Here is a 226,136-nt window from a genome sequence, read left to right on the forward strand (position 1 = left end):
CTTGCCGACTTCGCTGCGGGTGCCGCTGCCGCCCGCACCCTGGGCTTCGATGCGGTGGAGATCATGGGGTCCGAAGGTTACCTGATCAACCAGTTCGCCTCGCCCCTGACCAACCTGCGCCAGGACCGTTGGGGCGGGGATCCGCACCGCAGGCAGGCTTTTCCACTGGCGGTGCTGCAGGCGGTCCGGGACGCAGTTGGGCCCGGCTATCCGGTCATCTACCGGACATCGGGTGCCGACTTCGTCGCCGGATCGAGCTCCCGGGAAGAATCTGCAGCCCTGGCGGTGGCACTGGCCCGGGAGGGGGCCGATGCGGTCAACATCGGCATCGGGTGGCACGAGTCAGGGGTGCCGTCCGTGCAGGGCCTGGTTCCGCACGGCCGCTGGATGGAAGTTGCAGGGGGGATCCGCACGGCCCTGACGGCTGCGGGAGTGCCCGTTCCGGTCATCGGCAGCAACCGGATCAACTCGCTGGAGCTTGCGGAGCGTGCCCTTGCCGCCGGACACGCGGACCTGGTTTCAATGGCCCGCCCTTTCCTCGCCGACCCGGCAATCGTGGACAAGACCCGGCGCGGCGAGTCGAACCTCGTCAACACCTGCATCGCCTGCAACGAGGCCTGCATCGACCGTTCCCTGGGAGCCGAACCTGTCTCCTGCCTGGTCAACCCGCGGGCCGGCCGCGAAACAGAATTTCCGCTTCCGCTACGGCCGCCCCGGCGACGGGGCGGTGCCCCCGTCCGGGTCGCCGTAGTGGGAGCCGGTCCGGCGGGGATGCAGGCTGCCGCAACGGTGGCGCAGGCGGGACATCCCGTGGACCTCTATGAGCAGGACAGCTCCATCGGCGGGCAGTTCCGGCTGGCCGGCAAGGTGCCGGGCAAGGCAGACTTCCTGCAGACCATCCGCTATTTCACCCATGAACTGGCGCGGCTCGGCGTCCGCGTCCTGACGGGCACCGCCCCCGAGGCCGCGCACTTGGCCCGCTATGCACACGTCCTGCTGGCCACGGGTGTCCGGCCTCGAACCGTCCGTCTGCCGGGCACCGGCCTGCTCCCCGTGCTGGACTACCGGCAGGCCTTCGCGGACCCGGCCCGGCTGGGCCGACAGGTAGTCATCATCGGTGCCGGCGGCATTGCAGTGGACCTTTCCCGCCTCCTGGCGGATACCGGGGCGGCCGGCGGGACGGCAGGCGGTTCCAGGGACGTAACCATAATGCGCCGGGGGTCCCGGATCGGTCACGGCATCGGCCCGTCCACGCGGTGGGCTGTGCTTCAGGAAATCCGCGCTGCCGGTGTCCGGACCCTCGCTGGAACCACGCCGCTGGAAGTGACCCCCCTCGGGCTTCGCGTCCGGAACGCGGACGGCACGACGGCGGTCCTGCCGGCTGACGCCGTCGTCCTGGCTGCCGGGCAGGTCCCGCACAACCCGCTCCAGTTCCAGCTGGGCGCCCTCGGCATCCCCTGTACGGTGATCGGCGGTGCCCTGGACGCCTCGGGCCTGAACGCTGTCCGTGCCTTCGAACAGGGGCTGGCGGCCGGCACCACCGTGGCGCGCTTACTCGAGCCGGCACGAACCGGAGGACGGACTCCGGCTTAAAAGCAGCAGGGCCCCGCTGCCATAAGCAACGGGGCCCTGCTAAGAACCGATGAGGTTCAGGCTAAACCATCAAATTACTTGATGATCTTGGTGACGCGGCCTGATCCAACGGTGCGGCCGCCTTCGCGGATAGCGAAGCCGAGGCCCTCTTCCATAGCGATCGGCTGGATGAGCTCAACGGTCATCTCAGTGTTATCGCCGGGCATAACCATTTCAGTGCCCTCGGGGAGGGTGATGACGCCGGTTACGTCCGTGGTACGGAAGTAGAACTGCGGGCGGTAGTTCGAGTAGAACGGGTTGTGGCGTCCGCCTTCATCCTTGGACAGGATGTAGACGTTGGCTTCGAAGTCGGTGTGCGGGGTAATGGAACCCGGCTTCACGACAACCTGGCCACGCTCTACGTCTTCGCGCTTGATACCGCGGAGCAGCAGGCCACAGTTCTCGCCGGCCCATGCTTCGTCAAGCTGCTTGTGGAACATCTCGATACCGGTAACCGTGGTCTTCTGGACCGGACGGATGCCGACGATCTCGACCTCGGAGTTGATGGCGAGGGTACCGCGCTCGGCGCGGCCCGTGACGACGGTTCCACGACCGGTGATCGTGAAGACGTCCTCGATCGGCATCAGGAACGGCTTGTCCTTGTCGCGAACGGGGTCCGGCACGTTGTTGTCAACGGCTTCCATGAGCTCTTCGACGGCTGCAACCCACTTGGGGTCGCCTTCGAGAGCCTTCAGGCCGGAAACGCGGACGACGGGAGCGTTGTCGCCGTCGAAGTCCTGGGAGCTCAGCAGTTCGCGAACTTCCATTTCCACGAGGTCGAGCAGTTCTTCGTCGTCAACCATGTCGGACTTGTTCAGTGCGACCAGCAGGTAGGGAACACCAACCTGGCGGGCGAGCAGGACGTGCTCGCGGGTCTGTGCCATCGGACCGTCGGTAGCGGCAACCACGAGGATTGCGCCGTCCATCTGAGCTGCACCAGTGATCATGTTCTTGATGTAGTCAGCGTGGCCGGGGGCGTCTACGTGTGCGTAGTGGCGCTTCTCGGTCTGGTACTCGATGTGCGAGATGTTGATGGTGATGCCGCGCTGGCGCTCTTCAGGTGCAGAGTCGATAGCAGCGAAATCGCGCTTTTCATTCAGATCAGGGTACTTGTCAGCAAGCACCTTCGAAATGGCAGCGGTCAACGTCGTCTTTCCATGGTCAACGTGACCAATGGTGCCGATGTTGACGTGCGGCTTAGTCCGCTCGAACTTTGCCTTCGCCACGGGTTCCTCCTAGAGAGTTAGAAGACTCAATCTCCAGCCGCGCTTTTCGCAACTGAAACTGATGTAAGTCTACTTGGGGCTGTTTATTTGATGAAATTGCCGATTTCCGCAGCAGCCTCGGAAGGCCGCTCAGTCTGGCTATGCGCCCGGTCCGGGCCGAAGCCCGGACCGACCGCACACGGTGGGTGGCCCGGCGTGAACCGGTCCACCCTCCAAGTTTTACTCGCCGCGCGTCTTCTGGATGATCTCGTCGGCAACTGCCTTCGGGACCTCGGCGTAGCTGTTGAAGGACATGGAGTACACGGCGCGGCCCTGGGTCTTCGACCGCAGGTCGCCGATGTAGCCGAACATGCCGGACAGCGGGACGTGTGCCCGGATGACCTTTACGCCGGCTGCATCTTCCATGGACTGCATCTGGCCGCGACGGGAGTTGATGTCACCGATAACTTCACCCATGTATTCCTCAGGGGTGCGGACTTCAACATCCATCAGCGGTTCGAGCAGGACAGGGCTTGCCATACGTGCGGCTTCCTTGAAAGCCTGCCGTCCGGCAATCTTGAACGCCATTTCCGAGGAGTCGACGTCGTGGTACGCGCCGTCAAGCAGCGTGGCCTTGATGCCGACAACCGGGTAACCGGCGAGCACACCGTCAGTAAGCGCGCTCTGGATACCCTGGTCAACGCTGGGGATGTATTCGCGCGGAACGCGACCACCGGTGACCTTGTTCTCGAATTCGTAGAACGTGCCGTCGGACGTATCCAGCGGCTCGATGGCGATCTGGATCTTAGCGAACTGACCCGAACCACCGGTCTGCTTCTTGTGCGTGTAGTCGTGCTTGGCGACTGCACGGCGGATCGTTTCGCGGTAGGCAACCTGGGGCTTGCCCACGTTTGCCTCGACGCGGAACTCGCGGCGCATGCGGTCCACCAGGATGTCCAGGTGGAGCTCGCCCATGCCGGCGATGATGGTCTGGCCGGTGTCTTCGTCGAGGGAGACCTGGAAGGTCGGATCCTCTTCGGAGAGCTTCTGGATGGCCGTGGAGAGCTTCTCCTGGTCACCCTTGGTCTTCGGCTCGATGGCCACGGAAATCACGGGCTCCGGGAAGCTCATGGATTCCAGCACGATCGGCTCCTGAAGGTCGCACAGGGTATCGCCCGTGGTGGTGTCCTTCAGGCCGATGGCGGCGTAAATGTGGCCCGTCGTGATTTCCTCGACCGGGTTTTCCTTGTTGGCGTGCATCTGGAAGAGCTTTCCGATGCGCTCCTTCTTCTGCTTGGTCGCGTTCATGACCTGGGCGCCGGAAGCAGCGTGACCGGAGTACACGCGGATGTAGGTCAGACGGCCGAAGAACGGGTGCGTCACAACCTTGAATGCCAGAGCCGAGAACGGAGCGTTGGCATCAGCGGCGCGTTCGAGGATGACCTCTTCGTCGCGGATGTCGTGGCCCTTGATGTTCGGGACGTCAAGCGGGCTGGGCAGGTAGTCGACGACGGCGTCCAGCATCGGCTGCACACCGCGGTTCTTGAAGGCAGAGCCACACAGAACCGGGTAGACCTCGGAGTTGATGGTCAGCTTACGAATGCCGGCCTTCAGCTCGGCAATGCTGATCTCTTCGCCTTCGAGGTACTTGTTCATCAGTTCGTCGCTGGCTTCAGCAACGGTCTCGACGAGCTGTGCGCGGTACTCTTCGGCCTTTTCCTGCAGTTCTGCGGGAATCGGTTCGATTTCGTACTTGGCGCCCATGGTCACGTCACCCTTGGCGTCGCCGCGCCAGGTGAGTGCACGCATTTCGAGGAGGTCGACGACGCCTTCGAATTCGCTCTCGGAGCCGATCGGCAGCTGGAGGACCAGCGGCTTGGCGCCGAGGCGGTTGATGATCGTGTCTACGGTGAAGTAGAAGTCAGCGCCCAGCTTGTCCATCTTGTTGACGAAGCAGATACGCGGAACGTCGTACTTGTCGGCCTGGCGCCAGACAGTCTCAGACTGCGGCTCAACGCCTTCCTTGCCGTCGAAGACAGCAACGGCGCCGTCGAGGACGCGCAGGGACCGCTCAACCTCGACAGTGAAGTCAACGTGACCCGGGGTGTCGATGATGTTGATCTGGTTGTTGTCCCAGTAACACGTGGTAGCTGCGGAGGTGATGGTGATACCCCGCTCCTGCTCCTGTGCCATCCAGTCCATCGTGGACGCACCGTCGTGGGTCTCGCCGATCTTGTGGTTGACACCCGTGTAGAACAGGATGCGCTCAGTGGTGGTTGTCTTGCCGGCATCAATGTGGGCCATGATGCCGATGTTGCGGACCTTATTCAGGTCGGTAAGCACGTCAAGTGCCACGGTTTCTCCCTTTTTTGGTTGCTTCCGTCAACGGCGCTTATCCGGCTGAAGCCCTGCGGCCCGCAAATGCGGGCCACAGGGCCTTCAACGGCTGCCGTCAGCTTGGCGTATTACCAGCGGTAGTGGGCGAAGGCCTTGTTGGACTCGGCCATCTTGTGGGTGTCCTCGCGGCGCTTCACAGCTGCACCAAGACCGTTGGAAGCGTCCAGGATTTCGTTGCGCAGACGCTCAGTCATCGTCTTTTCGCGGCGGGCCTTGGAGTAGCCGACCAGCCAGCGCAGCGCCAGTGCAGTTGCACGGCCCGGCTTGACCTCGACCGGAACCTGGTAAGTAGCGCCGCCAACACGGCGGGACTTGACCTCAAGGCTCGGCTTGATGTTGTCCATGGCCTTCTTCAGGGCTGCAACCGGATCCTGTCCGGTCTTCTCCTGAGCGCCTGCAAGTGCACCGTAAACGATGCGCTCTGCGGTGGACTTCTTGCCGTCTACCAGAACCTTGTTGATCAGCTGCGTGACCAGCGGGGAGCCGTAGACGGGATCCAGTACGAGCGGCCGCTTGGGGGCCGGACCCTTGCGGGGCATATTACTTCTTCTCCATCTTCGCGCCGTAGCGGCTGCGAGCCTGCTTGCGGTTCTTGACACCCTGGGTATCGAGGGCACCGCGGACAATCTTGTAGCGGACACCGGGAAGGTCCTTCACACGACCGCCGCGCACCAGCACGATGGAGTGTTCCTGAAGGTTGTGACCCACACCGGGGATGTAAGCGGTTACTTCGATGCCGCCGTTGAGGCGGACACGAGCAACCTTACGCAGAGCCGAGTTCGGCTTCTTCGGGGTGGTGGTGTAAACGCGGGTGCAGACACCACGGCGCATCGGGCTGCCCTTGAGGGCAGGAGCCTTGGTCTTGGAGACCTTGGGTGAGCGGCCCTTGCGGACCAGCTGCTGAATCGTAGGCACTTTCGTGTTCTCCGTTTTTTCTCGAGATAATTCTCTGGTTGCCCCGCCCCGCTGCCGGCTGAAACCAACTAAAGGGGCGGCGCGCTTCAAGTCGTTGCCGCAATGCCCCGAGAAGTTCCGTATTCTCGCCGAAAGCGACCGTAGGCGTGCAAAAGTGTGGCATTCGTTGCGCAAGGACCCCGCAACCCGGAAACAGGCCCGCCCATTCCTTACGGAATGCATTCCTCCGAGTATCTCTCCACGGAGGGCACGCGAGCGGCCTTCATCCACTGCCACACAAACAATTGGTTTTCAGTCTAGCAGACTTAACGACTCCCGGACGAAAGTGCGAGCAGCGTCACTAGCTGCGGGCACTCAGGGCCGAGGTAATCGTGGCCGAAGCCTGCTGCAGGTGCGGCAGCACTCGTGCGGCCGCCTCTTCCAGAGTAAGCCCCATGGTTGCCTGCATCGACGTATTCAGGGCCGCGACCACGTTTCCCCGAGGGTCCAGGACGGGAACGGCCACGGAGCGCAGGCCCAGTTCCAGCTCCTGGTCCACGATGGCCCAGCCCTGTTCCCGTGCCCGCGCCACGAGGGTACGCAGCCGGTCCGGGTCCGTGACCGTGCGCTCCGTCAAGGGACTCAGGCTGGCTTTGGACAGGTAGTCGTCGAACCGGTCCTCGGGGAGCCCTGCCAGCAGGACCCTGCCCATGGAGGTGGCGTAGGCCGGGAACCGGGTCCCCACGCTGATACCCACGGTCATCAGCCGCCGGGTATGGATCCGGGCGATGTAGACGATCTCGTCGCCGTCCAGCACCGAGGCCGACGTCGACTCCGAGATTTCCCTGGACAGGTCCTCCAGCACCGGCTGTGCGAGCTGGGGCAGGGATTGGCCGGAGAGGTAGGAGTACCCCAGCTGCAGGACCAGGGCGGTCAGTTCGAAAGTCCGCCCGTCCGTGCGTACGTAGCCGAGTTCCACGAGGGTGAGCAGGAAGCGGCGGGCCGTGGCCCGGGTCAGTCCGGTTCGGCGCGATACCTCGCTCAGGGTCATCTGCACGTGGTCGGCGTCGAAGGCCCGGATCACCGTCAGGCCGCGGGCCAGCGACTGTACGAACTGGTCGCTGGCCGATGCCGTCTCGCTCACATGTCCCCTTTTGTTCTCGGTTACTGCTGGCTGTCGGCCGCGGAGCGGATCAGCGGGATGTCCATCTTTGCCGCCAGTTCCTCGAACGTGGTTCCGAAGGTGTCGCGGACGTGGACGCCGTCCTCCTTCAGCAGGAAGACCGCTTCATTAGTGTAGACGCGGGTAACGCATCCGACGCCGGTGAGGGGGTAGGTGCACTCCTTCACCAGTTTGCTGAGGCCTTCCTTGGTGAACAGCGACATCATGACGTAGACGTCCTTGGCACCGGTGGCCAGGTCCATGGCGCCGCCCACTGCCGGGATGGCATCAGGTGCACCGGTATGCCAGTTGGCCAGGTCCCCGGAGGCGGAGACCTGGAAGGCGCCCAGGACACACACGTCCAGGTGTCCGCCGCGCATGATCGCGAAGGAATCGGCATGGTGGAAGTAGGCAGCACCCGGCAGTTCGGTCACCGGAATCTTTCCGGCGTTGATCAGGTCCGGGTCCACCTCTTCCCCGGTGGCTTCGGGGCCCATACCCAGCATCCCGTTTTCGGTGTGCAGGGTGATGTTCTGCTCGGGCCGAAGGTAGTTGGAGACCAGGGTCGGCTGGCCGATGCCCAGGTTCACGAAGGACCCGGGGGCAATATCGGCCGCCACCAGCGCAGCGAGGTCGTTCTTGCCCAGCTTTTCGGTTCTGTTGCTCATGCTGCAGCCGGCGCTTTCTCCCGGTCCACGCGGACCAGGCTGTTGACGTAGATTCCCGGGGTGACCACGACTTCGGGGTCCATTTCTCCGACGTCGACGATTTCGCGGACCTGCACAATTGCGGTCTTCGCAGCGGCGGCCATGATCGGACCGAAGTTCCGGGCGGTCTTCCGGTAGACCAGGTTCCCTGCCTTGTCGGCGCGCAGTGCCTTGACCAGTGCGAAGTCAGCGTGCAGCGGGGTTTCGAAGACATAGCCGCGGCCGTCGATCATCCGGGTTTCCTTGCCTTCGGCCAGCGGGGTGCCGTAAGCGGTGGGAGTAAAGAACCCGCCGATGCCCGCGCCGGCGGCGCGGATACGCTCGGCGAGGTTGCCCTGGGGCACCAGTTCCAGTTCTATTTCCCCGGCGCGGTACTTGGCGTCGAAGATCTGCGAGTCGGACTGACGCGGGAAGGAGCAGATGATCTTCTTCACCCGTCCGGCACCGATCAGGGCGGCCAGGCCCTGTTCTCCGTTGCCGGCGTTGTTGTTGACCACGGTCAGGTCCTTGGCGCCCTGGCGCAGCAGCGCCTCGATGAGCTCCACGGGCTGTCCGGCCCGGCCGAACCCGCCGATCATGACGGTGGCGCCGTCGTGGATGGGCGCAACGGCCTCATCAACGTCCTGCACAATGTTGAGCACGGTTTTTCCTTACGTCTTCGGTTGCTGGATTCTCAGTTGGCGTTTTCGAGCACGACGGCGAGGCCCTGGCCCACGCCGATGCAGATGGCGGCCACGCCCCAGCGCTCACCCGATTCCTGCAGCCGGCGGGCCAGCGTGCCGAGGATGCGGGTGCCGGAGGCTCCGAGCGGGTGGCCGATGGCGACGGCGCCGCCCCAGGCGTTGACGATAGCCGGGTCGACATCCCAGGCGTCCAGGCAGGCGAGGGACTGGGCTGCAAAGGCCTCGTTGAGCTCAATGGCGCCGACGTCGCTCCAGCTGATGCCGGCCCGCTTCAGCGCTGTGTTGGCTGCTTCCACCGGGGCGTAACCGAAGTACTGCGGCTCGTTGGCTGCAGCGCCGCGGCCGGCGATCCGGGCCAGCGGGTCCAGGCCGAGGATGCCGGCGGCGTTCTCGCTGCCCAGCCAGGCCGCGGAGGCGCCGTCGTTCAGGGGGGAAGCGTTGCCGGCGGTGACGGTGCCGCCGGAGACGTCCTCCGACGCCGGCCGGAACACGGTGCGCAGCGTGGCCAGCTTCTCGACCGTGGAGCCGGCGCGGATGCTTTCATCCCGGTCCAGGTCCACGCCGTCGACGGCGACCGTCAGGTTCGCGTATTTGCCCTCGTCCCACGCCTTTGCGGCGAGGGCGTGCGAGGCTGCGGCGAACGCATCTTGGCGTTCCCGCGTGATGCCGTACTTCTCGCGCAGCTGCTCGGTGGCCTCACCGAGGGAGACGGTCCATTCCTTCGGCATGGCCGGGTTGACCAGCCGCCAGCCCAGCGTGGTGGAGGCCAGGGTCTGATCTCCGGCGGGGTACGGCTTCTCGTTCTTGGGCAGCACCCAGGGCGCACGGCTCATGGACTCGGCGCCGCCGATGAGCATCAGGTCCGCTTCGCCGGTGTTGATCTGCCGCGACGCGATCAGTGCTGCGTCGAGGGACGAGCCGCAGAGCCGGTTGACCGTGGTGCCCGGGATCGAGGTGGGCAGGCCGGCCAGCAGCGTGGCCATCCGCGCGACATTGCGGTTCTCCTCGCCTGCGCCGTTGGCGTTGCCGAAGACCACCTCGTCGATCCGCTCGGGGTCCAGGCCGGGCGCCCGGGACACGGAAGCCTTCAGGACCTGGGCGGCCAGGTCGTCCGGGCGGACGCCGGCGAGGGCTCCGCCGAATTTGCCGAAGGGGGTGCGGACTGCGTCGTAGATATAGGCCTGGTTCACCGGTGCTCCTTGAACTGGAAAGCGAAAACTGGAAGTGGCAGTTGGGACGGACTGAGGCTCAGGCCGCGGCGTCGATCTCGCGGAAGACGCCCTGGGCCACCTTGAAGGCGGAGTTGGCGGAGGGGACGCCGCAGTAGATGGCGGACTGCAATACGATCTCCTTGATCTCGTCCCGGTCCAGCCCGTTGCGCAGCGCTGCCCGGACGTGCATGGCGAACTCCTCCAGGTGGCCGTGGGCGATCAGCGCCGTCAGGGTGATGGCGCTGCGCATGGTGCGCGGCAGGCCCGGCCGGGTCCAGATGGTGCCCCAGGCGTACTGGGTGATCAGGTCCTGGAAGTCGGTGGTGAACTCGTCCTTGCCTGCGTTGGCGCGGTCCACATGCTCGGCTCCGAGGACCTCGCGGCGCACCGCCATGCCCTCGTTGTATACGTCCTGCCGGCTCTTGTTGGCGTCTGCGATCACTGGGTTATTTCCCTTCGAGGTACTGGGCGCCGAAGAAGTCCTTCAGCAGTTCTGCGGTAACGGCCGGCTGCTCCACCGGCACCAGGTGCGCTGCGTCTTCGACGACGGCGGCGGTTCCGTTGGCCACCCGGTCGGCAATGAGCTGCGCGAACGACGGCGGGGTGACGACGTCTTCGGCGCCGGCGACAGCGAGCACGGGGACCGTGATGTCCGGCAGCCGTCCGCGGACATCGAAGGTCGCCAGTGCCCGGCAGCAGAGGGCGTAGGAGAAGCGGTCCGCGTCCTGCAGCGAGTGGAGCAGGGCGGCGGCAGCGGCGGGCTCACGGTCCATAAAGCCCGGAGCGAACCAGCGCTGCCCGGAGCCGACGACCTGGGTGGGCGTGCCCTGGACGCGCACCGTTTCAGCGCGTTCCTCCCAGGCTCCGGTTTCGCCGATCTTGGCGCCGGAACAGAGGACGGCCACGCCGTCGAACAGCGCCCCGTGGTCCAGGGCGAGCTGGAGCCCGACGGCGCCGCCCAGCGATACTCCGGCATAGAAAACCGGGACATCTGCGGGAATGTCTCCGGCATCGCGGGCTCCCGTGACCATCGCGGCGACTGCGGCGGCCAGGTCCGCGATGCTGAAGGATTCGCCTGCAGCGGGGCTCGCGCCGTGGCCGGGCAGGTCCCAGGCAATGACGGTGAAGGTGTCCAGGGCTGCCGCGGCCCGGCTCCACAACGGCATGGACGCTGTGCCCAGCGACGGGCCGGCGATCAGGACCGGGGCCGCGGGGCCGGCGTTGGAAAGGCGGGAGGCCTTAATAGCGGGGATACTCATGCTGAGGGCTTTCCGGGGTAGGCAGCGGTGATCCGCTCAATGAGGGCGGTGGCCTCCCCTAGGTATTCGGCGGGGTCGAGGATGTTCTTGAGTTCCGCATCGGAAAGGACCTCCGGCGGGACCGCAGCACGCAGCAGCTCTTCGAAGGGCTCGCCGGAGGACAGCGAGCGGGCCACCGTGTCGGCGATGATTTCCTTGCCGCGTCCGGGCACGCCGTCGTCAAGCAGCGGGGCGGCCACGGCCATGATTTTCTCGCTGACCACGAGCGGCCCGGCGGATTCCAGGTTGCGGGTCAGCGCCTCCGGGTGGATCTGCAGGCCCTCGGCCAGTTCGGCCAGCTTGGCGGCCGCTCCCCCGGCGAGGCGCAGCAGGGAGCGCAGGGCCTGCCATTCCACGTGCCAGGAGCCGCTGGGCCGTTCATCGTCCGCGGCGGCCGCAGCGGCGTTCAGCTGCATGCCGTAGCCCGGTGCTGCCAGGGCCGCACTGCGGATCAGGACGGACAGGACGGGGTTCTGCTTCTGCGGCATGGCGGAGGATCCTCCGCGTCCGGCGGCGCGGGGTTCGGAGACCTCCCCGATTTCCGGCCGGCTGAGCAGCAGGACGTCGTTGGCAACCTTCCCGGCCGCGGCGGTGAAGTCCTGCAGTGCAGCGCCGAGGGCGGTCACCGGCAGCCGGTTGGTCTGCCACGGCGCCAGGGGCTCGGCCAGGCCGAGGCCGCGTGCCAGGCGTGCGGTGAGGTCGAAGGCGGTGGGGCGTTCCACACCGGGGTCAGCGGAGGCGGCGGCCAGGGAAACCGCTGCAAGGGTTCCGGAGGCGCCGCCCCACTGCAGCTGGAGGTTGTCGGCGGCGGTACGCAGTCCCTGCGCGGCGCTGCCCACCCCGTGCAGCCACTGGGCGGCGCGCAGGCCGAAGGTGGAGGGCAGCGAGTGCTGGGTCAGGGTCCGGGCCACGCACAGGGTCGCGGCGTGGCGCCGGGCGGTAGCCCCCAGGGCAGCGGCGGCCCGGTCGGCATCCGCCAGGATGACTTCCAGGGCGCGGCGGGCCAGCAGCATCAGGGCGGTGTCCATGATGTCCTGGCTGGTGGCTCCGCGGTGGATGGCGGCCGCGGCCTTCGGCGAAGATTCCCGTGCCTGGGTCCGGAGGTCGGCCAGCAGCGGAATCACGGGATTGCCGCCGCCCTGCGCCCGCTCGGCGAGGGACGCGGCGTCGTACCGGGAGGCATCGCTGACGGCGGCGACCGCGGCAGGAGCCTCCGGATCGGCCAGGCCGGCCGACGCAAGCACGCGCACCCATTCGAGTTCCACGTCCAGGAGGGCCTGGAGCAGCTGTCGGTCTCCGGTCAGTTCCGCGACCGGCGTTCCCGCCCAGGCCGGGGAAAGCAGGCCGTAGTCCGCACTGTCCGCTGCGCCCACGGTTACGCCCCGGGGTAGGTGAGGAAGACGGTTTCGTCCTCGCCCTGCAGGCAGATGTTCCAGCGGAGTCCGCCGTCGGCTTCACGGGTGGCGATCAGGGTGCGCCGGCGGTCCTCCGGCAGCGAGGACAGCAGGGCGTCGCGGGCCAGCGCCTCTTCGTCATCCGGCAGGTACATCCGGGTGTGCAGCTTGTTGAGCAGGCCGCGGGCAAAGATGACGAATGAAATGAAGGGTGCCGATCCCTCTTCCGTGGGACCGGGGTTGACCGTAGTGAAGGTGTAGTTGCCGACGTTGTCGACGGCGGTGCGGCCCCAGCCGGTGAAGGTGTAGCCGTCACGGACCAGCGATCCGGTCCGCTGCGGGATATTGCCGTCGGCGTCGGCCTGCCAGATTTCCAGCAGGGCATCCGGAATGGTTTCTCCGGCGCCGTCGGTCACGGTGCCCTGGAGGCGGACGCTGCCGGGCATGCCCGGGGGCAGCAGCTGGTTGTCCTTCTCGAAGGGGAGGGCGTAGCCGTAGAAGGGGCCGATGGTTTGGCCGGGCGTGGCGGTTAGCTTCTGCTCGCTCATTACTCTGCGTCCTCGTCTTCCATCCAGGTGCGGTTGCTGCCGGTGAGCACGATGTCCCAGTTGTAGCCGGTGGCCCACTCGTGCGAGGTGATGTTGTGGTCATACGTGGCCACGAGGCGGTCGCGTGCCTTGGGGTCGGTAATCGACTGGTAGATCGGGTCCAGCGCGAAAAGCGGATCCCCGGGGAAGTACATCTGGGTGATCATGCGCTGGGTGAAGTCGGTGCCGAAAAGCGAGAAGTGGATGTGTGCCGGCCGCCAGGCGTTGTAGTGGTTCTTCCACGGGTACGGACCGGGCTTGATGGTGGTGAACTCGTAGGAACCGTCATCGGTGGTGATGCAGCGGCCGACGCCGGTGAAGTTCGGGTCCAGCGGAGCCGGGTGCTGGTCGCGCTTGTGGATGTAGCGGCCGGCGGAGTTGGCCTGCCAGATTTCCACCAGCTGGTTGCGGACCGGATGCCCGTCACCGTCGAGGATGCGGCCGCGGACGATGATCCGCTCCCCCATCGGCTCGCCGTTGTGCTGGATGGTCAGGTCGCTCTCGAGCGCATGGACGTCCTGGTGGCCGAATGCCGGGGACCACAGCTCAATGGTTTCGGGGTCCACGTGGTGCGGATCCTTGGTGGGGTGGCGCAGGAGGGAACTGCGGTAGGGCCGGAAGTCGATGCGGGGCTGGGTTTCCTCGGCGGCGCCGTCGTCCACCCCCTTGGAGTACTCGGCGTGGACCGCGGCGATTTCAGCGGAGATCTGGTCCTGCGAGGCCTCGGCCGCGTCCAGCTTCTCGATGACATGGCTGTTCGAGAAAAGGTTCTCTTCCATTTCCATGGGTTTTCCTTTCAATGAAGCGCACCTTCGCGCTCCGGATTTCCAAGCATCCACGTGGTCGAGACCACGTTACACCGCCTGTTCGTTGGATGTACAGATGTTCGTTATGCGAACGCTAGTCGTGCGGCCATCCCGTGTAGGCCTCGGCCAGGTACGCACTGCCGTGCCGGGAGGAGACGACGCCGCTGAGCTCTCCCAGCGCACGCTTGCGTTCGAAGGGGCTGGCGTCCGTCCGGGTGTGCAGCATCGACGTCATCCAATAGGAGAAGTTCTGCGCACGCCAGACCCGCTGCAGGGCCTTGTCGCTGTAGCCGTCCAGCAGGTCCGGGGACTTGGTGGCGTAGAACGAGTCGATGGCCTCGAACAGGACTTTCACGTCGGCCAGGGCGAGATTGAGGCCCTTGGCGCCGGTGGGCGGAACCGTGTGCCCGGCATCGCCCGCCAGGAACAAGTTGCCGTACCGCAGGGGTTCACACACGTAGCTGCGGAACTTCAGGACGGTCTTTTCAAAGATGGGGCCACGTGTCAGCTCGAAACCGTCCGGGCCGTCGACCCGTGCCTGGAGTTCGTCCCAGATGCGGTCCTCGCTCCACGCGCCTGCGTCCTCGTTCGGGTCACATTGGAAGTACATCCGCTGGACGGAGTCGTTGCGCTGGCTGATCAGGGCAAAGCCACGGTCGGAATTGGCATAAATCAGTTCCGGGGCACTGGGAGCGGCCTTGGTGAGGATGCCGAACCAGGCAAAGGGGTACTCGATGAAGTTATCCGTGCGCGCTTCCTTGGGGATGGAGCGCTTGCAGATCCCGCCGGAACCGTCGGAGCCCACCAGGATGTCGCAGTGGATTTCAAAGTCCCGGCCGTTACTGTCCGTGAACAGGATCTTAGGGGTGTCGGTCGCCAGATCGGTGACGGATGTTTCGCTAACTCCGTAGCGGACATCGCCGTGATCCCGTTCGCGGGCCGCCGCCAGGTCGGTAAAGACCTCATTCTGCGGGTACAGCCACACGGACTCCCCCACCAGGTCTTCAAAATCGATCCGGTGGCTCTCGCCGCCGAAGCGCAGGTCAATTCCCTCGTGGCGGTACCCCTCCGTAAGCACCCGGTCGCTTACCCCCGTCTCAGTCAGCATGCGGACACTTCCGTGCTCCAGGATGCCGGCCCGGTGGGTGGTGCGGATGGTTTCGTGGTCCCGCTTCTCCACTACGATATTGTCGATCCCGGACTTCGACAGCAGGTGCGAAAGCATCAGTCCGGCGGGGCCGCCGCCCACTATGCCGACCTGCGTCTTGAGGATAGTGCGCTCTGCACCCATCTATTACTCCCTTGAAAACTTTGTAACGGACACTACCTCCCAGTGTGACTGCCGGCACATGGGGAGCTACAAAGTGATTCTCATTGAATGGGAAACGGGCCCGGATCCAGCCCGCCGCGGGTGGTTGCGGTTCACGCTCCAGCGGGCAGGGTCTCCGGCTCCCCGGGAAGCTCCGAAGGCAGCAGCGCACCCCGCCGGGGAACCCCTATCCGGAGCAGGAACACGCACTGGCCCAGTGCCACCGCCACGGCCAGCCAGAGCGTTGGCACAGCGCCGACGGTGCCCAGCAGCACCGCTCCGAGGACACCGCCCAGCACGACGGCGCCCTGGGTGAGGGTGCGGCGGGTGGACGAGACGCGGGCCAGGAGATCATCCGGGATCAGTGCAGTGGTCAGGGCAGAGCTGTTCACCATCATCAGGCCAAGCGCCAGGCCAAAGAGGGTGAACGATACCCCGATGCTCAGCACCGCGAGATGCGGCCAGAGCGCTGTGAGCGGGACGAGCGCGAAGTTCAGCGGCATCATCAGCGCTGCCAGCAGCATTGCGCGGAGCGGGCCGATGGCCCTTCCGATACGCGGGGCCAGCACCGCACCGACGATGCCGCCCACGGCACTGACGGACCAGACGGCGCCGAAGACCGCCGGGTCCATTGCCAGATCGGAAAGGATGAACCAGGACTCGGCAGCCTGGTAGAGACCGGCGGCAAAGTTGTTCGTGGCGGTTGTCATGATCAATGCCAGCAGAACGCGATGACCGGCGATGAACCTGACCCCCGTCGCAACGGCTTCCCGGATGCCCGGCCGATCCGTCTTCCGCGGTACGGGGTTGTCCGGGGGCAGCCGGGCCAGACCTGCGGCGGCGACAAGCTGTGTGGCTGCGCTTACCGCAAGCACTGCCGGTGCCGGCAGGAGCCGCACCAGAACCCCGCCGGCCGCCGGTCCGGCCAAGGACACCACCTGCTCGGACGCCATCAGTGAAGACGCGGCATCCGCAATGCGGTGCCGTCCCACCAGCCGCGGCAATACCGAGGTGTGGGCGGCCATAAAAAACACGTCGGCGATCCCGACCACCAGGATCACCAGCAGCAGCTGCCATGCCGCCAACCAGCCCAGGAAGAACGATGCAACGGCCCAGGCATAGGCTGCTGCACGGACCCAGGTCATGGCGAGCATGGTCCGCCGCTGCCCCCACCGGTCAACAGCCACGCCGGCTACCAGTCCGAAGAGCAGCGGCCCGGCGCTGCTTAGGGGCGCGGCCAGCCCGGCCTCGAACGGGGTAGCGCCGAGCACGGAGATCATTCCCACCGATACGGCAAATACGGCGACGTCGCGGCCAGCATGCACGGCCGTGGTGGCCAGCCACAGACCACGGAAAGCAGGCAGCGCCCACACGCCTGCCTCTGATTTTGCCAATGTGTCCCCCGTTGTGCCGCGCCCATTGAGTGCCGGCACGGATTTACCGGTGACGGTCTCCGTGTGCTGCCGGCCCGGCACTACTATTCCCCGGACGTCCGCCGCCTGCCTGCAGCGCCACGCGGCACGGCCGGTTCCGGCCTGCCAGGGGGTCAGCGCTGGTAGTGGGGACCCGCGGCCTCCGCACGGACACCCAGGCCGCGGGAAATCCCGCGGGCAGCAGTCATCAGCGCCGGGATGGTCGAGGAGATGTGTTCGCTGCCGGTGGGCACCACTACTCCGATGGCGGCCACGGCAGTGCCTCCTGCGCCGAAGACGGGCACGGCTATTCCGGTGGTGTCCGGAACGACGGCGCCGGGCAGGCGTGCGCTGCCTTCCAGGCGCATCTTGGCCCAGGACGAACGCAGCCGCTTTTCTTCGGAGGCATCGGGGTTCTGCTGCGCCAGGTACTCCTCCTGTACGTGCCGCGGCGAGTGGGCCATCATGACCATCCCCGATGAGGAGACGTGGACAGGGAGCCGCCCGGCGACCTTCGCGTGGTTCAGCACCGAGCCGTGGCTGGAAAGGCGCTCGATGAACAGGACCTCATCCTGGCGCAGCACCGACAGCTGGGTGTGCTGCCGAACCACTGCCTGGATGTCTTCCATGAAGGGCATGGCAATCTGCTTTAGACCCAGGGCAGCGGAACTGCGGTTGGCCAGTTCCCAGAGGCGGAGGCCAAGGCGGACGCTGCCGTCGGCCTCTCGCTGCAGGAAGCCGTGCCCCATCAACTCATTCACGATCCGGTGCGCGGTGGATAGCGGCAGCCCGGCACGGCGAGCCAGCACGGCGATGGGCATGGCCTGGTGGGTTTCGTCGAAGGCGCTGATCACCCGCACAATGCGGCTGGTCATGGACTCACCGCTCGGGGAATTGGCCATGGTTTAAGTCTTGCACAGCCGGTATCCGCCACTGCGGTTATTTGACACAGCCGTTAAACACGGCAGGTCCCGCACCCTGGGGTGCGGGACCTGCCGTTGACGCTGCGCTTTACGCGCGGCGCCGGTTGCCTTGGTTAGCGGAAGTCGCTGCCCATGTCGTAGTCATCCAGCGGGATGGCGTGGAACTCGGGGCTCAGACCGCCGTCAACGCCGGCGTAGTCGAAGTCGCTGAAGGCGCTCGGGCCGGTGAAGAGATTGGCCTTTGCTTCTTCGGTCGGCTCGACAGTGACCTCGGTGTAACGGGGCAGGCCCGTTCCGGCCGGGATCAGCTTACCGATGATGACGTTCTCCTTGAGGCCGAGCAGCGGATCGCTCTTGCCTTCCATGGCAGCCTGCGTCAGGACGCGGGTTGTCTCCTGGAAGGAAGCTGCGGACAGCCAGGACTCGGTGGCCAGGGAGGCCTTGGTGATGCCCATGAGTTCCGGACGGCCCGAAGCAGGCTTCTTGCCTTCCGAAACCACGCGGCGGTTCTCGCTCTCGAAGCGGCGGCGTTCGGTCAGCTCACCCGGGAGCAGATCGGAGTCGCCGGACTCGATCACGGTTACGCGGCGCAGCATCTGGCGGACAATAACCTCGACGTGCTTGTCGTGGATGCCCACACCCTGGCTGCGGTACACGCGCTGGACTTCGTCCACCAGGAATTCCTGTGCCTTGCGCGGGCCGAGGATACGGAGGATCTGCTTGGGATCCACCGCACCGAAGACCAGCTGCTGGCCAACCTCGACGTGGTCGCCGTCGGCAACCAGGAGGCGGGCACGGCGCAGGACCGGGTACGCGATTTCCTCGGAGCCGTCGTCGGGAGTGACAACCAGACGCATCTGGCGGTCGGTCTCTTCCAGCGTGACCCGACCCGCGGTCTCGGAGATCGGAGCAACACCCTTAGGCGTACGTGCTTCGAAGAGCTCCTGGATACGGGGCAGACCCTGGGTGATGTCCTCAGCGGAAGCAACACCACCGGTGTGGAAGGTACGCATGGTCAGCTGGGTACCCGGCTCACCAATGGACTGTGCGGCAATGATGCCCACGGCCTCGCCGATGTCCACGGTCTTACCCGTGGCCAGGGAGCGGCCGTAGCAAAGTGCACAGGTACCGACGGCGGACTCACAGGTGAGTACGGAGCGGATCTTGATGTCGGTGACGCCGGCTTCGAACAGCTTGGCGATGAGGACGTCGCCCACATCGTCGCCGCCCTTGGCCAGGACGTTGCCCTGTGCGTCGGTGACGTCGGTGGCCAGCGTACGGGCGTACGCCGAGTTCTCGACCTCTTCGTGCAGCTGCAGTTCGCCGTTGGAGTCCGGAACCGCGATGGTTACGTTCAGGCCGCGCTCGGTGCCGCAGTCTTCCTCGCGGACAATGACGTCCTGGGAAACGTCCACCAGACGGCGGGTCAGGTAACCCGAGTTGGCGGTACGCAGAGCGGTATCGGCGAGACCCTTACGGGCACCGTGGGTGGCGATGAAGTATTCCAGCACCGACAGGCCCTCGCGGTACGAGGACTTGATCGGGCGCGGGATGATCTCACCCTTAGGGTTGGCCACCAGGCCACGGATACCGGCAATCTGCCGGACCTGCAGCCAGTTACCACGGGCGCCGGAGGACACCATGCGGTTGATGTTGTTGAACTCGGGCATGTTCGCCCGCATTGCAGCAGCAACCTCGTTGGTGGCCTTGTTCCAGATGTCGATCAGTTCCTGGCGGCGCTCGTCTTCAGCGATCAGGCCCTTGCCGTACTGGCTTTCAACCTTGGCAGCCTGGGCTTCGTAGCCTTCCATAATGGCCGGCTTGTCGATCGGAGCCGCGATATCGGAGATGGCAACGGTAACGCCCGAGCGGGTGGCCCAGTAGAAACCGGCGTCCTTCAGGTTGTCCAGCGTTGCTGCCGTGACAACCTTCGGGTACCGCTCAGCCAGATCGTTGACGATCGCGGAGAGCTGGCCCTTGTCGGCAACTTCCTTTACCCACGGGTAGTCCGCAGGCAGCGTCTGGTTGAAGATGACCTGGCCGAGGGAGGTTTCGATGAGGGCAGGAGTGCCCTCTTCCCAACCTTCCGGTGCCGGCTGGGTTGCGCTGGGGACGAAGCCGTCCACGCGCATCTTTACCAGTGCGTTCAGGTGCAGCTCGCCCATGTCGAAGGCCATGATGGCTTCGGCCATGGAACCGAACACGCGGCCTTCACCGGCAGCGCCGTCGCGCTTGGTGGTGAGGTGGTGCAGACCGATGATCATATCCTGCGAAGGCAGGGTGACCGGGCGGCCGTCGGACGGCTTCAGGATGTTGTTCGAGGACAGCATCAGGATGCGTGCTTCAGCCTGGGCTTCGGGGCTCAGCGGCAGGTGGACTGCCATCTGGTCGCCGTCGAAGTCAGCGTTGAAGGCGCCGCAGACCAGCGGGTGCAGCTGAAGGGCCTTACCTTCAACGAGCTGCGGCTCGAAGGCCTGGATGCCGAGGCGGTGCAGGGTGGGTGCACGGTTGAGCAGCACCGGGTGTTCGGTGATGATCTCTTCCAGCACGTCCCAGACCTGCGGACGGAAACGCTCGACCATGCGCTTGGCGCTCTTGATGTTCTGGGCGTGGTTGAGGTCAACCAGGCGCTTCATCACGAACGGCTTGAAGAGCTCCAGTGCCATCTGCTTCGGCAGGCCGCACTGGTGCAGCTTCAGCTGCGGGCCAACGACGATGACAGAACGGCCGGAGTAGTCAACGCGCTTACCCAGCAGGTTCTGGCGGAAGCGGCCCTGCTTGCCCTTGAGCATGTCGGACAGCGACTTCAGCGGACGGTTGCCCGGTCCGGTGACCGGACGGCCGCGGCGGCCGTTGTCGAACAGGGAGTCAACAGCTTCCTGGAGCATCCGCTTTTCGTTGTTCACGATGATCTCGGGGGCACCGAGATCCAGCAGGCGCTTCAGGCGGTTGTTGCGGTTGATCACGCGGCGGTACAGGTCGTTAAGGTCCGACGTCGCGAAACGGCCGCCGTCGAGCTGGACCATCGGGCGCAGTTCCGGCGGGATGACCGGAACGGCGTCCAGGACCATGCCCAGCGGGCTGTTCGTGGTGGTCAGGAACGCGTTGACAACCTTCAGGCGCTTCAGGGCACGCGTCTTGCGCTGGCCCTTGCCGTTCTGGATGATGTCGCGCAGGTTCTCGGACTCGGCCTGCATGTCGAAGTCTTCAAGACGCTTCTTGATGGCTTCGGCACCCATGGAGCCTTCGAAGTACAGACCGTAGCGGTCACGCAGTTCGCGGTAGAGGCCTTCGTCGCCCTCCAGGTCGCCGACCTTGAGGTTCTTGAACCGGTCCCAGACCTGCTCGAGGCGCTCGATGTTGTTGTCGGCGTCGCGGCGGACCTTGGCCATCTGGCGGTCGGCGGAGTCGCGTGCCTTCTTCTTGTCGGCAGCCTTGGCGCCTTCGCCCTCGAGGCGGGCAAGCTCGCCTTCGAGGTCCTTGGCAATCGCGGCAATGTCGGAGTCGCGCTGGTCGACGAGGTGCTTGCGCTCCACGTCGTGCTCGGCCTGCAGGTTCGGAAGCTCCGCGTGGCGGTTTTCTTCGTCAACCGAGGTGATCATGTAGGCAGCGAAGTAGATGACCTTCTCAAGGTCCTTCGGTGCCAGGTCCAGCAGGTAGCCCAGACGGGACGGAACACCCTTGAAGTACCAGATGTGGGTGACCGGAGCGGCGAGCTCAATGTGGCCCATGCGTTCGCGGCGGACCTTGGCACGGGTGACCTCGACGCCGCAGCGCTCACAGATGATGCCCTTGAAGCGGACGCGCTTGTACTTACCGCAGTAGCATTCCCAGTCGCGGGAAGGACCGAAGATCTTTTCGCAGAAAAGACCGTCCTTCTCCGGCTTCAGGGTTCGGTAGTTGATGGTTTCCGGCTTCTTGACTTCGCCGTAAGACCAACCGCGGATTTCGTCCGCGGTGGCAAGGCCGATTCGCATGAGGCCGAACGTGGAATCGTTGGACATGGGTCCCTGTTCTCTCTTGTTCTCTAAATCTGAATGTCTCGGGGTACGGAAAGAGCTCTAGGTGACCATCCCACTGGCGCCAGGCGGTCCGGGTTAGGCGGCTTTAATATTCCGTTGCGAGCTCTGCGAGCCGCGGAATTTCGTTGCCGCCGTTCCGGACCGTCCCGGCGCCAGCCGGGACGGTGATACTGCTAAACCTCTTCGACGGAGCTGGGCTCTGCACGGGACAGATCGATACCCAGTTCCTCCGCGGCCCGGAAGACTTCTTCATCCGAGTCACGCATTTCAATCGTGTTGCCTTCGGTGGAGAGGACTTCCACATTCAGGCAGAGCGACTGCATTTCCTTGATCAGGACCTTGAACGATTCCGGAACGCCGGGCTCCGGGATGTTCTCGCCCTTGACGATGGCTTCGTAGACCTTCACGCGGCCATGGATGTCATCAGACTTGATCGTGAGCAGTTCCTGCAGCGTGTAGGCGGCGCCGTACGCTTCCAGGGCCCAGACTTCCATTTCACCGAAGCGCTGTCCGCCGAACTGTGCCTTACCACCCAGCGGCTGCTGCGTGATCATGGAGTACGGACCGGTGGAGCGTGCGTGGATCTTGTCGTCCACCAGGTGGTGCAGCTTCAGGATGTACATGTAGCCGACCGAGATCGGGTCCGGGAACGGCTGGCCGGAGCGGCCGTCGTACATCCGGGCCTTGCCCGAGGCACCGATCAGGCGGTTGCCGTCACGGGTCACGTTGGTGGAGTCGAGCAGGTTGGTGATCTCGTCCTCGCTGGCGCCGTCGAACACCGGGGTGGCAACCGTGGTGGGACCGGTTTCACGGGGCAGGTTCGGCAGGTCCTTGACCCAGTCCGGCTCGCCTTCGATCTTCCAGCCCTGCTTGGCAGCCCAGCCCAGGTGGATTTCCAGGACCTGTCCGACGTTCATTCGGCCCGGAACACCCAGCGGGTTCAGGATGATGTCGACGGGGGTTCCGTCTTCCATGAACGGCATGTCTTCGATCGGGAGGATCTTGGAGATGACGCCCTTGTTGCCGTGGCGGCCGGCCAGCTTGTCACCGTCGGTGATCTTGCGCTTGTGGGCCACGTAAACGCGGACCAGCTGGTTGACGCCCGGGGGCAGCTCGTCGTCGTTGTCGCGGTCGAAGATGCGGACGCCGATGACGGTGCCGGACTCGCCGTGGGGCACCTTCAGGGACGTGTCGCGGACTTCGCGGCTCTTCTCGCCGAAGATGGCGCGCAGCAGGCGCTCTTCCGGAGTCAGTTCCGTTTCACCCTTCGGGGTGACACGGCCGACCAGGATGTCGCCGGCTTCAACCTCGGCACCGATGTGGATGATGCCGCGTTCGTCGAGCTGCGACAGCACCTCCTCGGAGACGTTGGGGATGTCGCGGGTGATTTCCTCGGCACCAAGCTTGGTGTCGCGGGCGTCAACCTCGTGCTCCTCAATGTGGATGGAGGTCAGGACATCGTCGGAGACCATGCGCTGGGACAGGATGATGGCATCTTCGTAGTTGTGGCCTTCCCATGACATGAATGCCACGAGCAGGTTCTTACCAAGGGCCAGTTCACCCTGGTCCGTTGCGGGACCGTCAGCGATGATGCTGTTGACCTCAACCCGGGCGCCTTCGGAGACCAGCACACGCTGGTTGTAGGCGTTGCCCTGGTTGGAGCGCTCGAACTTCATGATCGGGTAGCTGGTCTCGGTGCCGTCGTCGTTCATGACGGTGACGAGGTCAGCGGAAACCTCGGTGACAACACCGGGCTTCTTTGCGGTCACGGAGTCGCCGGCGTCAACGGCGGTGTACTTCTCCATGCCGGTGCCCACGACGGGACGCTCGGAACGGAGCAGCGGCACAGCCTGGCGCTGCATGTTCGCACCCATGAGGGCGCGGTTGGCATCGTCATGCTCGAGGAACGGAATCAGGGCCGTAGCCACCGACACCATCTGGCGCGGGGAGACGTCCATGTACTCGACCTCGTTGGGCTCAACGAGGACGGGCTCACCGGAGCCGCCGCGGGCACGGACGAGGACGAGGTCCTCGGCGAAGTGCTGGTCGGCGCGCAGCGGAGCGTTTGCCTGGGCAATCGTGCGCTCAACTTCGTCATCGGCGGTCAGGTAGTCGACCTTGTCGGTGACTACGCCTTCCTCGACCTTGCGGTACGGGGTTTCGATGAAGCCGAAGGCGTTGATGCGGCCGTAGGAAGCCAGCGAACCGATCAGGCCGATGTTCGGGCCTTCAGGGGTTTCGATGGGGCACATACGTCCGTAGTGGGACGGGTGCACATCTCGGACTTCCATGCCTGCGCGGTCACGGGACAGACCGCCCGGGCCCAGCGCGGACAGGCGGCGCTTGTGCGTCAGGCCGGCCAGCGGGTTGTTCTGGTCCATGAACTGCGACAGCTGGGAGGTTCCGAAGAACTCCTTGATCGCAGCAACGACCGGACGGATGTTGATCAGGGTCTGCGGCGTGATGGCCTCGACGTCCTGGGTGGTCATCCGTTCGCGGACTACGCGCTCCATACGGGACAGGCCCGTGCGGATCTGGTTTTCGATCAGTTCGCCGACGGCGCGGATGCGGCGGTTGCCGAAGTGGTCGATGTCGTCGACCTCGACGCGGATGTCCACGTCGTCGCCGTTGCGCTTGCCCGGAACCGTCTTCTCGCCGGCGTGCAGTGCAACGAGGAACTTGATCATGGCGACGATGTCGTCATTGTTCAGCACCGAAGCATCGGAATCCGTCAGCGGCTTGTCGATGCCCAGCTTGCGGTTGATCTTGTAACGGCCAACCTTGGCCAGATCGTAGCGCTTCGGGTTGAAGTACAGGTTGTCCAGCAGGGTCTGGGCAGCCTCGACCGTGGGCGGCTCGCCCGGACGGAGCTTGCGGTAGATGTCCAGCAGGGCATCTTCGCGGGTTTCCGTCGGGTCCTTTTCCAGGGTGGCCCGGATGGAGTCGTACTCGCCGAAGGTCTCGAGGATCTGGCCTTCGGTCCAGCCCAGTGCCTTGAGCAGCACGGTGACGGACTGCTTGCGCTTGCGGTCCAGGCGGACGCCCACCTGGTCGCGCTTGTCGATCTCAAGTTCAAACCATGCACCGCGGGAAGGAATGATCTTCGCGGTGTAGATGTCCTTGTCACTGGTCTTGTCCGCGGTGCGCTCGAAGTACGCGCCCGGGGAACGGACCAGCTGGGAAACAACAACACGCTCGGTGCCGTTGATGACGAACGTTCCCTTGTCGGTCATGAGGGGGAAATCGCCCATGAACACGGTCTGCTGCTTGATTTCACCCGTGTTGTTGTTCATGAATTCGGCTTTAACGTACAACGGGGCCGAGTACGTAGCGTCCCGGTCCTTGCACTCCGCCATGGTGTACTTCGGGTCGGCAAACTCCGGCTCCGAGAAGCTCAGGGACATGGTGCCCTGGAAGTCTTCAATCGGGGAGATTTCCTCGAAGATGTCAGCCAGGCCGGAAGTGGTGGCAATACCCTGTTCGCCGGTCTCCCGCGCCTTTTCAACGCGCGCCTTCCAGCGCTCGTTGCCGACGAGCCAGTCAAAGCTGTCCGTCTGCAGGGCAAGAAGATTGGGAACGTCAAGCGGTTCGTGAATCTTTGCGAATGAAATCCGGGAAGCTGCGTTCTCCGGATTAGTAGCGGTTTCGTTATTAGAGGTGCTCGAGGCGACCAAGAGGGATCCTTCCACAGACCTTCAGGCGTGTTTCACGCCTCCTCCCCTGCACTATGCGGACCGAGTCCGTGTGCGTCCCGATGTCCGGCATGGGGCCTATCCACAGGTTGCGGATACTGCCCGGCACGGAACGAAGCCCACCGCTATATGAAGGCTGAAGGTTAACAGGAGGAAGCAAATATCCACTATAGGGCATTATGGGCAGACAAGTCTACCCGGTATCTGAACCCTGCTTCGCTCAACCCCTCCGAAAGGACGTTCCGGGGATCGGATTCCCGGGTGACTATCCCGGATCAATCCCGGTCTAATCCCGGAATCGAGGGGGAGCTACAGGCTGCACCGGCGCACCGTTCACGCATCGGATACAGATACCTTACCGCACAACGGCGCTTTTATGCTTGCCGGCATCGTGTGCGGTGCCGCGGACCCCTGTGACGGCGCTCTCCCCCGGCGCGCCGGGGTGGCGTAGCCTTATCCCTGTCTTCAATGACGAATACACCGACGAAAGCGATGCACGAGTGACTAACGCACCCATAAGCACCTCCGTTCCCGAAGTGGTTATTGTCGGGGGCGCACGTACGCCCCAGGGCCGCCTGAACGGCCAGCTGTCCGCCTTCACGGCCGTCGAGCTCGGCGCGTTTGCCATCAAGGGCGCCCTGGATAAAGCCGGCGTCGATGCCGCGGATGTCGACTCCGTCATCATGGGTCATGTGGTGCAGGCCGGCTGCGGCCAGAACCCCGCCCGCCAGGCCTCCATCAAAGCCGGTATCGGCTGGAACGTCCCGGCAGTCACCGTGAACAAGGTCTGCCTGTCCGGCCTGGCTGCGGTGATTGATGCCGCCCGGCTGATCCGCGGCGGCGAGGCCACCGTGGTGGTGGCCGGCGGCCAGGAATCCATGACCCGCGGGCCGCACCTGCTTCCCGGTTCCCGGCAGGGCTGGAACTACGGCAACATCTCCGCACTGGATTCGGTGGCCCACGACGGGCTCACTGATGCCTTCGACAACGATTCCATGGGTATCTCCACCGAGCGGGGAAACACGAAACTGGCCATCAAGCGCCTGGAGCAGGACGAAGTAGCAGCTGCCTCGCACCAGCGTGCGGCAGCGGCGATGGCGGCGGGAGTCTTCGACGCGGAAATCGTTCCCGTGACGGTGCCGCAGCGCCGCGGAGAGCCCCTTGTCCTTACCTCGGACGAGGGCGTGCGGCCCAACACCACCGTGGAGACGCTGGCGGGCCTCCGTCCGGCGTTCGATTCCGAAGGAACCATCACGGCGGGCAACTCCTCTCCCCTGTCCGACGGCGCGGCAGCCCTGATCGTCACGACCCGGGACTATGCCGAAGCCAACGGGTTGAACGTCCTCGCCGCCGTCGGGCTTCCCGGACAGGTGGCGGGACCGGACAACACCCTGCATTCCCAGCCCTCCAATGCCCTCTTCGCCGCTCTCGGGCGGGCCGGCTGGAGCACCTCGGACCTGGACTTCATCGAGATCAACGAGGCCTTTGGCGCCGTGGCGGTCCAGTCCCTGAATGAACTGGGCATGGACCTGGAACAGTGCAACGTGCACGGCGGAGCCATCGCGCTCGGGCATCCGATCGGCGCCTCGGGCGCCCGCCTGGCCCTCACGGCGGCACATGAGCTTGCCCGGCGCGGATCCGGCCGGGCCGGCGTCGCGCTCTGCGGCGGCGGCGGGCAGGGCGAGGCGCTGCTGCTTTACCGCGAAGAGGCGTAACCGCCCCGGAGCAACTGCCCCGGAGCGACCCCTCCAGGTAGAACACAAAAGGCCCCGTTCCTTGCGGAACGGAGCCTTTTGTAAAGCGTTTTTATGCGGTTAGGCAGTAAAAACTACTTGACGGTGACGGTGGCGCCGGCAGCTTCGAGAGCTTCCTTGGCCTTGTCAGCGGCTTCCTTGTTGGCGCCTTCGAGGACGGCCTTCGGAGCGCTGTCAACCAGGTCCTTGGCTTCCTTCAGACCCAGCGAGGTCAGGGAGCGAACTTCCTTGATCACTGCGATCTTCTTGTCGCCGGCAGCTTCGAGGATGACGTCGAATTCGGTCTTCTCTTCAGCGGCTTCAGCGGCACCGGCAGCGGGGCCGGCAACTGCAACAGCAGCAGCGGTGACGTCGAACGTCTCCTCGAAGAGCTTCACGAAATCGGAGAGCTCGATGATGGACAGTTCCTTGAAAGCTTCAATGAGCTCTTCGTTGGTGAGCTTCGCCATGGTGTGGCGTCCTTCCTATAGTTGGTGCACGCAGGCACCGGAGATTGATGGAGAAGAGGATTTACTCTTCGGTGGCTGCTTCTGCTGCCGGAGCTTCTTCTGCAGCGGCCGGAGCCTCTTCTGCAGCGGAGGCAGCGGGGGCGCCGCTTTCCTCTTCAAGCTTCATGCGCAGTGCATCAGCCGTGCGGGCGAGCATGGACATCGGTGCCTTGAGGACACCGGCGACGCGTGCAAGCTGGAACTCACGGGACTCAAGGGCAGCCAGTGCGGCTACGCCGGAGGCATCCAGGGCATTGCCCTCGAAGACACCGGTCTTGATGATGAGCTGCGGGTTGGTCTTTGCAAAATCCGTCAGGCTCTTTGCAGCTGCAACTGCGTCACCCTTGATGAAGGCAATTGCAGTAGGTCCGGCAAGCTGGCCTTCGAACGCGTCGATGCCGGCTTCCTTGGCTGCAATGCCAGTCAGGGTGTTCTTTACGACCGAGTACTTGGTGTCCTGGCCGAGCGAACGACGCAGCTCCTTGAGCTGTGCAACGGTGAGCCCGCGGTATTCGGTTAGGACAGCAGCGGTCGATTCCTTGAAATCGGTGGTGATTTCCTCGACTGCTGACACCTTTGTTGGCGTTGCCATAACCCTCCTTCCGGGGAAATAGTGCCGGTGGATCGGGTCCCGAACATAAAAAACGCCCCGGGCAGATGCACGGGGCTTCACTCTACGGACACACTGGGGTTCCGGAGTTCAGTTCGTTCACCTGCGCAGGCCGCCCTATCAAGGGACTTTCGGATGTTTCTCCAACCGGGTTCCACACGTGGAGGGCTGAAGGTTCAGCCTTACGGTGGGATTGAATGCACATCGACCGACGGTCTTTGGTAGTTCCAGAGTACGGGAGAATCCGGCAGGGAACAAATCCCCCTGCCGGGGCCTGGACGGTCTGCAGCCGCACCCGGATGTCAGCGGGCAGAGAGCTCCTTTTGCCACTCCCCGGAGTAACCGATGGCCCGGAACCCCAGCTGCTCGTTGATGGAGAGCATGTGGCGGTTTTCCTCGGCGTTCCAGGTGTAGACCCTGAGGGCTTGGGGAACCACTTCCCGGAGGCGGACCAGGTTCGCTGCCTTGAGCAGCATGCCCAGCCGGTTCCCCCGGTGGCTTTCCAGAACAAGGGTGTCGTCCTGGTAAGCCACGGCGGGGTTATTGCGGAAAACCTCCAGGACGGTGTGGCCGGCAAGTTCACCGGTGGCAACATGCCGGACGGCGCTGACCAGCACCTCGGCGTCCATGTCGCGGGCCAGGCCCTCGGCTTCCCGCACCCGGGCTTCATCCCAGGCTTCTTCCGCAAGGTCCAGCCCGCCCATTGGTGCATCGGTGCTCATCTTCTGCCGCAGCCGCGCGTAGGCCTCCACGAGGTCCTCCGGACAGGCGCCGCTCCAGAACTCGAGTTCGTACCCTGCACCCGCGGCCGCCCCGGCCTGCTGCAGCACAGCTGCACCGGCGGCAGTGCTTCCCAGCTCGAGCCGACTGATCCGGTCCACCAACTCCAGCCGGAATCCGAGCCCTGTGGCAAATGCGGCTGCGGCGTCCTGCGGGATCGTTGACGCCGTGCCGGTGACCGGTCCAGCCGTGTCACTGGATAGGAGATGGTCCGTCTCCGCCATCAGCATCCGGCGGTTATCCGCCGCTGCCAGCTTTTCGGCTGCGGCATAGAGCTGTGTCCCGACCCCTTGGCTGCGGGCCGAAGGAGCCACGACCACGTTGACGGTCCCGGTATGGAGGTTGTCCGTAAGCGGCAGGTTGACCAGGGCCACACCCACGATCGGTCCCCCGGGCCCCCTCCCGGGACGGGCAGCCAGGATCTCGCGCCGACGGGTTTCCGTGCTGCGCCGGCCCGCCAGCTGGGCCTGCGGCGGGCCGTAGAAGTCGTCATTGCCCCAGAACTCGCGCAGCTGGGCATTCAGCAGCTCGGCAACGGTGAGAAAATCCTCCGCCCCCGGTGCGTCCAGGCTGTCCGGAACGGCAATCGGGTCAATGGAGACCGGAGTTTGTGTCATGGACCACATCCTGCCGTACGGACTCCCCGGAACCAAAAGCTGACACCCGGAAACAAAAAGAGCGGCCCCAGCCTAAGGCTGCGACCGCTCTTCGGGGGAGCAATCCCCAGGTACTACTGCTGACTATGCGTCGGCGAGAACCTTGGTGACGTTCGGGTCAACGCTGATGCTCGGGCCGAACGTGGTGGACACGGTCGCCTTGGAGATGTAGCGGCCCTTGGCTGCCGACGGCTTGAGGCGAAGGACCTCTTCCAGTGCTGCTGCGTAGTTCTCAGCCAGCTTCTGGGCGTCGAAGGACACCTTGCCGATGATGAAGTGCAGGTTGGAGTGCTTGTCGACGCGGAAGTCGATCTTGCCACCCTTGATGTCCGTGACAGCCTTCGCCACGTTCGGGGTAACCGTACCGGTCTTCGGGTTCGGCATGAGGTTACGCGGGCCGAGCACGCGGCCCAGGCGGCCGACCTTGCCCATCATGTCCGGGGTAGCCACTGCGGCGTCGAAGTCGGTCCAGCCTGCTGCAACCTTTTCGATCATGTCATCGGAACCAACGAAGTCGGCGCCGGCAGCGATTGCTGCTTCAGCCTTCTCGCCGGTTGCGAAAACGAGGACGCGGGCCGTCTTGCCGGTGCCGTGGGGCAGGTTGACCGTGCCGCGGACCATCTGGTCGGCCTTACGGGGGTCAACGCCCAGGCGGAAAGCCACCTCAACGGTTGCGTCGAACTTGGAAGGATTGGTGTCCTTCGCCAGCTCTACAGCCTCGACCGGTGCGTACAGCTTGTCCGCATCGATCTTGGCTGCAGCTGCTTCATATGCTTTGCTGCGCTTTGCCATCTGCTTTTTCTCCTTGTGCAGTTGTGGTCTGTCGGACCGCGCCGGGCCCTGCCACGCGCCGTCGCCCGTCAGGGGCGGCGGCAGTTATGTGAATTGTGAAACGAGTACGGGGACTTAGCCCTGTACCGTGATGCCCATCGAACGGGCGGTGCCGGCGATGATCTTGGCAGCTGCCTGAACATCGTTGGCGTTGAGGTCTTCCATCTTCATGGTGGCAATCTCTTCGACCTGAGCCTGGGTCAGGTTGGCAACCTTGGAGGTGTGCGGGGTCGCGGAACCCTTGGCAACACCGGCGGCCTTCTTGATCAGCTGTGCAGCCGGAGGAGTCTTCGTGATGAAGGTGAAGGAACGGTCTTCGTAGACGGTGATTTCCACCGGGATAACGTTGCCGCGCTGGGATTCCGTTGCAGCGTTGTACTGCTTGCAGAATTCCATGATGTTGACACCGTGCTGGCCAAGTGCCGGACCAATCGGAGGAGCCGGGTTGGCGGCACCTGCGTTGATCTGCAGCTTGATGAGGCCGGTGACCTTTTTCTTGGGGGCCATGAAAGGGTCCTTCTCTAAATTATGTTCCCGAAGGACAGGAGCGTCCGTCCGGGGTGGTGGCCGCCATGGCTTGGCGGCCGGACGCTGCCTGCAGGTTAAAGCGGACCTGCGGACAGCGAAATCTATAAGCTACTGGAGCTTGGTGACCTGGCCGAAGCCGAGGGTTACCGGCGTTTCACGCTCGAAGATGGTCACGAGGACCACCAGCTGCTGGGATTCGGGCTTGATCTCGGAGATCGTGGCCTGGAGCGTTTCGAACGGGCCTTCGTTGACCGTTACGGGCTCGCCGATCTCGAAGTCAACGGCAATGTTGGAGGACTGCTGCTGTGCGGGCTTGCCGGCCTCGGTCTTCGGGGAAACGATGGTGTGCTCGAGCATCGAGTACACCTCGGAAAGGCTCAGCGGAGTCGGGTTGTGGGCGTTGCCCACGAAGCCGGTGACGCCGGGAGTGTGACGGACAACGCCCCAGGACTCGTCGGTGAGGTTCATGCGCACCAGGACGTAGCCGGGAATGCGGACGCGGTTGACGATCTTCCGCGTGGTGTTCTTGATCTCGACGACTTCTTCCATCGGGACCTGGATTTCGAAGATGTCCTCTTCCATGTCCAGGGTCTGGATGCGGGTCTCAAGGTTGGACTTCACGCGGTTTTCGTAGCCGGCGTAGGAGTGGATGACGTACCAGTCACCCTCCTGGCGGCGCAGCTTTGCCTTGAAGGCAACAGCCGGATCTTCCTCGGGCTCAGCGTCTTCTGCGGAATCGGCAGCCTCTTCGGATGCGATTTCTTCGTCTGCCGAAGCATCAACAGCAGCGGGCGCCTCGTCGACGTCGGCTGCGGCCATCTGATCCTCGGTATCCAGATCAGCGTTGTCATTGATCTGTGATTCGAGTTCTTGCTCGGACACGTAGATTCCTGCTTTCTTCTTCAGAGCACTATCGGGTTTGTCACTAGCTCATGGTCTCCGGTTCAACGTCCAGCGGACGGAACCTTAGGTCTCTGGCTAGCTTTCGCCGCCGCCCGAGCCGAAGATCCACAGTGCGCCCTTGCCAAAGGCAAAGTCGAGAGCCGTAACGATAAGCATCATCACCATCACGAACGCGAGGACAACGAGGGTGTACCTCAGCAGTTCCTTGCGGGTGGGGGTGACCACCTTTTTCAGCTCGGCAATCACCTGGCGCAGGAAGAGAGCTATACCGGCGAAGAACCCGCGCTTCTTGGGCCCGCTGGAGGGGTGTCCCTTGGAGCTGCTGGCAGCTGTCTCGGTCACCTTCGCCTCACTCATCTGTGTCGGTTCACAATCGCAGCAGGTGCTGGGACTGCTCATTCCATGAAGGACTGCTGAGCTGCCGGAAATGACAGTTCTGCGCAGGGCAGACAGGACTCGAACCTGCAACCTGCGGTTTTGGAGACCGCTGCGCTACCAATTGCGCCACTACCCTATGGAGGAAAACTCACCCTACCGCCACCATTGTAGCCGCAACGAACCGGAGACTATTTCCCCGACCGAAAGGCACAAAGCAGCGTGGTGTGCTCAACCACCGAAGAACCAGTCTACGCAAACTTTGCCGTCCCGTCGAACCGGCCCTGTCCACGGAGTGCCGCGCTGACCTGCGGCGGGGATTCCGAGCGCCTAAACTGGGGGGACGCCGCCGTCGTCCGGCAGGACCGACGCGGCCAACGTAAGCCGCCGCCACACACCAGACGGGAATCCCATGTCTTCCACCGGCCGTATTTCAGAGCGCATCGCATCCATTGCCGAGTCCGCAACCCTCGCAGTGGATGCCAAGGCCAAGGCATTAAAGGCCGCCGGGCGCCCGGTGATCGGTTTCGGCGCGGGTGAACCGGATTTCCCCACCCCGGACTACATCGTCGACGCCGCCGTCGACGCCGCGCGCCAGCCGCGTTTCCACCGCTACTCCCCCGCCGGCGGGCTCCCTGAGCTCAAGAAGGCCATTGCCGCCAAGACCCTGCGGGACTCCGGCTACGCCGTCGACCCGGCCCAGGTCCTGGTGACCAACGGCGGCAAGCAGGCCGTCTACGAATCCTTCGCCACGCTGCTGAACCCGGGCGACGAAGTCCTGGTTCCCACCCCCTACTGGACCACGTACCCGGAGGCCATCCGGCTCGCCGGCGGTGTTCCGGTAGAGGTTTTCGCCGGCCCGGAGCAGGGTTACCTGGTGAGCGTCGAGCAGCTTGAGGCCGCCCGCACCACAGCCACCAAGGTCCTGCTCTTCGTTTCCCCCTCCAACCCCACAGGTGCCGTGTACCCCGCGGAACAGGTGGCCGAAATCGGCCGCTGGGCAGCGGAGAACGGGCTGTGGGTCATCACGGATGAAATCTATGAGCACCTGACGTACGACGGCGTGCCCTTCACCTCGATCGCCACTGCGGCACCGGAGCTGGGCGACAAGGTTGTGGTGCTGAACGGCGTGGCCAAGACCTACGCCATGACCGGCTGGCGGGTCGGCTGGATGATTGCTGCGGCTGACGTCATCAAGGCCGCCACCAACCTGCAGTCCCACCTGTCCTCCAACGTGTCCAACGTGTCGCAGATGGCCGCACTGGCCGCTGTGTCGGGACCGCTGACGGCCGTGGACGAGATGAAGCAGGCCTTTGACCGGCGCCGGCGCGCCATGGTGGCGGCCCTGAACTCGATCGACGGCGTCGAATGCCCCATGCCCGAAGGCGCGTTCTACGCCTATGCGGATGTCCGCGGCCTGCTTGGGCGCGAGTTCCCGGGCAAGGAAGGCCCCGTCCGGCCGCAGACTTCGGCCGAGCTGGCGGCACTGATCCTCGACACCGTTGAGGTTGCAGTGGTTCCGGGTGAAGCCTTCGGCCCTTCGGGCTACCTGCGCCTCTCCTACGCCCTGGGCGACGAAGACCTCGCCACCGGGATGGAGCGGCTGCAGGACTTCCTCGGCAAGGGCCGGTAAGGACTGCTAGAGCAGCCGGCGGTCCGCGGCCCAGCGGGTGAGCTCGTGGCGTGAGGAGAGTTGGAGCTTGCGCAGCACCGAGGAAACGTGGGTTTCCACCGTCTTCACGGAAATGAACAGCTCGCGGGCCACCTCTTTGTAGCTGTAGCCGCGGGCGATCAGCCGCATGACCTCGAGCTCACGGGCCGAGAGGCGGTCCAGCTCGTCATCCACTGCAGCCACGCTCGCCGTGCCGAAGGCGTCCAGCACGAATCCCGCCAAGCGCGGCGAGAACACCGCGTCACCGCCGGCCACCCGCAGGACGGCGTCGGAAATCTCCGGACCCGAAATGGTCTTGGTGACGTAGCCGCGGGCACCGGCCCGGATGACCGTGACCACGTCTTCGGCGGCATCGGAGACGCTCAGCGCCAGGAACCGGGTCACTCCCAGCAGCCCGGCGCACCCCGCCAGCACTTCCGCTCCGCCGCCGCCGTTGCCGCCGGGCAGGTGGACATCGAGGAGAACGACGGCGGGACGCCGGGCCGTGATCGCTGCAACCGCGGTTTCGACGCTGTCCGCTTCCGCCACCACGTTGATGCGGGCGTCGAGGTCCGCACGGAGCCCGGAGCGGAAGATGGCATGGTCATCAACCACGACGACGTCGATCGGCGGCGAGGGGTGGATTGTCATTGAGGTTGTGCTCCGTTGCTTGATACGCGGTTATCCGTCGAGGGGATCTTCTGTGCTGCGCCGGCGTCTGCCGTACTGCCGTTCCGTGGGCTGCCGTTGCCAGTGCTGCCGTTGCCCGTGCTGTTTGCTGCCCCGGGTACGTCGTCACGGGAACCGTTTTCCGTGCCTTTCGGCAGCGGCAGCACCAGCCGGACCTCCGTGCCGTCGGCAGTGCTGCGGATAGCCGCACTGCCCCCTGCACGCTGCATCCGTCCGATGATGGATCCCCGCACGCCGATCCGGTCAGCAGGCACGGCATCCAGGTCGAATCCGGAGCCGCGGTCCCGCACAAAGACTTCAAGCTGCTCCGGCCTGCATTCAACATAGACCGAAACCGTGCCGCCGGCATGCTGGGCGGCATTCAGCATGGCAGCCCGCGTAGCGGAGGCCAGAGCTTCAGTCCGCTCATCCAGCGCGGCGTCCGAGACTGCCACCAGCTCAATCGGGTGGCCGTAGGCGTCCTCGATTTCTGCTGCAATCCGGCGCATGCATTCCACGAGGTGGTCTTCGGCCCGGGCACGGTCGGAATACAACCACTGCCTCAGCTCCCTTTCCTGGGCGCGGGCAAGGCGGATGACGTCCTGCTCGGACCCGGCGCGCTTCTGGATCAGGGCCAGGGTCTGCAGGACCGAATCGTGCAGGTGGGCCGCAATTTCGGCCCGCTCCGTCTGCCGAATCCGTCCGGACCGCTCGGCTTCCAGGTCCCGCCAGTGCTTTATCGCCCACGGAGTGAACACCAGTGCCACGCCGGCCAGCACCGCGGCGGAGGCCAGCAGCCCCGACATCAGGACATCCCAGCTCACCGCGCCCGAGACCACTACCAGCACACCGGCGACCACCAGCAGGAGGCCCGCCGCCAGGCGGATCAGCCCTGAGGCCCGGTCAGCTCCGGCACTGTTCATCAGCCCGGCCCGCCGGCTCTCGTCCAGCTGCATCCATGCCAGCACCGCGCCGCCGGCGATGGCGGCGACGGGAACAAACAGCCCCCAGTTCAGGTTGGCACCCAACCGCTGGGCAATAAAGGCCGCTGCCACCAGCAGCAGGGCAAGGCCCGCCGCAACCTCCCGGTGCCCGGTCTTACCCGGCTGCGGGGTGGGGACTGCACCTTCCCGAAGCTGCCTCGCGTAGTTTTCGGCGATACTGCGCGGGTTGGCGGATACCTGTTCCTTCTTCTCCTGCTCCTCCTGAGTGGGAACCATGATCCACAGCCACCCGTAGAGGATGAAGCCGCTTCCAGCGCCAAGCACCAGCACGGCCATAACGATCCGGGTCAGCTTCACGGGCCAGCCCAAGTGCGCGGCCAGCCCGGCGCAGACGCCGGCAATGATCCGTTCGCGGGGACGCACCAAGGGTTCTCTCATGGACCTATCCAAACACGGGGAAGCCGCCGTACACCGGCCCTGACGGCAATAATTCCCGATCTTCAGGGGCCGTTCAGGGGCGGGTCAGGGTAGTCCCTGATGCAGGATGGCTGCAGCCGGAGAAGACTGGAGGCATGAACCCTTCCCCATCCCCTGATTCCGGGGCCCCAGACCCCGCAGCGCAACCTTCCGCTGAACATGGGCCGGCCCCCGCGGGCAGCCATGCGGCAGGCAACGGCTCCACGCACACCGGTTCAGCCGCGGGAGGAACCGGCGCACCGTCATCCGGCGGATTCCACAGCGGTTTCTTTCACTGGGTCCGATCCCTTGGCATCCCGCGCGGCGGGGACCGGTGGTTCGGCGGCGTCGCGACCGGGATCGCGGCACGCACCGGGCTGGACCCCGTGCTTGTCCGCGGACTGTTCATAGTCCTCGGCGCTTTTGGTATCGGGTTACTGGTTTACGGAGTCGCCTGGGCGCTGCTCCCGGAACCGGACGGCCGGATCCATCTCGAAGAAGCGATCCGCGGCGACTGGACATCCGGCATGACCGGAGCACTCATTTTCGCCATCCTCGGAATGGGCGGTCCCGGTGCCTCCTTCCTCGGCGCAGACGGCTGGTTCGGCGCCGTCGTTTGGACACTGTTCTGGATCGGCGCGGGCGTGGCCGCTGTGTACTGGTTCTCCACGGGCAAGGGCCGGTTCCATCTTTCCGGCCAGGCAACCGGCGCGGATGCGTCCGGCGACCCGGGTACCACCGCCTCCGCTCCTCCCACCGGTACCAACGCTTCGGGAGCCCCCGGGAAGCCCGTATCGCTTGCCAAACCGGGCATTGCCGCCACCGGCACCGCCCCGGCCGGTTCCCCGTCTGCCGGCAGCACGGTCCCCTTCACTGCTGTACCCCACGAATTTGCCGCCCCCGCCGGACCGGCTCCGTCGCCGGCACCCGATTCAAAGCAGAACGCGGAACGCGCCGCTAAGGCAAAACGTGTCCCGGGAGCCCCCGGGTCCTTCGCCGCGGCCCTGTTCGGTGCCGCCCTGCTGGCAGGTGGAACGGTCCTCGCCCTGGACTACGTCAACGTCCTTGCCCTGGCCGCACCGCTTTCCGTTGCCTTGGCGGCGGCCGCTGCCGTCCTGGGCCTCGGCATCGTGATCCTGGGCGTGGTCGGCAGACACTCCAGCGGGATCGGCACGGCGGCAGTGGCAGCACTCGTCGCCTCCCTCCTGACCCAGGGCAGCATGGTCAACGACAACCTGTTGGTGGCCAGCAACGCGGACTGGGTGCCCCGCGACGCTGCCCAGGCAGGCGGCGGCTACACCGTGATCGCCGCCAACGGGACAGTTGACCTCCGCGAAACCGAGACTTCGGGGAACTTCGAGGTCCCGGCCAGCGTCGCCGCCGGGAACCTCGCCATCCTCGTTCCCGACGACGCGCCGGTAACCATCCGGTTCGGCATGGCTGCGGGAAATGTCGAGGTAAACGACGGGGCGGACCGGCGGGAATACAGCGGACTGTGGCAGCCGTCCGACGAGCGCACCCTTAACGACGGCGCCGACGGAGACCGGATCACCATTGACGTCCGCGGACTCGCGGGCAACGTACTAGTCACGACTGAAGAAAGCGATCTCTAGCCATGGAACAGGACAACGAGAGGGACTATCTGGGCCGCCAGTACGGGCCCGAAAGTTACGAAGCCCCGGACCGGGAGATGCCGCCGGCAGCCGCAGACCCGGGTCCGGCCAATACCGAAGCAGGACCGGTGGCCCCCCGCGGCGCCGCTGCACCGGCGGCGGATACCCATGACTCCCCCGACGCCGTTCCGCCCCGCGCACTGCAGGTAGGCACGGTGGTGTGGGGCCTGGTCCTGACTGTCCTGGCCGTCCTCCTGCTCCTGGTGAACACCGTGAACCTTTCGGTGGATCCCGTCCTGCTGGTCCTCTGCCTCACCCTTGGTGCGGGGCTGGCGCTCCTGCTGGGCGGGTTCCTTTCCGGCCTTCAGCGCAGCCGTTCCCGCTGACGCGGACCCGGTCACCGTATCCGCGGACCGGCACTGGTATTTCCCTATTTCAACACCATCAGATAAGGCTTAGTACATGGAAAAGTTCTTCAGCATCGTGCGCTCCTCCCCGGTTAAAAGGCAGAGGGGCTGGGTCGGCGGAGTCTGCGCCGGCCTTGCCGCAACCTACGGGTGGGATGTTTCCCTGGTCCGGATCGGCGTCCTCCTCAGTTTCCTGCTGCCGTTTGTAGGCCTGGGCACATACGTCGTGGCATGGCTGCTGCTGCCGAAGACGGACGGAACCATCATCCTGCAGCGCCTGGTGAGCCCCCGCGCTTAGTCCTCCACGGATCTGCTGGCTAGAATCAAAGCCAGGACCTAACAACCGCCAGCAGATCCAGGGGTAATGACATGAAGATCGGTATCCTCACCAGCGGAGGGGACTGCCCCGGGCTGAACGCGGTGATCCGCGGTGCCGTCCTCAAAGGCATCAAGGAATACGAGGACATCGAGTTCGTCGGTTTCCGTGACGGCTGGCGCGGCGTGGTGGACGGCGACATCATGGACCTGCCCCGCTCCCGTGTCCGCGGCATTTCCAAGCAGGGCGGGACGATCCTCGGGACGTCCCGCACCAACCCGTTTGAAGGTCCGAACGGCGGGCCGGAGAAGATCAAGGCCACGCTGGACCGCCTCGGGATCGACGCCGTTATCGCCATTGGCGGTGAAGGCACCCTCGCAGCCGCCCAGCGGCTTACGGACGCCGGCCTGAGAATCGTCGGCGTGCCCAAGACCGTGGACAACGATCTTGATGCCACCGATTACACCTTCGGGTTCGATACCGCAGTGGAGATTGCCACGGAGGCCTGTGACCGCCTGCGGACCACCGGTGAATCCCACCACCGCTGCATGGTGGCTGAAGTCATGGGCCGGCATGTGGGCTGGATTGCCCTGCATTCCGGCATGGCAGCCGGTGCCCACGCCATCCTGATTCCCGAGCACCCGGTCAGCATCGAACAGATCTCCCAGTGGGTCAGCGATGCCCGCGACCGCGGCCGTGCCCCGCTGGTGGTTGTGGCCGAAGGTTTCGTCACCACGGATATGGAGATGCCGCACTCGGAGCGTGGCCTGGACAGTTTCGGCCGCCCGCGGCTGGGCGGCATCGGCGAACTGCTGGCTCCCGAAATCGAGGCGCGGACCGGCATTGAAACCCGTGCCACGGTTCTTGGCCACATCCAGCGCGGCGGTGTACCAACGGCCTACGACCGGGTCCTTGCCACCCGCCTGGGCATGGCCGCAGTGGATTCGGTGGTGGACAGCCTGTGGGGAACCATGGTGTCGCTGCACGGTACGGACATTGTCCATGTGGGCTTCGAAAAGGCCCTCGGCAATCTCAAGACCGTTCCCGAGCACCGCTACGACGAGGCCGCCATCCTCTTCGGCTAGGCGGGGCCGGGTTCTGCCCGCCCGCCGTCTGCCGCGCCCTGCCGTCGGCGTACGGATTCCGTCAGGCATGCTGTGTATTTGCTGAGGATTCCGTATGCTTCGGCAGGGCGTTTGCATGCGTGTGCATGCCGCGGTGTAGGTTGAAAACCATGAATCTGGACTCGGGAACCATCGCGATCATCCAGCTGGCCTGGTCCCGCCATCTGGGCCTGGCGGATAATGCCCTGGCGGAAACGGACACCGGCGAACGCATCTACAGCGTTCAGGAACAGGCTGACACAGCATGCTTCCTGCGCCTTTTCGGTGCCGAGGTGTTCAGCGGCCCCGAATGGGCTGCCGACCGCGCCAGGACCCAAAGCGCCGCGCAGCTCACCCGTCATTCAGGGCTTATCCAGATGTCCATGGAACACGGCGGACGGGTCCTGGGCGCCGAGCAGCTGTTTTTCGCCGACGCTTTCCCGAGCGTCATTCCACTCGACGAGCTTGCCGTCAGCAACGAACCCGCTCTCGCCGTCGCCCTGGAGCGCCTGTGTCCTCCGGATGACGTCGCGGAGGCCGGCCTCGCGGAGAAGGAAGAAGTCTTTGTCCTGGTGGACGATTCCCAGGACGAACCACGCCCTGTGGCAGGTGCGGGATACAGCATCACCGACGGAATCCTGGCGGACATGAGCGTGCTGACCGCCCCGGGCCACCGGCTGCGCGGGCTGGGCAGCTACATCAGTTCGGTGGCCCTCGAGGACGCCATGGCAGGCGGCTTAATCCCCCAGTGGCGGGCCCGTCTGGACAACGTGGGCGCCGCCAGGACCGCAGTCGGGTCCGGTTTCATCCCCGCCGGAAGCCGCACCTCCGTGGCCCTGAACGCCTAGGCGCTACGCACCCGCCCTAGCCGAGCAGGTCCAGCATTTCCTGCCGCTTGAAGAACCCGGCGGTATCCCGCCCGGTGGGCGATCCGGCGTCGGGATCCGCACCCGCTTCCGCCAGGATCCGGAAAATCTCTACGTACCCCTTGAACGCGGCACCGGCAAGCGGGGTCTGGCCGCGGTCATTCTGCGTGTTGACGTCCGCACCGCGTTCCACCAGCAGTGCGGTCAGCTCCGCGTGGCCGTGGTACGAGGCCAGCATCAGCAGGTTGTCTCCCGAGCTGTTCGTCAGGTTCACGGGCACGCCGGCGTCGAGGTAGCGGCGGATCCCTTCGGTGTCGCCTGCACGCGCAGCATCAAAAACCATGCCTGCGAGTTCAATAACGTCATCATCGATCTGGGGGCGGGATTCGGGGGTGCTCATGGCGCTCCTGGAGGTATTGATTTTTCTGGCTGTCAATCGGGAAAAGAAGCTTGCGGTCAGCGCCGCGGTGCCTTCAGGAAGCCCGAGGCACGTCCCACCACGGCTCCCGCATCCGGCGCCACGATGGGTTCCTGCGCGGCGGCGTAGAGCTCCCCGTCGTCGTTCACTACCAGCTGCACGGAGGGATCCACGGACCGCTTCACCACTGCCAGGCCCACGGGGCCCATTTCATAGTGGGCACCGACGGAGGTCAGGGTTCCGACCTGCCGCTCCCCCAGCATTACCGGGCTGCCGGCGGCCGGAAGGGTGTGCTGCGAACCGTCCAGCTGCAGGAACACCAGCCGGCGGGGCGGGTGCCCCAGGTTGTGGACCCGTGCAACGGTTTCCTGGCCCTTGTAGCAGCCCTTGGCCAGATGAACGGCGGTGCGGATCAGGTCCAGCTCGTGCGGGATGGTCTTCTCGTCGGTCTCCGCTCCCAGCCGCGGCCGCCAGGCGGCAATGCGCAGCGCCTCGGAAGCCATGGAGCCGGCCAAGGTGCGCCCGGAGGCGTCCATTGCGGCCTCGAACCCGGCCCGCGGAATCAGGTATTCGTACCAGGGCCGCTCAAGCCCGGGGTGGGCATCTTCCGGCACGGCAGTGTAGGCAAACCCGCCGGCACCAATGTGCGGCCAGGGATCGGTCCACCGCAGGTACTGCTCCCACTGCGGCACCTCAACCGTCGCACCGGCCACGGCCCACTGGTCCGTGACGTCTGCGATTTCGACCCGGAGCATAAATTTCATGCGCTGCAGCCACTCGGTCAGGCCCGGTGCTTCGGCGGATTCGACCAGCAGCCAGGAAGTGGCGCCGTCGTCGATGATCCGCGCGTCATAGTCAATGCGGCCCTGCACGCTGAGCAGCAGCAGCTCCGAGCTCACGCCGGGCTGAAGATCCGCCACCTGCTGGGAGGACAGCGTGTTCAGCCAGCTGAGGCGGTCGGGGCCCGAAACGGTAACCACGCCGCGGAAGGAAAGGTCGACGACGGCGCTGCCGCGTGCAAGATCGCGCTGTTCACGGAGCGGATCGCCGTAGTGCGAGGCCGTACCGGCGTCGAGGCCGCCGGCTTCAACGGCGCCGTGGCGGGAAAGCAGGGGGCTGGAATACGTCATAACAGGTGCAACGTCCTAGCGGCTCGGGCCTATTCCTCCGGCCGGCTTTACCGGAGGATGTTTAGGAGGTCTTGTTCAGGATTGCCGAGGCATGGGCCTTCAAGGCTTCACCCTCGGAGGCAACATCCCAGCGCCAGTAAAGGTCGCCGTTGACCAGGCCGTAGATCCGGGTGGCTGCTGAGTACTCCTTGGAGTTCACGCCGCGCATCACCACATCGGTGCTCAGCTGGATCTGCGGCCCCTTGATCTGCCCGTAATACAGCTCGGCGATGCCTCCGGGGTGCACGATGGTGGCGGTGATATCGAAACCACCTGCGTCATTGCGCAGCTCTTCGACCTCATCAGCGCTGCGGAGCGCCGGCACGATATCCGCCGGAACCAGGCCGGGGCCGCCGTCGGCGTCGTTCAGGGGGCGGTCCAGGGCCCAGAACCCCGTCTCGACGGCCAGCGGCCGCAGGCGGGTGCCCTGCTCGTCGGTGAGCCAGCTTTCCGCGGTGTACTGCAGGTACGGAAGGCCGTTCTGGGTGAACGTAACCTTCTGTGCGAAGTGCTCCGAATCAGCTTCACCCTCGCCCAGCCGTCCGGAGCCTTCCCAAGTGCCGAGGAGCCAGGACAGCGGTACCAGTTCCGGAGTCAGATCGGTGGGGATCTCCATTGGCATGGTGGAACCTGTCCTTCGGTGTAACGGGTGGCTGGTGCCGGCGGGCGGAGCCGGTGTTCTTCCGGGTGTTTACTTCTGGCCGGTGTTTACTTCTGGCCTTTGTACAGGCGGGAGATAACCAGTGCAGCGAATCCGGCCATCGCGAGGCCGGTGATGCCCAGCAGGGCAATAAAGAAAATTTCGAGAGCAACCATGGCTACATCCTAACGCGCGGGAGGAACAGTTTCCTTCCCGCCATTCGATCATGACAGGGACCTGCGGGCCAAACCCCGGCAGGACATCAAACACTCCGCCCTACGCACCGGTTTGCAGCTGTTAGGAAATCAGCAGCCGGCCGAGGAAGTAGACCACGGATCCGAGGGTGACCACCGGAGCCAGCCCGAGCGCCAGGCGTCCTGCAGCATTGGAAGCATCGTTGCGGGAAAGCGCCAGCCGGCGGAAGGCCATCACAACGGCGGCTATCACCACGCCGCTGAACGCTGCCGCCTGCCAGGAAACGCCCGCCACGACCAGGGCCACCAGGGCTGAGGTCAGGCCGCCGGCCAGCAGGCCCAGCGGTGCGGCCATCCGGTCCGGGAGCGGAATAAGCGACACGGCAACGGCCGCCAATGCGGCACTGCCGGTCACGCTCAGGAGTCCGGGATTCCCGTCGGTACCGGCCAAACGGTCAGCGGCCACCCAGCCGGAGCCCATGGCAGTAACCAGCACGCCGGAGATAATGCCGACGATCGATTCGAGCCGGTGCGCCTGTCCGGTGCCGCGGAGCAGCTGGATCAGGAAGACCGCTCCGACGCCTACGGCGACGGCGGCCGGCAACCAGGTCAGCATGGCCGCGGCGGGCGCGAAGTATGCTGCCGCCACTGCGCCTGCGCCTACCAGGCCCAGGGTTGCGCCCTGCGTTTTGCGGGCAGGCACCCCTATCAGGTGCGGCCAGCAGACGCCGGTGAGGACGGCGGCCAGACCGCTGATCACGGCCACCGCGGGCACGGACAGGTAGGAAGCGCTCACGATACCGATAATGGCAAGCGCCGCCGGCACCGCTAAGCTCCAAAGTTTCACCCTAGTTATCCTGCCTTATTACGGCGTCCAGAAGAAAAACGACAGGCCCGTCAGCTCGATGGGTATACTTTCGATCACTTCAAGCCAAGCGGATCGGCGAAGGAAAATGCCCGATGGTGTGCGCCCAACATTCGGAGGACCTATGTCGCACATTTTGCTTCTTACCAACAGCTCGGGTTCCTCGGTCAACGTCCTGCCCGCCCTGGAACTCCTGAACCACAAGGTCCACGTTGTGCCGGCGGAACCTACGGCCCTTCTGGACACCGATCCCAGTGACGTCATCCTGGTGGATGCCCGCAGGGATCTCGTCGGCGCGCGGTCCCTGACCCAGCTGCTGAAGGCCACGGGCCTGGGCACTCCGCTTATCCTTATCCTCACGGAAGGCGGGATGGCTGCGGTCGCCCCCAACTGGCTCGCTGACGATGTCATCCTCGATTCCGCCGGCCCGGCCGAGCTCGAAGCGCGGCTCCGCCTGGCGTCGGCCCGCGGCGCCGGCGCAGTCGAGGCTCCTTCAACCGAGATCCGCGCCTCCGGCGTCGTTATTGATGAGGCCAGCTACACGGCCCGCGTGAACGGCACGGCCCTGAACCTCACCTATAAGGAGTTCGAACTCCTTAAATACCTGGCGCAGCATCCCGGCCGCGTCTTTACCCGCGACCAGCTGCTCCACGAGGTGTGGGGCTACGACTACTACGGCGGCACCCGGACCGTGGATGTCCATGTACGGCGGCTGCGGGCCAAGCTGGGGCCGGACCACGAGACGCTGATCGGTACGGTGCGGAATGTCGGTTACCGGTTCACCCGCTCGCGGGCGGAAACCACGGCAGCCGCCAGCCAGGACGCCTGACCGGCGTACTTCCCGCGGCGCCGCGCCCTGCGCAGGGGCACCAGCCGCGCTAGGCTTTCGGCATGAGTGAAGAACCGCAGACAGCCTGGCCCGTAGTCGAGACCCGTGGCACGCCCGAGCCCGCCGCCCTCGCCGATATCCTGCAGCTGGCGTCCGCCGCGCAGGACTCGGACGGCAATCCGCCGCTGTCCGAGCAGACGCTCGTGGACCTGCGCTCCCCCGACGCCGATCCGGACACTCTCTCCGTCTTCACCACCTACGCCAATGACTCCGGTTCCGACACCGGCAGCGGGCAATGGCTGGCCGGCGTCGCCGTCCTCGTATCCGAAACCCCGCAGGATGCGGGAGTGCTGGAACTGGTGGTACACCCGAACTACCGAAACCAGGGCGTCGGCACGGCCCTTGCCGCGGCAGTGCAGGATGCAGTGCGGGCCAACTCCTCCGAGGGCGACGGCGATCCCCGGCCCGCTGCCTGGTCGCATGGAAACCATGAGGCGGCAGTGGAGCTTGCCGCCCGCTTCGGCTACCGTCCCGTCCGTGACCTGTGGAAGATGCGCCTGAGCCGGTCCAATGCCTCGCTGCCCGAAACCCGGTTCCCTGCCGGGGTATCGGTGCGTCCCTTTGAACCCGGCCAGGATGAGCAGGCCTGGCTGGACGTCAACGCCGCCGCCTTTGCCCACCACCCGGAGCAGGGGTCCATGAGCCTTGCCGATCTTCAGGCCCGCATGGACGAGGATTGGTTTGACCCGGCCGGTTTCCTCCTGGCCGTGGACGACGAAGGCACGATCCTCGGTTTCCACTGGACCAAGGTCCACCCCGGCACCGGCGGGCACCCGCCCATCGGCGAGGTGTATGTGGTCGGCGTCAGCCCCGAGGCGCAGGGCCGGGGACTGGGCAAAGCCCTGACGGTAGCCGGAATCCAGCATCTCCACGCCGCGGGACTGGATGCCGTCATGCTGTACGTCGACGCCGACAACACCGCCGCCGTCGCCCTGTACCGCCGGCTCGGCTTCGTCCGCTGGGACCAGGACGTGATGTACGCACCCGCATAGGGCTGCGCAGCTTGTAATGTTGTTTGCAGGGCCAGGCGGTCCGCCCGTAACGCCTGCCCTGATCCGCCGCCAGCACCTCAGGGAGACACTATGAGTTTCGATACCGACGCAGAGCCCCGCTCGACCTTCGGGTCCGCAGAGGCGATGTCGGCACCGCGGGCCACCCAGGACCGCATCGACATCCCGGACTTCGGCCCTGCCCTTGTTCCGAGCGGAGATATCACGCCGGAACGGTTCCTGGACCGGGAGATCAGCTGGCTGCATTTCAACGCCAGGGTCCTGGAACTCGCCGAAGACCCTGAGCTGTACCTGTTGGAACGGGTGAACTTCCTGTCCATCTTCGCCTCCAATCTCGACGAGTTCTTCATGGTCCGGGTTGCCGGCCTCAAGCGCCGCATTGCCACCGGCCTGGCGGTCCCCTCCGCTGCAGGCCAGAGCCCGATCGAACAGCTCGAGGAAATCGTGGCAGCGGGCTACCGGCTGCAGCAGCGCCATGCGGACGTCTTCGCCAGCCAGATCCGGCCGGCCCTGGCGGAAGAGCAGATCTACCTGGTCAGCTGGGACGAACTGGACGACGCCGCCAAGGCGAGCCTGCACAAGCAGTTCGCGGCGAAGGTCTTCCCCATCCTGACCCCCCTTGCCGTAGACCCGGCACACCCCTTCCCTTACATTTCCGGCCTCTCCCTGAATCTGGCAGTGGTGGTCCGCAACCCGGTCAGCGGCAAGGAATTCTTTGCACGCGTAAAGGTCCCGGACCAGCTCCCCCGCCTCATCTCCGTGGACGGCCCCCGCGCGGGCAACGTGGCGGGGCGCACGGCCCGGTTCATCGCGCTGGAAGACATCATTGCCCAGCACCTGGACCAGCTCTTCCCGGGCATGGACGTTATTGAGCACTACACCTTCCGCGTCACCCGCAACGAAGACCTCGAGGTGGAAGAGGACGACGCCGAGAACCTCCTGCAGGCCCTGGAAAAGGAGCTGCTGCGCCGCCGCTTCGGTCCTCCCGTGCGCCTGGAAGTCACCCCGGAGATGAACCCGAATATCCGGGAACTGCTCGAACGCGAGCTGGGCGTGGAATCGGACGAGGTCTACGTCCTTCCCGCGCCGCTGGACCTCCGCGGCCTTTCCCCGATCAGCCGGATCGACCGGCCGGACCTGCACTACCCGAAGCAGGTGCCGCACACCAACCGCCACCTGAAGGAGTCCGAGACTTCGAAGCCGGCAAACGTGTTCGCGGCCATGCGCCGTCGGGACATCCTCCTGCACCATCCGTACGATTCCTTCTCGACATCCGTGCAGGCGTTCCTGGAGCAGGCCGCCGCCGATCCGCGGGTGCAGGCGATCAAGCAGACGCTGTACCGCACCTCCGGCGATTCGCCCATCGTTGACGCCCTGATCGACGCCGCCGAGGCCGGCAAGCAGGTCCTGGCACTGGTGGAAATCAAGGCCCGGTTCGACGAACAGGCCAACATTTCCTGGGCACGCAAGCTCGAGCAGGCCGGCGTGCACGTGGTGTACGGCATCGTGGGCCTGAAGACGCACTGCAAGCTGTCCCTGGTGGTCCGGCAGGAAGTGGACGGACTGCGCCGCTACTGCCACATCGGCACGGGCAACTACCATCCGCGCACCGCCCGCTACTACGAGGATCTGGGCCTGCTCACCGCCAATGAGCAGGTGGGCGAGGACCTGACGAAGCTATTCAACCAGCTCTCCGGCTACGCGCCGAAGTCCACTTTCAAGCGGCTGCTCGTGGCTCCGCGCTCGGTCCGGTCCGGACTGATTGACCGGATTGAGCGCGAGATTGCGAACAAGAAGGCCGGCCTCGCCGCGCGGGTGATCATCAAGGTCAACTCCATGGTGGACGAGGCGATCATCGACTCCCTCTACCGTGCCTCCCAGGCGGGGGTCCAGGTGGACGTCATTGTCCGCGGTATCTGCTCGGTCCGTCCGGGCGTACCCGGCCTGAGCGAGAACATCACCGTACGCTCGGTGCTGGGCCGCTTCCTGGAACACTCCCGGGTGTTCGCCTTCGCCAACGGCGGAGACCCGGTGGTCTTCATCGGATCCGCGGACATGATGCACCGCAACCTGGACCGCCGGGTGGAGGCCCTGGTCCAGCTGGTGGCCCGCGACGACGTCGCCGATCTGATCGCCCTGATGGACCGGTACATGGACCCCGGCACGGCGAGTTGGCATCTGGACCCGGAAGGCACCTGGATCCGCCACAGCAAGGACGAGGAAGGCAACCCGCTGCAGGACGTGCAGTCCTGGCTGCTGGCCTCCCGTTCCCGCCAGCGTTCCGTGGCCCGGCGCTGATGGAAGCAATTCAGTCCCCCGCCGCCGCTCCAGTCCAGGACACCCCGGTCAAGGTAGTGGCGGCGGGCGCCCTGTGCTGGCGCGAGCGGGAGGGCAAACTGCAGGTCCTCATGATCCACCGCCCCCGGTATGACGACTGGTCCTGGCCCAAGGGCAAGCTCGATGTCGGCGAAACCACCCCGGAATGCGCCGTGCGGGAAGTCCGTGAGGAAGTGGGCCTGAGGATCAGCCTGGGCATTCCGCTGCCCTCCACGCTTTACCCGGTGGCTTCGGGCATGAAGATGGTGCATTACTGGGCCTCCCATGTGGACTCGGACAAAGCACGGCCGGACGGCAAGGAAGTGGACGGCACACGCTGGTGCACTCCGGAGGAAGCCGCCGAAGCACTTACCAACCCCACGGACAAACTGCCGCTGATGGAACTGGTGGCGGCCTGGAACGAGCAGCGGCTGAGGACCTGGCCGCTGATCGTTGTCCGGCATGCCAAGGCCAAGCCCCGGTCCGCGTGGACCCGGGCAGAGGGCGAACGTCCGTTGGTAGCCACGGGCCTGCGGCAGGCCATGGCGGTCTCGCGGCTGCTGGTGGCCTGGCGGCCGAAACGGGTGGTTTCCAGTCCCTGGGTGCGCTGCGTGCAGACCGTCCGCCCGTACGTGAAGGCGGAAGGCACCAAGTTCAAGACGGTTGACGCGCTTACCGAGCACAGTGCCAAGCGCAAGCCAGGCAAGGCCCGGAACGCCGTTGAGGGCTTGTTCGACAAGGCCAAACCCGTGGCGGTGTGCACGCATCGGCCGGTGCTGCCCCTGGTCTTCGACGTGCTGGCGGGACACATGCCCGTGGACATGGCCGCAGGCCTGCCGGCCAAGGACCCGTACCTGGCACCCGGCGAGTCCGTGATCTGCCAGGTGAGCAGCGCGGATGAGGGCCGGATCGTTTCGCTGGAAAAATACCGGGCCTTCGACGACTAGCTCGGGCCGCCCGGTGCCGTTGTGGCACGGCTCGCATTCCCCCTGCCTGCGCGTCGACCTGAACTAGACTGGCCGGGTGAGCATTCCTACCCCGTATGAAGACCTGCTGCGCGACGTCATGGCCAACGGCACGCAGAAGTCGGACCGCACCGGCACCGGCACGCGCAGCGTGTTCGGCCGCCAGATGCGCTTTGACCTGAGCGAATCCTTTCCGCTGATCACCACCAAGCGGGTGCATTTCAAGTCCGTTGCCCTCGAGCTGCTCTGGTTCCTGCGCGGCGACTCCAACGTCCGCTGGCTGCAGGAACAGGGAGTGAGCATCTGGGACGAGTGGGCGGATGAGGACGGCGAACTCGGCCCGGTTTACGGCGTCCAGTGGCGCTCCTGGCCCACTCCCGACGGCGGGCACATCGACCAGATCGCGAAGCTGGTGGAAGGCATCCGGAAGAACCCGGATTCCCGCCGCCACATCGTCACGGCCTGGAACCCGGCGGAGGTCGAGAACATGGCCCTGCCGCCGTGCCATGCCCTGTTCCAGTTCTACGTGGCGGACGGAAAACTGTCCTGCCAGCTGTACCAGCGTTCGGCGGACACCTTCCTGGGGGTCCCGTTCAACATCGCCTCCTACGCCCTCCTCACCCTGATGGTGGCCCAGCAGACCGGGCTGGAGCCCGGCGAATTCGTCTGGAGCGGCGGCGACGTCCACATTTACGACAACCATGTGGACCAGGTCCGTGAACAGCTCAGCCGGGAGCCCTTCCCCTACCCGAAGCTGCGGATCCGCCGCACTCCGGAGAGCATCTTCGACTACACCCTTGAGGACTTCGAGGTCCTCGACTACCGGCACCACCCCGGTATCAAAGCGCCTATCGCCGTTTGAGAGGACAACCATGACCGAGTCCCTTCCCGTAACAACTGCTGCCGCCCCGGCCGGCCCCACCCGCTACTTCCCGGTGGGCGGCGGCTCCCATGCGGGCGCGGACCTCGGTCAGGTCCTCCGGGAGCGCGGCACGGTACCCGACGGCGGCCCCGTCATCGGCATGGTGTGGGCGCAGACCGTAGACGGCGTCATCGGGCGCGACGGCGGCATGCCGTGGCACCTGCCCGAGGACATGGCGCACTTCAAGGCGACGACGGCGGGACACCCGGTCATCATGGGCCGCCGCACCTGGGAGTCCTTCCCGGCCGCCTACCGGCCGCTGCCCGGAAGGACGAACATCATTGTGTCCTCCAGTGCCGCGCTGCACGCCGAAGCCGCGGACTCCGGCGCCGTCGTCGTCGGCTCCCTCGAGGATGCCCTGGCCGTGGCCCGAACAAGTCCCGGCAACGAGGAAATCTGGATCATCGGGGGTGCACAGCTGTATGAAGCGGCCGTCCCGGTGGCCAATACCGCGGTGGTGACGGTCATCGACATGGAGACCGAAGGCGACACATTCGCCCCCGCGCTGGGCCAGGACTGGACCTTCAGCGCCGTCAGTCCTGCCGCCGATTGGTACACGTCTTCCAACGGCACCCGGTACCGGATTGCCCTCTGGACCCGGGACCGTGAGACAGCCGACCGTGACGCAGCCAACCAAGACGCAGCCGCACCGCTGGCCTAAGGTGGAAACCATGACTTCTTCCTCCATTCCCGCTTTCCCTACTGCAGGTTTCGTCGGCTGGCGCGGCATGGTCGGTTCCGTCCTGATGCAGCGCATGCAGGACGAGGGCGACTTCGACCTGGTCAACCCGGTGTTCTTCTCGACCTCCAACGCCGGCGGCAACGCGCCGTCCTTCGCGGCCGGAGCCGGACCGCTGCAGGATGCGTACGACGTCGACGCGTTGGCCAAGCTGCCGATCATCGTCACCGCCCAGGGCGGAGACTATACGGCGGAAATCTTCCCGAAGCTGCGTGCCGCCGGCTGGGACGGCATCTGGATTGACGCCGCTTCCACGCTGCGCATGGACGATGACGCGATCATCGTGCTGGATCCGGTCAACCGGGACGTTATTGACGCCGGTCTGGCCCGGGGCGTGAAGAACTTCGTGGGCGGCAACTGCACCGTGTCCTGCATGCTGATGGGCCTCGGCGGGCTGTTCCGCAACGGCCTCGTCGAGTGGGGCACGTCCATGACCTACCAGGCAGCCTCCGGCGGCGGTGCCCGGCACATGCGCGAACTGCTCAACCAGTTCGGGGCGCTGAACGCTGCGGTGGCGCCGAACCTCGCCGATCCCGCGTCGGCCATCCTGGAGATTGACCGTGCCGTCCTGGCCCAGCAGAAGAACCCGTCCATGGACTCCTCCCAGTTCGGTGTGCCGCTGGCCGGCTCAGTGATTCCCTGGATCGATGCGGACCTGGGCAACGGCATGTCCAAGGAAGAGTGGAAGGGCGGCGCGGAGACCAACAAGATCCTCGGCCGCGGGGCCGACGGGCGGATTCCGTTTGACGGGCTGTGCGTTCGGATCGGTGCCATGCGTTCCCACTCCCAGGCCCTGACGCTGAAGCTGACCGAGGACCTCTCCGTGGCCGAGATCGAGAAGATCATCGATGCCGACAATGAATGGTCCAAGGTGGTGCCCAACACCAAGGAAGCCACCATGGCCGAACTGACTCCGGTGGCGGTCACCGGCACGCTGGACATCCCGGTGGGCCGCATCCGCAAGCTGGAAATGGGTCCGGAGTACATCAGCGCCTTCACCATCGGGGACCAGTTGCTCTGGGGCGCCGCCGAGCCGCTGCGCCGGATGCTGCGCATCGCCACCGGCAACCTCTGATTTTCCGTTCCCGTTCCGGGTCCGCTCCCCCGTGGAGCGGACCCGTGCTGCGTTGACGGGGGTGGCGCCTAGCGGACGCTTGCCTGGCGGGGGCTGCCTAGCTGGGGCCGCCGGGCGGGAGCGCCTAAGACATGGCGGCCAAAACCGGGGCGCTCAAAAACTGTCAGTGCCGGGTGGCATGTTGTCCGCATGGAGCAGCAAAGCGTGGATTCGATCCTTAGCACCTTCTTCGCCTTCAGCTGTGCCGGCAAGCAGACCCCCACCCGGGCCCGGTATCTCCGTGTGGCCCTGCAACTGCGCCGGTATCTGGAGGCCGAGGGCCCAGGGGTCCTCTGTGCCCAGGACAAAGCGCTGCTGGCGCTTGAGCGGACGCTGGAGCCGGAGGCGGCCTTCGCCCGGCTGTTCGGCGCCCACGAGCTCGCCTATGCCCTCAGCGGCTTCCTGGAGCCGGAGTGGCTGCTGCCGGACCTGCAGGACCGGCGTACCCAGGTGGCCCTGACGCCCCGGCTGATCCAATGGCTGTGCAACAGCTGCCTGCTGGACCCGCGCCGAGACCGCCCGGCTATCCGGAGTGCGCAGGCAGCAGCCGCCGAGGCGCGGAAAGGACCTGCACGGAAAGGGCCGCCGGAGAAGGGACCGGCGGAGGAAGGACCGCTGCGGCCGGGACCCGAACCCGGCGACAGTCCCGGCGGTTGATTCCTGCCGTGCCGGTGGCGGCTACAACGTGCAGTTGACCAGCAGGGGCTCGGGGTGGAGCCGGATGCCGAAAGCCTTCTCCACGCCGGCAGCGACCGTGCGGGCTACCACCAGCAGGTCCTCGGCAGTGGCGTCGCCGCGGTTGGTGACGGCCAGGGTGTGCTTGGTGGACAGTGAGGCCCGCCCGCCCGTGCCATCCTCTGGTGCCAGCCCGAAGCCCTTGCGGAAACCGGCGTGGCTGATCAGCCACGCGGCGCTCAGCTTCACCCTTCCGGGCTCCGCCACCGGATAGCGGGGAGCGTCTGCCGGCAGCGCTGCCGCGGTTGCCTCATCAACGATGGGGTTGGTGAAGAAGGAACCGGTGCTGTAGGTGTCCGGGTCCGAGGCGTCCAGGACCATGCCCTTACCCGCCCGCAGCCGAAGGACCTCGCGGCGCACGTCCGCGGCGTCGGCCTGCTCGCCGATGTCCACTCCCAGAGCCCGGGCGAGCTCGGCGTAGCGGACCGGGGCGCTGGTGGAGCCCTTGGACAAGGCAAACTCCACGGTCAGCACCACGTAGCGGGGAGAACCGTTCTTCGTGCTGCGCTTGAGCACCGAATCCCGGTAGCCGAACCCGAGATCCGCGTTCGCGAATTCCACCACCGTGCGCTCGGAGCGGTCCCAGGCGCGCACCGAAGTGATGGACTGCGAGACATCGGCGCCGTAGGCACCCACGTTCTGCACCGGCGTCGCACCGGCCAGCCCCGGGATACCGGACAGCGCTTCCAGGCCGGAGTAGCCCTCCGACAGGGTGTACGCCACCAGTTCGTCCCACGGGTGCCCGGCCTCGGCGCGCAGGACGGCGGTTCCGTCCCCGGCCTCCCGGATGTCCAACCCGCGGCTGGCAATGTGTATGACGGCGCCGTCGAAACCTTCGTCCGAGATCAAGAGGTTGGAACCGCCGCCGATGATCAGCAGCGGCTCCCCCGCCTCATCCGCGGCACGGACGGCAATGATCAGTTCGTCTTCGGTTTCTGCTTCAAGGTAGCGGCGGGCGGGGCCGCCCACGCGTGCGGTGGTCAGGGATGCCAGCGGCATCCGGGTCAAAGCAGTCACCAGACCCGCACCACTGCCTGTGCCTTGACCAGCACCTTCTGCCCGTTGAAGGTCACGGTGAGATCCACGCGTGCCGTCGAGTTGTCCGCGTCGATGGCGCCGATAACACCGGCGACCTCCACGACCGCTCCTGGAGCGCCGTCGATATCTTCCACCAGGACGGGCCGGGTGAAACGCGTCTGGTAGTCAATCACCGCTCCCGGATCGCCGATCCAGTCACTCACCAGCTGGACAGCGGTGCCCATGGTGAACATGCCGTGCGCAATAACGCCGGGCAGCTCCACCTCGCGGGCGAAGCGTTCGTTCCAGTGGATGGGGTTGAAATCGCCGGAGGCACCGGCGTAGCGGACGAGGTCGGCACGGGAAATTTCCAGCGCGGCGGAACCGATCTCGGTGCCCTTGGACAGTTCACTTAGTGCAATGGACATAGCGGTTACTGCCCCTCTCCGCGGACGAGGATGGATGAAAGGGTGGTGGCTACCTGCTCGCCCTCGGTCGTGGAAATTTCCGCGCGGGTGGTGATCAGGGCGCCGTCGCCCATTGCCCGCACCGAGTCCACGTGCAGCTCGGCCACGAGTTCGTCTCCGGCCACGATGGGACGGTGATGGGTGAAGCGCTGGTCGGCATGGACCACCCGGGAAAAGTCGATGCCGGCATCGGGATCAGCAACCAGCAGCGCGTCGGCACGCTGGGCAACGATGATGGCGAAGGTAGGCGGGGCAACGAGGTCTGCATAGCCCAGTTCCTGGGCGCTGGCGACGTCGAAGTGGGCCGGATTGGTGGCCTTGACGGCTGCAGCGAATTCGCGGATCTTTTCACGGCCCACGGAGTACGCAGCCCCTGCCGGGTAGGTGCGTCCCTGGAGTTGGGGGTTGATGCTCATTTTTTGCCCTCCGTGCCTTTGATGCGGCGTCGGGTGTCCCTGGCGCGGACCACCATCCCGCTCAGGTGCGTGCTCAGGCCCACCACGATCAGGGGAAGGGCGATGTACATCAGGACCTGGTTATCCAGGACCGCTCCCAGAAGCACCAGCAGCACCCCGAGGCCACTGAGCGCCAGTGCGCTCACGACAAGTTTCCGGTACAGGGGCGAGCCGGTTTCCCAGGGGGTATTTAGCATGTCTTCAGAATACAGGGGCGGGCGGGAAGGGCCCGAAACGGTGTCCGCGAAGCTCCCGCTAGAACAGTGAAGCTCCCGCTAGAACAGTGCGGCCTGGAGTGCAGGCACGGCCGTGCGGAAAGGACCGTACTGCAGCCGGCGTCCCTTCAGGCGGGACAGGTCCGCTGCGAACAGGGTTTCTTCGCCGTCCACCTGGACCAGGGCCGTTGCGCCCAAGACCGCCTGGATGACCATGCCGTGCTCACCCGAACCGGGGTCGCACGGATACAGTTCGCACGGCGTCTCCAGCACCGTACGGAACTGGGCGGGAGGTTCCCAGACTTCGTCGGCCGTCCGGAAACCGGCGATCGCCAGGTCCGCCAGCATGGAACGCACCGACTCCGCGGCCTCGGCATTGCGGGCGTCCAGTTCCGTGGCGGCCAGGGGCCGGGCCAGCGCCGCTGTTTTGGTTCCTGCCCGGACAGCCTGCTGCAGGCCGACCACGGCCGTCACGGCGTCTTCGAGTATCCGCACCACCAGCCCGTCGCCGGCACGGGCAACATACCTGGCGTGGACGGCCCCCTGTTCGATCAGGCGGAGCTGCTTGCGCCCGTCCGCGGCCGTGCCGACCTTGGTGGAACCGTCGGCGAACGTGGCCACGTACAGCCAGTGCGGCTGGTCCAGGTAGCGCCGGAGCGCATCCGGGATGCTGTCCGCACGGTGGCTGTTGTGGATGCCCCGCACCTCGTCCCGGATGAAGCAACTGCTGCACTGATAACCGCGCTCGGCAGGAGCCTGGCCTGGACAGGGAGTGTGGGACTGGACGCCGTCGTCGTTCACCTGCCAGGAGCCAAGGCAGAACTTCTCGTTCCCGTTGTTGTCCGCCAGGACACGGAACCGGAGTTCGGTGCCCGGAACGAGCGGCTGCTTTTCGGCCCGCCCACTGGGAAGGTGCAGTGACAGGTTCGGGCCGGCAATGTCCCAGGAGGTCCCCGAGCACAGGAACCTGCCGGCGTCGGCGGATGCTGCGGTGCCTCCGGCTGCAGGCATGGTGGACCTCCCGGTGAACGCCAAAAGGGTGGGGTAACGTTTTCACGCTACCCCACCCTTCGGTACTGTTTTGGGAGGTGTCAGGCGTGCTGGCCTGCGTGTTCGCCTTCGGCGATTTCCTCAACGAGCTTGTCGTTGAAAGCCGGCAGATCGCCCGGGTTGCGGCTGGTCACGAACCCCTGGTCCACCACCACTTCCTCGTCGGTCCAGTTCGCGCCGGCGTTCTTCAGGTCCGTTGCCAGCGTGTGGTAGGACGTCAGGTCGCGGCCCTTGACGACGCCGGCCTCGATCAGCAGCCAGGGGCCGTGGCAGATGGATGCCACGGGCTTGTGCGCCTCGAAGAAGGCACGGGCAAACTGCTGGGCGTTCTTGTCCACGCGGAGGAAGTCTGCGTTGACGACGCCGCCGGGCAGGACCAGCGCGTCGAAGTCGCTTGCGTCGGCGTCGGCTACGTCGAGGTCGACGGTGAAGGTCTCACCCTTGTCCATGCCGTCGAAGCCCTGAATGGTGCCCTTCTTCGGGGACACGAGGACCGGCTCGCCGCCGGCGTTCTTGACGGCTTCCCAGGGGCTGGTCAGCTCAATCTGCTCCACGCCGTCGGTGAGGAGGAAAGCTACCTTCTTGCCGGAAATATCGTGCTCTGCCATGGTGACTCCGTTCGTTTCAGCTGCGGCCGGAAACCTGCGGGCCGCAGCGATGCTTCTACGGTGGTGGTGCTGGATCGGGATACCTTTCGGTTCCCGCTATGCCCACCCTATGGAGAACCGGCAATGATAAGCAACCTTAGGGAGCTTGCGAGCCGCTGCGGCATGCGGTTCAAGGCAAACAAAAAGGGCAGGTACCGGAAGAATGAAATCTTCAGGACCTGCCCTGTTTGTAGCGGTGGGGAGGCTCGATCTCCCGACCTCACGATTATGAGTCGTGCGCTCTAACCAACTGAGCTACACCGCCAAAAATGAGTGAAGCCCGCCCTACACAGGCCTCTGCAGAACATACAGCCTTTGCAACGCGGGCCCTCCCATTGAGAGCCCCGACCGGGAATCGATCCCGGGACCTCCATCTTACCAAGATGGCGCTCTACCACTGAGCTATCGGGGCAACGACATAAAACTCTACCAGCACTTTTCGGGAACATGAAATCGAGATGGGCCATTTGCCCGAAAGGTGACGAGGGACACTTTTGAACCGGTCCGGGACACGGTTCCAGGCTCCAAAATGGTGAACTTTCTGCCCGTTTTGTCAGTATGCTTATGCTACGAGAAAGCGAGGGCACGTGAGCATAGTGCCGAACCACGTTTCGGAGGGCCTCTTCCTGGGTGGAAGATACCGACTCCTGAATAAGATCGGGGCAGGTGCCATGGGCACCGTCCACCGGGCCAAGGATGAGTTCCTGGACCGGGACGTAGCGGTGAAAATCATCCGCCCGTCGGCCACCAGTGAGATGGACCTCCGGCGCAGCGACGCCGAGGCCAAGATCCTGGCGCGCCTGAACCACCACAGCCTAGTCACCCTGCTGGATGCAGGATCGGACACGTCCGACCCGGCGTCGCCGCTGATCTACCTCGTTATGGAACTTGTCGAGGGCCTCGATCTGCGCGAACGGCTGAAGCAGGGCACTCTGCCCCGCCGCCAGACCGCACTGCTCGGCTACGACCTCGCCATCGGCCTGGAGTACATCCACGACAACGGCGTAGTGCACCGGGACGTGAAGCCCGCAAACATCATGCTGTTCGACTACAGCAGCGCGGATGCCCGGATCCGGGCCAAACTCACTGACTTCGGCGTTGCCTTCGTGGCCAGCGACCCGCAGTCCCAGCACGGCACCTTCTCAGGCACCGCGGCGTTCATGAGTCCCGAGCAGGCACGCGGGGAAAATGCCGGGGTGTCGAGCGATGTGTATTCCCTCGGCCTGGTGCTGCTGCAGTGCCTCACTGGAAAGCCGGCCTTCCCCGGTCCCGCCCTGGAGAGTGCCCTCGCACGCCTCCTGAGGGACCCTGAGATCCCGGCGGAGCTGGGATCCGACTGGGTGCCGCTGCTGCGCGCCATGACCGCTCAGGACGCTGCGGAGCGCCCCAGCGCCCACGACGTCTCCCAGGTTCTCTACGACATGATCGTCGCCGCACGCGGCCGGCACCGGGTCGACCCGGAAATCCTGCCCGCGGACGAAGCCCGGCGGATGGACGCGGTGCGCCGCTATGACCTCCTGGATACTCCCCCGGACGGTGCCTTCGACCGTGTCACGGCCCTCGCGTCCCGTCTCTTTGACGTCCCCGTGGCAATCGTCAGCGTGGTGGACACCGACCGGATCTGGTTCAAGTCCCATCACGGCACCGAAGCCGTCGAGATCGGCCGTGACCCCGGCCTGTGCGCCTCCGCCATCCTGCAGGACGGCGTGTACGTGGTCGACGACGCCCGGCATGACCCGAGGACGCTGGCCAACCCGTTGGTGGCCGGAGACTTCGGCCTGCAGTTCTACGCCGGCGTTCCGCTCCAGACCAGCGACGGGTTCAATCTGGGCACGTTCTGCATCCTGGACACGAAGCCCCGGACTTTCTCCCCCGAAGACGAGGCAACACTCTCGGACCTGGCTGCGATTGTCATGAATGACCTGGAAATGCGCCTCGAGAGCCGCCGCGCAGGCGGGTCCGTGCAATAGCCGGAACAGCGCTCCGGCGCCACAGGGCATAACAAGAAGGACGCCTCCCGCTGCGGGAGGCGTCCTTCTTGTTTATACGGAACTGCGGTGCGGCGCCTTAGGTTACGGGCGCCGCTGCTTCCTAGTCGCGGAAGCGGGGCTTGCGGGCACCGGCAGCGGCGCTGTCGCGGAAGCCGCCTTCACGCTTCTTGAACGGGCGGTCGCTGCCGCGGTCGCCGAAGGAACGCTCGCCGTCGCGCTTCTTGAAATCCTTCTTGAAGCCGCCGCGGTCGGCACGGTCGTTGAAGCTGCCGCCGCCTTCACGCTCGCGGGCCGGCTTGCGGCCCTTGTCCAGCTCGAGGTGGATCAGCTCGCCGCCGATCCGGGTGCGGGACAGGGCGCGCAGCTGGTCCTTGGACAGGTCTGCAGGCAGTTCCACCAGGGTGTGGTCTGCACGGATGTCGATGCCGCCGATCTGCGCGGAGGACAGGCCGCCCTCGTTGGCAATGGCGCCGACAATCGAGCCGGGCAGCACGCGCTGGCGGCGGCCGACGGCGATGCGGTACGTTGCATTGCCTTCGGTCAGCGGACGCGTCGGGCCGCGGGAGCCGACGCCGTCGTTGCGGCCTTCGGAACGCTCGCGCTGGCGGGCAGGAGCCTGCGGGATTTCCCGCAGCAGCAGGTCGCGGCCACCCTGGGCCATGACGGCCAGGGCTGCTGCAACGTCTTCGGCGGGAACTTCGTGCTCGGCCAGGTACTTGGTCACCAGGTCCCGGAACACCGCGATGTCCTCGGAACCGAGGGTTTCCGTGATCTTCTCGGAGAACTTGGCCAGGCGCTTCTCGTTGACGACGTCGACGCTCGGCAGCTGCATGTGCTCAACCGGCTGGCGCGTGGCCTTTTCAATGGCCCGCAGCAGGTACTTCTCACGCGGGGTCATGAACAGGATGGCGTCGCCGGTGCGTCCTGCACGGCCGGTGCGGCCGATGCGGTGGACGTAGGACTCAGTGTCATGCGGGATGTCGTAGTTGACGACGTGGCTGATGCGCTCGACGTCGAGGCCGCGGGCGGCAACATCCGTGGCAACCAGGATGTCGATCTTGCCGTCGCGGAGGGCCTCGACCGTGCGCTCACGTTGCTGCTGCGGGATGTCGCCATTGATGGCGGCGGCGTTGTAGCCGCGGTCCTTGAGCTTGTCAGCCAGGTCTTCGGTGGCCGCCTTGGTCCGGACGAACGCGATAACGCCGTCGAACTCTTCGGTTTCCAGGATGCGGGTCATTGCATCCAGCTTGTGCGGGCCCATGACCTGCACGTAGCGCTGGCGGGTGTTCGCACCGGTGGTGGTCTTGGACTTGACCGTGATTTCCGCAGCGTTGTTCAGGTACTTCTTGGCAATCTTGCGGATGGCCGGCGGCATGGTGGCGGAGAACAGGGCAACCTGCTTGCTCGCCGGAGTGGAGGAAAGGATCTGCTCCACGTCTTCGGCGAAGCCCATGCGCAGCATTTCGTCAGCCTCATCGAGCACCAGGTACTCGAGGTTGGACAGGTCCAGGGAACCCTTGGCGATGTGGTCAATCACACGGCCGGGGGTGCCCACAACAACCTGGGCGCCGCGGCGGAGGCCGTTGAGCTGGGGGCCGTAGGCGGAACCGCCGTACACGGGAAGCACGGTGATGCCATCCATGTGGACTGCGTAGGAGGTGAAGGCTTCTGCAGACTGCAGGGCCAGTTCACGGGTGGGTGCAAGCACCAGCACCTGGGTGTCCTTGGTGGCCGGGCGGCCGGCGAGCAGGGACAGGGCAGGAACGGCGAATGCCGCGGTCTTGCCGGTACCCGTCTGGGCCAGGCCGACGACGTCGCGGCCTTCGAGCAGCAGGGGAATGGTAGCTGCCTGGATGGGAGACGGCGTTACGTAGCCGACATCCTTCAGGGCTGCCAGGACGCGCTCGTCCAATCCGAAGTCGCTGAACAGCACAGTGTTCTCTTCGGTTTCGGGAGCGGCGTTTTCGACGTTGGTGTTTTCCAGCGTGGCTTCAGACAAGAGGTGATCCTCATTCAATCGGGGAGCAGGCAACCAAGAGGCTGCAGGACGTAAGTCCGGCGCTGTTGCAATCCCAGGCAGGACTTTCCGTCACAGCTGTGGGCCGATTTCACTGGATTGTGTCTACGACCGGTGTGACGATTTCTTTGCCGGCGCTCCCCAAAAGATGAATCTGCCCGCATTAGAAATGCGGGCCCCAACACAACGTACCGTACGGGTTTCGGTGGTGATTTTCAGTGAAAATCTCGATGAACCGTAGGAAAATAAGGGAATACCGGAGTGGGGGATGTTTTCCAGTGTACGGCATCCCTGCGTCCGGTGCGTGGTCGGGGCCGGTGAGCTTGCGCACAGCGGCCCCGGGCAGGGCTAACCCCGGGCCGGCACTGGGGCCGTGGACCGTGCGGTTTTGGCCGACATCGTGCGCAGGACCTTGAGTATTTCCGGTGACAGCGTGATCTCACCGGCGCTGCGGGATGCCTGCAGCGCCGCGGCCTGTTCGGCGTCAAGGCCGCGGAAGACGTCACGGACGCTCACGCCGTGGCTGGGTTCGGTCAACACCTCCACCGCATCCCCCGCAGCGATGCTGCCGCGGCGGCGGACCCGGAGATAGGTGCCCACGCGTCCGGCCTCCGCAAAGCGGCGCTGCCAGTTCGGCACCTCCATCCGCCGCTGGAAGTTGCGGCAGGGGGTGCGGGGACAGGTCACTTCCACCTCGACGTCGTCGCCGATCCGCCACCGCTCGCCGATCAGGGCGGCAGTGGCGTCCAAACCGTCCAGCCGCAGGTTTTCACCGAACAGGCCGGGCGGGACCGCGCGTCCCAGTTCCCGGGCCCAGTAGTCGGCGTCGGCCTGGGAATAGGCGTAGATGGCCTTGGATTCTCCGCCGTGATGTTTGCGGCTGGCCTGCAGGTCTCCGGTCAATCCCAGGGGATGGACCTTCACTGGTCCTGCCACGGCGCGTTTGTCGATGGCAGTGACGCCGGTGGCGTCCTTGGTGGGCAGAAGGCCGTGCAACAGGCAAACAGCGAGCAGCGAACCGGTTCTCATGCCAGCAGTCTAGGGCTGCGGCTCCGTGGCCCGCTGCAACCCGGGCGGATTGTTGCGCCACCAGTGGCGCGGGCGGCTGCCCCAATAGTTGACGGACCACCAGGCCAGGAGCCCGATGCCCCAGAAGACTCCGGCGCTGGAGGCCATCAGCCACGGCTCGGGCAGCTGGGAATCCAGGTTGGGTGCATTGAACAGTTCGCCGATGGTCTTGGGCGAGTAAATGAAGATCACCAGCGAGGAGGCCAGCAGGAGGAATCCGGTGATCCGGAGTTTCCGGCGCTGCGGCTCCAAGTCCATCAGGTTCCGGGCCAGGACCGGGATGAAGAGTGCCACCCAGACCCAGTGGTGTGACCAGGAGACGGGGGAAATCAGGAGCATCAGCAGCGCGGTGGCTGCCAGGGCGGTGAAGGTCTCTCCGCGGTTGCCGGCCAGGCGGATGACGACGGCGGTAGCCGCGACAGCCAGCAGCGAAAGGAGAAGCCACGGAAGGTCGACGGGGAAGTCCGGGCCGCCGAAGTGCAGGATGGCGCCCTTGATCGAGAGGTTGTCCACGTAGCCGGCGCCGCCGATCCTCGAGGTGTCCGGCAGCAGGTCCAGCCAGTACGTACGTGATTCCCGCGGGAGGATCAGGAAGCCAAGGGCGAAGGTCGAGAGGAAGCCGTAGGCCATGTTGCGCAGTCCGCGCCAGTCGCCCCGCGCCAGGAAGTACAGGCCGAAGACCAGCGGGGTGAGTTTCAGTCCGGCAGCCACGCCTGTCAGCAGACCGGTGGGCCAGCCTTCCTTCTTGATCACGAAGTCGGCCATGATCAGCCCAAAGAGCAGGATGTTGATCTGCCCGAAGGCCTGCGTTTCGCGCCATGGTCCTAGCAGCACGATCAAGCCGGTGCCGGCGATGGCCAGCGGCCGGAGCCAGGGGTGGCGGAGTACGTCCATGGCTCCCTCGCGGCGGAAGACATAGCGGACTGCCCAGACGGCGGTGGCTGCGGCAATGGCGATGGAAATGCCGGTGAAGATGTTCAGCCCCACGCTCTGGCCGAACGGAGCCAGCACTGCAAAAACCAGCGCGGCAAAAGGCGGGTAGGTGAAGAGCAGGCTGCTGTCGGCGTCGTACTGGACGGCCTTCGTATACAGTTCGCCGGCGGCGTCAATGACGCTCTGCCCGCCGGACAGGTAAACACTGAAGTCGAGGCCGTGACGCGGCGACAAGTCGAAAGCTGTCCATACGAGCAGCCCGGCTAATGCCAGCGCTCCCAGGGTCGCAACGGTCCGCACAAAAGCGGATCGGTGGATCTGGCCCATTGTTCTCCCTGTAAGACTGCCGGCCGCGCTCGTGGCGCTACATAGCGTTTTTCGTGTCGATCTTGACACCCGCAAGTCTACCGGGCAGGCTGCTCCTCCTCCCCCGCCCGGAGGCAGGCGATAGGCTGGCCGGACCAGATCAAGTAAGCGAAAGGTCCCCCATGTCCCCCGCGCTTCAAGCCATCACCAATGCCCATGTGGTTCCCGTCACCGGCAGGCCCTTCGACGGCACCGTCCTCGTCGAGGACGGACGGATCCGGGAACTGGGGCCCGACGTCGTTGTGCCCGACGGCGCGGAGGTGCTGGACGCCGGCGGGCAGTGGCTGCTGCCCGGGCTGGTGGATGCGCATACCCACCTTGGCGTGCATGAAGAGGGTGAAGGCTGGGCCGGCAACGATTCCAACGAGATGACGGATCCGGTGATGGCGGGCGTCCGCGCCCTGGACGCCGTAAACCCCTTCGATACGGGCTTCGACGACGCCCTGGCCGGCGGAGTGACCACGGCGAACATCAACCCCGGCTCCGGCAACCCGATCGGCGGGCAGGCAGTGGCGCTGCACACGCACGGGCGTTATCTGGAGGAAATGGTGCTGCGCGCACCCAGCGGCCTGAAGTCCGCGCTCGGAGAGAACCCGAAGCGGATCTACAGCGACAAGAAGCAGACCCCCTCCACCCGTCTGGGCACGGCGATGGTGATCCGGCAGGCCTTTATGGATGCGCAGAACTACCTGGGCAAGGCGGACCCGAACGCCCGCGACCCGCACCTTGAAGCCCTTGCCATGGTGCTCAAGCGGGAAATTCCCTGGCGGCAGCACGCCCACCGGGCGGACGACATCGGCACCGCCCTGCGGCTGGCGGACGAGTTCGGCTACGAGCTGGTGCTCGACCACGGCACCGAGGCCCATCTGCTGGCCGATGTCCTGGCCGAACGCGGCATTCCGGTGCTCATAGGGCCGCTCTTCACCACCCGCTCGAAGGTGGAGCTGCGCGGCCGCAGCATGGCCAATCCGGGGAAGCTTGCCGCTGCCGGAGTGGAGATCTCCATCATCACCGACCATCCGGTGGTCCCCATCAATTTCCTGATCTACCAAGCCGCACTGGCGGTGAAGGAGGGGCTGGACCCCGACGAGGCGCTGCGCGCCGTGACGATCAATCCCGCCCGGGTGCTGGGCCTCGCGGACCGGCTCGGTTCCCTGGAACCCGGCAAGGATGCCGATCTTGTCCTGTGGAGCGGGAATCCGCTGGACGTGATGCAGCGTGCGCTGAAGGTGTGGATCGGCGGCCGGGAGGTCTACCGCTACGACCTTGACGCCCGCGAACAGATCGTGGCGCCCCGCTGATGGGACTCGGTTCCGGCACCCCCGCGCCGCGCACTCCCCCGCCTCGCACCCGCCCTCCCGGCATCATCCGGGCGGCGGCTGCCGCCTGGCTCGTGGCGGCCGTCCTGGTCGCCGTTGCGGGCATTTCGTTTATCGTCTCGGCCCGAACGCAGCATCAGGACAGCGCTGCACTGACGATGATGGGTGCCCTTGCCCTGGTCCTCGCTGCACTGAGCGCCTACAGCGTGCTGCGGCTGCGGGCCGGTAAGCGCAGCGCCCGGGAAACACTCAGCAGTATCGGTGTGATTGCCGGGTTCCCCCTGCTTTTCCGCGGCCCGGCGTTAGTGGCCGTAGGACTGGTGCTGCTGGCCTGCACGGCGTTGCTCTGGCTGCCGCAGAGCAGCAGGTATTTCCAGCTCCGGGACCCGAAGAAGCGTGCCGCTAAGGGCCGCCGGCCCCGTTAGCCGCCTTTTCGGGTTGCCTCCCTGCACCGCTGCCGGCACAACTTCCACCCAATGCTGCTTGGTGCTCCCGAGGTCCCCTCGCTTTGGGGAGATCCCTGCGGTTTGTGACAAATCCTGCTGGGCGCGGCGCAGGGATCCGGACATCCCGCGGGGAATCGGACAAACCGCAGGGATTCCGACGGTCAGGTGCTGATGCTCCCTGCCTGTGCGGCCACAGCCCCACCAGTGGGGGCGGTTGATGCTGCTGAGGTCCTGGGCGACCGCCGGGTGGGAAATCCTGCGGGCAGTTCCTGCCAAACCTCCCACCGGCCCCTCCCCCGCCGGGCCGCAAGGCCCGCCGCAGAGCTAGAGCTGCCCCAGCGCCTGGTCGAGGTCCGCAATCAGGTCCTCGACGTCCTCCAGGCCAACCGACAGCCGCAGGAGGTTCTCCGGTACGGCCAGCTCGGTGCCCTTGACCGAGGCATGGGTCATTTCCGAGGGGTAGTTCATCAGGGACTCCACCCCGCCCAGCGACTCAGCCAGCAGGAACAGCCGCGTGGATTCCGCCACCTTCCGGGCCGCAGCCTCGCCGCCCTTGAAGGACACCGAAACCATGCCGCCGAAGTCCTTCATCTGGGCCTTGGCCAGGTCATGCCCCGGATGCTCTTCCAGCCCCGGATACAACACCTGGTCCACGGCGGGCTGTTCCTTGAGCCACTTCGCCACGGTCATGGCAGTAGCCGAATGCCGGTCCATCCGCACCGCGAGGGTCTTCAGCCCGCGGGTGGTCAGCCAGGCCTCCATCGGCGCCGATACCGCACCGACGGCAAACTGAATGAACCCGACCTCCTCCGCCATGGCGTCGTCGTTCAGGATTACGGCACCTCCCACGGCGTCGGAATGCCCGCCGATGTACTTGGTGGTCGAGTGCACAACGACGTCGGCGCCCAGGGCCAGCGGCTGCTGCAGGTACGGCGACGCAAAGGTGTTGTCGACCACCAGGAGAGCGCCGGCGTCGTGCGCTGCCTGCGCCGTTGCGGCAATATCGCTGATTTTCATCATCGGGTTCGACGGCGTTTCCAGCCACACCAGCTTCGTGTTCCCGGCCGCAACGGCAGCCGCGATAGCTGCGGCGTCGGACATATCCACCGCCGTATTGGTAATCCCCCACTTGCCCAGCACCTTGTTGATGAGGCGGTAGGTTCCGCCGTAGGCATCGTTGCCCAGGACGATGTGGTCTCCGGGGGCAAGCAGCCCGCGGATCAGGGCATCCTCGGCGGCAAGCCCGGAGCTGAAGGAGAAGGCATGCTTTCCGCCTTCCAGGGCAGCGAGCTGCTGCTGCAGCGAATCGCGGGTGGGGTTGGTGCCGCGGCCGTACTCATAGCCGTTGCGCAGGCCGCCGATGCCGTCCTGGGCGTAGGTGGTGCTCTGGTAGAGGGGCGGAATGACTGCGCCGGTGGTGGGATCCGGTTCCTGCCCCGCATGGATGGCGCGGGTGCTGAAGCTGGTCATGGTGTTCTCCTTGCGCCGGCCGGAGCCGGCAGGTTGGTACAAAACAGCGCACCTGCGAAGGTGTGCCGGGTTAGAGGCTCAGGTACGAAAGTAGGTCGTGCCGGGTCAGCATGCCAACGGCCGTGCCATCGGACGTAACCATGACGGCGTCGTCCTCCTGCAGCTTCGAACGGGCAGCGGCCACGGTGTCCCCCGTACCGACAAAGACCGGACGCGGCCCCATGTGCTCGCTGATCCGATCCGTAGGCTTGGCCTCGCCGCGGAAAAGCTTCTCCGTCAGCGAGCGCTCATCCACCGAGCCGAGGACTTCGCCCAGGACCACCGGCGGTTCCTGCGAGAGGACAGGCAGGTAGGAGACCCCGTATTCATTCAGGATGGCGATGACATCCCGCACGGTTTCGTTCGGATGGGTGTGGACCAGTTCAGGCAGCGAACCGTCCTTGGTGGCCAGCACGTCGCGGACGGTGGCCTGCTCCCCGCCGTCCTGCAGGAAACCGTAGGAGCGCATCCAGTCGTCATTGAAGATCTTGCCCATATACCCGCGGCCGCTGTCCGGCAGCAGGACCACGACGACGTCGTCGGGCCCCAGCGAGCGCGCTACCTCAAGGGCCGCCGTCACAGCCATGCCCGAGGATCCGCCTACCAGCAGGCCTTCCTCCCGGGCCAGCCGGCGGGTCATCGCGAAGGACTCTGCGTCCTTCACGGCAATCACCTGATCGGGCACGGACGGGTCATAGTTGTCCGGCCACATGTCCTCCCCCACGCCTTCCACGAAATAGGGGCGCCCGGCACCGCCGGAATACACGGAGCCGTCCGGGTCCGCGGCAATCACGCGCACCGGCCCGCTGGCACGGTCCGCGGAGACCTCCTTCAGGTAGCGTCCGGTGCCGGTGATGGTGCCGCCCGTACCGGCACCTGCCACGAAGTGGGTCACCCGGCCGTCTGTATCTGCCCAGATTTCCGGTCCCGTGGATTCGTAGTGGCTGGCCGGGGCCGACGGGTTGGAGAACTGGTCCGGCTTGTACGCGCCGTCGATCTCACGCACCAACCGGTCGGAGACCCCGTAGTAGGAGTCGGGGCTGTCCGGAGCGACCGCCGTCGGGGTGACCACCACTTCGGCACCGTACGCACGCAGCACGTCCCGCTTCTCCACCCCCACTTTGTCCGGGGTAACGAAGATGCATTTATAGCCCTTCTGCTGGGCCACCAGCGCCAGTCCGACGCCGGTGTTGCCGCTGGTGGGCTCAACCACCGTGCCGCCGGGCAGCAGCTTCCCCTCACGCTCGGCCGTGTCGATCATCTTCACGGCAATGCGGTCCTTCACGGATCCGCCCGGGTTCAGGTACTCCAGCTTCACCAGGACGGTGGCACTGATGCCCTCGGTCACGTGGTGGAGCTTCACCAAGGGAGTGTTGCCGATCAGGTCCAGGACGGTATTGGCATACTTCATGTGACCCACGGTACTTCTTTGTCTCCGCTGTGGCATGGGGGACGGAACGCGGCGTAGCAAAAGCCACATCCGGGCGGCCAGGAGTGCGGGCAGTAGCGGGGGTGGTCCGTGCAACGATAGTTGCATGTCCTTCACTGCCGCTGTTCCAGCGCTGCAGCAGGCTCCGTCCGGTCTGGTGCGCTACTGGGAGTCCCCCGCCCCGTACTGCCTGCAGACTTCGCTGCGCATCCTGGTGCGCGGTAAGCAGGATCCGACCATCCGCCTCGGTCCGGGCGTTGCCTGGCTGGCTTTCCTCACCCCGGAGGGCCCGGCCACCCTGAACCTTCGGGAGGAACCTGTCCCCGCCCCCGGCGCACGGGTCCGCGCCCAGGCCTGGGGACCGGGTGCCCGGTGCGCGCTGGACTCGGTACCCGCCCTGCTGGGCGAACACGACGACTGGTCCGGTTTTGACGACGACGCGTTCCTCGCCACCCTGCCCCGGTTGGTCACCGAAACCCGGCGCCGAAACCCCTCCCTGCGGCTGCCGAGCACGGGCCGGATCATGGACAGCCTGATCCCTGTGGTGCTGGAGCAGAAAGTCACCGTGCTGGAGGCCTACTACGCATGGCGCTACCTTGTGACCCGCTACGGCGTAGAGGCACCCGGCCCGGCGCCGTCGGGCATGAAAGCCGCCCCGGCCCCGGAAACCTGGCGGAAGATCCCCAGCTGGGACTGGCACCAGGCACGGGTGGACCTTTCCCGTTCCACCACCATCCTGCGGGCCTGTGCGCTCGCCTCGGGGCTGGAGCGGCTGGCAGAGGATCCACTCGGCGAGGACCTGACCGCCAAGCTCTGCTCGGTTCCGGGAATCGGAGCGTGGAGCGCTGCGGAAATCACCCAGCGGACACACGGTGCTCCGGATTCGGTCTCCGTTGGCGACTATCATCTGGCCGCCTACGTTGGCGCGGCACTCACCGGGAAGCGGACCGACGACGCCGGCATGCTGGAGCTGCTCGCACCCTGGCAGGGACACCGCCAGCGGGTGGTGCGGATGATCATGCTCAGCGGTTACCGCAAGCCCACCTACGGACCGAAGCTCGCCCCGATGGACCACCGCCGCCGCTGAGGCAGGGTGCCTGTCCCGGGTCGGGTCCCGGGTCGGCGGCAACGAAATTCCCCGCTCGCAGAGCTCACAGGAAATATTAAAGCCGCCTCCTCCGGACCCCTCTCCAGCGAATGCACGCTAGGAGGCTGCTGGTTCCCCGCTGGCTGCCAGCCCGCTGACCGCTTCCTCACGCATGGCCACCTTGCGGATTTTGCCTGAGACCGTCATGGGGAAGCTGCCGCGGATCTGCACGTACCGGGGAATCTTGTAGTGGGCCAGCCGGTCACGGCAGAACTCGGCAATGGCCGCCGCATCCGGTTCAGGTGCACCGGGGACCGGAATGATGCAGGCCATGAGCTCCTCTCCGTACCGCTCATCCGGAACGCCGATCACCTGGACATCGGAGATCGAAGGGTGCGTGTAGAGGAACTCCTCGATCTCCCGCGGATAGATGTTCTCCCCGCCGCGGATGACCATGTCCTTGATGCGTCCCTCCACGCTGACGTAGCCCTCTTCGTCCATCCGGGCCAGGTCCCCGGTATGCATCCAGCCGTCGGCGTCGATCGCCTGGGCGGTTGCCTCCGGCTGGTTCCAGTACCCGGCCATCACGCTGTAGCCGCGGGTGCACAGTTCACCGATTTCTCCGTAGGGCACCTGCTCCCCTGTTCCGGGATCCACCACTTGGCTTTCCAAATGGGGCATGGTGCGTCCCACGGTGCGGGTGCGGCGCACCAGCGAGTCCCCGCGCCGGGTCATGGTGGAAACCGGCGAGGTTTCGGTCATCCCGTAGCAAATAGCCACTTCGGCCATATTCATCTCGCCGATCACCCGTTTCATGATCTCCTCGGGGCAGGGCGAACCGGCCATCACGCCGGTCCGGAGCGAGGAAAGGTCGTACCGGCCGAACTCCGGCAGCCCCAGTTCGGCAATGAACATGGTCGGCACCCCGTACAGGGACGTGCCCCTGTACGTTTCGACGGCGGCGAGCGCCCGGCCGGCGTCGAAGGTCCGGGACGGAATGATGGTGGCGGCGCCGTGCGAAAGGGCTGCAAGGTTACCGATGACCATCCCGAAGCAGTGGTAGAACGGCACCGGAAGCACCACGCGGTCCGCTTCGGTGTAGCCCAGCAGTTCGCCGATGAAGTAGCCGTTGTTCAGGATGTTCGAATGGGTCAGCGTTGCACCCTTGGGGAAGCCGGTGGTTCCGGAGGTGTACTGGATGTTGATGGGGTCCCCGGGCTGCAGTCCAGCCATCCGTTCCGCCAGGGCAGCTGCCCCCGGCTCACCTGTTTCCCTTCCCTCCGCAGCCAGCACCTCGAAGCTGTCGGCACCGACCCCGGATAGGAATACCAGCGTCTCCAAGCCGGCCCCGGTTTCGAGGGCGCTCCGAGCCATGGCCTCGTAGTCGTTGCGCTGGTCGCTCGGGGCGGTGAGCAGCATCCGCATTCCACTCTGTTTCACCACGAAGTCCAGTTCCGCCTGCCGATAGGCCGGGTTGACGTTTACCAGGATGGCACCGGCCTTGGCAGTGGCGTACTGGGCAATGGTCCATTCCGCACAGTTGGGTGACCAGATGCCCACCCGGTCCCCTGCTTGGATCCCTCGGGCCATCAGGCCGGCCGCGACGTCGTTGACCTGCCGGTCCAGTTCGGCATAGGTCCAGGACCGGCCGGTGGGGGCATCGATCAGCGCGGTGGCATCGGGAAAGCGGCGGACGGTCCGCTCAAAATTTTCTCCGATGGTTTCCGCCAACAAGGGAATCTGCGACGGGGAAGCGGCGTATGAGGACAAGGCAGGCTCCTTTGGCTGCGGGACAGGTGGCGGCAACGCTATCAACACTTTGCTTCCCTGCGAAGGGAGCGCCTGATCTTGCCGAGCGCGCCCCGCGACGGCGGTCTTGAGAAAGTCCTATGGTGGGGAAATGACTGAAGAAACCAATACCCCCATCAATCTCCGCGCCACTATGGTCCCGAACGCCGGTGAACACACGCGGGTGAAGCTGGCCCTGGACATCGCCATTGAGCAGGTACGGATGGAACCGGGCTGCCTGCGCTACGAAATCATTGAGGACTCGGAGTCGGCAATTGTGCTGGCGGAACAGTGGGCCTCCCGCGAGGACCTGGAGCGCCACGCACGCGGTGCCGCCCTCCAGGACCTGCAGGAATCCCTCAGCGCACTGCTGGCCGAACCGCTGAAGGTGGAACAGGTCTAACCGTTCATCAGTACGGGATGGCTCAGTACGGAATGACAGAGAGCCGGTAAATCGAATCCGGTTCCGCCCCGAAGCGCTTCAGGACGGCCACCACTGCTTCCTCGTGCTCTTCGTCCACCGCGGCCTGCACCCGCAGCCGGTCCTCAAAGTCGATTCTCCGCTTTTCGCTGCGGAAAGCCTCGGTACGGACGGTTCCGGTGTAGGCCGCGGCGTCGGACATCTCCAGGGATCGCGCGCCGGCCATCAGCAACGCGTCCCGCAGGCCGTCAACCCGATCCGTATTGACCACGGCGCTGACCAGCCGGCTGGAACGCCCCCGCCGGGCATCTTCGGCGCCCTCGCTGGCCGCCCGGCCCGCCGTTGCGGGGCGGGCGCTAATGCCGCTCAGGGAGTATGCGGAGGCACCCTGCTGGACCCGGTCCTGGTCCTCCTGGTCGGGCCCGGCCTCTTTCAGCCCAATGGTGCGGGAAATAATGACGGCCACAATCCAGCTCAGCACGAAGGAAAAGAGCACCACGGAGACTATGGCCACCGTCTGGTGCCACAGGAGCACTCCGCCGCCGCCGGAGAAGATGCCGTCGTCACTGACGGGGTTTACCGAGCTGTCGGCGAAGAAACCCAGCAGGAACGAACCCAGCACGCCGCCCACAAAATGGACGGCGATCACGTCCAGTGCGTCGTCGTAGCGCAGCACATGCTTGAGCCGGACAGCCACCGCACAGAGGCAGCCGGCGATCAGTCCGATCAGGAGGGCTGCGCCGGTGCCCACGTACCCGGCGCAGGGGGTAATCGTCGCCAGTCCGGCCACGGCGCCGGAGACGGCACCCACCAAGGTGCAGCGCCCATTGCCTATCCGTTCCACGAGCAGCCAGGTAAGCATCGCGGCCGCCCCTGCCACGTGGGTATTGATCAGGGCCTGCGCGGCAATGCCGTTGGCCTGAAGCCCGTCTCCCGCGTTAAAGCCAAACCACCCGAACCAAAGGATGCCGCCGCCAACCAGCATCAGCGGAAGGTTGTTCGGTGAGGTCCGGAGGTTCGGCCAGCCGCGCCGCCGGCCAACCACCAGCAGCACCGCCACCGTTGCTGCGCCTGCAGAGGCATGGACCACCATGCCGCCGGCCCAATCCTGGGCACCAAGTTGGAACAGCCATCCTTTGGGATGCCAGAGCCAGCGCGCCACCTGCGGGTACACCAGAATGGAAAATGCGGCCAGGAACACCACCCATCCGCCGAACCGGAGCCGGCCCGCCGTCGCTCCCGTAAGCAGCGCAGGCGTAATTACGGCGAACATCATCTGGTAGGCCACGAAGGCGAGCGTCGGTATGGTCACACCCGCGGCCACCGAATGGAACTGCGGGGTGTCGAGCTCGAGCAGCGCAAAGGCGTCGAAGTCGCCGACCACGGAATTGCCCTTATTGCTGAACGCCAGCGTGTACCCCACCAGCACCCAGGTCAGGGAAATGATCCCCAGCGGAATGATGTTCTGCATCATCATGGTCAGGACGTTGCGTACCGGCACCATCCCGCCGTAAAAGAGGGCCAGCCCCGGTGTCATAAACAGCACGAGCCCCGCACAGACCAACACCCATGCCGTGTCCGCCCCGTTCATGCCGGGCCCCGCATGGATATGGCTGTACCGGTACCGGTTCTTTCGGTGCTTATCGTCCCGCTGCTGCCGTACATGTGGTCCCCGCTTCCAACCCCTTTAGAGGGGCCGTTGGCATTCGAGTGGCGGGGCCCGGAAACCCGGTGCCGGCGCCCGGACACGTCGAGCTTACCGCCGGGCCGCAGGGCATCAGAAGGGAACGGGCACAGAGCGAAGCCGGCGGGGCCGAATTGGTTTCGGTCCCGCCGGCTCGCCTGTTCTCCGGGCGCGCTTACCCGGCGAGAGGACGCGTTAGTGTGAGCCCAGCATTCCGTTGGGGTCAATAACGTACTTCTTCGCCACGCCCGAATCGAATTCGCGGTAGGCCTCCGGTGCCTGGTCCAGGCTGATCGGAGTGGCGCTGACCGCCTCGGCGATCTGCACCTTGTCATGCAGGATCGCCATCATGAGCTCCCGGTTGTACTTCATCACCGGACACTGCCCGGTGGTGAAGGACAGCGACTTGGCCCAGCCGGTACCCAGATTCAGGCTCAGCGACCCCTGCTGTGCAGCCTCGTCCACGCCGCCCGGATCGCCGGTGACGTACAGTCCCGGGATGCCCAGTGCCCCACCGGCAGCCGTGACGTCCATCAGCGAGTTCAGCACAGTCGCCGGTGCCTCGCTGCTTGACCCGGCACCGTGGCCGCGGGCCTCGAACCCGACGGCGTCGACTGCGCAGTCCACTTCCGGCACCCCAAGGATCATTTGGATCTGGTCCTGCGGAGCACCCAGCGATACATCCACGGTTTCGCAGCCGAAGCTGCGGGCCTGGGCCAGCCGCTCCTCGTTCAGGTCGCCGACGATCACAACGGCGGCGCCCAGCAATTGTGCCGAGACTGCTGCCGCCAGGCCGACGGGCCCTGCCCCGGCAATGTAGACGGTGGAGCCGACCCCCACCCCGGAGGTGACAGCGCCGTGATAGCCGGTGGGGAAGATATCCGAAAGCATGGTGAGATCCAGGATCTTCTCCATGGCCTGGTCCTTGTCCGGGAACCGCAGGAGGTTCCAGTCTGCGTAGGGCACCATGGCGTATTCGGCCTGGCCGCCCACCCAGCCGCCCATGTCCACGTATCCGTAGGCGCTGCCGGGACGTTCGGGGTTCACGTTCAGGCATATCCCGGTTTTGCGTTCCTTGCAGTTGCGGCAGCGGCCGCAGGAAATATTGAACGGCACGGAGACCAGGTCCCCAACCTTGATGAACTCCACGTCCGATCCGGTTTCCACCACTTCCCCGGTAATTTCATGGCCCAGGATCAGGTTGGGCGGCGCCGTCGTCCGCCCGCGGACCATGTGCTGGTCCGATCCGCAGATGTTGGTGGTGACCACCTTCAGGATCGCTCCGTGCGGAAGTTTGCGCCCGATGTTGGCCGGGTTCACGCCCGGCCCGTCCTTCAGTTCGAAGCTGGGGTAGTCGATGTCCTGGACTTCCACTACGCCCGGTTCCAGGTAAGCAATTCCTCGATTGGAACTCATGTCTTCCTCGCTGTCTCGTCGTCGTTGACGTCCGCGCTGCTCGCTCCCCCGTGCGCTCCCCATGCGCTCCCCAGGCGGTGCGCCCTGTGGAAGCGAGCGTACAACGGCCGCTGCGGCGACGGTAGACGGTGCTGTTATCGGATCCGCGAGGACGGACGGCTCTCTTAACGCAGTCAGGGAAGCATCCTGGAGCGGATGCTTCCCTGAAGAAAGAGCGGGTGGGACTAAGCCTGCTTGGCCTGCCCGTTGGAGCCTGCTGCTGCCTCGCGCTCCTGAGCGGCAATCTGCTCGTGTACGGCCTTCATGTCCAGGCCCTTGACTGCTTCCACCAGTTCGCTGAACTGGCTGGCGTTCAGGGCGCCGGGCTGCGAGAACACCAGCACCTTCTCGCGGAAGGCCATGAGGGTGGGGATGGAGGTGATGCCGGCGGCAGCTGCCAGACCCTGTTCAGCCTCGGTGTCCACCTTGGCAAAGGTAATGTCGTCGTGCTGCTGCGAAACGGAATCGTACACGGGTGCGAACTGCTTGCAGGGACCGCACCAGTCCGCCCAGAAGTCCACGAAGACGATGTCATTTTCCTCGATGGTCTCGGGGAACGTTGCTTCGGTGATGTCGATAGTAGCCATGGTCCAACGCTAGCCGCGGCCGGCTGCATTGTCTCTAGCTGTTCGCTGTCCGGTGAAGCGCCCCTAGGCCCGCGGCAGCTTCGTCAACCGGCGGATGACGGGCAGTGCCGCTGAGAGGGCGCTCCGCTCCTCGCTGCTCAGCTGCTCCAGCAGGGCCGCCATCAGTGCCGTCCTGCTGCCGTTGGCTTCCTGAAGCGATTCCCCTCCCTGCGAGGTGAGAGTCACCCGGACACCGCGGGAATCATGGGGATCCGGGCTGCGCTTCAGCAGGCCCGCACCCTCAAGGCGGATGATCTGCTCCGTGGCGCTGGGGACCTTCACTCCGAGGTTCCGAGCGATCTCGCTCACTCGCATCCCCTCGCCGGCGGCCATCTTCATGATGCTGACCTGCGTGGCGCTGAAGTCCGTATCCGCGTCCATGTTGCGCGCAATGTACAGTGCCAGCCGGAGGGACTCGCGGAATTCCTCGGCGAGCTCGTCCAGGGCGGAATCGCTACTCATATTTAGGGACCCTAATATCTAGTGGGCTGGGGCGCAAGGGCCCGGAAACCGGAAAAACCCGCCCTCACCGAAGTGAGGACGGGTTTGTCGGTGGCAGATACTGGATTCGAACCAGTGAAGGCGTTGCCAGCTGATTTACAGTCAGCCCCCTTTGGCCGCTCGGGTAATCTGCCGAGCGTCTTCAAGCGAAGACGTTGTCCGCAGCAGCTGCGGACAAGACAACTTTACCGAAGATTCTCCGAAGTTACGAATCGAGCCCGAAACAGAGTCCTGCCGGTCCGTTTCCGGCCGTTGCCGGCGGGGTGCAAACCGCCCCCGGGCCGCTTATCGGAGCCCCTACAGCCCCCGTGTGATTCGATCTTCGAGCTGGGCATAGAACCGGTCGGCCTGGGCCTGGGTCACCGATCCCCAGGCGACGGCGTTCCCCAGGTCCGTACGGATCCCTGCCAGGCGTTCCTCGCGTCCGCGGTCGACGCCGGCGGCCTCTGCCGCACTGTCCACGTTGGACGATACCGGAGACGACACGGGGCAGACCGCGGCCCGAGCCGGCGCCGCACCGACGACTCCAAGCCCCGCTGCTGACGCTGCCGCCAGGAAGGACCCGGCGGCCGCGGTGCGGATCCTGACAGCTGCAGGGCGGCGGACTGAAGGACGGGAAGCGGCACTGGGATTGTTTTCCACCCCCTCACCCTTCCCCGCCCCGATGGGACGACGCCGGGCGTTTGCTGTGTACCGGCTGGGAACGGGGCGCCATCGGGGCGCGGACCTACTACGCTAAGTAGCAGGAAAAGTCACCAACTTAGAGGAGTCCCGAAATGGCCAGCGAGTCCACGTTCGACGTCGTTAGCAAGATCGATAAGCAGGAAGTGGCCAACGCGCTGAACCAGGCGCAGAAGGAAATCGTCCAGCGCTACGATTTCAAGGGCGTCGGCGCGGAGGTGGACTTCAGCGGCGAGAAGATCCTGATGAAGGCCAACTCGGAAGACCGGGTGAAGGCCGTACTGGACGTGCTCCAGTCCAAGCTGGTTAAGCGCGGCATCTCCCTGAAGTCCCTGGATGCCGGCGAGCCGTACGCTTCCGGCAAGGAATACCGGATTGAGGCCTCCATGAAGGAGGGCATCGCCCAGGACCAGGCCAAGAAGATCAACAAGCTGATCCGCGACGAAGGCCCCAAGGGCGTCAAGTCCCAGATCCAGGGCGACGAGCTGCGGGTCAGCTCCAAGTCCCGCGATGATCTGCAGGCCACCATGGCCCTGCTCAAGGGTGCGGACCTCGAAGTCGACCTGCAGTTCATCAACTTCCGCTAAGTCACAGCACAACACTTACGACGGCGCCTCCCCCGCAGCGGGGACGGCGCCGTCGGTGTTTACAGCAGCACGTCGGCTTAGAGCGCGACGTCGTCGGCTGCAGGGCCGTCGTCGCCGTAGTCCTCCAGTGCTTCCCCGCCCACGGCTTCGCCCATCCAAGTGAGCAGCTGCCACGGGCCGAAGCCGCCGCCCGGCAGCTCTTCCGCTTCGAGCACGGCAACGCCGGTGTTGCTCAGGGCGTTCGCCACAATAAAGTCCGGCCCCACATTCTCGGCCCGCGCGGTGGCCCAGGCCCGGATGATCGCCCCGTGGCTGAAGATTGCCGGGGATTTCAACCCTGCGGCAGCCAGCTCCTCCACCACGGAGTCAAAGCGCCCCAGCGTCTCGGCTCCGTCCGGGCCGCCGGGCATCCGGACTGCAGTGTCACCGGAGACCCAGCGGTAAACGGTTTTCAGGTAAGTGATGATCGCGTCCCGGTCATTGCGCATTTCCAGGTCTCCGGCGAAGACCTCCCGCAGCCCGTCGCGGATCTGGACCGGCAGGCCCAGGGCGGCTGCCAGGGGCTCGGCGGTGAGCTGGGTGCGGACCAGGTTGGAGGCAAAGATCCCGTCGATGGGTTCGTGCCCGAGGGCTTCGGGCAGCGCCGCCGCCTGCTCCCTCCCCAGCTCCGTCAGCCCCGGTCCGGGGACTGCGGTGTCGAGGTGATGCTCCACGTTGGAGGGGGTCTGACCGTGACGGACAAGTATCAGTCGCATGCTCGAAGCCTACTTCGTCAGCGGATGACGGATCAGCACCGCGTCAGGCGCCCAGGGTGCGGCCGGCCATCCGTTCCAGCCGCTGGATGCGGTCCGCCATCGGCGGATGGGTGGCCAGCAGGCCGCGCACACCCGCACGGAACGGGTTGGCGATCATCAGGTGGGAGGTGTTGGCCAGCTTCTGGTCATTGCTCGGCAGCGGAGCGCGCTGGGTTCCGCTCTCCAGCTTGCGCAGGGCCGAGGCGAGCGCCAGCGGATCGTTGGTGAGCTTCGCACCGTCTTCGTCGGCGTCGTACTCGCGGGTCCTGCCGATAGCCATCTGGATCAGCGACGCGGCCATCGGCGCCAGGACGGCCATGGCAATCATGGCCAGCGGGTTGGCATTGCGCCGGTCCCCGCCCCCGAAGAAGAGCAGGAACTGCCCCAGCGAGGTGATGACGCCGGCAATGGCAGCCGCCACGGAGGAGGTCAGGATGTCCCGGTTGTAGACATGCATCAGCTCGTGGCCGAGCACGCCGCGCAGCTCACGCTCGTTCAGCAGCGCCAGGATGCCCTGCGTGCAGCACACCGCAGCGTGCTGCGGGTTGCGGCCGGTGGCGAAGGCGTTGGGCGCCATGGTGGGCGAAATGTAGAGCCGGGGCATGGGCTCCCCGGCCTGCAGGGAAAGCTCACGGACAATCCGGTACATCTCCGGTGCCTGCGCCTCGGTGACGGGCACGGCACGCATTGCCCGGATGGCGAGCTTGTCACTGTTCCAGTAGCTGTACGCGGTGGTGGCCAGGCCGATGACGAGGAAAACCCAGATAAACGCCGGGCTTCCGGTTCCACTTGAAAGCAGGGCCCCGATTCCCAGCAGCACGGCGAAAAGCACGCCGAACAGGGCTGCCGTCTTGAGGCCGTTGAAATGTCGGTGCACGGGTACAAAGTCCTTTCAGGCAGGCCGTTTCAGGCCCGCAGCGTCCGGTAAATGCATATACTTCAACGTTTAACCGGGCCGGACTGTTCCTGCTCCGACGAGGGTTCAGGGCTCCGGATGCTGTGCGTCGTACCGTGCAAACCGGGGCTGGCTGCGCGCCAGCACCACCACCAGGGCCAGACAGATCAGTCCGCCCAGCACTGCCGCCCAGCCCTCCCCGACCAGGGAGGCGTCCACGCCTGCCACCAGGTCGCCCAGCCGCGGTCCGCCGGCCACCACCACCACGAACACACCCTGCAGCCTGCCGCGCATGGCGTCCGGGGTGGCGGACTGCAGGATCGTGGACCGGAAGACACCGCTGATGGAATCGGCTATCCCGGCACAGGCCATCGCGAGCGCCGCGGGAATGAGCCACCGGGAGGGGACCGCGCCGTCGTTGGAGCCGGCCAGCACCACCACGACGCCGAACGCCGTCACCGACAGGCCCCAGGCCGCTACGGACCAGAGCACGGCCAGGCCCTGCCGGCGCACCAGCCCGAGCGGCCCGGAAAACAAGCCGGCGAGGAAGGCGCCCACGGCGGTGGCCGCCAGCAGCACCCCCACGGTGGTGGCGCCGCCGCCGAGCATCAGCGCCCCGATCGCCGGGAGCAGCGCACGGGGCTGGGCAAACACCATGGCGCACAGGTCCACCACGAAAGTCATGCGGATGTTGGGACGGGTGCCCAGGAACCGGAACCCCTCCAGCACGGAGCCCAGCCCCGCCTTCTGCACCTTGCCCACCGGCGGCATGGGCGCCAGCCGGTACAGCGCCCACATGGCGGCGGTGAAGGTGACGACGTCGATGGTGTAGGTCCAGCCGTAACCCACCCGGGCCACCAGCACTCCGGCCAGCAGGGGCCCGGCAGTCATGGCCAGACCGAAGGTCATCATGCTCAGCGCATTGGCGGCGGGCAGCAGTTCGGGACGGACCAGGCGGGGGATGATGGCGCTGCGCGCCGGCTGGTTCAGCCCGCCCGCCCCTGCATTGACGGCCACGAGGAAGTACAGCAGCCAGACGTTGCCGACCCCGGCCCAGGCCTGGGCTGCTATCCCGATCGTGCTGAGCCAGAGCAGGCCCGACGAGAACAGTGCAACCTTGCGCCGGTCATACGCGTCCACCACCGATCCGCCGTACAGCCCGGCCAGGACCAGGGGCACCAGGCCCACCAGCCCGAGCAGCCCGACGTTGAAGCTGGATTTCGTCAGCTCGTAGACCTCCAGGCTGACCGCCACGAGGGTGAGCTGGGTTCCGACGGCGGAGAGCGCGGTTCCGGTCCAGAGCCGGCGGAATTCGGGGCTTTCGCGCAGGGGCGTGAGGTCAGCGAGCAGTCTTGGCACCAGAGCAGTCTAGGGGCCTGCCGGGCCGGTTCCGGCGCACCACACGCGCACCCTAATAGAAAGCATGCTTAGGATAAGACGAAACCGATTTCCCCGCACCCTGCCGAAGGAGTAACCGCTGTGTTTACCCGCAACGTTGCCGAAGGAATCCACCGCATTGAGCATGCCCACGTGAATGTCTACCTGGTCGAGGACGACGACGGCGTGGCGGTGATCGACGCCGGCCTGCCGGGAATGTGGCCGCACCTTACCGGCGCGCTGGACGAGTTGGGCTACGGCGCCGGCGATGTCCGGGCGCTGGTGCTGACACACGCGCATTTCGACCACGTGGGCACTGCCGCACGGCTGCGGCAGGAGTACCGCACGCCCATCCTGGTGCACGACGCCGACCGGTACATTGCCGCGCACCCCTACCGCTACCGGCACGAGACCAACCGGTTCCTGTATCCGCTGCGCTATCCCAAGTCGGTTCCCGTCCTGGGCGCGATGACCCTCGCCGGGGCACTGAACGTGCGCGGCGTGACCGACCTGCACAGCCTTACCCCGAAATCCGGGGACGCACTGCCGGGCAGGCCACGGATCCTGTACACGCCCGGGCATACCGCCGGCCACGTGGCCCTGCACTATCCGGACCGCGGGGCCCTGATCAGCGGCGATTCGCTGGTCACCCTCGATCCCTACACCGGCGCCAAGGGGCCGCAGATCGTTTCGGGTGCCGCCACCGCTGACAGTGCCCAGGCGCTCGCCTCCCTCTCCCTGCTGGCGGAGACCGATGCTCCCCTGCTGCTCACCGGGCACGGGGAGCCGTGGCGGGACGGCTCGGCGGCGGCCGTGGAACAGGCTCTGGCCCGCGGCGCGTCCTAGCCCTGTTCGCCGCTCCGGGACGCGGCGTCGTCCAGGTCCTGCGCCAGGACCTCCAGTAGCCGGGAATCCCCGATGGGGCGGAAATGCCCCATGGTTTCCAGTTGGATGTTCCGCGCCCCGGTTAGGTGGCTCCCGGCCGGGATATGCGGATCAAAGCTGCTGTACACCGAAGTGATCCGGGCGTTTACGTCCTCGTTGCGCAGGAGCTTCTGCAGGAACGGGTCCCGGGGCGAGAAGGCGCGGATCGCCGCGAGCGGAAACAGGTTGGCATAGACCGAGCCGGAGAAGGGCGTGTTGACGGCGATCATGCGGTCCACCCGCGCGCCGCCGTCGGGGAGGGTCATCAGGTGCTTGCCGATCAGCCCGCCCTTGCTGTGTGCCAGCACCAGGACGCCCTGCAGGTTCGCCTCCGCCAGGTATCGTTCCACCAGCACCGCCATGTCCTCGATGGAGCCGCGGTTGTAGCCCAGCGGCGCCACGGTGTGCACCGGATGGCCCCTCTCATAGAGGTAGTCGGCCAGCGGGCGCAGGAACTGCCAGTTTTCGTAGACGCCGGGGATCAGCACCACCGGAGCCCGCACCGCACCCTCCGGATGCAGATACGCCGCCGGGTCCCGGCGGAAGATGAAGCCGTGCACCTGCCAGTACGCCACGTATAGATAATCCGAGGCCCAGCCCCGCGCCTGCCGCGCCCACCGGAAGATCCGTCCCTGCCGGCGCGGACGGACACCGGGGCGTGGAGACGTCACTGGACGGCGGCCGCCGTGCGCATCAGCTCGGCGGTTTCCTTCGGGCGGGTGTACATCACCACGTGCGGCTGGCCGGGGATTTCCGCCGTCACCGCGCCCGGCCGGGCAAGGGCCAGCCGGGCCAGCCAGTCGGCGCGCACCACGGGGTCCTTCCCGCCGCGCACCAGCAGGACCGGAGGCTTTACCTCGCCGATCCGCTCCTCGAGGCGGTGGCGGATCATCACGGGCAGCGTGGACAAGTACCAGCGGGGACCGGCACGCAGGTAGTCGGTGACCAGGATGTAATTGACGGCCGGAGGTTCGCCCATGCAGTCCTGCATCAGCCGCAGTGCCTGCAGCGGGGCGGAGCGCTCGGCGTCGTTGATGGTCGGCCCCAGCAGGACCACTGACGAGGCCGCGTCCGGGGCGGCGAGCGCCATCTCCACCACTACCTGGCAACCCATGGAATGGCCCACCCACTGGGCGCCGCGGATGCCGGCGGTATCGAGCGCCTCTGCGGCGATGCGTCCGAACTCTTCCATCTGCAGCTGCCTGCGCGGCTTCGGGGTGGAGCCGAAACCGGGCAGCTCGAGGGTATGGACGATGGAGTTGCGGGCCAGTTCCCAGATCAGCGGGCGGTAGTACCGCTCCGAGGCGCCGATCCCGTGCACCAGGACCACCTCGGTGCGGGTTTCGGTCCAGTCTGGTGTTCCGGCGTCGTCAAAGCGGCGGTAGGTGCGGATATCCACGTGCGTGTCCCCTACCGTGACGCGCTGGAATCCCGTTCGAGCTTCTGCTGCAGGCACTGTGCCTCTGCTTCCTGTTTCGTCGAGACGCTTGTCGGGACGCTTTAAGGCCAGCGTACCGGCGCCGGAGCAGGTTAGGCGATCCTTATTATGAATAATTCAAAATAAGGCTAGGATGTTGGACATGACCACAAACGCAGCTGCAGAGGAAACCACCGCCAGGTGGTCCGACGAGCTGCGCTCCCACGGCCGCCGCGTCACCAAGCAGCGCCTTGCCGTGCTGCGTGCTGTTGACACCGCACCGCACTCGGTAGCGGACGACGTCGCGGCCAGCGTGCGTCAGGAACTTCCGGACATTTCCCTGCAGTCCGTCTATGTGGTCCTGGCGGACCTCACCGAAACCGGCCTGCTGCGGAAGATCGAAACCCCCGATTCTCCGGCCCGGTACGAGACCCGCGTGAATGACAACCACCATCACGCGATCTGCACCGGATGCGGGCGGATCGAGGACGTGGACTGCGCCGTCGGCCACGCTCCCTGCCTCACCCCCGGAAACACACACGGTATGACCATCCAGATTGCGGATGTGCTCTACCGCGGGATCTGCACAGACTGCGCCGCCGCAGCCTCGTAGCACGCACCCAAAGCCTTTCCTCCCTTTTGTCAGCACCAGAGAAAGAACCAGTATGTCCAACTTCACCACCACGCAGACCGGCACCCCGGTTGCCAGCGACGCACACTCGCTGAGCACCGGCGCCGACGGCGCCATTGCCCTTCACGACCGTTACCTGGTCGAGAAGCTGGCGCAGTTCAACCGGGAGCGCATTCCGGAGCGCATCGTGCACGCCAAGGGCGGCGGCGCATTCGGTGAGTTCGTTGTCACCGAGGATGTCTCCAAGTACACGCGTGCCGCTGTTTTCCAGCCCGGCACCACCACCGAAACCGTCCAGCGGTTCTCCTCGGTTGCCGGTGAAATGGGTTCCCCCGACACCTGGCGCGACGTACGCGGTTTCGCGCTGCGTTTCTACACCACCGAGGGCAACTACGACATCGTCGGTAACAACACTCCGGTGTTCTTCATCCGCGACGGCATCAAGTTCCCGGACTTCATCCACTCGCAGAAGCGCCTGCCGGGCTCCGGCCTGCGCGATGCGGACATGCAGTGGGACTTCTGGACCAACTCCCCCGAGTCCGCACACCAGGTCACGTACCTGATGGGCGACCGCGGCCTGCCGACCTCGTGGCGTGAAATGCCCGGCTTCGGCTCGCACACCTACCAGTGGATCAACGCCGCCGGCGAACGCTTCTGGGTGAAGTACCACTTCACGTCCAACCAGGGCAACCACGAAATTACCGGTGCCGAGGCCGAGAAGATTGCCGGCGCCGACGCCGACTACTACCGCCGCGACCTGTACGAGGCCATCGAGGCCGGCAACTTCCCGTCCTGGGACCTGCACGTGCAGGTCATGCCGTACGAAGATGCCAAGACATACCGGTTCAACCCGTTCGACCTGACCAAGGTCTGGCCGCACGCGGACTACCCGCTGATCAAGGTGGGTACCCACACCCTGAACCGCAACCCGGAGAACTTCTTCGCGCAGATCGAACAGGTTGCCCTGTCCCCCGCGAACCTGGTTCCCGGCATCGACGCCAGCCCGGACAAGATGCTGATGGCCCGCATCTTCTCCTACCCGGATGCCCAGCGTTACCGCATCGGCGCCAACTACAACCAGCTGCCGGTCAACGCGCCGAAGGCTCCGGTTAACAACTACTCGCAGGACGGCGCCATGCGCTTCTCCTACAACTCCCCGGAGACTCCGGTCTACGCTCCGAACACGCTGGGCGGCCCCGCGGCCGACGCAGCGCTGGCCGGTGCGGGAAGCTGGGAGAACGACGGCGCCCTGGTGCGTTCCGCTGCGACCCTGCACTCCGAGGACAGCGACTTCGGCCAGGCCGGCACGCTGTACCGCGAGGTTTTCGACGACGCCGCCAAGCAGCGTTTCCTGGAAACCATCACCGGCGCCATCTCCGGCGTGAAGCGTCCGCACATCCGCGAAGCTGCGATCCAGTACTGGACCAACGTTGACGCGGTCCTGGGCGAGAAGCTGCGCCTTTCCCTGGCACAGGGCGAGACCACGGCCAACGAAAAGGCCGAGTTCGTGGGCGTTGCTGAGTAATTCCAGCACCCGCTAAACCAGCAGTAACCAGCAGCGGCCGGTCCCTTCGGGGGCCGGCCGCTGCTGTATGTCCTGCCTCCTACCGGGTAGGCCAGTACCAGATGATCAGCAGCGTCACCAGGAAACCGGTGAGGAAGTTCAGCTTCAGGAACCGTTTCCAGCCGGCGTTCGCACTGCCCGACCCGGCGTCGGTGATGCGCAGGAACGGAACCAGGTTCAGGATGTAGGGCAGTGCCAGCAGCCCGCCCAGCATCGCCGGCCAGGGAGTCAGCAGCATCAGCAGGCCGGCCGCCAGATAGGCAGCGGCGGCGAGCACCACCACCGGCCGCGCCCCCAGCACCGTGGCAATGGATCCGATGCCGGCCTCGCGGTCCGGCACCACGTCCTGCACCGCGCCGAAGGCCTGGCTCGCCATGCCCCAGAGGAAGAACGCCCCCAGCACCGCCCAAAGCCCCGGCGTGAATACCGCACCGGCCAGGACCAGCCCGTACACGGCAGGGCTGACGAAGTGGGTGCTCGACGTCATCGAATCCAGGAAGGGGCGTTCCTTGAACCGCAGCCCGGGTGCACTGTAGGCGATCACTGCAAAGACGCTCACGCCCAGCACGAGCCAGGACAGCGGGCTTCCGAGCAGGACCAGGGCGGCGAGGAACGGCACGTTCGTGAGAACCGCTGCCCACAGCGTAGTGCGGTGGAAGCCTCGGTCCAGGACGGCGCCTTCCACTCCGCCCTTGCGCGGATTATGCAGGTCCGACTCGTAGTCGAAAACGTCATTGATGCCGTACATCGCCAGGTTGTAGGGAACCAGGAAGTACAGGGTTCCGATCACCCAGGTCAGGTCGATCCGCCCGGTGGTGAGCAGATACGCCGCGGCGAAGGGATACGCCGTGTTCACCCAGGAGAGCGGCCGCGAGGACACCAGCAGCATGCGCAGGGTTCCCCTGGTTCCGGTGGCGGCGGTGCTCACGGCGTTTCCTTAGTGTCCGGCTTGGCGCCTCCCGGGGCGGGGGCACGTCCGGGCAGCAGCACCCAGAGCGCCGGCAGCAGCAGGACGGCCGCCAGGGGGTAGGCAAAATCCTCCAGCGGCGCGGCGCCGGCAAAGGCACCGGAAATGCGGTCCTCGTTGTACCAGAAGAGGCCCACCCGGATCATGAGGTTGTCGAAGACAGCAGTCAGGACCAGCAGGACGACGGCGGTAACGGCCGCCGCGGCTGCAAAGTACCGCGGGCGGTTCCGACGCAGCAGGGCTGCTGCGCAGATCAGCGCCGCCGGAACGAGGAAGAAGGCATTGAGGGTCCAGTAGGTCACGGCTGCGTCCTTTCCGCCGGCCTGCGGCCCGGGTGTTCGCTGGCCTGTTCCGTGGTTTGGGTTCGTTTCGCTGCCCGTTCCCCTGTTCGTTCCCCGGTTCGTTCCGCGGTTCGTTCCGCAAGCAGCCGCACCAGACCGAAGACCACCATGGTCAGGTAGCAAAGGAAGGCCAGGAAAAAGATCTCCTCCACGGGCAGGTGCGGTGCCAAAGTCAGGCCGAGCATAAACGGGGTCTCGCCGCGGTAGAAGATGTCGGAGCCGATGCCGGCCAGGTCCCAGCCGGTGAAGAACAGCAGTCCGATCGCCAGTACTACGGCTGCCCGCCGTGCGTTGGCGAAGAAGAACAGCCGGAACCGGTGATCCAGCAGCACCATGCAGCCCAGCGACAGCAGCAGGAAAAGCAGGTAGAGGACGCCCATTACGTTCCCGCCTCTGCCGACGGCTGCGGGGCCGGGGGCTCCCCTCCCGGCAGTTGGCTCGATGACACCTGTGCCGCCCACGGTGCGGGCTCCGGCAGGGCCTCGGTGCCCGTTTCCCCGCGCAGCCGCTTGAGCACGAGCTCCGCACTTATCAGGCACATAGGCAGGCCGATGCCCGGCAGGGTGGACCCGCCGGCGTACAGCAGCCCCTCCACCTTCCGGCTGGCGTTCGTTCCGCGGAAGAACGCGCTTTGCTTCAGGATGTGCGCCGGTCCCAGCAGGGTTCCCCGCCAGGAATTGAGGTCGGCGACAAAGTCCTGCGGGCCCACGGTTCGGCGGATAATGATGCGCTCGGCCAGGTCGGGTATTCCGGCCCAGGACGAGAGCTGCTCGATGACGGCGTCGGCCATCTTCTCGATCCGGGGATCCCCGGCGCCGTCAATCCCTCCGGCTCCCAGCGACGGATCCGAAGGCACCGGCACCAGGACAAACAGGTTTTCGTGTCCTTCCGGCGCGGCATCGGGGTCCGTCGCGCTTGGACGGCAGACGTACAGCGAGGCCGGATCCGGCACGGAGGTCTCCTGGCCGAAAATCTTTTGGAAGTTGGCTTCCCAGTCCCGGGTGAACAGCAGGGTGTGGTGTTCCAGCTGCGGCAGCTGCCCCTGCACGCCGAGATGGAGCAGCAGCCCGCCGGGACCGGGGACCCGGTGCTCCCAGTATTCCTCCGGATAGGTCTGCAGTGCCCGGGGCAGGAGGGCGGTCTCCGTATGGTGCAGATCCGCTGCGGAAACCACCAGGTCCGCGTCCAGCGACACCAGTGAGCCGGCGGCATCCCGGTACTCCACGCCCACGGCCCGGGGTTTGCGGCGGGGGAAGCGGGGCCGTCCGCTCTTGGCGGCGGCCGGAGCGGAAGTACGGATCCGGGTGACCTCGGCCCCGGTGATGACCCGGCTGCCCTCGGCCCGCGCCAGGTCGGAAATGACCGAAACTATCCGGTGGAAGCCGCCCATGGGATAAAGCACCCCGTCGGCCAGGTCCAGCCGGCTCATCAGGTGGTACATGCTGGGCGTGGTGAACGGCGAGGAGCCCAGGAAAACGGCCGGGTAGCCCAGGATCTGCCGGATCCGGGGATCCGTGAAACGCCGGGCAACGAAGGTGCTCAGCGGTTCCAGCAGCAGCCTGGCGAGCCGGGGGCCGCTGCGCAGGACATCAGGGCGCAGCAGCGGCAGGAACGAGGCGAACGTTGTATACAGGAACCGTTTCTTGGCCATGGCGTAGACCTCCTCGGCGGACTCGAGGTATTCCTCGAGCCGGGCTCCGGCACCGGGTTCCAGCGACTCGAACAACGCGATGTTGCCGTCCCGGGTGGCGGCCACGTCCACCGGTTCGGCGGTGTCCTCGAAGAGCACCCGGTACCCCGGATCCAGCCGGACCAGCTCCAACTGTTCCGCAGCGGAGGTGCCCAGCAGCCTAAAGAAGTGGTCGAAGACCTCGGGCATGAGGTACCAGGACGGTCCCGTGTCAAAGCGGAAGCCTCCGGTCTCCCAGCTGCCGGCCCGTCCCCCAGTCTCCGGCTGCTTCTCCAGCACCGTGACCTCCAGGCCTTCCCGCGACAGCAGTGCCGCGGTGGCCAGTCCGGTAATTCCGCCGCCGATCACGACGGCGGTGCGCGGACGCATACTCATGGTTGCCTTTCGTTTCCCGGGACAGCTGGGTTTTCGCCGTGGTGCCGGAGCCCGGCAGGACCGGCGACTCGGCGGGTCAGGACCGCACGCGCTGCGATGCGGACCTTCACTGGGTTCGGTACCCGCACCCTGGAGGTGCGCAGCTGTTCGGCGGGTGTGTTCCGGAGCCGGCGGGCCAATTCACCGAACAGGTCCTGGGCCAGCGCGACGGCGGCCCTGCAGTTTGCCGGGAGTTCCGCCACCGCGGCACCCGAAACCAGCAGATCAGCATCAATCCCGTCCAGGATCCGGTGCTTGTCCGCTTCGCTGAACGCTGCCACAGTGACGCCGGGGAAATAGCTGCGTCCCAGGGCCTCGAAGTCCTGGGCGAGATCCCGCAGGAAGTTAACCTTCTGGAAGGCCGCCCCCAGGCGTTGGGCGCCCTCACGCAGCCGCTTGGCCTGGTCATCGGGCAGCGGAACTCCGTCGAGGAAACACTGCAGGCACATCAGCCCGATCACTTCGGCGGAGCCGTAGACGTACTCGTTGAAGCTGGCTTCAGTGTGTTCCACCTGGTCCAGGTCTGCCCGCATCGAGGCGAAGAACGGACGGGTGAGATCCGTCCCGATGCCGGCTTCCCTCGCTGTCAGCGCGAACGCATGGACCACCAGATTGACGCTGTAGCCCGTGTGCAGGGCACGTTCCGTGTCCGCCTCCAGCTCGTCAAGCAACCCGCCGATCTCCGTGCGGGGCACCAGTGCGGCCGCCGCCACGCCGTCGACAATCTCGTCCGCCAGCCGGACCAGCGCGTAGACGGTTTCAATCTGCAGGCGCGTCCGGGCCGGCAACAGCCGGGAGGCCAGCCCGAACGACGTCGAATAGGACCGGATCAGCACGGCCGACGTCCTGCGCGCAACGGCGTTATAGAGGGACAGGCCCTGCTCAGGTGCCACGGACTACCGTCCCCGGTTCACGGCGTCGTCGACCACTGTCGACAGTGCGGCGCGCAGCCCGGGGGTGACCGCAGGGCAGTCCAGGTGTTGGCGCGCCCGGTCCGCATATTCGCGCACCAGCTGCTGCGCATGGTCCCGGGCACCGGAGGAGACGAGCAGTTCCCGGGCGCGGGCGGCATCGCGGGCGGTCAGCTCGGAGTTCCCGATCAGGCCCGAGAGTTCCGCCCATTCCGGTTTCCGTGCAACATAGGAGACCAGCACCGTGCGCTTTCCCTCGCGCAGGTCCGAAAAACTGGACTTGCCCGTGGTGCTCTCCGTGCCGAACACCCCCAGCAGGTCATCCACCACCTGGTAGGCAATCCCGATGTCCCGGCCGAAGAGGCCGAGGGTCGTCACGACGTCGTTCGATGCCCCGGCCAGTACCGCTCCGGCCTGCAGCGGTGCTTCGAAGGAGTAGACAGCGGTCTTGAGCCGCTCCATGTGCAGGATCTCGGCGATGGGCGGAGCGTCCGGGTGGAAGGAAAGGTCTACGTCGATCAGCTCTCCGCCGGCGGACGCGAAGACGGCGTCGTCCAGGATCTCGGCCAGCCGCTCCCGGACGTCCGTGTCCACCTCGGCACTGCCCAGCAGGCGGAAAGCACCGGTCAGCGCCAGGTCCCCCGCGATGACCCCGGCGGAGAGGCCCCGGTGCCGGGCTGCGCCGGCTTCAACGCCCGCAGCGGTGGCCAGCCCCCGATAGACACCGGAGACGTTTTCGAGTCCCCGGCGGGTGAAATCCAGGTCGATCACGTCGTCGTGCACGATCAGTGCCGTATGCAGCAGTTCGAAGGCGGCGCCTACCCTGGCAGCTGCCGCCGTGTCGGTGCCGCCGAGATTCAGGTAGGCCGTCAAAAGGATGCGCGGGCGGACCCGCTTACCTCCGGCAGTCGAATTTTCCAGCGCCTGCCACAGTGAGAGGTAGCCGGGTCCCAGTTTCGCGGCCCGGGCTTTGGCCCGCTCGTAGAACCGGTTCAGGACGGTCTCGACCAGGTCCTGGCCGATAGACAAGTCGAGCGGGGGGTGGGTCTGCATAGGTAAAGTAAACACGTATGGGACTAGGGGAAGAAATGACAGACGGCTCAGAACGCGTGGTTCTGGTCGACAATGACGGCCGTCCCGTGGGCACTCGGGACAAAGCCGGCGTGCATACCACTGACACTCCGCTGCATCTGGCGTTCTCCACCCACGTCTTCAATACGCGAGGCGAATTGCTGGTCACCCGCCGTGCAATGTCGAAGCTGACCTGGCCTGGAGTCTGGACAAATTCCTTCTGCGGCCACCCCGGTCCCGGGGAGGCTACGGAGGACGCGGTGAACCGGCGCGCCCGGCGTGAGCTGGGGCTGGAGGTGCGGGACCTGACGCTGCGGCTGCCGGATTTCCGTTACCGTGCCGTGGATGCCTCGGGGATTGTCGAGCATGAGATCTGCCCCGTTTACACGGCCGTGGCCGACGCCGATCCGGTCCCCGCACCGGACGAGGTCATGGACTGGGAGTGGGCGGATCCGGCGCAGCTCGTTCCGGCGGTTCGGCTGACGCCGTGGGCATTCAGTCCCTGGCTGGTGCTGCAGCTTCCGCTGCTCTACCCCTAGAACCGGTTCCGCCGGAGGTGCTCAGTTCGCCGGTGCGCGGGCACTCAGGCAGGTACGCCGGAGGTGCTCAGTTCGCCGGTGCGGTGGGTACTGCGGCTTTGCTGCCCGCGAACCTCCTGGTCCAGCGAACCCAGGGGTACTCCTGGGGCCAGTGGCCGGCCAGGGTGTGGAAGGCCCGGCGGAAGCGCAGGGCCACGTTTGCCCGGCTTTGCACCGCGCGCGGCGCCATCCCCACAGTCAGATGCGGATCCCGGCGGCAGCGACGACCTTGGCCGAGATGGAAGCTGAGGCAGACGTCGTCGTGCATCTGCGCATCGTTTCGGTGCACCTCGCCGCTGACGGCCTGCCAGGTCCCGGCGCGCAGAGCCAGGTTCGAGCCGAAAAACGGCCAGTGGGCCAGCGCTGAACCCATCGCCAGGTAATAGGACCCCAGATACAACCGGGAAAGCAGCAGCGCCGAGAGGCGGGGCATCCCGTAGAAAACACCGGGCCCGCTAAGCACTTCCAACTTCGGGTCGGCAGCGAAAGCTTCAGCTATGCGCGCAATCCAATCCGGGGGCAGGACGCAGTCGGCGTCACACCGCGCAATAACGGCGTCCGGGTCGAGGCGCTCCGCGGCGGCGTCGTACCCGGCGCCGGCAGCGGCAGGGATTCCAGCAGCCGGTTCGAAAACCACTCGGGCGCCGAACCTCCGGGCAACCTCTGCGCTGGCATCGCTGCTGTTGTTGTCCACCACCACTATTTCCCGGGGCGGCAGGCTCTGCCGCGCGAGCGACTGCAGGCACGCTTCCAGCAGGACTGCATCATTGCGGCACGGGATGACCACGGAAACTGCCGGAAGCTCAGAAGGCATGGGCTGAGTTTAGCGCGGGGCCGCTGGTTCTCCGGGCCGGTTTCCGGTGCCCACTGCTTCCGTGGCCGGCACCGGGCTACCGTATGAGGATGATCGATGCACTGCTCCGCCCGCCGGAATCCCGGAAGGAATACCTAGCCGACGCGATACGTGCACTGGGAGTGCTCAGCGTCCTGGCGTCACTGGTACTGCTGGGACCGGTGGAAACGGCCCTGTTCCTGCTGGTGCTGCTGGGACTTCTGGTCTCCCGGGCACTGGCGGTCTTCCCCGGTTTCGACGCCGCCTACGGCCTGGTCCTGCTGGTTGCAGCGTGGAGCAGCGTAGCGGACCTCTACGCCCGCGTCTCCTGGTGGGATCTCGCCGTCCACTTCGCCGCCACCGGCGCGCTGGCCGTGATTGCCTATTTCCTGCTGGTGCAGTTCGGCGCGGTACCGGCGGTCCAGCGCCCGCACCGGCATTCCCCCTCGCTCCCCGTGGTGGTTCCGCTGCTGGTGCTGGCGCTGGGACTGGGGATGAGTGTGCTTTGGGAGATCGGTGAGTGGTGGGGCCACACGTACGTGGATGCAAGCATCAATGTCGGATATGCGGACACCATGGGAGATCTGGCCGCCGCAGGGTTGGGAGCCCTGGCCGCGGGCCTGTGCCTGGGTTTTGCGGTCCGCCGGTCCGGTGCTCGGCGGATTGCCCCGGTGCCGCATCGTACCCGCCGCTAGCCCGGGGCCCGCGCGCCGCCGCTAGCCGACTTGTGGCACCGGGTTCACGCGCTTAACCGCGAAGGGCATCCCGGGCAGCGGTGGCTGCCCGGAATGCCCGGTACTGCTGGCGGATCACCGCCGGCTGTTCTCGCTAGCGGGAGAGGTACCGCTCGTGCTCGCTGTGGGCGCGGGCTACGGTTTCGCGGATTTCTTCGATGTCCTTGACCTTGTCGCGGTACTTGAGGTCCATCTTCAGGATGTCCTGCTCTTCATCGCACAGGGCCTTGTAGACCCGCTCACGCTCTTCGGGATCAGCCGTGTAGTGCAGGTCCAGGTAGGCATCTGCATGGCGCCGCGCGTTGTTGACGGCGGTCATGGCCTTGCCGGCGGGGCTGACCAGGGACGCAACAACGGTCACCAGCAGGACGCCCACAATGACGGAGAGCGAGAGGCCGGTGGTGATCTCCACGACCGAAACATGCTCGCCGCCGTTGATGAAGGGCAGCGTGTTCTCATGCAGGGCGTGCAGGACAAGCTTGACGCCGATGAAGGCCAGGATGGTGGCCAGGCCGTAGCTGAGGTAGATCAGGCGGTCGAGCAGTCCGTCGATGAGGAAGTAGAGCTGGCGCAGGCCCATCAGGGAGAACGCCGTGGCGGTGAAGACAATGAAGACGTTCTGCGTCAGGCCGAAGATAGCAGGGATCGAGTCGAGCGCGAAGAGGATGTCGGTACCGCCGATGGCCACCATGACCAGCAGCATCGGGGTGAGGACGCGCTTGCCGTTCTCCATGGTGAACAGCTTGTCGCCGTCGTAGCTATCCGACGTATGGAAGATCTTCCGGGCCAGGCGAATGATGAAGTTGTTGGCTTCGTCGTCGCCCTCGGTGCTTTCAGGCTTGAGCAGGTTGCCCGCCGTGATCAGCAGGATCAAACCGAAGATGTAGAAGACCCAGGAGAAGGAGTTGATCAGCGCGGCGCCGAGAAGGATGAAGGCGGTACGGGCGATCAGGGAGAAGACGATGCCGAACAGCAGGACCTTCTGCTGGTCCTCACGGGGAACGCGGAAGCTCGCCATGATGATCAGGAAAACAAACAGGTTGTCTACCGAGAGTGCTTTCTCGGTGATGTACCCGGCGAAATACTCGGTGCCCATCTGGGATCCGCCAAGGACCCAGACAACACCGCCGAAGATTAAGGCGAGACCTACGTAAATGGAGGACCAAATGGCCGCTTCCTTCAGCGTAGGGATGTGAGCCTTGCGGATGTGGAAGAAGTAATCAAAGGCCAATAGGGCCAGGATGACCACAATGGTCACTCCCCAGACCAAGGGGGAAACAGTCATGAAATATCTGCTTTCGTAGGGTATGCCGAAGGAGCATAGGTCTCTCCCGCCATCCTGGATAGGCTGGCCGCTGAACCCGGCGGAGCGTCGGTGCTCCACGTGTTGACGGATATCTGCGTTTTGGGATACTCCCCTACGAAGCAATCAGTCTAACAGGGGAAGGTCCGCTTCGCAGTCCACGTCCCGCCCGTCGGCCAGGTCGGAACAATCCACGACGTCCAGGAGTTCCGGGTGGGCAGCCAGGAACGCACGCGCCCCGGAATCCGGACCGGCTCCCGGCTTCCCTTCCCCTGCAAGTTCAGCCCCTGAATAACGCGCATCCCGTTCCAGGCTTCGCGAGGCCAGGGAAGCATCCAACAGAACAGGGTGCCCGCGCCGCAACCGGCCGTCCGGCCCCCGGTAGCCGGCGGCGGCGATTCTGCCGCGCCGCCCCGCCGCGAGGACGCGCGAGACCACGGCCGGGGTTAAGCCGGGCTGGTCCACCAGGGCCACGAGGATCGCGGCTGCCGGTTCCTGGGCCAGCGCCGCCAGGATCCCGCACCGGTAACTGGTGCCCATTCCCAGCTCCCACTGTGGATTAACAACTGGTTCAGCGCCCTGCAGCCGAACAGAGGCCAGGATTTCCGTGCTCCCGGCGCCCAGCACCGCGACCACTTTGGTGCACCCGCCGGCCAGCAGCACCTCCACCTGATGTTCAATCAGCGGCCGCCCGCGGAAGGGCAGCAGTGCCTTGGGCCCGCGGCCGAGGCGTGTGCCGGCACCGGCAGCCAGCAGGACCGCCGTCGTCGTTCCGCTCATTCGTCTGTCCTTACTCCGGGCCCGGCTTAAACAGGCAGCCGCCGCACCCTTGGATGGTGCGACGGCTGAGTTTTCGGGTAGTTATCCTTCACAGTCCTTGCAGTAGGCCAGGCCGTTCTTTTCGACGGCCAGCTGGGAGCGGTGGCGGACCAGGAAGCAGGAGTTGCAGGTGAACTCGTCTTCCTGCGGCGGCACGACGCGGACAAGCAGTTCTTCACCGGACAGGTCTGCGCCGGGCAGTTCAAATCCTTCAGCCGCCTCGGTCTCGTCCACGTCAACTACGGCAGACTGCTTGTCGCTGCGCCGTGCCTGAAGCTCTTCGATAGAAGCCGGTCCGGCTTCTTCCTCAGTCTTGCGCGGCGCGTCATAATCTGTAGCCATTTTCTCGGCTCACACTCCAAATCCGTAGTTGTGTTTGTTTCCGGGGCACTCGATACTAGCCGAACATAACGGATGTACGGTTGCGTACTATTCCCGTGGACCGTTCAGTTGCAACTTTCTTTCTTCGGACGTGGCACCCGGTTCCACGGCTACCGTAACGCGCGCTGCGACCGGAAGCCCATCGGGGGTCCCGGTGCGGTCCTCTGAGCGCCCTTCCCTACCTCAACGTGCATCCAGCCGTGCAGGTTCCGCTTTTTCGGCGGGAGTCGCTAACGATTGAATCCGTTGCGGAGGAAACCAATCGCTTCAGCAAACAGCTCTTCCAGCAGCTTGAGTGACTCCGGGTTGATTGCGCCCTGCGTGCGCCGTTCCCACTGCGCAAACGCACTGCGTCCGCAGGTCAGCACAGATCCGACCAGGCAGGAGATGTAAAAGGGATCGGCGGCATCACCCAGTCGCTGCCGGATGGAAGAGACAATGCGCTGTTCCGCCCGGTTCCAGGCCTCGAGCTGGAACCGCATCATTTCCGGGTTGTCCTGGGCAATGGCGTAAAGCTCGGCGGTCACCGCCAGCCGCTCCGGATCCGCCGGCGCAGTCAGTGCCTGCAGCATGGATTCCACGACGTTTTCGTCCTGCGGGCGTAACTCAAACTGGCCCAGCACGGTTTCCAGGAAGCCTTCCATGGCCACCGTGAGCGATGCTTCAGTACTGGAAAAATAGTTGAAGAACGTCCTGCGGGAGACACCGGCCCGCTCCGCGATGTCGTCGACCGTGAAATTGCCCGGTCCGTTACTGCGGACCAGGCTGAGGGCAGCCGCAGCGATGGCTGCGCGTGTCACCGATTTGTTCCGCTCCCGCCGTGAAGGGGCGGCCGTTTCTCCTGCTGCCACGCCCATACACTAGGTGCAAGTTTGCACGGCGGGCAAGGGGCACAGAAAAGCACCGGACAAGCAGGCCTTCGCCTACCTGTCCGGTGCCTCTCTTGCTCTTTGCGGTTATGCCTCGGGCTGCGGTTCAGCCGGAGACATCTTCTGCTCGCCGCCGGAGGTGTAGGAACCATTGGTTCCCGTGCTGCCGGCAGCGGAAGAACCCGTGCTCGCGGTGGACCCGGCGGAGCCGGATCCGGTGCTGCCGGAAGAGCCGGATCCGCTGCTGGAACCGGTGACCTTGGAGGCGGCATCCTTGGCGACGCCCGTAACCTTGTCCTGCAGGCCCGGCGCCTTTTCCTTCGCCCAATCGGTGCCGTGGGAAACGGTTTCCTGCACCTTCGGGTCATTCCAAAGCTGCATCAGCTTTTCGCGGCCGCCCTTGGAGCCAACCAGGTAACCAACACCCGCGCCCGCCAGAAATACAAACTTCTTTACCATGGTCTTCCTCTTCTCCTGCCCTCACGGGGCCTTGATAAGTTCCGTCCACTGCACCCTACCGTTCAAAACGGCAGGTTCAACAGTCAGCTTACTATTTGGATCCTAGTCAAGCAGACGGGACCGGATAAGGAAGCGTTTGCCCTCAGGTGCTTCCACGGAAAACCCACTTCCCCGTCCGGAGACAACATCCACGGTCAGATGGGTGTGCTTCCAGTACTCAAACTGTTCACGCGACATCCAGAACTCCAATTCCTCGCCCGCCAGGTCGAAAACCCCCAGAAGGACATCGGCATCTGAAGTGAGAAACTCCCCCTTCGGAAAGCACATGGGTGAGGACCCGTCACAGCAGCCTCCGGATTGGTGAAACATCAGCGCACCGTGGATGGGCCGTAGCTGCAGCAGCAGGGCCTGTGCCTGCGGCGTCAGCGCCACCCGGGAGAAAGTCTCCCCGGGCAGTGCGGCAGCCGCATCCAGCGGGGAAGCAAGCGAAGAATCCATCAGTATCCAATCACCACACGGCCATCGACGCGGCCTTCTCGGAGTTCAGTCATCACGTCATTAATCTCTTCCAGGCTGCGGATGCTGATGTTGGGGTGGATCAGTCCGCGGTCGTAGAAGTCGATTGCCTCCGCCAGGTCCTGGCGGGTACCCACGATCGACCCCCGGATGGTGAGGCCCTTAAGCACAGTGTCAAAGATCGGGGCCGGGAAGTCCCCCGGCGGCAACCCGACAAACACAATCGTTCCCCCGCGCCGGGCCATGCCGATGGCCTGTCCAAAGGCTGTCGGATGCACCGCGGTGACAAGTACTGCGTGCGCACCGCCGATCTTTTCCTGGATAACCTCTGCCGGGTCCTCGTTGCGCGCATTGACCACAACCTCGGCTCCGTACCTCGTGGCCAGCTCCAGCTTGTCATCTGCGATATCCACGGCGGCGACGCGCAGTCCCATGGCAATGGCATATTGCACTGCCACGTGTCCCAGCCCGCCTATGCCGGAGATGACGACCCACTGACCGGGCCGTGCCTCGCTGACTTTCAGTCCTTTGTAGACCGTGACGCCTGCGCAGAGGACGGGAGCAATTTCCTGCGGATCGGCCCCTTCAGGAATGCGCGCCGCAAAACGCGCATCCACCAGCATGTACTGGCCGAAGGAGCCGTCCACGGAGTAACCACTGTTCTTCTGCTGCTCACACAGGGTTTCCCAGCCGGTCCGGCAGTACTCGCATACACCGCAGGCGTAGGCGAGCCAGGCATTGCCCACCATGTCGCCCGGGTGCAGGTCGGTGACCCCTTCACCGACCTGCACCACCTCACCTACCCCCTCATGGCCGGGGATGAACGGCGGAGTCGGCTTCACGGGCCAGTCACCGTCTGCGGCATGCAGATCTGTATGGCATACACCCGATGCCACCAGCTTGACGAGCGCCTGGCCCGGACCTGGTTCAAGCACCGCCATTTCCTCGATGGAGAGGCCTTCACCGAGTTGGTTCACTACTGCTGCCTGCATGCTGGCCATGGGGTCCTCGTTCCATCAGCGGTCTAGGGAAGTTCCAGTGGAAAGTGAGTGACACCCAAGCCTAGGCAGGTCCGGGGACCGCTTAGAAGAACCCCTGCTTGTTTTCGGCGTAGCTGACCAGCAGGTTCTTGGTCTGCTGGTAGTGGTCCAGCATCATGGCATGGTTCTCGCGGCCGATGCCGGAGGACTTGTAGCCGCCGAAAGCGGAATGGGCGGGATAGGCGTGGTAATTGTTCACCCATACCCGGCCGGCCTGGATGTCGCGTCCGGCCCGGTAGGCGGTGTTGCCGTCCCGGGACCATACACCGGCACCAAGGCCGTACAAGGTGTCGTTGGCGATGGCCATGGCCTCCCCGTAATCGGAGAACCGGGTCACGGAAACCACCGGACCGAAGATTTCCTCCTGGAAGATGCGCATGTTGTTGGTGCCCTCGAAGACGGTGGGCTGGACGTAGAAGCCCCCGGCAAGGTCGCCGTCGAAGTGGGCGCGCTCGCCTCCGGCGAGGACCCGTGCGCCCTCCTGCTTGCCGATATCCAGGTAGGAGAGGATCTTCTCCAACTGGTCGTTGGACGCCTGTGCACCCACCATGGTGTTGGTATCGAGGGGATTGCCCTGAATCATCTGTGCCGTGCGGGCCAGTGCGTCCGCCATGAAGGAGTCATACATGGAGTCCTGGACCAGTGCGCGGGACGGGCAGGTGCAGACCTCGCCCTGGTTCAGGGCGAACATGTTGAAGCCTTCGAGTGCCTTGTCGTAGAACGAGTCATCGGCGGCGGCGACGTCGGCGAAGAAGATGTTCGGGCTCTTGCCGCCCAGTTCGAGGGTGACCGGAATCAGGTTCTGGCTGGCGTACTGCATGATAAGCCGGCCCGTAGTGGTCTCACCGGTGAAGGCGATCTTCCGGATCCGGTTCGAGGATGCCAGGGGTTTGCCCGCCTCCACACCGAAGCCGTTCACCACGTTCAGCACGCCTGCCGGCAGCAGGTCCGCGATGAGTTCCATCAGGACCAGGATCGACGTCGGCGTCTGCTCAGCGGGCTTCAGCACAATGGCGTTGCCTGCGGCGAGCGCCGGAGCGAGTTTCCAGACGGCCATGAGGATGGGGAAGTTCCACGGAATGATCTGTCCCACAACTCCCAGCGGCTCGTGGAAGTGGTACGAGGTGGTGTTGTCATCGATCTGGGAGATACCGCCCTCCTGGGCGCGGATAGCGCCGGCAAAGTAGCGGAAGTGGTCAATGGCCAGCGGCAGGTCCGCGGCCAGGACTTCCCGGATCGGTTTGCCGTTGTCCCAGGTTTCGGCGACGGCCAGCATTTCGAGATTGGCTTCGATCCGGTCCGCGATGCGGGTCAGGACCAGTGCCCGTTCGGCTACCGCCGTCTTGCCCCAGGCACCCGCTGCCTTGTGGGCGGCGTCCAGCGCGAGATCGATGTCGGCAGATGTACCGCGGGCCACTTCGCAGAATGCCCGGCCGTTAATCGGCGAAATGTTCTCGAAGTACTCCCCCTTGACCGGCGCCACCCATTCCCCGCCGATCCAGTTGTCGTAGCGCGGTTTGAAGGTGACTTTTGATCCTTCGGTGCCTGGTTGTGCGTAAACGGTCATTTTGCGCTCCTTGTGCGTTCGACGTCGGTGTCGGTTGCGGACATCCCCGAGGCTACGGAGCGCAACGTTGCAAGCAGGTTGCAACTCCTCCTGGCTGTCCGCAGCCTTCACCACTGGCAGACTGCCGCCGCACCGCCGTACCGTGTCGTGGGACAACGTCTCAGGCACCCTCAACCCAGGACGGCATATGGCCATTCGTTCCGGTAGCGATCCCCTTCCACCCAACCGCTTTGTCCGTTACCGCTGGTGGGTCCTGCTGGCCATCAGTCTCGGCGTGGCCATGATCATCATGGACGCCACTATCGTTTCCGTATCCATCCCCTCGATCGTTGCGGACCTGGGCATCTCCAGCACCGAGATCCAATGGGTCCAGGAAATCTATACCCTGCTCTTCGCGGCCCTGCTTCTTACGTGGGGCCGGCTCGCGGACCGGTTGGGCCGACGGCGGGTGATGCTGACCGGCGTCGTAATCTTCGTGGCCGCCAGCCTGCTTTGCGCGGCCGCGTCCTCCGGAGGCGTCCTCATCCTCGGGCGGGCCGTTCAGGGCTTCGGCGGGTCGATGATCCTGCCCACCACCCTGGCCCTGCTCAACGCGAACTTCCAGGGACGCGAACGCGGTATCGCCTTCGCTGTGTGGGTTCGACGAGCGGCGGGATGGCCGCCGTCGGCCCGTTGCTGGGCGGGTGGTTGACGGAGCATGCCAGCTGGCGATGGGCCTTCGGGATCAATGTCCCCGTTGGCGTGGTGATTGTCGCCGGCCTGCTGCTGTTCGTGGCCGAGTCACGGGAGGAAATCACGTCTGCTGCGCAGCGGCTGGACCTGGGCGGGGCACTCCTATCCATCGTGGGCTTTGGTGCCCTGGTTTTCGGGCTGATCGAAGGCCGCAGCTTCGGCTGGTGGGCCCCCGCAGAGGGTGCCCTGTTCCAGGTGGGGCCCCTCTCCCCCGTTCCCCTGTCCTTCCTTCTCGCCGCCGTGGCACTGTTCTGCTTCGTACTGCTGGAACGGTCGCGGACTGCCGCAGGCAAGGGCGTCATCCTGGACCTTTCGCTGTTTCGGATTCCGTCCTTCGCCAACGGCAACGTCACGGCGCTGATCGTCAGTTTCGGCGAATTCGGCCTGATCCTTTCCCTGCCCCTCTGGTTCCAGAATGTGCTCGGCTACAGCGCTTTCGAGGCCGGCCTCGCCCTGCTTCCGCTGGCGCTGGGCTCCTTCCTTGCCAGCGGCGCGGTAACGGCCCTGGCCAAGGTTTTCCGTCCGGTTGTGGTGGTGCGGATAGGCCTGGGCCTGGAAATCCTTTCCATTGCCTCGCTGGCACTGTTGATCAGGCCGGACAGCAACGCGTGGCTGACGTCGCCGATCCTGCTCGTTTACGGAATGGGTGTGGGACTGGCCACGGCGCAGTTGACTTCGGTGATCCTCGCCGACGTTCCGGTAGCCAAGAGCGGACAGGGGTCAGCTACCCAGAGCACCGCACGACAGACCGGTTCAGCGCTCGGCATCGCCGTTCTGGGTACCGCATTCTTCACGACGCTGCGCACCGGGACCGAAGACCGAGTGGCGGAAACGGCGGCAAACGCTCCGCAGCTGGGCAGCCTGGTGGATTCCGTCAATGCAACCTCGGGAGGGAGCATCCAGCAGTTGGCGGCCGATCCGCAGACTGCCTTCATTGCCGACGCGGCCAGGGAGGCAATGACCGACGGCGCGTCACTGGCAAGCTGGATAGCGGCGGCGGCCCTGCTGGTCGGTTTGCTCAGCAGCCTGCGGATTCGGCCGGCCGCGGGTCCCGGGGACGGCAAGGCGCCTTCCGGCAGCACGAAACGATCCGGGTCCGGTCCGTCGTCGCCGACGTCGTCGACGCAGGAGAGATAACTCCGGAAGCTGCCTAGGCCAGGTCGCGTTCGATCCGTTCCAAGGCCGCGACGACGGCGGCCCTGCGGGGCGAGCGCGGCGGAAGCACGCGCAGGGCAAGCTGCCAGGCCTCGGCGTCGTGCTCTGCCTCCGGCAGGTGCAGGTACTGGAGCAGGGTGTCGGCACCGGCGTCGGACAGCATCGCCTGGCGCAGAACGGCGGAGACCTCGGTCCGCAGCCGGATGAGGGCGGGGGCTTCCGAGCGCGGCAGCACCGGTCCGCCGTACCTCCGCAGGGCCAGCCGGTAGGCGCCGTGTTCCAGGAAGCGCAGGACCTGTGCGGCGTCCACTTCCAGCGGGCGGGCCAGCCGGTATGGGCGGGAGCGCGGGACCAGCGGCTCGGTTCCAGCTGCCACTGCTTCCATGAGATTGCGCAGCCGCAGCATCTCGGCCCGCACGGTACCTGCCTGGCCGCCGTCGGGGTAGGCAAGTGAAGCCAGCTCCTCCGCCGTCAGCCCGCCCGGATGCAGCGCCAGCACCGCCAGCAGTTCGCCGTGGCGGGAACTGAGTTCCACCGACCTGCCGCCGATCCGGAGGACGGCCCGGTCCCGGCCAAGCAGCTCCAGGCTTTCCGTGAAGTCGCTGGCGGGCGGTGAGGCCGGCCGGCGGGTGCGACGGCGCAGCGGAGCTCCGGAGGCAGCGAATGATCCGTTACGGGTATCCCGTCGGGCCTGCAGGCGCTGGACCTGCAGCCGGGCCTCGGCGGCAGCGACAGCTGCCCGGACCAGGGCGAGCGTATGCGGAGCGACGGCTTCGGGGCCTCCGGTGACGTCCACAACGCCCAGCACGGAACCGGTATCCGGGTCATGGACCGGTACGGCGGTGCAGCTCCAGGAGTGAACAAGCCGGCTGAAATGCTCCGGTCCGGCAATCTGCACGTCTGACCCTGTGGCGAGGGCAGTTCCGGGGGCACTGGTGCCGACCGTTCGTTCTGACCAATCCGCGCCGGGAAGAAACAGCATGCCTTCCGCACGGCGGCGCAGGACGGCATCTCCGTCGACCCAGAGCAAGCGGCCCAGTTCATCTCCTACGGCCACCAATAACCCGGAGTCCTCTCCGGGCTCCACGAGCAGGCGGCGGATTACCGGCATCACGGCAGCGAGCGGGTGCGCGGCACGATAACGGTCCAGGGCGGCGTCGTCGAACACCAGCTCCGGACGCGAAACATCCGGGTCCGAGTGGTGCTGCAGGGAACGCTGCCAGGACTCCCGGATGGAAGGCCTAAGCCGTTCCAGCCACCCGCTGCCGGCACCGAGCGCCTCGTGGGCCCTGACGGCGTTGTGAAGCAGCGCCTCCGCCGGGACCCGCGGCAGGACACCGGACTGCCCGTTCTGGGCCAAACCTTCATTTCGCGCCGCAATGCGCACGGCCCCCGCCTATCCACGCTGATATGCGGACAACGTCTTCGAATTGGACGTTGTCCGCTTAGGGAACACACCTTGCTGGATATGCTCCCATGCGCGGACCGGCGGAGGCCAGAGGAACTGCGGGTTGCTGCTTACGGCTACTCGCCGCGGGAGATGCGGGTCATTTCCTCGCGGTCGACCACCTTGACACGTTCACGGACGAGTTCGCCGGTCAGCGGGTCGGGGTGGATGTAGGAGGCGCCCAGGCTGCGCTCATAGGCATCCAGCTTCAGCCAGCCCTCCCAGGTGGTGTACTTGACGCCGCGTTCTTCAAGCAGCTCAATGATCGACGACGGGTCCGGGTGCGTGGCGGCCGGCAGGTTCAGCCGGTCCTCCAGCAGGAAGCCGATGGTCTCCAGCGCGTCGCCCTTGGTGTGGCCGATCAGGCCGACCGGGCCGCGCTTGATCCAACCGGTGGTGTAGATACCCGGCACCGGAGCGCCGTCTTCGTTGATGACGCGGCCGCCCTCGTTGGGGATCACGCCGCGCTGCTCGTCGTAGCCCACCTCGGGCAGCTCGGAGCCGAAGTATCCGATGGCCCGGTAAACAGCCTGGACCGGGTAATCGACAATCTCACCGGTGCCGCGGACGTTTCCGGTGCCGTCCAGTTCGGTTCGCTCGAACTTCATGCCGGCGACCTTGCCCGGATCCGCGGGGTCCTCATAGATCTCCACGGGGCTGTGCAGGAAGTGCAGGTGCAGGCGGCGGGAAGCTCCGGTGTCCTGTTCCTCCACCAGCCAGTTGGTGAGGGTGTTGACCATGGTCTTGGTCTGGTTGTTGGTGCGGATCTGCTCGTCGGAGCCTTCGTCGAATTCGAAGTCCTCGGGGTACAGGACAATGTCGACGTCGCGGGAATGGGAGAGTTCACGCAGTTCCAGCGGCGTGAACTTCACTTGTGCCGGTCCGCGGCGGCCAAAGATGTGCACATCGGTGACCGGGGACTTCTTCAGGCCCTCGTAGACGTTGGTCGGAATCTCCGTGGTGAGCAGGTCATCTGCGTGCTTGGAGAGGATGCGGGCGACGTCGAGGGCAACGTTGCCGTTGCCGATCACCGCAACTTCCTTTGCGTCCAGCGGCCATTCGCGCGGAACGTCAGGATGCCCGTCATACCAGGACACGAATTCCGCACCGCCGAAGGAGCCTTCCAGATCGACGCCGGGCACGTTCAGCGGGGCGTCCTTGATGGCGCCCGTGGCAAAGATGATGGCGTCATAGAAGTGGCGGAAGTCTGCCAGCGTCAGGTCGCGGCCGTAATTGACGTTGCCGAGGAAGCGGATGTCACCGCGGTCCAGCACCTTGTGCAGGGCGTTGACGATTCCCTTGATCCGGGGGTGGTCAGGGGCCACGCCGTAACGGATGAGCCCGTAGGGCGCGGGGTACTGGTCGAAGAGGTCAATGCTGACCTCGAAGTCCCGATCGGCTTTGGTAAGGATGTCGGCGGCGTAAACACCGGCGGGGCCTGCGCCGATAATGGCGACCCTCAAAGGACGCTGGGCGCTGTCCGCGGCAGGGTTAGTCACTGATAGTCCTTCTTCTCTTCAGAGCTTCTGGGTGCGCAATTAACACACAGTTATTTATTCTAAATGCCGGGTTCGCCACCGTCTAAACGGCTCGGAAAACCGCGTTCGTGACACCCTGGGGAATACGGACCGGCCCATGGGTGTTGAGCACTGCGTGCCTTTCTCAAAGCCTGTCCCCGCCCTGCACGCCGTCCGTACTGCTACGCCCGGCGAGGGCGTCGGCTCGTCCCCCGGTTCGTCTACCGGTGCGTCTACCGGTACGCCGGGGGCGCCGGGGGCGGCAGAGGTGTCCGCTGCGCCGTCGTCGTCCGGGCCTGCGTCGTCCGGGCCTGCGGGACGCGAGAACCTTCCCGGCATCCTCTTCGGAATTGGTGCGTACGGGCTCTGGGGCCTGCTTCCGCTCTACTTCATGGTCCTCAAACCGGCCGGTGCGGTGGAAATCGTTGCCAACCGCGTTGTCTGGTCACTGGTGTTCTGCGCCATCCTGCTCACCGTCATGCGGGCCTGGAAGCCGATGCTTGCCGCGGGTCGGACCCCCCGCACAGTAGGAACCCTGGCGGGCGCTGCCCTGCTGATCGCTGTGAACTGGCTGACGTACTCCTGGGCCGTGCTGAACGAACACGCAGTGGAAGCAGCGTTGGGCTACTTCATTAATCCGATCGTGTCGGTCCTGCTCGGTGTGCTGGTGCTCAAGGAGAAACTGCGTCCGCTCCAATGGGCGGCCATGGCAGTGGGCTTCATTGCCGTTCTGGTCTTGGCGTTCGCGTACGGAAACGTGCCGTGGGTGGCTCTGGCTCTGGCCTTCAGCTTCGGGTTCTACGGCTTGGTCAAAAAGGGCATCGGCTCCCGTGTTGACGCAGTTTCCAGCCTGACGATTGAAACGGCCGTCCTCACGCCTATTGCAATCGGTGTGATGATCTGGCTTTCCATGACCGGTGCGGCCACGCTGACTACAAACGGTGCGGGGCATCTCTGGCTCCTGGTCGCCTCCGGCATCATCACTGCTGTGCCGCTGATCTTCTTCGGAGCGGCTGCACGACGGCTGCCGCTGTCCACGGTGGGGCTGCTGCAATATCTGGCGCCTACCCTGCAGTTCATCCTGGCCCTGACTGTGTTCAAGGAAGCGATGCCGCCCGAGCGCTGGGCGGGCTTCGGCCTCGTCTGGCTCGCGCTGGTGATGCTGACCGTCGATATGATCGGCGGCCCCCGCCGCAACCGTCGGCTGCGCGCTGCGGCTGTGTAGGGGCTAGTTGTGCTGAGACAGAGCTTGGCCAGCGAGTAGGGGCGGGCAGCGGGGTTTACGGGCGGTCGCGGGGTTTACGGGCGGTCGGCGGGGTTCAGGGCCGGGCGGCGGGGCCGGCGGGGCCGGGGGCGGGGTTCAGGCCCGGCGGGCCGGCGGCGGGGTTCAGGCCCGGCGGGCCGGCGGCGGGGTTCAGGCCCGGCGGCGGGGTTCAGGGCCGGCGGCGGGGTTCAGGGCCGGGCGCGTGTTCGGGCGCGCAGCCGGGCCAGACAGGGCCGGGCTGGTTAGGGTCGCTCGTAGGGTGGGCCGGCCCGGGAGAGCTTGCCCAAGGCCGGGCGGGCTTGGCCAGCACCGGTCGGGTCGACTTGTCCTCCCCTGCTTCGCTCTAGGCCCTGGGTGTTGATAATTGTCCCCAATCCGGAGCCTCACCGGACCACGAGTCGCTTTGCTGCGGCAGCCTTGTTTCATGGCTTCGGAACCTTTGAGCGAGTTGCAGCAACCGGCGGATTTCTCCGTCGCGACAATCGGCGCGAGCCTGATTCAACGTGCCGAAGCACTCCTTGGGGAAGTCCATGAACTCCGTGACGACGCGGCTGAGGGGTGGGGGCTTCTAGGCTTTCAAGATGCCGTGGATTTGGCCGCGGCGATTGAAGGTATTTCACGCATTACGGACTACCTGAAGCTGATCGCTGCCGCGGCCATCGATCGGCAGAGGACCGCCCAGACACGTGGAGAGGACGGCCTGCGGGAGTTCCGAAGTACTGCAGATTTCATGCGGGCCCGCCTTCGGATCTCACGGACAGAAGCGCGCCGCAGGCTGGCACTCGGTTCAGTTGTCCTCCCCGCAACCACGATCACAGGTGAGACTCGCCCACCCGCGTATCCGCGGTTAGCTGGGGCTTGCGCTGATGCTGCCCTCGCTGCAACTGATGCAGATGTGATCGCACATGCGTTGGAAGAAGCACTTCCTCGGATGGAACCACAGGCTCTCGACGCCATGGAAAAGCAGCTCACGGATATCGGCTCCCATCAGGACCATGATTTTCTCGTCCGTACGGCGAAGCACTGGACCGCCCTGCTGGACCAGGACCGGCCACCTACCGAAGAAGAGCTCGTCCGATTCCAAGGGATCTTCCCGGGACGACGCCGAAACGGATTGAACCATCTCCACATTTACTGCACCGATGAACAGCACGAGGCACTCACAACCCTGATAAACAGCGCCTCCAACCCGCGGGTGAACGGCCAGGACGGGGCCAACCGCGGCGCCCCGGAACCAGAAAGCAGGACAGAACCCGGCTGCGCGACCCCACCCGGCGCGGCCCAACCAGACGCTGCCCCATCCGGCGCTGCCCCACCCTGCGCTGCCCCATCCGGGGCTGCCCCATCCAGCACTGCCCAACAAGACGACATCCAGCCCGAGCCCCACATTCCTGTCGCGGGAGCTTCTACACCTGCAGCAGCGGGACAGGGTTCACCTGCGCACTCCGAAATTCTTGACCGGCTGCCCAGACCAACCCGCCCGCAACTGCTGTTGGAGGGACTGCTCGCCGCTGTCCGTACTGCTCTGGCGTCCGGAGGCCTGCCCGCTTCCGGGGGTATGCGCCCTCAGGTTATGGTCACTATCAGTCATGACGCACTCCTGCTGGGGCTGTCACACCCAACGGGCGGGTCGGGCGCGAGGAATCGCAGGATCCGCCGGGCTCGACCAGCCGGACAAGATGCCGCCAATGGGCCGGATAACAGGAACACCGAAATGCCGCATTCTCCGTCGCCTGGCATCGCTGCCTTCTCCGGACCAATCGACACCCGAACTGTCCGGCGGATAGCCTGCGACGCGGACCTGATTCCGGTAGTCCTGGGATCCAAGGGACAGGTACTGGACCTGGGCCGGGCCGCCCGGCTTTTCCCTCCCCACCTGCGTAAGGCCCTCCACGCCCGCGACCGGGGCTGCGCTTTCCCCGGATGTACAGTTCCGGGACCTTGGACCGAAGCGCACCACGTCACTTTCTGGGAACGGGGTGGAGACACCAGCATCGGGAACGGCGTGTTGCTGTGCTCCTTCCACCACCACTTGATCCATCAGGGCAACTGGCAGGTATCGATGCGCGCAGGCATCCCATGGTTCCTGCCGCCTGCTTACATAGATCCCGAGCGCAGACCGCTGCGGAACACCTACTTCCACCCTGGGTTCCTGGCCTCCGGCGGGATCCCAAACGGAACCTGACGCGTCCCGCGATGTCCTTCCGTGACGGTGTCAGCTCCGGGCGCGGACCGCGGTTTCCAACACGTCAAGTGCATCAAGCAACAGCTCGTCCCCGATGGTCAGCGGCGGCAGCAGCCGGATGACGTTCCCGTAGGTTCCGCAGGTCAGCACAATGACACCCTCCTGCAGGCACGCCGCCGCGATAGCCTTGGCCGCCTCGGCGTCGGGCGTCTTAGACCCGGGGCGAACGAATTCCATGGCGAGCATGGCTCCGCGTCCACGGACATCGCCAACGACGCCGCCCTCGACCACCAGTGCCTCCAGCCGGGGGAGGACGAGCTCCTCGATGTGCCGTGCCCGCTCGGCCAGGTCCTGCGAAACCATGGTGTCCATCGCCGCCAGAGCAGCTGCACAAGCGACCGGGTTACCGCCGTAAGTGCCGCCCAGACCGCCGGGGTGGACAGCATCGAGCAATTCCGCGCGTCCCGTCACCGCGGAGAGCGGCAACCCTCCGGCAATCCCCTTTGCCATGGTGATCAGGTCAGGAACCACACCCTCGTGCTGCACCGCAAACCATTCACCCGTACGGCAGAAACCTGACTGTACCTCGTCGGCAATGAAGACCACGCCGTTGGCCTGTGCCCACTCCGCGAGCCGCGGCAGGAAGCCCTCCGCAGGAACAATGAATCCTCCCTCGCCCTGAATCGGTTCAATGAGGATGGCGGCAAGCTGGTCCGCACCGATCTGCTTCTCGATCGCCAGGATGGCCCGGTCCGCAGCCTCCGCGCCGGTAAGGTTCGGGTTCTCTTCACGGAACGGATAGCTCATGGGCATCCGGTAAATTTCCGGGGCAAAGGGGCCGAAACCGGTCTTGTACGGCATGGCCTTCGCGGTGAGCCCCATGGTGAGGTTGGTCCGGCCGTGATAGGCGTGGTCGAAAGCCACTACTGCGTCGCGCCCGGTAGCCGAGCGGGCAATCTTCACGGCGTTCTCCACCGCCTCGGCGCCGGAGTTGAACAGCACGGTCCGTTTTTCGAAATCTCCCGGAGTCACCGCAGCAAGACGTTCGGCAACCGCCACATACCCCTCGTAGGGCGTCACCATGAAACACGTGTGCGTGAAGTGCTCCACCTGATCCTGCACGGCGGCGACAACGGCTGGATCAGAGGCACCGACGCTGGTCACGGCGATACCCGAGCCCAGATCAGTGAAGGCATTGCCGTCTACGTCCACAATGATGCCGCCATCGGCGTCAGCGGCATACACGGGAACGCTCGAGGCAACGCCTTTCGCAACCACTGCAGCACGCCGGGCCTGAAGTGCTGCAGACTTCGGACCCGGGAAAGTGCCGGTAATCCGGCGTCGCTGTTCGATGCGGTAACTCGGGGTGGTGACGGAGATGCTCATGGGTTTGCCTTTCGGAAGTACTGCCGGGGAACAGGGATCGGATGCCGGGCTAGGCGTCCAGCGCGGTCATCACATGCTTGATGCGGGTGTAGTCCTCCACGCCGTACATGGAGAGGTCCTTGCCGTAGCCGGAGCTCTTGAAACCTCCGTGCGGCATCTCGGCAGTGAGCATAATGTGCGTGTTGATCCAGACCGCTCCGAAATCCAGGTCCCGTGACAGGCGCATGGCGCGGCCGTGGTTCGTGGTCCAGACGCTGGAGGCAAGGGCGTATTCAACATCGTTGGCCATTTCCACGGCCTGCTCCTCGGTGTCGAACTTCTGCACAGTGATGACCGGGCCGAAGGTTTCCTTCTGCACCACGTCGTCGTCCTGGCGGGCACCGGTAATAACGGTGGGTTCGAAGAAGAAGCCCTTAGAGCCTGCTCTCCGCCCACCGGTCTCCACACGGCAATGCGCGGGCAGCGCTTCGATCACGGCGTTCACCGCGTTGAAGTGGTTGATGTTGTTCAGCGGACCGAAATAGTTTTCCTCGTCGTTGTCGCTGCCGGTCTTCAGCTCCTTGGCCGCAGCCACCAGCTTGTCCACCAGCGCGTCGTGGACTGAATCCTCCACCAGAACGCGGGTGATGGCGGTGCAATCCTGACCGGCATTAAAGAATGCGAATTCGGCAACAGCTGTGGCGGTCCGGTCCAGGTCTGCGTCTGCAAATACGACTGCGGGGGCTTTGCCGCCGAGTTCCAGGTGGGCCCGTTTGAGAGTCTTTGCCGCTCCGGAGGCCACGGCGATGCCCGCCCGCACTGATCCGGTGATGGAAACCAGGCCGGGCACGGGGTGTTCAACCATCAGCTCACCGGTGGCACCGGTGCCAAGGACAACATTGAACACGCCGGCAGGGAAAATGTCTGCCGCAAGGCGGGCCAGGACCAAGGTGGATTCGGGGGTGGTGTCGGAGGGCTTGAGCACCACGGTGTTTCCCGCGGCAAGCGCAGGACCGATCTTCCAGACCGCCATCAGCAGCGGGTAGTTCCACGGAGCCACTTGGGCAACGACGCCGATCGGCTCGCGACGGATGAAGGAGGTAAACCCTTCCATATACTCGCCGGCGGATTTGCCCTCCAACAGTCTGGCAGCGCCGGCAAAGAAGCGGAGTTGATCCGCCCCGACAGCCACTTCTTCTGCGGCAATCAGTGTACGGACCTGACCCGTATTGCGGTGCTGGGCTTCCACCAATTCGTCGGAATGGGCCTCAAAGGCATCCGCCAGACGAAGCAGCATTCGCTGGCGTTCGCTGGGAGTGGTCCGCTTCCACGTGCGGAACGCTGCCGCGGCGGCGTCCATGGCCGCGTCGACGTCGGCCTGCACGGATACGGGCGACACGGCCACCACTTCGCCGTTCGTGGGATTCACGACATCGAGCACATCGGTTCCGCGGGACGGGACAAACTCACCGTTGATGAAGTTCTGCAGTGTCTCAGCCATGCCGGACGTCCTTTCGGGGCGGGCGGGTGCGTATTCGGTTAGCTCAAACCTACTGTGAAGCGCAGGTCACACATACGGTCGCCTGCACAGCCTCGCCCGATGATGGCAGTGCAATCGCCTAAAGCCAGCGGCCCTATAGTGGTGCAATGTCGATCACACTTTCAGACCTGCTGGCGGCAGGCGGGTTGAACCTGACGCGCCACGGGTCGGCGCCCCTGTCTCCACGGCCTATCCAGTGGGTCGCGGTGACCGAACTCGAGGATCCCTCTCCGTTCCTCGGCGGCGGAGAGGTGGTGCTGACTACGGGCCTGCGGCACCGCAGCGGCGCGGCCCAGCAACGCTTTGTGCAAAGCGTGGAGCGAGCTGGAGTGATAGGAATCGGTTTCGGCACCGGACTCAGCCATGGCTCGGTGCCGGCTTCCCTGCTCGCCGAGGCGGACCGCCTGGGCGTGCCCGTCTTCGAGGTCCCCTACGGCACGCCGTTTATGGCTCTGGGGAAGCTGGTTGCTGATTCACTTTCCGCCCAGCATGTCGCCCAGCTGCACCAATTGCTTTCCGGTCATCAGGTACTGGCAGAGGCACTGCTCAGCGGCAAGGGCCTGCCACGGCTGCTGGCAGAACTCTCCCGGCTGGTAGAGGCGGACGTTGCCCTCTTTCAATACGGTGCACCGGTCTTCGCTACCTCCGACACGGATGCCTCCTGGCGGCGGATTCCCGTCCCCACGGGAATGCGGGACCGCTGCACACTGGCCATTGCCGAACCGTCGGTACAGCCGGACATCATTGCCTATGCGCAAAGCCTGATCGGCGTGGAGCTGAGCAACCAGGCCGCCAGACGGGCAAGCAGCAGGGCGGTCGCCGGCCAGCTCCTGGGAGACGTGGTGGATGGCCGGCTCGCAGGTCCGGACGCAGCTGTGAGGTTGCAGGCAGCGGGCATCGACTCGGGTCTGCGGCAAGCCATACTCCTGGTGGAAGTAGCATCCGGCCAGATCCGCACCCTGCCTACGCTGCCGTTGCCGGCCGCATTCATTGACGTGCCCACGGCCATCCATGAAAACCTGCTGGCCGTGGTTGTTCCGGCTGCCGACGCGAACGTGCTGGCCGCTGAGTTGAGCGCGTATCTCTTTGGCGCCGGACTGACGGCGAAGGTGGGGATCGGTGGGTCGTACACCGAAGCAGCAGGGCTGCGCTGGAGTTACTACGAGGCACGGGAGGCACTGCGCAACGGTGCAGCAGTGAACGAACCGGACCGATTGAATCTCACGTCCCTGCTGATGGCCAGCCGCGATGTTCCGCTCTCGGATCTGGCAGCCGAAGCCCTGGATCCTCTGATCGCCTTCGACAAGAAGCACGGCGCGCAGCTGATCCCCACCCTGGACACCTACCTGCTCCTGAACGGGTCGGTGGCCGCCGTCGCCGCAGATCTGGGCCTGCACCGCAACACTGTCCGGTACCGGCTTGCACAGATTGCCGAGCTGACCGGATACGACCCCGCTGTGACCGCAGACCGGGTACACCTGTACCTTGCGCTGAACGTCCGCCGTTTGGGCAGTTAACCTTTAGGAATGACTACCACCGCGCAGGCCAGGACCGTCCGCTGGCAGGGACAGGACGATCCGGAGCGCACGGACACAGCAGTGGTGTCTTTCCGGGAACGGGAACTAGCCGCAGCCGGCACCTCTGTCACCGCCGAATACCGCGCATCATGGACGCTCTCCACCATCCCGGGCTGGGTCACCCGGCGGCTGACGGTGGAGGTGACAGGGAAGGGCTGGTCCCGGACCCTGGAGCTCGAACGCAGCACCGAGGGCCGATGGAGCGTGGAGACAACCACGTCCGGGCTCACGGACCTGCCCGCCCCCGGAATCGCCGACCCGCGCAGCCTCGACGAAGCCCAGGACTGTGACCTTGCGCTGTGTCCGCTCACCAACACCATGCCGATCCTGCGGCTGGACCTGCTGAACGAATCCGCTCCCCCGGATGAGACCCAACTGACGATGGCGTGGGTGGAAATGCCCAGCCTTCGGGTCCTGCCCAGCAGACAGGTGTATTCACAGGTGCGCGCCTATTCTCCGGACCCGGGCCACGCCGTCGTCCTCTACAGCTCGCCCAACCGCGGGTTCACCGCCGAAATCACCGTCGACGCGGACGGCACCGTCATCGACTACCCCGGACTGGCCGCGCGTCTGCCCTGAGGTCCAGGCCCTCACGTCCAGATACCGGGCACCGGACTCCGGACTTCGGGCTCCGCAAAGGCTCCCCCGCGTCCGGACCCACTCCGTGTCCCGGCTAGGATTGGAATACATCCACTCAACGCACGCTTGGAGACCACATGAGTGAAATTTTCCTGGATCGATTCCGCGCCTTGGTCCCCAAGTACCTTGAGGACAACTGGCGGGAAGAGGACGGCATCCCCGAACGGGAGCTCGACTCGATGCTTGCCGCCCACGATTTCAACATCCCGCTGGTACTGCGTGAGTTCTACCTCGCCCTCGGCGGATGCGAAGACCTGATGGAGGCCTTCCACTTCTTCTGGGATCCGGACGAGCTGGAGATCGAAGACGGCTACCTGCTGTTCCTCGAAGATGAGGACGAGAAGTTCGTCTGGGGCATCCGTGCGGACCAGCTGGACGTTCCCGATCCCATCGTGTGGCGCCGCAATAACGCGCGCGGTGACTGGCAGAGCGAAGAGGGCACCCTTAGCGAGTATGTCCTGGACATGTTCGAGTGGGTCTTTGAAGAGGATGAAGACGAGGACTGAGCCGTCTATGAAGGACGTTTTTCCCGAAACAACTTGGAAAAGCCACGCACCTGACGGGTACCAGTGTCCGTTCTGCGACATGGCCTCGGGCGAGTTCCGGAATCCCGGAAACCTGTGCGAGCCCGGAGACCTGATTTACTCCGACGAGCTGGTGCTGGCGTTCATAGCTTCACACGGGTTTGATCCTGAGCCCGGCCACGTCCTCGTCACGCCGCGCCAGCACTACGAACTGCTCTATGAGCTGCCCGACGACGTCGCGGCGCGGATCATGCTCGTGACCCGGGATATGGCGGTGGCCATCAAGAAGGCCTGGCATCCCGACGGCGTCACCACAAGGCAGCACAACGAGCCCGCCGGGAGCCAGCACGTGTGGCACTACCACCAGCATGTGCTCCCTCGCTGGACGGACGACGGGCTCTACTTCACGCCCAAGCGGCCCATCGTGCCGCCCGCTGTGCGTGCCCGCAAGGCCGCCGAGCTGCGCGCGGTCCTATAGCCGCAGTTCCAGCAGGAAACTGCGGCGGCCGAGGAATCCCGTGACATGCAGTCCCGGCAGCGGAAGTTACACCTCGCGGTTGACCACGGCGCGCGCAAAAGCGGCCAGGGCTTCCTTCACTACGGACTCAGGCAGCGGTGCGAGGGCAGCTACGGCGTCTTCGGACCAGCTGCGTGCAACTTCCCAGGACTGATCCGTGACCGGGCTGCTGCGCAGGGCAGCCACGGCTTCGGCCAGCGCCTCGTCGGAGCTCAGGTCCCTTTCCACCAGTTCGAGCACGGCTGCGGCTTCGGCATCCCCGTCGGCCGCGGCACGCCGAAGCAGCAGCACGGGCAAGGTGGGAACGCCTTCGCGCAGGTCAGTGCCCGGCGTCTTCCCGGACTTCGCCTGCTTGCCGGTGACGTCAATGACGTCGTCGGCCAACTGGAAGGCGATGCCTACCTTCTCGCCGTATTCGACCATGATGTCGATGGTTTCCTGGCCCGCGCCGGAGAACAAGGCACCGAACTGGCCGGAGGCGGCAATCAGTGAACCGGTCTTGTCCGCGATCACGGACAGGTAGTGTTCGAGCGGATCCTGGCCTTCGGCAGGGCCAACCGTTTCGTGCAGCTGACCCAGGCACAACCGCTCGAATGTGTGTGCCTGGATAGCCAGCGCAGGGCCACCCAGGGCGGAGACCAGGCTGGAAGCCCGCGCAAAGATGAGGTCGCCGGTGAGCACGGCCACCGAGTTGCCCCAGAGTTCATGTGCTGTCGGGGCTCCGCGGCGGTACGGCGCCTCGTCCATCACGTCGTCGTGATAGAGCGTGGCAAGGTGCGTCAGCTCGACGACCACGGCCGACTGGATAACCTTTTCCGGCGCATCTTCGGCACCGAGATGGGAAGCCAGGAGGGTCAGGAGCGGACGGATCCGCTTGCCGCCGGCCTCCACAAGGTGCCGGGAGGTGACATCGGCGAAGGGATCGGAGTTGGCTACCGCTTCGCGCAGCCGCAGTTCCACCTGCTCCAGGGATGCGGCCATGGACGGGCCAAGCCTCGGGTCCTCAGCCAGCAGGGCGAAGCCCGGCGGCAGTGCGGAAGTGCCTGGCACGGTTTCCGGGCTGGTGTTGGTGGATTCAGTCACTGTTCAAGACTCACTATTTGTCGGAACGGGTGGACAACAGGCATAGAAGTCACGGGTGCTGCGCAGGCTGCCGGGGAGTTATCGGCGTTCCTTGGTTGCTTGCCGGCGGGACCAGCATTTCCAGTAAGGCAATCACTCTATCCTCTATGCCCTTGGAACTGCTGTCCGTCAGGTTAGCGAGCATACGCACCACGAAACGCATAAGCACGGGAATCGGCATTCCTGTGCGCAGCGCCAGTTTCATGACTGCGGGGCGGCCGATCATGGCAGCGAAGATGCGGCCGAGCGTGAAGTGGCTGCCCCATTCTTCCCGCACGTGGTCGGCATAGGCGCGCAGTTCGACGTCGAACGCGGCCTGCGATGTGAGCAGGCCCGGTGCAAGTGCGGCCCCGGAGCCCTCGATGATGTGTTCGGCCGCAAACCGCGCCGATTCCATGGCGTAGGAAATACCTTCGCCGTTGAACGGGCTGACCATGCCGCCGGCATCGCCGAGCAGCAGCAGCCCCGGCGAGTAGTGCGGGGTGCGGTTGAAGCCCATGGGCAGGGCTGCCCCGCGGATCTCGCCCACCTGGTTTTCCGGCGTGAAGCCCCACTCTGCGGGCATGCCGGCGGTCCAGTCGCGCAGGACCTTGCGGTAATCCAGCTTGCCGAATTCCTTGGAGGAGTTCAGGATGCCGAGGCCAACATTGGACGTTCCGTCTCCCACTCCGAAGACCCAGCCGTAGCCGGGCAGCGGATTGCCGGAGGCATCCGGAAGCTCCAGCCAGCCTTCCATCCAGTCGTCATTGGTGCGCGGGCTTTCGAAGTAGGTACGTACGGCTACGCCCATGGGACGGTCGTCGCGTTTTTCGATGCCCACGCTCAGGGCGGTGCGGCTTGAGTTCCCGTCGGCAGCCAGGACGACGTCGGCGAAGAACTCCCGCCGTTCGCCGGTGCGCCTCCCGTTTTCATCCAGAACGTTGGCGACTGCGCCTTCCACACGTCCGTCGTCGCCGCGGATGGCAGAGACCACTGTGTGCCGCTCAAGGATCTTCGCTCCGGCAGCCTGCGCGTGGCAGGCAAGTGCCTCGTCGAAACCGAGACGGGTCCGGATCAGGCCGTAATCGGGGAAATCCGACAGCGCTGGCCATGGCAGTTCCAGCGTTCTACCGCCGGCAATCAGGCGTAGCCCCTTATTCCGGCGCCACCCTTCGGCTTCTTCGTGCGGCAGGCCCAGGAACTGGATTTCGCGCACGGCGCGGGGGGTCAGGCCGTCGCCGCAGACCTTTTCCCGTGGGAATGCGGTCTTTTCGAGAACTGTTACATCCACCCCTGCAGAGGCGAGGTAGTACGCGGCTGTGGAACCGGCGGGGCCGGCACCGACGATAAGGACCTTCACTTGTCCGGATGCCCTCCGGGCTTGACGGCGCGGTGCACAGCCACAATGCCGCCGGTGAGGTTGCGGTAGGCAACGTCCTGCCAGCCGGTTTCGGCAATCCACGCTGCCAGGCCGTCCTGGTTCGGCCACGCCCGGATGGACTCGGCGAGGTAGACGTACGCATCCGGATTGGAGGCGACCTTGCGGGCAATCGAAGGAAGTGCACGCATCAGGTATTCGGTGTACATGGTGCGCCACACCGGAACCACCGGCGAAGAGAATTCCGCAATGACAAGGCGGCCGCCGGGCTTGGTCACCCGGAGCATTTCCGCCAGCGCCTTTTTCGGCTCGTTGACGTTGCGCAGGCCGAAGGAAATGGTGGAGGCGTCGAAGGAGTTGTCCTCGAACGGCAGGTTAGTCGCATCGCCGGCGACGAAGTCGATATCGGGGCGGCGGCGCTTGCCTACCTTGAGCATGCCGAGGGAGAAGTCGCAGGCAACGACGTCGATGCCGGCGTCTGCGTAGGGCTCGCTCGAGGTGCCGGTGCCGGCGGCGAGGTCCAGGACCCGCTGTCCGGGCACGGCGCCGACGGCGTCCACCACAATGCGCCGCCAGCGGCGTGTCTGTCCGAGGGACAGCACGTCGTTTACGACGTCGTATTTAGGTGCCACGTCATCAAACATGGCAGCAACTTCATCCGGGCGTTTTTCCAACGATGCGCGGTTCACTCTGTCATTGTCTCAAACAATGGGAGGGCCGCCGAACCGGCCGTCGGGTTGTCTGGTTCCTCTCAGCCGGCGGCCCCGATATCGGGCGTGTACCGGCGGCGGAGTAGTGTGGAACCACTATGACCACCCTGCGTTCTGTGACCGTGCCTGTAGGTGAGCTTTCCGCCGCCATCGGCCTTCTGGAGTATTTGGTTCTTGACGAGCAACTGTGCTGGATCCGGCGCCAGGAGGGGCTGGTGGGCTTTGGGGAAGCGGCCCGCTTCACCTCCAGCGGCCCCGAGCGCTTCGCCCGGGCACAGGAATGGTGGCGGTCCCTCCTTGCGGACGCCGACGTCGAGGACCCTCTTTCCGCTCCCGGCACCGGCATCGTCGCCTTTGGTTCCTTCGCCTTCTCCAAGCGCTCCCCCTTTGAATCCCGTCTGGTGGTTCCGGAAATCATCGTTGGGCTGCGCGACGGCGCCGGCTGGGTGACGTACACAACCACGGATCCCGACGCGGAACTCAACGAGGAGACCGCGAAGGCCGCACTGGCCCGCTACCTGGAGGACCTTCCGGTCTACCGGGAAAGCGATCCGGCAGACCGGGTCCTGCCGGGCATGCTGAGTGAGTCAGAGTGGAAAAACGCCGTGGCACGGTCGGTTGCCCATGTAGCAGCCGGCGATTTGAGCAAGATTGTCCTGGCCCGCGATATTGCCGTGGAGTTGGGCAACCCCCTCGTGGCGTCACAGGTGCTGCGCGAACTGGCCGTGCGTTACCGTGACTGCTGGACATACTCCGTGGACGGATTGATCGGGTCCACCCCTGAGATGCTGATCAAGGTCGAAAACGGTACCGCCGAGGCGCGCGTACTGGCGGGAACACTGGACCGCGCCACTGCTCCTGCCGACGATCCCCACTACGCCAAGCGGGTGCTGGCCGGTTCCGCCAAGCAGCAGCACGAGCATCAGATTGCCATCGATTCCCTCACCCGGTCCCTTGAACCTTTCACCTCTTCGATGACTTCCCACACGGAGCCGTTTGTCCTTGAACTGCCCAATGTCTGGCATCTGGCCTCAGACGTCACCGCCGAGCTCGCGCCGGATGAGAGCGGACTGATCCCCACGCCCCTGACCCTGGTGGAAGCACTGCATCCCACCGCCGCTGTCTGCGGCTTCCCCACCAGCGTTGCCGGCGAACTTATTAGTGAGCTTGAGCACATGGACCGCGGCCCCTACTCCGGACCGGTCGGCTGGATGGACGCTGCCGGAAACGGTGAATGGGGTATCGCCCTGCGCGGCGCCGTGATCGAAAGCCCCACGAAAGTACGGCTTTATGCAGGCTGTGGAATTGTGGCCGGCTCCAATCCTGCGGCGGAACTAGAGGAAACCTGGAGCAAGTTCCGTCCAATGCTTGAGGCCCTCGGCCTGGACCGGCCCCGCGCCGTTCCGGTGCGTAACCCCGATTTCGCATCCTCATCTTCGGGATCCTGAAGCCTCACGGCACCTCCGTCGGAGACCAACTGCATAGGCGATTGGTTTTTTGCATAAATTTACAGTGGGTAGAATAGAAACTCGGATCGCGCCGTCATGGCCGCTTCCGCCCTATGCCGCTCTGGAGACGGTTTGGTTTCCGCCTGCGGCCTCTTCTGTTCCTGCCGACCAAAGGTTCTGAATCGCAATGCCGCACAAAGCCCGCACCACTCTTGCTGCCCTCCTTGCTGTCGGAGCGTTGTCCCTGACCGCCTGCGGCGGCGGAGACGACTCCGCGGAGTCCGGTTTCACGACCGTCAACGAGGGCACACTCACTGTGTGCTCCAACGTTCCTTTCAAACCGTTTGAATACGTGGTGGACGGCGAGTTCACCGGCTTCGATATCGAGCTCACCCGTGAAATTGCCAAAGGCATGGGTCTCGAGCATGAGGTGCAGAACGTTGGATTCGACGGCCTGCAGAGCGGAACCGTACTGGCTGCCCGCCAGTGCGATGTGATTGCCGCGGCCATGTCCATCACGGATGAGCGGGCCGAAAAACTGGCTTTTTCGGACCCGTACTATGACTCGCCGCAGACCCTCCTGGTTCCTGCCGACTCCTCAGTTGCCTCCCTGGCAGACCTCAAGGGCAAGAAGGTAGGGGTCCAGCAGGGCACCACCGGTGAGAGCTATGCACGGGAAAACGCGGCCGACGCAGAGATTATGTCCTTCCAGACCGACGCGGAGCTGTTCCAGGGACTGCAGGCCGGAAACATTGATGCGGTCCTCCAGGACCACGCGGTGAACCAGGACCACACCGAGGACGGCAAGTTCCGGATTTCAGCCAGCTTCGAGACGGGTGAATCCTACGGCCTCGCCATGAAGAAGGAAGGCAGCGAGGAGCTGGTTTCGAAGGTAAATGAACAGCTTGCTGATCTGCGGGAGAATGGGAAGTACCAGGAGCTCCATGACCGGTTCTTCACGAAGTAGCCGCACAGGGAATCGGGTGCCGCAGTACGGCACGCCACGGGGCTTCTGTTTTGCTGCCGACAGTGGCGGACACGTTACCGAAATATGGACTACGTACGCTCTAGACTGCATCCCAATACCCAGCTACGGGTGAGACCGCTCATACCGTCCGACGTAAGGTTGTAAACCAATGCCGTACAAAGCCCGCACCGCCGCCTTCACCTTTCTGGCCATCGGCGCCCTTTCGCTGACCGCCTGCGGTGGTGACGACGCCGGAGCCTCCGACGACGCTGCCAACGGATACAACCTGGTATCCGAAGGCACGCTGACGGTCTGCTCGGACATTCCCTACGTTCCGTTCGAGTACGAAGAGAACGGCGAATACACAGGTTTCGACATGGACCTGGTCAAGGAGATCGCGACCGGTCTTGATCTTGAACTCGCAGTCCAGGACGCCGGGTTCGAGGGAATTGCCAGCGGCACCGTGCTCGCGGCGGGACAGTGCGACCTTGAGGCCAGCGCAATCACCATCACCCCGGAACGTGAAGAGGCCATGGGCTTCGCCGATCCGTACTATGACTCGCTGCAGTCACTGCTGGTCCCCGTCGACTCGGACATCAAGAGCATCGAGGACCTGGAGGGCAAGAAGCTCGGTGTCCAGGGAAACACCACCGGTGAGTCCTACGCCCGCGAGAATGCTGCCGGAGCGGAAATCGTGGCTTTCCCGAGCGATGCCGAACTTTTCCCTGCCATCCAGTCCGGTAACGTCGATGCTGTGCTCCAGGACCTGCCGGTGAACATTGGACACACGGAGGATGGTGAATTCACCATCGCCGAAGAGTATGAGACGGATGAGTCCTACGGCTTCGCCATGAAGAAGGACAACACCGAGCTCATCTCCGCCGTTAATGAGCAGCTCGCTGAGCTGCGGGACAACGGCAAATACCAGGAGATTTACGACAAGTACTTCACCGAATAACGCCTAGACCACTGCGTTGTCCCGGGCCGGGTGCCCGGGACAACCCCTTTTCTTCCTTGGAAGGCTCCCCACTTTGAAACCCTCCACCCGCAGACGCCTGTTCCGGGGCGTCCTGTACGCCGTTTTCGTCATCGCGCTGGTAGCCGTAGTGCTGGCTGCCGATTGGGAAGCCATCGGCGAGAACTTCTTCGACGCCGAGGTGGCCCGTGAGGCCTTCCCCACCATCATCACGGTGGCGGTCAAGAACACGATTATCTATACCGTCATCGCTTTCGCCGGCGGGCTCCTCCTGGGCCTGCTGCTGGCGCTGATGAAGCTTTCCCCGGTAGCGCCGTACCGCTGGGCCGCCACGGCCTACATCGAACTTTTCCGCGGACTCCCTGCACTGCTGGTGATCTTCGGTTTCGCTTTCGCCGTGCCGATCGCTTTTGACTGGCGCCCGCCGGGAGGCAGCGCAGGCGCAGGACTCCTGGCCCTGATCATTGTCTCCGGTGCCTACATTGCTGAGACCATCCGTGCCGGAATCCAGGCCGTTCCCTCCGGCCAGGCCGAGGCTGCCCGGTCGCTGGGCATGGGTCCGGCCTGGACCATGATTTCCGTGACCCTGCCCCAGGCTTTCCGGATCATCACGCCGCCGCTGACCAACGAACTGGTCATCCTGATCAAAGACACCTCGCTGCTCTTCATTGCCGGCATGGCCCTGCAGGACCGCGAGCTGACCACCTTCGCACGCGACTCCGTCTCGCAGACAGCGAACGCCACACCGCTGGTGCTCGCCGCCCTGATGTACCTGATCATTACGCTGCCGCTGACCCAGTTGGTGGCAAAGCTTGAACGACACAACCAGAGAGGCAGGTAGCAGCCATGAGCGTTCCCAACACCAACGCCCCTGCCATCGAGGTCCGCAACCTCCACAAGTCCTTCGGAAGCAACGAGGTGCTGAAGGGCATCGACTTCCATGTAGACCAGGGCGAAGTGGTCTGCGTGATCGGTCCGTCCGGTTCCGGCAAGTCCACCCTGCTGCGCTGCGTCAACCGCCTGGAGGAGCCCACCAGCGGCACCGTCCTGGTGGAGGGCGTTGACATTACCCATCCCGACACGGACCTGGACAAGGTACGCACCCGGATCGGCATGGTCTTCCAGCAGTTCAACCTCTTCCCGCACCTGAACGTGCTGCGCAACCTGACCCTGGCGCAGCGCCGGGCGAAGAAGCGCGGCCAGGAGGAAGCCTCCAAGGTAGCCCTGAAGAACCTCGCCAAGGTGGGCCTGGAGGACCGTGCCACGGCATTCCCCGCCCAGCTCTCCGGCGGCCAGCAGCAGCGTGTGGCCATTGCCCGTGCACTGTCCATGGATCCGGACATGATGCTGTTCGACGAGCCCACCAGCGCGCTGGACCCGGAACTCGTGGGCGACGTGCTCGCCGTCATGCGCCAGCTTGCCGAGGAAGGCATGACCATGATGGTGGTGACCCACGAGATGGGCTTTGCCCGTGAAGTAGGCGACCGCGTTGTCTTCATGGACGGCGGTGTCGTAGTGGAGCAGGGACGTCCCGAGGACGTCCTGGGCAACCCGCAGCACGAACGCACCCGGGCGTTCCTCTCGAAGGTTCTCTAAAAGGTTCTTCCCAGCAAAAACAGCCCTTCCGGCTTTGTCCGGAAGGGCTGTTTTCGTGGAATCACCGCTCCTATACGGGCTCCGGCGCTAGATCGGCTGCACGGGACCGGACCAGGTCAATGAAGGCCCTCGACCGACGGGACAGCCGCCGCCGGCCGGACCAGGCGATGTCCGCACGCTCCAGCGGCGGTCGGAGCCGCCGGGTTATCCCGGGCCCGGTGGCCAAGACGGAAGCAGCACACCCGCCGGCGCGGCCTGCACCTCTAAGGTGCAACCGGTCCGGCGCTTCATTCAGCCCAGCGCGAGTCCATGTTCTTCCAGCGCCTGCGCTATGAGCCGCAGCGCTTTCGGACCCATGCCGTGCAACGAAGCGAGTTCCGCCTGCGGGACACCGGCCAGCTTCCGAAGTGAGTCATAGCCTGCCTCGGTCAGGGCACTGGTAGCCGGCGCCCCGATCTTCGGTAAGGCATCGAGCGGCGTAGCCATGCGGCGACGCTACGCTTCACCCGGGCGGGCGTAAAGGTGAACCTACTAGCCCCGCACCGCTGCCGCCACTGCCGACTGCACCTGCTGGTGCAGGTCCCGCAGCGTTTCCCTGGCCGTGTGTACTTCCAGCACCGACCGTCCGTGAACCGGTTCGGCCAGCGCCGCTTCAAGTTCATCGGCAGAGCTGGCCACTTGGTGCCGGACACCGTAGCCTCGGCACAGCCCGGCCAGGTCGGCACGGTGCGGTGTCCCGAAGAAGCGTTCCACCAAGGCCGTGTATCGCGGGTCCTCCCCTAGTGCACCGTGTTCGAGGACAGAGAAAATGCCTCCGCCGCCGTCGTTCAGCACGATCATCTGCAGGTCGGGCTCGTCCTCCCCGTCTCCCAGGAGAAGAGCACCGGCGTCGTGCAGGAACGTGAGGTCACCCAGCAGCAGCCGGGTGGGAATGCCGTTCGCCAGCGCAATGCCCGTAGCGGTGGAAATGGTCCCGTCGATCCCCGCCAGACCCCGGTTGGCGTAGACATCCAGCGGATGCCAGCCCGGAGAGGCCACCAGGTCCATGTCCCGGATGACGTTGGAGGAACCGAGCACCAGGTTGGCGTCTGCGGCGTCCCACACCAGATCGGCGACGTGCAGGCCAGTGAGGCGAGGCTGCTGTTCCAGCAGGTTGTTCAGCGTGTTCAGTGCCGCTTCCGAGGCAGTCCGCCACTGCTCAAGCCAGCCGGGCGCACCGGTTCCGGCGAACTCGAAGAGTCCGGGAATGTCGCTGATGATGGTTTCCGGACGCCGCCCCTGGGTAAACCAGTTCACCGGCCGGGGCAGGTAAAGCGCCTTTTCGACGTCGGTACGGGCCAGCAGCGCGGCCACCGGACGGGACAGCGTGGGCCGGCCGAACACCACCACGCGTTCGATCAGTGGACCCAGTTCCGGCAGCAGCAGCCGGTACGCACCCACTGCGTTGGGACCGAAGCGGGCGTTGGAGGACGGTTCGGCCAGCAGCGGCAGCCCCGCACGCAGGGCGAAGAGCGCAGCGAGCTCCCCGGCGCCGTCGCCCGCTACCACCACTGTGCGGTGAACGCCGGGAATCGGTGGATGGGAGGCCGGGACGCGGTCCTCTGCCGGAACTGCGGAGGAGGCGGGCAAAGCCTCCGGGACGGAGCCGGATTCGAGGAACAAGGGGTCGGTTTCGCCGGGGGTCAGCGGATCCCGGAACTGGAGGTTCACGTGCACCGGTCCAACTGGAATTCCGTGGCCGAGTCGGGCCAGAGCTGCGGAAATGGCTTCAGCGGGATCGGTGCCGGCCGCCACGTCTGCAGCCGTCACCGGGTAGTGGGCAAAGATTCCCGGCTGCACGGTGGTCTGGTTGGCGCCCGTGCCGTGCAGCTCGGCCGGCCTGTCCGCGGAGAGGACCACCAGCGGGACACCGGCATGGTGGGCTTCCATCACGGCCGGCATTAATTCGCCGACGGCGGTGCCCGACGTCGTCACGACGGCTGCGGGACGGCGGCCGCCGCGCGCCAGGCCCAGCGCGGTGAAGCCGGCAACCCGTTCGTCGATCCGGACGTGCACCCGCATCCGGCCCTGCAGTTCCGCTTCCGCCAACGCGTAGGCGAGCGGTGCGCTGCGCGATCCCGGGGCCAGAACGACGTCGCGCACTCCGGCGGAGGCCAGGGCTGCGACGGCGGAGCGGGCTGCCTGCAGGGACGTCAGGTCCGCGGAAGACTGGGCGGGGGCGTTCGAGGATCCGGTCACCCTTCCATCCTAGGGTTAGCTGCCGGGGCAGGTGTCTACGGCGTCCGGAGCCTAATGGCGCGGCACAGCCAGCAGCCCATGCACCCGCTCCAGCCGGTCCAGCCACCACTGACGGCGCTCCGGCGGTGCGGCAAACCGTTCGAGCAGTTCCTCGGACACCGGCACGTCCCGCACGGCCAGGGCACCGCCGTCGGGCACCAGCGATTCTTCCGTCACGTCCCCGGCCATCAGCGACAACGTACCCAGCCCGCAGGCGTAGGGCAGTTCGGGCAGCGCCGCGGCCAGTGCCACTCCGGTACGGATCCCCACGGAGGTGTCGATGGCGGAGCTCACCACGGCCGGCAGTCCGGCCTGCGCCACGATCTCCACGGCGCGGCGCACCCCGCCCAACGGGGCCGCCTTGATGACGATCAGGTCCGCAGCGTCTTCCCGGGCGACCTTCAGCGGATCGCTTTCCTTTCGCACACTTTCATCAGCGGCGATCAGTACGGGAACCCCGCGCCGGCGCAGCTCGGTCCGGACGGCGCGCAGGCCGTCGATACCCGCCACGGGCTGTTCGGCATATTCGAGCCCGGCCTCGGCCAGCAGGGTCAGCGTGTCGACGGCGGTGCGCACGTCCCAGCCCGCGTTGGCATCCACCCGGATACCGGCGTCGGGCAGCAGACGGCGTACCTCGGCCACCCGGGCCAGGTCCTGAAGCGGAGACTGGCCGGCTTCGGCCACTTTGACCTTCACGGCAGGGACGTTTCCGAACCGGGCGAGCACGCCCTCCACCTGATCCACCGCCACGGCGGGGACCGTGCCGTTCACCGGGATGGACTTCCGCACCGCTTCGGGATAGCCCTGCCAGGCCGCTTCCACGGCGGAGGCGAGCCAAGGTGAGGCCTCTGCGTCGGAATATTCCGGGAACGGGGCAAACTCGCCCCAACCGGCCGGCCCCTCGATCAGCAGGGCTTCGCGGTGCAGGATGCCGCGGAACTTCACCCGCATGGGGATGGAAACCACGCGGGCTCCGGCGAGGAGGGCAGACAGGTCAGGGGTGTTCGGCACCCTGCCAGCCTACGCTTGACCCTCACCGGCTGCCCGCTTCGGGTCGAACAGGTAAGGACCAGCATGATGTGGCAATCTGGATGCAATGGATACTCGCAACTTGCTGGCACAGCGCGCCCGTGCCGAACGACCGGCTGCGCATAATCCGGCGCTCTTTCTTTTCGCAGCCCTCCTCTGCGCTGCCGGCGTTGCCGCAACGTATTGGTTCTTCGTCCGCACCACCACCGGCCAGCTCGCCGATGAGTCCGCTTTCCAGGAAGCGGAGCTGATTGCACCGGCCACTGAACGGCCGGTGATCGCGTTCCTGGACGAGCTGCCGCTGATCTCCGTCTTCATCGCCGTGATCGTGGTGGTGTTTGTATCCATCCTGCGGCACCGGATTTCACCGGCGGTGATTGCCCTCGGCACTTTCGGAGCAGCAAATGTCAGCAGCCAGCTGTTGAAACGGACCGTGCTGGACCGGCCGGACCGCGGGGTGGTGACCCTGGATTTCAACTCGCTGCCGTCCGGCCACACCACGCTGGCCGCCTCTGCAGCCGCGGCGGTCTTCCTGCTCGCCTCGCCGCGCTGGCGGCCCTTGGCTGCACTCTTCGGCGGCAGTTACGCCGTGCTCGCGGGCGCCGCCACCTTCCTCAACCTCTGGCACCGGCCGGCCGACGTCGTGGCCTCGCTCCTGGTGGTGGCCGCCTGGACACTGGTCGGCGGCCTGGTGATGATGCGGACCAACCCGGACTGGAACCGCTGGCCGGCCAAGGGAACGGCGAAAGGAGCGGCGAAAGCGATTGCCGTCATCTGCGCTGTGCCGGGCGTGCTCGCCACGGCTGCCAGCCTGGGACTGTACTTCTATGCCCGCTGGGACCCCACCGCGGTGAGCACGTCCGCGCCGCTGTACTTCTGGGCGGGACTGACCCTGATAGTGGGCGTCGGCTACCTTGTCAGCGCCCTCGCCTGCTGGCTGTTCAACCAGCAGGCCGGAGACCCCGCACGCCGGTAACGGGCAGCAGGGCGTTAGAGGCTAGCGGGCCGCTCCGGCTGTAACCGGATTGCCTGCGGCCTTCCGCCCCGGAACCCAGATCCAGAGCACGACGGCGCCCAGCAGTCCCAGGACGGCAGTGGCCCCGATTCCTGCCGAGAGCGACACGAGGGCAGTCACTCCGGAAAGGATGCCGGGGCCGCCCATGGTCCCGATGTCCGCCAGCAGCCGCCAGATGCCCAGGAACTGCGGGCGTCCGGGCGAGGGCGAGAAGTCCGCACCGAGAGTCATGACGATTCCGGAGCCAATGCCGTTGCCGAACCCGATCAGCAGTGCAGCCAGCAGCAGTCCGGTTGCCTCGGAAGCCAGCGGCAGCAGCCCGAGGCCCAGCCCCATGATCAGCATGCAGGGCACCGCCACCGAACGCCGTCCCCAGGTGTCCATGGCCTTACCCGCGGGATAGAAGATCAGCATGTCGATGGCACCGGAGAGCCCATAGATCAGCGCCGTGGCGGTGGGGTCCAGGCCGATGTGCTGGCCCCAGAGCGGAATAACTGCCTGCCGCGTCGCACGGACAGCGGCGATCAGCAGCACCCCGATGCCGATGGTCCGGAAGATCCGTGCATGGCTTCGCAGGATGGACCGCACGGTGGGCGCAGGGCCGGCGTCGACCTTGGACTCCCGCCCCGCTCCGCGCTTCCCGGAACGGACAGTAAGATCCGGCACCTGGAGGCTGATGATCCCGGCACCGACGGCGGCTGCGGCACCCACCCAGTACGCCCCGGTGGTGCCGAAGAAGTGGATTGCGCCGGCAGCTGCGAAGGGGCCGATGAAGACGCCGATCCGGTTCACCCCGCCGAGCGTGGACAGGGCCCGTGCCCGGAAGTGCACCGGTACGGCTTCCGTCAGATAGCTCTGCCGGGCCAGCCCGAAGACCGAGCCCGCCATCCCGACCATAAAGACGGCCAGGGCGAAAACCGCCAGCACAGGGACAAGAGCGGCAAGGACCATCGCCAGCGCGCACCAGGCCGAGGCAGCCACAAGCGCCCATTTCTCCCCGAAACGCGTGGTCACAATGGTGGCAGGCACATTCGTCAGGAGTGAACCGACGCCGGTAAGGGTGATGACCAGCGCGGCGAGGGCAACGGTGGCACCCAGGCCGCGGGCGCTGAGCGCGATGACCGGCAGGATGGCTCCGGTCGCCAGCCCGTAAAGCAGGGTGGGCCCGTAGGCCGGGATAGCTATTTTACGAAGGCTGAAATCGTCCGCTGGCACGGCCCCAGACTATCCCCAAACCGGTTCCGGTCCGGTCGGTGATTAGTGCTTGAGCCACTTCCACCGGGCAAGGGTCCGCAGGCGGGTGAGCAGCGCCCGGGACTGGTCCGGCCCGTACGGCAGGATGGGAATTGCCTTCGTCATGTCCACCGATGCCTGGTCCATGGCGCTGCGGGTGACGGCGACGGCGGTGCGCATCTTGTTCATTTGAGTGGTCACGAAATCCACGGTGACGGGCTTTCCGTGCCCGGGAACGAAGACCGTGTACAGGTCCTCGAGTGCCGAGATTTTCCCCAGCGTGCGGATCCAGTCCTTGGGGAAGGAGTCCTCGAAGGCCGGATCAGCGCCCTGTTCGACGAGATCGCCGGTGAAGAGCACGTCCCCGGCTCCCACCAGCAGGTCATGGTCCGTATGGCCTCGTCCGAGATGGAACAGGGTCACGGAGATGCCGCCCAGGTCCAGGTCCACCGGTGCGTCCTCCACCAGCTTCGTGGGTTCGGCAATTTCCGTGTTTTCGCCCATGGCTGCAGCCATTTCGGGTTCGGCGTCGGCGGCCTGCGGGCGGTGGCTGTTGCCGTTTTCACGGATGCTGGCGGCGCATCCGGCGGTACCCCAGATATCCTCCACGCCGTTGGCGAGCATCAGGGCGTTGCCGAAGTAGTGGTCGAAGTGGGCATGCGTGTTCACTGCCGTGAGCGGCAGGTCAGTCAGCGTCCGGGCGGCGTCGTAGATCTCCTGCGCCATCCCGGGGCCTGCTCCGGTATCGATCAGCAGTGCCCGATCGTCCCCGATCACCAGCCCGGTGTTGACGGCAAAGGCAGCATTGGCGCGCACCCAGACCCGGGGCGCGACCTCCTGCCAGCCACGCTGGGTGGGGACGTGCTGCTGCGGTGTTTCTGTCATGTCAGCTTTCCTTTTCGCCGGCTCGGTTTCCAACCTATCGCGGGTGGTTGTCTGCGGCACGTATTACAGGTCCGCCAGCACGCGGCCCGGATTTTCGACGGCGTCGGCAACGTAGAGCAGGAAGCCGCCGGCGGTCGCGCCGTCGCAGACGCGGTGGTCGAACACCAGGGTCAACTGGGTGACCATCCGGACCGCGAGCCGTCCGGAAACCACCCACGGTTTTTCAATGATGCGTCCCACGCCGAGGATGGCCGACTCGGGGTAGTTGATGATGGCAGCGCTGCCGTCCACCCCGTAGACACCGTAGTTGTTGAGCGTGAACGTGCCCGAGGAAAGTTCGGCGGGGGTTGCGCGGCCGGCCTGGGCGGCAGAGGTGAGACGCCGGATCTCCGCGTCCAGTTCCCGAGTGGACAGGGTGTCCGCCCGCCGAACCGAGGGAACCATCAACCCGCGCTCAGCCTGCACTGCGATGCCCAGGTTCACGCCGTCGTAGGCATCAATCACGGCCTGTTGTTCTTCCTTCCCCTTGCCCGTGTCATCCCGTGCCTTGTCCCTCGATCCCGTGCCGATCCCCTCCCCTGCAGGCACAAACCGGGTGTTTAGTTCCGGGAACCGGGTAAGTCCGGCCAACGTGAAACGGGCCAGGAAAGCCAGCAGCGACGGTGTGTCCTCCCGCTGCCGGGAAAGGTCCGCGCGCAGATCCATCAGGGCCGTGGCATCCACGTCCACCCACACGGTTGCCTCGGGGATCAGGCTGCGGCTGCGGCTCAGGTTTGCGGCGATGGTGCGCCGAAGGCCGCGAACCGGTGTGCGCGAGGTGACGGTGAGCCCTGTCCTCGCATCTGATGCGGCGTCGGATGCCCCGGTTCCGCGGGCATTCCATCGGGCCGCCGTTTCTTCGGCGGTGACTTCCTCCACCCCGGCGGGAGCCGCGGCCGCGTGCTCCGCCGCAGCGGGAGCCGCGGCCGCGTGCTCCGCCGCAGCGGGAGCCATGGCGGCTTCGACATCGCGGCGCAGGATCAACCCGTCGGGGCCGCTGCCGGCCACGTCCGCCAGCTTCAAACCGGCATCACGGGCCAGGCGCCGGACCAGAGGGGATACACAGCGCGGAGCTTCCGTCCGAGCGGAGGGGTCGGCAACCTGGGCAGCAGCCTGGGCATGGCCGGCAGCTTGGCCGGCAACCTGGCCGGCAACCTGGCCGGCAACCTGGCCGGCAGCTTGGGCAGCAGCTTGGCCGGCAGCCTGGGCGGCAGCCTGGGCGGCAGCCTGGGCGGCAGCCTGGGCGGCAGCTTGGGCGGTACCCGCCCCAGCAGCCGCGCCCATCCGCCGCCGAGGCCCACGGGTGCGCCGCGGGGACTGCCCGCCGGCCGGGGTTCCGTAGCCGATGAGTACGTTTCCGGACCCTGCCTTCTCTTCCTCCCGGTAGGCCTCCCCCGCCGTGGCCTCCCCCGCTGCGGTCTCACCGGCGCTTTCCGCAGCCGCTACTGCTTCGGCCGCTTCCGCCGGTCCCACGGCCGCCGCGGGTGCCATCGTTTCCCCGGTTCCCGCAGCTGTCATTCCGGCGGCCGGGCCGGCCCCAACCGTGGCCACAGCAGCGGTCTCCACCGAGATCAACGGATGCCCGACATCGACGCTCTCGCCGGCCCGGCCATGCAGCTGTGCCACGCGGCCCGCAAAGGGGGACGGAACTTCCACCAGGGACTTTGCCGTTTCCACTTCGGCAACAGGCTGGTCCACCACAACCGTGTCCCCCACGGCCACGAGCCAGCTGACGAGTTCAGCCTCGGTCAGGCCCTCACCCAGATCCGGGAGCAGAAAGGTGCGCACACTCATCGGGGATCCTCCGAAGCAGAAGTTCCGGCACCCGCGCCGGAACCGGGAGGCTCCTCCCACTGCAGCTCATCCACGGCGTCCAGGATGCGGTCCACGCCGGGCAGGAACCAGTGTTCCAGCTTCGGGGCCGGATACGGCACATCGAAGCCGGTCACCCGCAGCACCGGTGCGGCGAGGGAATGGAAGCAGCGTTCCTGGATGCGGGCCACGATTTCCGACGCCACCGAGGCAAATCCCGGTGCTTCGGAAATGACCACTGCCCGTCCGGTGCGCCGGACGGACGCGTCGACCGCGGCGTCGTCGTACGGAACAATCGAGCGCAGGTCGATGACCTCCAGGGACCGACCCTCGGCTTCGGCGGCTGCCGCTGCAGCCAGCGCCGTCGACACTGACGGCCCGTAAGCCACCAGCGTTGCGTCCGTTCCGGTGCGCGCCACAGCTGCTGTCCCGATACCGCCCGGAACCTGCCGGCCTGTGCGCAGTGCTTCATCGGCGGCTCGGCGCAGGACAGCCAGGTCCACTGTTTCCTTGCTCCAGTAGAGCTTCTTCGGTTCCAGGAAAACCACCGGATCTTTTAGCCGGATCGCGTCGCGCAGCAGCGTGTAGGCATCGGCTACGGTTGCCGGCGCGACGACGGTCAGGCCGGGCGTGTGCGCGTAATAGGCCTCGGAGGAATCGCTGTGGTGTTCCACCCCGCCGATCCCGCCCGCATACGGAATGCGGATCACCAGCGGAAGTTTCACCTTTCCCTTGGTCCGGTTGGACATCTTCGCCACGTGGCTGACCACCTGCTCGAACGCTGGGTAGGCGAAGGCGTCGAACTGCATCTCCACTACCGGACGCAGACCGTTCATCGCCATGCCCACGGCCATTCCCATGATCCCGGATTCGGCCAGCGGAGTGTCGAAGCAGCGGTCGGTTCCGAACCGCGCAGTCAGCCCGTCGGTGATCCGGAAGACCCCGCCGAGCGGGCCCACATCCTCGCCGAAGACCACGACCGTCGGGTCGGCGGCCATTTCGTCGGCGAGCGCGGCGTTGAGCGCCTTGGCGAAGGTCAGGGTTTCCGGTCCGGATTCGCTCCCTGCATCGGCGATCTCCCGTGCCTGGGGCGGAGTGTCCGTTGGAGTTGCTGCCATGGTGCTGCCTTTCGGGTCAGGAGGTGTCACCGCGAAGCGCCGGGATCTGCGGGGTTCCCGGTGCCGTCCGGATCTCCGGCTGCGTTGCGGACAAGCGCATCGCGTTCTTCCTCGTCCCGTTGCAGTTCGCCGCGCAGCAACTCGGACTGCTCCGCCAGCTGCGGAGTGCGCCGGGTATAGACGTGTTCAAACAGCGCCAGCGGGTCCGGTTCGACGTCGGCATTCAGGCCCTCGCGCATGGCTGCCGCGAGCGCTTCGGCAGCCGCTGCCAGTTCATCCTCACGGGCGTCATCGAGCAGCCCGCGGCCGCGCAGGTAGGAACGGGTCCTGGCCAGCGGGTCCCGGGGCAACCAGTCCTGCACTTCTTCCGCCGAACGGTACCGGGTGGCGTCGTCCGCGTTGGTGTGGGCCTGCATGCGGTAGGTATGCGCTTCCACAAGTGCCGGTCCGCCGCCTTCGCGTGCCCGCAGCACTGCCGCACCCAGGACGGAGAGGAGGGCGGCGACGTCGTTCCCGTCCACCCGCTCCCCCGGCATGCCGTATCCGATGGCTTTGTGCGCCAGCGACGGCGCCACGGACTGGTTTTTCAGCGGTACCGAGATGGCGTATTCGTTGTTCTGGATGAAGAACACCACGGGTACGTGGAACACGGCGGCAAAGTTGAGCGCTTCGTGGAAGTCGCCCTCGCTGGTGGCACCGTCGCCGCACAGGGCAAGCACCACGGTGTCCTCCCCCTTGAGCTTCGCGGCGTGCGCGACGCCGACGGCGTGCAGCAGCTGGGTGGCCAGCGGTGTGGCCTGCGGGGCCACCCGGTGCTCGTACGGGTCATAGCCGCTGTGCCAGTCTCCGCGCAGCAGGGTCAGCACCTGCAGCGGGTCCACTCCGCGGGACATCACGGCAACACTGTCCCGGTACGTGGGAAACAGCCAGTCCTGCGTTTGGAGCACGGCAGCGGCGGCTACCTGGCAGGCTTCCTGCCCGTGCGAGGAAGGGTAGACGGCCAGCCGCCCCTGACGCACCAGGGCGTTGGCCTGGTCATTGATCCGCCGGCCCGCCACCAGACGGGCATAGGCATCCAGCAGCATGTCATCGGCGGGCATCGCGTACCGGGAATCCTGACGGGCTGCGCCGCCGGCATCCAGCAGTTGGACGGGGACGTCCGAGGGCAACAGGGCATCCGTGCTCCCGGAACCGCTTTCGGCGCCAAAGGAAGCCTGCCGGGTCCTGCCGGTAGAGATGGTCATCGCGAGCCTCCGTCCGCAGCACCGCGGCATCTTTGCACACGGAACTTCTGTCTTGCCAGTATGCTTTCGGCCGTTGAATCGTTACCAGCATTCCCCGAAATCTTGGACGCCAGCGCTCTGCGGGAGTAATCTGATGGACACCTTGCAAATGTGACGCAGATTACTTGGGGAGAGCGTGGACATTATGACTACAACGCAGGTGCAGCCGCTGGATGACATTGACCGGAAGATCCTGGCCGTCCTGCGGTCCGACGGCAGGGCATCGTTTACCGCCGTCGCGCAGGAAGTCCATATCTCCCGGGCACACGCCTACTCGCGGATTGCCCGACTCACGGAGTCCGGAGTCCTCAGCCGATTCACGGCGCTGGTGGATCCGGAGAAGGCCGGTCTGGGCTCTTCGGCGTATGTAACGCTGAAGGTCCGCCAGCACGCCTGGCGGGAATTGAAGGACCGGCTCAGCGAGGTGCCGGAGATCCACCACATCGCCCTGGTGGGCGGCTCGTTCGACGTGATTGTGCTGGTCCGCGCCGAGGACAACGTCCACCTGCGCAGGGTCATCTTCGACCAGTTGCAGTCCATGCCGGGTGTCCTCGACACGCAGACCTTCCTGGTGTTCGAGGAACGCGACACCCGCTGACAGCGCAGCAGGGAAAGTTACAGCGCAGCAGCGGAAGCAAAAAAACAGGGCCCGCAACTGCAGGCCCTGCTTTTTACGTCTGCTTTTTATGTCTGCCCGGACGGTTCATTCGATCCAGGCAGCTTCCTTGGTCCAGGCATTCATTCAGCCCAGTCCAGTCCGGCAGGTCAGTTTTCGTCGTGGCCCTGGTCGGTGCTCATCTGGTCCTCTGCCGGAGGGGTCTCTCCCGGAGGAACGCCGCCGCCGGGCTCGAGGCCGGTGATGTTGCCGTCCAGCGGATCAGGATTGGTGCTTCCGGCCTTTGCCTCGCTGTGGGCGTGGTTGCCGGTGCCCTCCTGCGTATTCGAGCCCTTTTGCGCGTCCTTGGGCTTATCCGGGTTCGCCGGGTCATTGTTCGGGTTATAGCTGTCGGCCATGTTCCGCCTCCTCGGTGTCTCAGGGTTCTCTAGCGCCGGCAAGCACCTGTTGTAAGCATGCTTACGAGTTAGTTCCAACCTAGTCCGGTGTCCGCCGCATCACAAGCCGGCCCCGGACGGTCACCCCTGGAAAACGGGCCTGCGCTTGGCCAGGAAGGCGTTGAACCCTTCCGCATAGTCGGGAGTTCGGCTGAGCTTTTCCTGCACAGTGTTCTCGGCATCCAGCGCTTCCCAGAAACCCAGCCGCCGGTCCCTGATCTGTGCCACGAGTTCCCGGGACGCCGTGAAGGCCTGGGTGGGTCCGGACGCGACGCGCACTGCCGTGGCACGGGTGCGGTCCAGCAGTTCGGCGGGGTCCATGGCACGGCTGAACAGCCCGCCGGCTACGGCCTCCGCACCGCTCATCAGATCCGCCGTGTAGATCAGGTCCAGGGTGCGGTGCGGCCCCAGCCGTTCCGTGAACAGCCAGTGCCCGCCCGAATCCAGTGCCGCACCCAGGTTCGCGAACGGCGAACCGACCTTCGCGTCCGTTGCCACATAAACGACGTCGGTGGCCACCAGCAATCCGAGCCCCACTCCCAGACACGCACCCTGGGCAGCAGCGAATGTCGGCGCCGGAAAGGCGGTCATCTTCTGCAGCAGCGGCAGCAGGTCATCCACGAGGTAGCCGCGCGCGTCGTCGTGTTCCGGGGAGACGGTGGAAAGGTCCCGCCCTGCACAAAAGCTCCGGCCCTCTCCCCGCAGCAGCAGTGCCCGCACTCCGGCGGCAGCGGCGTCGTCGTATGCCTGTCCCAGTTCCGCCAGGGCGGGACCGTCCAAGGCATTGAGTTTCTGCGGGGCGTTCAGGACCACTTCGGCCACGCCGTCGGAGATGGTCAGGTCGATCATCGGGTGCTCCTAGGCGTCGTAGTCAACGGTCACTTCCGGGCTGGTGGGGCGGCTCTGGCAGGTCAGCACGTAGCCGCGCTCCAGTTCCTCCGGTTCGAGCGCATAGTTCTCCTCCATGTCCACGGTGCCGGAGACCAGCTTCGCCCGGCAGGTTCCGCAGACGCCGCCGGCGCAGGCGAAGGGCACATCCGGACGGACGCGAAGGGCGGCGTTGAGCACGGATTCGCGGGCGTGCACCGGGCTCGCCACCTTGCCCTGCAGCCCGTCCAGCCGGAAAGTGATCTCGAAGTTCTCCCCTGAACTGTCGGGGAGAACCGGACGACCGGCGGAGCCTTCCGGCCGGTCGGGACGTCCGGTGGTGAAGAGTTCGAAACGCACCTTAGCCGGGTCGACGCCGCGTTCGGCGAGCGCGTCGCGGCACAGCTGCACCAGGTCGAACGGGCCGCAGAGGAACCATTCATCCACCGCTGCGGCCGGCAGCACCGAGTCGATCAGGGTGGTGAGTTTCCCGGCGTCGAGCCGTCCGCTGAGCAGCGGCGAAATCCGCTGTTCGCGGGAGAGGACGTGATGCAGGGCGAACCGGGACGGGTAGCGGTCCTTTAGGTCCGCCAGTTCCTCCAGGAACATCACGTCCATGGCCGCCTTATTGGCGTAGACCAGGTCAAAGCGCGTGGTGTCGGAGGAAGCCAGCACGGTGCGGGCGATCGCGATGACCGGGGTGATGCCGGACCCTGCGGCTACGGCGGCAAACACCTGCCCGTGCACGGATTCCAGGCCGCGTTGGCCCGGGGCGTGCCGGGAGATGAAGCTGCCGGCCGGGCTCATAACGTCCAGTACGTCACCGGCCCTCAAATGCTCGTTCACCCAGGAGGAAAACAGGCCGCCCAGGTCCCGCTTGACGGCCACCCGCAGTTCGCCGGGCTTCGGCTCGGCGCAGATGGAGTAGCTGCGCCTCAGTTCCGTGCCATCCAGGACAGTGCGGAGGGCAACGTACTGTCCCGGCAGATAGGCGTAGGCCTCCACCAGCTCGGACGGTACGTCGAAGGTGACCTCAACGGCGTCGCCGGTCAATCGGCGTACGGCGGCAACGGTCAGTGGATGGAAGGCACCGCGGCGGGGCGGCGCTTCGGGAAGGGCGGTCATGGTTTCAGAGCACCTTGAAGTAGTCGAACGGTTCCCGGCAGTCGCCGCACACCCACAGCGCCTTGCAGGAGGTGGATCCGAACCGGGTCAGCTCACGGGTATTCAGGGACGAACACTGGGGGCATTTCACGCTCAGGCCCACCCGGACGGGACCGACGGCGGCCCGGCCCGACGGCGGCGCGATGCCGTAGGCGTCCAGCTTCGCTTTGCCTGCACTGCTCATCCAGTCGGTGGTCCATGCCGGAGCCAGCTCGAGGGAGACCTGGACCCTGGGATAGCCGGCAGCACCCAGGGCTGCGGTGACGTCCTGCCGGATGGCGTCCATGGCAGGACATCCGGAATAGGTGGGGGTGATGGCCACCTGCACCTGCGCGTCGGTGACCTCCACCCGCCGGAGCACGCCCAGGTCCTCGATGGTGAGTACGGGGATTTCGGGGTCGCAGACCGTGGCGGCGACGTCCCAGGCCGCTGCCGCGGCGGGGTCCGCCGGGCGCAGGGAGGATTCCATCAGGCTCACCACGATGCACCGGGATGTTCGCGGGCCAGCACCTGCATCTCTGCCAGCAGATAACCCAGATGTTCGCTGTGCTGTCCGCGCCGGCCGCCGCCGGGAGCGGGCTGTATCACGGGCAGATCCAGTTCCGCCTGGCGGAGTATGGCGGCAATGTGGCCGTCAAAGGCAGGCTTCAGGGACGAGGGCAGAACCGCCCGGCTTCCGAGCGAGACCACGAGCTCGTCGTCGTCGAACAGCTCGGCCACGTACGGCCAGGTCAGTTCGAGCGCACGGATCATCCGGCGTCGGGATTCGTCCGTGCCCAGGCCCAGCCGGAGCACCCACTGGGCGCTGTGGTCCCGGTGGTAATCCACTTCCTTGACCGCTTTCGCCGCAATCGCCGAAAGGGTGGGATCGGTGGAATGCTGCAGCGCGCCGTACAGCTCGAACTGGTAGAAGGACACCACCAGCTGCCGGGCAATGGTCCGGGCAAAATCGCCGTTGGGCTGTTCCACCAGGTGCACGGAGCGGAATTCGGTTTCCTGCCGCCAGTACGCGAGATCATCCTCGGTGCGGCCGTCAGCACTGCCGGCATAACTGAGGAAGGAGCGGGCATGCCCGATCAGGTCGAGGGCAATGTTCCCCAGCGCCACGTCCTCTTCCAGTTCCGGTGCCCGCGATATCCACCAGCCGAGCCGCTGGGCCAGCACCAGCGCGTCGTCGCCCAGGCGCAGGGCATAGGCGGCGGTATCCGGTTCTGCACGCGTTCCGGCGGCGGCAATGTCCTCCGGCCGCAGGGCGTTGCCCGGAGTAATCCGGGTGGCGCTGTCTGAACTCACAGGTGCTTCACCCCTTCCGACTTGGTGTAGTAGATGGCGTGGCGGTAATCCTTGCCCTGCGGGGATTCGAAGAACTGCCCCTTGGCATCGGGATCGCTGGCAATGATGGCCGACGCCGGCACCACCCAGAGCGAAACACCCTCGTTGCGCCGGGTGTACAGATCCCTGGCGTTGCGCACTGCCATGTCCGCGTCCGGTGCATGAAGCGAACCGGCATGCACGTGGGACAGGCCGCGGGAGGAGCGGACAAACACTTCCCAGAGCGGCCAGCCCGCCGCGGGGGTCGGCGCGGGGGTCGGCGCGGGGACCGGCGCGGGGACCGGCGCGGGGGTCGGCGCGGGGGTCGGCGCGGGGGTCGCCGCGGGGGTTGACGTTCCGGGAGTCGCCGTGGCCGGACCCGCCGGCTCCGCGCCGGCGTCGTTGACTGTGGCCGGCTTCGATCCCGCGTCCTGGACTGCGGCCGTGCCGGCGCCCGAGACAACCGGCGTCGAGCCGTCGTCGCCGGTTGTTGATCCGCCCGTCATGGCTATGCCGCCCCCGCTTCGCTGGAGACAGTACCGGCGCTGCTGCGGCCGGCCTGCCGGGCGGCATAGGCAGCCGCGGCTTCACGCACCCAGGCGCCGTCTTCGTGGGCCTCCCGACGTCGGGCCAGACGCTGCGAGTTGCACGGACCGCGGCCCGCAAGGACCTCGGAGAACTCGTCCCAGTCGAGCGGTCCGTGTTCCCAGCGTCCGGTCTCCTCATTGAAACGGATATCCGCATCGGGAAGGGTCAGGCCGAGGACCTTCACCTGCTCGACGATCATGCCGACAAAGCGGGAACGCAGTTCGTCATTGGAGAAGCGTTTGATGTTCCAGGCCATGGACTGGCGGGAATTCGGTGAATCCTCGTCCGGCGGTCCGAACATCATCAGTGAGGGGGCGTACCAGCGGTTGATTGCGTCCTGGGCCATCTCCCGCTGTGCGGGGGTGCCGTTGGCCAGTTCCAGCAGGATCTCGAAGCCCTGCCGCTGGTGGAAGGACTCTTCTTTGCAGATCCGCACCATGGCCCGCCCGTATGGACCGTAGGAGGCGCGGCAGAGCGGGACCTGGTTGCAGATGGCGGCACCGTCCACGAGCCAGCCGATGGCACCCATATCCGCCCACGTCAGCGTGGGGTAGTTGAAGATGCTCGAGTAGCGAGCCTTGCCGGCAATGAGGTCCGCGGTCATTTGGTCCCGCGGTGTGCCCAGGGTTTCAGCGGCGGAGTACAGGTAGAGGCCGTGGCCTGCTTCGTCCTGCACCTTCGCCATCAGGATCGCTTTGCGCTTCAGGGACGGTGCACGGGTGATCCAATTTGCTTCGGGCTGCATCCCGATGATCTCCGAGTGTGCGTGCTGGGAGATCTGCCGGACCAGCGTCTTTCGGTACCCGTCGGGCATCCAATCCCGCGGCTCCACCCGGGCGTCCACTGCAATGAGTGCGTCAAAGTGCTCTTGCCCGCTCATGTTTCTCCGCTTCCACTTGCGCCGGCGAGTGGTCCCCAGTAGCCGCGCGCTAAATAATTACCGACCGTTCGTTCAGGATATGGAGGTGCGGTGGGCCAGTCAAGGGGAGGGCTATGTAAAACTGGTGAGTAGATGTTGCGGTGCGGAAAGGAAAGTCATGGGTATTCCAGGGCCCGACGCCGGCCGCCGGCCCATCCGTGCGGGTGCAGCTTCGGGTGGCAGCGGATCTTCTTCGGAGCAGACCGTCGCAGAGCCGGCAGAACGGACGTCCGCCGCCGTCGTCATCGTCCCCACGCTTCTGGGCCTGCTGGGTTTCTTTGCCGTGTCGGCAGCGGTGACCGCTGACGAGGCGACCGTCAGCGTCACAGCTCCGGGGTTGCTGCTGGCCCTTACCGCCATGGTGGTGGCCGGGGTCAGCCCGCTTTACGCGGTGAATCCCACCTGGGCATCCCTGCGGCGGCCGGCCCTGATGCTGGCGGCCTGCCTCCTGGCGGAGACCGTGCTGCTCCTGTTTGCGCCGCAGGTGATCCTGTTCTCGCTGCCGGCACTGCCGCTGGCCCTGTGCGGAGGCGGTGTCCTGTTGGCCACGAGCCTGTGGGGCCAGTTCCGCAAGGGTCCGGCACCCGAGCCGGTGCTCCTTCCCCGGCACCAAGCCGCAGCGCGCTCCTTCACCTCCACTTTGCTGGTGGTGGTAGTGAACTGGGCCCTCTTCCTTGCCGCCGGTGCACTCTGCGCCTGGCTGCTGCTCGGGGACTAGCCCGAAGCCGGCACGGAGCCGGCACGCAGCCCGCACTGAGCCCGCCCCCGGAGCCCGCCCACGGCTAAGCCGCGAGCATAACGCCAGCGCGGTCCTTCGACGCCGCCGCCGAGATGGATATATTCGAAGCATGACTACTCCCCAGCCTCCGGTTGCCAAGAAAGTCCCCACCGAACGCACCCGCCACGGTGACACGTTCATTGACAACTATGAATGGCTCCGGGAGAAGGAAAACCCGGAGGTGGTGGAACACCTCAAGGCAGAGAACGCCTATTCCGCGGCAATGACGGCAGACCAGGAGCAGCTGCGCGGCGAGATCTTCAACGAGATCAAGAACCGCACCGAGGAAACGGACCTGTCCGTTCCGGCACGCAAAAAGGGCTGGTGGTATTACACCCGCACCGAGGAAGGCAAGCAGTACGCCATCCACTGCCGCACCGCAGCCCAGGACACTGGGAACCTCGACGCCGATTGGACGCCGCCCGCCGTCGTCCCCGGCGTTCCGGTCCCTGGCGAACAGATTCTCGTGGACGGCAACGCAGAGGCTGAAGGCAAGCCGTTCTTCTCGCTGGGCGGACTGGCCGTCACCGAAGACGGCAACCTGCTGGCGTACTCCGAGGACAACGCCGGAGACGAGCGGTTCACGCTGCGGATCAAGGACCTGCGCACCGGGGACCTGCTGCCGGACGTCATATCCAACGTTTTTTATTCGCTGGCCTTCTCCCCCGACGGCCGGCGCGTCTTCTACACCGTGGTGGATGATTCCTGGCGTCCGTACCAGGTCAAGGCCCACACGCTCGGCACCCCGATGGAGGACGACGTCGTCATTTACCAGGAAGACGACATCGCCATGTGGACCGGCTTCGATCTCTCGGCGGACCGCCGGCAGCTGCTGATCGGCATCAGCAGCTCCGAGTACAGCGAATACCGGGTCCTGGACTTCGACGACCCCACCGATACCGTGCGCACCCTGATCCCGCGCAGCGAGCGCATCCTTTACGAAGCCGAGCCCCTGACCCTGGACGGCACGCGCAAATACCTGGTGACGCACAACCGGAACGCCCTGAACTCGATGCTTTCACTCGTCGCCGAAGAAGAGTTCAGCAAGCCGCTGGCGGACCAGCACTGGGACACCGTCATTGCCCACGATGACACCGTGCGCGTCAACGGTGCCGCCGTAACCCGCACCCATGTGCTCGTGTCGGTCCGCAAGGACACAACCGAGCGGGTGCAGATCCTGCCTGTGGAAGGCCTCGGCACCCCGGCGCAGGGCGCGCCTGTGGAACCGGCGTTTGACGAAGAGCTCTACACAGCCAACCTGGCCAACGCCGAGTTCGATTCCCCGATCGCCCGCCTCAGCTACACCTCCTACCTCACGCCGCCGCGCGTCTACGATTACGTGCTGGCCACCGGAGAGCTCGAGTTGCGGAAGGAAACCCCCGTAAAGGGCGGTTACCGTTCCGAGGAGTACGTGGCCGAGCGGGAATGGGCGACGGCGGCGGACGGCACCCGCATTCCGCTCTCCGTCATCCGCCGGGCGGATCTGCAGAAAGACGGCAGCAACCCGGCACTGGTCTATGCGTACGGCAGCTACGAACTGAGCATGGATCCGGCGTTCAACATCGCCCGGCTGTCGCTGCTGGACCGCGGCGTCGTCTACGTGGTGGCGCACATCCGCGGCGGCGGCGAGATGGGCCGCGCCTGGTATGACAACGGCAAGAAGCTGAACAAGAAAAACACCTTCACCGACTTCGTGGATGCCACGGACTGGGTTGCCGCCTCCGGCTGGGCGGATCCGGACCGGATCGCCGCAATGGGCGGTTCCGCCGGCGGGCTGCTGATGGGCGCCGTCGCAAACCTGGCCCCGGAAAAGTACCGGGCAATCGTGGCGCAGGTGCCCTTCGTGGATGCACTGACGACCATCCTGGATCCGGACCTGCCGCTCTCGGCCCTGGAATGGGAGGAATGGGGTAACCCCATTACCGATCCGGAGGTCTACAAGTACATGAAGGAATACAGCCCGTACGAAAACATCCGGGCCGTGGACTACCCGCAGATCGCCGCCGTCACGAGCTTCAACGACACCCGTGTGCTGTACGTCGAACCGGCCAAATGGGTGGCGCAGCTGCGTGAAACCACTACCGGCAGCGAACCGATCGTCCTGAAGATCGAAATGGACGGCGGCCACGGCGGAGCCTCGGGCCGGTACGAGGCCTGGAAGGACCGGGCGTGGGACTACGCGTTCATCCTGTCCGCGCTCGGCGCCCGGGAACTGGTTCCGGCTGCCCGCCGGGAGAACGCAGCCTAGGCGGACGGGGCATTCTGCGTAGCCCGCATCGCCGAGCGAGGAACGAGCGAGGCAGCCGCGAACCAGGATTCCCTCTTCGAGCTTGCGAGATGGAGGGCGGGGTCGCGGCGCTAAGGGCGGCAGAATGTCCCGGTAGCCTAGGCGGACTCCCGGACCACGAGCTCCGGCGGGTAGACGACGGGCTCCAGATGTGAACCGGGCTCTTCGATTTCGCGCAGCAGCATCTCCGCGGCCCGCCGGGCCATTTCGACCATCGGGTTGACCACCGTGGTCAGGCCCGGCGTGCTGGTGGATGCGAGCCGGTGGTTGTCATATCCCACCAGCGCCACGTCGCCGGGCACGGACAGTCCGCGCCCGCGCAGCACTTCCAGCACGCCCAACGCCATCGGATCGGACGCGGCAAAGATCGCGTCGATGCCGGGGTCGGCGTCGAGCAGCCGGGCGGCGGCGGCCGCACCGCCCTCGGTGGTGAAGTGTCCGGATTCGACGCCGGCCGGTTCCAGCCCCGCCTCGGCCAGTCCCTGCCGCCACCCCTCGGTCCGGTCCTGCGCGGCAGTCATGTCCGCCGGCCCGGTGACCGTGGCGATCCGTCGGTAGCCGCGGTCCGTGAGGTGCCGGGCAGCGAGCAGCCCTCCGGTCCGGTTGTCCGTATCCACGAACGCCAGTCCGGCGTGGTCCTGCCAGGGCCGGCCGATGAAAACTGCGGGCAGCGTTGCGTCCGCCAGTTCGGTTTCCAGGGCGTCGGCTTTGTGGTGGGAGACGATGATGGCTCCGTCCACATGGCCGCTGCGCAGGTATCGGATGAACTGCCCTTCCTTCTCCCCCTGGCGGGCAATCAGCAGCACCAGCTGCACTTCGGTGTCCTTCAAGGCCTCCGTGATTCCGTTCAGCGTCATGGCGAAGAAGGGATCCACCAGGACACGGCCGTCCGGCTCCGGGATGACCAGCGCAATGGAATCGGCACGGCTGGTCGCCAGGGACCGAGCCGCGCGGTTAGGTGTGAAACCCAGCTCCCCGATCGCCGCATCGATGGCGGCCTGCGTCCGGGCACTAACCCGGGCACCTCCGTTGATGGCACGGGACACAGTCGAGCGGGAAACTCCGGACAGCGCCGCCACGTCTTCCAACGTGGGGCTGCTGCGCCGGAGTTTCACCGGCCCGCTCCGGGGCCCGGGCCTGAGGCTGCTCATAGTTCCGACGATACGACATACGCTGGTGTTCCGCCCGGCACCGGAGTGCCTGCGGGCAGGGCATTGGCGGCGGCCGCTTCCGCGTACCAGCGGGCGCTGGCCTTGGGCGTCCGCTGCAGGGTTTCGTAATCGACGTGCACAATCCCGAACCGCTTGGCGTAGCCCCAGGCCCACTCAAAGTTGTCCATCAGGGACCAGGCAAAGTAGCCGCGGACGTCGACGCCGTCCGCCACCGCGTCCTGCACCGCTGCGAGGTGCGACCGGATGAAGTCGAGCCGGTCCAGGTCCTGGACGGTCCCGTCGGCCACGACGTCGTCGTCGAAGGCTGCACCGTTCTCGGTAATGTACAGCGGCACGCCCGCCGGCCCGGTGTAATCGCGCTGCAGCCGGTTCAGCAGCCGCCGAAGTCCCTCGGGCTGGATTTCCCAGCCCATGTTCGTTTGCGGCAGTCCGCGCCGCACGGCATGGATCCCGTCGGCGGCAGGATACGGGCTCGCCGTAGGACGTGCCGAGGGGGCCGCCGTCGTCAGGGGTGCCGTCGGCGGAGTCTTGGTGAAGGCATCACCGTGGTAGTAATTCACCCCCAGGAAGTCGATGGGGGAACTGATGACCGCCAGGTCTCCGTCCTGGACGTGGGATTCGAAGCCGTAGGGAGCCAGGTCCGCCACCACGTCCTCGGGGTACTTCCCATGGAAGACGGGGTCCGCGAACATCCGGTTGAACTGCCCGTCGATGCGGCGGGCTGCGTCGACGTCGTCGGGGTTCTGCGGATCGGCGGGATCCGCAACCGTGAAGTTCAGGGTCAGGCCGGTGTCCAGTCCCGGGTCCCGTCCCTTAAGCGCCTGGACGGCAAGTCCGTGCGCCAGCAGCAGGTGGTGGTTCGCGGCAACCGCGAGTTTTCGATCCTGCAGTCCGGGCGCATGCTCGCCGCTGGCGTAGCCGACGTAGGCGGAGCACCAGGGCTCGTTCAGGGTGGTCCAGGCCGTCACCCGGTCGCCCAGCACGTCATGGACGCTGAGGGCGTAGTCGGCAAACCGGTACGCCGTGTCCCGGTTGGCCCAGCCGCCCTGGTCCTGCAGGGCCTGCGGCAGGTCCCAGTGGTACAGGGTCAGCCACGGCTGGATCCCGGCTTCGAGCAGCGAATCCGTCAGCCTGCTGTAGAAGTCCAGCCCCGCAGCGTTGACCGGGCCGCCGTCGGGCCGGATCCGTGCCCAGGAGGTGGAGAACCGGTAAGAGCCCAGGTTCAGTGACTTCATGAGGGCCACGTCATCGTCCATGCGGTGATAGTGGTCGCAGGCGATGTCCCCGTTGTCACCGTTCACCACTGCGCCGGGAACGCGGCTGAAGGTATCCCAGATGGAATCCTTCCGGCCGTCTTCCGATGCAGCACCCTCCACCTGGTAGGCGGCGGTCGCCGCACCCCACACGAACCCGGACGGGAATGAGGCGTTGTTGTTCATGGTCATCCCTTAACCGCTCCCTGCATAATTCCTGCAACCAGGTGCCGTCCGGCGACGGCGAAGACGATGAGCAGCGGAATGGTGGAGAGCACCACGCCGGCCAGGACCACTGAGTAGTCGACAAAACGTGCGGACTGCAGTTGCTGCAGTGCCACCGGCAGGGTGGGGTTCTGCGCATTGAGGACAATGAACGGCCAGAAGAAGTTGGTCCAGGTGGCTACAAAGGTGAAGAGTGCCAGCATCGCTGCCGCAGGACGCGCAGCTGGGAGGGCGACATGCCAGAAGGCCTGCCACATGTTGGCGCCGTCCATCCGTACCGCTTCGATCAGTTCATCCGGCAAAGCGTCCTGCAGGTACTGCGTCATCCAGAAGACACCGAAGGCAGTGACCAGCCCCGGAATGATGACCGCTCCCATGGTCCCGGTCCAGCCGAGCTTGGACATCACGATGAACAGCGGAATGACACCGAGCTGGGTGGGTACGGCCATCGTGGCCACTACGAACACCAGCAGTGCCTTGCTTCCCCGGAAGCGCAGCTTCGCGAACGCGAAACCGGCCAGAGAGGAGAAAATCACTACGGAAGCGGCCGTCACGGTGGAGACCAGGATGCTGTTACCCAGGGCTTTCCAGAACGGAATGGTGTCCAGCACCGTGGCCGCGTTTGCGAAGAAGTTGCCGCCGGGAATCAGCGGGACTCCCTTGACGATCGCCGTGCTGTCATGGCTGGCCACCAGGACGGACCAGAGGATCGGGAGGGCTGAGCCCAGGACCACGGCCCCCAGCAGCCCGTAGGTGACAAAGCCCGGACGGCGGTTGAATCCGCCGGTCTTCCGCCCGCGGACCCGTGCCGGGCGCGGCGCCTGTGCACCGCCGCGGTCCCGACGTCGTCTGGCGGATTCGGCGGCTCGTTTGCCGGCCGTCTGTTCGACCATGGGTACGGAGGTCATTTCCGTCCTCCCTGCGAGGCAATGCGGCGGGTGATGAGGAAATTGAGGGCCGCGATAAGCACGATGATGACGAACAGCAGCCAGGCGACGGCGGAGGCGCGGCCCAGGTTGCGCTGTCCCCAGCCCAGTTCCCAGATGTACATGGTGAGGGTTTGCCACTGCCGGTCCGCGCCGCCCAGGCCGTAGGCGTCAAAGACCCGCGGCTCGTCGAAAATCTGCAGGCCGCCGATGGTGGCGGTGATGACCACGAAAATGATGGTGGGCCGCAGCATGGGAACGGTCACCGAAATGAACTGCCGCCAGCGGCTGGCGCCGTCGAGGATGGCTGCTTCATACATGTCCCTTGGCACTGCCTGCATGGCAGCCAGGAAGATCAGGGCGTTGTACCCGGTCCACCGGAAATCCACCATGGTGGCGATGGCGACGTGGCTCGCCAGGGTGTTGGAGTGCCACGGAACGGGATCCAGGCCGATGGAGGTCAGCAGCCCGTTGATGGCGCCGGATTGGTCAGCGAAGACATTGCCGAAGATCAGGCCCACTGCCACCGGGGCAACCACGTAGGGAACCAGTACGCCCATGCGCCAGAACGTCTTGGCCCTCAGGTTCGCATCCAGAACGGCGGCAATGCCGATTGCCAGGATGATCTGCGGAACCGCCGAGATCAGGAAGATGCTGAAGGTGTTGCCCACCGCGTTCCAGAAGTACGGCTGCGAGAGGACGAAGGTGAAGTTCTCGGTGCCGCTGAATCCGAGGTTGCCGCCGATGAGGTTCCAGTTGTGTAGCGAGACCCACCCGGTGTAGATCAGCGGGAACAATCCCACGATCGCGAACAGGATAAAGAACGGCGAGATATAGAGGTACGGGGAGACTTTGACGTCCCAACGGGCCAGCCGGCTGCTGAACCCTACCCGGCGTACCGGCGTCCGCGCTGCCGGCGGCTTGACGGTGACAGCCATGGCTATCTTCCTAACGTCCAAGGGGTATCGAAGTTTGGTTCCGGTGCCTGCGGCGCTCTACGCGGCCGCAGGCACCGGACGCCTGTGGATGCTACTGGAGCGCTTCTACTCCGGTGACGAACTTCTGCCACGAAGAGTCGGGGTCGTCGGACTTGAGGACGTCCACCCGGTCCAGCGCCTGCTGCATTGAATCATTGATGGCGAAATAGTTCTGTCCCTTGAACGGCGTCACGCTGACGGCTTCGGCCCGATCGGCGAAGATCTGACCCACCGGAGCGTCATTGAAGAATTCGTTTGTCGAACCCGTCAGTTCTTCCATTTCGTAGGCCTCGACCTGGCTGGGGAAGTTGCCCTTGGAGGCAAAGGCCTTGATCTGCTGCTCCGGAGCGGTGAGCCACTGAGCCAGCTTGATGGCCTCTTCCTGGTTCTTTCCCTGCGTGGGAACGGTCAGGTAGGACCCGCCCCAGTTGCCGCCGCCGCCGGGGAAGACGTTGGCGATATCCCAGCCTTCGACTCCGGCGGCGTTGCCCTCGATGCTGCCCAGCATCCAGCCCGGGCAGAAGGTGGTGGCAAAGGCACCGCTCTGGAAGCCGGCCTCGTAGTCATCGGACCACAACTGCAGATGCGCGGAGAGATCCTTGTCCACGGAGTTCTCGAGCACCTGGTTGTAGATGTCCTTCACCTCCGGGTTCTCGGTGGCTATGACCGTGCCGTCATTTTCCTCGTAGGCGTTCTCGACCTGGTTGATCATGCCCTGGTAGGCGGACATGGCGGAGTCGTACCAGGCGGCGTCGGACTTCGCAGTGAACTGTTCACCGATTTCGAAGTAGTGGTCCCAGTCGCCTTCGAGCAGCGCTGCCACTTCCTCGCGGTCCGTCGGCAGGCCTGCTTCGGCGAATAGGTCCGACCGGTAGCAAATAGCCTCGGGGCCGACGTCCGTGCCGTAGCCGATCAGCTTCCCATCCTCGGTGGTGGCGTCCTCGACCTTCCAGTCCAGCCAGCGGCCTTCCACCTCGGGGCTGGCCAGATCCGCGAACTGGTCCGGATACTGTTTGAGTTCCGGCAGCCAGTCCACTTCGATGCCCTCGATGTCGGAGAGGCCGGAACCGGCAGCGAGCTTGGTGTTCAGGTTGTCGCGGGCATTGTTGGAGGTGGCCTTCTTGTCGTGCACGATCTTGATATTGGGGTTTGCCTCCTGGTACTCCTCGAGCAGCTCCTCGTAGCCCCACTCGTTGAAGGTGCTGATGCTGAGCGTGACCTGCCCGTCCCCTCCTTCGGAAGCTCCTTCGTCTCCCCCGCCGCAGGCGGTCAGGAGAAGGGCTGCGGCTGCAACGGATGCGGCAAGCGCAGGTCCGCGGCGTGCACGGCCGGCGGAAGTGGGTTTGGTACTCATTGCTGACTCCTTTGTCATAATCCGGGTGTCGAAGCACGAGTGTCCGCGATACCTCCGCGCCTTCCGTGCCGCTGCCTTACGGATGCGCCCTGCTGCCGAACCGGCGGCCAAGAAAAAATGGTGGGAGCGCTCCCACAAGCTCAGCCAATCGTGATGTGCGCTGAATCACATGTCAAGTGGGAGCGCTCCCATACCGCAAAGAAAAACCGCCTCCACTGTGTAACCGCAGGTCAGCGGCGCGTTACGGACCTGCGGTTATCCAATCGTTACCTCCCGCTCATGGCCGGAAAGTGCCTCGAACACAAAAAGGCCCGGACCAAATCGGTCCGGGCCTGCTTGCGCTGGACATCCTCCAGCAGGGTCGGGAAGAGCTACTCCGCCGCGCCGGCACCTTCCGCCTTCGGTTTCGGTGCCGCGACGCGGCGGCCTTCCACCGGGCTGGTGCGGCGGCCGGTGTGATCGACGGCGTCGGCGTTGCGGCCGGCATCAGCGGTGCGGGCGGCGTCGGCATTGCGCTCCGATCCGGCCCCGGCTTCGGCTGCGGGAGCCGCGGCGTCACTACCCTCCTCGCCGTCGCCCTCCTCGTCATCATCCTTGGTGACGGCTTTGTGGGACTGGCGCAGAACCTCAATGACAATCGGGATCACGGAGAGCACCACCACGGCCACGAAGATCAGGTCCAGGTTTTCCCGGACAAAGGGCACCCGGTCGCCGAGAACGTAACCCAAGAGGGTCACGCCGACACCCCAGACGAACGCCCCCACGGCATTGAACGAAACAAACGCCTTGTAGTTCATCTGGGCAACGCCGGCCACCACCGGGGTGAAGGTCCGGACCACAGGGACGAACCGGGCGAGGATCACGGCTTTGCCGCCGTGGCGATCAAAGAATACCTGGGCGCGCTTTACGTTCTCCCGCTTGAAGAGCCTGCTGTCCGGCCGGTTGAAGACGGCGGGGCCGGCCTTCCTGCCGATGTAATAGCCGGTCTGGTCGCCGACGAAGGCACTGATGAAGACCAGGATCGCCAGCAGCCACACGTTGATGTCGATGGTGCCCGTTGCCACCAGGAGCCCGGCGGTGAACAGCAGGGAATCCCCCGGAAGGAAGAAGCCGATCAGCAGTCCGGTTTCGGCAAACACGATGCCGCAGACCATCAGGACCACCCACGGTCCGAGGGCGGGGTCGGCAAGGAACACCTGGGGGTCCAGCCACTCAGGCAAAAGGGAAGAAGTTGGAGGGCGGACAGGACCGGAAACGGCTGTGGCCGCAGAGAGAGTCACCTCACTAGGGTACGCCACGGCCTCCGGCCGGTCCCCGGCCGTCTGCAAGTTCAACCGCGAGCGGTCTGCTGACCGCAGCGGCCGGATCCTTGACAGCCGAACGCCCGGCGGGATTACCTAATGAACATTCGGTAAAGAAAAGAGGTTCCATGGCTGACACCGAGGTCCCCCGCGGCACATACCGCGCCCATCCTCTCCTGGTCGACGACGCCGCCTCGGCATGGATGGGCATCGATGTCCTGGCGATCGGCCCCGGCACGGCACGTATTTCGATGCTTCTCCGCCCGCAGATGGTCAACGGTTTCGGCATCGGCCACGGCGGGATGGTCTTCGCGTTTGCCGACACGGCCTTCGCCCTGGCCTGCAATCCGGAGGGCGGCGGGCCTGCTCGGGAACGGGAACACATCACGGTGGCCGCCGGCGCCGACATCACCTTCCTGGCTCCGGTCATGGCGGGTGACCGGCTGACTGCCTCCGCCGAGCACCGTGCTGGCAACGGCCGCAGCGGCGTGTACGACATTGAGGTGCGGTCCGAACGTCCCGACGGGACCGCCGTCGTCGTCGCCCTTTTCCGAGGACGCTCGCGCACCATCCCCAACCCCGCCCTGACACTTTCCGGCGCCCCAACCGAAAGCCGCGCATGAAAGCCACCCCCGCTCCGCTCAAGTCCGCCGCAGCCGATCCCTCGACCCTGGACCCTGAGGAACTTATGAGCCGGGACGAGCTGGAGGCCCTCCAGCTGACACGCCTTAAGCAGACCCTCGCCTACGCGTACGATCGGGTTCCGCTGTACCGGCGCAAGTTCGACGACGCCGGCGTGCACCCCTCCGATCTGCGGGAACTGAGCGACCTGGCACGGTTCCCGTACACCACGAAGGAGGACCTGCGCTCGACTTATCCGTTTGGCATGTTCGCCGTCCCTCAGCAGCAGGTGGCCCGCATCCACGCCTCCTCCGGAACCACGGGGCGGCCCACCGTCGTCGGTTACACAGCCGGAGACCTGGAGCGCTGGAGCTCTTTGGTGGCCCGTTCGCTCCGCGCCTCCGGAGTGAAGCAGGGATACAAGGTGCACAACGCCTACGGCTACGGGCTCTTCACCGGCGGCCTGGGAGCGCACTTCGGCGCGGAGCGGCTCGGCTGCACGGTGATCCCCGTGTCCGGAGGGCAGACGGAGCGGCAGGTCCAGCTCATCGTGGACTTCGAACCGGACACCATCCTGTGCACGCCTACCTACCTGCTGGCCATCGCCGACGCTATGGCAGCCGCCGGCATCGATCCCCGGTCCACTTCGCTGAAGAACGCGGTCCTCGGCGCCGAGCCCTGGACCGAGGAAATGCGGCACGAACTCGAAACGCTGATGGATCTGGATGCGTGCGACATTTACGGACTCTCGGAAGTCATGGGCCCGGGCGTGGCCGGCGAGTGCGTGGAGAGCAAGGACGGCTCGCACATCTGGGAGGATCACTTCCTGCCGGAGATCATCGACCCGTTTGATGAGACCCGGGTCCTGGGCGACGGCGAACCGGGCGAGCTGGTCTTCACCTCCCTGACCAAGGAAGCGCTGCCGATTATCCGCTACCGGACGCATGACCTCACCCGCCTGCTGCCCGGAACCGCCCGGCCGTCCATGCGCAGGATGGGACGCATCACCGGCCGCAGCGACGACATGATCATTCTGCGCGGAGTGAACCTTTTCCCAACCCAGATCGAAGAAATCGCCCTGCGCATCCCGGCCCTGAGCCCTCATTTCCAGCTCGAAATCAGCCGTCCGGAACGCCTGGACGAACTCACGGTACGGATCGAGCGGCGGGAGGACACCTCGACGCCGGACTCGGCGGCGGCTGCGTTGGAACTGTCGGCCCAGATCAAGACCCACATCGGATCCTCCTGCGCCGTAGAGGTAGTCGATCCCGGAACGCTGGCACGCTCCAGCGGCAAGCTCCGTCGGATCTACGACCTGCGGCGGAACACCGACGCCGTCCCGCCGCGGTGAACCGCCCGTTGACGTGGGAAAATGGCGCCATGCCTGCTGTCTCTTCCGGGTCGACTGCCGATCCTGCCCCCGTTCCCGCCGCTGATGCCGAGTCCGCCGTTGACGCCGGATCCGCCGGGCCCGCGGCCGCCGTTGATCCTACGGCCGCCGGCGACCCTGTCTCCGGCCCGCGCCGCGGCCGTCCGGGATATGACCAGCAGACGGTGCTGAACGTGGCCGTAGACGTTTTCAACCGGCACGGCTACGAAGCCACCTCGATGGGGATCCTGGCCGAAAACCTGGGCATTACGAAGTCCGCGATCTACCACCATGTAACGTCCAAGGGCGATCTGCTCCGACTGGCCCTGGACCACGCACTGGACGGGCTGGAGGCGGTACTCGATGATCCCCGGGCCTCGTCCGGTGCTGCGGATGCCCGGCTGGAATTTGTCCTGCGCGGGACCATCGAAGTGCTGACCGAGCGGCTGCCGTTCGTCACCCTGCTGCTGCGGCTACGGGGCAACACCGACGTTGAACGCAGCGCCCTGGCCCGGCGCCGCGAGTTCGACCACCGGGTGGCCGGACTCGTGGACGCCGCCCGCAGCGAGGGGTCGGTGCGCAGCGACATTGATCCGCGCACCACCACCCGCCTGCTGTTCGGCACGATCAACTCGATTGTGGAATGGTACAAACCCGGCGGTCCGCTGCCCGCGCAGAAGCTCGCGGACAACATCATCACCATGGTTTTCGACGGGCTGCATACCCGCCGCTCCTGAGCCCGTGTCCCCCGTAACGCCACTGACTTCATCACGCCGGCTTTGGTCTGCGACTGGGCCACCCGGCGCGGCAGCTGCTGAGCCGGTCCGGCATGCAAGGATGGGCGCATGATGTCGCCGGCAGAACAGCTCCTCGAGGGACCGCGCGGAAGGCGGCTATGCCTTGAACTTGCCGTCGAGCTGGATCAGGATATCCGCTCGGCGGTGTTCTGGCTGGGGTACGAACTCGACCCGGGCAAAGGGACCTCGACGGTGCTGCTGGGCTCCAGCGGTCCCAGGGAATTACCCTCGACCGATCACCTCGCAGCCGGGATTCTGTCCCTGGATCTCCACCGTCTGGATGACGAACAGATCCACGCGGCCCTCCAACGGTCCGTCGACACGGCCCGGTACTGGCAGGAACGCGACGGGGAGGATGCTCTGTCCGCACTGCCGGTCATCCGCAACGCCCTTCACCACATAGCTGAAGGGGTGCTGGCTGCACCGGCGGCACAGGGGTGGAGCCAGCCCGCCCCGCCGGAGCAGTGGGCCATCGACTGGCGGCCGGGTGCGGACCCGGCACCCCTACCCCGGGACCCCCAAGGCACGCTGCAGAAGTGGGGCACAGCTGTCCGCACCGAGGAAGCACTGGCCGCACAGGACCGGCCGCAGGATCCGCGGGCACCTTTCAGCGGAAGCTGGTGGTCCATCCCGCTCGGGCTGGTCCGCACCGTCGGGCAGATTCCCGCCGCATTGAGCCTCGTCGAGGACTCGAGTGATGTGGAAGAAGCGACCGCCATTCCGGTCAGCGGCACCGGCAGGATCCTCCACATCCGCTCCCCCGAGGACTGGATGACGCTGTGTCGCGCCTACCCGCTGGAGGTCACCGCCTCCCGCAGACATGACTGGTTTCGCACCACGGGACGCGCCGGCCGCTGGGTGATCCCGGACTGGGAACGCGCAGCAGGACAATGGGACGCCGTGCACCTGACTGTCCTGGGCTACCTCAGCAGTGCAGGGCACCCCCTCCCCGTCGACTCCGGCACCGCCTCAGTGATTGCCGGCTGGGACCCGGACAGCACCTTGTGGCTGACCGACCGCGTCCGTGAAAACGGCGGGCCTCGGCAGGTTTGGCGGCGGACGCAAATGGGCGACATCTGGCTCCGTGTCACCTGACCCTATGCCCGACCCCCGGCGGCCGGGAGGTTAGGCGGCGGCCGGGGCAGGGATGGCGCGGAGCCGCAGGAACGCCGGGGTGAGCATCGGAACCGCGGAGACCACCAGCCCGAGGGCGCCGATCAGGACGCCGGCACGGACCCCTAGCGTTTCGCCGACGACGCCGGCAAGCAGGGCGCCCAGCGGAATCGAGCCGTACATCACCTGGGTATAGGCGCCGGCGGACCGCGTGAGTTCATCCCTGGGTATCAACTGCTGACGCATCGTCAGGGAGTAGATATTGGCGTTGCCCTCCCCGATGCCCCGCAGCAGCATGACCGCAGCAATGACAGCTGCCAGAGTCCACCCGGTGACCGGCCAGACCGGCAGCAGCAGCGGCACCGCGCAGGACAGCACCAGCGAAACGGCGAAGGCCGGACCCAGGCCTGCTTTGTCGGCCAGGCGGAGCGCTGTCAGCGTGCCGAGCAGTCCGCCGACACCGGCCGCGGCCAGCGCCAGGCCGTACGCACCAACACCGACGTCCTGCTGCTGCACCGCCCAGAGAATCAGGTTCAGCATCAGGATCTGTTCCGCCGCGTTGTAGGTGGCCGCATGGACGGTCAGGGCGCGCAGATGGCGGTCACCGAACAGGATCCTCAGTCCGGTGAGGAGCGTGGGCCGCTTCTGCTGGGCTGAGCCCGGAACCGCGTTCGGGTTCTCCTCCCCCGCAGGCATCGAGGCCCTAGGCGCCGGAGCCACCGCAACGGAACGTTGTTTCCGGGGGCGGCTCGAAGCCACTCCTACAGCCGAAGCCAGATGTCCAAGCATGGTGGCGATCAAGGCGCCGGGAGCACCCACCGCCGAGACCAGCAGGCCGGCCAACCCGGGGCCGCTGATTTCCGTAACGGTTCGAGTGGCTTGGACGGCACGGTTGGCCGGCGCGAGGTCCTGATCCACAACGAGGGCGGGGACAAAGGCGAAGGCCGATAACCCGAAGATCAGGGCGCAACAGCCGCTGAGGAACGTGACTGCTGCCAGCAGGGGGACGCTGAGCCATCCCCCTGCCCAGGCCAGCGGAATCTGCGCCAGGATCACGCATTGGGCAATATCGGCCGCCACCATGGAGCGCCGCTGGTCCCTCCCCTGCAGGAGATGGCCGGCCACCAGCGAGAACAGCAGGTACGGCAGGGTGCCGGCTGCAGCGACAACGCTGACGCCCGCCGGACCGGCATCGAGGGCGATGGCCGTGACCAGCGGGATCGCGATGCCGGTGACCTGGGCCCCGGCACTGGCAGCGCCCTGCCCCAGCCAGTAGCGGCGGAAACTGCGGTCGGTGCGCAGCAGCACCCAGCTTGGGTCCTTCACGCCGCGGCCTCCGGCTGCACGGCGCCTGCGGACGTGAAGGGCAATAATGAAGGCATGTGCCGGATACGGAGACTCGCTGCGGCGCGGAAGCGCGCCAGGCCGTCGCGACGCCCAGAAGCCCTCAATCGAGCTGATGCGTGCATAGCTGGGTCCCCCGTCGGTTTGTCCTCTTCCGCTGCTCCGGCATACGTTACCGGCAATCGACTATGAGCGGTAACACTTTTGAAGGGCGAATCCCCTCGGACAGCGGATACCCGGAGCCGGGCGGGCGCGCACCGGCCCCTGCTCCCCTGCGACTCCTCCAGGTCTTCGTCAATACTGTTGACCGGGAGGCCGGGGAGGACGCCCTACTCAACCCTGTTGATCTGGCTGACTGGCTGGCCAGCTATGGTCTGGTCGAGGCAGGCACCCCGGCTACGACCGACGATCTTGCCTTGGCGCTCGACCTTCGGGAGGGGCTGCGCTCCCTCTTCCTCACGCACCACGACGGCGGGCACACGGAAGGTGCGGACGACGACGGCAGCCATCCGCACGGCGCTCCAGCACCCGACGTCGTCAACGGCCTGCAGCGCCTCGACCGTGCGCTGAAGCAGCTTCCCGTTCGGGTCGCGGTCTTCGGAGGGGTTCCGCGCGTCGAGCCGGTGCCCCAGCCTCCCGTGCGCACGGCACTCGCCCGCATCGGAGCCGTCCTGGTCCATGCCGATCCGGCCCAGCTGCAGCGCCTGAAAGCGTGCCGGCGGGACGTCTGCCGCTGGGTCTTCTTCGATAGTTCACGCAACCGCGGCGGAACCTGGTGCGCCATGGAGATCTGCGGCGCCCGCAGCAAGATGCAGGCCTACCGAAAACGGAATACCTAGCCCGGACTCCTACCCCGACACCTTCGGGGACTTACTTCTCCACCAGGGTCAGCACATCGTAGGTGGCTACCAGTTCATCGTCCTGGTTGGTCAGCACGGCATCCCAGGCCACCTCGCCGTACTCGTCAGTTTCACGCGGCGTGATCTTCTTGGCGGTCAGCGTCACGCGGATGGAGTCCCCCGCGGCCACCGGCGTGAGGAACCGCAGGTTTTCCAGCCCGTAGTTGGCCAGCACCGGCCCCGGCGCCGGATCCACGAACAGGCCCGCACCCCAGGACAGCAGCAGGTAGCCGTGGGCCACGATGCCCGGGAAGAACGGATTTGCCTCCGCCGCTGCAGCGTCCGTGTGGGCGTAGAACGTGTCCCCCGTCGTCTCCGCAAAGGCGGCAATGTCCTCGAGGGTGACTTCGCGCAGGTCGGACCGCACGGCGTCGCCCACCCGCAGCTCACTGAGCGGCTTACGGAACGGATGTCCGGCGTCGAACCGGCGGTCCGCGCCCGGATGCCAGATACCGGTGAGGCTGGTGAGCATGTTGGGTGAGCCCTGCACTGCGGTGCGCTGCATGTAGTGCCGGACGGCTCGGATGCCGCCCAGCTCCTCGCCGCCGCCGGCGCGGCCCGGCCCGCCGTGCACCAGATGCGGCACCGGTGAACCGTGCCCCGTGGAACTCCGGGCGTCTTCGCGGTTCAGGAACAACACCCGCCCGTGGTGTCCGGCGATGCCGGTCAGCATTTCGCGGGCCACCTCCGGGTCATTGGTGCAGACGGTTGCCACCAGCGACCCTCCGCCCCGCGCGGCCAGCCGGACGGCGTCGGCGACGTCGGTGTAGCCCACCACCGAGGCCACGGGCCCGAAGGCTTCGATATTGTGCAGGGCATCCGCGTCACTTTCCGGCCAGGTCAGCAGCAGCGGCTCCATAAAGGCGCCGTCCGGCGAGGTTCCCTCGCTTCCGTCGGCGCGTACGACGCCGGGGGCGTCCAGCGATCCCAGCGCCAGCTGCGCGCCGGCCGCCAGCATCCGCTGCACCGCCTCCCGGACGCCGTCGAGCTGCTCCCGGGAGGCCAGGGCACCCATTGTCACGTTTTCGGCGCGCGGATCGCCCAGAACTACGCGCCCGCGGATGCGCTCCCCGGCGGCGGCAACCACGTCATCGACCAGCCCGGCCGGAACAATGGCGCGGCGGATGGCGGTGCATTTCTGGCCGGCCTTGGCGGTGATTTCGGTGACCAGCGAGCGGATGAAGGCGTCGAACTCGGGGGTGCCCGGAACGGCGTCCGGACCAAGGAGTGCCGCGTTCAGCGAATCCGTTTCCGCGGTGAAGCGGACTCCGCCGACGGCGATCTGCGGATGCGCGCGCAGGCGTTCGGCGGTGGACGCCGAGCCGGTGAAGGAGACCATGTCCCGGTAATCCAGGTGGTCCGGGAGGTCCCGTGCGGAGCCGGAGATCAGCTGGAGGGATCCGGCCGGAAGGATGCCCGAGTCCACGATCATCCGCATGGCAGCCGCCGTGATGTACCCCGTGGGGGTGGCGGGCTTGACGATGCTCGGCACCCCGGCGAGGAACGCCGGAGCCAGCTTTTCCAGCATGCCCCAGACCGGGAAGTTGAAGGCGTTGATCTGCACTGCAACGCCCGGGATCCGGCTATAGATGTGCTCACCCAGGAACGAGCCGTCCTTGGCGAGCTGCTCCACGGCGCCGTCGACGATCACGGTGGAGTTCGGCAGTTCCCGGCGGCCCTTGGAACCGTAGGCAAACAGGACCCCGATCCCGCCGTCGATGTCCACCAGCGAATCCGTCCGCGTGGCGCCGCTGCGGGCGGAGACGGCATACAGCTCCTCGCGCTGCGCATTGAGGTGCATTGCGAGTTCCTTGAGGAGCAGGGCCCGCTGGTGGAAGGTGGATTTCCCCAGTTCTGCCTGCCCTACGGTTCGGGCATAGTCAACGGCGCCGGCGGTATCCAGTCCGTCGCTGCTGACCAGTGCCAACAGCTCACCGGTGCTGGCATCGTGCACTTCGGTGCCGCGTGCCCCGGCGGGATCCGGAGTCCACCAGGCACCCCGGACGTAGCTGGGAACGGTTTCGACGTCGATGGCAGTTGCCGTCATTTCGGTGCCTTTCGAGACGGGAAGAAACCGCAGCCGCTCTCCTGCAGGCATCCTGGCCGCCGGATTACTGACCATGCGGTCGGTATATCGCCAGCCTAGCCGAAAGTGGTCCGGTCCACACCGGTTGGACTTTTAATACTGCCGCGGTGCCGCAACGGCGTACTGCTGTTGCCGCTGGCCCCTCCCTGCGACAAACTTCTGCCCTCGAACGTTTGCAATACCCCCGCTAAGGAGCACGATGATGAGCCCCAAACCGTTGCTGTTCCGACGTCTGGCTGTCCTGGCCCTGACCACCGTCGCCCTTCTGGCCGGAGGCACTGCCCCGGCCACTGCCGGCGGCGCCCATGGATCCGATTCCCGCGGCGGGCACGGGCATGGAGGCGGGTACGGCGGCGGGCACGGGCATGGAGGCGGGTACGGCGGCGGGCACGGGCATGGAGGCGGGTACGGCGGCGGGCACGGTCAGGGGAACCGCAGTGTCGACTACGTCGCGTTCGGCGACTCCTATGCCTCCGGCGTCGGCGGCGGACCCGAGCTGGATGCGTGCCGCCGCACCGCGCAGGGCTACCCCGCGCTTCTGGACGCCCTGGACCGGGTGGAGCTGGACGGTAATGTCACTTGTTCGGGCGCCACTGCCCTCACCACCCCGCTCGACGCTCCGGTGGACCTTCCCGAGCAGATCGACGACGCCGCTGCCCGGGGTCTGCTGAATCGAAGGACGGACACCGTCACGGTGACCATCGGCGGCGATGACCTCCGGTTCGCTTCCGTGATACTCGCCTGTGCCGGGCCGCAGCTGCCGGCCACCTGTGCCCCGGCCATCGACTCCGCTGTCGCCTATGCACAGACCGTCCTGGCACCGCAGCTGGCAGCGGAGTTTGCCCGGATCACGGGACTGGCTCCGAGGGCAACCCTGGTGGTGACCGGGTATCCGTACCTGTTTGAAGCCGGAACCCCCGGACCGATCAGTACCGAGGCGCAGACTCTCCTGAACCAGGGAACCGACGCCTTGAACGCGGTCATCGCGGATCAGGTCCCGGACAGCGGGGTGTTCGTGGACGTCGTGGACGAGTTCGCCGGGCACGGTGTCGGTTCCGCCGATCCCTGGATCATCTTCGAGGGCGGCCCGTTGGACCTGCACCCCACGGAAACGGGTTACAGGGAGGGCTACACCGCGGCCATCCTCGAGGACGCAGGCAGCGAGTTCGGGGTCGGCTGCAGGGGACGGCGCTAGGCGCAGCGTTGGCGGCCCTCCCCGTCTGGCCTTCGCCGGCGGCCCGGGCTTCGGAAGCCGCTGTCAGGAGACCGGCAGCGGAACCGCGTGGCCGAACCGGAAGAGGTTCTGCGGATCGTAGGCGGCCTTGGTTGCCTGCAGCCGCGCGAAAACTTCCGCATCCCATGCAGGCTGGGCACCTGCCTCCGTGCGTGCCGGTCCGCGGAGGTTGACCAGCGCACCCGCAACGTAGGGGCCGACGACGACGTCGAGCCGATCCAGGGCCGCTGCTGTGGCGTCCGCAGCCGGCGGAACGTTGAGTCCCACGGAGTAGAGGTTGAAGCCTGCCTCCCGGCCGGACACCGCATCCTCGAACGGAGGATCCAGGGCCAGTGATCCGCCCATCAACCGGAGTTCCGTCATCATCAGCGGAGTATGCGATCCCGGCCCCACCTGGCCCAGCAAACCCGCCGCCAGTTCATCGGGCAACTCGGCCAGCAGGGTTCCGCGGTCCAGGCTGGGCACCGGTTCGTCCGGATCCATGTGGATGCTTCCCACTGCCCCGTAGTCCATCGGTCCGGCGGTATCCATGAAGGGCGCGGATACATGCCGCATGGGTTCCAGCAGAGTGTCGCCCTCTTCCCGGCTGCCGAACACCGCGAACCGCAGGTGCACCGGCGAGGTACCGCGCAGTTCCTCGGGCAGGAACGGGACGTCCGGCAGGTGCAGGAAGGCCAGGGACGCTGAAACATCCGTCGGCAGCTGGGGTGTCCAGGCGCGGAACGCAGCGAGGACCTCCGTACCGGCATCTTCCGGGTACATAATGCCGCCGCCGTAAAACTCCCGGAACGGAGTCAGACCAAGCGTCATGGACGTGATGACGCCGAAATTGCCCTTGCCGCCGCGCAGCGCAGCGAACAATCCGGCATCTTCGGCGTTGCCTGCTTCGAGGTGCCTCAGACTGCCGTCGGGAGTGACAACATCCATGGCCTGCACATGGTCGCTGGCGAATCCCAGTGCCCGGCCCATCAGCGGCAACCCTCCGCCGGAAGCATAGCCCGTCACTCCCACGGTTCCGGAGGAGCCGTGCGGGCCTGTAAGCCCCAGCAGCACGGTCTCCTCCAGCACCGCGCGCCAGCGGACACCGGCGCCCACGGTGACCGTGCCGGCGTCGGGGTCCACTGCCAGGTCCTGCAGCCGGGACGTGTTGATCAGCAGGCCCTCGTCCATCGCGGCCGCGGCACCGTGGCCGGTCGCCTGGATCCCGACAGGGATACCGCGCTCAGCCGCCCAGCGGACGGCATTCTGTACATCCTCGACGCCGGCTGCACCGAGCACCGCATCGGGACGCTGGACCACCGAGGGGTTGAAGCCGGCAGTGTCGACGGCGAACCCCGGACCCCCGGGACTGTTCAGCGGGCCGTGGACAACCCTGCGGAGGGTTTCAAGGTCGGCATCCTGGATCATCTTCGACTCCTTGGCTGGGCAGGTGTCCGCGGCCGCCGGGTCCGCTGACCGGAGAGTGCTGCCAGCAAATGCTAGGCGTCGCGGACCTTCCCTGCCTAGCCCCGCCGGAAAATCAGCTCCCCAGCACCTCCGCCAGGTCGAACTTCACCGGCTCCTCCAGCTGCCCATAGGTGCACGATTCGGGCGTGCGGTCCTGCCGCCAGCGGGAAAACTGGGCCACATGGCGGAACCGCTCCCCCTCCATGTGGTCGTAGCGCACCTCCACCACCCGTTCCGGGCGCAGCGGCACGAAGGAAAAGTCCTTTTTCCCGCTCCAGCGGCTGCCTTCGGAGTTGCGCGGGGTGCGGTTGCCCTTCTCCTGCTCCCCTTCGGCCCAGGGGTGTCCGTCCTCGACGGCGACCAGCGGCTGGAGTTCCTCGAACAGTTCGCGTCGGCGGTCCATCGAGAAGGAACTTGCGGCGCCCACGTTCACCAGCACGCCGTCGTCGTTGTAAAGGCCGAGTAGCAGGGAGCCGATCAGATCGGGGCCGGACTTATGCACCCGGTAGCCGGCGAGCACGCAGTCGGCGGTGCGTTCGTGCTTGAGCTTGGCCATGGTGCGCTTGTTCGGTGCGTACGGGCCGGCGAGGGGTTTGGCCACCACACCGTCCAGGCCTGCCCCTTCAAAGCGTCCGAACCAGTCCTGTGCCAGGTCGGCGTCGTCGGTGGCGGCGGTGACGGACACCGGTGCCTGCGCCGTTTTCAGCGCCTGGACCAGGGCCTCCCGGCGTTCGGAGAACGGCCGGTCCCGGTAGTCGACGTCGCCCAGGGCCAGCAGGTCGAACGCCACGAACCGCGCCGGGGTTTCTTCCGCGAGCAGTTTCACCCTGCTGGCGGCGGGATGGATCCGCTGCTGCAGCAGTTCGAAGTCCAACCGTTTGCCGTCCGGGGCCACCATAACTATCTCGCCGTCCAGTACGCACCGCTCCGGCAGGTTCTGCCGAAGGGCTTCGACGAGTTCGGGGAAGTACCGCGTCATCGGCTTTTCGTTGCGGGAGCCGATCTCGACGTCGTCGCCGTCCCGGAAGATGATGGACCGGAATCCGTCCCATTTGGGTTCGTACAGGTAGTCCCCGCGGGGCAGGGCGCTGACGGATTTGGCCAGCATCGGGGCAATCGGGGGCATCACTGGAAGGTCCATGTGCCCATTCTTATCCGAGTGCGGCCGGTTCCCCCAGCCCTGCGGTGAAGGCCGTGAGCAGGTCGCGGCCCTGCTGCCAGTAGCCCACTCCGCTCTTTTCGTTGATGTGGGCGAGTTCACCGGCATCAATAACGGGCACTTTCCAGGCGGCAGCGATGCTTTGGGCGGCAGGGAGCGCGCAGTACGGATCGCTCTGGCTGGCGATCAACAGGCCGGGCACGGGCAGCTCCTGCAGCCGCGGATTCCGGAACGTTCCGACCACTTCCGGAAAGGACGCGGCAACCGGATCCGGCGGGCTGACCAGGAACACTCCGCGGGCGCCGTCGGGGTTGCGATGCAGCCATTCCACCGCAGCCAGGCAGCCCAAACTGTGGGCCACAAGGACTGTCTGCCCGTTCCGGGCTCCGGCGGCCCGGTCCAGCGCGGCCATCCAATCCTCCAGTTCGGGTTCATCCCACGATGAAGGCGCGATGCGGGTGACGTTCGGCAGGTCCGCCTCCCAGCGGCTCTGCCACTGCTCCGGTGGCGAGCCCTGATAGCCCGGGACAATGGTGATATGCACTGTGCCTGCATCCTTTCGCTGGTGCCGCATGTGAGCGGGAATACTGCCGACGTTTCCGGCGCTGGAGTTCGTATGAAGAAAATAGGGTTCTTGTCCTTCGGACATTACCGGAATGCCGTGGGATCAATGACTCCCAGCGCGCAGGACGCAATACTGCAGCAGATTGAACTGACGGTCGCCGCCGAGGAAATCGGCGTCGACGGCGCGTACATGCGGGTGCACCACTTCGCCCCGCAGTTCTCCGCCCCCTTCCCCATGCTCGCCGCCATGGCGGCTCGGACCAGCCGGATCGAGCTGGGCACGGGAGTGATCGACATGCGCTATATGAATCCGCTGGCGATGGCAGAAGATGCCGCAGTGGCGGACCTGATCAGCGGCGGCAGGCTGCAGCTCGGCATCAGCCGGGGATCCCCCGAGCCTGCCCTGCGCGGTTACGAGTCCTTCGGCTACGTTCCCGGCCCGGATTCCTCCGACGCCGAGATGGCCCGGCAGCACACCGAAGTGTTCCGAGCCGCCATTGCCGGCGCCGGAGTGGCACAGGCTGATCCGGCGATGACCGGCAGCACCGGCGCCATGGCCATTGACCCGCTGTCCCCCGGATTGCCGGAGCGGATCTGGTGGGGGTCCGGGACCCGGGCCACCGCCAAGTGGACCGGCGAGCAGGGCATGAACCTGATGAGCTCCACGCTCCTGACCGAGGACACGGGGGTTCCGTTCGACCAGCTCCAGGCCGAGCAGATCGCGGTGTACCGGAAGGCGTGGGCCGACGCCGGACATCAGGGCACCCCGCGGGTGTCCGTCAGCCGCAGCATCATTCCGCTGGTGACCGGGCAGGACCGGCACTACTTCGGGCTGCGGGCACAGGCCGAAGGACGGGACCAGGTGGGCCACCTCGACGGCGGCTTAGCTCGGTTCGGCAAGAGCTACATCGGTGAACCCGACGTTATTGCTGCGGAATTGGCCGCGGACGCCGCGGTGCAGGAAGCCGACACCGTCCTCGTGACCGTGCCGAACCAGCTGGGCGTGGAGTACAACGCGCATCTGCTGGAGAGCATCGTGAAGCTTGTGGCGCCGGGGGCCGGCTGGCGGTAAGTCTCGTCCCTGGGCCGGGTCCGCTGGGTCCGCGGTTCGCGGGGTCCGTCGGGTCCGCCCGGTCCGCCGGGTCCGCCCCCTGCGGGGCTGGAACGGCGGCAACGAAATTCCCCGCTCGCAGAGCTCGCGGGGAATATTAAAGCCGCCTTCCTCCAGCCCCTCCGGTGGCGGGTTTGGCTCCCAGCGCACCTTCGTCCAGCCCCACAGTGGCGGGGAGCGTCTCAGCCAGGTCACACCGTCTCCCGCCAGCCCTTCCGGCGGCGGGGATGACCAAGGCACAGGAGGGGGGAACGGCAGGTCCGGGGCCTGCTGGCTCCGCTAGGCTTCAGCGCTACCCACCCATTCTCGGGCGTCCAGTTCTGCCATCCTCCGGTACAGAGTGGCCCGTGACATTGCTCATTCGGCCAGCCTATTCCTCCCTTTTCCACGGTAGGTCGGCATCGTCGATGACCGGGTGTAGCGGGACCATCACAACCGGACGGCGTTGGTGGTGGGCGAGATGCACCGCAACGGAGCCGTTGAGAAACTTTTCAACTTCACCCCGGACACCGGATTCGCGCGTGCCGACGACAATCATGACCGCGTCCAGCTCGTCGGCCAGCCGGGCAAGCTCCTGCCCCGGACCACCCGCCAGCGCACGGACAGACCATTTCACGGGCCGCGGGTCTAAGATTCCCGCGATCTCTGCACGCAGCCCGGGATCAAAAACCTCGGTCTTTTCAAAGGGCCGGTCCGGGTCGATGGGTACCGACACCACCGAGCCGTCGGGCCGTTCCTCGACCCTCTCAGTGGAGTCGTCTACATTGGCACAAACCAAATCCGCTCCGAAATGTTCGGCGAACGCTGCCGCTTCCTCAACCACCGCGGCAGCGGTATTCCCGATAACGACACCCACCAGAACCTGAGGCTTGGGGCTGGACATGATGTGGACTCCTTCGTGGGGGCCGTCGACGGATGCCAAAGGTCAGCCACTAGCGGGCTACCTCGGCGGCGTGGGCTTAGGCCTCATGTTCGGAAAGGACTAGCTGCCACTACCCTTCGAGCGGGTACACCGGATTCAGCGTTGAAAGCAGTTTGTACCTGGAAGTACCAGCCACACTATGCTCCCGGGGATTAATGGCTTCAGCAGGGACCAGACGCACCCACCCTTTGCCCGCCTCCGCCCGCGACGTGTCGGCATCAGCTATCGCGCGCAGCGCCTGGATCTTCTTTTCCGCTGCTTCCCAAATCTGCTCCTGGTCACCGACGGCGACGGCGACGATGAACCGTTCCCCTAACTTAAGAAGACGCTCCTCGCGAGCCATAGATTCGGCGTCTGCCTTACGCGCCCGCCGCCAAACGTCCACCAGGGCTCCGAAAACGGTCCCCTGTCGAAATGTCAGTGGCCTCCGCTAGAGTAGTTTTCAGCTTCACGAGATGTGGCCTCCGCCCGGTTCCCCGGGCACAAAAGCTCCGACTGGCCCCACACCAACCCCACTGTTCGGCGGGTGGTTCGGATGACGAAGCGGCCTGCTTCGTCCGTTGCAGGCAAGGACAACCTGTAAAGGAACCCACTGTGAGCATTTCCAGTGTCAGCAAATCCGGCCTCAGCAACTGCAGCGGCTTCGCCCCGGGCCACAACATCCATTGGATCCACCGACGCCGGCTCGAAGGCTGGGAGCAGTGGTCGGACGTCGAAGTCACGGCCGATCCGCAGCTGGACCTCATCTACCTGGTGTCCGAAGGCACCCAGCAGCTGATGTGGTTCCACAATGTTCGGGCCGTGGCCACCGCGCTTGAGGCCGCCGTCGACACCCCGCAGTGGTGCCAGCGCTATTCCACCCTCATGGTGCCGGGCGGATTCGATTCCGATGCCCGGAGCTCTTTTTTCTACTTGGCCCGGCCGGAGCGGGTGGTTCCATGCAACGGCTCCCTGGTGCGGGCACCGGAAACTGAGCGGATCGAAAAAGCCGGCTCCTAGCCGTTGGTTCTGCCCCGGGATCCGTGCGGATTCCGGGGCCGGGCAGGCCCTGTAGGCACCTCACGGCACGGTAGCTACTGCTGCAGCAGCTCCGGCGGCACGCTGTAGATGAGGATGACACCCAGCAGGTTTTTCGCGGCGTGCACACCGTAGGAAAGCATGAAGTTGTTTCCGGCCCAGACGTAGATGCCGACAAGAGTGACACCCATCGCCAGGTAAGGCATCAGGACCGGGAGGGACAGGGATTCCTTGCCCACAATGTGGATGGAGGCGAACAACAGGACCGACAGGATGCAGCAGCCCCAGAGATTCCAGTACCGGCTGAGTTTGCCGATCAGCAGGTGCCGGAAAATGTACTCCTCGACAAACGGTGCCAGCACCACCAGCAGCGGTACCACCAGCCAGGGCGACACGGACCCCACGAATCCCTCTACGGCTTCCTGGTTTACCGCCGTTTCGACCTGCCCGCTCAGCAGCGCCCCGATCATGGTGGCAATGAGCATGGCGATGACGCCGGCGGGAATCAGGGAAAGGGACAGCACCGGCCGGGTGGCTAGGATCTTCGTTTCCCGCACCACGTACGGCCGGGCCGCCAGGAAGGCCAGCAGACCGGCAACCCCGTAAAACGCCAGGTTCAGGACATAGGCGGCTGCAACCGGATCCGGAACCAGCATCACCAGGACAGGCATAACGAGTCCGGGCGCAAAGCTCAGGACCAGCAGGAACACTACGTAGAAGCCAGCTGCCACCGCGTCACGGCGAGTGAAACGGTAGGAAAGCCACGGGATTTGGGCCGCAGGGCGCCCCGACGGACCGGTCCGGTATTCGTTCGCTGTCATTACCTCAGGATATGGGCCGTTCTGCCGGGATACAGCCCCTCGCTAGCTCAACTCCGCGATCACCGGAGGCATGGCCTCGAGCAGTTCCCGTGCCAGGAAGCTGAGCGGGCCCCGCGAGGCGGAGAGCCGGTCCCCGCTCACCGCGTGCAGATACGTGCCCCAGCACGCTGCCTGTTCCGGCGTCGCACCGCGGGCAAGGAATCCGCCCACCGCACCGGCGAGGACATCCCCGGACCCGGAAGTACCCAGGCCCGAGTTCCCTGCCGGCACTTCCCAGCTCCTTCCGTCAGGCGCGGTAATGACGTTGTGCGCGCTGACCACCGCCGAGTATTTCCGTGCCACCTCCTTGGAGGCTTTCGGCAGGTCCAGGGAGTCTTCGTCTGCATCCTCGTCCTCGAGGAGGCGCAGGATTTCGGCACCATTCGGGGTCAGGACCAGCCGGCCGGCCAGGGTGTCGTAAAGTTCCGGCAGCCCGGGCAGCACGCCGAGGGCAAAGGCGTCCAGTACCACCTGGGTCTTTTCCCCGAGCAGCGGAACCACTGACCGCAAGAGCGCCGCAGCCTGCTCGGCGTCGTCCAGGCCGGGGCCGATGACCACTGCCGACGCCGTCGAAAGATCGGATTCGAGCAGCTTGCCGGCCGCACCGCCGTCAATTCCGCCGTCTTCCTCAGGCAGTCCCACCACTCCGGATTCGGGGATCGCCACGGCGACGGCGATCGCCGCCGATTCCGCCAAACCCATGGTCAGGCGGCCGGCGCCGACCCGCAGCCCGGCAAGCCCTGCCAGCATCACCGCTCCCGGAGTGCTCCGGGCGCCGCCGATCACCAGCACGGTGCCGCGGTCCTCCTTGCCGGAGGCCTCGGTGGAAAGCCGCCAGCCGCGCAGCAGCGCGGGGGTAACAAGCTCAGCGGGGGTGGATGTCATCAGTTTCTCCTGCATGTTCGGTGACCGGTGCTCCGCTGTCCTGCAGATGGAGCACGCTGTTGAAGGTGTGCAGCTTCCAGGGCCCGGTACCGGTTGGGCGCACCAGCCGGGTCACTGAGCCGTTCCGCACGCTGTTGGCGGCGGCGGTGTCCAGCAGTTCCTGCTCGCTCATCCGTTCCAGGACGTAGCGGATCAGCAGGATGACAGCGTCGTGGCAAACCACTGCCACACGCTTGCCGTCTTCCTCGTCGTCAAGGTCCCGGAACACCGAACGCAGCCGCAGGGCGACGTCGGCCCAGGACTCGCCGCCCGGCGGACGGTAGGCGAATTTCCCCAGCCAGGACCGGCGTTCGGCTTCCTCGGGATACCGCGCTGCGACGCCGGCGGAGGTCAGCAGGTCCAGGATCCCCAGTTCCCGGTCCCGCAGGCGCTCATCAACCCGCATGCCGCCCGTGAGGCCGGCCAGCCCCGCCAGTTCCGCCGTCTGCCGGGCCCGCAGGTAGGGCGAACACCAGACGGAGTCGGGCAGTTCCTTGGCGGGAAGCCCGGCAATCCAGCGGCCAAGCGCTGCAGCCTGCTGCTCGCCGTCGGGGCTGAGCGGGACGTCAGGGTCCCGCCAGGGAAGGTCAATACGTTCGGCGCCCTCGCGGCCCGCGCGGGTAGCGGCCACATTACCGGCGGATTCGCCGTGGCGGACCAGAATCAGTTCAGTTGCACCCATGCTCCGACTCTACCCGCCGGGCTCCTGAGGCAAAGGGCTCAGGTAGCGGAGCGGATATCCACCCTGCCGCCGTTGCGCACCGTGAACGTCAGGAGCAGGGCGACGGCGGCAAAGACCGCAAGCAGCATGAGGCCTACGAAATAGCTGCGGTTCGCCGGGTCATAGGTTGCCCCCATGACCAGGGGCGGGAAGTAACCGCCGAGCCCTCCGGCGGCGGCAATAATCCCGCCGACGGTACCTACGTCCTGCGCCGGAGCGGCACGGCCCACCCAGGCGAAGACTCCGCCGGTGCCCAGTCCCAGGAACAAGGCCATCAGGATGAACGCCGTACCGTAGACCTCCTCCTCCTCGGGCCGGAGGGCAACGATAACGGCCAGGACCGCCGTGCCGGCAAAGGATGCGAGCGTGACCAGCTTCGGCCCCACCTTGTCCGCGATGGTGCCGCCGATCGGGCGGGCGATGACGGCGGCCACGGCGAAGCCTGCGGTCCGGGTTCCTGCCGCAGTCGCGTCGTAATCGTAGACATTGCCCAGATACGTGGGCAGGTAATTGGAGAATGCCACAAACGCACCGAACACCACCCCGTACAGGAAGCACAGCTGCCAGGTGACGCGCAGGGTGAAGGCGTGGGTGATCTTCGGCAGCACCGGTTCCGTGGGTTTTGACCAGGCCGGGGATTCGCGCAGGATCAGCCAGCTCAGCACCGCCATGGCTGCGACGACGACGGCGATGGTGATGTGGGTGCCCATGTAGCCGACGGCGGCCACTAGCCGCGGGGTGAAGAACGCCGACACGGCCGTCCCCACCATGCCGGCCCCGAATACCCCAGTGGCGAAGCCTTTCCGGCTCCGTTCGTACCAGGCCGAGCAGAAGGGGATGCCGATGGCGAAGACGGTCCCGGCGATGCCCAGGAAGAACGCGATGACCACCAGGAACGGGAAGTTGCCCAACTGGCCGACGATTCCGGTGAGCAGCACCAGCGGCGCCGTCACCCCCAGGATCACGGTAAACATGACCCGGCCGCCGTAGCGGTCCGTCAGGGCGCCGACGGGGATCCGGGCCACCGAGCCGACCAGAATCGGCATGGCCACAAGGACCGAGGTTTGTCCGGCGCCCAGGTCCATGTCTGCGGCGTAGCGGCTGGAGAGCGGTCCGATGATCGTCCAGGCCCAGAACCCCACCGTGGAGGCAATGGTTGCCACGATCAGGTTCCGTAGCTGGCCGGACCGGAGGTCTGCGCCTGCGGCCGGAGGAGAAGATGCTGTGGACATGGGCTGCCTGCCTTCCGCCAGATGAACTCAGTTCCTAAGGACCGCCCGGACGGTCCCGGTCGGGTGTCCCCACGGGGTCCCAGCCGCCGCGCGGCGTCCTCGAACCCGTAACCGGCCGCGGACCCCGTGAGCGGTAGACGATGTAGGGCCGGAACAGGTAGTGCACGGGCGCGGTAAACGCATGGACCAGGCGGGTGAAGGGCCAGATGGCAAAGAGCACCAGCCCGAAGACCGTGTGGATCTTGAAGGACATGGAGGCAGCCGTCATTCCCGTGATGTCGGGCTGCAGGATGAAGACAGAACGGAACCACGGCGCCACGGTGTCCCGGTAGTTGACGATGTTCGTGTCGAAAACGGAAAAGACCGTGGTCGCCAGTCCGGTCAGGATCGCCGCCAGCAGGAAGATGTACATCGCCTTGTCATTGCGGGTGGTGGCCATGAAGACCGGGCCGGTGGTCCGGCGTCGGTAAATCAACAGCACTATCCCCACCAGCGTGGCTACGCCGGCCAGGATGCCCACGCTCAGGGCGAAGAAGTGGTAGGTGTCCTCGTTGAGTCCAATGGCGTCCATCCAGGTTTTCGGAATCACCAATCCGACGAAATGCCCCACAATCACCGCCAGGATTCCGAAGTGGAAGAGCGGGGAAGCAATGCGCAGCAGCCTGGACTCGTAGAGCTGGGATGACCGGGTGGTCCAGCCGAACTGGTCATACCGGTACCTCCAGATGGAGCCGAGCACCAGGATGGCCAGCACCAGATAGGGCAGCACTCCCCACAGCATGACGTCGTCCACGCCCACCTGCACGTTCTCCGGCGGCGGCACATCCAGCGGTGCAGCTACGGCAGTCATGGGTGGCTCCTTTCGCTCACGGGCAGCAGCCGCGAGCTGTACGGCTCCAGCCCCACGGTTTCGGTGGGCGGACCGTAGCCCGCCGTACGCATCACGGCGGCCTGGGTCTCGGGTGAGACTCCGGGAAGGGTGGAACAGACCAGGGTCAAGATGCCCTCGTAGGGCAGGCCGTCGTCCCGCAGGGCCAGCCGGAGCAGTTCCACTGACGGACGGTAGCGCTGCAGCAGTTCGTACCCGTCCTCCGGGGAAACCTTCGCGGCGAATTCCAGCACCAGGGGCAGGTAGTCCGGCAGCTCGGTGCCTTCCGGCAGCACTGCGTGGGAGCGGTAGATCTCCTTGAAGGCGGCGAGCGCCTCGCCCCGGCGGCGGGTATCGCCGTCGGTCCAGTAGGTCAGGTGCAGGCTGTGCCGCCTGGACAGGTCGAATTCCTGTACATAGGCGGCCTGCACATCCGGCAGCGGCCGGGACGACAGCCAGTCGAAGAGAGGTTCCAGCTCCCCTGCCGGCACCCCGGCTTCAGCCAGGGCCGCGCGGATTCCCGGGATCAGTTCCACCAGCTGCTCGTCAGGGTATTCGAGCAGCAGGGCAGCCGCCTGCCGGATCACCCGGCTGCGGCCGGGCCGGGCATCGGCGTAGGGCTCGGGCGCGAGGGTGCCCTTCCCGGGTTTGCCGAGCAGCTTCTCCAGCAGGCTCATTTATCAGCCCTGCCTTGATCCGATGCAGGCCCGTCGCCCTCGGCCTGGTCGTATCCGGCACCCAGGCCCTCGCCGGCACCCTCATCGGGTGCGCCGCGGTTGTTGTTGGCCGGGAACAGCCCCTGCGGTGAGCCCCGTCCGTCCCAGTTGAGCAGGTTCACCCGCCCGCCCAGGTTGCCGTTGCCCGTCGGGTCCTCGCCGCGCTGCCGGGCCTGCAGGGCTTCGAAGTTCTCCACCGCCACGGGCATCGGCCGCCCGGAGGCCTCACCGAACACCCCGGTCTGTCCCATCCCGGGACCGCCCTCGACATCCAGGGAGCAGCCGATCTCCTCGAGGTTGTGCGCGTCCTCCGCGTGCGCGGCGGGAATCACATACCGCTCCTCGTACTTCGCAACGGCCATCAGCCGGTACATCGCGACGATCTGCTCGCCGGTCATGCCGACGTCGGCCGCGATCCGCTCGTCAGGCTCATCACCCAGGGTGATGTTCCGCATGTAGGCGCGCATGGCGGCAAGCTTCCGCAGCACTGCGGTGACAAGGTCGGTGTCTCCGGCGGTAAAGAGTTCGGCGAGGTATTCCACCGGAATCCGCAGGGCCTCGATGGCGCCGAAGAGATTCTCCGCTGCCTCGCCGTCGTGCCCCTGCTCCTTCAGCACGTCCACGATCGGGGACAGCGGCGGCACGTACCAGACCATCGGCATTGTCCGGTATTCGGGGTGCAGCGGCAGCGCCACCCGCATTTCCTTGGCCAGGGCGTAGACCGGCGAGCGCCGGGCGGCGTCCAGCCAGTCCTCCGGGATGCCTTCGGCCCGTGCGCCGGCAATGACCTCCGGATCGTTGGGGTCCATCATCAGGTCCAGCTGCGCCTCGTAGAGGTCCTGCTCGTTGGGCACGGAGGCAGCCTCGGTGACGCGGTCGGCGTCGTACAGGAAAATCCCGATGTACCGCAGCCGGCCCACACACGTTTCGGCACAGACCGTGGGGATGCCTACCTCGATGCGCGGATAGCAGAACGTGCACTTCTCCGCCTTGCCGGAGCGGTGGTTGAAGTACATCTTCTTGTACGGGCAGCCGGTGATGCACTGCCGCCAGCCCCGGCAGCGGTCCTGGTCCACCAGCACAATGCCGTCCTCTTCGCGCTTATAGATGGCACCGCTTGGGCAGGAGGCCATGCAGGAGGGGTTCAGGCAGTGCTCGCAGATCCTGGGCAGATAGAACATGAAGGTGGAATCGAATTCCAGCTTCACCTTCTCCTCCGCGTCCCGGCGCATTTTCTCCAGCACCGGGTCCTGCCCGCCGGTCTGCTCGGACCCGCCCAGGTTGTCGTCCCAGTTGGCCGACCAGGTGATTTTCATGTCCTGGCCGGTGATGAGGGACTTGGGTTTGGCCACGGGAAAGTCGTTGCCGGCAGGTGCGTTGATCAGGTTTTCGTAGTCGTAGGTCCAGGGTTCGTAGTAGTCGTTCAGCTCCGGCTGGACCGGGCTGGCAAAGATGCCGAAGAGTTTGGCCAGCCTCCCGCCTGCTTTGAGCTTCAGCCTGCCGCGGCTATTCAGCTCCCAGCCGCCCTTCCACCGCTCCTGGTCCTCGTACCTGCGCGGATACCCCTGCCCGGGCCGGGTTTCCACGTTGTTGAACCAGACGTATTCGGTGCCGGCCCGGTTGGTCCAGGCCTGTTTGCAGGTTACCGAGCAGGTGTGGCAGCCGATGCACTTGTCCAGCGCCATCACCATTGCTGTCTGAGCCATGATCCGCATCAGTACTGCACCTCCTGGGAACGTTTGCGCACCACGGAGACAATGTCCCGCTGGTTGCCGGTGGGACCGAGATAGTTGAAGGCCCAGGACAGCTGGGCATACCCGCCGATCATGTGGGTGGGTTTGACCAGGATCCGGGTCACGGAATTGTGGATGCCGCCGCGCCGGCCGGTGGCTTCGGACTTGGGCACGTCGATGATCCGTTCCTGCGCGTGGTAGACGTAGATGACCCCGGCCGGCATCCGGCTGCTGACAATGGCCCGGCCCACCAGCACCCCGGAGTTGGACACGCATTCCACCCACTCGTTGTCCGACACCTCGATCAGTGCGGCGTCCTCCCGGCTCATCCATACCGACGTTCCGCCGCGGGAAAGCGAGAGCATCAGCAGGTTGTCCTGGTATTCGGAATGGATGGACCACTTGTTGTGCGGAGTCAGGTAACGCACTGCCACGGAGAGCTCCCCGCGGGTGCCCAGCTGCGGTTCTCCGAACAGGCGGTGCATGTCCAGCGGCGGCCGGTAGATCGGCAGCGCCTCACCCATGTCCAGGATCCAGTCATGGTCGAGGAAAAAATGCATCCGACCGGTGAGCGTGTGGAAGGGTTTGAGCCGTTCGATGTTGATCGTGAACGGTGCATAGCGCCGGCCTCCGGTCTCGGAGCCGGACCACTCCGGGGAGGTCAGCACCGGCGTCGGCCGGTCCTGGGTGTCCCGGAAGGTGATCTGCCGGTCCTCGGCGCCCTCGGCCAGATCCGCCAGCGGCGTGCCGGTCCGTTTCTCCAGGGTGCGGAAACCCTGCAGTGCCAGTTCCCCGTTGGTGGTACCGGAAAGCAGCAGGATCGCTTCGGCCATGCGGGCATCGGTGTCCACCGCAGGGCGGCCCGCCGCCGCACCCCGGTCAAAAACGCCGTGCTTGCGGGCCAGCTGCGCCAGGGGCCGGGACACGTCGTACTTCACGAACTTGGTGGTGAATCCCAGTTTGTCCGCCAGCGGTCCGACGGCGGCGAACTTCTCGGCGATGGCCGTATAGTCCCGCTCCACCACGGCGAGGGAGGGCAGGTTCTTTCCAGGGACCGCCGGGATATCCGTGCCCTTCCAATCCGGGGCGTGCCCGCCGGGCTGCGCGATTTCCCCGGGCGTGTCATGCGTGAGCGCGGTGGCTACGAGGTCCCTGCGCACTCCGAGGTGCGTCTCGGCCTGCCGGGAGAACTCCTCCGAGAGCAGGCGGAACAGGTCGTAATCCGTCTTCGCTTCCCACGGCGGCGGAATCGCAGAGGTAAAGGCGTGCACATAGGGGTGCATGTCTGTGGAGGACAGGTCGTATTTCTCGTACCAGGTGGCAGCGGGAAACACGACGTCGGACAGCAGCGTGGAGCTCGTCATCCGGAAGTCGGCGGAGACGAGCAGATCGAGCTTGCCCTGCGGCGCGTCTTCACGCCAGACGACGTCGCGTGGCCGGGACTCGCTGTGATCCGCGCCCATAACGTTGTTCAGCGTGCCCAGCAGGTGTTTCTGGAAATACTCCTCCCCCTTGGCCGAGGAGCCCAACAGGTTCGACCGCCACAGGATCAGCGTCCGCGGCCAGTTTTCCGGGGCGTCAACGTCCTCCACCGCGAACCGCAGCCGCCCGTCTTTGAGTTGCTGCGCCACCCACCCCGCCTCGTCGCTCGCCTCGCCCCGGGCCACCCCTGCGGCCGCGTCGTCGGCAACATCCAGGGAGTTCTTTGCATCGAACTGGGGGAAGAAAGGCATCCAGCCCATCCGGGTGGACTTCGCGATGACATCGGCAGTGTGCAGCCCGCGCAGGTGTCCGGTGGCCAACGGCGACTGCATCGAATCGGAGGAATAGCCGTCCGAACGGAACTGGTCGGTATGCATGTACCAGAACGCGGTGCCGATCATGAAGCGCGGCGGCCGGTTCCAGTCCCCGGCCGAAGCCATGGCTGCCCAGCCGGTGATGGGCCGGCACTTTTCCTGGCCCACGTAGTGGGCCCACCCGCCGCCGTTGCGGCCCTGGCAGCCGCAGAGCATCAGCATCGCCAGGATGGCCCGGTAGGTCACGTCCCCGTGGTACCACTGGCAGATGCCGGCGCCGAGGATGATCATGGACCGGCCGTTCGATTTCTCCGCGTTGGCTGCGAAGTCCCGGGCCGTGCGGATCACGGCTTCGGGAGTCACATTCGTGATCTCGTGCTGCCACGCCGGAGTGTAGGGGGTGCCGGCGTCGTCGTACCCGGCCGCCCAGTCCCCCGGCAGCCCGTTCCGCCCGAGCCCGTACTGGGCGAGCATCAAATCGAACACCGTGGTCACGGTTTTCCCCGCCACCGTGGTCACCGGCACGCCGCGGCGCAGGACGGAGCCCGTGCCGCCGGGCTCGGTGAAGGCAGGCAGGTCCACCCGGCTGATCCCCTGCCGGACGGTAGCGGCATCCGCGATGGACAGTGCAGGCACCACCCCCTGCAGGTCCAGGTTCCACTTGCCGGCGTCGGCCTCGTTGTACCGGAATCCCACGGATCCGTTGGGCACTACCGGGGTGCCGGCGCCGCGGTCCAGCAGGACCGTCTTGAACGCGGAGTCGGAGGCCTTGGCTTCACGGCGCCCCAGGTCTGCGGAGGTGAGGAACTTCCCCGGCACCACGGTGCCGTCATCCCGCTCCTCGAGCGTGACGAGGAACGGCAGGTCGGTGTACTGCAGCACATAGCCCTCGAAAAACGGCACGCGCCGGTCAACGAAGTTTTCCTTGAGAATCACGTGTCCCATGGCCATGGCAAGCGCCCCGTCGGAGCCGGCGGCGGCAGGCAGCCATTCGTCCGCGAACTTCGTGTTGTCCGCATAGTCCGGGCTAACGGAGACCACCTTGGTCCCGCGGTAGCGCCCTTCCACCATCCAGTGCGCATCCGGCGTGCGGGTCACCGGGATGTTGGAGCCCCACATCATCAGGTAGGTGGCATCCCACCAGTCTCCGGATTCGGGGACGTCCGTCTGGTCGCCGAACACCTGCGGGCTGGCCACGGGAAGGTCCGCGTACCAGTCGTAGAAGCTGTTCATCACCCCGCCGATGAGGTTGATGAACCGGGCTCCGGCCGCGTGCGACACCATGGACATGGCCGGAATCGGCGAAAAGCCCGTGCAGCGGTCCGGGCCGTAGTTCTTGATCGTCGAAATGTGCGCCGCGGCCGTCATCTCCAGGGCTTCGGCCCAGCTGGAGCGCACCAGCCCGCCCTTGCCACGGGCCTGCTGGTACGTACGGCGGCGCTGCGGGTCGCGAACAATCTCCTCCCAGGCCAGCACCGGGTCTCCCGTACGCCGCCTGGCTTCCCGGTACATCTCCAGCAGCACCCCGCGGATATAGGGGAACCGGACCCGGGTGGGGGAATAGGTGTACCAGGAAAAGGCCGCACCGCGGGGGCAGCCGCGGGGCTCATACTCGGGCCGATCCGGCCCCACCGAGGGATAGTCGGTTTCTTGTGCCTCCCAGGTGATGATCCCGTCCTTGACGTACACCTTCCACGAACAGGACCCCGTGCAGTTCACGCCGTGGGTAGAGCGCACCACCTTGTCGTGGCTCCACCGGTTCCGGTAGAAGGCGTCTCCCTCGCGGCCGCCTTCCCGGAACACGGCCCGGCCGTCACCCGTTTCATCCCACCGGGTGAAGAACCTGCCGAGAGCGAGCATTGCATCGGATGCGGGGCCATCGATCCCCGAAACGGAGCCAGCCATACATCCAAGCTTGGGGCAGGGCGCCCGGACCCGACAGGGGTAAGCGGAGAACTGCCTCCGGAGCGGGGAACACCGGCGCACGGGCAGCGGCTTACCGCACCGAAGGCCCGCCGTCCGGCGGTTTTGCCCACGGGCGATAAACTCGGTTTGTGAGCACAGAACTTCCAGCACAGGTGTCCGATATCTTCGACCCGCAGCAGTGGCGTCTCGTTTCCGGGTTCGAGGACCTGCAGGACATGACGTACCACCGCCAGGTGGAGCGCGACGCCGACGGCGCAGTCGTGCGGGACCTGCCGACCGTGCGCATCGCCTTCAACCGGCCGGAGGTTCGCAACGCCTTCCGCCCCGGTACCGTTGACGAACTGTACCGGGCCATGGACCATGCCCGGATGACACCCGACGTTGCAACCGTCCTGCTCACCGGCAACGGCCCCTCCCCCAAGGACGGCGGGCACTCGTTCTGCTCCGGCGGGGACCAGCGGATCCGCGGCCGCGACGGCTACCGGTACGCCGAGGGGGAGACCAAGGAAACCATCGACCCGGCACGCGCCGGCCGGCTGCACATCCTGGAAGTGCAGCGCCTGATGCGCACCATGCCCAAGGTGGTTATCAGTGTCGTCAACGGCTGGGCCGCGGGCGGCGGGCACAGCCTGCACGTGGTCTCGGACCTGACCATCGCCTCGCGCCAGCACGGCAAGTTCAAGCAGACCGATGCAACCGTGGGCAGCTTCGACGCCGGCTACGGCTCGGCTCTGCTGGCCCGGCAGATCGGCCAGAAAAAGGCCCGCGAGATCTTCTTCCTGGCCCGGGAGTACTCCGCCGAGGACATGGTCGCCATGGGTGCGGTCAACGAAGCCGTGGACCACGAAGACCTGGAAAAGGTCGCCCTGGAATACGCCGCAGACATTGCCCGTCAGTCGCCGCAGGCCATCCGGATGCTCAAGTTCGCCTTCAACCTGGCCGACGACGGCCTGGCCGGACAGCAGGTCTTTGCCGGCGAGGCGACGCGGCTGGCCTACATGACGGACGAGGCGGTGGAGGGCAAGGAGGCCTTCCTTGCCAAACGGAACCCGGACTGGTCCTCGTTCCCCTACTACTTCTAGGACCTCCTTGGAACTGCTCCCAGTCCTGATCACCCCCGGCTTCGACGCCGGCATGCTGCTCTCCCCGCTGGCCGATGCGCTGGCCGGAGAGGGCCCCGCGGTGGCCCCGCACACCGACCCGGCCCAGGCCTTCACCGGTGAACTGCCCAATGACGACATTGCCCTGGTGGTCAGCACCTCCGGCTCCACCGGCACCCCGAAGCAGACCATGCTCAGCACGGACGCGCTGGCTGCATCCTCGATGGCCACCGCCTTGGCCCTGAAGGCGGACGGCCAGTGGCTGGCTGCCCTGCCGGTCAACTACATTGCCGGCATCCAGGTCCTGGTCCGCTCCCTGTACGCCGGGACGCAGCCGGTCTTCATGGACCTGTCCGTGCCGTTCAGCGCCGAGGTGTTCACCCGGGCCGCGGAGGACATGACGGACCGCAACCGCTTCACCTCGCTGGTGCCCACCCAGCTCCACCGCCTGCTGCAGGATCCGGCGCCGGAAACCCTGCGCGTGCTGCGCCGGTTCAACGCCATCCTGCTCGGCGGCGCACCGGCCGGAGCTCCCCTGCTGGAAAAGGCCCGCGGCTACGGGCTGAACGTGGTGACCACCTACGGCATGAGCGAGACATGCGGCGGCTGCGTCTACGACGGCGTGCCGCTGCCCGGCGTCGACGTCATCCGGTGGGAGGGGCGCCTGTGGATTGCCGGTGACGTCCTGGCGGACGGGTACATGGGCCGGCCGGACCTGACCGAGGACCGTTTCCGGTTCAACTCCGGACGCCGCTGGTTCCGCACGGATGACACCGGCACGGTGGACGACGCCGGCAAGGTCACCGTCTCGGGCCGGCTGGACGACGTGATTGTCAGCGGCGGGATCAAGATCTCCGCGCAGGCCGTGGCCGAAGCCGTGGAGACGGTGGACGGCGTCGATCAGGCCTTTGTGCTGGGCCTGGATGACGCCGAATGGGGCTCCCGGGTGGGTGCCGCCGTCGTGGGCAGCGTGGACCCCGAACTGGTCCGCGACGCCGTCCGCTCCCGGCTGGGCGCCGCTGCGGTCCCGAAGGTGGTCCTGCTGCTTGAATCCCTGCCCTTGCTGCCCAACGGCAAGGCGGACCGGATGACGCTGCTGCGGCTCCTGGCCGCCGCGCGGCACTGACCCGCCTTTACGCACCTGTCTCAACTCAAGAACTAAGGAAAAACACCGTGGCTACAGCCGCCCAATGGTTAGAAGGCGCCCGCCCCAGGACGCTGCCGATGGCAATCGCGCCGGTCATCATCGGATCCGCCGCCGCGTACGACCTCGGGGGGTTCTCTCCCGTCCGCGCCGTCCTGGCCGCCCTGATCGCCGTGCTGCTGCAGGTGGGCGTGAACTACGCGAACGACTATTCCGACGGAATCCGCGGCACGGATGACAACCGGGTGGGCCCGCTGCGGCTGACCGGTTCCCGGCTGGCCTCCCCGAAGCAGGTCAAGTACACGGCCTTCGGGTGCTTTGCCGCCGCCATGCTGGCGGGAGTGGCCCTCGTGGTCCTGGCCGGCACCCCGTACCTGATCCTCGTGGGCATCGGCTGCGTCGCCGCGGCCTGGGGGTACACCGGCGGGAAGAACCCCTACGGTTACCGGGGGCTGGGCGATATTTTCGTCTTTGTGTTCTTCGGGCTCGTCGCCACCCTCGGCACCACATACACGCAGGCACTGGAAATCAACACCGCCGCGGTGCTGGGCGCCATCGGTACCGGCCTGATCGCGATGGCCCTGCTGATGGCCAACAACGTCCGGGACATCCCCACGGACCGGGTGGCCGGCAAGCGGACCCTCGCCGTGCGGCTGGGTGACGGCGCGGCCCGGATCAGCTACGTGATGATGCTGGCCCTGGCCCTGCTGCTGCCGCTCTTCATCGCGGGCAGCTACCCGTGGATCCTGCTGGTGCTGCTGCTCATTCCGGCGTGCATCCTGCCCTGCGGGCTGATGCTCACCGGCAAGAAGGGTTCCAGCCTGATCCCGGTCCTGAAACACACCGGGCTGATCAACCTCGGCTTCAGCGTGCTCTACGGCGCCGGGCTCGTCCTCACGCGCCTGCTGGCCTAGGCTTACCGCGTCGCGGCAGGCTAGGCGTCGCGGCGGCGGTCGTTGTCGATCTGCACGTCCGGGTTCTCGGCCACCAAGGTGTCCTCTGCCGCGGAATCATCCAGTTCCCCGCGGTTGCGCTTGGGCGCACGTTCCTCGGTGAAGCGCCGCTGCACGGTGCGGGCCGCCTCGTCCCGCATATCGCGGGCAAACAGGTAGGTCACGCACCAGGCCAGCACGGCGGCAGCAAGTGCCGAAAGCAGGAGGCCGAGTTGCAGCACCATGCAGATTACGAAGAAGACGGCCACCAAACCCAGGCGGAGAGCAGTAAATTTCCAGAAAGCCACGCCTTCATTCTAGGCGCTCGGCGTCCTTAGCGTTCCTTCCGTCCACCCGGCGCCACGGACCGTGCCCTCCACTACAATGGCCGTATGCCCCGTCTTGTCTTGTTCGGCGTCATCATCGTCGCTGCCGTGATCATTTACGCCGCCATTGACTGCCTCATGTCCCGGGCAAACGAGGTGCGCAGCATTTCCAAGGTGTCCTGGATGTTCACCATCGTCCTGATTCCGGTCCTGGGCGCAGTGCTCTGGTTCCTGTTCGGCCGTCCCTCCGCAGGCCCCGGGCCGCGCGAGCCCCGGCGCCCCTCGGCGCCCGACGACGATCCCGAGTTCCTGCGCAATCTCGAGGTCCGGCGCCGCCAGGCTCAGAAGGAAGCCGAGCTCCGGGCCCGGGAGGCCGAGTTGAGGGCCAAGGAAGAAGGCAGGAATAAACAGAACGACGACGGCAAGCCCGGCGCCTAGCTCCCCGGCTGCCCGGAATTCACCCTCCGACGTGAGCGGCGATCGTCGGTATGAGGATCGGCAGGTTGATGCCTAGATGAAGCAGCATGCACGCCGGCAGGTTTTGGGTTTTCGCGTAGAGCACATAGATCACAACGGCTCCCACGCCCGCTGTCCAGAGCCACTGCACGCCGAAGAAGAATATGTGCGGCGCAATGAAAAGTGGAACGGTCAGCGCGTAGGCGAGCCAACGCCTGCCGGTGAGTTCGCTGAGGCGTTCGATCGGATAGCCCCGGTAAAGGATCTCTTCGAATACCGCCGCTGACACGATCATGCCCAGGACAGCTGTGACAGGCAGTGCGGCGATAACGGCAGTACCCGTGTCTGCCGTTGGGGGAAGCACCGCACGGATCAGCCATTGCCAGGCCATATACACGCCAAAAAGGTAAAGCGCCCACTCCAGGTCCTTTCCCTGTGGTTTCCGCATACCGATGGATGCCGGCCGGCGGCGCTCGACGGCGGCGACGTAGACAGCAAGGCCCCCGACGGCAAGCGCATTCCAAAAGATCGACGATGCAGGGCCGGGTAACCCCGGAGCGATTCCCGCCGCACCCGGGATCCGCGGCAGCCACATGGGTGAGTACGCGATGGCGATACCCACCGCCACTATCTGCCAACCCCGTCGCGGGCGCCGGGCAGCGCGCCAGTCCGGGCGGCTGTGAAACAGGCCGAATCTCTGCTGAAGGTTCATAGAGTCGCCACTCTAGAGCAGCGACTCGGGGAATGCTACGCTTGGGGCGTGTCCCGCTTCGTTGATCCCCAAAAATACGCGTTACGGCGAGCGAGTATCGTCACAGCGGCGTCCACCGAGTTCGCGGTACATGGCTTCAGCCGGGCAACCACTGCGGGAATCTGCCGTGCAGCAGGGATTTCATCGGGAACGTTCTTCCACTATTTCCCCACCAAGCTCGAGGTTCTTCTGGCCGTCCTCGAGGACGGCCTCGACGAGCTACGCGCACGTCTCGCCCGCATAGAGGAGTTGGCGTCCGGGCTTGCTGCCCTGCTGAGCTATGCCGCCTCCTCCGAGGCCGAGATGTCCGATGCCTCCTATCCGGTCTTCGTTTCCGGCCTCGCAGGAGTGGAGGCAGACCCAGCAGTCGCTGCTGCCCTCGCCGCTGAAGCCGAACTCGTTGCCGGGTTCCTTACCCGGCAGGTGGAGAACGGGCAGCGCAGCGGAGAGATCGACAGCTCTGTCCCGGCACCACAGCTGGCCACCTGGGTCGCCTGGTTGCTCGACGGCGCCGCGCAGGCCACTGCTGCGGGGCACGCGCCACTGAAGTCGCAGGTCCAGGAAGCGATCCGTACCCTCCTCACCGTGCCGCGCTGATTCCGCCGCCTGGCCTAATACCGGTGCCGCCGACGAACTCCCGGCGTCGACGTACGAACAGACAAAAAGGCCCGCCCCGGTATTTTCCGGGGCGGGCCGTTTCGCGAAGCGTCAGACCCCGGAGTAGCTGTGCAGTCCGGAGAAGAACATGTTGACGATCGTGAAGTTGAAGACCACGCACAGGTAGCCGACGATCGACAGCCAGGCGGAACGGGTTCCGGTCCAGCCGCGGGTGGCACGGGCGTGCAGGTAACCGGCGTAGACCACCCAGATCACGAAGGTCCAAACTTCCTTGGTGTCCCAGCCCCAGTACCGGCCCCACGCCTGTTCGGCCCAGATGGCGCCGGCCATGAGGGTGAAGGTCCACAGCACGAATGCCACTGCGTTGATGCGGTAGGACAGGTTTTCCAGGCTCTGCGCGGAAGGCACGATGCGCATGAACGGCAGCCGTTCCTTGCGTCCGGAGCGGATCCGAGTTTCCCGGTCCGCCTGCAGGAGCTGCAGGACGGACATGGCGAACGTCAGCGTGAACAGTGCTGAGGCGATCACGGCAACCGAAACGTGGATGATCAGCCAATAGCTCTGCAGCGCGGGAACCAGGTGTGCCACCGGCGTCGGGAATCCGATGGTGGCAGCCATCATCATGACGAGCACCAGGCCCACCACCACGGTGCCGAGGAAGCGCAGGTCCCGGCGGGTCAGCACCAGCAGGAACACCACGGCCACGACCAGGGCGCCCGTGGTGCAGAACTCGTACATGTTGCCCCAAGGCACCCGGTGCGCGGCCATGCCGCGGGTGACGACGCCGGCCGCATGCACGGCTGCGGCCAGCACGGTCAGGGCCACGCCTACCCGTGCTGCGTTGCGCCGCGGACCGGTGTAGCCCATGGCGCTGTCGGCGGTCTGCGCCTCGCGGCTGCCGTCGGCATCCCAGTCCCGGGCGGAGCCGTTGCCGGAGCCGGAGCCGGCGGGAACGGTTTCACGCACGGCGGTTTTCTGTTCCAGCCGGCTCTCCACCGCCCGGATGGTCTTGCTGCTTTTCGCCAGGTCCCACGCGAACGCCAGGAAGGCGACCGTGTAGGCGAATGCCGCCAGCAGCATAAAGCGCTCGCTGTATAGGGCGAGGGTGTAATCGATGGAGGGCATTACTGGTCCTTACCTGATTCTTCTGCGGCATTGCTGTCCGCCGTTGCGTTTGCAGAGACGGTGGCCCGTCCAACATTCTTTCCTTCTGCGTCCTGCTGTGCCAACCACTTCTCAGCGAACAGGCTGCGGAGCGCAGCTGCTTCACTGGTCAGCCGGGGATCTTCGCCCCGGGCCAGCAGCCCGTATTCGACCATGACCCGTCCGTCGGGATGCTGGCCTGCCCGGACCCACACCCGCCGGCGTGCCAGGAACAGCGAGGCAGCCAGACCCGACAGGGAGAGCACGGCGAACACGAGGACACCGGTCTTTCCCGGATCGTAGTGGATGTCCAGCGCCGCGTAGCGCTTGAGGTCGCTGAAGGTGATGGACCCCTTGCCGTCGGGGAGCTCGTAGGTCTGGTTGGCACCCAGCACGATGCCGCCGGCATCGAGGTCGCGGTTGTTCAGCGGGGTCAGGTCTTCGGTTTCCAGCACGTAGACATTGGAGGGCACGCCTTCGTCCAGTCCCAGGTCCCCGTAGTAGGAGTTGAGGTTCAGCTGGGGGTTGATCGGATCGGGGTCACCGGAGTAGCTGACACCGGCGTCGTCGATCATGGCGGTGGGCAGGAAGAACCCGACGAAGCCCAGCTGGTCAGGCTTGGCGTCCGGGGCCTTGATCACGGCAAGGGAGGTGTACATGGCATCCGTGGGCACCGCGACAACCGGGCCTTCCAGCGCCACATTGCCCTCGCCGTCGCGCACCGTCACTACCGGGGCGTAGCCGTTGCCCACCAGGTACACCCGGGTGCCGCCCAGCGTCAGGGGCGAGTTGACCTTCAGCACCTGTTCCTCGGCCTCGGCCTCGGGGTCTTCCTTCACCGTCACGTTGGCGGTGAAGTCCAGGGGCTGTCCGTAGTGGGTCTCGGATTCACGGTCGAATTCGATCTCGAAGTCGTCCAGCGTCAGCGAGTACGGGCTCAGCTGGTCTTCGGTGAAGTTGGAGCCGGGCGTGAAGGTGTCGTAGCTGACCAGGGTGTTGACGAAGGACTCGCCCTCCACCACGATCTTCTGCCCGCTGTAGCCAAACAACCCGCCCACAGCCACGCAGGCCAGGACGCCGATCAGGCTGGTGTGGAACACCAGGTTGCCCACTTCCTTGGCGAATCCGCGCTCGGCTCCGACGGAGGGCCGGTCGGTGCCCTCATCCCGGATGTCCACGCGGTAGCCGCGGCGGCGCAGGATCTTTGCGGCGTCCCGCACGGCTTCGGCCGGGGAAAGCGACATGGATGCCGGCACGGTGAGCGTGCCGTACTCGGGCATCCGGGAAAGCCGGCTCGGCGTACGCGGGGGCTTGGAGCGCATGGCCTTGAAGTGGGCCTTGGCCCGGGGAATCACGCAGCCGATCAGCGAGATGAACAGCAGCAGGTAGATCGCCGAGAACCAGACGGAGGAATACACGTCGAAAAGCTGGAAGCGGTCCAGCCAGGGCCCGGTTTCGGGATTGTCCTTGATGTACTGCGTGACCACCGAGGGATCGGCGGGGCGCTGCGGAAACAGTGAACCGGGCACGGCGGCGACGGCGAGCAGCAGCAGCAGGAACAGCGCCGTCTTCATGCTGGTCAGCTGGTTCCAGGCCCAGCGCAGCGTGCCGAGCAGCCCGAGGGCGGGCAGCGCGACGTCGTCCCGGCGTCCCTTGTCGGGGCGGGGCTTGGACGGGCGGGGCGTTGTTGCTTTGTCTGTCACGTCATCCGGTCCCGGGGTCAAGGTGTTCTCATTGGTCGTCTGTTCTCAGAATTCGTTGATTTGGCATCAGATCGGCAGGGTCACGTTACCCAACCAACCTTGGAGCTGGTTGATCCACAGGTTCCAGACTCCGCTGACCATCAGCAGGCCCAGGGCAATCAGCATGCCGCCGCCGAAACGCTGCAGGGCCAGCCGGTGGCGGCGGAAGATGCCAAGGGCACCCATTCCGCGGCGGAACCCGACGGCGATGAGCAGGAACGGCAGCCCCAGCCCGAGGCAGTACACAAAGGTCAGCAGCGCTCCCTTTGCGGCGCTGGCGTCGCTGCCGGAGAAGGAAAGCAGCTGGACCGCTGAAAGCGTGGGACCGATGCACGGCGCCCAGCCCAGGCCGAAGGTGATGCCGAGCACCGGAGCTCCCCAGAGTCCGGCGGGAGGCTTGGCTTCGATCTTGCGGTCACGCTGGAACCAGCTCATGCCCCCCATGAAAACAATGCCCAGCAGAATCACGACGAGGCCGAGGACCTGCGAGATCCAGGCCTGTTCGGAGCCTTTCAGCCACGCACCCAACTGTCCGATTCCGGCACCCAGGGCCACGAAGACCACGGAGAAACCGAGCACGAACAATCCGATCCCGGCGAACATCCGGCCCCGCCGCTGCTTCTGCAGGTCAACGCCGGTCAACCCCGTGACATAACCGAGGTAGCCCGGAACCAGGGGCAGCACGCATGGGGAAAGGAAGGATACGAGGCCGGCGAGGGCAGCCACGGGGATGGCCAGCAGTACGGAGCCGTTCAGTACGGTGTCGGCAAAGGTATTGGCGGTGGACTCGGCCACCGGGGCCACGACGGCGGGAAGGAAGGACACTGTCCCTACGCTGCCAGCGAGTCGCTGATCAGGGCCTTCAGGGTGCCCTTGTCGGCCAGTCCGAGGATGCGGGCGGCCACGCGGCCCTGCCGGTCCAGCACCAGCGTGGTGGGCACGGCAGACGGTGGAACGAAGTTGGTCATGGCCAGCAGCACGCCGCCGTCCTTGTCCCTGAAGCTGGGGTAGGGAATGTTGAAGTTGCGCTCAAACGCTTCCGCGGTGGCCTTCTCGTCCCGGATGTTCACGCCGTAGAAGCGGGCACCGGCACCTGCGAACTCATTGTGCAGCTCCACCAGGTCCGGGGCTTCCTTCCGGCACGGAGCGCAGGCGGCGTACCAGAAGTTGAGCACGACGACGTCGCCCGCCCAGTCAGCAGAGGATACCTCGGTGCCGTCAAACAGGGTTCCAGTGAGCTGCACTGCTTCGCCGCGGTCTGCTGCGTCGTACTCAGTGACGGAGCCGTCGCCGGCAATGTAGTTCTTGTTGTCTCCTGCGTTGGCCTGCTCGGCCAGGGGATCATCCGTGGAACAGCCGGCGGCAGCTGCGGCAAAGGGGACGGCGAGGGCCAGCCCGGCACCGAGCCGAAGGAAGGAGCGGCGCCCGAGGGCTTCCGGCTCAGCAGGGCGTGTGCGGTTCTTCAAGGATTTCCAGCTTTCATCGCGGCAGGGAGGAGCCACTTCTACAACGCGTAGTAATTCTATTATGCTCCCGGAACATTTGCTGCACCGGGAAGGAGGTCCGCGCTGGGCTCGGCGTAGCGCACGCCGGTGAGTTCGGCGCCGTCGAACTCCAGGGTGGTAACGGAGGTCAGGGTGCACTCACGCTGGCGGGGATCGTGCCAGAGCTTCTTGCCCTCGGCTGCAAGCCGGGTGACCCAGATGGGCAGCTGATGGCTGACCAAAACCGCTTCGGCGTTGTCTCCGCCGAGTTCCACTGCACGCATCCGCGCGTCGTCGACGGCAGACATCACGCGGGCAACCTGCTTGGCATACGGCTCCCCCCAGGAGGGGCGCATGGGGTTGCGCAGGAGCGGCCAGTAGCGCGGATTGCGCAGTTGGCTCTTAATGCGGGACATGCCCTCAAAGCGGTTTTCCGCCTCAATGATCCGCTCATCCGTCGCGATCTCCAAGTCCAGCCCGGCTGCCAAAGGGGCGGCGGTCTCTTGGGCCCGGGTCAGCGGCGAAGCAACCAGGTAGACCAGGTTGGCACCCTTGCTCCGCTCTTCGATGAAGTGTTCCGCCACGCGGTCCGCCATCTGGCGCCCGAGGTCGGACAAATGGAACTCCGGGAGGCGTCCGTAGAGGACCTTGTCCGGATTGAAGACTTCACCGTGGCGTACGAGGTGTATGGATGAGCGGGACATGTGTCCCAGTTTCGCAGAGATGGAGCCGTCAGCTAAATCTCTGCAAATCGCCGAACCATTTCACTTGAACCTTTAACCAAGTCGTGCAACACTGTATGCAAATGCATGAAAGTGCCGTCGGGGCCTCCCGGCAGCACTGCTACCAGAAGGAGCTCTCCATGGTCCCCAGCGGCCTCACCACCGGAACTTGGAATTTCGACGCCTCGCACAGCGAAGTGGGCTTCACTGTCCGTCACGCCGGCATCAGCAAGGTCCGCGGCAACTTCGACAAGGTCGAAGCGACCCTCGTGGTCGGCGAGACCCTGAGTGAAACCGTGGTCACTGCGGTGATTGCCGCTGATTCCTTCAACTCCAACGACGCAAACCGTGATGCACACGTCAAGAGTGCGGATTTCTTCGACGTCGAGCAGTTCCCGGAGCTGACGTTCACGGCGACCGGAATTGAGAGCGCCGGCTCCACCTACAAGATCACAGGCGACCTGACGATCAAGGGCATCACCCACTCCGTCGCTATGGACACGGAGTTCAACGGTGTGGCCGTGGATCCCTTCGGCGCTACCCGCTCCGGCTTCTCCGCCAGCACGGTCATCAGCCGCAAGGATTTCGACCTGACCTGGAACGCGGCACTGGAAACCGGCGGCGTCCTGGTGGGCGACAAGGTCACCATCAACGTTGACGCAGCCTTCGTAGCAGCCTAGACCCCCCATTACCCCCCCACAGGGCGGCCCCGGACCTATTGGTCCGGGGCCGTTTTTTCTGGTGCTGTTTTTTCTGGGGCTGTTTTCCGGGACCATCTTTCCGGGACCCCTGACCGTCCCGGACCCTCCGCGATACGCTGGATGCTTGGCTGCGGGGGCGCCCCCGGCCAAGCCGATGGCACCTTCGTCCAGCCGCTTCGAGATACCAACCAGCAAGCAGGCGGACATGACTACACCAGAGAACACTCCCGAGCCGGGCCGCGAGCCCAACCACCCGACCAATCCTGACGGTCCAAACAGCCCCGCGGGTGCAGACGGCCCTGCGAATCCCGGTGGATTTGCCAGTCCCGGATCCGGTCCCGGGACCGGTCCCGGATCCCGTCCGGAGCCGCAGTACGGCCAGTACGCTCCCAGCGGACCCTACGACCAGTCCGGCCCCTCCGGCTACACACAGCCCTCGGGCTACACCCAGCCCTACACCTATGCACCGCCGGTAAAGCCGCCGAAGGGCCCTGCCCCGCGCGAGGTCATCATCGGATCGTGGCTGATCATTGCTGCAGGCGTGCTGAGTCTCATCAACAACGTCATCACCTCGTTCAGCCTGCCGTCGATCATGACCCCCCAGGAGGAGCAGGCGTTCGCTGAAACAGGCCTGGACGGAGACAGCGTGAACTCCTTCCTCGTTTCCTTTGGCATCGTTGTGGCCCTGATCGGTTTTGCAATCTACCTGCTGATCGCGCTCTTTGTGCGGCGGGGAAAGAACTGGGCCCGCATTCTAGGCACGGTGTTTGCCGCCTTCTCCTTGATCGGCATCTTCACCATGCTGGGCGCTTACTTCACCTCCCCACTGAGCCTGATTTCGCTGGTGTCCAGCCTGCTGGGAATTGCCGGAATCGTGATGCTGTATCTGCGGCCGTCCACCCCGTACTTCCGCAAGGCTCCGCTGTACCCCTACTGAGCTGCGCACCATCCCGTCTCAGCGTCCCCGGGCATCCACGCAGAGTCCCGTCGGTTTCGGCGGGACTTTTCCCTTGCCGGATCGGGTTTCGCGGCGGAGGGGTCACATGCCGGTCGAGCCCGCGTAGCGTTGTGTTCTCTTCCGGCGGCGAGTTGCTACGCAAGGTGCCCCGGAGGTGCCGTTCCGCCGTGAAGGGGAGGACCATGGCAGCTCTGCTTCCTAACCCGCAGCAACAAAAAACACGCATTCCCCTGCGCCTTCCGCACCGGGCAGTCGACTCTCCGGAGCGTGAAGGGACGAACATCTTCATCCCGGAAGTACCGCTCTATCCCCCGACGGTCTCCGGAGGCGCCGTAACCGGTTCAAACCACGGTCATGGCTCCCCGAAATGGGAAGGAGATACCTCTCCTGGACCCGGCCCGTCCGCCGAGACCGGGGAGGATGGCAGCGGCCATGCCCTCTACCTCTGGCTCCGGGCAGGGTTTCAGGGCATGTTCGCCTGGATTGGCAGCGGCCTGCATGGCACCTTTGCGTGGTTGGGTTCAGGACTCCGGGGTATATCGGCTTGGCTCCGCGTCGGAGCGGGAGGAACCTATGTCTGGCTCCGCACCGGAGTGCAGGGAAGCTACACGTGGCTCCGCAGCTTGGTACGCGCCACGTCCACTCGTGTCCAGGCCGCGGCGCACGCTACCTCGAATCGAGCCCGGGCCGGAGCGCAGGCAACCTCCGCCGGGGTCCGTGCAGGAGTGGTCCGGGTCCACAGCGGGGCACACGCCGTTTCATTGCGGGTCCAAACGGGGGCCCGCGCAACTTCCGCCGGAGTCCAGGCCGGGGCGCATGCAACATCGAAACAGGTCCAAGCAGGTGCCCATGCCACCAGCGCTGCGGTCCAGACCGGGGCCAACCGGGTCGGCGCCGGAGCCCGTGCCGCCTCGGCCTGGGTCCAAAACGTGGCCCATACCTTCTGGAATTGGATGGTGTCCGCTGCACACGCCGCATCAGCGGCGGTCCAATCCGCCGCGCACACGACTGCTGCCGGGGCGCGCACAGTCGCCCACGCGGTATCGGTAGCGGCTCACGCCGTCGCCCACGCGGTATCGGTAGCGGCCCGTACCGTCGCCCACACGGTATCGGTAGCGGCTCACGCCGCCGCCCACGCGGTATCGGTAGCGGCGCGTGCCGTCGCCCACGCGACTGTCGTCGCAGCCAGAACCACAGCGCACGCCACAGCGGTAGGAGCCCGCGCCTTCGCCCGCTCCGTTACGACGGCAGCCAGAACCACAGCGCACGTCACGGCCATAGGCGCCCGCACCACCGCACACGCCACCTCGGTAGCCGCCCGAACCACCGCACACGCCACCTCGGTAGCCGCCCGCACTACGGCGCACGCCACCTCGGTAGCCGCCCGAACCACAGCGCACGCCACGGCAGTGGGAGCCCGTACCACCGCACACGCCACAGCAGTAGGCGCCCGAACCACCGCACACGCCACGGCAGTAGGCGCCCGAACCACAGCCCATGTCACAGCGGTCGGAGCCCGCGCCGTCGCACACACCGTCTCAGTGGTAACCCGCACCGTTGCCCATGCAACTGCCGTGGCAGCCCGCACCACAGCGCACGCGATAGCCGTGGTGGTGCGGGCAGTGCAACGTCGTCTGCCGGCCAATACCGGCAACCCGGTTCCTGCCATTGCAGCTGCATTCGTCCTGATTTCGGGAGCCGGCCTGCTCAATCTGTGGGGCACCGTTTCAACCATTTCCCGGACGCCCGTACCGGATTCGCTGCCGCCGGTCCTGTCCCTCCTCGAACGGTACGGAGTGACCGCCACCCACTATGCCAGGACGCTCGCGGCGGTAGAGCTCGCCTACGCCCTGGTGATCCTGGGAACCGCACTCCTGCTCGCGGTTGCCGTTCGGGAAAAGCGCCGCTGGGCGCGGATAGTCTCCGCGGTCCTTGCGGGCACGGCGCTGTTCTATGCGCTGAACGCAGGTACCGGGACCCAGTCACTTGCAGCAGCACTGGGTGTCGCAGGCGCCGCGATCACCTTCACCAAGGGAGCAGCTCCGTGGTTCCGACGGCGGGTCCTGTCGGTGCAGCCGTTCCCGCCGCTAAGGCACCAAACAAAGCCCCAGCACCAAGTAGAAGCCCAAGCGGAACCCCTGCAGGCGGATCCGGTCCTAGCGCGCCAGGCGGGCGCGGGCGGCGATCTGCGAAACCTGTGAACGCTGTGCGTGGTAGGCAAGGATCTGCAGTTCGGTCGCCATGTCCACTTTGCGGATCTGGACATGTTCGGGCGCCTGGAGCACTACTGGAGCAAAGCTGAGAATGCTGGTAATGCCGGACTCCACGAGGCGGTCGCATAGATCCTGGGCAACCTCGGCGGGCACCGAGAGCACCGCCATGTTTGCCCCGGTCTTCGCGAGCACTGCTTCAAGCGAGTCCACCGGGCTGATCCTCAGCCAGCCCACCTCCTGGCCGATTACCATCGGGTCGGCGTCGAACAGTGCCACAACCTCGAAGCCCCTGGAGCCGAACCCTGGATAGCCTGCCAAGGCACGGCCGAGGTTGCCGGCGCCTACTATGGCTACACGCCAGTTCAATGTCAGGCCAAGCGCGGCGGAAATCTGCCCGCTGAGATACGGGACGTCATATCCAACGCCCCGGGTCCCATAGGACCCCAGGTAGGACAGGTCCTTGCGCAGCTTGGGCGAATTCACACCGGCGGCTTCGGCCAGCTCTTCGGAGGACACACGTTCTATCCCGTCGGCGAGCATGGCGGACAGCGCCCTCAGGTAGATGGTCAACCGCGCCAGCGACGCCGGCGGTATGTGTCGTCCTGCTCCCGCGCCGGCCGGCGTCGTGGGGGCCGGTTGGTCGCTGTTGGCCGTCTCGCGCTCCAGAGCCGCTCGGTCAGACCGGACTTCCTCGGGTGCCATCACGCCCCCAGCAGACGCCGCAGCCGCGCTTCGTCGATTTTCCAGAAGTCCCGCTGAACGCCGTCGATGAACAACACCGGAATCTCCTCACCGAAGCGGGCGGCGAGTTCGGGGTCCTCCTCCGCGCTGCGTTCCTGCCAGGACATGCCTAGGTCCTCGCCCACGCGCCGGAGCACCAGACGGGCGTCTTCGCACAAATGGCAGCCCGGCCGGGTAAGGAGGACGACTTCCGGTCCGACGGATTCACTCATATGTCCAAAATAGCCCCAATACGTCGGATTTCCGCGCTCAGGCCGGGTTTTGCGTAGACTCGGACCATGCCCCGAGCCACTGTAGTCCGAGCCACCGGAACCACGGACGCGGCGGGCAAACCTGGCGAAGCGGCCTTTTTCGACGTCGACAATACACTCATGCGCGGTGCCAGCCTGTTCCACGTGGGCCGGAAAATGTACCAGCGGAAAGTCTTCACGATCCGTGAAGCAGCCGGGTTCGCGAGCAAACAGTTGAGGTTCATGCTGCAGGGTGAAAACCTCAAGGACGTCCACTCGGTCCGCGATGCAGCCTTGGCCTTCGCTGTTGGCCTCTCTTCGGAGGATGTACGCACTCTGGGCGAAGAAGTCTACGACGAGATGATTGTCTCCAAGATCTGGCCCGGCACCCGGGCGCTGACCCAGCAGCATATGAAGTCCGGGCGGCCGGTTTGGCTGGTCACCGGAACGCCCATCGAAGTTGCTTCGGTCATCGCCAGCCGGCTCGATCTCACCGGCGCCCTCGGAACGGTCAGCGAGGTCGCCGACGGCATGTACACCGGACGCCTGGTGGGTGAGTTCCTGCATGGGCCGGCCAAGGCTGCCGGCGTCCGGGCACTGGCTGAGAAAGAAGGCCTGGACCTGCAAAGCTGCTGGGCGTACAGCGATTCCTACAACGACGTTCCGCTGCTGAGCCTGGTGGGGCATCCGGTGGCAATCAATCCGGACGCACGCCTGCGCCGTCATGCCCGTGAGCGCAACTGGCCCGTGTACGACTTCCGTTCAGGCCGCAGGGCAGCAACACTGGGCCTGAAGTCCGCGACCGTTGCCGGGGCGACCTACGGCCTGTGGCGGGGATTCTCCTGGGTGCGGGCCCGTTAACCGCCCGGCCCAGCTCACCACCCAAAGCCCCTTAAAAACCGGAGCCCGCCTATCCCTGAGGACTGGCGGGCTCTGCCTTAGCGGACCCGGCACTGAACGTGCAGCGGGGGCCAGCTGACAACTGTCGCTAAGAAGGATCTACTTCTTATTGCGACGCTGGTGGCGGGTCTTGCGAAGCAGCTTGCGGTGCTTCTTCTTGGCCATACGCTTGCGGCGCTTCTTGATTACTGAACCCACAGAGTCCTCACAAACTTATTAGGAGTCACCGGTTCCCCTCCCCTGCTGCCGTGGGCAGAGGGGCTGGTTGCCGGTAGTTACTGGCGACAATTAAAACGTTCCTTAACAGGGTACAGCTTCAAGGCTGTGGAATTTGCCAGCGCATACCAGCAACGAACAACGGCCCGTTCCGGCGCTGTTCACCGACGCGGTACCCGGTGCAGGGCTCAGGCGGTGTCTGTACGCCGGTCGATGACGGCGTCGCGGAGTACCTTCTGAACGGCCGATTCCGGCACACGGTAGGACCGGCCGAAACGGACGGCCGGCAGATCGCCGGAATGGACCAGCCGGTACACGGTCATCTTGGAGACCCGCATGACGTCGGCAACTTCCGATACCGTCAGAAACCGCACATCCGAGAAGTTTCCCTCGTCTGCCATTTAGTCCCGTTCCTTTGCTCATTGCCGCCGTTTCCCACAGCAAGCCATGTGGGAGCACCTGCGGCTGAAGGACATCGCGTCACCGGCCTGTTGCGACGTGCGTCACTGATGGCCCCGTACGGTCCCTACTGTAGTGGCAGGAGTAACCATAGTGGAAGTTCTTTCCGCAGCCGCGGGCACGGCCGGTGCAAGCCGGTCCTAGATCACGCCCTGGGCCAGCATTGCATCGGCTACCTTCACGAAGCCGCTGATGTTGGCGCCCACCACGTAGTCGCCGGGCGAGCCGTATTCCTCGGCCGTCCGGGCGCACCGTTCATGGATGTTGACCATAATTTCGCTGAGCCGGCGTTCCGTATGCTCGAAGGACCAGGAATCCCGGCTGGCGTTCTGCTGCATCTCCAGCGCGGAGGTGGCGACACCGCCCGCGTTGGCAGCCTTACCCGGGCCGAAGAGCACCCCGGCGGCCTGGAAGGCGGAGATGGCCGCCGGAGTGCACGGCATGTTCGCACCCTCGGCCACGGCCCGGATCCCGGACTTGATCAGTGCCAGCGCGTCTGCTTCATCCAGTTCGTTCTGGGTGGCGCAGGGCAGGGCGACGCCGGCTCCCGCGTTCCAGATGGAACCCTCCGTCACGTAGTTCACGGAGTGTCCGCGGCGCTCGGCATATTCCGAGATCCGGCCCCGCTCCACCTCCTTGATCTGCCGAAGCAACGGAACGTCAATGCCCTTTTCATCAACTATGTAGCCCGAGGAATCAGAGCAGGCCACCACTGTAGCGCCGAGCATCTGGGCCTTATCTATGGCGTTGATGGCCACATTGCCGGACCCGGAGACAATCACCCGCTGCCCGTCCAGGCTCATGCCCTTGGTCTTGAGCATCTCCTCGACAAACATCACCGCGCCGTAGCCGGTGGCTTCGGGACGGACCAGGGATCCACCCCAGCTCACGCCCTTCCCGGTCAGGACACCCGATTCATAGCGGTTCGTGATGCGTTTGTACTGCCCGAAGAGGTAACCGATCTCGCGTCCGCCCACGCCGATGTCACCGGCCGGAACGTCAGTGTACTCGCCGATGTGCCGGTACAGCTCGGTCATGAAGGACTGGCAGAAACGCATCACTTCAGCGTCTGACTTTCCCCGCGGGTCAAAGTCCGAGCCGCCCTTGCCGCCGCCGATCGGCATGCCGGTGAGCGCGTTCTTGAAGATCTGTTCGAAACCGAGGAATTTGATAATGCCCAGGTACACCGAGGGGTGGAACCGGAGCCCGCCCTTGTACGGGCCGAGGGCGGAGTTGAATTCCACCCGGAAGCCCCGGTTGATCTGCACCTGGCCCTTGTCGTCTACCCAGGGCACCCGGAAGATGATCTGCCGTTCGGGTTCGCAGATCCGCTGCAGGATCGCGGCCTCGGCAAATTCGGGATGCTTGCGCAGCACGGGGGCGAGGGAGTCGAAGACTTCCACGACGGCCTGGTGAAATTCAGTCTCACCGGGATTGCGGCGGAAGACGTCGTCGCGTACGCGTGTCAGTACACGTTCCATGTGCTGCTCCTTAGAGGTTGGATTCCCCCGGTTAGGACTACGCTAGCCCCGCGGACGCCGGGGATGCGATGGAGGCGGACCAAAGTGCCTGCGTGCCGCGTCCCTAGGGCCGGCGGCGGCGGAATTTAGGGAACTGGCCGAAGAGGTCGGCGGCCCGCTCGGCGGCCCGTCCCACGGTGCGGCCGAGGTTCTGCACGCCCGCGTCCACCGGTAGCGGGCGGGCCTCTGCGGCGCCGGGCACCAGCGCGCCTGCCGCCGCGGCGGCCGCGGTGGCGGGCTGCGGGCTTGCAGCAACGGACGCCAGGCGGGATTCCGTGAGTGACGGAAGGTCAAAGGCCCGCAGCCACAGGACCAGCTCCTCCAGAGGGGCAGTCTCCAGCGAGTAGTACCGGCGCTGGCCTTCGGCCCGCATGGAGACGAGTCCGGCTTCGCGGAGCACTTTGAGGTGTTTGGAAACCGTGGGCTGGCTGACCTCAAGTTCTTCCACCAGTGCCCCTACGGACTTGTCGCCGGTACGCAGGGCGCCCAGGATTTCTCGCCGCGTACCTTCCGCGATTACTGCAAACACATCGTCAAAGACCATGGCATTTACCCTAGCGGATATGGAACCGGGAGCATCCCGAAGGAACGTAAGGCCAGCTGCACGAGGCAAGGACGTTGTTTGATGTTTTTGCGCGGTTCTGCTGCTCTAGCGTGCGCCCGCTGCGTTGTTGATCATGTCCACTAGCTGGTGCGGGTCCTCGACCGTGATCACAAGACGGTCAAATTGCTCCGCGGGATCGAGCGTGATGACGACGGCGCGGTCATATCCGGAAATATTCCAGAACTGCTTTTTCCCACCGGAATGGAAGGTGCCGGACAGCTTCCCCGGTAGTCCCAGGCCGGGACCGCGCCAGCCCTTCGGTTCGTCTCGTATACCTGGATCGAAGGTCGCTCCCCGGACGTGCTCGAGTGGAAACCGCAGGCGGCGCTTGAACGACCACATCTTGTTCAGCCCGACCGGTTCGACCACGAGGTTCGCTGGGGTGACCGTGACTTTATTGCTGCTCATGCCGAATCCTTCTCCTTGCGCAGCCCTGCGCGGGTCAGCAGGCGCCTGCCTAGTTGCTCTTCGGTGATGTTGTTCGCTTCGAGAAGACCCGTGATCCGCTCGCGGACACGCTGGTCGGTAGGGGCGAGTTCGAGCAATCCGACCAGGATCACGTCGAGGCTTTCATCCGAGCCGCTTGCCGCGTCGACCGCATCGAGAACCCGCAGAAACAGCCCATGCTTGCTCCCGAAGACCCCGTACAGGCTGCCCCGATGCACACCCGTCGCTTCGACAAGGTGGTCTACCGAGGTCGACGCATACCCTCGCTGCCGGAACACCGCCGCGGCGGCTTCCACTGCACCCGTTTCCTCAAACTTACGTGGACGACCCATGGTTTGAGAATAGTCATTCAAGAACAATCAGTCAAGAAAAGGTTTTTACCGTTTCCCCGCCAACAGCCTCGGGCCGGCACCCGGCTAGTCGAACCACGGATCCAGTCCGTGCAGCGGGAACAGTTCCTTGCGCGTGGCCATCACGGTCCGGTCAATCTCGTCATTCGGGTCGTAGCCCACTTCCCAGGACCGCCACCAGATATCCGCCCCGTCCCCCAGCGTCTCGCCGGACTTCACTCCGTGCTTCTCCAGCACATAGTCGCGCCAGGCCGGGGGCAGCGGGGTGGCGGGACGCACCCGCCCGTTGGCAGCCACTGACATGAGCAGCGCCCAGGACCGCGGCACCACGGAGGCGACGTTGTAGCCGCCTCCGCCGGTGGCGATCCAACGGCCTTCGCACAGCCGGCCGGCCAGATCGCTGATGGTCAGGGCGGCCTGCCGCTGCGCCTCCACGCTGATCCGGAGGCTGGTCATGGGATCATCCGTGTGGCTGTCGCAGCCGTGCTGGCTGACAATCACTTCCGGAGCGAAGGCCTCCGTCAGCTGCGGAACCACTGCATGGAACGCCCGCAGCCAGCCGGCGTCGGAGGTGCGCGCCGGGACGGCGATGTTGACCGCGGTTCCTTCGGCTGCCTTGCCGCCGGTTTCATTGGCGAATCCCGTCCCCGGGAACAGGGTCAGACCGCTTTCATGCAGCGAAATGGTCATCACGCGCGGATCGTCCCAGAAGATGTTCTGCGTCCCGTCGCCGTGGTGGGCGTCGACGTCGATGTACACCACCCGCTGCACACCGTTGGCGAGGAGCCGCGCGACGGCGGCCGCGGCGTCGTTGTACACGCAGAAGCCGGACGCCTTTTCATAGCCGGCATGGTGCATCCCGCCGGCAAAGTTGACCGCATGCGTAGCTTCGCCGGACAGGATGGCGTCCGCAGCGGCCAGGGAACCGCCGACCAGCCGGGCACTGGCCTCGTGCATGCCGGCGAAGGCGGGGGTGTCCTCGGTACCCAGCCCCAGCAGCGTATTGCAGTTCGCCGGATCGGCTCCGGCGGCCTGCACGGCACTGATGTAGTCGAAGCCGTGGACGGTCAGCAGGTCGGCTGCCGAGGCGACATACGGCTCGGCCAAGGAGACCCCTTGGAGGTCGAAAAGTCCCAGTTCACGGGCCAGCCGGGCGGTAAGGTCCAGGCGCGCCGGGCTCATGGGATGGCCTGCACCGAAGTCGTAAGCCAGCATGGATTCATCCCAGACAATGCACGTCGGCATAATGGGAAGGCTTAGCCCGGAACTGATCATGCAGACAGGCTACGTGATGCGGGCGCTACTCTGATATTGGTGTCCGCGCCCATCTGACGGATAAGTGCTACTACTTGCGGAAACCCGCGGAAAAGATCTGACCACCATGGCAATCCCACGGCAATCACTGCTGGAGAAAGATCAGCGCAGCGGTGCCGCCATTGTTGCCGGGGTCCGCGGGTTCGTGGGCGGAATGGTCACCGGCCGGCCGGCCCGGCTGGCGCTGATCGTCTTCAGCCTGGTCATCCTGCTGTTCACCGCCCTGCTGAGCCTGCCTGCCGCTTCCAGCAGCGGCGAATCCGCACCGCTGCACGATGCTTTCTTTACCGCTGTCTCGGCGGTCTGCGTCACCGGCCTGACCGTGGTCTCCACCGCCACCTACTGGTCCACCTTCGGGCAGGTGCTGATCCTGATCGCGATCCAGGTGGGTGGCCTGGGCATCCTGACCCTGGCCTCGCTGCTGGCCCTGGCCGTGAACAAGCGGCTCGGCGTCCGCGGCAAGCTCATGGCGCAGGAAGGCATGAACACGGGCCGGCTCGGCGAAGTGGGCCATCTGCTGCGCATTGTCTTCAGCACCGCCGTCGTAATTGAGCTGGCCCTCGCCCTGATCATGGCACCGCGCTTCATGATCCTGGGCGAGTCCCCCGGCCAGGCCATCTGGCATGCGGTCTTCTATTCCATCTCCGCGTTCAACAACGCCGGGTTCACGCCGCACTCCGACGGCCTGGTGCCGTATGAAGAGGACCTGTGGATCCTCATTCCGCTGATGCTCGGTGTGTTTATCGGCTCGCTCGGCTTTCCCGTCATCATGGTCCTGCTGCAGACCCGGGCCCGGGTCAGCAAATGGAACCTGCACACCAAGCTGACAATACTGGTGTCCTCCATCCTGCTGGTGGCCGGTGCCGTGATCTGGGGTGCGTTCGAGTGGTTCAACTCCCGCACCATCGGGGACCTGTCCCTGGGCGACAAGATTATCCACTCGATCTTCGCCTCGGTGATGACCCGCTCCGGCGGCTTCAATCTGGTCTCCATGACGGATCTGGACTCCAGCACCCTGCTCGTCACCGACATGCTGATGTTCGCGGGCGGCGGTTCCGCCTCCACGGCCGGCGGCATCAAGGTCACCACCATCGCCGTCCTGTTCCTGGCCGTGGTGGCCGAGGCCCGCGGCGACACCGATGTCCGCGCCTTCGGCCGCACCATCCCCCAGGGCGCCATGCGGGTGGCCATCTCGGTGACCATCCTGGGCGCCACACTGGTGGCGGTGGCCACGTCCGCGCTCCTGGTCATTACGGATGAGTCCCTGGAGCCGGTCGTGTTCGAGGTGATTTCCGCCTTCGCCACAGTGGGGCTGAGCACCGGACTCAGCGAGGCCCTGCCACCCTCGGGCAAGTACGTCCTGTCGATGCTGATGTTCGCCGGACGCGTCGGCACCATCACCCTTGCCGCGGCCCTCGCCGTGCGCCACCGCAACACCCTTTACCACTACCCCGAAGAAAGGCCGATCATTGGCTGACAGACCTCCCCACAATGCCCCGGTGCTGGTCATCGGACTTGGCCGCTTCGGTGCAGCCACCGCCGAGCAGCTGGTCCGGCAGGGCCGCGAAGTCCTGGCCGTGGAACGCGATCCGGCGCTGGTGCAGAAGGCCTCGGGCCTGCTGACGCACGTGGTCCAGGCCGACGCGACGAACATCGAGGCACTCAAGCAGCTGGGCGCCGAGGACTTCTCGGCCGCCGTCGTGGGCGTGGGAACCTCGATCGAGTCCAGCGTGCTCATCACCGTGAACCTGGTGGACCTGGGCATCGAGCACCTGTGGGTCAAGGCCATCACGCCTGCCCACGGCAAGATCCTCACGCGCATCGGCGCGAACCACGTGATCTATCCGGAGGCCGACGCCGGCCGGCGGGCCGCGCACCTGGTGGGCGGCCGGATGCTGGACTTCATCGAGTTCGACGACGGTTTCGCGATCGTGAAGATGTACCCGCCGAAGGAGACGCAGGGCTTCACCCTGGGCGAGTCCAATGTGCGGGCCAAGTACGGCGTCACTGTCGTCGGCGTGAAGTCCCCGGGCGAGGACTTCACCTACGCGCAACCGAACACCAAGGTCTCCAGCCGTGACACCCTGATCGTGTCCGGCCACGTGGATCTGCTGGAACGCTTCGCGGCGCGGCCGTAGGTTTTCGGCCTTCCGGGTCGCCTTCAGGCGTGGCTCCGGCGGCAACGAAATTCCTCGCTCGCAGAGCTCGCTTGGAATATTAAAGCCGCCTCCGCCACGCCTTACGGCGGCGGCACGGCGCCTTCCCACACCCTACGGCGGCGACACGCCACCTCTCAGCGGCAGGCGCAGGTCCTGCACAGGGGCCAGACGGTGAGCTGCTTCGTGGTTTCCCGGGTGCGGACGGACGAATGCCTCGCGGGGATGTGCCTCGCGGGGCCAGAGTCGGTAATGCTCCCTGCGGTTTGTGCAAGTCCCTGCAGTTTGTGCACTTTCCTGCACGGCGCAGTGCAGGGATTGTCACAAACCGAAGGGATCCCGACAAACCGGAGGGATTCTGGCGCAGTGCTTGCCTCGCAGGGCACGGACCGGCCGCAGGGCCTGGCGGAGGCGGCTCAACCGACCGGCCGCAGGGCCTGGCGGAGGGCGGCAGCGGTACCGTCCGGCCGCAGGGCCTGGCGGAGGCGGCTTTAATATTCCGCGCGAGCTCTGCGAGCGTAGGAATTTCGTTGCCGCCGGAGCCAGACCCGGAGGCCGGCGCAGCCGGCCCAGCCAGCCGGCGAGCCAACGAACCGGGCAGGACTAAGAAGTCAGCTGCTTCGTGATCTCGTCGGCCCGAGCCGCTGCCGCACGGGCACCGGCCTCGATCACGCCGGGCAGGTTCAGCTCGTCGAAGGTGCGGATGGCCGCTTCCGTGGTGCCGTTGGGGCTGGTGACGGCTCGGCGCAGGGACGGGGCATCGGCGTCGGGCTCGGCCAGCATGTACCCGGCACCGGCCACCGTTTCGCGGGCCAGCAGGGCCGAGAGGTCCGGGTCCAGGCCGAGTTCGACGCCGGCCCGGGCCATGGCCTCGGCAAGGTAGAACGCATAGGCGGGGCCGGAACCGCTGACAGCGGAAACGGCGTCGACTTGTTCTTCGGGCACCTCCACCACGGTGCCGGTGGAGGACAGCACCCGGCGGGCCAGGTCCATCGCCTCCGGGCCGGCGGAACTGCCGGCGGAAATGGACGTAACGCCGCGGCCGAGGCGGGACGGGGTGTTGGGCATCGCACGGATGACGGACTGGCCGTCCGGCAGCAGCGACTCCATCAGGTGCAGCGGCACGGCGGCAGCCACGCTGAGGACCACGGCGCCGCGGGGCAGGTCCGCGGCGATTTCCCGCAGCAGATCAGCCACACCCACGGGTTTGACGCCGACGATGACCAGGTCAGCACCGGCGACGGCTTTCCGGTTCGCGTCCGGATCCTCGCTGCCCGCAAGGACAGTGACGCCGTGCGCCGTGCGAAGCTCTTCAGCCCGCTCGATCCGCCGGACGGTGGCGGTAACCTGCTCGGCGGCAAGGCCTCCGGCGAGGATTCCGCCGAGGATGGCTTCGTTCATCGAGCCGCAGCCAAGGAATGTCAGTCGGGGATTCTGTGCGCTTTCCATGACTTCGATTCTGTCATGCCGCTCTAAGGGGTTTGCGGACCGGCAAAGGCGGCCGGTCAGCTGGCGCTGTGCCCGGCCAGGACGGCTTTGGGCCGGAGGTGCTCCCGTGCGAATTCCAGGGTCTGCTTCAACTGTTCCTCGCGCTCCCCCGCGCCACGGGCCTTTCGGGTGCTGACTTCCACGGCCACCACGCCGTCGAACCCGGCGTCGGCCAGGTAGGACAGCGCCTCCGCACACCGCTGCGTGCCGTCGCCGGGCAGCAGATGCTCATCCTTGCCGTTGGGAGTTCCATCCGTCAGGTGGACGTGCCGGAGCCGGTCCCCGAGCTTCCGGATCTGCTCAAAGGAGTCCATGCCGGCGATGGCAGCATGGGAAAAGTCCCAGGTGACGTTTTCATACGGCTCAGGAATCGGGTTCCAATGCGGCAGGTAGGCTTTTGCCTCACGCCCCCGCACCCGCCACGGATACATGTTCTCCACGGCGATGGTGACGCCGTATTGCTCGGCGATATCCTTCACGCCTTCGGCGAAGTTCTCCGCATAACCCGTCTGCCACCTAAACGGTGGGTGCGCCACCACGGTGGAAGCACCTACTTCCGCGGCCATCGCCGCAGACAGCTCGATCTTGGTCCAGGCCGCACCCCAGACCTGCTGCGTCAGGAGCAGGGTGGGGGCGTGGATGGCCAGGATCGGCTGCCGGTACTGCTCGCTCAGCTCCCTGAGGGACTCCGGGTCCTGGCTGACCTGGCTGTTGGTGACCATGATTTCCACACCGTCATAGCCCAGGTCATGAGCCACCGCGAAGGTGTCATGCACGGACAGCGGGTATACGGAAGCGCTGGACAACGCCACCGGAATGGCGGCGCGTCCGGGCTGCGGCAGGGGCGTCGGCATGTCAGGTTGGCTTTCCGTTGGAGGAAGGACCCGCCCCGGCAGCCACGAGGAATTCCTCTCCTTCGGCGGGGCCGCGGGGCAGGTCACCGGTTGTTTCGAAGCGCAGGGTGTCGAACCGGCGCAGGATCAAGCCCTCGCGCAGCGCCCACGGACAGATCTTCAGGGACTGCACGTCGAAGGCTTCCATGGCGGCCTGCGCCACCAGAGCTCCGGCCAGCATCTGCGGGGCGCGCAGCGCGGACACACCGTCCAGACCGGCACGGTCCCGGGCACTCAGGGCGCCCAGCCGTTTGGTCCAGAGGGACAGGTCCTCCAGCGTGAGCACACGGGGCACAAACGGTCCGGCGGCCGACGGCGCGGCGCCGGCAATGCGCGCCAGTGACCGGAAGGTCTTGGACGTTCCGGCAACGAGGTCCGGACGGCCGAAGGCGCTGAACTCCTCAGCCGCTTCCCCGACCATCCCGCGGATGTACTTGCGCAGCTTCTTGATGCTCTTGGGTGAAGGCGGATCCTCGGGAAGCCAGTCCCGGGTCAGCCGCCCGGCGCCGAGCGGCAGGGACCGGGCGATTTCCGGAAGTTCGTCCTGGCCCAGTGCCATTTCGAAGGAACCCCCGCCGATGTCCAGGTCCAGGATGGAACCGGCGCCCCAGCCGTACCAGCGGCGGACGGCGAGGAACGTCATCGCCGCTTCGTCTCCGCCGGAGAGTTCCTCCAGCCGCACCGGGGTCTCCCGCTGCACCCGGGCCAGGACCTCGGCACCGTTGGCCGATTCCCGGATGGCCGAGGTGGAGAAGGCCAGCAGGTCCTGCGCGCCGTGCCGGCGGGCGAAGTTCCAGGCCTCGTTGACGAACCCGATGAGTTCTTCCTGCCCGGCCTCGCTTATCGCGCCGTCGGCGTCCAGGTAGGACACCAGTTGCAGCGGACGCTTGTGCGAGGCGAAGGAGACTGGACGGGCACCGGGATGGGCGTCCACCAGCAGGAGGTGGACGGTATTGGACCCGATGTCGAGAACGCCTAGGCGCATGATTCCATTATGGCTCTACCGGTCCCTACTTCTTCGCTGTAGCTTTCCGCGGAGCCGCACGCTTCTTCACGGGCTTCTTCGCCGGGCCCTTCTCGCGCTTCTCCGCCAGCAGTTCAATGGCCTGCTCGCGGGTCAGCTCTTCGATGGCCGTGGAGCGGGGCACCGTGATGTTGGTGATGCCGTCCGTGATGTACGGCCCGAAGCGGCCGTCCTTGACCACAATCGGCTTTTCCGACACGGGATCAGCACCGAATTCTGCCAGCGGTGCCGCAGCCTGCCGGCCGCCGCGCTGCTTGGGCTGGGAATAAATCTCCAGCGCCTGCTCAAGCGTGATCGTGAAGATTTCCTCTTCGGAGCCGATCGAGCGCGAATCCGTGCCCTTCTTCAGGTACGGACCGAACCGGCCGTTCTGCACCGTGATCTCGTTGCCTTCGGCGTCTGTGCCCAGGACACGCGGCAGCTTCATCAGCTTCAGCGCCTCGTCCAAGGTCACCGTTTCCACGCTCATGGATTTGAAGAGCGAGCCGGTGCGCGGCTTGACCTTCACCGGCTTCTTCGGAGGCTTGGGTTTGCCGTTCTTGTAGTACTCCACCGGCTGGTTGGCCAGGTCCTCTTCGGTGGGTTCCGGGATCAGCTCGATCACGTACGGACCGTAGCGGCCGTTGCGGGCCACGATGGTCCGGCCCGTCTCCGGATCGGTGCCCAGCACGCGTTCTTCGGGAGCGGCGGTCTCCATCAGTTCCACGGCCTTTTCGGCGGTGAGTTCGTCAGGGGCCAGGTCCTCGGGAACGTTTGCCCGCTCGGGCTCGGTCCCTTCGGGGGCGTCTGCGGGCAGCGGACGCTCCAGGTAGGGGCCGAACTTGCCCACGCGCAGCACAATGCCGTCGGCAATCTCGATCGAGTTGATCGCCTTGGCGTCAATTTCGCCAAGGTCGTTCACGATGGTGTGCAGGCCGGTTTCCACACGGTCGCCGTAGTAGAACTGGTTCAGCCACTCCACGCGGCCGGCCTCGCCGCGGGAAATGCGGTCCAGGTCTTCTTCGAGTTCGGCGGTGAAGTCGTAATCCACGTAGTCCGTGAAGTGTTCCTCCAGCAGGCGGACCACGGAGAACGCGATCCAGCTCGGCACGAGTGCCTGGCCGCGGCTGGTGACATAGCCGCGGTCCATGATCGTGGAGATGGTGGCGGCGTACGTGGAGGGGCGGCCGATGCCGAGTTCTTCGAGCATCTTCACCAGCGACGCTTCAGTGAACCGCGGCGGCGGGGAGGTCTCATGTCCGCCGGCAGCGATGTCCGCAGCAGTCAAGGTGTCCTGGGCCTTCAGCACCGGCAGGCGGGCGCCTTCGGTGCCCTCGGCCTCGTCGTCCTCGCGGGCGGCGTCGCGGCCCTCTTCATAGGCAGCCATGAAGCCGCGGAAGGTGATGACCGTGCCGGAAGCCGAAAACTCGGCGTCGCGCCCGTCAGCGGACACCGCACCGAGGCGCACGGAAGCGGTGGAACCCTTGGCGTCGGCCATCTGGGAGGCGACGGTTCGCTTCCAGATCAGCTCGTAGAGCCGGAACTCGTCGCCGCGCAGCGAGGAGGCCACCTGTGCGGGGGTGCGGAAGGAGTCACCGGCGGGGCGGATGGCCTCGTGTGCTTCCTGCGCGTTCTTGGACTTGCCCTTGTAGACGCGCCGGGCTTCGGGCACGTACTCGGGGCCGTAAAGCTCCGAGGCCTGGCGGCGGGCGGCGTTGATGGCCTGGTCCGACAGCGCCGGGGAGTCCGTACGCATATAGGTGATGTAACCGTTTTCGTACAGCCGCTGGGCCACCTGCATCGTCACCCGCGAGGAGAAGCGCAGCTTGCGGCCGGCTTCCTGCTGCAGGGTGGAGGTGGTGAACGGCGCGGCCGGACGGCGGGTGTACGGCTTGGTATCCACCGAACGGACGGTGAATGCCGCCGATTCCAGGCCGGCGGCAAGCGAGACGGCAGCTGCTTCGTCCAGGTGCACGGCGGTCTTGGACTTCAGCTCACCGCGGTCGGTGAAATCCTTGCCGGTGGCGACGCGGGCGCCGTCGACGGAGACCAGGCGGGCCTTGAATTTCTCGGCGGCTTCCGTGGCGAAGGTTCCCACCAGGTCCCAGTACGACGCCGCGCGGAACGCCATGCGCTCCCGCTCGCGTTCGACCACGAGCCGGGTGGCGACGGACTGCACACGTCCGGCGGACAAGCCGCGGGCGACCTTGCGCCAGAGCACAGGGGAAATCTCGTAGCCGTAGAGCCGGTCAAGGATGCGGCGGGTTTCCTGGGCGTCCACCATGGCGACGTCGACGTCGCGCATCTCCAGCAGGGCACGCTGGATGGCTTCGCGGGTGATTTCCGGGAAGGTCAGCCGGTGAACGGGGACCTTGGGCTTGAGCACCTGCAGCAGGTGCCAGGCAATGGCTTCGCCTTCACGGTCACCGTCAGTTGCGAGGTAGAGCTCGTCGGCGTCCTTCAACGCGGCCTTGAGCTCGGCCACCTTCTTCTTCTTGTCCGCAGACACCACGTAATACGGCTCGAAGTCATTGTCGAGGTCCACGGCAAACTTGCCGACGCCCGTCTTCTTCAGGTCCGCGGGCAGGTCGGAGGGCTGCGGAAGATCGCGGATATGACCCATCGACGCCGTCACCTCGAAGCCTTCGCCGAGGTACCCGGCGATGGTCTTGCCCTTGGCCGGAGACTCGACAATTACAAGCTTCTTCTTGCCGGTCTTCTTGTCCGTTGCCTTAACTGGCACTGTTCTCCTACGTAACGGGGTGGTTCAAATAAGTTTTGGGGCGCTTTGTTCCGGCGCTTTGGTGCATCGGCAGTCCGGTACATCCACAGACAGTATGCGCGATGCCCCAGCACTAGGGTAACCGGAAAGCACCGCAGGCACTGACCCGCACCGGGACAGGCGCGGGACCTACCAGCGGTCCGGAACGAGGAACCCGTCCAAGACCAGATTACGCACTTCCGCGATCAGGTTTTCGCCAAACTCCGGTTCAGGGCGATCCAGCAGGGCGGCCAGGGCTGAGACTATCTGTCCCACGGAGAGCTCGCCGTCACAGGCGGAAACGAACCCGGTGAGCTCCGTGCTCATGAGGTTGGTCCGCCGCAGTCCGGCGCCCTGACGGAGCAGAATCACACCCGGATGCTCGGCGCCGGGGCGCTGGTGGCGCTCCTCAGTAACGTCTTCGGCGACCAGAAGGTGAACGTTCTCCAGCTTGGTGCGGCTGGTGACCCAGTCGAACCGGCGTACGGCGGCATCGAGGTGCGGACCCACGGGCTGTTCAATGGGGTGGGTGATTTCCTCGAACCTGCGCAGCGGCTCGGCGCCGGGCTTCCGCCGTCGGCGCAGCCAAAGTGAGCCGAACCCCACAGTTCCAACATTCCGGGAAGCGAAGTCCTCCAGGTAACCGGCGTACGCCGCAGTGTATTCCTCGCGTTCGCGGCCCTGCGCGGCGTCGCGGAGCCACATTTCGGCGTACTCCGTCGGGGTCAGTGTTTCGCGCTGGATGACCCAGGCGTCCGTCCCCTCCGGAAGCCATTCCTCGAGCCTGGCGGACCATTCCTCGTCCCGGCCGGCCGGGATCTCCCAGTTCCCCAGCATCTGGGCGGTGCCGCCGGGACGCAGGACCTCCTCGAGGCCGGCCACCAGGGCAGCGACGATGCCGTCACCGGCCAGGCCGCCGTCGCGGTAGGTGTACCTTTCATCGTTGTCGCCGCCGGTGCGCGGAGTGATGACGAACGGCGGGTTGGAGACCACCAGATCGAACTTTTCGCCGGCCACCGGCTCCAGCAGGCTGCCCAGCCGGAGGGTGAACCGCTCCTCGGGCTGGTCCGGATCGATGTCCAGCTGGGGGGCGTTGAGCATCAGGTTGAACCGGGTGAAGCCGAGGGCACGCTCGGAAACGTCGGTCGCCGTCACATGGTCCGCGTGCCGGAGCAGATGGAAGGTCTGGATCCCGCATCCGGTGCCCAGGTCCAAGGCGCGTCCCACAGGCGTGCGTACGGTGAGCTGGGCCAGGCTCAGGGAAGCCTGTCCGATGCCGAGGACGTGGTCGCGTCGCAGCACGCCGGGACGCTGGTGGCTGCCCAGGTCGCTGGCCACCCAGAGATCACCGTCCGGATTGCCGGCGGAACCGGTGCCGCCGTCATCGGTGCCGTAGGGGCGCAGGTCCACTGCTGCACGGAAGGTGCCGAAGATGCGTCCGCGTTCAATGAGCCCGAGTTCCAGGAGGCCTTCGGTGCCGGTGCGCGGCAGCGCGCTGTCCAGTGCGGCCCGCTCAGCCGTTTCCCCCAAAAGCCAAAGCTGGATGGGAACCGCCACCCGACGGGGATCTGAGGCTTCCGCTTCCGCACGGCAGGCCAGCAGGGCGGGAACCAGCTGGTCCCGCTGCAGGGCCGCCGATGCTTCCTCGCCAAGGAACCCGGCCACACCGTTTACGGTGTAGCCGGCTTCCTCCAGATCGGCGGCGAGCGCCTTGAGAAGCCAGGTGTCACGGCTGCGGGGTGCGGAAGGAACGGAAGAGAAATCAATCACATCCCCAGTCTAGGGCCGCGCTATCTGCGGTCCGTGCAAACGACGGACGGGCACCTCCAACAAGTCGAGGAAGTACCCGTCCGCTCTGCCCGGACGTTCGGTCACTGCCCGGAACGCCTTGCTGCCGGTGAGCCCGCTAACCGACCGTCCCCTGCACCGGAACGTCCGCTGCCGGTGCGGATGCCGGTGCGGGTGCCGGTGCGGCCGCCTCCACCGGGCTGACAACCGAGGGAGCGTGGGCAGCCGCGTGCCGGGCAGCGCGGTAACCGAAGACTACGGCCGGTGCGATGGTTGCCCCGGCCCCCGGATAGGTCCGGCCCATGACGGAGGCGGTGGTGTTTCCAGCGGCATACAGTCCGGGAATGACGCTGCCGTCCTCGCGGAGCACGCGCGCATCGGTGTCCGTCACCAGACCGCCCTTGGTGCCCAGGTCCCCGGGGTACAGGCGCACGGCGGAAAACGGTCCCTTCTCCAGCGGCCCCAGGTTCGGGTTCGGCTTCACCCGCGGATCGCTGTAGTAGTTGTCATAGACGGTGTCGCCGCGATGGAAATCTTCGTCGATGCCGGTCTGCGCGAAGCCGTTGAACCGTTCCACCGTGGCCTGCAGCGCCGCCGGCGGCACACCCATCTTCTCCGCCAGCCCCGCAACCGTGTCGTCCCGAAGCAGCAGCCCCTGCCGCGTCCAGTCCTTGCGCCCGATCAGCAGGGCGTTGAACAGGTAGCGGCGGGCGTGCCGGGCCTCGAACACCAGCCAGGCGGGGTCCCCCGGTACTTTCCTGTTGTTCTCGAGCATGTGGTGGCCGAAATCCACATAGGATTCGGACTCGTTCAGGAACCGTTTGCCCGCCGCGTCCACCACCAGGGAAAACGGCATGGACCGCTCCGCAAGCGTGAACGTCACCTTCCCCTTGGGTCCAACGGCGGTCGGTCCCCACCAGGCATCGTCCATGAGGGCCAGCGCACCGCCCCGAGCGGCCACAATGTCGATGGCCTGGCCCAGGTCGCCTTCCGGGGCCGAGGAGTACTCCTTCTCCAGGCCCTGGTACTTTTCCCGCCACTCGGCGTTCCGTGCAAAGCCGCCGGCGCCCAGAACCACGCCGTGCCTTGCCCGAATCCGGACGTCCCGTCCCTGCCGGCGGACGACGGCGCCCAGCACCGCGCCGTCGTCGTCCTGGATCAGGTCCGTCAGCGGCGCCGAGAGCCAGACCGGCGTCTGCTGGTTACGCACGATGTACATGAGCGAGGAGGACAGGGCTCCACCCAGACCGTACAGCCGCTTGCCCCGGACCAGCCCGCCGAGGGTGCGGAAAACGAAGCGGGCGCCGCGGATGAACCCGCTCGGCGTGGACCATGCCCGGGAGAGCTCCCAGACGTCGTCGGTGGCCAGGGGCGCGGGAATGCCCGACGCCGCGGCGCGCGAGTGCTTGAACCAGGGGCCGAGCAGTTTCGTGTCGAACGGCTTCACCTCAAGGGAGCGGCCGACCATTCCGCCGGGCCGGTCCGGGTAGTAGTCCGGGTAGTCCTTGGAACGCATCCACTGGACCCCGAGACCGCCCAGGAACGTCACGACTTCCGGCACCGAGCGCAGGAACGCGAGCTTGCGTTCGCGCGAGGAGGCGGGCCCGACGTCGGCAATCACCTCTTCCATATAGGTGAGGGCGTTTTGCTGGCTGTCCTGCACCCCTGCCGCTTTCATCAGGGGGTTGTTGGGCATCCAGAGACCGCCGCCGGAAATGGAGGTGGTGCCGCCCCAGAGTTTGGTGCTCTCCACGACCAGGACGTCCAGTCCCTCATCCGCTGCAGTGATGGCCGCCGTCAGCGCGGCCGCACCCGATCCCACCACAAGGACGTCGACTATCCGGTCCCATTCGTTCGTCTTCTTTGCGGCGTCCGCCGCCGTGCCAACCGTTTCCATGCTCCCCCGCCTTTGGGCTGCGCCCGATCCCGGCGTGCCCGGCAGACGCCGGTTCCGGTCAGGCCTGTTCCGGACATCAGCGCCCGTGCCCGCGATGCTAACAACGCCGGGTGGGGAAGTATAGAGGCAGTTAGGGGCGGCCTAAGTATTTCCGGAGGTCACCCGTCGCAGCCGTCAGGGCAGCGGAGCGTGGCGGGGTCCGATGCGCAGTCCGCGCAGTACAGGGTCAGCTTGCGGCAGGACGGGTTGGAGCAGTTCTCGAACTTGCTCGTGGGAGCCTGGCAGCGCACGCACTGGCCGATGGTCACGGCGTCGTCCGTGAACTCCGTGTGCATCCGCTTGTCAAAGACGTAGAGCGAACCCTCCCAGAGGCCCTTGTCGCCGTAGGTTTCCCCGTAGCGGACAATGCCGCCCTTCATCTGGTAGACCTCGGAGAACCCGCGGTTCACCATGAGGCTGGAGAGCACCTCGCAGCGGATGCCTCCGGTGCAGTAGGTGACCACCGGCTTGTCCTTGAGGTCGTCGTACTTGCCAGATTCCAGTTCGGCGATGAAGTCATGCGTGGTGGAAACATCGGGCACCACGGCGCCCTTGAACTTTCCGATCTGTGCTTCGAAGGCGTTGCGCCCGTCGAAGAAGACCACTTCCTCGCCGGCCTTTTCCTTCTCCTCCACCAGCTGGTGGAGTTCTTCGGGACGCAGGTGCGTTCCGCCGCCGACCACGCCGTTCTCGTCCACCTTCAATTCGCCCGGTGCGCCGAAACTCACTATCTCGTTGCGCACCTTCACGCTCAGGCGCGGGAAATCCTCCGCCGAGCCCTCGGAGTACTTGATGTCCATCTTCTTGAAGGCGGGATATTCCCGGGTGGCCTTCGCATAGGCCTTGACGGCGTCCAGCTCACCCCCGACGGTGCCGTTGATGCCGTCCTGCGAGATCAGGATGCGCCCGCGCAGGCCCAGCTTTTCGCAGAGTGCGCGCTGCCAGAGGCGGATTGCATCCGGGTCGGGAAGGGGAGTGAAAGCGTAATACAGTGCGATTCGGTTCAGTGCCACAAGATAAGGGTAGACCGAGGCAGGCATCCGCATTTCATCTCCGATGCATACCGTTCGCACCGGGTGGCCGCTAGTGTGCATCTATGAGAGCGCTGGATGACGATTTGCTTGAGACCTGGGTCTCCGGGTGGGCCCAGGCGAGGGGGTACCGGACCCGTCATGAGGGCCGCTTCCCGGCTGCACTCCTGCATGACCGGACCAACGACTGGGAGTATTTCGCTCTCGAACCCTCCCATGACGAGTTCGCCGCCCTTGCTTCTTCCGCACGGCACAGCCCCACCCGGCTGTTCACCATCGTGACTACGCGGGTTCACGAAATCCACGGCGCGGCATCGGTGTACGGGATGCAGATCCGGTCAAGCGACGAGGTTTTGATGGCGGCCGATATGGCGGGCCAGGACATCGAGTACCCCGTGCTGCCGTGGGACGGCTATGAAACCGAAAGCACCCACGAGAACAAGGTGGGCACCGTAACGGTGCTCGACGCGGGGCAGCCGATAGCCGCCGGAAGGGTGGCCGTGATCGACGGTTACGCCGTGTTTGACCGGATCATCACCGAGCCTGCGTACCGGCGGCGGGGATTGGGAAGCTACGTGATGCGGGCATTGACCGCGCTGGCCCTGGAGGACGACGCCGACGCCGGACTGCTTATCGCCTCGCTGGAGGGGCAGGAGCTCTACCGGTACCTGGGCTGGGAGTCCCTCGCCGCCGTCGTCATGTTCGAGCCGCGGCTCTGATCTTCGCACCCCCTTTTCCCCCGGCAGTGAACATGCGTGCCCGCGGATTTCCGGGTGGGAGAATGAGCACGTGGCTCTTCATGATTCCCTGATTCCGCTGCTGGGCGGCGGCGCCGAGCCCGAGCAGCTGATGCACGTGCACCACATTCCTGCGCGCCGTGCCGTTAACGCGCCGTGGCCCGAATGGGCGCACCCCGACGTCGTTGCCGCCTACCAGCGCCGCGGCATCCACGAGCCGTGGGCGCACCAGATGGAAGCTGCCGAAGCCGCGCACAGCGGGCAGCACACGATCATTGCCACCGGCACGGCTTCGGGAAAGTCGCTGGCTTACCAGCTGCCCGTCCTCGACGCGATCCACCGGACTTCCCTCGATGACCGCGCCACGCTGGAGCCCTCCGGCGCCGTCGCACTGTATCTGGCCCCCACCAAGGCGCTGGCCGCCGACCAGCTTGCCGCCGTCAAGTCGCTGCAGCTGCCCACGGTCCGGGCCGAGACGTACGACGGCGACACGGACACGGGTGCCCGGCGCTGGATCCGGGACCATGCCAACCTGGTGCTCGCCAACCCGGACATGCTGCACTTCGGCGTCCTGCCGAACCACGCCTGGTGGGCGCGGTTCTTCCGCCGCCTGAAATACGTCATCATCGACGAGGCACACAGCTACCGCGGGGTCTTCGGTTCGAATGTCGCCAACCTGATGCGCCGGCTGCGGCGGATCTGCCGGTACTACGGTGCCGATCCGGTGTTCATCGGCGCCTCGGCCACGTCCGCCGAACCGTCGGATTCCTTCAGCCGGCTGATCGGTGCGCCGGTCACTGCAGTGACGCAGGACCGTTCACCGCACGGGTCCACCACGGTGGCCTTGTGGGAGCCGCAACTGACCGAGCTGAAGGGCGAGAACGGAGCACGGTCGCGGCGCACGGTGGTGGCAGAGACCGCCGATCTGCTCGCCAACCTGGTGGCAGCGCAGGTCCGCACCATCGCCTTCATCAAATCCCGCCGCGGTGCCGAAACCATTGCCACCATCACCCGGCGGCTGTTGGACGAGGTACATCCTTCCCTGCCGGACCGGGTAGCGGCCTACCGTTCCGGTTACCTGCCCGAAGAACGGCGGGAGCTGGAACGGCGGCTGCGCAGCGGTGAACTGCTGGGCATCGCCAGCACCTCGGCGCTGGAACTGGGCATCGACATTTCCGGGCTGGACGCTGTGCTGGTGGCCGGCTGGCCGGGCACCCGCGCATCGCTGTTCCAGCAGATCGGCCGGGCCGGGCGCTCGGGCCAGGACGCACTGGCCGCGTTTGTGGCCAGCGACGATCCGCTGGACACCTATCTGGTGCACCATCCCGAGGCCATTTTCGACATTTCGGTGGAAGCGACGGTCTTCGACCCGTCCAACCCGTACGTGCTGGGACCGCATCTATGCGCTGCCGCAGCCGAGCTGCCGATAACTCCGGACGAGCGGGAACTCTTCGGTCCCACCGCGGGCGGGCTGCTGGAGCAGCTGGTGGACCAGGGCTATCTGCGGCGCCGGCCCTCCGGCTGGTTCTGGACGCATCCGGAAAGCGCCGCGTCCATGGTCAATCTGCGGGCCGCCGGCGGCGGGCCGATCAACATCGTCGAGACCGAAACGGGCACGCTGCTGGGCACCATGGACTCCCCGCAGGCGCAGTACCAGGCGCATACCGGCGCGATTTACGTCCATCAGGGGCAGACGTTCCTGGTGGATGAGCTCAACGAGGCCGACCACTGCGCCATGGTCACCCGCACCAATCCGGAGTTCTACACCCAGGCCCGTGACATTACCCAGGTGGAGGTGCTGGAAACGGACCGCACCTCCGAGTGGAACGGCATCCAGGTCTGCTTCGGCACGGTGAAGGTCACCACGCAGGTGGTCTCCTACCAGCGCAAGGCCCTGATCTCGAACGAGATCCTCGGCGAGGAGCCGCTGGAGCTCGAAGCCAAGGAACTGTTCACCAAGGCCGTGTGGTTTGTCATCGATGAGAAGTTCCTCGTTTCGGCCGGGCTTGCCCCTGCCGATTTCCCCGGTTCGCTGCATGCCGCCGAACACGCTTCCATCGGCATGCTCCCGCTGGTGGCCACCAGTGACCGGTGGGATATCGGCGGGGTCTCCACGGCCCTGCATGCGGACACCGAGAAGCCGACCATCTTCGTGTACGACGGGCATCCCGGCGGTGCCGGCTTTGCCGAGCGCGGTTACGAGGCGGCCCGGATCTGGCTGGCAGCCACCCGCGATGCCATTCGTGCCTGCGAATGCGACGGCGGCTGTCCTTCCTGCGTGCAGTCCCCCAAGTGCGGCAACAAGAACAATCCGCTGGATAAGAAGGGCGCCGTTACGCTGTTGAACGTCCTGCTCGACCATGCGCCGGACGAGGCCCTGGCCCTTACTCCCTAGCCGGACGGCCGCCGGGCCTAGCCGGGAGGTCCGGCTCGTGCCCGGGCCACGGCAGGAACCGGCAGTGCGGGGACCTGGACTTCCGTTTCCACGGTGACGGTTCCGGAGCCGGGATCTGCGGTGCAGCCGCGCAGTGCAGCAGTGTTGCGCGCAGCCACCTCTCGGGCCACCCCGCAGGCATCGCCTGTGGTGTTAGCGGCGCCGGTTCCGGCACCGAGTCCGTCGTCAGCATCGAAGTTGCCGGCTTCAGACCCGCCGGCATCGAGGTACATGCCCGCGGAGGTTCCGAGCGGCAGCCCGCGCAGGGCATCCGCACCGGCCAGCGCTGCCAGATCCGCAGCCGTGGCGGCCCGGACAGCAGCCACGGATGCCTGCACCATCACCAGTGCAACCACGGAAAGCCCCAGCAACACCATGCAGATCGCGAGCGCGGTAACCGTTCCCGCTCCCCGGTCATTCGGCTCGGCGTTGACAGGTGCCGCCCTGCCTTTCCCGTCGCAGGCTCCGGCCATAACGTGGGCTCCAACCACGGCTGCGGTGTCACTTTGTGCCCCGGCCGCAACGTCGGCATCGCCCAGGACTGCTGACCCAGGATCGGCTTGACCTTTACCCGGTGGACGGAACGCCATTCGGCAGGCCTCCGTCCCCGGGAAAAGCTACGGCGTCGGCTGAAAGTTCCAGCGGGAGCAGGCTCAGCACGGGCAGGGTCAGGGAACTGCGAACCTCCACGGCCGTCCAGTGCCCCTCAGCAGAGAGGATCAGCTCGGCCGAATCTCCGGCCAGCCGCTGAACGGCAGCCGCCGCGGCGGGTTGATCTGCGCGCATGACCTCGCGTGCCGCCGCCCGGGCGGCTTCCTCCAACCGAAGCTGGGTGATACCTGCCGAAATACCGGTCAATCCTCCGACCAGTACAAGCACGATCGCCGGCAGCGCCACCGCAAATTCGGCTGTCACCGCTCCCCGGTCGCCCTGTTTCGAAGCCTTTCTCCCGGCGCTCTTGGCCTGCACTCCTACCCCAGGGTCAGTGCGGATCGGATGAGCGAGACGAGCATGCCTCGGACCTCGTCGCCGCCCAGGATGATGGCCAGCAGACCGGCAAAGGCAACGGCGGCCAGCGTGGCAATGGCATATTCGGCCGTGGCCATACCGGCATCCCGGTCGGTCCACGGCGGATCCACTGGTGCCTGCGGTTCCGGCAGCGGCTTCACCAGTGTCAGGCGGGGCTTATCCGCGGCCGTGTGCCCGGACAGGCTGTACACCCCGTGGCTGCCGTCCGATTCCGGGTTCGGGCAGGTTGGCCCCGGCCCTCCCCCGTCCATGTCGGGGCGGGCAGCGGCTTGGGATGGTGCGGAGACGGATCTGGTGCTGAGCGGCATGTGTCTTTCCTCCTGCTGAAAGGGTTTGTCATTTGATCCTGCCTCCGGCCGCCGGTTGCAGGCCGCGGCCTCTACACCGGTGGGGACAACCCCGGTCCGGCGGTGGCTTGTGGAGGAACGAACAGGGACGTTGCCCTGCCGAACCGGTTAGGTCCACCCCGGAAGCAGAGACATCAGCAGCGGCACCACGGTCAGCGCCACAAACGCGGGCAGCGAACACAGCCCCAGCGGCATCACCAGGCGGACCCCGAGCGCAGCTGCCCGCCGTCTGCTCTCCGTCTGCCGGCGCCGCCGAAGGGCGTCCGCCTGGGAATGAAGCACCGCAGCTGACGGGGCCCCCGTAACGGCCGTGAAACGCAGGGCCGGGCCGAGTGCCGCGAGTGCCGAGACCTGTCCGGTTGGTACCCTGCCGACACGGGATATCTGTTCTGCACCCGATGGCTGCGTTCCGGTGGAAGCGGAACCGGCGGACAACTGCCACGAGGCATCCCAGGGAATTCCGAGGTCCAGCGCCTGCAGGAGCCGGTCGAGGTCCCGGGACGTAGCCGGGTCCACACCGTCGCGCAGGATGGCCAACGCCGAGGGCAGCGGTTGTCCTGCTTCCAACATTGCCGCAATCAGGTCCAGCATCAGCGCGGGGTCGCCGGTGCTGCCCTCCGGCCGGGGCACGCTCCTCTGTCGGAGATGCTGCCGGAGGTGCTGCTGCCGCGGATGCCCGCCGGCTCCGGTCAGGAGCAGGGCAGCCGTCGAGAGGAAAGCGAACACCAGCAATCCGGTCATCCGTAATTGCCCTGAATCGGAGTCTGGGCGTTCCGCACCAGCCGTGAAGACCAAAAACGCCCTGCCAGCCAGAACCCGGTTCCGGCTGCAGCCGCGAGCCACCCCAACGGTGTCGCGGTCAGGATCTGCAGCGGGTTACCGCCCAGCAGGTAGCCCAGGAATATCCCGCCGCCCGGCAGCCAGGTCAGGAGCCGCACGGTGGCCCGCGGGCCGGCCATTGCCGCCTCCCGGTCCGAGGCGGCGTCACGGGCAGCTTCCAGTTGTCCGGCATACCGGCTGAGCACAGCGGCCAGCGGGGCGCCGCTCCGCTCCGATACCCGCAGGCAGACAGCCAAACCGGACCACAGCTGCTGCAGCGCCGGATCCGTTTCCCCGCCGTCCGGATGCTCCGCGGCGGCAAGCACCGGCACCGGGCTAAGGCCCAACGCTGCCGACGCCGCGGCCGACTGCAGCACCGGGAAAAAGGGGTGAACGGAGGTCTCCGCCGGACCCGGCGCTTCATACAGTGTGGCTGCGTCCGCCCAGATCCGATGGGCCGAGCGTCCCGCTGCCAGCAGCCCCGCCAGTTCCCGCACGAGCAGCGCCGGGGCATCACCGTCGAGCCCCGGGGGACGGTGCCGACGATTCCGACGGTGCCGTCGGAGAAGCTGGCCTTCCGTTCTGCGTGCAGCCAGGCGGCCGGCAACCGGCGGCCGGAGCGGCGGAAACCCGATTGTCAGGGCCGATGCCACGGCAAGGAGCACTGCGACGGTCAGCCCTGCCACGCCGACGCTAACTGCCCGCCGGCGCTGATCCGGCACCGTTGTCAGCGGCTGCCCGTACCTCCAGCCGCCGTTCGAGCTCCGCCCACCCGCTGCCGCGCCGGTATTCCCCTCCGCTGAGGACCAACGCAGGAACGGCAGTCAGTTTCCCGTCGGCGATCACCAGGACCGCGATCTCCGAAATGGTGCGGGTGCCGGCGGACCGGTGCAGATGGACCACCACGTCCAGTGCTGCTGCCGCCTGCAGCGCCACTGCTTCGGGCGCCATGCCCGCAAGTGCGCCTAACGCCGCCAACCGGGCCGGCACCCCCGCGGCCGAGTTGGCGTGAATGGTTCCGCCGGCTCCGTCATGGCCGGTGTTCAGCGCTGCCAGAAGTTCCCGGACCTCGGCTCCCCGGCACTCACCCACCACCAGGCGGTCCGGCCGCATGCGCAGGGCCTGCCGCACCAGTTCGGCTTGATCCAGCACCCCGCTGCCCTCCACGTTTCCGTGCCGGCTCTGCAGGCCCACCACATGAGGATGGTCCGGTTCCAGTTCCGCGGCGTCTTCCACCAGCACCAGCCGTTCCTGCGGTCCGCTGAGGGAAAGCAGCGTGGAGAGAAGCGTCGTTTTCCCGGTGCCGGTGGCTCCGCTGACGAGGAAGTTCAGGCGTCGGCGGACAATGGTTCGGAGCAGGGCTTCACACTGCGGGTCCAGGGTTCCGCCGCGTGTCAGTTCCGCAAGGGTGAAGGACCTGTTCCGGTGAATGCGGACCGACAGGAGCGTAGACCCGGTGGAGACCGGGCGGAGCACTGCATGCACGCGGTAACCCTGCAGCTGGACATCAACGCAGGGACAGGAATCGTCCAGCCGCCTGCCCCCGGCCGCCACCAGGCGGGTGGCAAGGGCCTGCACCTCCGAGTCGGAGGCAAACCGGATGGCTGTCAGTTCCAAACCGCGGCCGGCATCTACCCAGACCCGGTCCGGACCGTTCACCAAGATGTCGCTGACGCCGGGAAGCAATGCCAGCGGCTGCAGCGGCCCCAGGCCCTGCAGCTCGGCACGCATGCGGTCCACCGCGTGCAGTGTCCCCTCCGAACCGAGCAACTGCCCGCTGGCCTGCACCGCCGCCGCCAGCCGTGCTCCTGTCACCGGTTCGGAGCGCGCCAGCATCCGGTCCCGCACCCGGGCCAACAGCGGATCCGGCCCAATCGGCTGACCCAGCCGTTGGCGGTGCACTCCGCCGCTTCCGGCACCGGACATACTCACGACGCCGCTCCAACCGGCCGGGGCAACACCGTCGCCAGAATCCGCTGTGACACGCGCCTGACCCGCGGCCGTCCCGCACCCGCCAGCACCTGGCCGTATTCCCGGCCGGTTCCCCGCTGGAAGGGCAGGTAACCGGACAGCGGCAACCCCAGGGCTTCGGCCACCAGGACTTCGTCCAATCCGTTCCCGAGGGGTCCGCGCACCACTACGTGGGCCGGCACCTCCCCGAGGTAAGCCAGCAACGCCTGCGCCCCCAGGACGCCGCCGGTCCGGCCCGGGACCACCAAGAGCACCTGGTCACAGAAACGCAGCAGCGACGCTGCCCCGACGGTCCGGCCTAAATCAACAACGGTCAGCTGATATCCGCTCCGCGCTGCCTCCACAACTGCCGCGGCAACTGCCTCATCAGCCGGAGGTATCCCTGCCCCCCTGCCCAGAAGTGAAAAGCCTGCGAGCGCCGGCAGCCCGGCCGCGAGCTGTACGGGATTCAGGCTGCCGCTCAGCCCCTCCAAGTCCGGCCACCGGATGCCCTCCAGCTCGGCAGCACCCAGGGCCCACTCCAAGCCGGTTCCCCAGGCATCTCCTTCCATCAACAGCACCGATTGGCCCGTCTCAGCGGCATTGGCGCTCAACCAGCAGGCCATGGTGGAGGCACCGGCTCCGCCTCCACCCAAGACGCCCAGGACCGTACCTCCGGAGAGGCTCCGCCGCCTGCCCAGAAAGCCGGCGAGCCAGCCGGCTGCTGCGGGGAGGACCGCGACCCGGCCTGCGGAACTTCCCGCAGCTGCGTCCCAGACGGTGGTGTCCTCCGCCAGGCTGACCACAATGACCTCGGGTTTCCCCGTTCCGGCCTGAACGGCTCCCGCGGCAGCGAGCACACGCCACGGTCCTCCCTGTTCGGCCAGGAACCGAAGGTGCCCGCTGCCCAGCAGCAGCAAGTCCGGCATTAAAGCCAGGGCCTCTGGGATGCCCGAAGCCACGGGAATTTCCACACCGGCAGCTGCAGCGACCCGGGCCACTTCGTCCTGAAGGGCCTGATCCTCCGCCACCAGCACAGCGACGACGGCGTCCCCGCCCGCTGTGCCCAGCAGCCGTCGGCCCGACCCGGTTTCCGGCAGCCGCCGGGTGCGTACCCGTGCGGCGCCCGGCGCACCTCGTTCCATGTCCATGCGCCCTACCGTCGCACCACGGACCGGTCAGTCCTATCCCCGAACCGAACCATCAGGGAAACTGCCGCCGGCAAGAAGGTTGTGGAGGAAAGGTCCGGCTCCATCGGCTACCGGCCGCGGAATCCGATAGGGTCGGCGCTAACCGGGAGCGAACCATCCGGCAGGAACGGTTCAGCACCGGCAACCCGGCACAACGGCGCGAAGCGGGAAGTTATGGAAACCGACATGGAACACCTGGACGTGCTGATCATCGGCGCCGGTCTGAGCGGCATCGGCGCCGCCTGCCGCCTGCGCATGGACCATCCGGGGCGCTCCCTCGCCCTCTTGGAGACCCGCGGCCGCCCCGGCGGCACCTGGGATCTGTTCCGCTACCCCGGAATCCGCTCCGACTCGGACCTCTACACCTTTGGTTATGACTTCCGGCCGTGGCGTGAAGAGAAAGCCATTGCCGACGGCCCCAGCATCCTGCACTACCTCAAGGAGACCGCCGCCGAATACGGCGTGGATTCCCTGATCCGCTACCACCACCGCGTACTCTCCGCGGATTGGTCCAGCCGGGACGCGCACTGGACCGTCACGGTGGAGCGCACGCACACGCCGGAACCCGGCCCTGACCTTGCCCCGGCCGAACCGGTGGGGACCGGGGAGATCCTGCAGCTCACCGCCGGCTGGATCTTCAATGCCGCCGGCTACTACCGCTACGGGGAGGGCTACGCGCCGGAGCTCCCCGACCGGGAACTGTTCGCCGGACCGATAGTGCACCCGCAGCACTGGCCCGAGGACCTCGACGTCGCAGGTAAGCGGATTGCCGTACTCGGCAGCGGCGCTACGGCCGTCACCCTGGTCCCGGCGCTGGCGGAGCTGGGCGCCCGCGTGACGATGGTCCAGCGCACGCCCACCTATATCCTTCCCGTTCCGGCGAAGGATCCCCTGGCCCGGCGGCTGCGCGGCGTCGTCGGCCCGGAACGCACCGGCCGGATCATGGCCGAGGTCAGCGCCCGCCGACAGCGGTACATCTGGGTGTTCTGCCAGCGGTGGCCGAATTTGGCCCGGAAGCTCATCCGCGGTATCCAGTCCCGCAAGGTCCCGGAGGGTTTCGAGCTGGATAAGCACCTGAATCCGCCGTACCGGCCCTGGGACCAGCGGCTGTGCGCGGTGCCGGACGGCGATTTCTTCACCGCCCTGCGCAGCGGCAGCGCAACCGTGGTTACGGGCCTGACCACGGGGTTTACCGAGCGCGGCCTCCGTCTGGCCTCCGGAGCGGAAGTGGAGGCCGATGTCGTGGTGACCGCCACCGGATTCACCATCCAGGTCCTGGGCGGTATGGAACTGAAGCTCGACGGCGTGCCGGTGAACCTGGCCGAGCACGTTGCCTACCGCGGAGTGATGCTCAGCGGCGTCCCCAACATGGCCTTCGCCATCGGCTACACCAACGCTTCCTGGACGCTGAAGGTCGGGCTGCTGACGCAGTGGTTCTCGCGCCTGCTTAGCTCCATGGACCGGCACGGCTACACATCGGCGGTCCCCGTGGCACCGCCGGGCATGCCCACCCGGCCGCTGCTGGACTTTGGCGCCGGGTATGTCCAGCGCAGCCTGTCGTCCCTGCCCCGGCAGGGCCTGCAGGCTCCCTGGCTGATGACCATGAACTTCCTGGCCGACCGGAGGGACCTGCAGAAGGGCGCACTGGCAGACGAGTACCTGCACTTCAGCGGCGACGCCGGCAGGGCCGGCGGTGCCGCGGGCAACGCCGGCCGGGCCGACGATTCAGCGGCAGACCGGTTCGTCACCCTCGAGTCCGGGCTGCGGCTGTGTTACCGGGTCGAGGGACCCGACGACGGCGAGCCGGTGGTCCTGCTGTCCGGTCTCGGCCTGGACCTGGCGGCGTGGCCGGCGGAATTCGTACAGGGCCTGGCTGCTGCCGGTTACCGCGTCATCCGGCCGGATAACCGGGACGCCGGCCGCTCCGGCCGGATGGATACACCCGCCCCCACGCTGCTGCGTCAGGCACTGGGCCGGCCGATGCCCGGCGCCTACCGGATTGAGGACATGGCCGACGACGTCGCGGGGCTGCTGGAGCATCTGCAGGTGGGCCGGGCACACATGGTGGGGATGTCGCTGGGCGGCATGATCGCCCAGTCCGTGGCCGCTCATCACCCGGACCGCGTCCTGACCCTGACCTCCCTCATCTCCACCACCGGAGCCCGGGATGTGGGCGCCGCAGCTTTCTCCACCAAGCGCCGGTTCGCGGCGCGGCCGCCGCGGACCCGGGAGGAGTTCATCCGGGCGCGGGTAGCTCTGATGCGTCATCTTGCCGGGCGGACCCACCCGGCGGATCCGGCAAGGGAAGCCGAACTGGCCGGCAAGGCGTGGGACCGCGGAGCCTATCCGGACGGCGGGACGGCCCGGGCACGGCAGCTCGGTGCCATCAATGCCTCCGGCGACCGCACCGAGGCCCTGACCGGAATCCGGGTTCCGACCCTTGTAATCCACGGCGACCGGGATCCGATTGTGCATCCCAGCGGAGGCGCGGCGACGGTGGCCGCGATTCCCGGTTCACGGCTGGCCACGATCCCCGGTATGGGCCACTACTTCTCCCCCGCGGTGGTGCCCGAACTGCTGAGGCTCGTCACCGGGCATCTGGCTGCCCGCACGGTGGATTCCGTCTGAGTCTGGGCTAGTTGCCCATCCCGGGCTGCACCGGAACAACATTGATCTTGTTGGCGCCGGGGAAAACCTTCTTCGGTACGCGGGAGAAGCCCTTGGCATCCAGATGGTTCTTGGCACGGAAAACGGCCACGGCGTCGTCGTACGCCTGGTTCAGCCGGGCGCCGGTGAGCACTTCGCTGGTGCCGTCGCTGAAGCGGACCGCGATGGAGGCCGAGGCCGGGAAATGCCGGTCCATCCGAATAAAGCCGTCATTGTCCTGCTGAAGAGTGATCAAGTGGTTCCGCCCTGAGAGTTGGTGAGCTTCCAGTCTCCCCTATCGCCGCGCCGCCGGTTTCCCGGGCCCGGCGCGGCAAAGGAGCGGCTAAGCAGCGGCAAATCACCGTGCTGCCCGTTCCGGGTGAGAATAGAAGCATGTACATCGTCCTCGCACCCGGCACCGGCGCTGCCCAGGCGGAGGACGAGACCTGGACCCTGCAGGAAACCGACGACGCCGGCCTTCCGTCCGCGCCCGCCGTCGTGATTACCCGGGACCGGCTGGCCGCAGCCGTCAGGCACTACGAGCAGGCGCCGGTCCGCTGGGTCTGGGAAACCGCCCGTGGAGTCTATTCCCGGCTGCTGGACGACGGAATCACGGTGGAGCGCTGCCATGACCTCGCGCTGGTGCGCGGGATCCTGCGGTTTGCCGAATCGGTTCCTCCGACGCCGTACATCGAAAAGCTGCGCGCCGCGGTGGACGATCCCGATCCGGCGCCCCGCCAGCTGCTCCCCGTCCAGCACTCCCCCGACCAGACCTCGATCTTCGATACGCTCGACGCCCCCGCCGGAGCGGCGGCCGGTCCGCAGCAGGCCACCGCTGCCGAGCTCGCCGCCGAACTGGCGGACCAGTTGGAGGCGATCGCCCGTTCCACGTCGCCGGCGAAACTGAACCTGCTGGCCGTCGCGGAGTCCACCGGCGGCCTGATTGCTGTGGAAATGGAAAAATCCGGCATCCCGTGGCGCCGGGACATTCACGAAGCCCTGCTCCGGGACACCCTCGGCCCCCGGCCACCGGAGGGCCAGCGCCCCGAAAAGCTCGAACATCTGGTCTCGGAGCTGCGCCGGCTGCTGGGCAACCCCGGCTTCAATCCGGATTCCCCGCAGGAGCTGCTGCGCGCCCTGCACCGCGCAGGCATCGAGGTCCGCAGCACCCGCTCCTGGGAGCTGCAGCAGCAGGACCATCCCGCCATCGAGCCGCTGCTGGAGTACAAAAAGCTCTCCCGGCTCCTCACCGCCAACGGGTGGGCCTGGCTGGATGCCTGGGTGGACGGCGGCCACTTCCGGCCCGAATACGTGGTGGGCGGCGTGGTGTCCGGGCGGTGGGCCTCCCGCGGCGGCGGTGCGCTGCAGATTCCCAAGACGGTGCGGGACGCCGTTCGCCCGGACCCCGGCCACCGGCTGATCGTGGCCGACGCCGCGCAGTTGGAACCCCGGGTCCTCGCCGCCCTGGGGCAGGACAATGCACTGGCGACAGCAGCCCGCGGCAAGGACCTCTACCAGGGCATCGCAGACCGCAGTTTCGACGGCGACCGGGCCAAGGCAAAGATGGCAATGCTCGGGGCTATGTACGGTGCCACCAGCGGGGAATCGGGCCGGCTGATGCCGGTACTGACCCGCGCCTACCCGCAGGCCATCGGCGTGGTGGAACGCGGCGCGCGGGCCGGTGAAGCCGGGCAGGTGGTAAGCAGCCATCTGGGCCGCAGTTCACCGCCGGTATCGGAACGCTGGCTCCGCGCCCAGCAGAGCACCAGCGCCGAAGAGCAGCGCCGCGCCGATTCGCTGGCCCGCGCCCAGGGCAGGTTCACCCGCAACTTCGTGGTCCAGGCGACGGCGGCGGAATGGGCGTTGTGCTGGCTGGCGGAGATACGACGGCGGCTGCGGGCGGCGTCGTCGTCCTCCCCCGCAGGGGAACTGGTGTTTTTCCTGCATGACGAGGTGATGCTCCAGGTGCCGGCCGAACGGGTCGAGGAGGTCAGCGCACTGGTGACGGAAGCAGCGGCGGCGGCCACGAGACTGCTGTTCGGTCCGATTCCGCTGGAGTTCCCGGTGGTCGCCGTTGCCGTGGACTCCTACGCGGACGCCAAGTAGCGTTTCCGCGACGGGACGCGCCGGCGAAGGCTAAACAGCGGGAACGATCTCCCGGCTCTCATCCCAGGGCAGGGTCCAGCCCAGTTCATCCAGCACGGCGTTGAGGATGATGCCGGTGAAGCCCCACACCAGCACCCCGTTCACGAGGAAGGCGGGAGAACGGTAAGCGCGTGAGCCGTTGGTGATTACCGCGGTGCGCCGGTTTTCCGGATTGAGCAGGTCCGCCACCGGTACGCGGAACACCGATGCCGATTCCCCGTAGTCCACCACGTCCACCGGCGTGGGCCGGTCCCACCAGCCCAGCACCGGGGTGACCAGGAAGTTGCTGACGGGCAGTCCCACTTCCGGCAGGGTTCCCAGCACCGTGACGCCGTCGGGGTCCAGCCCGGTTTCTTCCCGGGCTTCGCGCAGGGCTGCGGCTTCCGGTCCGGCATCGGCGGCATCCAGGGAGCCGCCCGGAAAGGCCACCTGGCCGGGGTGATCGTTGAGTGTGGCTGCCCGCTCGACCAGCAGGACGTCGAGTTCGGCGGGCACCCCGGCGGAGCGGAAGTCCGCGGGCCTGTCATCCAGGTTGCCGAAGAGAATCAGCACTGCGGCACGGCGGGCCGTGGCCGGGTCCACGCTGCGGCGCAGCAGTTCCAGGTTCGCGTCGAAGGAGGTGGAGCGGGTAGCCGCGGAGACGCCCAGCGCCCGCAGATCGGCGTAGGCGCTCATGCTTCGAGGCCGAAGCCGGCGGCCCGAAGCTGGGCCCGGGTTTCGGCGGCCATCATCCGGGCGTGCAGTTCCTCGCGGCCGGGCGCCAGCTCATACTTGAGCAGCTTGCGTGCCTTCGCGGGGTCCGTTTCGCCTTCGCCGTAGGAGGGGCAGAGCTGGGCGACGGGGCAGGCGCCGCAGGCGGGTTTCTTGGCGTGGCAGACCCGCCGGCCGTGGAACACCACCCGGTTGGAAAGCGGCGTCCAGTCCTTCGGCTCGAACAGCGCCGCGACGTCTTCCTCCACCTTCACCGGGTCCGTGGCGGTGGTCCAGCCGAACCGGCGGGACAGGCGCCCGAAATGGGTGTCCACCGTGATGCCCGGAACGCCGAAGGCATTGCCGAGCACCACGTTGGCGGTCTTCCGGCCGACGCCGGGCAGGGTGACCAGGTCCTCGAGCCGGTCCGGCACTTCGCCGTCGAACTCATCGACCAGCCGGGTGGACAACGCTTTCACGCTGGCCGCTTTGGCTCGGAAGAACCCGGTGGGCCGGAGAATCTCCTGCAGCGTTTCCTCGTCGGCCTCCGCCATCGCCTTGGCATCGGGGTAGCGGGCAAACAGGATGGGCGTGACGGCATTAACCCGGATGTCCGTGGTCTGGGCCGAAAGCACAGTGGCCACCAGCAGCTCGAACGCGTTGGTGAAGTCCAGCTCGGCCACGGCGTAGGGATAAACCTCGCCGAGCATCCGGTTGATCCGCCGTGCCCTCCGCTTCAAAGCGAGGAGGGACGGATCGCTGCCGGTTGCCTTTGCCACTGCTGGGATTCCTTCTACTGACGGTTGGATGCTGCTGGTGGCCGCTGGTGCGAGCCTGGCTTACTGGTCGGCGTCGACGCGCTCAATGTTGCTGAGATCGCGCAGCACGCCGATGCGTCCGGTGCGCTTGTCCTGGACCAGGAACTCGTCGCCGCGGTCCTCAAGACCCAGTTCCCAGTCACCCGGGTGGAACATAAACAGCGGCAGTCCGGTGCGCTCGTCCACAATCTGGCGGGGAGTGCCCACGGCGAACCAGAAGGCTTCCACCACTGCTTCGGACTCGTCACGGGTAGCGGTGATGGGTTCCGCTGAGGCGGATTCCGCTTCGTGGGCCCCTGCTGCGGACGCTTCGCGGGCTCCGGCATCGCGGACCACCGGGTTCACGGTGGTGGCGGCCATGGGCTCCTCGGCCCGCAATCCGGCGGCGGGAGCGGCAGCGGGCTGCGCCTGCGTAGCCGGTGATGCCGTGGCGGGGGAAACCTGCGTCGACGGGGTGGAGGTCTCCTGCACGGAGGTGGCGGGAGCGGCGGCCGATGCACCGGAGGTTCCGACGACGGCGGTGCCGCCGGGAGCGGAAACATCAGTGCTGCTCTGGCTCGGTGCGTCGTGCACGGTGGTGCGGGCGTCCTCGTTGCGGTGGGCGTCCTCGTTGCGGCGCAGCGGGTTGGTGAAACGGCGGGCGCCGGCGGCGTTCTCCGTCTCCGGCTTTGCTTCCGGCTTCGGGCGGGCCGGACGGGGACGCAGCGGCAAAGCGTCGCGGGCAGTCAGTGCGGCGGCTGCTTCGGGGCGGTTACGGAATTCCCGGGCAAAGAAGGGCAGGTGCGGCGCCAGGGTGGTGGACACCACCAGGCCCAGGGAACCGACCAACGCGACCATCGCGCCGACGCTGAAGTCGGTCACCGTCTGGATGAAGAAGAAAGCCAGGGCCAGCACAGCCGTCACGGAGGCGAACTGGTCCAGGGAGAGCGATCCCACGCGGGGCTTCATCGTGGGGGCGAGGCGGCGGCCGGCAAACAGTCCGGCAACCAGCAGCGGCAGCAGGATGCCGATGCCGATGAAGAACAGGGAGAACGCATTCCAAAGATTGAAGTCCTCTTCAAACCCGAGACGGGTCACCGTGAAGAAGGGCAGGATGCTACCCACGAGCATCACGAGGACCGAGCCGCCTACAACGGTGTCCCGAAGCCCGAAGGGCCCAACGAGGGCTTCCTGGTCCGTGGCAGCCGGATGTGCCGGCAGGCCCTTGTCTGTCGCGGAGGGGTGTCCGCCGGTTTCCGAAGATCCGGCCGTGGTGCGGGCCTCGTTCTCAACAGGGGGGTTGTTCATACTGATCTCCATTCACGACCACCTGTCCCTAGACCGCACGGGGGCGCCAGGCAACGGGAGGTGCGCATCTACGGTACGTAGGCGGTTGCTTCCTTCAGACAGCCTAATCAACGACGGCGAGGCAGACTAGCGCAGGGGCGGCGCGTCCCGGCGGAGTGACATACCGCTCACCGCATAATCACGCCGTTTTGTGACTGATTATGTGAGCGCGGACACATCGACCCAAATCCGGCGATAGGGTGGTTTGCAGCCATGCACGATTCCCCAAGTGATGGATTTTCAGCGAAGTGAAAGGGTTCAACCATGTCTGATCAGTCCCCTGCAAAGAAGCACGGAGACGCCTTCGAGAACCTGCTGCATGAAAGCCGGAGCTTCCCGCCGAGCGCCGAATTTGCAGCATCCGCAGTGGCGCAGCCCTCGCTGTACGAGGAAGCGGCAGCCGACGGTCCCGAGTTCTGGGCCCGTCAGGCACGGAACATTCTCTCCTGGGAACAGGACTTCACCCAGGCGCTGGACTGGACCGATGCCCCGTTCGCCAAATGGTTTGTCGGCGGCAAGCTCAACGCCGCCTACAACGCCCTGGACCGGCACGTGGAAGAAGGCCGCGGAGACCGGGTCGCCATTTATTTCGAGGGTGAACCCGGGGATACGCGCACCTACACGTATGCGCAGCTGACCGAAGAGGTCAAGAAGGCAGCAAACGCGTTCGAATCCCTGGGCGTCGCCAAGGGTGACCGCGTAGCGGTGTACCTGCCGATGATCCCCGAAGCAGTTATCACCATGCTGGCCTGCGCCCGGATCGGCGCCGTGCACTCAGTGGTCTTCGGCGGTTTCTCCGCCGACGCCCTGCGCAGCCGGATCGACGACGCCGAGGCGAAGCTTGTGGTCACGGCGGACGGCTCCTACCGCCGCGGAAAGCCCAGCGCACTCAAGCCCGCCGTGGACGAAGCCCTCGCCAAGGACGGGCATACCGTCGACAACGTACTGGTGGTGCGCCGCAACGGCGAGCCCGTGGAGTGGAATGACAGCCTGGACAAGTGGTGGCACGACGTCGTGGACTCCGCCAGCGCCGAGCACTCCCCCGTGGCCCACGATTCCGAGCACCCGCTGTTCATCCTCTACACCTCGGGAACCACGGGCAAGCCCAAGGGCATCCTGCACACCACCGGCGGGTTCCTCACCCAGACGGCCTTTACGCACCTGAACACCTTCGACCTGCACCCCGAAACGGACGTGTACTGGTGCACCGCGGACATCGGCTGGGTCACCGGCCACAGCTATGTTGCCTACGCTCCGCTGGTCAACGGAGCCACGCAGCTGATTTACGAAGGCACCCCGGATACCCCGCACCAGGGCCGCTGGTGGGAACTGGTGGAAAAGTACAAGGTCTCCATCCTCTACACCGCCCCCACCGCCATCCGCACCTGCATGAAGTGGGGCCGGGACATTCCGCAGAAGTACAACCTCGACTCCATCCGGGTACTGGGTTCCGTGGGCGAACCGATCAACCCGGAAGCATGGATGTGGTACCGGCAGGTCATCGGCGCCAACGGCGGCAAGAAGGAACACCCCGCCCCCATCGTGGATACCTGGTGGCAGACGGAGACCGGCGCGCACATGATCGCTCCGATGCCGGGCGTCACGGCCACCAAGCCGGGCTCGGCCCAGGTGGCAGTCCCCGGCATTTCGGTGGACGTGGTGGATGAGATGGGCGAACCGGTGCCCAACGGGTCCGGCGGTTTCCTGGTGGTGAAGGAACCCTGGCCGTCCATGCTGCGCGGCATCTGGGGGGACCCGGAACGTTTCAAGGAAACCTACTGGTCCCGGTTCGACAACATGTAC

The 226,136-nt window shown here is 66.0% G+C and carries 212 protein-coding genes, 4 tRNA genes, 1 pseudogene and 1 riboswitch (2 of these 218 cut by a window edge); of the genes and pseudogenes, 68 read left to right on the forward strand and 149 right to left on the reverse strand.

Translation table 11 applies throughout. The annotated features are described in order from the left end of the window. On the forward strand, positions 1–1,593 hold the 3' portion of the coding sequence (locus N2K98_RS13395; protein ID WP_255865012.1) for an oxidoreductase. It extends 420 nt beyond the left edge of the window; the window shows 1,593 of its 2,013 coding nt (coding positions 421–2,013); its start codon lies beyond the left edge, outside the window; its stop codon occupies positions 1,591–1,593. Positions 1,594–1,667: 74 nt separating this feature from the next. Here the strand turns inward: N2K98_RS13395 and tuf are convergent, their stop codons facing one another. The 18 genes from tuf to rpoB form a co-directional block, all read right to left on the reverse strand. Next, the gene (gene tuf / locus N2K98_RS13400; protein WP_227918747.1) at positions 1,668–2,858 is read right to left on the reverse strand and encodes an elongation factor Tu; all 1,191 of its coding nucleotides are present in this window, start codon (positions 2,856–2,858) and stop codon (positions 1,668–1,670) included. 219 nt (positions 2,859–3,077) lie between these two features. Beyond that, the gene (fusA, locus tag N2K98_RS13405; protein WP_255764885.1) at positions 3,078–5,192 is read right to left on the reverse strand and encodes an elongation factor G; all 2,115 of its coding nucleotides are present in this window, start codon (positions 5,190–5,192) and stop codon (positions 3,078–3,080) included. A 110-nt stretch (positions 5,193–5,302) separates the two neighbouring features. Then, positions 5,303–5,773 (reverse strand): 30S ribosomal protein S7, encoded by a 471-nt coding sequence (gene rpsG / locus N2K98_RS13410; protein ID WP_146361062.1) that lies wholly within the window; start codon positions 5,771–5,773, stop codon positions 5,303–5,305. A 1-nt stretch (position 5,774) separates the two neighbouring features. Then, on the reverse strand, positions 5,775–6,149 hold the full coding sequence (rpsL, locus tag N2K98_RS13415; RefSeq protein ID WP_146361060.1) for a 30S ribosomal protein S12: 375 nt from the start codon (positions 6,147–6,149) through the stop codon (positions 5,775–5,777). A gap of 340 nt (positions 6,150–6,489) precedes the next feature. After that, entirely contained in the window at positions 6,490–7,272 is a 783-nt protein-coding gene (locus N2K98_RS13420; protein WP_229950001.1) for an IclR family transcriptional regulator domain-containing protein, read from the reverse strand. Between the two features lie 20 nt (positions 7,273–7,292). Then, on the reverse strand, positions 7,293–7,958 hold the full coding sequence (locus tag N2K98_RS13425; RefSeq protein ID WP_255865011.1) for a 3-oxoacid CoA-transferase subunit B: 666 nt from the start codon (positions 7,956–7,958) through the stop codon (positions 7,293–7,295). Then, entirely contained in the window at positions 7,955–8,638 is a 684-nt protein-coding gene (locus tag N2K98_RS13430; protein WP_255796991.1) for a 3-oxoacid CoA-transferase subunit A, read from the reverse strand. Before N2K98_RS13430 ends, N2K98_RS13425 begins: the two co-directional genes overlap by 4 nt. A gap of 32 nt (positions 8,639–8,670) precedes the next feature. Beyond that, on the reverse strand, positions 8,671–9,870 hold the full coding sequence (locus tag N2K98_RS13435) for a thiolase family protein (RefSeq protein WP_255865010.1): 1,200 nt from the start codon (positions 9,868–9,870) through the stop codon (positions 8,671–8,673). Positions 9,871–9,928: 58 nt separating this feature from the next. Continuing rightward, positions 9,929–10,285 (reverse strand): 4-carboxymuconolactone decarboxylase, encoded by a 357-nt coding sequence (gene pcaC / locus N2K98_RS13440; RefSeq protein ID WP_146361690.1) that lies wholly within the window; start codon positions 10,283–10,285, stop codon positions 9,929–9,931. Between the two features lie 52 nt (positions 10,286–10,337). Beyond that, a complete protein-coding gene (locus tag N2K98_RS13445; protein WP_255865009.1) occupies positions 10,338–11,150 on the reverse strand; it encodes an alpha/beta fold hydrolase in 813 nt (270 codons plus the stop codon). Continuing rightward, the gene (locus N2K98_RS13450; RefSeq protein ID WP_255796988.1) at positions 11,147–12,562 is read right to left on the reverse strand and encodes a lyase family protein; all 1,416 of its coding nucleotides are present in this window, start codon (positions 12,560–12,562) and stop codon (positions 11,147–11,149) included. The genes N2K98_RS13445 and N2K98_RS13450 overlap by 4 nt, the downstream gene beginning before the upstream one ends. A gap of 2 nt (positions 12,563–12,564) precedes the next feature. Then, positions 12,565–13,131, reverse strand: a complete 567-nt coding sequence (gene pcaG / locus N2K98_RS13455; protein ID WP_255796987.1) for a protocatechuate 3,4-dioxygenase subunit alpha — start codon at positions 13,129–13,131, stop codon at positions 12,565–12,567. After that, the gene (gene pcaH, locus N2K98_RS13460) at positions 13,131–13,955 is read right to left on the reverse strand and encodes a protocatechuate 3,4-dioxygenase subunit beta (protein WP_370646367.1); all 825 of its coding nucleotides are present in this window, start codon (positions 13,953–13,955) and stop codon (positions 13,131–13,133) included. The genes pcaG and pcaH overlap by 1 nt, the downstream gene beginning before the upstream one ends. Positions 13,956–14,070: 115 nt before the next feature. After that, the gene (locus N2K98_RS13465) at positions 14,071–15,267 is read right to left on the reverse strand and encodes a 4-hydroxybenzoate 3-monooxygenase (protein WP_255796986.1); all 1,197 of its coding nucleotides are present in this window, start codon (positions 15,265–15,267) and stop codon (positions 14,071–14,073) included. Between the two features lie 131 nt (positions 15,268–15,398). Continuing rightward, a complete protein-coding gene (locus tag N2K98_RS13470; RefSeq protein WP_255865008.1) occupies positions 15,399–16,679 on the reverse strand; it encodes an MFS transporter in 1,281 nt (426 codons plus the stop codon). Positions 16,680–16,831: 152 nt separating this feature from the next. Beyond that, the gene (locus N2K98_RS13475) at positions 16,832–17,599 is read right to left on the reverse strand and encodes an IclR family transcriptional regulator (protein WP_255865007.1); all 768 of its coding nucleotides are present in this window, start codon (positions 17,597–17,599) and stop codon (positions 16,832–16,834) included. Between the two features lie 134 nt (positions 17,600–17,733). Continuing rightward, on the reverse strand, positions 17,734–21,624 hold the full coding sequence (locus N2K98_RS13480) for a DNA-directed RNA polymerase subunit beta' (RefSeq protein WP_255796983.1): 3,891 nt from the start codon (positions 21,622–21,624) through the stop codon (positions 17,734–17,736). Positions 21,625–21,815: 191 nt separating this feature from the next. Beyond that, positions 21,816–25,316: a DNA-directed RNA polymerase subunit beta gene (gene rpoB, locus N2K98_RS13485; RefSeq protein WP_255796982.1), complete on the reverse strand. Its 3,501-nt coding sequence runs from the start codon at positions 25,314–25,316 to the stop codon at positions 21,816–21,818. Positions 25,317–25,834: 518 nt separating this feature from the next. Here rpoB and N2K98_RS13490 point away from each other — a divergent pair. Next, positions 25,835–27,049, forward strand: coding sequence for an acetyl-CoA C-acetyltransferase (locus N2K98_RS13490; protein ID WP_255865006.1), 1,215 nt, complete (start codon positions 25,835–25,837; stop codon positions 27,047–27,049). Between the two features lie 113 nt (positions 27,050–27,162). Here N2K98_RS13490 and rplL read toward each other — a convergent pair whose 3' ends face one another. From rplL to N2K98_RS13530, 8 genes are all read right to left on the reverse strand, one after another. Beyond that, positions 27,163–27,537 carry a 50S ribosomal protein L7/L12 gene (rplL, locus tag N2K98_RS13495; RefSeq protein WP_227918771.1) on the reverse strand — a complete coding sequence of 125 codons (375 nt, stop codon included), beginning with the start codon at positions 27,535–27,537 and terminating at the stop codon, positions 27,163–27,165. 61 nt (positions 27,538–27,598) lie between these two features. Then, entirely contained in the window at positions 27,599–28,168 is a 570-nt protein-coding gene (gene rplJ / locus N2K98_RS13500) for a 50S ribosomal protein L10 (RefSeq protein WP_227918774.1), read from the reverse strand. Between the two features lie 320 nt (positions 28,169–28,488). Continuing rightward, a complete protein-coding gene (locus tag N2K98_RS13505; RefSeq protein ID WP_255865005.1) occupies positions 28,489–29,583 on the reverse strand; it encodes a GNAT family N-acetyltransferase in 1,095 nt (364 codons plus the stop codon). 123 nt (positions 29,584–29,706) lie between these two features. Then, on the reverse strand, positions 29,707–30,414 hold the full coding sequence (gene rplA, locus N2K98_RS13510) for a 50S ribosomal protein L1 (protein ID WP_227918778.1): 708 nt from the start codon (positions 30,412–30,414) through the stop codon (positions 29,707–29,709). Positions 30,415–30,528: 114 nt separating this feature from the next. Next, positions 30,529–30,960 (reverse strand): 50S ribosomal protein L11, encoded by a 432-nt coding sequence (rplK, locus tag N2K98_RS13515; protein ID WP_229950038.1) that lies wholly within the window; start codon positions 30,958–30,960, stop codon positions 30,529–30,531. 129 nt (positions 30,961–31,089) lie between these two features. Further along, positions 31,090–31,863, reverse strand: a complete 774-nt coding sequence (gene nusG, locus N2K98_RS13520) for a transcription termination/antitermination protein NusG (RefSeq protein ID WP_255796979.1) — start codon at positions 31,861–31,863, stop codon at positions 31,090–31,092. Between the two features lie 96 nt (positions 31,864–31,959). Next, entirely contained in the window at positions 31,960–32,241 is a 282-nt protein-coding gene (gene secE / locus N2K98_RS13525; protein WP_229950040.1) for a preprotein translocase subunit SecE, read from the reverse strand. An 84-nt stretch (positions 32,242–32,325) separates the two neighbouring features. Beyond that, a tRNA-Trp gene (locus N2K98_RS13530) sits at positions 32,326–32,398 on the reverse strand. A gap of 273 nt (positions 32,399–32,671) precedes the next feature. Here N2K98_RS13530 and N2K98_RS13535 point away from each other — a divergent pair. Continuing rightward, positions 32,672–33,892, forward strand: coding sequence for a pyridoxal phosphate-dependent aminotransferase (locus N2K98_RS13535; RefSeq protein WP_255865004.1), 1,221 nt, complete (start codon positions 32,672–32,674; stop codon positions 33,890–33,892). Between the two features lie 6 nt (positions 33,893–33,898). Here the strand turns inward: N2K98_RS13535 and N2K98_RS13540 are convergent, their stop codons facing one another. Both N2K98_RS13540 and N2K98_RS13545 read right to left on the reverse strand, forming a co-directional pair. Continuing rightward, entirely contained in the window at positions 33,899–34,561 is a 663-nt protein-coding gene (locus N2K98_RS13540; protein WP_255796977.1) for a LuxR C-terminal-related transcriptional regulator, read from the reverse strand. Next, positions 34,558–35,961 carry an ATP-binding protein gene (locus N2K98_RS13545; protein ID WP_255865003.1) on the reverse strand — a complete coding sequence of 468 codons (1,404 nt, stop codon included), beginning with the start codon at positions 35,959–35,961 and terminating at the stop codon, positions 34,558–34,560. Before N2K98_RS13545 ends, N2K98_RS13540 begins: the two co-directional genes overlap by 4 nt. A gap of 134 nt (positions 35,962–36,095) precedes the next feature. On the opposite strand from N2K98_RS13545, the gene N2K98_RS13550 reads away from it, so the two are divergent. The 5 genes from N2K98_RS13550 to N2K98_RS13570 all read left to right on the forward strand — a co-directional run bounded on the left by N2K98_RS13550 (position 36,096) and on the right by N2K98_RS13570 (position 40,266). Continuing rightward, on the forward strand, positions 36,096–37,592 hold the full coding sequence (locus N2K98_RS13550; RefSeq protein ID WP_255865002.1) for a PspC domain-containing protein: 1,497 nt from the start codon (positions 36,096–36,098) through the stop codon (positions 37,590–37,592). 2 nt (positions 37,593–37,594) lie between these two features. Next, a complete protein-coding gene (locus N2K98_RS13555; protein ID WP_255865001.1) occupies positions 37,595–37,978 on the forward strand; it encodes a hypothetical protein in 384 nt (127 codons plus the stop codon). Between the two features lie 76 nt (positions 37,979–38,054). Then, entirely contained in the window at positions 38,055–38,297 is a 243-nt protein-coding gene (locus N2K98_RS13560) for a PspC domain-containing protein (protein WP_255796973.1), read from the forward strand. 71 nt (positions 38,298–38,368) lie between these two features. After that, positions 38,369–39,400: a 6-phosphofructokinase gene (locus tag N2K98_RS13565; RefSeq protein WP_255865000.1), complete on the forward strand. Its 1,032-nt coding sequence runs from the start codon at positions 38,369–38,371 to the stop codon at positions 39,398–39,400. A 149-nt stretch (positions 39,401–39,549) separates the two neighbouring features. Further along, positions 39,550–40,266 carry a GNAT family N-acetyltransferase gene (locus N2K98_RS13570; RefSeq protein ID WP_255796971.1) on the forward strand — a complete coding sequence of 239 codons (717 nt, stop codon included), beginning with the start codon at positions 39,550–39,552 and terminating at the stop codon, positions 40,264–40,266. Positions 40,267–40,282: 16 nt separating this feature from the next. Here the strand turns inward: N2K98_RS13570 and N2K98_RS13575 are convergent, their stop codons facing one another. The 4 genes from N2K98_RS13575 to N2K98_RS13590 form a co-directional block, all read right to left on the reverse strand. After that, positions 40,283–40,684 (reverse strand): ankyrin repeat domain-containing protein, encoded by a 402-nt coding sequence (locus N2K98_RS13575; protein ID WP_255796970.1) that lies wholly within the window; start codon positions 40,682–40,684, stop codon positions 40,283–40,285. A 56-nt stretch (positions 40,685–40,740) separates the two neighbouring features. After that, a complete protein-coding gene (gene ygfZ / locus N2K98_RS13580) occupies positions 40,741–41,832 on the reverse strand; it encodes a CAF17-like 4Fe-4S cluster assembly/insertion protein YgfZ (RefSeq protein ID WP_255796969.1) in 1,092 nt (363 codons plus the stop codon). 61 nt (positions 41,833–41,893) lie between these two features. Further along, complete coding sequence (locus N2K98_RS13585) at positions 41,894–42,493, reverse strand: nitrobindin family protein (protein WP_229950060.1); 600 nt, start codon at positions 42,491–42,493, stop codon at positions 41,894–41,896. 315 nt (positions 42,494–42,808) lie between these two features. After that, positions 42,809–43,501 (reverse strand): hypothetical protein, encoded by a 693-nt coding sequence (locus N2K98_RS13590; RefSeq protein ID WP_255864999.1) that lies wholly within the window; start codon positions 43,499–43,501, stop codon positions 42,809–42,811. Between the two features lie 193 nt (positions 43,502–43,694). On the opposite strand from N2K98_RS13590, the gene N2K98_RS13595 reads away from it, so the two are divergent. The 8 genes from N2K98_RS13595 (at position 43,695) to N2K98_RS13630 (ending at position 52,182) form a co-directional block, all read left to right on the forward strand. Further along, the gene (locus tag N2K98_RS13595; RefSeq protein ID WP_229950064.1) at positions 43,695–44,399 is read left to right on the forward strand and encodes a winged helix-turn-helix transcriptional regulator; all 705 of its coding nucleotides are present in this window, start codon (positions 43,695–43,697) and stop codon (positions 44,397–44,399) included. Positions 44,400–44,461: 62 nt separating this feature from the next. Then, positions 44,462–45,451: a mycothiol synthase gene (gene mshD, locus N2K98_RS13600; protein ID WP_255864998.1), complete on the forward strand. Its 990-nt coding sequence runs from the start codon at positions 44,462–44,464 to the stop codon at positions 45,449–45,451. A 90-nt stretch (positions 45,452–45,541) separates the two neighbouring features. Next, the gene (locus N2K98_RS13605; RefSeq protein WP_255864997.1) at positions 45,542–47,767 is read left to right on the forward strand and encodes an RNA degradosome polyphosphate kinase; all 2,226 of its coding nucleotides are present in this window, start codon (positions 45,542–45,544) and stop codon (positions 47,765–47,767) included. Then, positions 47,767–48,732 (forward strand): NUDIX hydrolase, encoded by a 966-nt coding sequence (locus N2K98_RS13610; RefSeq protein WP_255796963.1) that lies wholly within the window; start codon positions 47,767–47,769, stop codon positions 48,730–48,732. Before N2K98_RS13605 ends, N2K98_RS13610 begins: the two co-directional genes overlap by 1 nt. A 76-nt stretch (positions 48,733–48,808) precedes the next feature. After that, on the forward strand, positions 48,809–49,612 hold the full coding sequence (locus tag N2K98_RS13615) for a thymidylate synthase (protein WP_255764915.1): 804 nt from the start codon (positions 48,809–48,811) through the stop codon (positions 49,610–49,612). A 10-nt stretch (positions 49,613–49,622) separates the two neighbouring features. Beyond that, positions 49,623–50,333 (forward strand): dihydrofolate reductase, encoded by a 711-nt coding sequence (locus tag N2K98_RS13620; protein WP_255864996.1) that lies wholly within the window; start codon positions 49,623–49,625, stop codon positions 50,331–50,333. Positions 50,334–50,343: 10 nt separating this feature from the next. Beyond that, the gene (gene asd, locus N2K98_RS13625) at positions 50,344–51,486 is read left to right on the forward strand and encodes an aspartate-semialdehyde dehydrogenase (protein WP_255796960.1); all 1,143 of its coding nucleotides are present in this window, start codon (positions 50,344–50,346) and stop codon (positions 51,484–51,486) included. A 189-nt stretch (positions 51,487–51,675) separates the two neighbouring features. Then, on the forward strand, positions 51,676–52,182 hold the full coding sequence (locus N2K98_RS13630; RefSeq protein WP_255864995.1) for a hypothetical protein: 507 nt from the start codon (positions 51,676–51,678) through the stop codon (positions 52,180–52,182). A 21-nt stretch (positions 52,183–52,203) separates the two neighbouring features. Here N2K98_RS13630 and N2K98_RS13635 read toward each other — a convergent pair whose 3' ends face one another. From N2K98_RS13635 to N2K98_RS13670, 8 genes are all read right to left on the reverse strand, one after another. Then, positions 52,204–53,268: a UDP-N-acetylmuramate dehydrogenase gene (locus tag N2K98_RS13635; protein WP_255865027.1), complete on the reverse strand. Its 1,065-nt coding sequence runs from the start codon at positions 53,266–53,268 to the stop codon at positions 52,204–52,206. A gap of 5 nt (positions 53,269–53,273) precedes the next feature. Next, positions 53,274–53,705, reverse strand: coding sequence for a MaoC family dehydratase (locus N2K98_RS13640; RefSeq protein ID WP_227918830.1), 432 nt, complete (start codon positions 53,703–53,705; stop codon positions 53,274–53,276). A gap of 5 nt (positions 53,706–53,710) precedes the next feature. After that, positions 53,711–54,160 (reverse strand): FAS1-like dehydratase domain-containing protein, encoded by a 450-nt coding sequence (locus N2K98_RS13645; protein WP_229950077.1) that lies wholly within the window; start codon positions 54,158–54,160, stop codon positions 53,711–53,713. Beyond that, positions 54,157–54,396, reverse strand: a complete 240-nt coding sequence (locus N2K98_RS13650; RefSeq protein ID WP_255796957.1) for a hypothetical protein — start codon at positions 54,394–54,396, stop codon at positions 54,157–54,159. Before N2K98_RS13650 ends, N2K98_RS13645 begins: the two co-directional genes overlap by 4 nt. Before the next feature lie 78 nt (positions 54,397–54,474). After that, positions 54,475–55,425 carry a DUF2797 domain-containing protein gene (locus N2K98_RS13655; RefSeq protein WP_255864994.1) on the reverse strand — a complete coding sequence of 317 codons (951 nt, stop codon included), beginning with the start codon at positions 55,423–55,425 and terminating at the stop codon, positions 54,475–54,477. Positions 55,426–55,505: 80 nt separating this feature from the next. Next, entirely contained in the window at positions 55,506–56,072 is a 567-nt protein-coding gene (locus N2K98_RS13660; protein ID WP_229950082.1) for a type 1 glutamine amidotransferase domain-containing protein, read from the reverse strand. A gap of 230 nt (positions 56,073–56,302) precedes the next feature. Next, a tRNA-Met gene (locus N2K98_RS13665) sits at positions 56,303–56,376 on the reverse strand. Between the two features lie 75 nt (positions 56,377–56,451). Continuing rightward, a tRNA-Thr gene (locus tag N2K98_RS13670) sits at positions 56,452–56,523 on the reverse strand. Positions 56,524–56,698: 175 nt separating this feature from the next. Here N2K98_RS13670 and N2K98_RS13675 point away from each other — a divergent pair. Continuing rightward, positions 56,699–58,081: a protein kinase domain-containing protein gene (locus N2K98_RS13675; protein ID WP_255864993.1), complete on the forward strand. Its 1,383-nt coding sequence runs from the start codon at positions 56,699–56,701 to the stop codon at positions 58,079–58,081. A gap of 121 nt (positions 58,082–58,202) precedes the next feature. Here the strand turns inward: N2K98_RS13675 and N2K98_RS13680 are convergent, their stop codons facing one another. The 3 genes from N2K98_RS13680 to N2K98_RS13690 all read right to left on the reverse strand — a co-directional run bounded on the left by N2K98_RS13680 (position 58,203) and on the right by N2K98_RS13690 (position 62,447). Continuing rightward, on the reverse strand, positions 58,203–60,134 hold the full coding sequence (locus N2K98_RS13680; protein ID WP_370646366.1) for a DEAD/DEAH box helicase: 1,932 nt from the start codon (positions 60,132–60,134) through the stop codon (positions 58,203–58,205). Between the two features lie 333 nt (positions 60,135–60,467). Next, a complete protein-coding gene (locus tag N2K98_RS13685; RefSeq protein ID WP_255864992.1) occupies positions 60,468–61,148 on the reverse strand; it encodes an MOSC domain-containing protein in 681 nt (226 codons plus the stop codon). A 9-nt stretch (positions 61,149–61,157) separates the two neighbouring features. Continuing rightward, entirely contained in the window at positions 61,158–62,447 is a 1,290-nt protein-coding gene (locus N2K98_RS13690) for a glycosyltransferase 87 family protein (protein ID WP_255796953.1), read from the reverse strand. A gap of 161 nt (positions 62,448–62,608) precedes the next feature. Between N2K98_RS13690 and N2K98_RS13695 the strand changes: the two genes are divergently transcribed. Both N2K98_RS13695 and N2K98_RS13700 read left to right on the forward strand, forming a co-directional pair. After that, entirely contained in the window at positions 62,609–63,787 is a 1,179-nt protein-coding gene (locus tag N2K98_RS13695; protein ID WP_255864991.1) for an amidohydrolase, read from the forward strand. Beyond that, positions 63,787–64,230, forward strand: a complete 444-nt coding sequence (locus N2K98_RS13700) for a hypothetical protein (protein WP_255864990.1) — start codon at positions 63,787–63,789, stop codon at positions 64,228–64,230. The genes N2K98_RS13695 and N2K98_RS13700 overlap by 1 nt, the downstream gene beginning before the upstream one ends. Positions 64,231–64,575: 345 nt before the next feature. Here N2K98_RS13700 and N2K98_RS13705 read toward each other — a convergent pair whose 3' ends face one another. Next, a complete protein-coding gene (locus N2K98_RS13705) occupies positions 64,576–65,721 on the reverse strand; it encodes a cystathionine gamma-synthase (protein WP_255864989.1) in 1,146 nt (381 codons plus the stop codon). 70 nt (positions 65,722–65,791) lie between these two features. Then, positions 65,792–67,171 carry a cystathionine beta-synthase gene (locus N2K98_RS13710; protein ID WP_255796949.1) on the reverse strand — a complete coding sequence of 460 codons (1,380 nt, stop codon included), beginning with the start codon at positions 67,169–67,171 and terminating at the stop codon, positions 65,792–65,794. Positions 67,172–67,295: 124 nt separating this feature from the next. Here N2K98_RS13710 and N2K98_RS13715 point away from each other — a divergent pair, with 124 nt between their 5' ends. After that, complete coding sequence (locus tag N2K98_RS13715; RefSeq protein WP_255864988.1) at positions 67,296–68,276, forward strand: DNA-3-methyladenine glycosylase family protein; 981 nt, start codon at positions 67,296–67,298, stop codon at positions 68,274–68,276. Positions 68,277–68,393: 117 nt separating this feature from the next. Here the strand turns inward: N2K98_RS13715 and N2K98_RS13720 are convergent, their stop codons facing one another. After that, positions 68,394–70,046 (reverse strand): AMP-binding protein, encoded by a 1,653-nt coding sequence (locus tag N2K98_RS13720; RefSeq protein WP_255864987.1) that lies wholly within the window; start codon positions 70,044–70,046, stop codon positions 68,394–68,396. A gap of 130 nt (positions 70,047–70,176) precedes the next feature. Between N2K98_RS13720 and N2K98_RS13725 the strand changes: the two genes are divergently transcribed. Then, positions 70,177–70,467 (forward strand): putative quinol monooxygenase, encoded by a 291-nt coding sequence (locus N2K98_RS13725; protein WP_255796947.1) that lies wholly within the window; start codon positions 70,177–70,179, stop codon positions 70,465–70,467. A 22-nt stretch (positions 70,468–70,489) separates the two neighbouring features. On the opposite strand, the gene amt is transcribed toward N2K98_RS13725, so the two are convergent. The 6 genes from amt to N2K98_RS13755 all read right to left on the reverse strand — a co-directional run bounded on the left by amt (position 70,490) and on the right by N2K98_RS13755 (position 75,393). Further along, on the reverse strand, positions 70,490–72,076 hold the full coding sequence (gene amt, locus N2K98_RS13730; protein WP_255796946.1) for an ammonium transporter: 1,587 nt from the start codon (positions 72,074–72,076) through the stop codon (positions 70,490–70,492). Positions 72,077–72,364: 288 nt separating this feature from the next. After that, positions 72,365–73,585, reverse strand: a complete 1,221-nt coding sequence (gene fdhA, locus N2K98_RS13735) for a formaldehyde dehydrogenase, glutathione-independent (protein ID WP_255864986.1) — start codon at positions 73,583–73,585, stop codon at positions 72,365–72,367. A gap of 224 nt (positions 73,586–73,809) precedes the next feature. Continuing rightward, the gene (trxA, locus tag N2K98_RS13740) at positions 73,810–74,211 is read right to left on the reverse strand and encodes a thioredoxin (RefSeq protein ID WP_146360930.1); all 402 of its coding nucleotides are present in this window, start codon (positions 74,209–74,211) and stop codon (positions 73,810–73,812) included. Between the two features lie 63 nt (positions 74,212–74,274). After that, positions 74,275–74,712, reverse strand: coding sequence for a MarR family winged helix-turn-helix transcriptional regulator (locus N2K98_RS13745; RefSeq protein ID WP_255796944.1), 438 nt, complete (start codon positions 74,710–74,712; stop codon positions 74,275–74,277). Between the two features lie 91 nt (positions 74,713–74,803). Beyond that, positions 74,804–74,885 (reverse strand) — tRNA-Tyr (locus N2K98_RS13750). Positions 74,886–75,048: 163 nt separating this feature from the next. Next, positions 75,049–75,393 (reverse strand): hypothetical protein, encoded by a 345-nt coding sequence (locus tag N2K98_RS13755; RefSeq protein WP_255864985.1) that lies wholly within the window; start codon positions 75,391–75,393, stop codon positions 75,049–75,051. 134 nt (positions 75,394–75,527) lie between these two features. Between N2K98_RS13755 and N2K98_RS13760 the strand changes: the two genes are divergently transcribed. Then, positions 75,528–76,019: a YajQ family cyclic di-GMP-binding protein gene (locus N2K98_RS13760; protein WP_227933012.1), complete on the forward strand. Its 492-nt coding sequence runs from the start codon at positions 75,528–75,530 to the stop codon at positions 76,017–76,019. Positions 76,020–76,096: 77 nt separating this feature from the next. Here the strand turns inward: N2K98_RS13760 and N2K98_RS13765 are convergent, their stop codons facing one another. The 3 genes from N2K98_RS13765 to N2K98_RS13775 form a co-directional block, all read right to left on the reverse strand. Beyond that, positions 76,097–76,774: a histidine phosphatase family protein gene (locus N2K98_RS13765; protein WP_255864984.1), complete on the reverse strand. Its 678-nt coding sequence runs from the start codon at positions 76,772–76,774 to the stop codon at positions 76,097–76,099. Between the two features lie 43 nt (positions 76,775–76,817). Then, positions 76,818–77,690, reverse strand: coding sequence for a zinc metalloprotease HtpX (gene htpX, locus N2K98_RS13770; protein ID WP_255796941.1), 873 nt, complete (start codon positions 77,688–77,690; stop codon positions 76,818–76,820). Between the two features lie 105 nt (positions 77,691–77,795). After that, entirely contained in the window at positions 77,796–79,067 is a 1,272-nt protein-coding gene (locus N2K98_RS13775; protein ID WP_255864983.1) for an MFS transporter, read from the reverse strand. 120 nt (positions 79,068–79,187) lie between these two features. On the opposite strand from N2K98_RS13775, the gene N2K98_RS13780 reads away from it, so the two are divergent. Further along, a complete protein-coding gene (locus N2K98_RS13780) occupies positions 79,188–79,931 on the forward strand; it encodes an MBL fold metallo-hydrolase (RefSeq protein WP_255864982.1) in 744 nt (247 codons plus the stop codon). On the opposite strand, the gene N2K98_RS13785 is transcribed toward N2K98_RS13780, so the two are convergent. Both N2K98_RS13785 and N2K98_RS13790 read right to left on the reverse strand, forming a co-directional pair. Then, positions 79,928–80,680, reverse strand: a complete 753-nt coding sequence (locus N2K98_RS13785) for an esterase/lipase family protein (protein WP_255864981.1) — start codon at positions 80,678–80,680, stop codon at positions 79,928–79,930. The two genes, N2K98_RS13780 and N2K98_RS13785, sit on opposite strands and share 4 nt — an antisense overlap. Beyond that, positions 80,677–81,465, reverse strand: coding sequence for an alpha/beta fold hydrolase (locus N2K98_RS13790; protein WP_255864980.1), 789 nt, complete (start codon positions 81,463–81,465; stop codon positions 80,677–80,679). Before N2K98_RS13790 ends, N2K98_RS13785 begins: the two co-directional genes overlap by 4 nt. A gap of 124 nt (positions 81,466–81,589) precedes the next feature. Here N2K98_RS13790 and N2K98_RS13795 point away from each other — a divergent pair, with 124 nt between their 5' ends. Together N2K98_RS13795 and N2K98_RS13800 are read left to right on the forward strand one after the other, a co-directional pair. Further along, the gene (locus N2K98_RS13795) at positions 81,590–82,039 is read left to right on the forward strand and encodes a Fur family transcriptional regulator (RefSeq protein WP_229950122.1); all 450 of its coding nucleotides are present in this window, start codon (positions 81,590–81,592) and stop codon (positions 82,037–82,039) included. Between the two features lie 52 nt (positions 82,040–82,091). Beyond that, a complete protein-coding gene (locus tag N2K98_RS13800; RefSeq protein ID WP_255796936.1) occupies positions 82,092–83,582 on the forward strand; it encodes a catalase in 1,491 nt (496 codons plus the stop codon). Between the two features lie 79 nt (positions 83,583–83,661). Here N2K98_RS13800 and N2K98_RS13805 read toward each other — a convergent pair whose 3' ends face one another. From N2K98_RS13805 to N2K98_RS13830, 6 genes and pseudogenes are all read right to left on the reverse strand, one after another. Further along, the gene (locus tag N2K98_RS13805; RefSeq protein WP_255865026.1) at positions 83,662–84,510 is read right to left on the reverse strand and encodes a prenyltransferase; all 849 of its coding nucleotides are present in this window, start codon (positions 84,508–84,510) and stop codon (positions 83,662–83,664) included. 35 nt (positions 84,511–84,545) lie between these two features. Continuing rightward, the gene (locus N2K98_RS13810; RefSeq protein WP_255864979.1) at positions 84,546–84,890 is read right to left on the reverse strand and encodes a lycopene cyclase domain-containing protein; all 345 of its coding nucleotides are present in this window, start codon (positions 84,888–84,890) and stop codon (positions 84,546–84,548) included. Beyond that, positions 84,887–85,309, reverse strand: a complete 423-nt coding sequence (locus N2K98_RS13815; RefSeq protein WP_255864978.1) for a lycopene cyclase domain-containing protein — start codon at positions 85,307–85,309, stop codon at positions 84,887–84,889. The genes N2K98_RS13810 and N2K98_RS13815 overlap by 4 nt, the downstream gene beginning before the upstream one ends. Beyond that, the gene (gene crtI, locus N2K98_RS13820) at positions 85,309–86,988 is read right to left on the reverse strand and encodes a phytoene desaturase family protein (RefSeq protein WP_255865025.1); all 1,680 of its coding nucleotides are present in this window, start codon (positions 86,986–86,988) and stop codon (positions 85,309–85,311) included. Before crtI ends, N2K98_RS13815 begins: the two co-directional genes overlap by 1 nt. A 2-nt stretch (positions 86,989–86,990) precedes the next feature. Next, entirely contained in the window at positions 86,991–87,926 is a 936-nt protein-coding gene (locus tag N2K98_RS13825) for a phytoene/squalene synthase family protein (RefSeq protein ID WP_255864977.1), read from the reverse strand. 189 nt (positions 87,927–88,115) lie between these two features. Next, positions 88,116–88,997, reverse strand: a pseudogene (locus N2K98_RS13830) (polyprenyl synthetase family protein); the annotation flags it as partial. Positions 88,998–89,032: 35 nt separating this feature from the next. Between N2K98_RS13830 and idi the strand changes: the two are divergent. Further along, complete coding sequence (gene idi, locus N2K98_RS13835; RefSeq protein ID WP_255796931.1) at positions 89,033–89,554, forward strand: isopentenyl-diphosphate Delta-isomerase; 522 nt, start codon at positions 89,033–89,035, stop codon at positions 89,552–89,554. 67 nt (positions 89,555–89,621) lie between these two features. Here idi and N2K98_RS13840 read toward each other — a convergent pair whose 3' ends face one another. Further along, complete coding sequence (locus N2K98_RS13840; RefSeq protein WP_255864975.1) at positions 89,622–90,407, reverse strand: glycosyltransferase family A protein; 786 nt, start codon at positions 90,405–90,407, stop codon at positions 89,622–89,624. Positions 90,408–90,496: 89 nt separating this feature from the next. Here N2K98_RS13840 and N2K98_RS13845 point away from each other — a divergent pair, with 89 nt between their 5' ends. Beyond that, positions 90,497–91,120, forward strand: a complete 624-nt coding sequence (locus tag N2K98_RS13845) for a hypothetical protein (RefSeq protein WP_255864974.1) — start codon at positions 90,497–90,499, stop codon at positions 91,118–91,120. 133 nt (positions 91,121–91,253) lie between these two features. Here the strand turns inward: N2K98_RS13845 and N2K98_RS13850 are convergent, their stop codons facing one another. The 8 genes from N2K98_RS13850 to exaC form a co-directional block, all read right to left on the reverse strand. Beyond that, positions 91,254–92,444: a TerC family protein gene (locus tag N2K98_RS13850; RefSeq protein ID WP_255796928.1), complete on the reverse strand. Its 1,191-nt coding sequence runs from the start codon at positions 92,442–92,444 to the stop codon at positions 91,254–91,256. 144 nt (positions 92,445–92,588) lie between these two features. Continuing rightward, positions 92,589–93,242 (reverse strand): nucleotidyltransferase family protein, encoded by a 654-nt coding sequence (locus N2K98_RS13855; protein WP_255864973.1) that lies wholly within the window; start codon positions 93,240–93,242, stop codon positions 92,589–92,591. Between the two features lie 81 nt (positions 93,243–93,323). Then, positions 93,324–93,623, reverse strand: a complete 300-nt coding sequence (locus N2K98_RS13860; protein ID WP_146360892.1) for a DUF4193 domain-containing protein — start codon at positions 93,621–93,623, stop codon at positions 93,324–93,326. Between the two features lie 269 nt (positions 93,624–93,892). Next, positions 93,893–94,513 carry a TetR/AcrR family transcriptional regulator gene (locus N2K98_RS13865; RefSeq protein ID WP_255864972.1) on the reverse strand — a complete coding sequence of 207 codons (621 nt, stop codon included), beginning with the start codon at positions 94,511–94,513 and terminating at the stop codon, positions 93,893–93,895. 105 nt (positions 94,514–94,618) lie between these two features. Next, positions 94,619–94,990 (reverse strand): hypothetical protein, encoded by a 372-nt coding sequence (locus tag N2K98_RS13870; RefSeq protein ID WP_255796925.1) that lies wholly within the window; start codon positions 94,988–94,990, stop codon positions 94,619–94,621. Positions 94,991–95,092: 102 nt separating this feature from the next. Beyond that, positions 95,093–95,488: a DUF779 domain-containing protein gene (locus N2K98_RS13875; protein WP_255796924.1), complete on the reverse strand. Its 396-nt coding sequence runs from the start codon at positions 95,486–95,488 to the stop codon at positions 95,093–95,095. After that, positions 95,488–96,498, reverse strand: a complete 1,011-nt coding sequence (adhP, locus tag N2K98_RS13880; protein WP_255865024.1) for an alcohol dehydrogenase AdhP — start codon at positions 96,496–96,498, stop codon at positions 95,488–95,490. The genes N2K98_RS13875 and adhP overlap by 1 nt, the downstream gene beginning before the upstream one ends. A 91-nt stretch (positions 96,499–96,589) precedes the next feature. Then, a complete protein-coding gene (exaC, locus tag N2K98_RS13885; protein WP_255864971.1) occupies positions 96,590–98,113 on the reverse strand; it encodes an acetaldehyde dehydrogenase ExaC in 1,524 nt (507 codons plus the stop codon). A 187-nt stretch (positions 98,114–98,300) separates the two neighbouring features. Here exaC and N2K98_RS17240 point away from each other — a divergent pair, with 187 nt between their 5' ends. Both N2K98_RS17240 and N2K98_RS13890 read left to right on the forward strand, forming a co-directional pair. After that, the gene (locus N2K98_RS17240; RefSeq protein ID WP_308219814.1) at positions 98,301–98,804 is read left to right on the forward strand and encodes an MFS transporter; all 504 of its coding nucleotides are present in this window, start codon (positions 98,301–98,303) and stop codon (positions 98,802–98,804) included. Next, entirely contained in the window at positions 98,747–99,982 is a 1,236-nt protein-coding gene (locus N2K98_RS13890) for an MFS transporter (protein ID WP_308219813.1), read from the forward strand. Before N2K98_RS17240 ends, N2K98_RS13890 begins: the two co-directional genes overlap by 58 nt. A gap of 13 nt (positions 99,983–99,995) precedes the next feature. On the opposite strand, the gene N2K98_RS13895 is transcribed toward N2K98_RS13890, so the two are convergent. Continuing rightward, positions 99,996–101,360 carry a GAF domain-containing protein gene (locus N2K98_RS13895; RefSeq protein ID WP_255864970.1) on the reverse strand — a complete coding sequence of 455 codons (1,365 nt, stop codon included), beginning with the start codon at positions 101,358–101,360 and terminating at the stop codon, positions 99,996–99,998. Between the two features lie 164 nt (positions 101,361–101,524). Continuing rightward, entirely contained in the window at positions 101,525–102,946 is a 1,422-nt protein-coding gene (locus N2K98_RS13900) for an FAD-dependent oxidoreductase (protein WP_255796920.1), read from the reverse strand. 136 nt (positions 102,947–103,082) lie between these two features. Here N2K98_RS13900 and rarD point away from each other — a divergent pair, with 136 nt between their 5' ends. Beyond that, complete coding sequence (gene rarD, locus N2K98_RS13905) at positions 103,083–104,189, forward strand: EamA family transporter RarD (RefSeq protein WP_260553704.1); 1,107 nt, start codon at positions 103,083–103,085, stop codon at positions 104,187–104,189. 463 nt (positions 104,190–104,652) lie between these two features. Continuing rightward, positions 104,653–106,413 carry an HNH endonuclease signature motif containing protein gene (locus tag N2K98_RS13910; protein WP_255865022.1) on the forward strand — a complete coding sequence of 587 codons (1,761 nt, stop codon included), beginning with the start codon at positions 104,653–104,655 and terminating at the stop codon, positions 106,411–106,413. A gap of 30 nt (positions 106,414–106,443) precedes the next feature. On the opposite strand, the gene gabT is transcribed toward N2K98_RS13910, so the two are convergent. Both gabT and N2K98_RS13920 read right to left on the reverse strand, forming a co-directional pair. Beyond that, positions 106,444–107,799 (reverse strand): 4-aminobutyrate--2-oxoglutarate transaminase, encoded by a 1,356-nt coding sequence (gene gabT, locus N2K98_RS13915; protein WP_255864969.1) that lies wholly within the window; start codon positions 107,797–107,799, stop codon positions 106,444–106,446. 49 nt (positions 107,800–107,848) lie between these two features. Then, complete coding sequence (locus N2K98_RS13920; RefSeq protein WP_255864968.1) at positions 107,849–109,279, reverse strand: gamma-aminobutyraldehyde dehydrogenase; 1,431 nt, start codon at positions 109,277–109,279, stop codon at positions 107,849–107,851. Positions 109,280–109,425: 146 nt separating this feature from the next. Between N2K98_RS13920 and N2K98_RS13925 the strand changes: the two genes are divergently transcribed. The 4 genes from N2K98_RS13925 (at position 109,426) to N2K98_RS13940 (ending at position 112,536) form a co-directional block, all read left to right on the forward strand. Continuing rightward, the gene (locus N2K98_RS13925; protein ID WP_255864967.1) at positions 109,426–110,835 is read left to right on the forward strand and encodes a PucR family transcriptional regulator; all 1,410 of its coding nucleotides are present in this window, start codon (positions 109,426–109,428) and stop codon (positions 110,833–110,835) included. Positions 110,836–110,844: 9 nt separating this feature from the next. Further along, positions 110,845–111,474: a putative glycolipid-binding domain-containing protein gene (locus N2K98_RS13930; RefSeq protein ID WP_255864965.1), complete on the forward strand. Its 630-nt coding sequence runs from the start codon at positions 110,845–110,847 to the stop codon at positions 111,472–111,474. Between the two features lie 137 nt (positions 111,475–111,611). Then, positions 111,612–112,040 carry a hypothetical protein gene (locus tag N2K98_RS13935; RefSeq protein ID WP_229950166.1) on the forward strand — a complete coding sequence of 143 codons (429 nt, stop codon included), beginning with the start codon at positions 111,612–111,614 and terminating at the stop codon, positions 112,038–112,040. A gap of 7 nt (positions 112,041–112,047) precedes the next feature. After that, the gene (locus N2K98_RS13940) at positions 112,048–112,536 is read left to right on the forward strand and encodes an HIT family protein (RefSeq protein WP_255796913.1); all 489 of its coding nucleotides are present in this window, start codon (positions 112,048–112,050) and stop codon (positions 112,534–112,536) included. A gap of 66 nt (positions 112,537–112,602) precedes the next feature. Here the strand turns inward: N2K98_RS13940 and N2K98_RS13945 are convergent, their stop codons facing one another. The 3 genes from N2K98_RS13945 to N2K98_RS13955 are packed head-to-tail and all read right to left on the reverse strand — an operon-like array spanning position 112,603 to position 115,743. Beyond that, a complete protein-coding gene (locus tag N2K98_RS13945; RefSeq protein ID WP_255796912.1) occupies positions 112,603–113,658 on the reverse strand; it encodes a polyprenyl synthetase family protein in 1,056 nt (351 codons plus the stop codon). 49 nt (positions 113,659–113,707) lie between these two features. Continuing rightward, positions 113,708–115,036, reverse strand: a complete 1,329-nt coding sequence (locus N2K98_RS13950) for a geranylgeranyl reductase family protein (protein WP_255864964.1) — start codon at positions 115,034–115,036, stop codon at positions 113,708–113,710. Continuing rightward, a complete protein-coding gene (locus N2K98_RS13955) occupies positions 115,033–115,743 on the reverse strand; it encodes a demethylmenaquinone methyltransferase (RefSeq protein ID WP_255796910.1) in 711 nt (236 codons plus the stop codon). Before N2K98_RS13955 ends, N2K98_RS13950 begins: the two co-directional genes overlap by 4 nt. A 119-nt stretch (positions 115,744–115,862) precedes the next feature. On the opposite strand from N2K98_RS13955, the gene N2K98_RS13960 reads away from it, so the two are divergent. From N2K98_RS13960 to N2K98_RS13980, 5 genes are all read left to right on the forward strand, one after another. Beyond that, positions 115,863–117,212 carry an isochorismate synthase gene (locus N2K98_RS13960; RefSeq protein ID WP_255864963.1) on the forward strand — a complete coding sequence of 450 codons (1,350 nt, stop codon included), beginning with the start codon at positions 115,863–115,865 and terminating at the stop codon, positions 117,210–117,212. A 187-nt stretch (positions 117,213–117,399) separates the two neighbouring features. Beyond that, positions 117,400–118,179, forward strand: a complete 780-nt coding sequence (locus N2K98_RS13965; protein WP_255864962.1) for a basic amino acid ABC transporter substrate-binding protein — start codon at positions 117,400–117,402, stop codon at positions 118,177–118,179. A gap of 169 nt (positions 118,180–118,348) precedes the next feature. After that, positions 118,349–119,137, forward strand: a complete 789-nt coding sequence (locus tag N2K98_RS13970; RefSeq protein ID WP_255796907.1) for a basic amino acid ABC transporter substrate-binding protein — start codon at positions 118,349–118,351, stop codon at positions 119,135–119,137. Between the two features lie 73 nt (positions 119,138–119,210). Continuing rightward, complete coding sequence (locus N2K98_RS13975) at positions 119,211–119,996, forward strand: amino acid ABC transporter permease (RefSeq protein ID WP_152271435.1); 786 nt, start codon at positions 119,211–119,213, stop codon at positions 119,994–119,996. 5 nt (positions 119,997–120,001) lie between these two features. Continuing rightward, positions 120,002–120,751 carry an amino acid ABC transporter ATP-binding protein gene (locus tag N2K98_RS13980; protein WP_229950183.1) on the forward strand — a complete coding sequence of 250 codons (750 nt, stop codon included), beginning with the start codon at positions 120,002–120,004 and terminating at the stop codon, positions 120,749–120,751. 291 nt (positions 120,752–121,042) lie between these two features. Here the strand turns inward: N2K98_RS13980 and N2K98_RS13985 are convergent, their stop codons facing one another. Genes N2K98_RS13985 through N2K98_RS13995 form a run of 3 tightly spaced genes read right to left on the reverse strand, consistent with a single transcriptional unit; the run spans position 121,043 to position 124,039 of the window. After that, positions 121,043–121,237 carry a helix-hairpin-helix domain-containing protein gene (locus tag N2K98_RS13985; protein ID WP_255796906.1) on the reverse strand — a complete coding sequence of 65 codons (195 nt, stop codon included), beginning with the start codon at positions 121,235–121,237 and terminating at the stop codon, positions 121,043–121,045. Between the two features lie 45 nt (positions 121,238–121,282). After that, a complete protein-coding gene (gene menD, locus N2K98_RS13990) occupies positions 121,283–122,989 on the reverse strand; it encodes a 2-succinyl-5-enolpyruvyl-6-hydroxy-3-cyclohexene-1-carboxylic-acid synthase (RefSeq protein WP_255864961.1) in 1,707 nt (568 codons plus the stop codon). 51 nt (positions 122,990–123,040) lie between these two features. Further along, the gene (locus N2K98_RS13995) at positions 123,041–124,039 is read right to left on the reverse strand and encodes an o-succinylbenzoate synthase (protein WP_255864960.1); all 999 of its coding nucleotides are present in this window, start codon (positions 124,037–124,039) and stop codon (positions 123,041–123,043) included. Positions 124,040–124,124: 85 nt separating this feature from the next. On the opposite strand from N2K98_RS13995, the gene N2K98_RS14000 reads away from it, so the two are divergent. Beyond that, the gene (locus N2K98_RS14000; RefSeq protein ID WP_255864959.1) at positions 124,125–125,033 is read left to right on the forward strand and encodes a phosphatase PAP2 family protein; all 909 of its coding nucleotides are present in this window, start codon (positions 124,125–124,127) and stop codon (positions 125,031–125,033) included. A gap of 21 nt (positions 125,034–125,054) precedes the next feature. On the opposite strand, the gene N2K98_RS14005 is transcribed toward N2K98_RS14000, so the two are convergent. From N2K98_RS14005 to pdhA, 5 genes are all read right to left on the reverse strand, one after another. Further along, a complete protein-coding gene (locus N2K98_RS14005; protein ID WP_255864958.1) occupies positions 125,055–126,287 on the reverse strand; it encodes an MFS transporter in 1,233 nt (410 codons plus the stop codon). Positions 126,288–126,329: 42 nt separating this feature from the next. After that, complete coding sequence (locus tag N2K98_RS14010) at positions 126,330–127,190, reverse strand: MBL fold metallo-hydrolase (RefSeq protein ID WP_255864957.1); 861 nt, start codon at positions 127,188–127,190, stop codon at positions 126,330–126,332. A gap of 63 nt (positions 127,191–127,253) precedes the next feature. After that, positions 127,254–129,023 (reverse strand): dihydrolipoamide acetyltransferase family protein, encoded by a 1,770-nt coding sequence (locus N2K98_RS14015; RefSeq protein WP_255864956.1) that lies wholly within the window; start codon positions 129,021–129,023, stop codon positions 127,254–127,256. Next, complete coding sequence (locus tag N2K98_RS14020; protein ID WP_255864955.1) at positions 129,020–130,159, reverse strand: alpha-ketoacid dehydrogenase subunit beta; 1,140 nt, start codon at positions 130,157–130,159, stop codon at positions 129,020–129,022. Before N2K98_RS14020 ends, N2K98_RS14015 begins: the two co-directional genes overlap by 4 nt. Positions 130,160–130,185: 26 nt before the next feature. Beyond that, the gene (gene pdhA / locus N2K98_RS14025; protein WP_255864954.1) at positions 130,186–131,403 is read right to left on the reverse strand and encodes a pyruvate dehydrogenase (acetyl-transferring) E1 component subunit alpha; all 1,218 of its coding nucleotides are present in this window, start codon (positions 131,401–131,403) and stop codon (positions 130,186–130,188) included. A 184-nt stretch (positions 131,404–131,587) separates the two neighbouring features. Here pdhA and N2K98_RS14030 point away from each other — a divergent pair, with 184 nt between their 5' ends. After that, positions 131,588–132,040, forward strand: coding sequence for an Lrp/AsnC family transcriptional regulator (locus N2K98_RS14030; protein WP_255796898.1), 453 nt, complete (start codon positions 131,588–131,590; stop codon positions 132,038–132,040). Between the two features lie 167 nt (positions 132,041–132,207). Here the strand turns inward: N2K98_RS14030 and N2K98_RS14035 are convergent, their stop codons facing one another. The 7 genes from N2K98_RS14035 to paaA all read right to left on the reverse strand — a co-directional run bounded on the left by N2K98_RS14035 (position 132,208) and on the right by paaA (position 137,305). Then, entirely contained in the window at positions 132,208–132,456 is a 249-nt protein-coding gene (locus N2K98_RS14035; protein WP_229950199.1) for a DUF6480 family protein, read from the reverse strand. 120 nt (positions 132,457–132,576) lie between these two features. After that, positions 132,577–133,344, reverse strand: a complete 768-nt coding sequence (locus tag N2K98_RS14040; RefSeq protein ID WP_255864953.1) for an enoyl-CoA hydratase/isomerase family protein — start codon at positions 133,342–133,344, stop codon at positions 132,577–132,579. A gap of 9 nt (positions 133,345–133,353) precedes the next feature. Further along, on the reverse strand, positions 133,354–134,487 hold the full coding sequence (gene paaE, locus N2K98_RS14045; RefSeq protein WP_255864952.1) for a 1,2-phenylacetyl-CoA epoxidase subunit PaaE: 1,134 nt from the start codon (positions 134,485–134,487) through the stop codon (positions 133,354–133,356). A 4-nt stretch (positions 134,488–134,491) separates the two neighbouring features. Further along, on the reverse strand, positions 134,492–134,995 hold the full coding sequence (paaD, locus tag N2K98_RS14050; RefSeq protein WP_255864951.1) for a 1,2-phenylacetyl-CoA epoxidase subunit PaaD: 504 nt from the start codon (positions 134,993–134,995) through the stop codon (positions 134,492–134,494). 5 nt (positions 134,996–135,000) lie between these two features. Further along, the gene (gene paaC, locus N2K98_RS14055) at positions 135,001–135,819 is read right to left on the reverse strand and encodes a 1,2-phenylacetyl-CoA epoxidase subunit PaaC (protein WP_255864949.1); all 819 of its coding nucleotides are present in this window, start codon (positions 135,817–135,819) and stop codon (positions 135,001–135,003) included. After that, positions 135,816–136,073 carry a 1,2-phenylacetyl-CoA epoxidase subunit PaaB gene (paaB, locus tag N2K98_RS14060; protein ID WP_255865021.1) on the reverse strand — a complete coding sequence of 86 codons (258 nt, stop codon included), beginning with the start codon at positions 136,071–136,073 and terminating at the stop codon, positions 135,816–135,818. The genes paaC and paaB overlap by 4 nt, the downstream gene beginning before the upstream one ends. A 272-nt stretch (positions 136,074–136,345) precedes the next feature. Beyond that, complete coding sequence (paaA, locus tag N2K98_RS14065) at positions 136,346–137,305, reverse strand: 1,2-phenylacetyl-CoA epoxidase subunit PaaA (RefSeq protein WP_255864948.1); 960 nt, start codon at positions 137,303–137,305, stop codon at positions 136,346–136,348. A gap of 157 nt (positions 137,306–137,462) precedes the next feature. On the opposite strand from paaA, the gene N2K98_RS14070 reads away from it, so the two are divergent. Next, complete coding sequence (locus tag N2K98_RS14070; protein WP_255864947.1) at positions 137,463–138,062, forward strand: hypothetical protein; 600 nt, start codon at positions 137,463–137,465, stop codon at positions 138,060–138,062. Between the two features lie 130 nt (positions 138,063–138,192). Then, positions 138,193–140,370, forward strand: a complete 2,178-nt coding sequence (locus tag N2K98_RS14075) for a S9 family peptidase (protein WP_255864946.1) — start codon at positions 138,193–138,195, stop codon at positions 140,368–140,370. Positions 140,371–140,507: 137 nt separating this feature from the next. Here N2K98_RS14075 and N2K98_RS14080 read toward each other — a convergent pair whose 3' ends face one another. From N2K98_RS14080 to N2K98_RS14105, 6 genes are all read right to left on the reverse strand, one after another. Beyond that, complete coding sequence (locus tag N2K98_RS14080; protein ID WP_255864945.1) at positions 140,508–141,560, reverse strand: LacI family DNA-binding transcriptional regulator; 1,053 nt, start codon at positions 141,558–141,560, stop codon at positions 140,508–140,510. Next, a complete protein-coding gene (locus tag N2K98_RS14085) occupies positions 141,557–143,020 on the reverse strand; it encodes a GH1 family beta-glucosidase (RefSeq protein WP_407079989.1) in 1,464 nt (487 codons plus the stop codon). Before N2K98_RS14085 ends, N2K98_RS14080 begins: the two co-directional genes overlap by 4 nt. A gap of 2 nt (positions 143,021–143,022) precedes the next feature. Next, on the reverse strand, positions 143,023–143,967 hold the full coding sequence (locus N2K98_RS14090; protein WP_255864943.1) for a carbohydrate ABC transporter permease: 945 nt from the start codon (positions 143,965–143,967) through the stop codon (positions 143,023–143,025). Continuing rightward, complete coding sequence (locus tag N2K98_RS14095; protein WP_255796886.1) at positions 143,964–144,923, reverse strand: carbohydrate ABC transporter permease; 960 nt, start codon at positions 144,921–144,923, stop codon at positions 143,964–143,966. Before N2K98_RS14095 ends, N2K98_RS14090 begins: the two co-directional genes overlap by 4 nt. Positions 144,924–145,014: 91 nt before the next feature. Then, positions 145,015–146,316: an ABC transporter substrate-binding protein gene (locus N2K98_RS14100; RefSeq protein ID WP_255796885.1), complete on the reverse strand. Its 1,302-nt coding sequence runs from the start codon at positions 146,314–146,316 to the stop codon at positions 145,015–145,017. Between the two features lie 371 nt (positions 146,317–146,687). Next, on the reverse strand, positions 146,688–147,536 hold the full coding sequence (locus N2K98_RS14105; protein WP_407079990.1) for a DedA family protein: 849 nt from the start codon (positions 147,534–147,536) through the stop codon (positions 146,688–146,690). Between the two features lie 209 nt (positions 147,537–147,745). On the opposite strand from N2K98_RS14105, the gene N2K98_RS14110 reads away from it, so the two are divergent. The 4 genes from N2K98_RS14110 (at position 147,746) to N2K98_RS14125 (ending at position 151,499) form a co-directional block, all read left to right on the forward strand. After that, complete coding sequence (locus tag N2K98_RS14110) at positions 147,746–148,240, forward strand: hotdog fold thioesterase (RefSeq protein WP_255864942.1); 495 nt, start codon at positions 147,746–147,748, stop codon at positions 148,238–148,240. Continuing rightward, complete coding sequence (gene paaK, locus N2K98_RS14115; RefSeq protein ID WP_255864941.1) at positions 148,237–149,589, forward strand: phenylacetate--CoA ligase PaaK; 1,353 nt, start codon at positions 148,237–148,239, stop codon at positions 149,587–149,589. The genes N2K98_RS14110 and paaK overlap by 4 nt, the downstream gene beginning before the upstream one ends. 29 nt (positions 149,590–149,618) lie before the next feature. After that, a complete protein-coding gene (locus tag N2K98_RS14120; protein WP_255864940.1) occupies positions 149,619–150,344 on the forward strand; it encodes a TetR/AcrR family transcriptional regulator in 726 nt (241 codons plus the stop codon). 108 nt (positions 150,345–150,452) lie between these two features. Continuing rightward, a complete protein-coding gene (locus tag N2K98_RS14125) occupies positions 150,453–151,499 on the forward strand; it encodes a hypothetical protein (RefSeq protein WP_255864939.1) in 1,047 nt (348 codons plus the stop codon). A 30-nt stretch (positions 151,500–151,529) separates the two neighbouring features. Here N2K98_RS14125 and N2K98_RS14130 read toward each other — a convergent pair whose 3' ends face one another. Further along, positions 151,530–152,843: an MFS transporter gene (locus N2K98_RS14130; RefSeq protein WP_255864938.1), complete on the reverse strand. Its 1,314-nt coding sequence runs from the start codon at positions 152,841–152,843 to the stop codon at positions 151,530–151,532. A 206-nt stretch (positions 152,844–153,049) separates the two neighbouring features. Here N2K98_RS14130 and N2K98_RS14135 point away from each other — a divergent pair, with 206 nt between their 5' ends. After that, complete coding sequence (locus N2K98_RS14135; protein WP_255864937.1) at positions 153,050–153,700, forward strand: CGNR zinc finger domain-containing protein; 651 nt, start codon at positions 153,050–153,052, stop codon at positions 153,698–153,700. 31 nt (positions 153,701–153,731) lie between these two features. On the opposite strand, the gene paaZ is transcribed toward N2K98_RS14135, so the two are convergent. Next, positions 153,732–155,807: a phenylacetic acid degradation bifunctional protein PaaZ gene (gene paaZ / locus N2K98_RS14140; RefSeq protein ID WP_255864936.1), complete on the reverse strand. Its 2,076-nt coding sequence runs from the start codon at positions 155,805–155,807 to the stop codon at positions 153,732–153,734. A 238-nt stretch (positions 155,808–156,045) separates the two neighbouring features. Between paaZ and N2K98_RS14145 the strand changes: the two genes are divergently transcribed. Continuing rightward, positions 156,046–157,041, forward strand: a complete 996-nt coding sequence (locus N2K98_RS14145; RefSeq protein ID WP_255864935.1) for an SGNH/GDSL hydrolase family protein — start codon at positions 156,046–156,048, stop codon at positions 157,039–157,041. A gap of 63 nt (positions 157,042–157,104) precedes the next feature. On the opposite strand, the gene N2K98_RS14150 is transcribed toward N2K98_RS14145, so the two are convergent. The 3 genes from N2K98_RS14150 to N2K98_RS14160 all read right to left on the reverse strand — a co-directional run bounded on the left by N2K98_RS14150 (position 157,105) and on the right by N2K98_RS14160 (position 160,229). Then, on the reverse strand, positions 157,105–158,487 hold the full coding sequence (locus tag N2K98_RS14150; protein ID WP_255864934.1) for an FAD-binding oxidoreductase: 1,383 nt from the start codon (positions 158,485–158,487) through the stop codon (positions 157,105–157,107). Positions 158,488–158,599: 112 nt separating this feature from the next. Continuing rightward, entirely contained in the window at positions 158,600–159,667 is a 1,068-nt protein-coding gene (locus tag N2K98_RS14155; RefSeq protein ID WP_255864933.1) for an ATP-dependent DNA ligase, read from the reverse strand. Between the two features lie 10 nt (positions 159,668–159,677). After that, a complete protein-coding gene (locus tag N2K98_RS14160; protein ID WP_255864932.1) occupies positions 159,678–160,229 on the reverse strand; it encodes an RBBP9/YdeN family alpha/beta hydrolase in 552 nt (183 codons plus the stop codon). Between the two features lie 72 nt (positions 160,230–160,301). Here N2K98_RS14160 and N2K98_RS14165 point away from each other — a divergent pair, with 72 nt between their 5' ends. Continuing rightward, the gene (locus tag N2K98_RS14165; RefSeq protein ID WP_255864931.1) at positions 160,302–161,321 is read left to right on the forward strand and encodes an LLM class flavin-dependent oxidoreductase; all 1,020 of its coding nucleotides are present in this window, start codon (positions 160,302–160,304) and stop codon (positions 161,319–161,321) included. A 409-nt stretch (positions 161,322–161,730) separates the two neighbouring features. On the opposite strand, the gene N2K98_RS14170 is transcribed toward N2K98_RS14165, so the two are convergent. Both N2K98_RS14170 and N2K98_RS14175 read right to left on the reverse strand, forming a co-directional pair. Further along, on the reverse strand, positions 161,731–162,243 hold the full coding sequence (locus N2K98_RS14170) for a universal stress protein (RefSeq protein WP_255864930.1): 513 nt from the start codon (positions 162,241–162,243) through the stop codon (positions 161,731–161,733). 109 nt (positions 162,244–162,352) lie between these two features. Next, positions 162,353–162,625, reverse strand: a complete 273-nt coding sequence (locus N2K98_RS14175; RefSeq protein ID WP_255864929.1) for a hypothetical protein — start codon at positions 162,623–162,625, stop codon at positions 162,353–162,355. Positions 162,626–162,728: 103 nt separating this feature from the next. After that, a riboswitch (SAM riboswitch) is annotated at positions 162,729–162,861 on the forward strand. Between the two features lie 15 nt (positions 162,862–162,876). Here N2K98_RS14175 and N2K98_RS14180 point away from each other — a divergent pair. Further along, positions 162,877–163,281: a hypothetical protein gene (locus N2K98_RS14180; protein ID WP_255796873.1), complete on the forward strand. Its 405-nt coding sequence runs from the start codon at positions 162,877–162,879 to the stop codon at positions 163,279–163,281. Positions 163,282–163,355: 74 nt separating this feature from the next. Here N2K98_RS14180 and N2K98_RS14185 read toward each other — a convergent pair whose 3' ends face one another. From N2K98_RS14185 to N2K98_RS14220, 8 genes are read right to left on the reverse strand one after another with little or no spacing between them, the layout of a single operon-like run. Continuing rightward, complete coding sequence (locus N2K98_RS14185; protein WP_255864928.1) at positions 163,356–164,120, reverse strand: CPBP family intramembrane glutamic endopeptidase; 765 nt, start codon at positions 164,118–164,120, stop codon at positions 163,356–163,358. 42 nt (positions 164,121–164,162) lie between these two features. Next, a complete protein-coding gene (locus tag N2K98_RS14190) occupies positions 164,163–165,044 on the reverse strand; it encodes an NAD(P)H-hydrate dehydratase (protein ID WP_255796871.1) in 882 nt (293 codons plus the stop codon). Beyond that, on the reverse strand, positions 165,025–165,765 hold the full coding sequence (locus tag N2K98_RS14195) for a histidine phosphatase family protein (RefSeq protein WP_255864927.1): 741 nt from the start codon (positions 165,763–165,765) through the stop codon (positions 165,025–165,027). Before N2K98_RS14195 ends, N2K98_RS14190 begins: the two co-directional genes overlap by 20 nt. 38 nt (positions 165,766–165,803) lie before the next feature. Beyond that, positions 165,804–167,036, reverse strand: a complete 1,233-nt coding sequence (locus tag N2K98_RS14200) for an MFS transporter (protein ID WP_255864926.1) — start codon at positions 167,034–167,036, stop codon at positions 165,804–165,806. 34 nt (positions 167,037–167,070) lie between these two features. Beyond that, a complete protein-coding gene (narI, locus tag N2K98_RS14205) occupies positions 167,071–167,886 on the reverse strand; it encodes a respiratory nitrate reductase subunit gamma (RefSeq protein WP_255864925.1) in 816 nt (271 codons plus the stop codon). Further along, positions 167,883–168,581: a nitrate reductase molybdenum cofactor assembly chaperone gene (narJ, locus tag N2K98_RS14210; RefSeq protein ID WP_255864924.1), complete on the reverse strand. Its 699-nt coding sequence runs from the start codon at positions 168,579–168,581 to the stop codon at positions 167,883–167,885. Before narJ ends, narI begins: the two co-directional genes overlap by 4 nt. Further along, positions 168,578–170,335 carry a nitrate reductase subunit beta gene (narH, locus tag N2K98_RS14215; protein ID WP_255864923.1) on the reverse strand — a complete coding sequence of 586 codons (1,758 nt, stop codon included), beginning with the start codon at positions 170,333–170,335 and terminating at the stop codon, positions 168,578–168,580. The genes narJ and narH overlap by 4 nt, the downstream gene beginning before the upstream one ends. Next, complete coding sequence (locus N2K98_RS14220) at positions 170,335–174,054, reverse strand: nitrate reductase subunit alpha (RefSeq protein WP_255864922.1); 3,720 nt, start codon at positions 174,052–174,054, stop codon at positions 170,335–170,337. Before N2K98_RS14220 ends, narH begins: the two co-directional genes overlap by 1 nt. Before the next feature lie 149 nt (positions 174,055–174,203). Here N2K98_RS14220 and N2K98_RS14225 point away from each other — a divergent pair, with 149 nt between their 5' ends. Genes N2K98_RS14225 through N2K98_RS14235 form a run of 3 tightly spaced genes read left to right on the forward strand, consistent with a single transcriptional unit; the run spans position 174,204 to position 177,233 of the window. Then, positions 174,204–175,157, forward strand: coding sequence for a 1,4-dihydroxy-2-naphthoyl-CoA synthase (locus N2K98_RS14225; protein WP_255864921.1), 954 nt, complete (start codon positions 174,204–174,206; stop codon positions 175,155–175,157). Between the two features lie 7 nt (positions 175,158–175,164). Continuing rightward, a complete protein-coding gene (locus N2K98_RS14230; protein ID WP_255796863.1) occupies positions 175,165–176,301 on the forward strand; it encodes an AMP-binding protein in 1,137 nt (378 codons plus the stop codon). A gap of 47 nt (positions 176,302–176,348) precedes the next feature. Continuing rightward, positions 176,349–177,233, forward strand: a complete 885-nt coding sequence (locus N2K98_RS14235) for a 1,4-dihydroxy-2-naphthoate polyprenyltransferase (RefSeq protein WP_255796862.1) — start codon at positions 176,349–176,351, stop codon at positions 177,231–177,233. Between the two features lie 20 nt (positions 177,234–177,253). Here the strand turns inward: N2K98_RS14235 and N2K98_RS14240 are convergent, their stop codons facing one another. Continuing rightward, a complete protein-coding gene (locus N2K98_RS14240; protein ID WP_255765024.1) occupies positions 177,254–177,559 on the reverse strand; it encodes a DUF4229 domain-containing protein in 306 nt (101 codons plus the stop codon). 84 nt (positions 177,560–177,643) lie between these two features. Here N2K98_RS14240 and N2K98_RS14245 point away from each other — a divergent pair, with 84 nt between their 5' ends. Beyond that, positions 177,644–178,015 carry a PLD nuclease N-terminal domain-containing protein gene (locus N2K98_RS14245; RefSeq protein ID WP_229950268.1) on the forward strand — a complete coding sequence of 124 codons (372 nt, stop codon included), beginning with the start codon at positions 177,644–177,646 and terminating at the stop codon, positions 178,013–178,015. A 19-nt stretch (positions 178,016–178,034) separates the two neighbouring features. Here N2K98_RS14245 and N2K98_RS14250 read toward each other — a convergent pair whose 3' ends face one another. Further along, positions 178,035–178,655: a CPBP family intramembrane glutamic endopeptidase gene (locus N2K98_RS14250; protein ID WP_255864920.1), complete on the reverse strand. Its 621-nt coding sequence runs from the start codon at positions 178,653–178,655 to the stop codon at positions 178,035–178,037. A 138-nt stretch (positions 178,656–178,793) separates the two neighbouring features. Here N2K98_RS14250 and N2K98_RS14255 point away from each other — a divergent pair, with 138 nt between their 5' ends. After that, positions 178,794–179,381 (forward strand): TetR/AcrR family transcriptional regulator, encoded by a 588-nt coding sequence (locus N2K98_RS14255; protein ID WP_255864919.1) that lies wholly within the window; start codon positions 178,794–178,796, stop codon positions 179,379–179,381. A gap of 111 nt (positions 179,382–179,492) precedes the next feature. On the opposite strand, the gene ccsB is transcribed toward N2K98_RS14255, so the two are convergent. From ccsB to N2K98_RS14280, 5 genes are all read right to left on the reverse strand, one after another. Continuing rightward, positions 179,493–180,527 (reverse strand): c-type cytochrome biogenesis protein CcsB, encoded by a 1,035-nt coding sequence (gene ccsB / locus N2K98_RS14260; protein ID WP_255864918.1) that lies wholly within the window; start codon positions 180,525–180,527, stop codon positions 179,493–179,495. Continuing rightward, positions 180,527–182,248 (reverse strand): cytochrome c biogenesis protein ResB, encoded by a 1,722-nt coding sequence (gene resB, locus N2K98_RS14265; protein WP_407079847.1) that lies wholly within the window; start codon positions 182,246–182,248, stop codon positions 180,527–180,529. Before resB ends, ccsB begins: the two co-directional genes overlap by 1 nt. A 66-nt stretch (positions 182,249–182,314) precedes the next feature. After that, entirely contained in the window at positions 182,315–183,112 is a 798-nt protein-coding gene (locus N2K98_RS14270; protein ID WP_229950272.1) for a cytochrome c biogenesis CcdA family protein, read from the reverse strand. Positions 183,113–183,117: 5 nt separating this feature from the next. Then, positions 183,118–183,753 carry a TlpA family protein disulfide reductase gene (locus N2K98_RS14275; RefSeq protein ID WP_370646362.1) on the reverse strand — a complete coding sequence of 212 codons (636 nt, stop codon included), beginning with the start codon at positions 183,751–183,753 and terminating at the stop codon, positions 183,118–183,120. A 59-nt stretch (positions 183,754–183,812) separates the two neighbouring features. Beyond that, positions 183,813–184,475 carry a histidine phosphatase family protein gene (locus N2K98_RS14280; protein WP_255864917.1) on the reverse strand — a complete coding sequence of 221 codons (663 nt, stop codon included), beginning with the start codon at positions 184,473–184,475 and terminating at the stop codon, positions 183,813–183,815. Positions 184,476–184,633: 158 nt separating this feature from the next. Between N2K98_RS14280 and N2K98_RS14285 the strand changes: the two genes are divergently transcribed. The 3 genes from N2K98_RS14285 (at position 184,634) to N2K98_RS14295 (ending at position 188,353) form a co-directional block, all read left to right on the forward strand. Next, positions 184,634–185,173, forward strand: a complete 540-nt coding sequence (locus tag N2K98_RS14285; protein WP_255865019.1) for a YceI family protein — start codon at positions 184,634–184,636, stop codon at positions 185,171–185,173. Between the two features lie 226 nt (positions 185,174–185,399). Continuing rightward, positions 185,400–186,131, forward strand: a complete 732-nt coding sequence (locus N2K98_RS14290) for a hypothetical protein (protein WP_255796859.1) — start codon at positions 185,400–185,402, stop codon at positions 186,129–186,131. 974 nt (positions 186,132–187,105) lie between these two features. Then, a complete protein-coding gene (locus N2K98_RS14295) occupies positions 187,106–188,353 on the forward strand; it encodes a hypothetical protein (RefSeq protein WP_255864915.1) in 1,248 nt (415 codons plus the stop codon). On the opposite strand, the gene N2K98_RS14300 is transcribed toward N2K98_RS14295, so the two are convergent. Next, positions 188,309–189,067, reverse strand: a complete 759-nt coding sequence (locus N2K98_RS14300) for a redox-sensing transcriptional repressor Rex (protein WP_255864914.1) — start codon at positions 189,065–189,067, stop codon at positions 188,309–188,311. The genes N2K98_RS14295 and N2K98_RS14300 overlap by 45 nt on opposite strands. Then, complete coding sequence (locus tag N2K98_RS14305) at positions 189,067–189,318, reverse strand: glutaredoxin family protein (protein ID WP_255864913.1); 252 nt, start codon at positions 189,316–189,318, stop codon at positions 189,067–189,069. The genes N2K98_RS14300 and N2K98_RS14305 overlap by 1 nt, the downstream gene beginning before the upstream one ends. Positions 189,319–189,384: 66 nt before the next feature. Here N2K98_RS14305 and N2K98_RS14310 point away from each other — a divergent pair, with 66 nt between their 5' ends. Continuing rightward, positions 189,385–190,197 carry an HAD family hydrolase gene (locus N2K98_RS14310; protein ID WP_255796855.1) on the forward strand — a complete coding sequence of 271 codons (813 nt, stop codon included), beginning with the start codon at positions 189,385–189,387 and terminating at the stop codon, positions 190,195–190,197. A gap of 138 nt (positions 190,198–190,335) precedes the next feature. On the opposite strand, the gene N2K98_RS14315 is transcribed toward N2K98_RS14310, so the two are convergent. The 7 genes from N2K98_RS14315 to N2K98_RS14345 form a co-directional block, all read right to left on the reverse strand. After that, on the reverse strand, positions 190,336–190,434 hold the full coding sequence (locus tag N2K98_RS14315; protein ID WP_003792170.1) for a 30S ribosomal protein bS22: 99 nt from the start codon (positions 190,432–190,434) through the stop codon (positions 190,336–190,338). 206 nt (positions 190,435–190,640) lie between these two features. Beyond that, positions 190,641–190,853 carry a helix-turn-helix domain-containing protein gene (locus N2K98_RS14320; RefSeq protein WP_255796854.1) on the reverse strand — a complete coding sequence of 71 codons (213 nt, stop codon included), beginning with the start codon at positions 190,851–190,853 and terminating at the stop codon, positions 190,641–190,643. 198 nt (positions 190,854–191,051) lie between these two features. Then, a complete protein-coding gene (gdhA, locus tag N2K98_RS14325; RefSeq protein ID WP_255796853.1) occupies positions 191,052–192,392 on the reverse strand; it encodes an NADP-specific glutamate dehydrogenase in 1,341 nt (446 codons plus the stop codon). 103 nt (positions 192,393–192,495) lie between these two features. Next, positions 192,496–192,975, reverse strand: a complete 480-nt coding sequence (locus N2K98_RS14330) for an ArsR/SmtB family transcription factor (RefSeq protein ID WP_255864912.1) — start codon at positions 192,973–192,975, stop codon at positions 192,496–192,498. Positions 192,976–193,080: 105 nt separating this feature from the next. Beyond that, positions 193,081–193,443: a hypothetical protein gene (locus N2K98_RS14335; RefSeq protein ID WP_255864911.1), complete on the reverse strand. Its 363-nt coding sequence runs from the start codon at positions 193,441–193,443 to the stop codon at positions 193,081–193,083. Further along, positions 193,440–193,814 carry a TetR/AcrR family transcriptional regulator gene (locus tag N2K98_RS14340; RefSeq protein ID WP_255864910.1) on the reverse strand — a complete coding sequence of 125 codons (375 nt, stop codon included), beginning with the start codon at positions 193,812–193,814 and terminating at the stop codon, positions 193,440–193,442. The genes N2K98_RS14335 and N2K98_RS14340 overlap by 4 nt, the downstream gene beginning before the upstream one ends. Positions 193,815–193,898: 84 nt before the next feature. After that, on the reverse strand, positions 193,899–195,107 hold the full coding sequence (locus N2K98_RS14345; protein WP_255864909.1) for an acetoin utilization protein AcuC: 1,209 nt from the start codon (positions 195,105–195,107) through the stop codon (positions 193,899–193,901). Between the two features lie 106 nt (positions 195,108–195,213). Between N2K98_RS14345 and N2K98_RS14350 the strand changes: the two genes are divergently transcribed. Beyond that, on the forward strand, positions 195,214–196,623 hold the full coding sequence (locus N2K98_RS14350; RefSeq protein ID WP_370646361.1) for a TrkH family potassium uptake protein: 1,410 nt from the start codon (positions 195,214–195,216) through the stop codon (positions 196,621–196,623). A 22-nt stretch (positions 196,624–196,645) separates the two neighbouring features. Next, on the forward strand, positions 196,646–197,284 hold the full coding sequence (locus N2K98_RS14355; RefSeq protein WP_255797004.1) for a potassium channel family protein: 639 nt from the start codon (positions 196,646–196,648) through the stop codon (positions 197,282–197,284). Positions 197,285–197,905: 621 nt separating this feature from the next. Here N2K98_RS14355 and proC read toward each other — a convergent pair. The 7 genes from proC to trhO all read right to left on the reverse strand — a co-directional run bounded on the left by proC (position 197,906) and on the right by trhO (position 208,184). After that, positions 197,906–198,751 (reverse strand): pyrroline-5-carboxylate reductase, encoded by an 846-nt coding sequence (gene proC / locus N2K98_RS14360; RefSeq protein WP_255864908.1) that lies wholly within the window; start codon positions 198,749–198,751, stop codon positions 197,906–197,908. Between the two features lie 56 nt (positions 198,752–198,807). Continuing rightward, positions 198,808–199,644, reverse strand: coding sequence for a sugar phosphate isomerase/epimerase family protein (locus N2K98_RS14365; RefSeq protein WP_255864907.1), 837 nt, complete (start codon positions 199,642–199,644; stop codon positions 198,808–198,810). 1 nt (position 199,645) lies between these two features. Next, positions 199,646–200,668 carry a Ppx/GppA phosphatase family protein gene (locus N2K98_RS14370; RefSeq protein ID WP_255864906.1) on the reverse strand — a complete coding sequence of 341 codons (1,023 nt, stop codon included), beginning with the start codon at positions 200,666–200,668 and terminating at the stop codon, positions 199,646–199,648. A gap of 25 nt (positions 200,669–200,693) precedes the next feature. Continuing rightward, a complete protein-coding gene (topA, locus tag N2K98_RS14375; RefSeq protein ID WP_255864905.1) occupies positions 200,694–203,429 on the reverse strand; it encodes a type I DNA topoisomerase in 2,736 nt (911 codons plus the stop codon). Positions 203,430–203,597: 168 nt separating this feature from the next. Beyond that, on the reverse strand, positions 203,598–205,217 hold the full coding sequence (locus tag N2K98_RS14380) for a DUF7059 domain-containing protein (RefSeq protein WP_255864904.1): 1,620 nt from the start codon (positions 205,215–205,217) through the stop codon (positions 203,598–203,600). A 136-nt stretch (positions 205,218–205,353) separates the two neighbouring features. Next, positions 205,354–207,132 carry an FAD-dependent oxidoreductase gene (locus tag N2K98_RS14385; RefSeq protein ID WP_255864902.1) on the reverse strand — a complete coding sequence of 593 codons (1,779 nt, stop codon included), beginning with the start codon at positions 207,130–207,132 and terminating at the stop codon, positions 205,354–205,356. Positions 207,133–207,290: 158 nt separating this feature from the next. After that, positions 207,291–208,184: an oxygen-dependent tRNA uridine(34) hydroxylase TrhO gene (gene trhO, locus N2K98_RS14390; RefSeq protein ID WP_255864901.1), complete on the reverse strand. Its 894-nt coding sequence runs from the start codon at positions 208,182–208,184 to the stop codon at positions 207,291–207,293. Positions 208,185–208,267: 83 nt separating this feature from the next. Between trhO and N2K98_RS14395 the strand changes: the two genes are divergently transcribed. Both N2K98_RS14395 and N2K98_RS14400 read left to right on the forward strand, forming a co-directional pair. Continuing rightward, positions 208,268–208,921, forward strand: coding sequence for a GNAT family N-acetyltransferase (locus tag N2K98_RS14395; RefSeq protein ID WP_255796841.1), 654 nt, complete (start codon positions 208,268–208,270; stop codon positions 208,919–208,921). Positions 208,922–208,991: 70 nt separating this feature from the next. Next, complete coding sequence (locus tag N2K98_RS14400; RefSeq protein WP_255864900.1) at positions 208,992–211,334, forward strand: DEAD/DEAH box helicase; 2,343 nt, start codon at positions 208,992–208,994, stop codon at positions 211,332–211,334. A 17-nt stretch (positions 211,335–211,351) separates the two neighbouring features. Here N2K98_RS14400 and N2K98_RS14405 read toward each other — a convergent pair whose 3' ends face one another. The 7 genes from N2K98_RS14405 to ssd form a co-directional block, all read right to left on the reverse strand. Beyond that, positions 211,352–211,963 (reverse strand): hypothetical protein, encoded by a 612-nt coding sequence (locus N2K98_RS14405; protein WP_255864899.1) that lies wholly within the window; start codon positions 211,961–211,963, stop codon positions 211,352–211,354. Next, entirely contained in the window at positions 211,941–212,288 is a 348-nt protein-coding gene (locus tag N2K98_RS14410) for a TadE family type IV pilus minor pilin (protein WP_255864898.1), read from the reverse strand. The genes N2K98_RS14405 and N2K98_RS14410 overlap by 23 nt, the downstream gene beginning before the upstream one ends. 56 nt (positions 212,289–212,344) lie before the next feature. After that, the gene (locus N2K98_RS14415) at positions 212,345–212,710 is read right to left on the reverse strand and encodes a DUF4244 domain-containing protein (RefSeq protein WP_255864897.1); all 366 of its coding nucleotides are present in this window, start codon (positions 212,708–212,710) and stop codon (positions 212,345–212,347) included. Positions 212,711–212,857: 147 nt separating this feature from the next. Then, on the reverse strand, positions 212,858–213,490 hold the full coding sequence (locus N2K98_RS14420) for a type II secretion system F family protein (protein ID WP_255796835.1): 633 nt from the start codon (positions 213,488–213,490) through the stop codon (positions 212,858–212,860). Then, positions 213,487–214,254, reverse strand: coding sequence for a type II secretion system F family protein (locus tag N2K98_RS14425; protein WP_255864896.1), 768 nt, complete (start codon positions 214,252–214,254; stop codon positions 213,487–213,489). The genes N2K98_RS14420 and N2K98_RS14425 overlap by 4 nt, the downstream gene beginning before the upstream one ends. A gap of 7 nt (positions 214,255–214,261) precedes the next feature. Continuing rightward, positions 214,262–215,494: a TadA family conjugal transfer-associated ATPase gene (locus N2K98_RS14430; RefSeq protein WP_308219815.1), complete on the reverse strand. Its 1,233-nt coding sequence runs from the start codon at positions 215,492–215,494 to the stop codon at positions 214,262–214,264. A 2-nt stretch (positions 215,495–215,496) separates the two neighbouring features. After that, positions 215,497–216,669, reverse strand: coding sequence for a septum site-determining protein Ssd (gene ssd / locus N2K98_RS14435; RefSeq protein ID WP_255864895.1), 1,173 nt, complete (start codon positions 216,667–216,669; stop codon positions 215,497–215,499). Between the two features lie 225 nt (positions 216,670–216,894). On the opposite strand from ssd, the gene N2K98_RS14440 reads away from it, so the two are divergent. Further along, positions 216,895–219,336, forward strand: coding sequence for an alpha/beta fold hydrolase (locus N2K98_RS14440; protein WP_255864894.1), 2,442 nt, complete (start codon positions 216,895–216,897; stop codon positions 219,334–219,336). A gap of 7 nt (positions 219,337–219,343) precedes the next feature. Here the strand turns inward: N2K98_RS14440 and N2K98_RS14445 are convergent, their stop codons facing one another. Then, positions 219,344–219,610 carry a hypothetical protein gene (locus N2K98_RS14445; protein ID WP_229950329.1) on the reverse strand — a complete coding sequence of 89 codons (267 nt, stop codon included), beginning with the start codon at positions 219,608–219,610 and terminating at the stop codon, positions 219,344–219,346. A 137-nt stretch (positions 219,611–219,747) separates the two neighbouring features. Here N2K98_RS14445 and N2K98_RS14450 point away from each other — a divergent pair, with 137 nt between their 5' ends. Then, positions 219,748–221,460, forward strand: coding sequence for a bifunctional 3'-5' exonuclease/DNA polymerase (locus N2K98_RS14450; protein WP_255864893.1), 1,713 nt, complete (start codon positions 219,748–219,750; stop codon positions 221,458–221,460). A 30-nt stretch (positions 221,461–221,490) separates the two neighbouring features. Here the strand turns inward: N2K98_RS14450 and N2K98_RS14455 are convergent, their stop codons facing one another. Genes N2K98_RS14455 through N2K98_RS14465 form a run of 3 tightly spaced genes read right to left on the reverse strand, consistent with a single transcriptional unit; the run spans position 221,491 to position 224,294 of the window. Further along, positions 221,491–222,174 carry an NUDIX hydrolase gene (locus N2K98_RS14455; protein ID WP_255864892.1) on the reverse strand — a complete coding sequence of 228 codons (684 nt, stop codon included), beginning with the start codon at positions 222,172–222,174 and terminating at the stop codon, positions 221,491–221,493. Further along, on the reverse strand, positions 222,171–222,968 hold the full coding sequence (nth, locus tag N2K98_RS14460) for an endonuclease III (RefSeq protein ID WP_227919148.1): 798 nt from the start codon (positions 222,966–222,968) through the stop codon (positions 222,171–222,173). Before nth ends, N2K98_RS14455 begins: the two co-directional genes overlap by 4 nt. A gap of 60 nt (positions 222,969–223,028) precedes the next feature. Then, positions 223,029–224,294 (reverse strand): hypothetical protein, encoded by a 1,266-nt coding sequence (locus N2K98_RS14465; protein WP_255864891.1) that lies wholly within the window; start codon positions 224,292–224,294, stop codon positions 223,029–223,031. Between the two features lie 303 nt (positions 224,295–224,597). On the opposite strand from N2K98_RS14465, the gene acs reads away from it, so the two are divergent. Then, positions 224,598–226,136, forward strand: the 5' portion of a protein-coding gene (acs, locus tag N2K98_RS14470; protein WP_255796827.1) for an acetate--CoA ligase. 450 nt of this gene lie beyond the right edge of the window; only the first 1,539 of its 1,989 coding nucleotides appear in the window; it begins with the start codon at positions 224,598–224,600; its stop codon lies beyond the right edge, outside the window.

This window comes from Arthrobacter jinronghuae (assembly GCF_025244825.1).
Classification (GTDB): domain Bacteria; phylum Actinomycetota; class Actinomycetes; order Actinomycetales; family Micrococcaceae; genus Arthrobacter_B; species Arthrobacter_B jinronghuae.

Excerpts from the sequence above, each read along its gene's own strand:
- N2K98_RS14145 (WP_255864935.1), top strand. The coding sequence starts at position 156,046 with ATGATGAGCCCCAAACCGTTGCTGTTCCGACGTCTGGCTGTCCTGGCC.
- gabT (WP_255864969.1), bottom strand. The coding sequence starts at position 107,799 with ATGAGCATCTCCGTCACCACCCCGAGTTACCGCATCGAACAGCGACGC.
- N2K98_RS14030 (WP_255796898.1), top strand. The coding sequence starts at position 131,588 with ATGACTACAACGCAGGTGCAGCCGCTGGATGACATTGACCGGAAGATC.
- N2K98_RS14010 (WP_255864957.1), bottom strand. The coding sequence starts at position 127,190 with ATGACAGAAACACCGCAGCAGCACGTCCCCACCCAGCGTGGCTGGCAG.
- N2K98_RS14020 (WP_255864955.1), bottom strand. The coding sequence starts at position 130,159 with ATGGCAGCAACTCCAACGGACACTCCGCCCCAGGCACGGGAGATCGCC.
- N2K98_RS13630 (WP_255864995.1), top strand. The coding sequence starts at position 51,676 with ATGGAGCAGCAAAGCGTGGATTCGATCCTTAGCACCTTCTTCGCCTTC.
- N2K98_RS14200 (WP_255864926.1), bottom strand. The coding sequence starts at position 167,036 with ATGTCCACAGCATCTTCTCCTCCGGCCGCAGGCGCAGACCTCCGGTCC.
- N2K98_RS14090 (WP_255864943.1), bottom strand. The coding sequence starts at position 143,967 with ATGACCTCCGTACCCATGGTCGAACAGACGGCCGGCAAACGAGCCGCC.
- ccsB (WP_255864918.1), bottom strand. The coding sequence starts at position 180,527 with ATGCCCTCCATCGATTACACCCTCGCCCTATACAGCGAGCGCTTTATG.
- N2K98_RS13425 (WP_255865011.1), bottom strand. The coding sequence starts at position 7,958 with ATGAGCAACAGAACCGAAAAGCTGGGCAAGAACGACCTCGCTGCGCTG.
- N2K98_RS13855 (WP_255864973.1), bottom strand. The coding sequence starts at position 93,242 with ATGAGCGGAACGACGACGGCGGTCCTGCTGGCTGCCGGTGCCGGCACA.
- ssd (WP_255864895.1), bottom strand. The coding sequence starts at position 216,669 with ATGGACATGGAACGAGGTGCGCCGGGCGCCGCACGGGTACGCACCCGG.
- N2K98_RS14350 (WP_370646361.1), top strand. The coding sequence starts at position 195,214 with ATGGCAATCCCACGGCAATCACTGCTGGAGAAAGATCAGCGCAGCGGT.
- N2K98_RS14085 (WP_407079989.1), bottom strand. The coding sequence starts at position 143,020 with ATGAACAACAACGCCTCATTCCCGTCCGGGTTCGTGTGGGGTGCGGCG.
- N2K98_RS14195 (WP_255864927.1), bottom strand. The coding sequence starts at position 165,765 with ATGGGTGCAACTGAACTGATTCTGGTCCGCCACGGCGAATCCGCCGGT.
- N2K98_RS14330 (WP_255864912.1), bottom strand. The coding sequence starts at position 192,975 with ATGGTCTTTGACGATGTGTTTGCAGTAATCGCGGAAGGTACGCGGCGA.
- N2K98_RS14170 (WP_255864930.1), bottom strand. The coding sequence starts at position 162,243 with ATGTCCAGCCCCAAGCCTCAGGTTCTGGTGGGTGTCGTTATCGGGAAT.
- N2K98_RS13650 (WP_255796957.1), bottom strand. The coding sequence starts at position 54,396 with ATGCTAAATACCCCCTGGGAAACCGGCTCGCCCCTGTACCGGAAACTT.
- N2K98_RS13925 (WP_255864967.1), top strand. The coding sequence starts at position 109,426 with ATGTCGATCACACTTTCAGACCTGCTGGCGGCAGGCGGGTTGAACCTG.
- pcaH (WP_370646367.1), bottom strand. The coding sequence starts at position 13,955 with ATGGAAATGGAAGAGAACCTTTTCTCGAACAGCCATGTCATCGAGAAG.
- N2K98_RS14310 (WP_255796855.1), top strand. The coding sequence starts at position 189,385 with ATGCCCCGAGCCACTGTAGTCCGAGCCACCGGAACCACGGACGCGGCG.
- N2K98_RS13930 (WP_255864965.1), top strand. The coding sequence starts at position 110,845 with ATGACTACCACCGCGCAGGCCAGGACCGTCCGCTGGCAGGGACAGGAC.
- N2K98_RS14415 (WP_255864897.1), bottom strand. The coding sequence starts at position 212,710 with ATGCCGCTCAGCACCAGATCCGTCTCCGCACCATCCCAAGCCGCTGCC.
- paaK (WP_255864941.1), top strand. The coding sequence starts at position 148,237 with ATGAAAGCCACCCCCGCTCCGCTCAAGTCCGCCGCAGCCGATCCCTCG.
- N2K98_RS14290 (WP_255796859.1), top strand. The coding sequence starts at position 185,400 with ATGACTACACCAGAGAACACTCCCGAGCCGGGCCGCGAGCCCAACCAC.
- narH (WP_255864923.1), bottom strand. The coding sequence starts at position 170,335 with ATGCGGATCATGGCTCAGACAGCAATGGTGATGGCGCTGGACAAGTGC.
- N2K98_RS13555 (WP_255865001.1), top strand. The coding sequence starts at position 37,595 with ATGGAACAGGACAACGAGAGGGACTATCTGGGCCGCCAGTACGGGCCC.
- N2K98_RS14280 (WP_255864917.1), bottom strand. The coding sequence starts at position 184,475 with ATGTCCCGCTCATCCATACACCTCGTACGCCACGGTGAAGTCTTCAAT.
- N2K98_RS13535 (WP_255865004.1), top strand. The coding sequence starts at position 32,672 with ATGTCTTCCACCGGCCGTATTTCAGAGCGCATCGCATCCATTGCCGAG.
- amt (WP_255796946.1), bottom strand. The coding sequence starts at position 72,076 with ATGAACGGGGCGGACACGGCATGGGTGTTGGTCTGTGCGGGGCTCGTG.
- N2K98_RS14175 (WP_255864929.1), bottom strand. The coding sequence starts at position 162,625 with ATGGCTCGCGAGGAGCGTCTTCTTAAGTTAGGGGAACGGTTCATCGTC.
- asd (WP_255796960.1), top strand. The coding sequence starts at position 50,344 with ATGACTTCTTCCTCCATTCCCGCTTTCCCTACTGCAGGTTTCGTCGGC.
- trxA (WP_146360930.1), bottom strand. The coding sequence starts at position 74,211 with ATGGCTACTATCGACATCACCGAAGCAACGTTCCCCGAGACCATCGAG.
- N2K98_RS14035 (WP_229950199.1), bottom strand. The coding sequence starts at position 132,456 with ATGGCCGACAGCTATAACCCGAACAATGACCCGGCGAACCCGGATAAG.
- N2K98_RS14455 (WP_255864892.1), bottom strand. The coding sequence starts at position 222,174 with ATGAGCGCCTACGCCGATCTGCGGGCGCTGGGCGTCTCCGCGGCTACC.
- N2K98_RS14335 (WP_255864911.1), bottom strand. The coding sequence starts at position 193,443 with ATGAGCAGCAATAAAGTCACGGTCACCCCAGCGAACCTCGTGGTCGAA.
- N2K98_RS14125 (WP_255864939.1), top strand. The coding sequence starts at position 150,453 with ATGATGTCGCCGGCAGAACAGCTCCTCGAGGGACCGCGCGGAAGGCGG.
- N2K98_RS13980 (WP_229950183.1), top strand. The coding sequence starts at position 120,002 with ATGAGCGTTCCCAACACCAACGCCCCTGCCATCGAGGTCCGCAACCTC.
- N2K98_RS13800 (WP_255796936.1), top strand. The coding sequence starts at position 82,092 with ATGTCCAACTTCACCACCACGCAGACCGGCACCCCGGTTGCCAGCGAC.
- N2K98_RS14370 (WP_255864906.1), bottom strand. The coding sequence starts at position 200,668 with ATGCGCCTAGGCGTTCTCGACATCGGGTCCAATACCGTCCACCTCCTG.
- N2K98_RS13565 (WP_255865000.1), top strand. The coding sequence starts at position 38,369 with ATGAAGATCGGTATCCTCACCAGCGGAGGGGACTGCCCCGGGCTGAAC.
- N2K98_RS13970 (WP_255796907.1), top strand. The coding sequence starts at position 118,349 with ATGCCGTACAAAGCCCGCACCGCCGCCTTCACCTTTCTGGCCATCGGC.
- N2K98_RS13940 (WP_255796913.1), top strand. The coding sequence starts at position 112,048 with ATGAAGGACGTTTTTCCCGAAACAACTTGGAAAAGCCACGCACCTGAC.
- N2K98_RS13920 (WP_255864968.1), bottom strand. The coding sequence starts at position 109,279 with ATGGCTGAGACACTGCAGAACTTCATCAACGGTGAGTTTGTCCCGTCC.
- N2K98_RS14405 (WP_255864899.1), bottom strand. The coding sequence starts at position 211,963 with ATGGCGTTCCGTCCACCGGGTAAAGGTCAAGCCGATCCTGGGTCAGCA.
- paaE (WP_255864952.1), bottom strand. The coding sequence starts at position 134,487 with ATGACCGCCCTTCCCGAAGCGCCGCCCCGCCGCGGTGCCTTCCATCCA.
- N2K98_RS13505 (WP_255865005.1), bottom strand. The coding sequence starts at position 29,583 with ATGACACAAACTCCGGTCTCCATTGACCCGATTGCCGTTCCGGACAGC.
- N2K98_RS14320 (WP_255796854.1), bottom strand. The coding sequence starts at position 190,853 with ATGGCAGACGAGGGAAACTTCTCGGATGTGCGGTTTCTGACGGTATCG.
- N2K98_RS14220 (WP_255864922.1), bottom strand. The coding sequence starts at position 174,054 with ATGGCTGGCTCCGTTTCGGGGATCGATGGCCCCGCATCCGATGCAATG.
- N2K98_RS13695 (WP_255864991.1), top strand. The coding sequence starts at position 62,609 with ATGTCCCCCGCGCTTCAAGCCATCACCAATGCCCATGTGGTTCCCGTC.
- N2K98_RS13840 (WP_255864975.1), bottom strand. The coding sequence starts at position 90,407 with ATGCCTTCTGAGCTTCCGGCAGTTTCCGTGGTCATCCCGTGCCGCAAT.
- N2K98_RS14340 (WP_255864910.1), bottom strand. The coding sequence starts at position 193,814 with ATGGGTCGTCCACGTAAGTTTGAGGAAACGGGTGCAGTGGAAGCCGCC.
- N2K98_RS13845 (WP_255864974.1), top strand. The coding sequence starts at position 90,497 with ATGATCGATGCACTGCTCCGCCCGCCGGAATCCCGGAAGGAATACCTA.
- N2K98_RS13480 (WP_255796983.1), bottom strand. The coding sequence starts at position 21,624 with ATGTCCAACGATTCCACGTTCGGCCTCATGCGAATCGGCCTTGCCACC.
- N2K98_RS13585 (WP_229950060.1), bottom strand. The coding sequence starts at position 42,493 with ATGCCAATGGAGATCCCCACCGATCTGACTCCGGAACTGGTACCGCTG.
- N2K98_RS13760 (WP_227933012.1), top strand. The coding sequence starts at position 75,528 with ATGGCCAGCGAGTCCACGTTCGACGTCGTTAGCAAGATCGATAAGCAG.
- N2K98_RS14150 (WP_255864934.1), bottom strand. The coding sequence starts at position 158,487 with ATGATCCAGGATGCCGACCTTGAAACCCTCCGCAGGGTTGTCCACGGC.
- N2K98_RS13595 (WP_229950064.1), top strand. The coding sequence starts at position 43,695 with ATGTCGCACATTTTGCTTCTTACCAACAGCTCGGGTTCCTCGGTCAAC.
- N2K98_RS13655 (WP_255864994.1), bottom strand. The coding sequence starts at position 55,425 with ATGCCTGCAGCCGGAGGCACCGCAGCATCCGCCGACGCCGGCAGGTTC.
- N2K98_RS14110 (WP_255864942.1), top strand. The coding sequence starts at position 147,746 with ATGGCTGACACCGAGGTCCCCCGCGGCACATACCGCGCCCATCCTCTC.
- crtI (WP_255865025.1), bottom strand. The coding sequence starts at position 86,988 with ATGCGTCCGCGCACCGCCGTCGTGATCGGCGGCGGAATTACCGGACTG.
- N2K98_RS13620 (WP_255864996.1), top strand. The coding sequence starts at position 49,623 with ATGACCGAGTCCCTTCCCGTAACAACTGCTGCCGCCCCGGCCGGCCCC.
- rplL (WP_227918771.1), bottom strand. The coding sequence starts at position 27,537 with ATGGCGAAGCTCACCAACGAAGAGCTCATTGAAGCTTTCAAGGAACTG.
- N2K98_RS14395 (WP_255796841.1), top strand. The coding sequence starts at position 208,268 with ATGAGAGCGCTGGATGACGATTTGCTTGAGACCTGGGTCTCCGGGTGG.
- N2K98_RS13575 (WP_255796970.1), bottom strand. The coding sequence starts at position 40,684 with ATGAGCACCCCCGAATCCCGCCCCCAGATCGATGATGACGTTATTGAA.
- N2K98_RS14015 (WP_255864956.1), bottom strand. The coding sequence starts at position 129,023 with ATGAGTGTGCGCACCTTTCTGCTCCCGGATCTGGGTGAGGGCCTGACC.
- N2K98_RS13685 (WP_255864992.1), bottom strand. The coding sequence starts at position 61,148 with ATGAGAACCGGTTCGCTGCTCGCTGTTTGCCTGTTGCACGGCCTTCTG.
- fdhA (WP_255864986.1), bottom strand. The coding sequence starts at position 73,585 with ATGAGTTCCAATCGAGGAATTGCTTACCTGGAACCGGGCGTAGTGGAA.
- N2K98_RS13705 (WP_255864989.1), bottom strand. The coding sequence starts at position 65,721 with ATGACCAGCTTCAGCACCCGCGCCATCCATGCGGGGCAGGAACCGGAT.
- N2K98_RS14385 (WP_255864902.1), bottom strand. The coding sequence starts at position 207,132 with ATGGAAACGGTTGGCACGGCGGCGGACGCCGCAAAGAAGACGAACGAA.
- rplJ (WP_227918774.1), bottom strand. The coding sequence starts at position 28,168 with ATGGCAACGCCAACAAAGGTGTCAGCAGTCGAGGAAATCACCACCGAT.
- N2K98_RS13745 (WP_255796944.1), bottom strand. The coding sequence starts at position 74,712 with ATGAGTAGCGATTCCGCCCTGGACGAGCTCGCCGAGGAATTCCGCGAG.
- N2K98_RS14185 (WP_255864928.1), bottom strand. The coding sequence starts at position 164,120 with ATGACAGCGAACGAATACCGGACCGGTCCGTCGGGGCGCCCTGCGGCC.
- N2K98_RS13545 (WP_255865003.1), bottom strand. The coding sequence starts at position 35,961 with ATGAGAGAACCCTTGGTGCGTCCCCGCGAACGGATCATTGCCGGCGTC.
- N2K98_RS13560 (WP_255796973.1), top strand. The coding sequence starts at position 38,055 with ATGGAAAAGTTCTTCAGCATCGTGCGCTCCTCCCCGGTTAAAAGGCAG.
- rpsG (WP_146361062.1), bottom strand. The coding sequence starts at position 5,773 with ATGCCCCGCAAGGGTCCGGCCCCCAAGCGGCCGCTCGTACTGGATCCC.
- N2K98_RS13935 (WP_229950166.1), top strand. The coding sequence starts at position 111,612 with ATGAGTGAAATTTTCCTGGATCGATTCCGCGCCTTGGTCCCCAAGTAC.
- N2K98_RS13475 (WP_255865007.1), bottom strand. The coding sequence starts at position 17,599 with ATGGCCAATTCCCCGAGCGGTGAGTCCATGACCAGCCGCATTGTGCGG.
- N2K98_RS13690 (WP_255796953.1), bottom strand. The coding sequence starts at position 62,447 with ATGGGCCAGATCCACCGATCCGCTTTTGTGCGGACCGTTGCGACCCTG.
- secE (WP_229950040.1), bottom strand. The coding sequence starts at position 32,241 with ATGAGTGAGGCGAAGGTGACCGAGACAGCTGCCAGCAGCTCCAAGGGA.
- gdhA (WP_255796853.1), bottom strand. The coding sequence starts at position 192,392 with ATGGAACGTGTACTGACACGCGTACGCGACGACGTCTTCCGCCGCAAT.
- N2K98_RS13570 (WP_255796971.1), top strand. The coding sequence starts at position 39,550 with ATGAATCTGGACTCGGGAACCATCGCGATCATCCAGCTGGCCTGGTCC.
- N2K98_RS14450 (WP_255864893.1), top strand. The coding sequence starts at position 219,748 with ATGTACATCGTCCTCGCACCCGGCACCGGCGCTGCCCAGGCGGAGGAC.
- mshD (WP_255864998.1), top strand. The coding sequence starts at position 44,462 with ATGAGTGAAGAACCGCAGACAGCCTGGCCCGTAGTCGAGACCCGTGGC.
- proC (WP_255864908.1), bottom strand. The coding sequence starts at position 198,751 with ATGGAAAGCGCACAGAATCCCCGACTGACATTCCTTGGCTGCGGCTCG.
- N2K98_RS14100 (WP_255796885.1), bottom strand. The coding sequence starts at position 146,316 with ATGAGTACCAAACCCACTTCCGCCGGCCGTGCACGCCGCGGACCTGCG.
- N2K98_RS13815 (WP_255864978.1), bottom strand. The coding sequence starts at position 85,309 with ATGGGCGTCCTCTACCTGCTTTTCCTGCTGCTGTCGCTGGGCTGCATG.
- N2K98_RS14190 (WP_255796871.1), bottom strand. The coding sequence starts at position 165,044 with ATGACATCCACCCCCGCTGAGCTTGTTACCCCCGCGCTGCTGCGCGGC.
- N2K98_RS14070 (WP_255864947.1), top strand. The coding sequence starts at position 137,463 with ATGGGTATTCCAGGGCCCGACGCCGGCCGCCGGCCCATCCGTGCGGGT.
- N2K98_RS13715 (WP_255864988.1), top strand. The coding sequence starts at position 67,296 with ATGTCCTTCACTGCCGCTGTTCCAGCGCTGCAGCAGGCTCCGTCCGGT.
- N2K98_RS13700 (WP_255864990.1), top strand. The coding sequence starts at position 63,787 with ATGGGACTCGGTTCCGGCACCCCCGCGCCGCGCACTCCCCCGCCTCGC.
- N2K98_RS14165 (WP_255864931.1), top strand. The coding sequence starts at position 160,302 with ATGAAGAAAATAGGGTTCTTGTCCTTCGGACATTACCGGAATGCCGTG.
- N2K98_RS13640 (WP_227918830.1), bottom strand. The coding sequence starts at position 53,705 with ATGTCCATTGCACTAAGTGAACTGTCCAAGGGCACCGAGATCGGTTCC.
- narI (WP_255864925.1), bottom strand. The coding sequence starts at position 167,886 with ATGACTGCCGTAGCTGCACCGCTGGATGTGCCGCCGCCGGAGAACGTG.
- ygfZ (WP_255796969.1), bottom strand. The coding sequence starts at position 41,832 with ATGACGTATTCCAGCCCCCTGCTTTCCCGCCACGGCGCCGTTGAAGCC.
- N2K98_RS17240 (WP_308219814.1), top strand. The coding sequence starts at position 98,301 with ATGGCCATTCGTTCCGGTAGCGATCCCCTTCCACCCAACCGCTTTGTC.
- N2K98_RS13850 (WP_255796928.1), bottom strand. The coding sequence starts at position 92,444 with ATGACTGTTTCCCCCTTGGTCTGGGGAGTGACCATTGTGGTCATCCTG.
- rplK (WP_229950038.1), bottom strand. The coding sequence starts at position 30,960 with ATGGCCCCCAAGAAAAAGGTCACCGGCCTCATCAAGCTGCAGATCAAC.
- N2K98_RS13860 (WP_146360892.1), bottom strand. The coding sequence starts at position 93,623 with ATGGCTACAGATTATGACGCGCCGCGCAAGACTGAGGAAGAAGCCGGA.
- N2K98_RS13985 (WP_255796906.1), bottom strand. The coding sequence starts at position 121,237 with ATGGCTACGCCGCTCGATGCCTTACCGAAGATCGGGGCGCCGGCTACC.
- N2K98_RS13870 (WP_255796925.1), bottom strand. The coding sequence starts at position 94,990 with ATGGTAAAGAAGTTTGTATTTCTGGCGGGCGCGGGTGTTGGTTACCTG.
- N2K98_RS13550 (WP_255865002.1), top strand. The coding sequence starts at position 36,096 with ATGAACCCTTCCCCATCCCCTGATTCCGGGGCCCCAGACCCCGCAGCG.
- N2K98_RS14040 (WP_255864953.1), bottom strand. The coding sequence starts at position 133,344 with ATGATCGACCTGACCATCTCCGACGGCGTGGCCGAAGTGGTCCTGAAC.
- exaC (WP_255864971.1), bottom strand. The coding sequence starts at position 98,113 with ATGACCGTTTACGCACAACCAGGCACCGAAGGATCAAAAGTCACCTTC.
- N2K98_RS14120 (WP_255864940.1), top strand. The coding sequence starts at position 149,619 with ATGCCTGCTGTCTCTTCCGGGTCGACTGCCGATCCTGCCCCCGTTCCC.
- paaZ (WP_255864936.1), bottom strand. The coding sequence starts at position 155,807 with ATGACGGCAACTGCCATCGACGTCGAAACCGTTCCCAGCTACGTCCGG.
- N2K98_RS13465 (WP_255796986.1), bottom strand. The coding sequence starts at position 15,267 with ATGGGTGCAGAGCGCACTATCCTCAAGACGCAGGTCGGCATAGTGGGC.
- N2K98_RS13660 (WP_229950082.1), bottom strand. The coding sequence starts at position 56,072 with ATGGCAGAGCACGATATTTCCGGCAAGAAGGTAGCTTTCCTCCTCACC.
- N2K98_RS13710 (WP_255796949.1), bottom strand. The coding sequence starts at position 67,171 with ATGAAGTATGCCAATACCGTCCTGGACCTGATCGGCAACACTCCCTTG.
- N2K98_RS14000 (WP_255864959.1), top strand. The coding sequence starts at position 124,125 with ATGGATACTCGCAACTTGCTGGCACAGCGCGCCCGTGCCGAACGACCG.
- pcaC (WP_146361690.1), bottom strand. The coding sequence starts at position 10,285 with ATGGCGGTGCGCCGCGAGGTCCTCGGAGCCGAGCATGTGGACCGCGCC.
- N2K98_RS13540 (WP_255796977.1), bottom strand. The coding sequence starts at position 34,561 with ATGACAATCCACCCCTCGCCGCCGATCGACGTCGTCGTGGTTGATGAC.
- N2K98_RS14465 (WP_255864891.1), bottom strand. The coding sequence starts at position 224,294 with ATGAACAACCCCCCTGTTGAGAACGAGGCCCGCACCACGGCCGGATCT.
- N2K98_RS13605 (WP_255864997.1), top strand. The coding sequence starts at position 45,542 with ATGAGTTTCGATACCGACGCAGAGCCCCGCTCGACCTTCGGGTCCGCA.
- N2K98_RS14365 (WP_255864907.1), bottom strand. The coding sequence starts at position 199,644 with ATGCCGACGCCCCTGCCGCAGCCCGGACGCGCCGCCATTCCGGTGGCG.
- N2K98_RS14135 (WP_255864937.1), top strand. The coding sequence starts at position 153,050 with ATGAGCGGTAACACTTTTGAAGGGCGAATCCCCTCGGACAGCGGATAC.
- N2K98_RS14440 (WP_255864894.1), top strand. The coding sequence starts at position 216,895 with ATGGAACACCTGGACGTGCTGATCATCGGCGCCGGTCTGAGCGGCATC.
- N2K98_RS14245 (WP_229950268.1), top strand. The coding sequence starts at position 177,644 with ATGCCCCGTCTTGTCTTGTTCGGCGTCATCATCGTCGCTGCCGTGATC.
- N2K98_RS14345 (WP_255864909.1), bottom strand. The coding sequence starts at position 195,107 with ATGATCAGTTCCGGGCTAAGCCTTCCCATTATGCCGACGTGCATTGTC.
- N2K98_RS14430 (WP_308219815.1), bottom strand. The coding sequence starts at position 215,494 with ATGTCCGGTGCCGGAAGCGGCGGAGTGCACCGCCAACGGCTGGGTCAG.
- paaD (WP_255864951.1), bottom strand. The coding sequence starts at position 134,995 with ATGGAATCCTCCCTGCGCCCGGCGGACCCCGCCGCGGCAGCGGCCTGG.
- N2K98_RS13795 (WP_229950122.1), top strand. The coding sequence starts at position 81,590 with ATGACCACAAACGCAGCTGCAGAGGAAACCACCGCCAGGTGGTCCGAC.
- N2K98_RS13725 (WP_255796947.1), top strand. The coding sequence starts at position 70,177 with ATGACTGAAGAAACCAATACCCCCATCAATCTCCGCGCCACTATGGTC.
- idi (WP_255796931.1), top strand. The coding sequence starts at position 89,033 with ATGACAGACGGCTCAGAACGCGTGGTTCTGGTCGACAATGACGGCCGT.
- narJ (WP_255864924.1), bottom strand. The coding sequence starts at position 168,581 with ATGAGCCTGCTGGAGAAGCTGCTCGGCAAACCCGGGAAGGGCACCCTC.
- N2K98_RS14295 (WP_255864915.1), top strand. The coding sequence starts at position 187,106 with ATGGTGTCCGCTGCACACGCCGCATCAGCGGCGGTCCAATCCGCCGCG.
- N2K98_RS13965 (WP_255864962.1), top strand. The coding sequence starts at position 117,400 with ATGCCGCACAAAGCCCGCACCACTCTTGCTGCCCTCCTTGCTGTCGGA.
- N2K98_RS14080 (WP_255864945.1), bottom strand. The coding sequence starts at position 141,560 with ATGAGCAGCCTCAGGCCCGGGCCCCGGAGCGGGCCGGTGAAACTCCGG.
- rplA (WP_227918778.1), bottom strand. The coding sequence starts at position 30,414 with ATGGCAAAGCGCAGCAAAGCATATGAAGCAGCTGCAGCCAAGATCGAT.
- N2K98_RS14285 (WP_255865019.1), top strand. The coding sequence starts at position 184,634 with ATGGTCCCCAGCGGCCTCACCACCGGAACTTGGAATTTCGACGCCTCG.
- N2K98_RS14300 (WP_255864914.1), bottom strand. The coding sequence starts at position 189,067 with ATGGCACCCGAGGAAGTCCGGTCTGACCGAGCGGCTCTGGAGCGCGAG.
- N2K98_RS14155 (WP_255864933.1), bottom strand. The coding sequence starts at position 159,667 with ATGGACCTTCCAGTGATGCCCCCGATTGCCCCGATGCTGGCCAAATCC.
- N2K98_RS13875 (WP_255796924.1), bottom strand. The coding sequence starts at position 95,488 with ATGGATTCTTCGCTTGCTTCCCCGCTGGATGCGGCTGCCGCACTGCCC.
- adhP (WP_255865024.1), bottom strand. The coding sequence starts at position 96,498 with ATGCAGGCAGCAGTAGTGAACCAACTCGGTGAAGGCCTCTCCATCGAG.
- N2K98_RS13445 (WP_255865009.1), bottom strand. The coding sequence starts at position 11,150 with ATGAGTATCCCCGCTATTAAGGCCTCCCGCCTTTCCAACGCCGGCCCC.
- pcaG (WP_255796987.1), bottom strand. The coding sequence starts at position 13,131 with ATGAGCGAGCAGAAGCTAACCGCCACGCCCGGCCAAACCATCGGCCCC.
- pdhA (WP_255864954.1), bottom strand. The coding sequence starts at position 131,403 with ATGACCATCTCTACCGGCAGGACCCGGCAGGCTTCCTTTGGCGCCGAA.
- N2K98_RS13805 (WP_255865026.1), bottom strand. The coding sequence starts at position 84,510 with ATGCTGCTGGTGTCCTCGCGGCCGCTCTCCTGGGTGAACACGGCGTAT.
- rarD (WP_260553704.1), top strand. The coding sequence starts at position 103,083 with ATGGGTGTTGAGCACTGCGTGCCTTTCTCAAAGCCTGTCCCCGCCCTG.
- N2K98_RS14075 (WP_255864946.1), top strand. The coding sequence starts at position 138,193 with ATGACTACTCCCCAGCCTCCGGTTGCCAAGAAAGTCCCCACCGAACGC.
- N2K98_RS13765 (WP_255864984.1), bottom strand. The coding sequence starts at position 76,774 with ATGCGACTGATACTTGTCCGTCACGGTCAGACCCCCTCCAACGTGGAG.
- N2K98_RS14420 (WP_255796835.1), bottom strand. The coding sequence starts at position 213,490 with ATGACCGGATTGCTGGTGTTCGCTTTCCTCTCGACGGCTGCCCTGCTC.
- N2K98_RS14095 (WP_255796886.1), bottom strand. The coding sequence starts at position 144,923 with ATGGCTGTCACCGTCAAGCCGCCGGCAGCGCGGACGCCGGTACGCCGG.
- N2K98_RS13910 (WP_255865022.1), top strand. The coding sequence starts at position 104,653 with ATGGCTTCGGAACCTTTGAGCGAGTTGCAGCAACCGGCGGATTTCTCC.
- N2K98_RS13645 (WP_229950077.1), bottom strand. The coding sequence starts at position 54,160 with ATGAGCATCAACCCCCAACTCCAGGGACGCACCTACCCGGCAGGGGCT.
- N2K98_RS13610 (WP_255796963.1), top strand. The coding sequence starts at position 47,767 with ATGGAAGCAATTCAGTCCCCCGCCGCCGCTCCAGTCCAGGACACCCCG.
- N2K98_RS13960 (WP_255864963.1), top strand. The coding sequence starts at position 115,863 with ATGACCACCCTGCGTTCTGTGACCGTGCCTGTAGGTGAGCTTTCCGCC.
- N2K98_RS14305 (WP_255864913.1), bottom strand. The coding sequence starts at position 189,318 with ATGAGTGAATCCGTCGGACCGGAAGTCGTCCTCCTTACCCGGCCGGGC.
- paaA (WP_255864948.1), bottom strand. The coding sequence starts at position 137,305 with ATGAGCGGGCAAGAGCACTTTGACGCACTCATTGCAGTGGACGCCCGG.